Consider the following 223,675-nt stretch of genomic DNA (forward strand, 5'->3'; position numbering starts at 1 on the left):
CCCCAGCGGATACTGAACAGGCATCTCCCACCCAGCAAAATCAACCATCTTGCCACCCAACTCAACGTGCAAGTCATACAACGGAGTGCGTCGAATATCGGTCATGTCCGGGACCTTTCTTATGCCGTTCTCAAAAGTAGTTGCACATGCTGCGATGGACGCTCTGCACGAAAGTCTTTCGCCACCAAGGTTCCCGGGACGGGTTCACGAGTCAACAGGGATGAATCGGTGCCGAACATCTGATTTCCAAGTCACTTCCGAAATAGGGTATACCGCTGCATGCGACGATCTTGTATCCTATAGGAAACTTTTCCCTGTTATGCAACACGATGGAAATCCGAGGGCACCGCACCACCAGAAAAATCGAACACCCCTTGGGCCTGAATTTGCCGGAAGCCCACCAAAGGCCTCTGGCCCCTGCTGGAAACCTGCCCTAAGACTTCGCCCAAGAGGGACCACCATGTCACATATTACACTGGTTCGTCACGGCCAGGCCAATACCGCTGCGCGTGATGAAGAGAACTATGACAAGCTCAGCGATCTGGGCCATCAACAAGCGCGCTGGCTGGGCGCGCATCTGCTGGATACACGGGCGCATCATCCACGCGTCTATTGCGGCACGCTGGTCCGGCACGCCGAAACCGCAGCCAGCATGGGGTTATCCGATCCCATACGGGATCCGCGCCTGAATGAGATCGAGTATTTCACCCTCGCCAAATTGTTCGAAGAACAGCATGGCGTAGCGATCCCAGTTGACCGCGAGGAATTCGTAGAGCACCTGCCCCGCACATTTTCTGCATGGGCGCAAGGCGAGATCGAGGACACACCGGAAACCTTCGAGGATTTCGAAACCCGCGTCTCGGACGCTTTGCGTGACATTGGTACCGAAGGCGGGCCTGCCATCGTGGTCACGTCCGGCGGCTTGATCTCGATGGTCGTCCGGCAAGCGATGGGGCTGGACATCCCAGCCATGGCACGGGTGGCCCTTGCCATCATGAACACGTCAATGCATCGTCTGCACCCAATCGGGGCACAGCTGAGCCCGGTTCTGTTCAACGCTGTTCCCCATCTGGAAGCACCGGACCGGCAATTCGCGCAGACCCATTTGTAACCCGGTCCCGGAGGCCTCTTGATGCAACTCTACTATGCTCCCAATACCATCTCGATCGCCGTTGCCATCGCACTGGAAGAAGCCGGGCTGGAGTACGAAGCTATCCGTCTGGATTTTGCAGACGGGGAACAGACCAAACCAGCCTACAAGCAGATCAACCCCAAGGGCCGCGTACCGGCATTGGCGGTCGATGGCGGCATACTGACCGAAACTGGCGCACTGCTTGAATACATCGCAGCCAAGGCGCCCGAAGCCCGGCTGATCCCTGACGACCCGATTCTGGCAACCCGGATGCGGGAGGTGATGTATTACCTGGCTTCGACCATGCATGTGAACCACGCACACAAACTGCGTGGGGCTCGTTGGGCTGACAAGAAATCAAGCTGGAAAGACATGACGGACAAGGTTCCGCAGACCATGACCGCCTCTTGCGACTATATCATTTCGAACGGGTTGCGCGGTCCGTTTGTGCTGGGCGAGGCGATCTCGCTGGCTGACACTTATCTGTATGTGGTCTGCACATGGCTGGAAGGGGACGGTGTGGACGTTTCGGCCTATCCCAAAATTCTTGCCTTCCGTGAGGCGATGGAGGCACGTGCTTCGGTACAGGCTGTGCGCGCCGCCGGAATGCTCTGACAAAAGGAAATACGATGACACATCTCTGGGTCCGGGCTGAACAGCGCCCGAACGAAGAGCGGGTTGGACTGACCCCCGAGGGTGCAGCGGCTCTGATCGCTGCGGGCATCCGCGTCACGGTCGAGGTAAGCGCGGTGCGTGCCATCCCGTTAGACGGCTACAAGGAGGCCGGTTGCGAGATTGCCGTTGAAAATTCGTGGCCCGAAGCCCCACTGGACGCGATCATCTTCGGTCTCAAGGAACTGCCCGAGGATGGCACACCGCTGCCTCATCGCCACATCATGTTCGGCCACGCCTATAAGGGGCAGCATTCCGGCCGTGCCCTGCTGGAGCGGTTCAAAACCGGGGGTGGAACGCTGTATGATCTGGAATATCTGGTGGGTGAAAATGGTCGCCGGGTTGCTGCCTTTGGCTATTGGGCAGGCTATGCCGGTGCTGCGGTCACACTAAAAACATGGGCGGCGCAGCAACGCGGTCAGGAATGCCCACCGGTGGGGGTCTATCCCAGCAAAGACGCGCTGAATACCGAGTTGCTGGCCGAGTTGGACGCCACCGGCAGCGACCGCCCCCGCGCCATTGTCATCGGCGCATTAGGCCGTGTGGGCACTGGAGCTGCGGACCTGTGCGAGGCGATGGGAGTTGCCGTCACCAAATGGGATATGGCGGAAACCTCCAGCGGCGGGCCGTTTCCTGAAATCCTTGACCACGACCTGTTCCTGAACTGCATTTTCGCGCGCCCCGGTACCCCGGTCTTTGTCCCGAAAGAGGCTCTGGCAGCCCCGCGCAACCTCACCGCCATCGGCGATGTGGCTTGCGACCCCGACAGTGATTACAACCCGGTGCCGGTCTATGACCGTGCGACCACTTGGGACGCCCCCGCCCTGCGCGTGGCAACCGATCCGGTGATGGACGTGATGGCCATCGACAACCTGCCGTCGATGCTTCCGGTCGAAAGCTCGGAAGACTACGCGGCACAATTGCTGCCCTCGCTGCTGACCCTGACCGATCTGGACTCTGGCGTCTGGGGGCGGGCAGCAGCGACCTACAACACACATATCGAAGGGGTCTGAGAGATGACGATTCATTGGTGTGGCACTGGCTTGTCGGCTATCCCCGGCCTGCGTCGCCTGATTGAGGGCGGGCAAAAAGTCACCGTCAGGAACCGGACGGTTGAAAAGGCCAAATCCGAAGTTGGCGACCTGACCGACGATATCCGCGCCTTCGACATCGAGGCGCTTGGCGCAGTGCTGGAAAAGGGTGACGTGATCGTCTCGATGCTACCGGGCGACTGGCACGTGCCGCTGGCGGAGCTGGCGATTTCGAAAGAGGCCAACTTCGTCTCATCTTCCTACATCGCGCCCGAGATGCGTGCGCTGAACGACAAAGCGCGCGACGCCGGTGTGGCGTTGGTCAACGAGGTCGGACTGGATCCGGGCATCGACCACCTGATGGCGCACGCACTGGTTGACGACTATCGCGCCTCGGATGCGTTTGACCCGGATAATCACCTGAGCTTTATCTCCTATTGCGGTGGCATCCCCAAGAACTCCAATCCATTCCGATACAAATTCAGCTGGTCACCGCTGGGGGTTCTGAAGGCGCTGCGCTCACCATCCCGGTCGATCCGTAATTACGTACCGCTCGATGTGGCCCGTCCGTGGGATGCGATTAGCAGTTATATCGCCCCTTTGCAGACACCGGAACGCTTTGAGGTCTACCCCAACCGCGACTCGATCCCCTTCATGGAGCAATACCATTTCGAGGATCACTGGAAGGTTAAGGAGTTCGTCCGCGGCACTCTGCGCCTGAATGGCTGGGCGGACGCGTGGTCGGATGTGTTCTCCGAGATCGAGACCCTGTCCGGCCCCGAAGGCGACGCGCGGCTGAAAGAGATGTCGGATCAATTCTGGAATGAGAACGCCTATGACGAAGGCGAGCCGGACCGCGTGGTTCTGTGCGTCGGGCTTAAGGCGGAAAAGGACGGTGTCGAAACCTGGCACAAGACCTATGTAATGGACGCCTGGGGCGACGAACGCGGCACCGCCATGGCGCGGCTGGTATCCATCCCGGTCTCACTGGCCGTCGAGGCCGTCCTGAACCGGGCCATCCCGGCAGGCGTCCACGCAGCCCCAAGCGATCCGAAACTGGTGCAGGGCTGGATGGCTGAGATCGATAAACTGGCCCAACATTTACAAGTGGTGGATCACTCCGCCTGAGCGCCGTTGGCTTCAGAATGAAAAAGCCATTCCGGGTATTCGGAATGGCTTTAACGTTTCTCACCCGGTGTAAGTTCCAACTTACGACCCATCAGATATAGCGCTCGATCGTCTGGTCGATGTCGCTACGGTTGATGCCCAGCTCGGCGAGGTCCTGATCGCTCAGGCGGTTCAACTCCTGCGCAGCGCGCACGATATCCGAACGAATGGCTTGCAACCGCATGGCGCGATCGAACAGCAGCACGGAACTGGCGCTTACCGGTATGTCCCGGCGGGGTTTAAAATCCAGCATATTCTCCTCCATATCGTGTTTCAGGAACCGCGTGTTACTGAACATCTTGCTGATAGGGTTCACCGTGATAAACGCTCTCATAAGCGCGTCTGTTGATCTCACTGCGATCAATGCCGATGTCAGCCAATTGCCTGTCGCTAAGCCGTGCCAGTTTCCCAGCGGTTTGAGCGACGAGCCGACGGCGGAAGTGTTCCACCCTTGCCTCGGCATAGTTTGAGAACATACCGAAGAAGAGCCCCTTTTGCGGTGTTGCTGTGTGTGCATATGCCATGACTTTCTCCTCTAATTCTGAATTGCGTTTGTCGTTGCAAAACAGACTAAAGGGGTCAGGATTAACGTGACCGGAGTGTTAGGTTAACTCTGCTTAATTTTGTCACGACTCGATGACGATCCGCGAAAGATAGTCTCTCATTTTCACCGAGTAGGCGTTGTCGGGTGCCACCACCAGCGCCTGTTCAATCGTGCGCAATGCGGCCGGATAGTCGCCGCCACGCAGATAAATCCAAGCCTTCCATTGCAGCGGCACTTCGCTGTCGGGATCCGCGGCGAAGGCCAAACCGGCCTCATGTAGGGCCGCGTCGGTTTCCTGCTTCAACAAATAAGCCCGCATGCGGTGCCGATGGATCAGCGAAAGTGTCGCTGCACTCAGATCGTCCTGACTTGATTGAAGCCGAGCACAGGCCTTCAGCGCAGTTTCAGGGGCGTTGAAATTGCTGCATTCGACAAGGACGTCCCGACGCAGTTTCTGCTCGTAGAGCACCGGCACCGAGAGCACCAGAACACAAATCGCCACCACCCGGCTGAAAGGCAGTTTGCTTTTAATGGTGACAATTGGAGGATCTGATTTCATTGAACATTCAAAGGTTTACTAAACCTCATCGTAGCCGCGCCCAGCGTCAATTGTCTATGCCCTTGGCGGCTGTTCATTGAGCCTACATCAGATCGTTTTCCACATCCTCGGCGGAAATGCCCAGCGCATCCAATCCGTTTTCGAGGTGATCCGAAAGGTGCGGCGTGCCGATCAGATAGTCCGCGCAGGGTGTTGAGGCTTCGGACTTGGCAGTGGCGATTGCTTCGGCCAAATCTTCGGCGAAAAAGCTTTCGCGCCCAACCCACATGACGGCGACCAGTTCGGCCTGCTCGTCTTCGCCCATCCGATCGATAAAGGCGCGCAGTTCGCCCTCGGCCCGGTCCAGCTCGCGCCCCATCATGGCAACCTGAGCGATTTTTCTTGCCGAGATTTCCAACATGATCCAACTCCTCGTGTTCGCGGTTTCCAGTCTACCACAAACACTCTGATCGGCCTGCGTCTTTGATCTTACGCAAACAAACCCCGCTCAGGGCTCGCGGATGCGGGAAATCTGGTGATCGGGGACGGGGGCAGTGCGAAATGGGCGGAACCGGGCTTTCTTGACCCACAGCTTCAGCGCTTGCCACAGGATCAGGACAAACGCACGGCGCGCACCGAAAGGGCGGCGCAGCAAAGACCACAGAATGACACGGTTGGTCAGCGTTGCCCGCGTACCGGTCAGTGTCGCGACCAAACCGCCGTCCGCACGACCATAGTCGATCCAGACGCCTACCCGATCCGGGCGATAGTCGAAGCGGAAGGTGTAAGTCCCCTCGATCTTCTGAAACGGCGAGACATGCATCAGTTTGTGCGCCACAATTCGGTCCGAAGGCTGGATTGGTGCAAAGTTGGGATTGTGGCACAGGTAACTGTGGCGCGTACCATATGTATTGGTGACCTCGGCCACCACCGCGTAAAGCTGGGCCTGCGCATCGAAACAGAACCAGAAGCTGACCGGATTGAACACATGGCCGAACACACGCGGCTGCGTCAGCAGGGTTATATGGTCCGGTTGGGCCACGCCCATTTTATCGAAATGTTCGCGCAGCCACGCCGCACCACGCCCCTGCCCTGGTGCCCCACCATGATCGCAGTCACGCCAGTTCACGACGTTGGCCCGGTTGACTGAAAACAGCGCAGGTGTGTCAGGACAGCCCTCCGGCTCCAGCAGAATGTAGTCTATGGAATAGCGAAAGGCGTTCTGAATGGCACCCTTACGCCCGTGAAAGGTGTGGCCCGCTATGTGGTCAATCCTGTTCACGTCACCATTCCCACTCTGTCTGCAAATCGTTCAATTCGCATTCTTTTTCTCATCTGGTTGCACCAGATGATACGATGTTTGGCACAGCTTGGATCAAAAATAAGGGAATAAAGTGATCCGTCTTGGGCCGCTCTGCGTAATGTGGTTATGTTTACCGAGATCGATACCGCGACCTTGGATGAACCGGTGGCCGAAGGGCCCGCACTCAAAGCTTGGCGCGCAACAAAACGCATCAGGGGCAAACCGGTGAACAAAGCGGAAGGCAGTTGCGAGACCAAGGCCGAGTGGGTTGGCCACGTCAGGCGTATTCGGGACGCGCAGGATCAGGCGGCCTTTGCCGAGCTGTTCCAGTATTTCGCGCCACGGATCAAGGCCTTCTTGATCAAGTCGGGGTCCGATGCAGCTCTGGCCGAGGAGTGCGCGCAAGAGGTGATGGCCACCTTGTGGCACAAGGCCCATCTGTTCGATCCCACACGGGCGTCTGTTGCCACCTGGGTATTTACGATCGCTCGAAACAAGCGCATCGATGTCTTGCGCAGGCAACGCCGCCCCGAGCCCGAAGACTTGGGTTGGGGCCCCGAGGCGGAACCGGATCAGGACGATGTACTGGCCCTGCAACAGGAATCTGCGCAGTTGCGTGCAGCACTGACAGCATTGCCCGAGGCGCAACGAGACCTGATCGAACAGGCATATTTTGGAGACCTGAGCCACCGCGAGATTGCGTCTCGGACCGGATTGCCGCTGGGAACGATCAAATCACGGATACGGTTGGCGCTGGACCGCTTGCGCCACGCGATGAATTGAGATGAAGACGATGAGCGAAACGATAAAACATCACCTCACGGACGACCTGCTTATGGCCTATGCCGCCGGCAGCCTGCCCGAAGCGTTTGACCTGATGGTCGCGACGCATCTGTCCCTGTGTGATCATTGCCGCGCCCGGGCAGAAAGCTTTGACGCCGTGGGCGGTTGTGTGTTGCAGGATCAGGATACGTCCACCGCAATGAGCGACGGCTCACTCGCCGCAACCATGGCGCTGATCGCCCAAGGTTCCCCGATTACCAAACCTGCGCTTCCGGGATGTGCGGTTCTGCCAAAACCGCTGCAGGATTATGTGGGCGGCGATGTAAACGCCATCAAGTGGCGATCCGTCGGTATGGGCGTGAAACAGGCCATCCTGCCAACCACGCACGAAGCCACAGCGCGTCTACTGTTTATTCCGGCCGGTGCCGCCGTTCCCGATCACAGTCACAACGGAATGGAGCTGACCATGGTGCTGCAAGGCGCATTCTCGGATGAGGTCGACCACTTCGCGCGGGGTGATGTCGAGATTGCCGACGAAAGCCTGCATCACACCCCAACTGCCGACATCACCGAGGATTGTATATGTCTGGCTGTCACCGACGCCCCGCTGAAGTTCACCAAACTAATGCCGCGCCTGTTCCAGCCTTTCCTGCGCATCTGAGGCATTCCGTGTTACACTGCTCGTTCATTCAGACCATCCGGGAGTGACTGATGAGACCCCTTCTGATCCTGTGTGCCTTGTTGAGTGGAATTGCATGCTCTGCTTGGGCGCAACGCGTGGCCGACGTGAAGTTCGAGCCCGGCAATTTCGGCACAATGGTCAGCGGAACAATCACCGGTGACGAATATTTCGACTACACACTGGGCGCGCAGGCCGGGCAGGAAATGTTTGCCGACCTCCAGGTCAGCGACACCAATGGCAATGGCGTGATTTATTTCAACATCCTGCCACCGGGCAGCGACGGTGAGGCGATCTATATTAGCTCGATCAACGGCAATACTGCCCGGATCGACCTGCCAGAGGACGGAGACTACACGATCCGCGTCTATCTGATGGGAAATGACCGGGATACCGGCAAAACGGTCGGATACAATCTGGACCTGTCGATCCAATAGGATCTAGCCTTCGGTTTTGCCCAACGGCACCACGTTGGGATGCTCGTCCGGGGCCAGTTCCTCGAAATCGAAATTGTCGAGCCGTTGAGCCCGACGCCCGGCCTTTTCGGCACTGATCTTGATTTCCGAGATATCCTTGGCCGCCTGCCCGAAATGCCGATCGAGGTTCGAGACACGGTCCCCCAGACGCTCCACATCCTTGTGCAGCATGCCCAGTTCCTTGCGGATTGCCCCCGCCTGTTCGCGCATCCGGGCGTCTTTCAGGATAGCCCGCATCGTGTTCAGCGTCGCCATGCAGGTGGTCGGCGAGACAATCCAGACGCGTTTACTGAAACTCTCCTGCACCAGCTCAGGGAACTTGGCGTGCAGTTCGGCATAGACGGCTTCAGACGGCAGGAACATCAGCGCGCCGTCAGCGGTTTCACCGTCGAGGATGTACTTTTCAGAGATATCGGTGATGTGCTTGCGCACCGTGCTGCGGAACATCTGCACGGCGGCTTTGAGCTCCATGTCATTGGTGGACCCGATCAGCGCCTCATAGGCTTCCAACGGGAATTTACTGTCGATCACAATTGGCCCCGGCGGGTTCGGCAGATGGATCAGACAATCGGCGCGACGTCCGTTCGACAGCGTCGCCTGCAGTTGGAAACTGTCCGATGGCAACGCCTTGGAGACAATATCGTTCAACTGAATCTCACCAAACGCCCCACGCGTCTGCTTGTTCGACAGGATGTCCTGCAGCGACAGTACGTCGCCCGACAATTTGGTGATATTGTCCTGCGCCTTGTCGATGGCCGCCAGACGTTCCTGCAATTGCGTCAGCGAGGTCGCAGTCTGTTTCGACGATCCATGCAGCGATTCCTTCATTCGTTCCTGCATTTCGGCCAGCGCCCGCGCGGACTTCATCGCATTGTCCGCCAGCCGGTCATTCATCTGCTGCTGCACCGAGGACAGACGGGATTCAACCGTCTGGATAACCTGCACCTGCGCATTGGCCTGCGTGTCCGAGACATGCTGCAAACCACCACGCAATTGTTCCTGCCCCTGCCCCAATTGCTGTACGTTCTGGCCCAGATGGGCCATCTGCCGTGCCAGAGGTTCCGCCATCCGGGCCGAGCGGTTGGCCGCCCGCAGCGAGAGAAACAGTAGCAGCAAGATCAGAGCCACCACCGCGCCCGCGATCAGGACAATGGGGTCATTCAATGCAACTTGGGTGCCAGCAATCTCGATCATGTCGCCTCGAATGTTCTTGTTTTATTCTTTTTAACCCGGTCAGAGCATCGGATCAACTGCGTCCGAACAGGCGTTCGATATCGCTCAACTTCAATTCCACATATGTCGGCCGCCCGTGGTTGCACTGACCGGAATGGGGCGTCGCCTCCATCTCGCGCAGCAGGGCGTTCATTTCTTCGGCACGCATTCGGCGACCCGACCGGACCGAGCCGTGACAGGCCACCCGGCTGAGGATCGCCTCAATCCTCGCCTGCACCGTCTGGCTTTCGCCCTGATCGGCCAGCTCGTCGAGGATATCCAGGATCATCGCACGGGCATCGACATCACCCAGAATGGCCGGGGTTTCACGCACGGCAATGGCACCGCCACCGAAAGGTTCCAGCGTCAGACCTAGACGCGAGAGGTCGTCAGCCACGGCCATCAGTCGCGCACAATCGCCATCGGACAATTCAACAATCTCAGGGATCAGCAGCGCCTGTGCCGCGACGCCGTTCTCGGCCATCTGGGTTTTGAGTTTCTCATAGACCAGCCGCTCATGCGCGGCGTGCTGGTCGACAATCACCATGCCATCGGCAGTTTGGGCGATGATGTAATTCTCGTGCACCTGCCCGCGCGCCGCGCCCAACGGCAGGTCAGCCACCGGTGTCTCCTCAGCAACAGGCATTGTAGGTGTCGGCTCCACAATACTGCCACTGTAGTCCTGCGATAGCTCCGCAAAGCCTGGCGCTTGCGCCCGATAAGCCGCCTGCCGCGCCGCGGGCGAAGGCCTGTCCATTTGATATATCCGCGCCGGGGCCGTTTGCGCCGGTTCCGGCCGCATCGCGCCCAAGGTCGCATTGGCCACAGTCGATGAGGCCCGATGCCCGGCTTCGGCCAGCGCGTGCCGCAGGGCCGAGACGATCAGCCCCCGCGCAACGCCAGGATCGCGGAACCGCACTTCGGATTTCGCCGGATGCACGTTCACATCCACCAGCGTCGGGTCGCAGTCGATGAACAGGGCCGCCGCCGGGTGCCGGTCGCGGCTGAGGAAATCGAAATACGCCGCCCGTAATGCCCCAGTCAGCATTTTGTCGCGCACAGGACGGCCGTTGACGAAAAGATACTGCGCCACTGCCGCGCCGCGTGAATAGGTTGGCAGCGCGGCATAGCCGTACAGCCGGATACCGTCGCGCGTGGCGTCGATCTGCAGCGCGTTTTCTGCAAACTCGCGCCCGATCACGCGGGCCAGACGGGCGTGCAGCGCATCGAACAGATCGCCATTCTCGCGATCGGCGCGGAAAGTCACGCGCCCCTCGCCCCCGCCCGACACGTCGCGCAGGGTAAACGTAATCGCAGGCTCGGCCATCGCCAGACGTTTGACCGTGTCGGTGATCGCCTGCGCCTCGGCCCTGTCGGTGCGCATGAATTTCAGACGCGCCGGTGTGGCAAAAAACAGATCGCGCAGTTCCACAACTGTTCCCGCACGCAGGGCGGCTGGTTTCACCGCCTCCATCGCTCCGCCAGCTACAAGGACCGAGGCTGCGTCCTCACCGGGTACCCGGCTGGTGATGGTCAGCCGCCCAACAGCCCCCAGCGACGGCAGCGCCTCGCCTCGGAACCCGAATGTGTGAATGTTCAGCAAATCCGAACCGTCGATCTTGGATGTCGCATGGCGCGACAGCGCGAGCGGCAGATCGCCAGCCGAAATCCCGCAGCCATCGTCGGTGACGCGAATCAACGTCTTGCCGCCGTCAGCGATATCGATGGCAATCCGCGTAGATCCTGCATCAATGGCGTTTTCCACCAGTTCCTTAACCGCAGAGGCCGGACGTTCGACCACCTCTCCCGCTGCAATACGGTTGATAGCGGCATCATCCAGCTGTCGGATTATGGGTCGGTTTTCGCTGATATTGGGGTTTGCCTGCACCATACCACCAGACCTAGCACAGGCACACGCGATTCTGCCACTGGTTTGGCGGGTCATTTTTTAAGGAGGGGGCGTTCGAACAATCGCGCCGTGCCGGTACCGGTAGGCGGCAATTTTAGTCGCGATTGTCCGAACGATCCGAAGTGAGTGGTGGTCATTCATTCTCTATGGCCGGTGGCGTAACATGAAAATCAACATGAAGCTTATTAACTCTGCCAACTCTTTGCATCTTGGCGAATATCAGCCGACAGGTCGCAGAGCGCAGTGGCAGAAACATGCCGTGTCAAGCGGTTCCGGGTGCACCTGCGCGGGTTCGACACGGCCCCCACAACGCGGCACAGGCCAGGATCAAACCGGACATGGTTGCAATCATTCCGGCTGCACTGACCGCATCCGTACCACCCAGCCACAACGGCCCATACCCCGCCAGTACATAGCCGGAAATTGCGGATAAGATCGCGAAAATGACACTCCAGGAAATCTGAGCCTCAAGCCGGTTGGTCATCATGCGGGCAGCGGCGGGCGGGCAGATGAACATGGCGATCACAATGATTGAGCCTACCGCATCGAAGGCGGCCACGGCGGCAATGGCGGCGACAATGACCAAAGCCATACCCATCGCACCGGTACGAATACCCAGGGTGCGGGCGAACCCCTCGTCAAAGGTTGAGATTTTCAAGGGGCGCCAGAACAGCCAGATGAACAGGCTTACCCCTACCAGAGTCAGCGCAATGCGCGGCAGTTCCGGTGGCAAACCCGCCAAAGCCGTGAGGTCCAGCAGCGACCACCAGCCCACAGCATCCAGCCAGATCAGGCTTTCCAGATTGCCGTAAAGCGCGTGTTCCACGTCCAGATGCACAGTCGAGGTGTCGGTCTGTTCCAACAACAGCACGCCCCCTGCGAACATAGTGGTAAAGACGACCCCCATCGCAGCCCCCGGTTCGATCTGGCCCAGCCGCCGGATCGCCTCGATCATCACGACAGCCACCACCGAAGCACCCGCCGCGCCCAGCATCATCGGCCAGGTCGATATCGCACCTGTAAGCAAGAAGGCCACGACGATGCCGGGCAGCACCACATGGCTTATCGCGTCGCCGATCAACGCTTGTTTGCGCAGCACCAGAAAGTTGCCGGGCAATGCACAGGCGACGGCGGCACAGATGCCGATCAACAGCGGTGTCAGTGAAAGGGGGACAAACTCTGCTCCGCTCAAGATCGCACCTCCTGCGGGCCGCCGATCCGGCGGTCGACTTCCGCGATCTGATCGCGGGTCAGTACTGTTTCGATATCGCGCAGCCCATCATACAAAGCCGCCGTCGCTTCGTGCGCCTGATCGGCGCGCACGACCTCCCACCGCTTTTCGTCACGCAGGGCCTTGGCGGCACGGGCTTTCCCGGCCTCGGTCGCGACACCATCGGCGCGGGCCAGCCCAGCGCGCCGCAGCAGGCGCAGAGTCAGCGGTTCATAGATTTTCTGGTCCTGGGCCAGGGCCAACAGGCCCTGCCGGATATGCACCCGGCGCTGGAATCGCAGATGTTGCAGCACCGCAGCCAGAACGCCACGGGCCGGCGCAAACAGCAAGGACAGGGCGAAAAATCCAAAGCTCACCAAGACAATGATCGGTCCGGTTGGCAAGTTGGGGGCCGAGGCTGACAGCGCTGCGCCCAGATACCCAGCCAACCCACCTACCACACCGGCCAGCGCCACAACCCGGTCAGACCGGTTCGTCCAGAACCGTGCCGTCACAGGCGGGATAATCAGCAGGGCCACGATCAGGATCAGCCCAACGATTTTCAGGCCAACCACGGTGACCGCCATGACCAGCCCCATCATCGCAAGATCGATCCGATGGACCGGCAGCCCGCGCGCCGCGGCATATTCTGGATCGAAAGCCACCATCGTCATCGGGCGGCGGATAATCATCACTAACAACAATGTCGCCGCGCCGCCGACCGCAATAATCAACGCGTCGGCCCAGAGCATCCCGGCGGTGGACCCGAGCAAAAACCCTTCCAGCCCCGCCTGACGGCCCACACCCATAGTTTGAATCACCGTCAGCAGCACGATGCCCAAGCCGAAGAAAACCGACAAAACTGCGCCTATGGCCGCATCCTCGGCCAGCCGCGTTCGACGGGTTAGCCAGTTCATGCACAGCAGGCCAACCCAGGCTGACACCGCAGACCCGGCCAGCAGGCCGATCAGGTTGCGGCCATCACCGCCAAAGGCGATGAGCGCCATAAAGGCCAGGCACACCCCTGGCAGAGTCGCATGACTGATCGCATCGCTGACCAGCGCACGTTTGCGTAGGAACAGGAACGTGCCGGTCACTCCGGCAGATATGCCCAGCAAGGTCGCACCGATAGCGACCAGCGTGGCGTTGTAGCCAAGCTGCAGCGTCAGAGCATCCCAAAGCATGATTTATCCCAGCGCGCGTGAGATCTGGTCGATCTGTGCCGTAGCCAGCCGTCCGCCATAAGCGGATTGCAGGGTTTCGGCGGTGAACGCTTCGGCCACGGTTCCCTCGGCCACCTTGCGGGTGTTGATCAGGAACACATGGTCGAAATAGTCGGTAACGGTGGCCAGGTCGTGATGCACGACAACGACTGTCTTGCCTGCCTCTTTCAGCGATTTCAGCACCGCGATAATCGCCTTTTCGGTAGCTGCATCAACGCCGGCAAAAGGTTCGTCCAGCAGATAGATATCCGCCTCTTGCGCCAGCGCGCGGGCCAGAAATACCCGCTGCTGCTGACCGCCCGAAAGTTGGCCGATCTGGCGGTCCGCGAAGTCGCGCATGCCGACCCGGTTCAGACAATCCATCGCGCGCGCCATATGGCGGGCGCGAACACGACCCAACAGACCCAGTTGCCGGGACAGTCCCATCAGAACCACGTCGATCACGCGGGTCGGAAAATCCCAATCCACACTTGCGCGCTGCGGGACATACGCAATGTGGGCACGCTGCTTCTCAAGCGGCTCACCATATACCGTCACCTGACCGGACAAGGGAGAGACGATGCCCAGCGCCGCCTTCAATAACGTCGACTTGCCAGCCCCGTTCGGGCCAATGATCGCTGTCATCGCGCCGGGCTGCACGGTCATGTCCACCGAGAACACCGCCGGTTTCTGACCGTAGGAAACCGTCAGACCCCGAATGGCCAGCGGGCTTTCGGTTATGCCGTGCTCAGCAACCGAAACACCCTGATCAGCGGCCAGTTCCAGCATCACTCAAAACCCCGCAGACAGTTTGCCGTTCATGCCGCGATCAGGCACATCCGCGCCCAGCGCCCCGGCAATGACGGTGATGTTGTGATCCAGCATGCCAACATAGGTGCCCTCGTAGGTGCCAGGTTCGCCCATGGCGTCGGAAAACAGCTCTCCGCCAACGCCAACCTCGTGGTCTTTGGACGCCGCGCCTTCGATCAACGCGCGCATCGAGCGGTCAGAGACCGAGCTTTCCACGAACACCGCAGTCAGTTGCTTGTCCACCAGGGTATCTACCAACTCACCGATCCGGTTCAGACCGGCCTCGGACTGGGTCGAGATGCCCTGAATGCCCAGCACTTCATAGCCGTATTCCGCGCCGAAATAGCCAAAGGCGTCATGCGCCGTCACCAGCACGCGATTGTTTTCCGGCACAGCGGCCAGCACCTGCTTGCCATAAGCCTCCAACTTGTCGATTTCAGCCAGATGCGCCTGCGCATTCGCGGCAAACAGGTCGGCGGCTTCGGGGCGCGCCTCGGTCAGGGCGTTCTGAACTTCGACAACCACATCACGCCACAGCGCCGGGCTCATCCAGACGTGCGGGTCATATTTATCGGCATAATCGTCATGGGCGCGCAGCTTGGATTTATCCACGCCTTCGGCCACGGCCACCACAGCCCGCTTGCGGCCGAGGTCGTGGAAGAAGTCCTCCATCTGGGCCTCCAGATACAGGCCATGCCAGAGGATCAGGTCCGCGCGGGTCATGGCCACGATGTCGCTGCGGGTTTGGCGATAGGCGTGCGGGTCGACGCCGGGACCCATCAGACCCTTGACCTCAACCTGATCGCCACCCACCTGACGCGCGGCGTCGGCGATCATGCCTGTGGTAGCGACCACTTTAAGTGGCGCTTCGGCCCATGCCGTCAGTGGCAAGGCAGCGGCAAATGCCAAGGCTGCAAAAAAGCTGCGACGAATCATATCCGACCCCGATTTGGTATCCTGTTGAGAATGAATATGCGAACCATTCGCAACTAAGTCAACACTATTGCGAATTAGTCGCAAGAAAACGCCAATTTTGTCCATTTGGTCAAAAAAACCACTCCTCCGCGCCGTCTACACCTTCCATTTACCCGCAACCCGTGCGATTTTGGCGCAAACCTCCCAAAGGATGTGAATATGGAAACGCAGAGCTCAGAAAGCCCCGTGCGCACCGCGCATCTGCCGCAAGTGACCGAACCGCGGAACCCCGGCATGGAGCTGGACCTGGACTGGGTGCGCGCGGTGCAGGCCAACACCTCGGCCATCGAGCGCCGCGCCGCAACCCTGCCCGGCCGCCGGTCGGTGAAGAAAGAGCATCAGGCCGCGTGGTTGCTTAAGGCCGTCACTATGATCGACCTGACCACCTTGTCCGGTGACGACACGGTTGGCCGCGTGCGCCGCCTATGCGCCAAGGCTCGGCAACCGGTGGCAGCAACCGTGTTGCAGGCGCTGGACATGCCGCCGATCACCACCGGAGCTGTCTGTGTCTATCACGACATGATCGACACGGCCGTGACCGCGCTGAAAGGCACCGGCATCCCGGTCGCCGCCGTATCCACCGGCTTCCCAGCAGGTTTGTCCCCGTTCCACCTGCGGGTGGCCGAGATCGAAGAAAGCGTGAAAGCCGGGGCCGAAGAGATCGACATCGTCATCTCGCGCCGTCACGTCCTGTCGGGTGATTGGCAGGCTTTGTATGAAGAGATGAAGGCCTTCCGCGTCGCCTGTGGCGATGCCCATGTCAAAGCCATTCTAGCCACTGGAGAGCTGGGCAGCCTGCGCAACGTGGCCCGCGCCTCACTGGTCTGCATGATGGCAGGGGCTGATTTCATCAAGACTTCGACCGGTAAGGAAAGCGTCAACGCCACCCTGCCCGTATCGCTGGTGATGATCCGTGCGATCCGCGATTACTATGACCGCACTGGGTATCGCGTCGGGTACAAACCTGCGGGCGGCATATCCAAAGCCAAGGACGCGCTGGTTTACCTGTCGCTGATCAAGGACGAGCTAGGAGACCGCTGGCTGGAACCTGACCTATTCCGCTTTGGTGCGTCGTCGCTGCTGGGCGATATCGAGCGGCAGTTGGAACACTATGTCACCGGCGCGTATTCTGCGGGCTACCGTCACTCCATGGGCTGAGGAAAGAACAATGACAGTCAAAGAGATTTTCGAGACCATGGATTACGGCCCCGCCCCCGAAAGCGCTGCCGAGGCTTTGGCCTGGCTGGTCGATCAGGGCGACAAGTTCGGACACTATATCGATGGAACCTTCACCAAACCGGGCAAAGGCTTCGACAGCCGAAACCCGGCGACCGGAGAGGTGCTGGCCAAGCTTACACAGGCGAAACAGGCCGATGTGGATGCTGCCGTGTCTGCCGCCCGTAAAGCGCAACCGAAATGGGAAAAGCTGGGCGGCGCGGGCCGTGCGCGTTATCTCTATGCCATTGCGCGCCTGCTGCAGAAGCATTCCCGCCTGTTTGCGGTGCTGGAAAGCCTCGACAACGGCAAGCCGATCCGTGAATCACGCGATATCGACATCCCTCTGGCCCAGCGGCATTTCTATTACCACGCGGGCATGGCGCAGTTGATGGAAAGCGAGTTGCCCGACGCGCAGGCGCTGGGTGTGTGCGGTCAGATCATCCCGTGGAACTTTCCATTGTTGATGCTGGCGTGGAAAATCGCTCCGGCGCTGGCGATGGGCAACACCGTGGTTCTAAAGCCGGCAGAATACACGTCACTGACGGCGCTGCTGTTTGCCGACATTTGCTCGCAGGCCGGGTTGCCGAAAGGCGTGGTTAACATCGTTACTGGTGACGGCGCCGTGGGTGAGATGATCGTGACCGCAAATGTGGACAAGATCGCCTTTACCGGCTCGACTGTTGTGGGGCGGCGTATCCGCGAAGCAACTGCGGGATCAGACAAAGAACTGACCTTGGAGCTGGGCGGCAAGTCCGCCTATATCGTTTTTGATGACGCCGATATCGACAGCGCCATCGAAGGTCTGGTCGACGCGATCTGGTTCAATCAGGGTCAGGTCTGCTGTGCGGGCTCGCGCCTTTTGGTGCAGGAAGGCATCGCCGATCGCTTCCACGACAAACTGCGCGCTCGGATGGACGGCTTACGTGTTGGCAACCCGTTGGACAAATGCATCGACGTGGGTGCCGTTGTCGACCCCGTGCAGCTTCAGACCATCAAGAGCATGGTCGAAAGCAATACGGTCGGTCACGTCCATCAGGCGGCTTGCGATCTGCCCGCGAATGGCTGTTACTACCCACCGACACTTATCTCGGGCCTCGAAACTTCTGATCCGCTGATGCAGGAAGAGATCTTCGGCCCGGTGCTAGTGTCGTCCACGTTCCGCACGCCGGAAGAGGCGGTCGAGCTGGCCAACAACACCCGCTACGGGCTGGCCGCAACGGTGTGGACCGAAAACGTGAACCTGGCGCTGGACATCGCACCCAAATTGGTTGCCGGTGTGGTCTGGGTGAATGCAACCAACCTGTTCGACGCCGCTGCCGGGTTTGGCGGTGTGCGCGAAAGCGGTTTTGGCCGCGAAGGCGGCTGGGAAGGGCTGGCGGCCTACACCAAGCCCAAGGGCAAATCCAAGCCGCTGTCACAGGTCGAAGCCACTGTGGGCGAAGGCTCTCCGGTCGATCCGATTGACCGCACGGCGAAGATGTATGTCGGTGGCAAACAAGCACGGCCCGACGGTGGCTATTCCAAGCCGGTCTGGGGTAAGTCCGGCCTGTTGGGTCATGTGGGCCTTGCCAACCGCAAAGACGTCCGCAACGCGGTCGAGGCTGCGGCGGGGGCCAAAGGCTGGGCCAAGACCACTGGCCATTTGCGGGCGCAGATTCTGTATTATATCGGCGAGAACCTCTCGGCCCGTGCCGATGAATTTGCCGCCCGTATCGACGCCATGACCGGCCGAAAAGACGGCGCGAAAGAGGTTGAAGCCTCGATCCAGCGTCTGTTCACCGCCGCCGCCTGGGCTGACAAATATGACGGTCAGGTGCACGGTGTTCCAATCCGTGGCGTTGCGATTGCGATGAAGGAATCCGTTGGCGTCATCGGTGCCTTGTGCGCCGACGAAGCGCCTCTGCTGGGCCTGGTCTCGGCCATGGCTCCTGCAATTGCGATGGGCAACCGGACAATTCTGGTAGCCTCGGAACCCTATCCGCTGGCAGCCACCGATTTCTATCAGATCCTGGAAACCTCGGACGTGCCTGCAGGCGTAGTCAACATCCTAACCGGCAGCCACGCCGAACTGGCTAAACCTCTGGCGTCACACCTGAACGTGGACGCGGTCTGGTCATTCTCGTCCACCGATCTGTCGAAAGAGATCGAGGTCGTCTCGGCCGGGAACCTGAAACGGACCTGGGTCAATAACGCGACGGCATTTGATTGGGGCGTGGACCAATCCCGCCGCTTCCTGCAGGCTGCGACCGAAGTGAAAAACATCTGGGTGCCCTACGGCGAGTAGGGCTCCCGCGACCGGAGAATCAGATTTGGTATTGCCAGTGGGTAAGAACGCAAGGGTATCTCTTGCTTGTCTTGTTGTATTCTCGCTGGCGGTCTCCGTAGCTGTGAGTTTTTTTACCAGCGGATTTCGAAACCCACGTGCTTCCGATTCTTGAAGAAACACGGAATGCAGTAGGCCGAGACAATCACGCAAACTAGCAGAGGATAACTAGGGAGGCCTACATGGATTTCGCAGGACAAACCGTTATCGTCATTGGTGGCACCAGTGGCATCAACCGAGGTATTGCCGAGGCCTTTGCGGCCTCGGGGGCCAAGCTGGCCGTCGCCAGCCGCTCGCAGGACAAGGTGGATGACACGGTCGCGGCGTTGAAAGCTGCTGGCGCGCAAGACGCCATCGGCGTTGCGTTTGACGTGCGGGACCCCGACGCAGTGGCCGATGGTCTGAAGAGGTTCCACGACGCATTCGGCGATTTCGACGTGCTGGTCTCGGGTGCCGCGGGCAATTTCCCTGCGCTGGCGTCCGAGATGTCGATCAATGCCTTCAAGGCAGTTATCGACATTGACCTGATGGGCACGATCCATGTGATGAAGGGGGCGTATCCGTACCTGAAACGTCCCGGAGCCAGCATCATCAACATCTCAGCCCCGCAGTCGTTTCTGCCTTATGAAGGACAGGCCCATGTCTGCGCCGCAAAGGCGGGTGTAGATCAGATCACCCGGACACTGTCGATGGAATGGGGTGTCGAGGGCATCCGTGTGAACTCCGTCGTTCCCGGTTTCATCGAAGGTACCGAAGGCGCAAAACGATTGGCCCCCACCCCCGATGCCGAAGAGGCCCTGCGCCGCGATGTGCCGATTGGGCGCTGGGGGACCACGCAGGACGTGGCCAATGCCTGCCTGTTTCTCAGTTCGGACATGGCCAGCTATATCAGCGGCACGGTGCTGTCCGTGGACGGCGCGCTGTATCAGCGCGGTTCAGGTAAATTCGGGCAGATGATGGGGCAGATGCTGCGCGACGCAGCTGGAAAAAAGGGCTGAGCGGCGCTCAGCCCCTTGATCATCAGTTCGTGGTTTCAAGACCTTCTGGCTTACCGACGACGGTGAAATGCAGCCCCTCTGGGTCGAGCAATTCGCTGGCCACGCGGTTCACCTCGTCCAGCGTCACCGCATTCACCTTGTCGTTGCGCGTGGCGATATAGTCGATGGGCAGATTCTCCATCTGCATCCCGACCATGATACCGGCAATCTGCCCGTTTCCATCGAACCTCAGCGGGTAGGCACCCGTCAGGTAGGTCTTGGCGTCGTCCAGTTCTTTCCGGGTCACGCCCTCGGTCGCGGCGCGGGCCCATTCGTCACGGATCACTTCGACAGCTTCGGCAATCCGGTCATTGGCCGAGGACACAGAACCCAGATAGACCGAGGCCAGATCCTTGGGCACAAGATAGGTCGCAACGCCGTAGGTCAGCCCCCGTTTTTCACGCACCTCTTGCATCAGGCGGCTTTCAAATCCCCCACCTCCGAGGATGTGATTCAGGACATAGGCGGCGAAGAAGTCCGGGTCGTCGCGGTCGATCCCCTCATGACCGAACAGGGCAACCGATTGCGGGGTGTCGAATTCGACCACGCTGATGCCGCCAGGAATGTCGACGTCTGCACGGCCCGGAATAGGTTTTCCGGTCTCGGGCAGATCGGCCAGCAGCGTGTCCAGCAGCACACCCAGTTCTTCAGCGGTGATATCCCCCACAGCTCCGACATAAAGCCGGTCTTTGGCGAAAGCATTATCGTAGGCGGTGACCACATCTTCCCGCGTCAGGCCACTGACGCTTTCGATCGTTCCCTTGCCTTCGGAGCCATACGGGTGATCGCCATAGGCCATCTGCGCGAAATTGCGTCCGGCAATGTCGTTCGGGTCACTCTGATCCGACCGCAGGCCGGACAGAACCTGTGCCTTCACCCGCTCCACCGCATCTCCATCGAACCGAGGCTCATGGATCGTGGTGCGCAGCAGATCGATCACTTCCTCCCGGTTTTCGGACAGAAACTGCGCCGAGATCGACACCGAGTCATCCGAGGCGTTGTACCGAAACGAGGCCGCCAGCGACTCCAACGCGCGGGCATAGGTGCGGGCATCCATGTCGCCAGCGCCTTCTTCGATCAGGCCGCTCATCAGGTATGTTGCGCCGCGTTTTTCTGGATCATCCAGCGAAGTGCCACCCCGAAAGCGCAACTCCAGTGCGGTAAAGGGGATCGAGTGATCCTCGACCAGCCAGGCGGTGATACCGCCGGGCGAGGTGACTTCTTCGATTTCGATCTCGGCCCAGGCGGGCAGTGCGATGACAACGGCGATCAAAGTTGCGAAAATGCGTTTCATTGCGTCACCTCATCGTCGCGCATCAGCCAGCCGGTGACCGATGATTCCGGTTGCAGAACTTCGCGGGCGGCTGCGATGATCTCATCGCTTGTGACGGCCTGCAGGATATCGGGCCAGGCCTGTACATCCTCGACCGTCAGGCCGCTGGTCAGGGCACGGCCATAGCGGTTGCCGATCCCGTCTACATTGTCGCGTGCATAGGTCTGGGCTGCACGCAGCTGCATCTTGATCCTGTCCAGATCCTCTTCGTTGATGCCCTCGGCGATAAAGTCTGCGACAGCCTGATCCATGGCATCCTCGGCCTCTTGCAGCGACACCCCTTCGGCGGGCACGACCAACAGATCGAATGTGGTGTCATCCAGCGAAACGCCGCGATAGAAGGCCCCCGTATAAACGACTTTTTGCTGCTCGAATTGCAGTTTTTCGTTTAGATAAGACGTGGTGCTGCCACCCAGCAATTCAGCCAGCAGGAACAGCGCCGCCGCTTTTTCCTGTGCACCGGCGTCCCGCTCGGGGGCCAGATAGCTACGCTGCACATAAGGCTGCGATACACGCGGGTCCTTATAGGTCAGACGGCGCTCTGCCGTTTGCGGAGGTTCCTGCGAGCGTACACGCTCGGGCAGGTCGGGGTTTGAGGGTATCACACCGTAATATTGCTCGGCCAACGCTTTGACCTCATCCGGCTCCACATCGCCGGTGACCACCAGAATGGCATTATTGGGCGCGTAGTGGGTCTGGTAGAAGGACAGCGCGTCGTCCATGTCCAGCGTCTCCATCTCGTGCCGCCAGCCGATGATCGGCACGCCGTAGCGATGGTTCAGGTATTGCGCGGCGTTCATCTGTTCCCCGAACAGGGCACGCGGGCTGTTGTCCGTGCGCTGGTTGCGTTCCTCAAGAATCACGTCACGCTCGGTTGCGATGTCCTCCTCGCTCAGGCGGATGTTGTGCATCCGGTCCGCTTCCATCTGCATCATCAGCTCAAGCCGGTCGGCGGCAACGCGCTGGAAATAGGCGGTGTAGTCATAGGATGTGAAGGCGTTGTCATTGCCACCATTGGCGGCCACAGTGGCCGAGAACTCGCCGGGTGCCAGCGTATCGGTGCCTTTGAACAGCAAATGTTCCAGAAAATGCGCCACGCCGGATGATCCCACAGGTTCATCCGCCGATCCGGCGCGATACCAGACCATGTGCTGCACGACAGGCGCGCGGTGATCCTCGATCACGACGACGTCCATGCCGTTGTCCAGTGTAAAGGTTGTAACCGCCTCTTCCCCATCGGCAAACAGGGGCGTTGCGGCGAACAGGGCGGCAGATAATGCCATGGCCCGAACCATAGGGCGTCCTCCGTATCGTTTGATGCTGTTCAAACTACGATGGTGCTGCGCAGGTTCAAGGCCGATGACGGAAAGTTAAGATTTATTCATTCGCCGGGGGCGCGGATGGCGTTTCCAACCCGGCGCGGCGCGCGGCCTCGTTCTGAGCGTCGGCATCCAGCGCCTCGCGACGATAGACTTGCGAGTAACGATCCACCTTGAACAGACGCAACCGGGTCCAGCGACCTTGTTTTCTGCGGAATTCGGCATCTTCGGTATCGACCACCTGCCGCGTATTTGCTGGCACGCCATAGCGGCTGGACGCTGTCAAAAGCGCCGCATCCGACGCCGGGATGGCGGTGTTGGGATTCAGCGCGGCGGCATTGCCACCCAGCGCTGCAACCGCGTCCGCTTTCGGAGTCGGATCGGTCAGGTTGGCACCACCCGGTGTGGGCGCAGGCAGGAACTGGTAATCCTTGGGCTGGGTCAGCGGTTTGACCGGCAGGACCGAGAATTCATCCGGCCCCGGACCTGGTGCCTCAAGGTGGCGCAAACCGATATCAGCGCAGCCCGCAACCGCAAAGGCCAATGTCACAGCAAGTATGGAACGCGGCAGCCGCATCAGAGTCTCCAGCCTGTTTCAGGCGCTTTTATCCCATTTCCCCGGGCAGGTCACGAGGGCTTTTTGCCATCGAACAACACAAGTCCGAATGCACCAGCAAAGATAAACACATCGGCCAGATTGAACACGAACGGGTTGTTGATGCCGCAGCAGGACATGTTCAGGAAGTCCAGCACATAGCCATACAGCACCCGGTCCAGCACATTGGCCAAGGCCCCGCCGATCAGCAGGCCGCCGCAGACCAGCATCAGTTTCGACGGGGCGGAACGCAGTAGCCAGATCAGCACACCGACCGAGATGACCAGCGAAATACCGATCAAAACCCAGCGGGCCGAGTCGCTGTCCCCCTGGAACAGACCGAAGTTGATGCCCCGATTCTCGCCGTATTTGAACACCAGCAAGGGGGGCAGCACATCGATGTTGCCCTCGGCCACGCGCATGACGTGAACGACCAGATATTTGCTGATCTGGTCGATCGCAAATGCGACCAGCGCGGCCCAGAGTAGAAGGCGATAGCGCATCAGTGACGGAAGTGGCGCATGCCGGTGAAGACCATCGCCAGACCGGCCTCGTCCGCGGCCGCGATCACCTCGTCATCGCGCATTGAGCCGCCGGGTTGAATGACGCATGTGGCACCGGCCTCGGCGGCCTCCATCAGCCCGTCAGGGAAGGGGAAGAACGCATCCGACGCCACCGCCGAACCGATGGTCAACGGCTGCGGCAGATCCAGCACGTCGGCCATGCGCTCAGCCTTTTTGGCGGCGATCAGGGCCGAGTCCACGCGGCTCATCTGCCCTGCACCGACACCCACAGTCGCGCCGTCCTTGACGTAGACGATGGCGTTGGATTTGACGTGTTTGGCCACTTTCCACGCAAACAGCAGATCGCGCATCTGCTCCTCGGTTGGGGCTTTCTTGGTGACAACCTTCAGGTCATCCATGCCAACAAAACCGTTATCCTTGTCCTGCACCAGCAGGCCACCGGCCACCTGACGCACGGTTTTGCCACCGGCGGTCACGTCAGGCAGGCCATCCGTCGTCAGCAGGCGCAGGTTCTTCTTGGCGGCGAAGATCGCCTTAGCCTCATCCGAAGCACCCGGCGCAATCACAACCTCGGTGAAAATCCCGGTGATTTCCTGCGCGGTTTCGGCGTCCAACGGCTGGTTCAGCGCCACGATGCCACCAAACGCCGAGGTGCGGTCGCAATCGAATGCCGACTTGTACGCTTGCAGCAGGGTCGCACCTTTGGCCACGCCACAAGGGTTGGCGTGTTTGATAATGGCACAGGCGGCGGTGTCCGCAGGATCGAACTCGGCCACCAGCTCGAACGCAGCATCGGTGTCGTTGATATTGTTGTAGCTCAGTTCCTTGCCCTGATGCTGAACGGCAGTCGCCACGCCGGGGCGACCTGTACCGTCCGTGTAGAACGCTGCCGATTGATGGCTGTTCTCGCCATAGCGCAGGGTCTGCTTCAACTCTCCGGCAAAGGCGCGACGACGCGGAGCCTCAGCGGCCAGCGCATCTGCCATCCAGTTCGAAACCGCCGCGTCATATGCAGCGGTACGGGCATAGGCCGTCTGCGCCAGAGTCTGTCGGAAAGCATAAGAGGTCTGACCGTCATTCGCCGCCAGTTCCGCCAACAGGGCATCGTAATCCTGCACGTCGACCACAACGTTTACAAAAGCGTGGTTCTTCGAAGCCGCGCGGATCATCGCCGGACCGCCGATGTCGATGTTCTCGATGCAGGTGTCATAATCCGCACCCTTGGCGACGGTGGCCTCGAACGGATAGAGATTCACCACCAGCAGGTCGATCGCACCGATGCCATGTTCAGTCATCGCGGCCAAGTGGCTGTCATTATCGCGCAGGGCCAGCAGGCCGCCATGCACCATCGGGTGCAGTGTTTTCACGCGGCCATCCATCATCTCAGGGAAGCCGGTGATCTCGCTCACATCCTTCACCTCAAGCCCTGCATCGCGCAGAGCCTTGGCGGTGCCGCCGGTCGACAGCAATTCGACTCCACGTTCTGCCAATGCCTTGCCCAGCTCGATCAGCCCGGTCTTGTCGGAAACGGAAAGCAACGCGCGGCGCACGGGGTGAAGGTCGGTCATGGGTCCAAGGGTCCTTTTGGAGTCAGTCGAATTCGGGCTCGTCCCGGTGCAAGTCGCGCACGGCATAGGCTGTATCCTGTGCCTTGCTCAACGTCCACTGGATGCGCGTCGCATACTCCATTGCGCGTCCAGATAGAACGATCTGTTTTGTCGCGCGTGGCTTTAAACGCCCTTTTTCAAGATAAACACTTGGTTCAACTGATAATTTTCCAACGCCGTCGTGACGGAAAACCCAGATCTCGCCACTTTTGAGCGCCATGGACACCGCCGCGCCACCCAGATCGATGGCTGCATCGACGTCTGGATGCAGATGAAACCGGATATCAAAGCCGATGCCGTTCAACCCCGAGGCGTCCAGCGCCTTGTCGAACTGCCGCTTGGATTTGTCGGTGGCGGTCAGCAGAATATCTTCTCCCGTCAGTTCTCGCCCGTCAAAACGCAGCTCGAACGTGCGAGCATGGGTCAGACCAAATACCTTGGTGTACCCGTCGTGCCCGACCATAAAGCGGGTACCTTCGAACGCGTCCTCAAAATCGGTCGGAACCTCTTGCGGGGCATCGATCAATGCCTCTTTCTCACTGCCGGGGCTTGCGGTTGCCAGCCGGGCGCTGGAATAGCCATCCAGACACAAAGTCGAATGGGACGGCGTTGCCCGCCCGGCCCGCCGCCATTCAGAACCGAAACTTTCACCCGAGCCGCAATTCACGATCAGCGGACGCCGTCCCGAAGTCAGCTCAAAAGCCAGCGTCGAAGCGTGCGCGTTATAAGATGCGTTTCCCTTGGGGGGCGCGCTGGAATCCACGATCACACTGGTGCGCGCCGCATAAAGCCGGGCATATCCCATCGCCAGGCCAACCGCGTGATGCGGCCTGACACCGCTTTGTGCCAGTGCCTGATCCAAACGGCCTTCGACCCCACGCCCACCGCCATGGAAACGGGCCAGCGCACCGTCGGAATGGCGCAGGCTACGCAGGGTGGGCGCAATGCGCTTGATCGCATCGGCCTGCGCACCGGGCGTTCCCCAGCCCAATTCGCTCAGCGCGGCAGAGGTCCAGGACAAGAGCATAAAGACCTCTAGCAATTCCTCAGGGTTGCGGGTCGTGATGCCACCCTGCGAGTCGATCTGCTTTTCGCATTCTTTCGCCAGCGCGCGCAGCGCCGGGTCAGCCATTTTCTCGAGCCCTTCCAGCGCCAGTCCAGCCTGCACCAACCCGGCGAGCGCCTCGAACCGGGGCAGGCCCGGCGTGGCCGCGTGCCAGCGTTTGGACAGGAACCACGTTTGCTGCGCCAACGCGCGGAAGAACACACGGCTTTGGGTTTCATCCGCACCGCGCAGCAGAAAGAGTGCGTGGTTAATCCAACGCATTACCCGCCGCCCGGTCAGATCCGGCGCCCAGCCCGGCCCATGCCCGCGACCGTGTGCCTTGATCCAGCCCCAGACCCAGCGCTGGGCCTTTTCCCGCGCCCGTATGTCCCCGACGGCAGCCAGATCGTCTAGCCAGGCGAATCCGTGGCGTTCATTGTCAAAGCCTGTGCTAGGGGCCACCACGTCCCACAATTCTGTGTCCTGCGCCTCCACCAGATAGCCGGCAAACAGCAGGTTACCCGCCACCAGCTGCCGACCCCGCGCAAAGGAACCGACCGTGCGCGGTTCGGGCTCTCCGACGAAGCCAGTAACCGCTTTGCGCCGTTGGCTGAGACGCGCGTAGAAACGGTTCTGAAACCGCGTCCACCGGTTGGTCATGGTGTCTGATTTTGACATGACGCTCGTTACTCTGCCTCTTGCGCTCTGCTGGCGCCTGAGACCCAACGATAGACCGCCGCGATCGTCAAGTCACCGAAAAGCGTCGCCTCAGGCGGATTTGTTCAGACAAGCGATATAGAACCCGTCCATGCCACCGCGATCCGCCCAGTAGTCAGGCCGCAGGCGCAGGCCGCCTTCTTCGGTAATCCAGCCCTGCTCGACACCGGCAACGGTCAGCGCATCGCGGTCAATATGCATATCCGGGTATCGCTCAAGGGCTTCTTCGACCTGCACCTCGCCCTCATCCGGCAGCAGCGAACAGGTGCAATAAACCAGCCGCCCGCCGGGTTTCAGCAAGGTCCAGGCATGGGCCAGCATCTGCGCCTGCAATTCGATCAGCCCACCGAATTCCGAACCGTCCTTGGCAAAGGGCAGATCCGGGTGGCGACGGATGGTGCCAGTGGCCGAGCAAGGCGCATCCAGAAGAATGGCGTCGTACTGGCCTTGATGTTCAAGCGCGTCACCGGCGATAACATGTGCGTTCAACCCGGTGCGCTGGAGGTTCTCGTGTACACGTTCCAGGCGCGCCTCTGATATGTCCAACGCCGTGACCTTGGCCCCGGCGGCCGCCAGTTGCAGCGTCTTACCGCCCGGTGCGGCGCACAGGTCCAGAACGTTTTCACCAGCTTTTGGTGCGAGAATCTGTACCGGCATTGCTGCCGCCGCATCCTGAACCCACCAGTCGCCTGAATTGAACCCCGGCAGAGCCGACACCTGCCCCGCATCCTGTACCCGCAGTGATCCCGTCGGAAGTGCGTCACCGGGTCCGGTTGCGCCCGGTTTCACAGAGATATCCAGCGGCGCGCCCGCAAAGTGCGCCAGCTCCATACCCGCAACGGCCTCAGTGCCCCACGCCATGATCAGCGGCTCTCGGAGCCAGTCCGGCAAGCGCGGCACCCGCATTTTGGGCCAGGCCTGAGGACCTTCGGCGGCCACTTTGCGCAGAACCGCATTCACCAACCCCTTCAGTCGCCCGTGTTTACGCGACCGGCCGACGATTTCCACCATGGAGTTCACCACCCCATGCGCCGCTTCTCCGTGACACAACTCAACCGCGCCGAGGCGCAGCGCGTTATGCACGGTTAACGCCGGGGTCCGGTTCAGGTGGTTGTCCAGCAACCGGTCGGCCCGTTCAAGGCCGCGCAGAGTCTCAAGTGTCAATCGTTGCGCCCGGGCACGATCCTCGGGGCTCAGCCGATCCAGCGCTCCAGCGGCCAGACATTCGGACAGCAACCGCCCCTCCCCCAGAATCTGATCCAGCAGATAGATCGCGCTGCGTCGCGCCGCTGTTGCGTTGTCAGACATGAAAACCGCCTTTGATGTGACCCTCGCCCGCATTGCCAAAGGCGGACGGGGGCGTATATCAAGCCCCTGCACGGAAAGGAACCCGATGTCATGAGTGACGACCGCAAAGACCTGCCTCCCGCCGCCCAGCGCGCCTTGGCCGAAGCCGAAGAACGCCGAAAAAAAGTGGAAGCTGAGGCCAAGGAGATGCCCAGGGAATTGGGTGGGCGCGACGGGCCTGACCCAGCCCGGTATGGCGATTGGGAGAAGAAGGGCATCGCGATCGATTTCTGATCGCTTACCCGCGCAGTGCCTGTAGAAAATCGTCGATCAGAGCACGCTGTTTCTTCGATTTCGAGCGCTCTTCGGGCCATGTCAGCCAATAGCCATCCCGCGTTTTCAACTCTGGCAGGTCCAGCCTGCGCAGCCGTCCCGCCTGCAGATCTGCATTGGCCAAGGGCACCGACCCAAGCGCTACACCCATTCCCTGACGTGCCGCGGAAAACGCGTGTTCCATCGAATCGAAACTGATGCGTGACGGTGTTACATCGCCCTGATCTGTCTTTCGCGCCCAGTCGCTCCAGGCGGGCCGCTCGCCTCGAAGGTCAATCAGCGGTGCGCCCCATTCCACACCCGGTGCCGCCATGGGCACCAGCACTTCACGTGCAATCAGTTCAGAATCCCGCCCTGGCCAGGCACCCCGGCCATAGCGGATTTGCAGCCAGGTCTTTTCCTCATCCAGCGAGGATCGCCGTGCCACGGAATCCGTCAGCACGCGCACTTTTGGGCGCACCTCCTGAAATCGGGTCAGGCTGGGCACCACCAGCGCATGGATGTTCGATGACAGCCCGGCCACGCGCAATTCGCGCGGAGACTTCCCGAAAAGGTCCTCGGTGTTGCGTTCCAGCGCCTGCAAACTGTCCTGCACCAACGGCAGATAGCTTTCCCCTTCGACGGTCAGAGACACGCCACGCGCCTCACGCACAAACAGGGTGCGACCCAGCCATACCTCAAGATTTCCGATGCGTTGACTGACGGCGGCCTGCGTCAAACCGAACTCGCGTGCCGCAGCCGAAAACCCTCCCAACCGACCGGCGGCTTCGAACACGCGCAGCCAGTCCAAAGGCGGCAATCCGATCTTTTTCTTAGCCATAAATTTTTCCAAGCCTCAGCAGAAAGAAGGATTAATTGTGGTAATGCCACAGGGCGATTAGTTTCTCAACCAAAGCCCGCGCCGAACAGGAGACCCCCCATGCTGCGCACTGCCACCCATGACGCCTCGGTTGTAACGGTTGAATTCGACACCGGCACTCAGGCCCGTTTCCACGCCATCTGGCTGCGCGACAATGCGCTGGACCCCGACACCCGCGCGCCGGGCAACGGGCAACGCCTAATCACCATCGGCGATATTTCTGCTGACATCTCGGTCAGCGCCGCCGAGGTCAGCAACGGCGATTTGACCGTGACATTCCAACCCGAGGGCAAGACCGTCATCTTCCCCGCCGGTTGGCTGGCGGATCACGTTTATGACCGCGACCACAGCCTCCCCAATGGGCGGACGGCCCCCGGCATCACCACCTGGGAACGCGGCATCAACGCCCCAAGCGCCGATTGGACTGAGGTCCACGCCAACCCCGAAGCCAAGCGCGCCTGGCTGGCTGCGGTGGCCGAATATGGCTTCGCCAAGCTGACCGGCGGCCCGACCGAGCCGGAATCGCTGCTGAAAGTGGCCGATCTGTTCGGCTATGCCCGTCAGACCAACTATGGCCCCTATTTCGAAGTCCGAACCGAGGTGAACCCGACCAACCTCGCCTATACCGGGCTGGGTTTGCAGGCCCATACCGACAACCCCTACCGCGATCCGGTGCCGACGCTGCAAATCCTGTACTGTTTGGAGAACTCGGCCGAAGGTGGCGATTCCATCGTTGTTGACGGCTTCCGCGCCGCCGAAAGGCTGCGCGACCAGAACCCCGAAGGATTCGCCCTGCTGGCGGGTTACCCGGCCCGGTTCGAATACAAGGGGGCGGACGGTATCTGTCTGCGGTCGCGCCGACCGATGATCGAGCTGTCGCCAGATGGTGAACTGATCGGCATTCGCTTCAACAACCGCTCCTCTGCGCCGTTCGTTGATGTGCCGTTTGATCAGATGGAGGCCTATTACGCTGCCTATCGCCAGATGGGTGAGATCATCGACGACCCGGCCATGGGCGTGTCCTTCAAACTGGAACCCGGTGAAAGCTTCATCGTCGATAATACCCGCGTCCTACACGCGCGTCTGGGCTATTCCGGTGCGGGCTCGCGCTGGTTGCAGGGCTGCTACGCCGACAAGGACGGGTTGCTGTCAACGCTGGCCGCGATGGAGATGGCGCAGCCGGAGGCGGCGGAATGAAACCGGATTTCTCGACCCTGAACCGGGACAATATCGTGGCCTTCATCGGCGATATCTTCGACCGCCGTGGCGGCGAAGAATATCTGGGCGAACCCGTCACCATGGCCGAACACATGCTGCAAGGCGCCACCATTGCCGAACAGAATGGCCAGCCCGAGGAAATCATCGTCGGCGCGCTGCTGCACGATATCGGCCATTTCACGTCCGAGTTCGGCACCTACCATCCCGACGACACTGAAGACCGTCACCACGAGGACGCGGGCGCCGAGGTGCTGGAGCAGTTCTTCCCCTCGGTCATCACCGATTGCTGTCGCTATCACGTGGCAGCCAAGCGGTATCTCTGCGCCACAAAACCGGAGTATTTCGCCCGTTTGTCCACCGCATCGGTACATACGCTGGAACTGCAGGGTGGTCCGATGAGTGCCGAAGAAGTCGCGGAATTCGAGGCCAACCCGAACCTGAAAGAGATCATTCAGGTCCGCTATCTGGACGAGGCAGGCAAACGTGCGGACATGGAAACCCCGGATTTCGCCCATTTTGCCCCCATGGTGCAACGCATGGTCGACAAACATCTGGGTGCGACATGAACGCGCCGGAATATATCTTCGAAGCCAGTTCAAAACCGTCCCTGCCCTGGCACGAGGTTCCGCTGATCCGGGCCACTGACGAGACGGTGAAGGGCTATGGCTGTCTGGTCGATGATCCCGAAACCTTCGAGATTGAAATCACCCGATGGCCGCAGCAGGGTTGGCGACCCATCGACGAGGGCACCGGCGACGAGGGCGGTTGGGTCGAGGGCACGTTCCACGGCGAATGGAAAGGCGATGTGCTCTATGGCAGAAACGAAGCGGTGAACGGCCACTATGTTCTGGGCTGGTCTACCGATCCGCAACAAGCCAAAGCCGAGCGCCAAACCACGCCGCGCGATCAGGTGCTGTTGTGGCACATGAATTACCATCCGGACGGTGGGCAGATGTTTTGGCCGCTGGACAACAAGCCTTTCATCGTGCCCGCTGCCTTGCCCGGTGACAACCTGACCCCGGAAAAGGTCGTCGCCTTCTGGTGCGACGGCTCTCGTGGCCTCTACATCCACCCCGGCATATGGCACGAGGGGATTTTTCCGGTTAAGGACAACCAACGCTTTCTGGACCGTCAGGGCGCAGTTCACGCTCGGGTCAGTGCCGATATCGGGAAGGAGTTCGGCGTCTATCTGGCCTGCCCGTTGCGGGCAGACAAAATCAGGGATTTGTGACCAGCGCTCCCTGATGGCCCAAACGCCTACGCATGATCCATATCTGAACGATCAACAGATAAGGCACAAAGAATGCAAAATTCTGCACCAGATCGAAAGGGCCCGAGAAATCGGGCTCTGACCCAAGCCCTCCGGTCAGCAGGTACCAGATCGTGTAGTGGACACGGTAGAGCCACGAGCCAAGCGCCAGCCAGAACAACCGCAGACCCCAGGCCCAATGGCCTGCGCGATCCCGAAAGATCGCCATGCGCGCCAACATCAGCGCCGAGGTAAACAGGCACAGACCGTACAGGAAAAAGCCAGCAGACATCACCGGGCCACCGATTGTTCCGCGCAATGGGATATAGGTCATTCCCGCAAGGCCGGTGATCAGCGCCAGCGTGACCAGCATCGCTCCCAGTGCACGGTGAAACCCATTGAACCTGTGCCGAAGGGGGCGGATCAATTGCAACGGCACCAGCGTCACCAACACCGTTCCGGCAAAGATATGCAGCATCATGGCTGCGTTGCCGACGGTTCGATCTGGAACGAACAGATAGCTCTGTTGGGCCGCGTCATCAGACAACCCAATGTTGATCATCCCGAACCCATGCACCACAAACGGCAGCAGCGTCAGATAGAACACTGCCAACAACAATCCGATTGCCACGCGAGATTTCAGGATCCGCATGATCCGACCTTAGCGCCTCAGGGCGATCCGTCTATGGGCCTACAATCCCAGCACATCCAACATGTCATACTGACCCGGCGCTTTGCCCTGCCCCCACAGCGCCGCCTTTAGCGCGCCACGGGCAAAGATGGCGCGGTCGGTGGCCAGATGGCGCAGCACGATGCGTTCGCCGGGGGCTGCGAACAGAACATCATGTTCGCCAACAATGTCGCCGCCCCGAATGGCGTGAAAGCCGATATGGCCACGCTGGCGCACGCCGGTGATGCCGTCGCGGCCCCGGTCGGACACATCAGCCAGATTGACGCCGCGCCCTTCGGCGGCGGCCTCGCCCAGCATCAGCGCGGTGCCCGAAGGCGCATCGACCTTGTGGTGGTGGTGGCCTTCGATGATCTCGATGTCGAAATCCTCATCCAGTGCAGCCGCGACCTTTTTGGTCAGTTGCATTAGCAGGTTGACGCCAAGGCTCATGTTTCCGGCCCGCACGATCACCGCATGACGTGCGGCTGGCTCAAGCGCGGCAATCTGTTCGTCGGTCATGCCGGTGGTGCCAATCACATGCACACAACGTGCCTGCGCCGCCAGAGCGGCAAACTCCAGCGTCGCCTCGGGGGCGGTGAAATCGATCACCGCCTGCGCCTGCGCAAACGCCTCGAGCGGATCGTCGGTGACAGTAACTCCCAGCGCCTGTCCGCCCATCGCCTCGCCCACATCCCGACCGATCCAATCATGGCCCTTACGCTCGACCACGCCGACCAGGCGCGCCTGGGCGCTGTCTGTGACGGTCTTGATCAGCATCTGCCCCATACGGCCCGAAGCCCCTGTGATGACGATCCCCGGAATATGGGTCATTACGCTGGTCCTTTTCGAATTAGTCGGCTCAAAGCCTCCTACCCGGTTCGGGGCCGCTTGGCAAAGCCCTGCTTTGGGCTTAGATCGGGGATATGGCAAAGAACAAATTCCACGATGGCCCCGGCCCGTCCCAACGACAGCTGCGCGTCGGCGAACTGATCCGCCGCACCCTGTCCGAGGTTCTGGCGCGCGGCGACATCCACGACCCCGACCTGAACCGTATGTCGATCACCGTAGGCGAGGTGCGCACCTCGCCCGATCTGAAAATCGCCACCGCCTATGTGCTGCCTCTGGGCGGTAAAGGGCAGGAGGACGTGATCGAATTGCTGGCCCGCAACAAGGGCGAACTGCGGCGCGCGGTCGGCAAGAAGGTCGGCCTGAAATTCTCGCCCGATCTGCGGTTCCGTCTGGATGACACGTTTGACCGTCTGGACGACACCCGCCGCATGTTCCAGCAGGACGCGGTGCGCCGCGATCTGGACGAGTGATCCGCACTCTGGCCGCCTTGGGCGCGGTCTTCTGGGCCGCGCAAGCCTATGCGGTTACGTGTGAAAAGCTGACCCACGAGGATAAGCGCTATACCATCTGCGAGGTGGACGCAGCCAGTGAAGATCTGCGCCTGTTTCTGAACGATGAAAACGGCGAGTTGCTGGGTCATTTTTCCTCGGTGAACGAAGCGCTTGAACCAACGGGCAAGCGACTGGCTTTTGCCATGAACGCGGGCATGTATCACGATGACCGCTCGCCTGTGGGCCATTATGTCGAACACGGGCAGGAACAGATGCGCGTGATCCCGAATGCGGGACCAGGAAATTTCGGACTGCTGCCCAATGGCGTGTTTTGCATCCGTGACGGTCGTGCTGATGTGTTCGAGACGCTGGATTTCGTGGACACTGCCCCCGATTGCCGCTTTGCTACCCAATCTGGCCCGATGTTGGTGATCGACGGTGAACTGCATCCGCGGTTCCTACCCGATTCGACATCGCTTTACGTTCGGAACGGTGTGGGAACCAGCGAAGATGGCACGCGAGCTGTCTTCGCGATCTCGGACGACTACGTCACGTTCCACGAATTCGGCAGCCTGTTCCGCGATGTACTGAAAACGCCGAATGCACTGTTCTTTGATGGCAATATCTCTCGCATGTACGATCGCGGCAGCAACCGATCCGACATCGGGTTTTCGCTGGGTCCGATTGTTGGCGTGGTCGAGGATACGCCCTGAAATTGACAGCAGCAGAGTGATCCGGTAACTCGCGCGCCTCGGCAAAGGGCAAGGTGCAAGATGGGACGCAAACGCAAGGGTCGCGACATTTCCGGCTGGCTGGTGGTGGACAAGCCTGCGGGCATGACCTCAACGTCGGTTGTCAACAAGATACGTTGGGCGATGGACGCGAAAAAGGCAGGCCATGCGGGCACGCTGGATCCCGAAGCAACCGGCGTTCTGGCTGTGGCTTTGGGTGAGGCAACCAAGACCGTCCCCTATATCACCGACGCGCTGAAGGCCTATACGTTCACCGTGCGCCTTGGTCAGGCCACCAATACCGACGACGCCGAAGGGGAGGTGATTGCACACAGCGATGCGCGACCTTCAGACGACGATATCAAACAGGCACTGACCCCGTTTTTGGGCGAAATCATGCAGGTACCGCCCAAATTCTCGGCCGTGAAGATCGACGGCCAACGCGCCTATAAACTGGCCCGCGATGGAGAGGACGTGGAACTGTCCGCCCGGCCCTTGTGGGTCGAGGAACTGGTGCTGGTCGACCGCCCCGACGACGACCACGTAGTACTGGAAATGACCTGCGGCAAAGGCGGGTATGTCCGTTCCATCGCCCGCGATCTGGGCGCGGCTTTGGGCTGCCATGGCCATGTGAAAGAGCTGCGCCGCATCTGGTCCGGCCCGTTCGACGCCGAAAACGGGTTGAACATCGAACAGATCGACGAGATGGCCAAGACCAAGGCGCTGGACGACTATCTGCACCCGCTGGAAACCGGCTTGTCGGACCTGCCCGAGCTGAAATGCACCCCAGAAGGTGCCACCCGCCTGCGCAATGGCAATCCGGGCATGGTGCTGGCTTCGGATTTGGAATACGGCGACGAGGCCTGGGCCTCGCTCGACGGGAAAGCCGTGGCCGTGGGCGTTTACAAATCCGGTGAATTGCACCCCAACCGGGTGTTTCAGCAGTAATCTATTCAGGTCGGGTGATAGTAGAAAACCTTCGACACGATGATCCATTCGCTGTCGTGATGCAGCAGGGTCAGCATGTCGTCATACCGGTCACCCAGCCAGTAATCCTCGACCAGAACATGCGCAATATCGCCGATACGTGATACGGATTTGATCCGGAACCATGGATCAGGGTCCGGTCGTTCTACAGCGTCCCGCACGGTGGCGATGAAGGCTTCGGTATCTTCCCATTCCAAACCACCGTCAAAATGACCGATCACGCAGGCCTTGGGATGCATTGCAAGGCGCAGCTTGCCGGCATCCGCCTGGCACATGCCCTCAACGTAAAGACGCACCGTTTTGATGATTGCGCTATAGCTGCTCTCGGTGCTCATACTGACCCCTCCCCGTCCGTCTACCGCGCCATTCTAGCACGGATTGGCAGCAGAGGTGACAATTGCCCCTTGCGCCGGGTTGGCAGGTCAGGGCAGGAAAGCGGCATGATCACCCGCTCGCATACAAAGGGCGACGCGCCCTCGACCGCCGTCTACTCCGATTGTGAGAAGTACCGCTACAGCCTGACCCGTGTTTGGGATCCGGGCGGGCGCAAAGCGCTGTTTGTGATGCTGAACCCCTCGACCGCGACCGAGACCGTAAATTATGCACTACAAAGTGTTTTATTATTTGTTTTTCATATTGTTAGAAAGACTACAGTGTAGTCGCATATGTTTTCTTTTCCGGAGGTTGAGATGGCAGATCAGGCAAAAAAGTTCCCAAAGGAAGCGCATACGCTGCACGATCCGGGTGGAAAAGTGCGAATTCGCCTCCCAGACGGGGTTATAGGAAGCGCGACATTTTCCTCCTGTGGGCGATATCGCCAAACGTTAATCCGCGACTGGACACCAGATGGCGCTGAGCCCCGAACCATAATGTTCGTCGGCCAAAATCCGTCAGTCGCCACAGCAGATGTCTCGGACCCAACCTGTGACAGAGAGCTTGGTTTTGCCAGAAGGTGGGGATTTTCGCGCTACGTGAAAACCAACATGCTGGATTGGCGAGCCACCGAGCCCAAGAACGTACCAAATGATCCTGAAATTGCATGCAGTTCAGACAATCTAACAGCAATCCTCAGCGAAGCTGAGAATGCCGAGGAGATTTTATTGGCATATGGAAAACTACACAAGCGGTATGCAGATATCGTCAATAGAACGCTTAACGCCCTTAGGAAAACTGGAAAACCTCTCTCCTGCTTAAAACTGAATAAGGACGGTTCTGCCGGGCATCCGCTATACATAAGTAGTAAAACAGAACGGTTTCCATTTCCGGGCCTTTAGCGGCTTCTTGGGTACAAATACGGCTAAAAGCCGAAAGTGATTTGGAACTCTGGCTGGCCTTGCTGCACTAATCGGGGCGTGACCGAACTTCACATTTCCCAAGCGGATTTATCCGACGGGCCCTCTGACAGGTACACGAAGAACGGTGTAACGTTTGAGAACGGCGACGCAGATCTGGGTTCCCGCAACTTGTCGATCAAAATATCTTGCATCATGGATCGGCCAAGAAGCTTGATACAATTCATCTTGGCCTCGATACGGCTCCGGCGGCGGTATCCACTCCATCGTCGCCAGGTGGCCCAGCCCAAATATCGCGGGGCACTACTACGGCGGCGTCTTTAGAATTGGGCCATTTTTTGAATGAGACAATTTCAGTTTCTTGAATACCGTTATTATTGCATTTAATGCTGGAGATAGACGTGTATCCACCGTGCCAGACAAGGAGCCAACTTGTTTTGGTCTTTTGCGGATAAGTTTTAAAGGTAATGATCGTGCTGCGTGGCAGCTTCGGTAGCTTTTAGAACTTCTTCGGCCTCGACGCCTAAAGCCCTGCAAATAACAATAAGCTCAACGACGTCTATACGGCGTTCTTCGCTTTCTATTCGGGCCACTAAGGATTGCTGGCAATGTAGTCTTTCGGCCAATTGCTCCTGAGACAATCCTGAACGCTTCCTTGCGTCTACAATGGATTGGCACAAAGCTTTGTGCCCACTGCTTCTTATAGTTTTTGACATGACCGCCAAACATTTGTGTGCTTGACGATCCCTAATCTGGATTTTAGATTATCTAAAAAGTAGATAAAATGATCTGGAGCGATACGAGTGCTTGAAGGTGGTTCGTTGAATTTCATAGCCTTGGCGGATTTGGCGGCAAGAAAGGCCCGAGACGAAGTCATCGTTAAGAGCATTCCGCAACCTTTGGCGCGCCGTTTCGTAACGAGCCTTCTCGATCGCCCGTTCCTGCGCCCGCTTTTGGAACTTGAAATCAATGGGTGCACCAGCTTTGAAGGAGCACTTCTATTGGTAGGGCAGGAGCTTGCTCACGCCACGAAATTCCGATGCCGAAGCCAGCAGTTTCGTGGTGAAGAGTGCGAGGCTTTGGAGATATCCCCACTGGGTTGGACAACCTTGGCAGCAGAGCAAGTGGGATTGGAAGAGAACCGTTGGATGCATCTGTTTAGAGAGGCCATTCAGGGGTATGTATGTGTCGATCAAGGAGCTGGGATCTGTATGTCTCGAGCGCTCTACGAAACAGCACTTGAAATCCCAGACCCGGCTTTGCTTGAACGCGTCGTTTTAATTAACAACGGAACTAAACAGTTTCCGCATTTCCGCAGCGGTGCCAATCAAACCGACAAAGGGATTCGGCGGGAGCAGTCCCCATGGTGGAGCACGGATGGGCAAAAGAGGTCATGCGTAGACGTTTTTGACTTAAGCCGGGCGAATGAGGTTTTTTGATTTGACCAATAGCTGAAGCAGAGATTGAGATGCCAGATCAGACCGAAAAGAAGCTCAAACTTGGCATTCTTGACGGACAACTTGGAAATCCTCCTGACTTTATTGATACCCAAGGCACTATTGAAGGCAGACACAATGAAATGGCCGCTGAAGCAGCTGAGATACTCGGTTTGATGATACAGGAAGTACGGCTTCAGCATAAGATGTCAGTCGAAACGCTTGCCGAAAAAGCCGGATTGTCGGCGTTACAAGTAAAGCAGATAGAAGCCGGAGATTTGTGCGTACCAATCGGCGAGACATTTGCAGTTGCCGCTATGCTAAGCGTTCCATTGTATGAGCCCGAAGAGTATGATCCGCGATTTGTCAGCCCGCGGCTGCATGAGCAGAGACAGAAAAATGCTCTTCTACTGCAGCGGGCATTTCAAGTGCGACACAGGGAAGTGGATGACGATTTCTGACACTGCACCATAGTATTGTACGGTGCAGGGCGTGAGAAAGTGTGCCTTTCGAGCTTGGGATATCTACGTTCGCAATACCGCGCCCAAGCTGTTGTTACTCGCAGTCTTTGCATTGCAGATAGCTCGAAAATGCTCAACCCAGAATGCAAGGAAGATGAGCGCTCAGAAGATTGCAGACTTGGCATCCAGAAAGGCTGGTTGGAGCTGTCTCATTTCTTTGTCCCGGCACGCCACGCATAAGCCAAGTCGGCCGCATCTGGTCCAGCGCGGTGCGTCGTGGGTCGGTTCGCTTTAGTTTTGTAAACACGGGCCACGCGGGAGGTGGCTGGATTGCCGTCATCCGAAAATGCGTTCCATACAGCTTGGTCGAAATCCATGATTTGCGGACCGGGCCGTTCGAGCAATCGGTCAAGCCAACGTTGATCATACTCGGGCGCATCTGAGATCAAGCTGTTTTCCCGTGCAATATCCAGAAGCCACTGGCTGACGGCGTCAGCGTCCAATCCGGCGCTGAGAACGCTCAAGTACGGAAGACCGTGAATGGCCTCGGATTTCGGATCCCAATCAGCAGGATCCCAACCTGCTCGCGTGCGTATGAGTCGACTCTTTACAATGACCTTGCTGCCTTCGAGCCATGCCAGCCCAACCTCAATAGGCCAAGATTGGGGGCTGAGCGACGATGCTTCGAAATCAATAAAAATATTCATTTAGTCGGCTACCAGATCTTCGAGAAGGTGATACGGTGCTGTTTCGCGGAACTGCTTGACGAGTTCCGGATCATGCTGATCAGCCCCACCGGAGTGGTCCAATTTGATTGTTAGTGCATGACCGGCCTTGGGTCCATCTGGACGATGGTTTCGGGGGCCGGTGGGCGGTAGCCCAGAGCACTATGTGGGCGTTTCGTGTTGTAGTGTTTCCTCCATTTTTCGATCAGGATTTGAGCTTCTCGCAGGCTGTAGAAGATTTCACCGTTCAAGAATTCGTCTCGGAACCGGGCGTTGAAGCTTTCGCAATATCCGTTTTCCCAGGGGCTGCCTGGTTCGATGTAAGCCGTTTTTGCGCCAACGGCTTTGATCCAATCCCGCACGGCCTTAGCAACGAACTCCGGGCCGTTATCGGAACGTATGAACGAAGGTACTCCGAGCAGGATGAACAGGTCGCTCAAAACATCGATGACGTTGCCTGAGTTAAGCTTTCTGTCGACGCGGATCGCCAAGCATTCTCTGCTGTATTCATCGATGATGTTGAGCGTGCGGAACGCTTTTCCATCATCGGTACGGCAATGCACGAAGTCATACGACCAGACGTGATTGCGCCGCTCCGGTCGAAGCCGGACACACGATCCGCCATCGAGCCAGAGCCGTCCTTTCTTTGGTTGCTTCATTGGCACTTTCAGCCCCTCTCGTCGCCACAGCCTTTCGACGCGCTTATCGTTTACATGCCAGCCAGCATCTCTCAGCAACGCAGCGACCCGACGATAGCCATAGCGGCCATATTGCCGGGCCAACTCGATCATGTCGGCCACCAATCGTTCTTCATCAGATCGACCAACTGGCACCTTCCGCTGAGTAGATCGGTGTTGTCTCAGAACGCGGCAGGCACGGCGTTCCGAAACGCTCAGCTTCGCACGAACACGATCAATGCAAGCACGACGACGAGCGGGGCTCAGAAGTTTCCCTTTGCCGCCTCCGCCAAGATCTGCTTGTCCAACGTCAGATCAGAAACAGCTTTGCGAAGCCGCTCATTCTCTTTCTGCAGACGCTTCAGCTCCTTCAATTGGTCCGTGCCCATCCCACCGTACTTCTTCTTCCAGCGGTAATAGGTCTGTTCAGTCACACCGATCTGACGGATCGCATCAAGACGCGGCATCCCTTGCCCCGTCAAAACCTCAACCTGCCGTAACTTCGTGACAATCTCTTCGGGCTTCGGGCGCTTGTTGGCCATGTGTTTCCTCCGTTTTCCTAAACATAGCGGAGGACCACTTCAGTGGGGGAAGACCAATGCGAATGGTCACGACCGGCAGTATTGAGAAGATGCCGTGCGTACAGGACGCCTATGACTACTGTGCTGGCACCGGCGATGTTGAATGCTGTTTCGATCGCATTCACTTGAAGTCTCCCTGTTTTTTTTGCGGGCGAGCCAGTTCGCGGAAACGCTATGCCTGTGTAGTGTTACCAACTCTATTGTACTATCATTTGCCGCAAAGGGCGTGTGAGATGACAGGAGAACACAAGGGAAACAACGGCGTCAATGAGCGAGTGAAAGCTACGCTTGACGGAAAGTTGTCGCCAGACGATCTCACTGCAGAGGAGCAGGAGGCCTGGGATACGTTTTTCATGGAGAAGGTGACCAATCCTGGGCCGAGAGAGCGAGTTTTTTTTGAAGAGCGGCGGCGGAAGGGCCTTGGCGTCGGTTTCGATGAAGATGGAAACCTGGTGCGTGGGTCAGATCTCGGTGATCAGGTCAAAGCTGCCTTCGATGGACAAATCTCCCCCAGCGATCTGACAGAACAGGAATATGATGTTTGGTTCGATGCGTTCGCGCGCAAGTTGCCAACTCCAACAGTTGAAGCCGAAGAGTTTTTCGCTGAGCTCCGCAGCAAGAGCATTGACCCGGATCTGATTTTTGTTAGCCCGTTGGGCTTTTCTGGGCGAGATGTAATTGAGTATCTCAATCTCAAAATACTGCCTGGGAGTGCAATTGATCGAAACGAGCTTGTCGATATTGTCGAAGATGCGCTGAACCGGTTGCCCGAGAATCTTAGATCGAAATTTGGGCGCAGTACGACCGAGGGTTCGATTGTAGTTTCCGATGCAAGCGGTGTCTGGTTCGATGACAGATAAGAAATGGATCTTTGAAGCGCAGGCTGGTGTTGAAAATGAACACCGACGTCTGGAGGAAAAAGGGCCATTGTTGGAAAGATACCGGCAAGCCTGGTTTGATGAAAACCGTGCTGCGTTTTCTGCGCAGTCAGTATGGCATGAGCGAAACGGGCATCCACTTGCTGAGAACCGCGTCAGAGTTCAGAAAGATGAGTTTTCGTGATTTTAACGCGCTGCTTGAAAGCTGCTCGGGTGTTTTCAGTGCCGCGGTCTCTGACGCCACCTTCTTCATCTTCGCTCGATACGTCGGCAATTGCGCGACGATGATACTCGACCGCAGCAAGAATTGCTGCTACGTGAGCATCGTTTCGAGTACCTTTGATCGTTGGAATTCGCAAGCGGGTGAAACTGTGTAAAAAAGCAATTGGCTTCAACCCAAATGGCCAAGTCAAAGGTCAAAATCCCGTCCGTTTCCCGTATCAGTGAAACTGTGCTACTCTGTCGCTATGACACCCGATGAGATGATGAAAGAACTCTTTGAGAAAAAGCCAGGGCTCGAGCAGAGGATTGGTCGTCGGTTGCTCTGGCGGTACCCACTTTTTAAGCTGCAGATGCGCCTCGCGCGCCTCTTCCGGTAGTTGTCCAAAACAGATCCGTTTTTCCATGCCTCGCATGAAACGCGTGTTCCTTCTAAGCAGGACACTGTTTGTTGTTACATGTGCACGCGCAAACTGAGGGTACGTAAGTTTTGGCTCGAGAGTTTGGGCGCTCGGGATGACGGCATTGTATAGGCGTTATGGATCGCCGAGGTCGCAAAAAGTTGCACAAAATCATCTTTCTATGTTCAGGCCGTTCTTATGGAAAATTAGGGAGAAGGGTTCGTTTGTGAATTTCGTAAACCGACTATGTTTTCTCCCTTCGGAGCTCACGAGCGAGATTGGATCGCAAATTTCTTTGGGCAATCAGCGCGAATTTCTTTGGGCTGCTGCACGCAAACTTTCTTAATGATTTTGAGAAGTGACGTAAACGCGTTCGCGGTGTCATACATCTGGCGGTAAGCCTCTCTCAGCTTTGCTTGCTGAGGAGCGTCTGACGACGGTTTTGGAGTATAGTCCGCGCAGCTTTTCCGAGTTCTATCGGGTCTAAATTTGACTCCGCGAGGGATCGCTCAGAGTTTTCGAGTTTTTTGTTCATACGCAGTAACATAGCTCAAACTCAAGAGAATTCATAGACGTCGAAGCAGAGCAAACACTGTCCGAAATACCAGGCATGAACCGTAAATACACAAACTGTGTCAGTGAAACCTCACAGTTCGACAACTATAAGGTGTGCTATCTACTTTGCATGCTCATTGATTGACACCCTCAAGGCTCGATTTAATACTTCTGGAGAGGTTAATTAGTTTCAAAAATCAATGTCCTATTCGAAAGCTACTGATTTGTTGCGCCTTGCGGACTTTGCTGCAGCCCGACACCGAGGCGTTACTCTTCTGGAAATTGAAGATGAGTTTCAAGTTACAAGACGTACTGCGCAACGCATGACGAGTGCCTTAGAGCAAGCGTTTCCCTTCGCTGTTGAAATCTTGATCGATCCAGACCGTACAAAGAGATGGGCTCTTCTTGAATCTCCATTGGCCCGGCTGAAGATGCACGGGGACGAAGAGCTGGAAGCTCTCGACTACGCAATGGAAAGGTTGTCAGAGAGCGGTGATTTACGCCAAAGGAATGCTCTTGCTGCGCTCCGAGACCGATTGATGGCAGCGCTACCGGCGCGTGAGGCACGTCGTCTGGAAGCTGATGCCGAGTGGATGCTGGAAGCCTACGGTGTGGCGGCCCGGCCAGGCCCGGCGACGCAGATTTCCAAAGAGGTTAGCAAAACCATTTCAGATGCCATTCGAGGGCCCTACCTGTTGCGCTTTTCCTACAAAGACACGGTGCGCTTGGTTGAACCGCATGGCGTCCTTCTCGGTGCCCGTCGATACTTGGTGGCGAAAAGCCCGGGCAACCAAACCATGAAGCATTTCCGCCTCGACTTGATCTACGCGGTTGAAGTCATCGAAGAGTTTTTCGAACGCGATCCGAATTTCGATCTCAACGACCACGCAGCCCATGCATTCGGATCATTTCAGAGCGTCGATGAATATGGCCCGGTTCATTGGAGGTTCACTCCCTATGCCGCCCAACGTGCAGCGGAATGGCATTTCCATCCAGCCCAGCTGACTGAGTTCCAAGAAGATGGGTCACTTGACGTTCGATTTGTTGCTTCTGGCTGGTTGGAAATGGCTTGGCATCTATACCAGTGGGGAGACAGTGTAGAAGTCCTCCACCCTCCGCAATTGGCCAATCTGGTGAAGGGATTTCAACGCGACGATTTCAACGCACTACCCTAAGCATGTTCACATTACGTTCCCAGTCTCAAGAATTTTTTCCGCTCACTCACCACAGACCATGACAGATTTTGACACCCACGCATGAAAAGTTGGCCTCAACAGCCCTCGCTGGGTTTCCGTTCGCCATGAAAGGCTTGCACGATGACACGAATTCGGTTCCTCCACACCTCTGACCTCCATCTGGGCAAGCCCTACGGACGGTTTGATGAGGATGTCGCCGCAGATCTACGCCAAGCACGCGCCGAGATCATTCCTGCATTGATCGAGGCAGCGGATGCACACGGCGTAGAGCACATCCTTCTTGCGGGGGACACATTCGACCAGGAAACCCCTTCGCCTCGCCTTATACGCCAAACCATTACGGCTATGGCGGAGGCGAAACAGCTGAACTGGTGGATTATTCCGGGTAACCACGACAGTCTGACTGCGGATCTGATCTGGCAAACTTTCAGGGAACATGCCCCGGAAAACGTGCACGTATTGCGCGACGATGCGCCCGTCGCCATTTCGGATTGTGCCTATCTCTTGCCCGCCCCCTGCCCGCGCGTTGCACCGGGTTACGACCTGACTGAGGCCATGGAGCACAAAACCACGCCAGAGGGAGCTTTCCGCATCGGCCTTGCCCACGGCGGTGTCGTTGATTTCCGTCCTGACGAGCCAAGCGCGGAAACCATCCCCCCGAACCGCGCGGAACGGGCCAAACTGGATTACCTGGCACTTGGTGATTGGCATGGCGCCCTGGAGATCACGCCTCGCACACATTATTCGGGAGCACCGGAACGGGACCGTTTCAAGCACACTGGAGCCGGCACCTGCCTTTTGGTCTCGATCGCCTCAAAAGGCAGTGCTCCCGAGGCCGTGAGAATTCCCTTGGGAAAATATGACTGGCAGGAACTGGAATTGCCTCTGTCGCCCGGGCTTGATGCGGTATCCAATCTCATGGCACTCCTGCCTGACGATGGCAGCAAATGGCGCAACACTCTCGTCAAGTTGCGCCTTCAGGGGTACGTCCACCTTGATCAGAGGATGGCTCTGATGGAGCAACTCCGAAGGATCGCTCCGGAATTCTGCCATTTCGAATGGCATGACCATCAGCTTCACACCGAATACCAACCCGATGATCTGGACCAGATCGCCCGAGGCGGAGCTTTGCGCATCGCTGCAGAGGCCCTGAAGGAAGAAGCTGACGACGCCGATCTGGCCCGTTCGGACAGGGACATCGCCGACGCGGCACTGACGCGGCTGTACAGCCTTGTGAAGGAGGCCGCGCAATGAAACTCCTGTCGATACGCATGAATAACGTCCGCCGCTTCACAAAGCCCGTGGAAGTTTTGGACATTGGCCCGGGACTTAATGTGCTCACCGCACCAAATGAACAGGGTAAGTCGACCCTTTTCGACGCCCTGCACGCTTTGTTTTTCTTCGAGGCAAAATCCTGGAAGCAGAAGGAGGCAGCCAGCCTTGCTCCACATGCAGGTGGAAACCCTGAGATCGCTGCAGACATCGATGTAGACGGGAAAGCCTACCGCATTTCGAAGGTTTTCTCGTCGAAGAAGGGTCAACAACAGGTAAAGGTTCATCGGGATGGTCATCTGTTCAAACAGGCCGAAGACGCTGAAGAGTGGATCCGCACCCTGATCAAACCACCCAAGGATGGTGGCCCGGCGGGATTGCTTTGGGTGCGCCAAGGGGTAACGTCACTCCATTCCGGCAAGGACGATGACACCCTGGCTGCGCGGCGCGATCTGCTGTCCTCCGTTGCAGGCGAAATCGAAGACATCACCGGTGGTCGCCAGATGGAGAAGATTCGTGCCACGTTGAAGAACGACCTTGAGGCCTATCTGACAAAATCGGGTGCCACTAAAAAAAATGGCCCCCTTTGGGAAGCGGAGCAGACCGTCGCAAATCTGGATGAACAGATGGCGGATTTGCGGGGCAAGGTCGAACACCTGCGCGCCAAGCTGGTGGAACGTCGCGAATTGCAGGACGACAAATCCGAGCTTGCTGATCCCGTTGCCATAAAAGAAAGAGTAGATGCGTTGGATACTGCCAGGGCATCACTGCAAGCTGCCGTGGCCTATCGGGAAAATCAGGCGAAGGCCGATGAAGCCCACCAAACAGCTCAGCTTGTGCTGGATTCCCATCAGGGCCGGATCAGAACGGCCGAAAAGCAGTTGTCAGAATTCCGCGAAGCGAAGAAGGCATTGGATGAACTCCAGAAGGGCGTTTCCGACGCCGAGGACCAGCTTGGTGAGACAACAAGGGGCTTGGAAAAGGCCAAGAACGCAGAGCAGGAGGCACGGAAAAACCAACTCTCCGCAGAAGAAATCCGTGACGCAGCACACGCAGCAGAAGCCAACCGAAAAGGGGCAGAACGCCGCCAGGAGTTGGCAAAGCGCCTGGAAGACGCCCAACGTGATTCCTCTGAAGCCGCAGCAGCCAGAAAAACAATCGGCAGTTCGCCTGATGCACGCCAGATGGAACGGCTGGAAGAGGCTTGGCAGGAGCTCGAGCTTTTGAAGCGTGCCCGTGAAGCCTCGGCCGCTGCCATCACTTTAACCGCGGATGCAGATCAACAGGATCGGGTGACCTTGGACGGCGATCCATTGAAACCCGGCCATCGCGTGGCCCTACCGGACGGAGGCGACATCGCTATCGCCGGAGTTGGGTCCATCCGTGTGCACCCTGCTGAACAACGTGACAATGCCGCCCTGCACGGGGCACAGGCAGAGTTCGACGCGGCCCTCGACGCGACCGGATGCTCGACACTGCAGGCAGCCCGAAAGTCTGAAAAAGAGCGAAAATCGGCTGAAACCGCCTTGCGAGATGCAAACGCGAAACTGAAGATCGCAGCACCTGATGGGATGCAGGCCCTGATGGACGAGATTGCAACCTTGCCAGAAACCGTGGCGGAAGATGCATCCATTCCCTCCGCATCGGACGCAGACGCAACCTTTCGATCCGCAAGAGATAACCACAACCAACTCTTGGCTGATTTGGAAGGGGTACGCGCCGATCATGAAGCAAAAAACGGTGATGCCCGGGAACTTAGGGCCCGTCGAGACGAAGCACAAAGCCGGGTCGATCGAGCGACAAGCACCGTCGGAGATCCGGTCAAAACAGACCGTGAGTTGGCGGCACTGCGAGAAGAATCACCTGTGCTTGAGGAAACCCTGGAGAAGACCAAACAACGCGTTCAGGAGCTCGCTGCAGATGCCCCAGATCTTTCGCTCGCCCAAGCCGGGGCGACACGCGCGCAAAATGTGGTCGATCAGGCCGACAAACGCTCGAGGGAGGTCAACATTCAACTGGCAAAGCTCGAGACTGAAATCTCGATCGAAGCGGATCTATCTGTCGAGGAAAAACTTCGGGAAGTCGAAGGAAAACTGGAAACTGCCCGATCCCATGCCGAACAGGTACAGGCCGAAGTGAAGGTACTTCAACGGCTCGATGCGGCACTATCCGAGGCCCAGAAACTGGCGCATGACGCCTATATCGGCCCGATCCGCAATGAACTGCGCCCGCTCTTGAGCATGGTTTTGCCCGGCGCTGAATTGACCCTGGACGCCGACAGTGTGCTGCCGACCGGGCTGTCTCGTCCAGAGGGCGAGGATAGTTACGATCAGTTGTCCGGCGGCACCCAGGAGCAGATCGCATTGTTGGTGCGACTTGCCTTTGCGCGTCTTCTGACGAAATCCGGAACACCTGCTCCAATCATCTTGGATGATGCAATCGTCTATACCGATGACGACCGGATCGAGCGCATGTTCAATGCCCTGACCCAGCAAGCTGGTGACATGCAAATTATTGTTCTGTCGTGTCGCCAGAAAGTGTTCCGCGGCTTGGGCGGCCAAACACTCACGATCCGGCAGACAACATCGGAGGTCAACGCATGAAACGTGACAACGGCGCTCTTCGGCTTTCGGCCTCGGATCTGATGCAGTACATGGCCTGCCCACACGCGACGAAACTGGATTTGCTGCGCCTGGACGGTATGGGCCCCAAGGAAGTCGAGGACAGCGAAGATGCCGCATTGCTGCAGAAACGCGGCGACGCCCATGAGAGGGCTTATCTGGCCACTTTGAAGGATCGGGGAAAGTCTGTCGGCGAAATCGACACAGACGGCGTCTCTTTCGCCCAGTCAGTCGCCAAAACCCTGGAGGCGCTTCAAGAAGGGCCCGAGATCATTTTTCAGGCGGCCCTCGAAGGAGGTATGTGGGGCGGCTATTCCGATTTTCTGGAGCAGGTCGAACGCCCGTCAAAACTCGGTGCCTATTCATACGAAGTGGCTGATACCAAACTAAAGCGGAAACCAGCCCCCGGGCATGTGCTGCAGCTGGTTCTCTACTCCGACCTTTTGGAACAGATCCAAGGCCTGGCACCTGAACACGCCCATGTCGTGCTGGGAAGCGGTGACAGGTTCACCTTTCGCCTGACCGAATACGCGGCCTATGCTCGAGGAGCGCGGGCTCGTCTCGAAGAGTTCGTGTCCGACCCATCTGCAACGCGTCCGATCCCTTGTGCGACCTGTGATCTATGCCGCTGGCGCGAGCATTGTGCAGATACCTGGCGCGACGAAGACAGCCTCTTCGAGGTGGCTGGCATCAGCAAGGATCAAGTCGCAAAGCTCGAGGCGCGCGGGATTTCAACCCTACATGCCCTGTCCGCGTTCGACGGGACGGTGCCTCGCTTGGCTCCGGAAACTCTTGGCAAACTGAAAGCGCAAGCGCGGTTGCAGCAGGCTCGCAAGTCCGGCCCACCGACCCATGAAATTCGCCCGTATCAGACGGGCAAAGGATTTGACCTATTACCGCGTCCTGCCAAGGGAGACCTTTTCTACGATATTGAAGGGGATCCGCACTACGAAGAAGCCGGAGCGGATGGTCTGGAGTACCTGCACGGAATCTGGGACGGGGAGAATTTCACGGCTTTCTGGTCTCATGATCGGGCCCAAGAAAAGCAGGCCCTTATAGACCTGTTTACCTTCTTCGAAGAGCGCATCAGTCGAAATCCGAATGCCCGCATCTATCACTATGCACCTTACGAGATCACGGCCCTTCGCCGCCTGACGACACAGCATGGCGTAGGGGAAGCTCAATTGGACGGTTGGCTTAGGGAACACAGATTCATTGATCTCTACAGCGTTGTCCGTGGTGGTGTGGTCGCTTCGGAACGATCCTATTCGATCAAGTATCTCGAAGCCTTCTATGATATTGAACGCGAGGGAGAAGTGACCACCGCCGGCGGATCTGTTGTGGCCTACGAGAACTGGCGTGAAGTCGGGGGACAGGAAATCCTCGACGAGATCGAGGATTACAATCGCATCGACTGTGTCTCGACCGAAAGGCTGCGCGACTGGCTCCTCTCAATTCGACCGGATGATTTGGAAACCTGGCATGATCTCGTCGAGCCCGACCCCGAGAAAGTCCAGGTCCAAGAAGAAGCCGCGCAGCAATTGAAAGACATGCTGGAGGCCTCGGACCTGCCTCAAGAACGTCGTCAATTGCTCTACGATCTTGGTATTTTTCATTGGCGTGAAGGGAAGCCCGCTGCATGGGCGGTATTCGACGCAGCTCAGAAATCATTTGAAGAGCTTTGCGACGACTTGGATTGCCTGGCAGGACTGCGCGCCATCAGGCCACAGGAAGTCGACAAGCGGTCATGGGCCCGTGAATACAGCTATCCCCCTCAGGAAACCAAACTTCGTGCAGGAAAGGGCGCGGTTATGATGCTGGCCGACGGCCAAACCGTCGCGCTTTCCATCAAGAGCATCGACAGGACAAGGCGCCGGATTACACTGCGGCTTGGCCAGTCAAAAGGCGTCGACCTTCCTGAACGGCTGAGTCTCCTACCGGACTTTGCCATCAACGCTCGACCGATCCCCGAAGCAATCGCCGCAGTGGCGAACGACCAGTGCGGAGCCAGGGCAAACCGCGCCGCGGACGACCTCCTGTCCAGGAATCCACCCCAATTTCTTAACGGCTTTGCGTTGCAAGACGAACCGGACGGAGATCCCGTGGAGAACCTGAAAAACGCGGTACGAGCCATGGACGAGACCGTATTACCGGTCCAGGGCCCTCCTGGTACGGGCAAGACCTATGTGACCGCCCGGGCCATCTTGTCGCTTGTCAGGGACGGAAAGCGAGTCGGTGTCGCCTCAAACAGCCATGCAGCAATCCGAAATGTTCTGATGGGCTGTGTCGATGCGTTGGAGGACGACGATTTGGACATCACTTTAGAAGATGTGGAAATTGCGCACAAAGAAGGTCAGGGTATGGACCCGTTGCCCGACGGGTACGATTCCATCGCTGCAATCAAGGGCAATCAGGATCGGCGCCTGACTGGCTCGCATGTGGTTGGCGGAACCGCCTGGCTCTTTTCTCGCTCGGAATTGGCCGACACTTTCGACTACTTGTTTGTCGACGAAGCTGGCCAGGTATCTTTGGCAAACCTGATAGGCATGTCAAACGCCGCGCGAAACTTGGTTCTGATCGGTGACCCCCGCCAGCTTCCCCAGGTTGTTCAAGGCTCACATCCTCCACCAGCAGATCTTTCGTGCCTGGACTGGATGCTCGGTGAACATGCAATTGTGCCCTTGGACAGAGGAATTTTCCTATCCACGACACGACGGATGCACCCAGACCTGTGTGCCTACATTTCTGAACAGTTCTATGAAGGCAGGCTTCATTCCCATGAATGCACCGAGAACCAACAGATAGCGGCGGCAGCCATTCCGAAGACCGGTGCATGGATGGTCCCTGTTGAACATGACGGTTGTACTCAGGAATGCCCGGCGGAAGTCGATGCGATCGTTCAAACTGTCGAAACATTGCTGAGTGGAACATGGCGCGACAAGGAAGGGAACGAGCGAGGTTTAAGCCCCAACGACATCATCGTCGTTGCCCCCTATAACGCGCAGGTAAACGCCTTGTCCGACGCCCTACCGGGCATCCGCGTGGGCACCGTTGATCGCTTCCAAGGACAGGAGGCACCGGTAGCCCTGGTCTCAATGACGGCATCATCCGCCGAAGAAACGACTCGCGGCCTCGAGTTTCTGCTCTCCAGGGAGAGGTTGAATGTTGCTGTGTCACGTGGCCAGGCTCTCAGCTTTGTCTTCGCTTCGCCTCGTCTTACGTCAACACCCTGCGCAACTGTGGAGCAAATGCGACTGGTAAATACCCTGTGCGCCTTGCCTCGCTGGCCTCTTGAGGGAGCCGCCTCATGAGGAACATGCCGACGGACCTGAACTTTCAAGAATTGAATGACAAACAGCGCAAGTCTCGTGTTGGGTGTTCAGGTCGTTTTCCGCTACGAACAAACCGTACAATCAGCTGGCTCGGGTGCGCGGAAACCCACTTCAGAAAAACAAACTCCCTCATTTGTAGCAAATATAGCAACAAGAGTGCCCTTCATTGTTTCAACTCCCTGCTTGGCTAACCACGAAATCTCGAAAGCTCTCTAATTCCTCTGGTGAAGAAGCCGATCTGGCCGACATCGATTTGCAACGTCTACGCACGTCGGGAAATGGACCCAGGTTCTCTGCGGCCGACAACACCACTCGCCCGGTCATAGAGTTGGTGCGTCCACACCTTGCGACCGGAAAATGCCTGGTTGTAACGGGGTATCAGGATTTCTTTTCCTCGCTTTCGATTATCCTCAAGGAAATCCCTAACCTGAACGGGAGAGAGGATGTTAAGGTTCGAATTGCTTACGGCGTGGATACTTCAAACGCTTCAGGCATTTCCGGCTTCGGTAAGTCTATCGAAGATGAAGCCCGCCTTTACTATCTTGAACGCCATGGCCTCAATGTTGAGGATGCTGCGGATCTTCGTGCTGTCCTTGCAACCGAAGCGATCAAATCTGGTAAGATTGACCTTCGCATTTTTGATCCCCAAAAGGCTAAGGAAGTTCTCGGCGTATCGGGAGATCGACGTCTTCATGCCAAAATTTTTGTGAGCGAGCTCGGCGCAGTTGCTGGAAGTGCGAATTTCTCCAGAGCCGGTCTCTACCACAACATCGAATATGTTGACGAATTTGGACAGGCAGAAGGCAGCGCAGGCTGTGATCCGAGCACAAGAGCTGCGCAAGAAAGGCAGGACACCGCGGAAAAAATCTGGCAGGCCAGCGTGGACTGGAATGAACAGGCGCTGGAAATCCTGAGCCAGCTCTTACGCCCAGTCACGACCGAAGACGCGATCGCCAGAACAGTTTCCGAACAAACCGGATTCCGTCCTTGGATGGTTGGTGGGCAAAAGGACATCACAGGACGCCTGCCCTTCAAACACCAAGTAGAACTTACTTATGAGACCTCCTCCATTGTCTACGAGCATGGGTTTGCTTTCCTTGGGTCCCCGACCGGTTCCGGCAAGACCGATATTGGCAAACTCCTTGGGCAGACGCTGTCAGAATCCTTTAGTGGCGCTGTCGGTCCAGGTCACACCAGTCGGGTTTCCCGAGGGGGTGCAGTTGTAATCGCACCGCCCAGAGTTGTCGGTAATTGGGAGAAGGGATCCTTGAACTCCCTGAAGGCCATTCCCAATACTCAGGTCGTCTCGCGCAAAGCCATCAAAACCGAAGATGAACAAGATTCTTCACGGCAGATAGAGCACGCCGGTGTCATTATTATCGACGAGAGTCACACGGTCACACCAGGCTTCGAGGAAAGCTCTAAAAAAGCAGAAGCGATTGAGTATGCGCCTCCGTCCTGGAATGTCTGCCTGAGTGCCACACTTTTGGGAAACAAGGACGTCGATTGGCTAACACATCTCAAAGAGAAGCGCGCGTCTATCTTCATGTCGCCAGAGTACATCGAAGCGATGCGCCAGTTGTTCAAACGCGAAGGCGTGAATGCCGCGCTGTTCCGAGATCAGGATCGAACGGACGCCCTTTCTAATGAAGCAAGAGAAGATCTGGCCGACATGTTGGCACCGTTCCTGGCCCACAGACAGCGGTCATGCCTTGGAGAGAGCCGAAAGCGAGAAATCGGCGAGAGGGCCACCTATCCGCCGTTCAAGTTACACGGCCGCCCAAAACGACTGGAGTTATCGAACAAGCAGGAAACCATCATCAATGATATCGTTCGTCTCACGAGAGAACTTGCTCCAGGAAAGCGCCTGGCATCCATCCAAACCAGCCGCTTTGGAACACGGACAGAACGAAGGCACAATCAAAACAGCCTCTATGCGAGAAACCTACTCAATGTCCTGCGGGCAAACTCTGCCCAAGCTCTTTGGCAGATGGAACATGGTGCCATTGGGCGCAACCTGAAGAAATTCGAGCTCGATGAAGCCCGAAAACGTGTCCGGAAATCTGAACCGAACCCGCGGCAAGGCTCGCTTTTCGAATTTGAGGAGGACGATGTTACTAAAATCTCTACTCCCAAATGCGATGAACTAATCAAGCTTCTTGGCCGCCCGGAAATTCAACGGCTTGATGAACGCAGAATCGAAGAAGTTAAAAAGATTCAAGCGAGCCACAGACGCGTCGTCTTCGTTGCCGAACGTGTTGACACGTTGCAGATCTTTGCAGAGGAGCTCACTCGACGCAGTAAGAACAGCTCCGAAGGAAGCACTTGCCACACTAATTTCGTGGTCTCAGCTGACCAAGGTACTTCTGATGGCGGCGAAGCCAAACGAGCTCTGACCGATGTCTGTGGCATTTCCAAGCCAAGCTACAAGGCCATCAAGAAAGGATCCGATGTCGAGGCCTATTTCCGGGATGGCGGCAAGAAGAGCCCTACGGGCCCCGCGTCTGCGTTCATGACCTACCAGATGGCGGAAGGTATCAACCTGCAGAGTGCAGATGCGTTGGTATTGCTTGGCGTGACATCAAACCTGAAAGACTTGATTCAGGGCTTGGGACGAATTGATCGAATTGATAGCCCACACAGTCAGACACATTACTTTCTCATCGACATACCAGTTGGGAAATTGGCATCCGATGAAAAGGCGGCTCAACGGCTCGAAAACTATCGTGCCCTATCTGGCCGACAAAAAATCGAGCGTGCCGAAGAAGCAGAGGGTGACACCGAGGCTATTCTGGAAGGTGTCGCTCAATACTTGCGGGAGCCACGCATTCTGCGCGACAACAACTTTCATGACGTTCTGTCGGACCTTAAAGGCAAGCTTGATCCCGTTCGATTCCACGAGATCAGCACAGCAAATATTGAAGGAATGTGGGGGGCAGAACTGGCCCTACTTTCTGGAAAAGAGAAACTCGTCATTCTTCAATTGGAAGGAAGTGAAGGCGCCTCATGTAGCCCCGGGCAAGCTTTCGCACCGCCGCGAATCTTGGCCGTCAACGCCGACGGCTACGTCATCCGCAACCAGATTGCCTGCGCCCGCATTCTGAGAAATGCCTATCAAGAAACAGTGGACTCAGAACTGCACCGCAGTTCCCCAAATCCCGGTCGTCTTTCAAGAGCCATTGAGCTCCTTAGCCATCGGATTTCCCAATTGAGGGAATGGGACCTTCGGCCTGAAAGAACGGTCTCGCTCTTGGATTCCCTATCTACTTTTCTTTCCCCAGAAACCGAGAATGCCACATCTCTTCAAGAGGAAGTCTCGCTGGACGAAAGCATGTTTGGAAAACTGAGTTTGAGAGGCTTGGAGTACCTTACAGAAACTTGGGCGCGGGTATTGGACCCCTATTGGATCAAGGCCAAACAGGAAGTACGTGAGAGTTTCGCATCCGGAGGCTCACCTGAGAGCTACATCGCTGTTGATCAAATCGTCGAGCATCTTGGAAATGATCTTCTCGAAGCCTCCAGAATCCGAAGCACCATGATGGAAGCCGTCGAAGCTGCGAAGCGAATTGATCCCCCAAGTCAAAGGTCCGTAACCGAACGGATCTCGGTCGCATTCGTATCAATCTGAAAGCTGGCCGAATTCACCACTATTGATCGATAGCGGTTCACCAATCTCCACAGAATCCGCCCTGCTAAGACGATTTACATTTTTCCCAATAGATTTCCCGGAATTTCGAACGGTGACAAAACGCGTCATAGTTTGTCAAACACCGAACCAAACCGTGGGCTGAACAGGCGTTCATAAGTCTTCATAAGAAAGCTATCTGTCATTCCAGCAACAAAATCACAAATCACTCTGAGATCACGGCCCGAGGCTTCGAATGCTTGGTATCGATCTTTAGGTAAAAAGGCCTTCGGTTCTGAAGCCAGTGTTTCAAAGACTGACACCACCATTTGTTGGCCCTTAAATTCAAGGTGCTGAACTTCGGGACTTAAAATTACAACCTCACGCACAAGACTTTTTAGTGCACCAAGGAAAACACTCGCTCCTTCTTCCAATCCCACACGATATTTCAATAGTGGTTCATCAAATTCAGAGAGTTCCAAGATCTCAGAACGTCCGATAAAAAAACCTACCAGACGACTGATAGCGTGTTTGCGCTCTTGGCTCCCACCAAACAATTGCCCTAAGAACTTTGAATAAACGTCGTTTGCATATTCTTTAGGATACCTATCTTTAAGGTAGTCAAGATATGATGCGCAAATTGTTGGCGAGACAAAAATCTCGAAGTCTTCCCTGGTGATCAAGCCGAGCGACAGAACGTCTTCAAAATCATGGATACCGTAGGAAATGTCATCGGCCAAATCCATGATGCTACAGTCTAAAGATTTGTGTTGCGATTTCCCGTGCTTCTTTCCGCCCTCATCTGCTGTGAATGAGCGAAACTTTTCCTGATCAGTCGATGACACACCGAATAAGACCCAATCCACTACGTCTGCTTCGCTTTGCATGTAGCATTTGGGGGGCTTCGATCTACTCCGATCAATAAGCTGAACTGTACTGGTTTCCTCCATCAACAATGGCTGCATTCCAGCGCCGTGAACTTCGTTAAAGCCCACCGGGTATTTGAGAGTGCCCAGCAGAGTCCTCCGTGTCAGATCTGCTCCATCGGCCTCAGAAAACTTCTCTAACTTCGATAAAATCCGCAGAGTCTGTCCGTTCCCTTCAAACCCTCCGTTTCCACGCATACAGTAATTTAAGGCCACCTCACCGCCGTGCCCAAAAGGCGGGTGCCCCAAATCATGGCAGCATGCGATCGTCTGAATCAAAGGCAACTTAGGAAGAAACTTGAGAGCGCCATGGTGTTCGTTGTCCTGTTCGATTTGCCTGGTAACACCAGCTGCAATTTGGGCAACTTCGAGAGAATGCGTTAACCGCGTACGGTAAAAGTCGCTGTCTCCGAGGTTTAGGATTTGTGTTTTCCCTTGAAGGCGTCGAAAGGACGCAGAGTGAATCACGCGTGCATAGTCGACATCCCAATTGCTTCGAGCATCACTATCTCGCTTTTTCCATCCACTACGTCGTTCTTCCCACTCGACTGCCATCGGCTCACCTCAAAAAGTGTTTTTCTCAATCATTTCGCACAACTAATACGAAACTAATGAGGTGGCCAGTGTAGTTTTGATTGAAACCTTGCACTTCGGCGCACAGCGATGCAGAGAATATTCGGGTTTATTTTCACAAACTTTGCACTCGGTTTCGCCCATAATTTTGAACTCCAGTTTTCAGGAGTATTTTGCCTGTCTCGAGCGTTCGTGGTCGGCGAAGCTACCCTTTGCCATCGAAACTTCCGAAGTAGGCGAACGGCCCAGGATCGCCATTCATTAGGCCGAACATTCGGCAATGCAGCTTTCCAATAAGGCCACAGAGGGCGCGTAGCATTCATGCTATGTCAATGTAATTTAACGCGACTTCGCGGTAACATCCTTCTCACGATAACAAGCAGTGCGTTGTTCATATATTTCAAGGTACCGGATTTCTAAGTTGGGCGCCTTATGCACAACATGTCGCCAACTTTGACATCCATACTTGGCAGGCAGTTGCTCAGGGTACCGTTTGGCTATCCATCTGCCTGCCTCAGCCACCGGTGCCCATCCATCGACAGCCAACGCACAGAATGCTTCTCGCAAGGCACTTACTATGCTTGACGTATCCCAGTTTACTTTCACGTCGGGGGCAATTCCGTGGACAAATACCTCTTTGAATTCCTCCGACTGCAAGACCCGTGAGAGAACCAGGCGCATTTCCTCCATCGTACCAGCCCATTCACGAAGTTGCTCAAGGTTTTGGTCGATGCGGTTATATGCGCTGAACAATGCACCTTGCGCGCCACGACATCCGTCCAGGCTCCGGAGATCGTGCTGCTCGATGAAATGGTGAACCAGATTGTTCCGTAAAAGTACCATGTCTCTGAGTTCATTCTTTGCTCGAGCGAAATCTTCACTTGATAGGTCAAGTGACATCTGCACCGCGAACCAATTGGCTCCTTCAGGAGGATTGATCGTCGACCCCTCAGCAGGTTCGATCTCACCAGCAACGACATACGATCCGAGAAGATCGCCTACCAGGGTGCCGAGCGTCTTACGCGCCGTGGCGTCAACCTGCGCGACCCTTGAACGCTCCAAGTCATGAATCGGCCCTGAGAACCTATGATGCGCCACCATAGCTTTGATCAGCCGCTCATACTGTTGGAGCCGTAACAGACATCGCCCCAACAACTGCTGCACTTCGTGCTGTAGCGTGAGTAGATCGTTGTCGGCCAAGTTGATCATAGTGTTGTCCGGTCGCTATCTCGTGTACACCGAACATGTATCGAATAAATACAAGTTACTACCTGTAAGTCTTTCAACCTTGAATTCATTCGTAAGTTCCAACCGGCCCACTCCGAACCCGGAATGGGAACTCAGTTGCCGCGGGGCAGCAGCTGAAAGCAGACATCGATTTTCGGAATGCGACGCACGCGGTACTTTTGCAGTCAAAAAAAATGAACTCCCAGCGCCATCCCTGACATCAATCGAATTCTGGGAACTGCCTCCGCCTCAGCGCGAGCCGGTCGGCAAAGCGCTCATCAAGCTTCAAGAGGAGTACATTGAGGTAGGCCTTGTCTCCCTCAATGTCTTTGATGGCCACAGCGACCTGTGCCGCGAGCGCCTTCGCCAGATTACCCAAAGGGCGACGCAGTTCTGTGGTTTTGGGATCCGATGCCGCCGCAGCGACTGCCGCTCGCGCAGCCCAATCTGCCACTGCAAGGTATTCAAGGACACGTTTCTGCTCTGCCTCGTCTTGGGCAACTTGCAACGTTTGTAGCGCCCGTGCGGTTCCGAAATGCTGATTGAGCAACCTTCCAACCAGACGTGGCCAGTCGTAGCTGCCCTTGGTGTGAATCGGCAGGATTTGATTTGGTAATGCTTCCCCTCGGATTGGCTGAGCGTGCGAAAGCAGGATTTGCAGTAGTGCTCGCAGCCGGACGAGCTCGGCGGTAGTGATTGGCCTGCCTTTCAGAGACCGGCATCTTTCTTCGAACGCGTCGACTGCCTCTTTCATCTTCTTTGCGGTCGCCACGGCCCGTTTCGTTGCGTTCGCGGGCTTAGAGGCAATCTCTGGCTGCATAGGTTTTATATTTTCTTCCGGAGCCTCAGGTTCTGTCACGCGGAAATCCATGGCGGCGATGGTATTCAGCTCGCGGTCTTCGTCGGCATTCAAATCGACACTGACAAGGCCGATGATCCGGTTCAATGCAACGCTCAGCGAGTTGGCTGCGCTATCATGGTGTGTAGACAAAGATCCCGAAAATGCACTGCCTTGCATAATCGCTCTGCTGCGCGCACGAACGAACTCCTCATAGGTCAGGACGGCATGCTGCTGATCTTCGGACACCGGGGACGGCGCAGTCGTGGCTTTGGGCAGATTGCCGTCGTTCACGCTCGCCTCATCAAATTCGAGGGCTTCAAGCTGGTTCAAGGTCTCAATCAGGATCAGGTCTTCGTTCATGGTCTCGGCCAAGTTATCGGTCAGCGACTTCTTTCGGCCTTGTGCCGGAGGCAATGTGCGTACCGAAAGAACGTCGAGGTCGATGATCTGGACCGGCGCAGAAACTAAGCCGTCCGCGAAACGGACTACACCAGATCGGGGTCGGCGTGTTTCAACGTCCACATGCCATTCCATGTTGTCCCCCCGGGTGAGGTCGATTGGCTTGCCGAACTCAGAGCCATCCCTATCCAATAGGGCGATGGCAACAGGCTTTCGCATGGTTTTGCTCGTGGGGGGGGTCCAAGCGATCCGTCCCGACTGCAAGATCAGGGTTCCACCATCGGCGAACTTATCTTCATTAGGGCTTTTTACGGCAGCGAATGCCAAGTCGTGCAAATCCTTCATCTGCAAAGGCCTATTGCGGTAGGTTTCAAGACCGAGTGCAGCAAGCGCAGTACCGGACGGCACGCGTTTATATATTCCCGCCTCTGCATTGCCGCGGGCTACTGTTGGCCCAAGCAAAGCTGGCAAAGTGCAATTCATGCTACCGGATATCACGTGATCCCAGGATCGCCCCTGCGCAATGATCAGTTTTGCATGGACGAAACGCTTGTTGTCAGAAGCAGCAACCCGGAATAGCTCAACGTCGGTCAACCGTGGCAATTCGGACTTCGGAAAATACGTATTGTCTGCATCAATCAACAGATCCGCGGGTGGCGTTCCCAGATTCGCACGTAGGCGTGACAGTCCCTCAAGCTTCATATCCCAATAGGGCGATATAATGACCATCCGATCAATCGGATCACCACCAATGTTCGCTGCGATTTGGTCGACTATTGTAGCATTTGCACGATCTGTCAGCAGCGCAACTTCCGGCTCTGTATCTTCGGATGGCAGAGGGTTTTCGATCGAGTCTCGCAGCCAGGGCGCAGAGCGAAGCGCCCTCTGCATTGCGGTCGCGAACCAAAGGTCGCCCGGGGGAACCTTGCTGCGAATATAGGACAAAGCATCGGCAAAATGGCCGGCATTGCCGGGTGCCTCTTCGTTGTAGTTTAGGTTTGCGATCAGTTCCTTGTTGCCGCCAAGACCCAGAGCAGTGAGGTTTGCGGACCCGACCAAAAGTCTGCCCTTTTTTGCTCCGATGAGAAGCGTGATCTTGGGGTGGAAAGCGCCCGGGGCATCTGCCTTGATAAGGTGGTAGCTGCTACCTGCGAACTTCGGCGGCCCGAGTTCCGCGAAGCTCTGATTGGCCATCTGCCGGTCGGCGAGGATTACGATGTTCCGACATTTCGCCCCCCGTAGTCTCGAAAAGGGCACGTCCTCGAACGCCTGCGCGCCGAAGGCATAGGTCGTAAGGAATGCCGAGTGAAATCCGCTTTCGGCAAAGACGTCAAAGTACTTCATTCGACATCAGTTCCGCGCGGCCAAGAGCAGTCAGGCCAGTGTCATCGATCAGCTTCACGTCCCGGAGGAACTTCATCGCCTGCTCCAGGCGGGGGCTGCTTGGTGAAACCCGAAATCTATCCCTGTATCGCAATAATCCCTCTTCGGGCTCAATCAGGAAGGTATAAGCTTTCTGGTTGCGGAATTTGCGTGACGCCACCCATAGGTGGCGTTTCAGGACACGTTCGCGGATCATTGCATCCACGACGCTTTGGGCATCGTCGTGTGCTCTTGCTTCCAGAAAGCGAACTTCTGTCCTCAGGGAATGGAAGTGATCAGGTGCATCCAACGCATTATCTAACAACTCACCGAAGGTTGCCGCCTTTTTCGCGAGGGCCGCTATGAGCGCCAGGACAGCTTGCATCCGTTCAGAACGATCACCGGACGCACGCGCTTCCATCATAGTATCATCAGCAAATCTCGCGGAGGCGGCAGGCTCGCCCTTCTCCACGAGGCCAGTGGAATACTCTACCCAAGTCATCCCGTTGGGCACGTCGGCCAAATCGAGTAGCTCAGCAACGAGCGCTCCCAACGTCATTCGTCGCATCTCAGCGCCTTGCAAAATGTCCAACGCAAGATCAAGGGTGTTTTCGTAGGCAAGGCGCATCAGATCGCAGGCTTGATACAGGGCCCACATATCGCGCACGTCATCGGTATCGGAGTCATATCGCGCCTCCTGCTTTCCAGCACCAAACCACTCCCATTTCACCGCCTCAGCGTGGGGAACATCGTTCGCCACTGCGATGAGCTGGAGTAGCATCCGCGCAGTAGACCGTCTCAATTGGTCCGATACAGATGCAGACGAGACTCGGCCCAGAAGAACCTCGACCAACAGCGAATGCTCCTTACTGCCGGCAATGACCGAAGACGGCTTCATCGGCGCCAACCTATCGAGGTCTGGGAGAGACACCGTCCCGGCTTCCACGCGCCCCAAGAACAGAACAGCCAAGTCACCGATTTCCTCAGCAAAGGCGTTTGCCAGTGGGAGCGCACGGTCTGTACAGACCGAGATTGGGTTCTGATCGTCACCTAACGTGATGAGCCCCATCTCATACATCTGCGTCGCATAGATGCCACCAAAGGCACCACCTTTGTTCCGCAAGTAACGCTGGGCGAGGTCCGCTTCCGGATCAGCCCCCACCGAGAAGTCGATGTTCGCGGCTGAATTATCGGGGACGCCGGAAAGTTGCCTATGCGCCCAATCGATCCCAGCAACCCCCAACTCAGTGCTGCCCCGGGCGGCTATTAGGGCAAAAAGGGCTTCACAACGACGCTGAAATCGCCTGAAAACCGCAGGATCGGTGTTTCCATTCTCCTTGGCGTAGGCTTCGAGCATCCAGACAAAGAACGCATAGTACCTGAATCGCAACGTGATCGTGCTGATGCCTGGAAGAAGGGATTGATAAATCACCTCTATTGGCCGTTGCATCCCAAGGGGGTCAAGGCCACCATCTTGGCCGAGTTCAGTCCATTCGGGGAACCCCGATCCCAAATCCTTCATCTTCAAATCACCACGTTGAATCCAATGAGTGGACGATGGCGACAACCTTGATCGTACGCAACCTTAAGATGACATCCAGATTGGGCAAGCAAATGTAGATGGCGCTCCAAAGAGAGGCGCTATCATACTCATTGGAATGTCCGCATCCGCAGTGTGTCCGTCGTCAGACATGTCAGTCAAGGTCGCCGAAAGGCTCCTTTTACTGACGTTGTCATGCTAAATGGCGCCGTCAAACAGAATCCAAACGAATGCAACCTCGAAGAATTCGGGTACTGCTTGCTTGGCAGCGATTGTTAGGTAGCGGATCAGATCAAGGCAAGGGCTGTAAAGATGTGCATAATGCTGCTTTTGCAAAATCTCAAAAAGGTGTCCCCAGCTTGTCCGATGAAGGATCGGCCCGAAACTGCCACAACCAAGGCATCCTCAAACTCGAAAGGAAAACAGGATGCCAAAAACCAAAGCCATGAGTTCCAAAGCAGTCGCACGGATTCAAGCCGCAAATTCAGCCAAGACCGGCGGGAAGACGGCCAAAGGTAGTTTCGTTGCGCGCGCGCAAAGCGCTGCCGCGAAAAACGCTAACCAGGCCAGTTCCAAGAAATAAGCTGGTTGGGATGGTGGCAATGCCGCCATCCGGTTATCGAGGTGCCACATGCCCTACTCCAGAGATAAAGATTTGAACAAGATCATTTCCGAAACTGTAAAAACAGGCGCGCGTTTTGTGCACGGCAAGAAGCATGGAAAACTGTTTTTCCCGAATGGCGGGCTGATTGTGATCGCCAAGACACCCAGTGACGTCCGCGCAATCCGCAATGTTAAAGCAGAACTTGCCAGGCTGCGCCGCACCCAGGAGATACTGGCATGAACAACGTTGCTTCCCCTATACCGCAGCCATCCGAGATCGTTGCATTCCTGATCCGCGCAATGTCGCATATCGATGATGCGAACGAACCTGCGCTCAAGAAAGAACTTCAGCGCCTGCGCAAGGGCAAACCGCTTTCTGCAGAAGCTGCGAACGATATGCTTAAGCGGCATCTTGCGGACTTTTATGCGGCGAACGGTAATGACGTTTGGGGTGCGACTGATTTTTTGGGCGCATTGCAAGGTTATGCTGTTCTATGCCGTTCTCTTGACTGCGCGGCATTGCCCGCTGCAGCGATACGTGGCGTTTTTGATCGTATAGCGTACGGATTTTTTCAGGAAATTCTGCAAATCGTGCTCGCTGTCACCGGGTTGAAACCAAAAGATATTTTGGGAAAACCGGATTATGCGAGCGCGCTATTGTGGCAATGGCGGGCGAAAGATCATGGTTTTGCACGCCTTGCGACCGAGATCGAAAGCAAACTCGGCTTGCACCGAGGTCAAGAAAATTGGGAAGTTTCGATCAAACGTTGGTCCAGAGGAGAAAACCTCCCACAGGTCCATACGGTTCTTTCCTTGATGAAGAACTGGGACCGGAAATTTGCGAGGGCCCTGCTGGTAGCTCGGATGTACCAGAAATATTGCGAGCTTAGCTTGGTAGATCCCAGCAACCATATCAGCGGATATGAGCTGCAATTTGATGCAAATGCCATCCAGAGGGCCATTGTGGATGTAGCGAGATCTCAGGAATACCTGAAAACCTGCGAGCTTAGTGAGCGCCAGCTTCGTGAGGTGGACGAAATCGTGCAGTTCACGGATCCTCGCAAGCCAAAGACAGATGGAGACGCAGACAGGGCCAGTTTGAATTTTTCTGCGTTGGAAAGGTCACTAAAAGGTCAGCCCCGTTTGGCGGGCCTGAAGTTTTACCATGGGCGCTACTATGCTCAGCTCGGTCGATACAACGACGCTCTCCAAGCATTTGAAGAGGCCGCCATGTGGTTCGAGTTTCGCAGTGCCGAACAGATGAAATGCTGCCTGCATTACATACTCAACATCGCGCAGAAGCTGAAAAAAAAGAGTGTTTTCGCGAAATGGGAAGGTTGGTGTGAAGGCTTGGAATTGAATGTTGAAATTCCAGACGCTGATTTGGCATGTGTCAGAGACTTTCCAAACAAGTATCCAGAGGCGACCGAAGTTGACCGCGACGGTCCTTACAGAAAATACATTCTGGACTTGTCTGAATGGAAAGATCGAAAGCCAGATATGCGAAATGTCGACCGTATCGTTAAGGGTTATGGCCTGACTCCAGCACCGCAAATTGCCGTATTTGCCCATCTTGGACAGGTGGGAAAAGTCGAACAGTTGTTGAGTGCTGGCGCCAACCCCAATGCTTTAGACAAGAAAAACCGCTCAGTGTTGGCAAGGGCGCTGCAAGGTGGGAATGACGCCTGCATCAAGGTTTTGATGCAGAAAACTTCTCAACCCGCCATCAACACTACAGCGCTCGACGGAATGTCTGCATTGAGTGAGGCGATTTGTACGGGTCGCCCCGATTATGTGCGAACTCTTCTTGAAAAAGGCGCCGACGTAGAAACAGAGGGGCCAGATCATCAAACACCCCTGTTCATCGCAGTCTGCCACTTTGCCGACGTTGAGACAGGGATGCAATGGTACAGCTCAGTTGCAGCTACTCCGGCTGTTTTACGCAAAACAAGCTCTCCCTTTATTGACGAGGAAACTCAGGCGCAGGCGACGATCCGCTATTCGCCCGATGAGTTGGCCATTCTTCCCGACATCGCTCAACACTACGTCAAAGGCGACACACCTGATATGCGCAAGATAGTGCAGCTTCTGCTGGATGCAGGCGCGGATGTAAACGCACCAACCAGATCCTCCGGCCTGACACCGTTTCTATGTGCGGCGGAAATCGGGAATTCATGGCTTCTTGAGACCCTTATTGACCATGGTGCAGATGTGCGTTCTCAGGATGAAAGTGGCGGTACGGCCTTTTCGCGCCTGCACTTCTTTGGACATGCTCACTTGGCGGCAAAATTGTTACGTTGGGTATTGCCAGATGACAGGATTTGGCTGAGAGAGAAAGCGTTTCGCTAATCGGAAAGGTTACTTGCATTCTCCGGCGAGCCCCTGACCTGACAAACAAACTTTTTTGCATTTTCTTGTATTGAACACACGTCCCTCAAGCCAGCAACAAAAACTTAAGGGAAAGCGATGAACACACACGTACGTTTAAACAAAACTCTGATTGATGCGGTCGTAAATGGCAACTTGCTCCTCAATGAAGTCAATCGGCGTGTTCGTTTTGAACTCTATTCCGAAACCTGCTCGGTAAACGGTGCGCTGATTCCGCGCTGGGACTGGAGTGACACTCAAGGACGGCCTGGACTTATGTCGATGATCGAGCAGGTCGACTTCGAGTATTCACAGACCACCCACTTGGAGCTGTTCGAAGAGTCACAGGAGTATGAGGAGATGATCAACTGCCTTTTGCAAGAACGCTTATCGCCGGAACGATTGTGCAAGTTCGATCCGGACAATGGTTGGGTGCTGACGGCTTTCAATTCATTAGCCCTCTACGATCACGGTGAAGGTACTAAATTTTCCTCATGAAAATTTCGGGGCCGGATCTAAATGCACCACTTTTTGAAGCACATTGAGTGCTCGCTTTGCGATCGCAGTCGCCTGCACAATTAGCATCGTTAGATATCGACTGCACAGCTTCGAGATCCGTCCCCAAAAGGTTCGGTCAGGCGCTGCGGAAAGAGCTTTTTTGTCGTACGTCTCACCGAAAGGAGTTTGACACCTTAGAACCAAGAAACGGCTTCAAAGCAGATTCAGGCGGCGAATAAGTCTCGTTCGTCCTTGAGTGCAGCTGGATCAATCGAGTTCTGCAAGGTCGGCACTGAGTTGTCGAAATTGTAGATGCCTGCGATCCTTTCGCCGTTCCAATGAAATCGGTAATGCTCGCACTGGATCGGCCGTTCCAGGGCATCACCATTTAGAACCACAATGCGCGTACCTGTAGGCCTTTCAGAAGAGTGAAATAGCACGCCATCAAACTGAACATTCGTGTTCATTTGGATGACTTTTTCTCCCAACTCTCTGAGTTCCCATCTATTCCGTGGTGAGGTTGGGCTTCTCGCATTCAGAAAGCGCCCCTTTACCTTTCGTCGGAGCATTCTCATGTCGAGGCCGATCGGACCTTCTTTGGTTCGCTTTAGAAAAAGTTCTCTTTTTTCAACTGACACAGCAAGTGCAGTTTGAACATCTCCAGACATCTCGAGGCAAGGAACTGAGTTCGAAAAAAGAGCGCTCCCTTCGGGGTTTGGGTAAGTGAAAGGGGCAAGGTTCCAGCTGTGAAATCGAGCTGGTTCTTCATCCACGACATTTAGAGAACTCTTTGACAGTCTTTCTTTGGCGCGGATGCGAGGATTGGTCAGGTTCTCAACTTCTGCAACCTCATCATCTCTGCCTGCTGCTATCCGCTCAAAAAGACCCACAGGTGGAAAGCGAGACGGTATCAATGTAAAGAAAGCCGCATCTACGTCCATAATTGGATAGTTATCCACCTCGTTGGGCATTCACATACTCCCGAACCTTGTAGATATCAGCAACCAATCCACCGAGCATCACTTCCAAAGCGGATTGGTTTCCAAAAAATTGATTTTCTTTCCTCACCCACCCATCAGCTGCATTGGGATCGGGCAAAAGGATTTGTAGAGCTTTATAAATACTCAGCAGGTGTGAAATTCGCTCAACGGTGTCGTTTGGAAGGTTTCCACCCGATTTTTTCCATTTGAAGAATGTCGAGCGACCTGGGGTTCCAAGCAAAGTAATTTGTTCCTCTGTGGAAAGACCCCACGCGTCGGACAAACTCGAAAATGCTTCCATTGCGGCCGGAATCTTATCCTTTCCCGCGACCGCTGCCAGTCCGGGCTCTGAATGTGTCATCAACTTAGATCCTCCCAGTCCTAAAATAGACTTGACGCCGATATTAGTCCAAATGCATACTGGTCCACATCGGGACTCTTTACGACTATCTGTCTAAAATGTCTTTGATGCAAGTGAAACCAGCCGCTGCGGCAATATCGAGCAAAGGACCGCTGCCATGACTACCAATTTGATTGAAGCCGAAGACCTCCTCGCCGTACTCCAGGCCGGGCGCAAACCTCGGGACCACGGACCTTACAAGGTAATGGTTGGGGATCCCAACCTTGCCTTCAGTGAGGTTCATCTCGATGACCCGACGCCCACCGGCCGTCAGGTCATCGAAGGTGCTGGTCTCCGCAAAGCTGAAGAGCACTTGGTGTTTCAGGTCCTGCGAAACGGTGAGCTGGAAGAGCTTCGTCTTGAGGAAACCACGGACCTCCGCCCAGGACAGGTTGAGCGTTTCCTGATCTTCCCCAGCGCTGAGTCTTACCGCTTCGACATCGACGGAAAGCGTCTCGATTGGGGCCACAAGGTCATCAGCGGACGGGTCTTGAAACGCCTCGCGGGTGTCGACCCTGCAAAGTTCGGTGTTTGGCTCGAGGTCCGCGGTGAGGAAGACCGCCCGATCGCCGATAACGAGCTCGTCCGGCTCGACGATGAAGGGCTCGAGCATTTCTTCACCGGGATCTGCGAGACCACGGAAGGGAGTGCGTGATGAGTATCTTGCCTTCCAAGGATCGCCGCTACCTCAGTGTACGGGGCATCGCCTACCGCGAAGTCGAGCATGGAGGTCAGAAGGGAGTGATCCTGACGGACTTCCCGTTGCCTGACGGTAAGTTCCAGGTCTCGCAGGCCAACATCCTCATCGTGTTGCCGCCAGGGTACCCAGACGCGCCGCCTGACATGTTCTATGCAGTTCCGCACCTGCTCCTGGTTTCCGGAAAGCGCGCTCCTCGGGCAACCCAGGTGCAGCTGAACTTCGACGGAGGGAACTGGCAGCGGTGGTCCCGCCACAACAACCAGTGGCGCCCGGGCGCCGATGGGCTATGGACCATGATCAAGCGCATCGAAGTAGCGCTGGAGGTGGCAGCATGAAACGCACAGATATCATTCTCCAAGAGCGACACCGCGATGAGCTTCGGAAACTGATTGCAGATGAGAACGGCGCAGAAGGCGCCGCCTATGTCCTCTTTGGCCGGAGCGTGATTGGCCGGGACCCGCTGACTTGCGAGCCGCGCAGCCGCTACACGTCGTTTGAGGTTATCCCGATCCCGGACGAGGACCGGGTTTCCACCAGCGATCGGCACGTTACCTGGAGGACAAAGTCGTTCGTCAACCTCTGTCGCCGGGCCAAGGAGGAACAGCTCATTCCTGGGATCGTGCACAGCCATCCAGGAGGCTTTGATGGCTTCTCCAAGCAGGACGACAAGAACGAGCTGGAACTCTTCAACCTGCTTCGAAATCGGAACAGAGAGGGCGTTGAGCTCGTGAGCATGGTCGAGGTTGGAGGAACACTCTATCGCGGCCGCGTTTGGGTTGAAAGTGCGAAACCTCCCAATTGTGAGCGTGTAAGCGTGGTCGGACAAAACGGCATTACGATCCAAGGGGGCAGTCTCCCTCCGGGCGATCCTGCTTTCAATCGCCAAGCCTTGGCTTTCGGTGATGAGGTTAACGGGTTGCTCAGGCAGCTCGCCATCGGCGTGGTGGGTTGCGGTGGAACCGGAAGCGCCGTGGTCCAGCTACTGAACCGGCTCGGCGTAGGGCGGATGGTTGTGATCGACGATGACGTTGTCGAGGTTTCCAACCTTAACCGACTGCATGGAGCCACCGTGCAGGATGCTCTCAAGAAAGTGGCAAAGGTCCGTGTCGTTGCCGACGAGGTGCTCAGATCAGGCCTTGATGTTGGAATTCACCCGATCAAAGGCTGGGTGGACTTGAAGGATGCACGTGACGCGCTGAGATCGTGCGACGTGATCTTCGGTTGCACAGATGATCACTCCGGGCGGATCTTCCTGAACCGCCTTTCACACTTTTACCTGATCCCGGTGATTGATGTCGGTCTCGCACTCATACCGAGGTCCGATGGAAAGCCTGGCCTACAAGAGATGGCTGCACGAGCAACAGTCCTATTTCCTGGAGCGCCGTGCATGATTTGCCGTGGGATTGCTGATCCGGTCCGGGCGCGCGACGAAGATCTCAAACGTCGCAACCCGGAAGAGTTCGAGCGTCAGAAGGCCGAGGCCTACGTGGTGGGCGCCGGCAATCCCGCCCCGGCCGTGGTAACTTTCACGACCGAGGCAGCCACGATGGCGGTCAACGAACTGCTCCAGGGCCTCGTTGACTACCGTGGCGAAGGCAAATGGGCCTACAACCGCTACAGGCGCCTCAGTACGGCGGAAGAGCGCCGGCAGGGTGTGAAGCACCGCGAGGATTGCTCGATCTGCGGAGACCTTGACAACTGGGGTCGTGGTGACGTCATCCCCTTCCTTGACAGGGTGGGGTGATGGTCATGATGCGAAATATGCTCCGGAGGGTCCTCGAGACTCTCCGGCTTATCCCACGCAGCAATTTGTCGTGTCGGATTTTTTCCCGTCATCCCTCCCCCGACCAGCTCGTTTTCGGCGAGGTGGTCGTAGTGCGCGATCCGAAGGACAAATGGGCATGTTTTCCTTGCCCGTGCGGGTGTGGAGAGACCACCAAGCTGTCGTTGAATCGGGCCAGGAGGCCACGATGGCAGATCACAATTGACCGGCTGAACCGTCCGACGATCTCTCCCTCGGTTAGGCAGACATCCGGGTGCAGGAGCCACTATTGGGTCAGGGATGGCGGTATTGAATGGTGCAAAGATTCTGGTGGCGGCAAAGAATAAGAGCTTCAAAAAAAACGCTTTGCGTTTTTCGATGGCCGCAATTCGAGTGTCGCGGCCATTACACTTCTCAAATAGGTCGTGCCATTGACCACGCTCCTTTCGATCCAATCAAATTTCAGAAACTCGATCTTGATATATACCAAATAAAATCAAACGCGCCCTCGAACCCAATTGGCGAAAAACACTTTGAGGATGCTTTCCTGCGACAGCTTGCTTCTTAGTTTGCTACTCACGCGCGGCAAATCCCTTTCAATGTCCAGTGTTGCCCTGGCCTCTACCGGAGCAGTCCTTATTAGTTCAGATATATTGACTGGCAGACAGTTAGGCGAACGACGACAGTTAAAACGGTTGAAAGGATTTGTTGAATACGAGGGGCGATCACCGTTGTTGTCCGGTTGCCACCTTTAATGCTTCCATCTCCGTTTTCTTTACCAATGTTTGATGTGTTGTCCGACACGCCAGCCGTCCATTAACTAAAACCAACCCAATGCGGCTCATCTCTTCTTCATCAAGGAAACGGGCAACAAGCGGTGCCAGAATCTCAATTAAAGGACCATTGTTTCCAAGAGCATCCGCCACACCGCCCTCCAAAATCTTGTCGATGTCGATGGGCGCAATCTTGCGAAGACCCTTCCTAAGAAGTTCGAGTTCGTTTCGAGTTTTGCGAAGCCTTTCCACCTCAAGTCGAACGAACTGCCGGTCGTCAGCACTCGGGATTGTCTCAATTGCTTCTTCTAAACGGCGTCGTGGGGGAGACGGCCGCCTCGGGAGTAAGGGCTTTTGCCGCTCGTCTTCACAGGCCTTAACGAAACTCAAAATACCTGGGTCGTTGTGTATAAAAGCCCTTGTTGGTCCAGACCAAGAATCATCCTTTGCTCGGCGTGCGCGAACGTAGCGATCAATTGACGACGGCGTAATCTTCGGATTCAGCCCAAGTCCGAAATCCTTGCCATATGCCGCTTTTACAGTGTTTGCCGCTCGACCACTGGCAATATCCTCGCAGGCTTGCGTGAGGCGATTGAGAGTTCTCAACCGTATCTCTGGTCTGTCCATGGCTTTGGCTTCGTCGCGAAGGCGGGCCAGGATGATTTCAGAAGCCTTTGGAGTATATTCAACCATATCAGGTATCCTTACTCCTCAATATCTTGTCGCTCTCATCATTGTCACCACCTCCGTTCTCTGAGTAATTTGATACATCCTTCCTGAGTTCGGGAAGTTTCGATGCACCACTTAAGAGTTCTTCAATGAAATCGGGTTGCTTACCTGCGCAACTTCTCGCGTGACGGTTAATCAAGTCACCAAACGCGTCCATAGCCACTCGTCTTTTATCGGGGTCCAAGCGATAGAAAAACTCAACCGCATCATTTCGACGCGCGATCTCCATGAGAATTTCATCGCGCTTTTCACGTGTTCCTCCCGGCACATCCATCGCACCTCCAGTTGTCAAAGAAGCAGTTGAGACAACTTCATGAAACAACTCCAATGCGTGAACCTCATTGAATTTTCCGGACAACTCTTTGTAGTTCACAGCCACCAGTGTATTCGCGGTCGCTTTTTTGCTTAAACCGGCCTCTGCTTTCCTTATAGTAACGAGTTCGGCCGCCCATTCGGCCCAAAGTTCATCCCGGAAGCGTCGATGACGCCGGATCCGGGCCTCAATCCTTGAAGCTGACCGACCTGCATCTTCCAATCGAGCGACTTCGTCGGCTAACTCTTTGTCTACACAAAAAGAATTCGTGATTTCTACCATTATAGCATTCAACCGGAGCACGAGCCCATTGAGAAATGCCGGTCCAGTAATCCGGAAACGACATCTTGAACATGCTTGTGGTCGAAATACTGGTTTTATCCGACTGCTTCCGTCATCAAGCCCGACATCACAGGAAGCACTTGGGCAAATTCCGTGGGAAAAGACCTCGTAGGGATTTGGTTCGCCATCGATAATCCTACTCTTCAACAGATCAGTACCTTCTGATCCTGCGCTATCTGTGCCCCCGAGGTAATAGCGAAGCACATCGTCCACCTCTTCGTCGGTTGAAGCCGCCTCAAGTTTTCTGAGAGCACTTTCACGGCGCGCCTCCAAACCTGCTTGGATTTCTTTGTGAGTCACATCATTTCGCACCGCATTGTAGTGCCAAGTCATGACAACGCTCTTATGGCCAACAAGGATTGCAACGACGTCCGGAGAAACGCCTGCATCTATCAATGTTGTGACAACTGTGACGCGGAGACTATGCAGGTCCCAACGCGGCTTTCCATCCGGCCGAAGCAGAGGTTCCCAACGGAATTCCGCTCCCAATTTGGCCAAATTAGCTCGACGTCGCCCGTTATAAATTGGCTCGCAGTGTCGAAGAAGCGCATTCCAATAATCATACAATGCAGACCGAGTTAGAGGGGTTCCATGCGGGCGGCGAGGGTCCCGGAACACAAGAAAAAACCTCGCCAATCTCTTCCGGTGTGGATAGGTCCTCTTCAAGACGATGGCGGGTCGCCACAACCGGTGTTCTACGTGGATTGTGCTCAATCTGCCAATCTCGCATCATTTCGAAGTAGCTCGCGTTCACCGCATCGACCCAAGGCACCTCGTACGGTTCAGTCTTGTTGATTGCCAAGTACATGCCGACGGTATTTTCGTTGTGTCCAATCTGCGTAATTCGTAAGTAGCCGTTTTGGGATCCTTTCTCAGCAATGGGGAGTGGATTTGGAACTTCGCAAATCCTCTCGCGGTCAACCCAGAATTCGTCACGCTCACCGCTGTCCATCCACAAAGCACTCCGTGATCTCATCCCGGTGTTCAAGATCATGTCCAAAACAATGGGGGCTGCGGGAAAAAAAACTTCTCGGGTTTCTGTGCTTCCTCGCACCTGAATGGATCGGAACTGTGAAGGCAAACCGCGAGCAAAAGCAAACGGCGCCCCTTCAGAAGTCTTCCTACGATTTTCCTCAATAATCACTTCAAGGAGCTCTTCGTGCAGGGACTTTCGGTGTGTCCGACCTACACGCGGCTTTCCCCTCTTTGTTGGGCAGTCCTGAACGACATCTATCGGCGAAACAAAGTCAGCCCAGCTTTCACGAGTGGCCACCAGTCGAATGATTTGGTTAAGGGTCCGCAGGGTTCTGGTTTTAACGAATGGCGTGCGGTTTGCGGCGAGAAAGTCCGAAAAGGTGGGAAATGAAAGATTGCCGCCGAGGCGAATATGTTCATTTCTGCCAATGTCGGACCAGGTCTTAGGTGAATTCGCTTCTCCAATCTCCCATACGTAAAACAACCAATTGGCCATTTCGTGTGTTCGCGTATACTTGACCTTGATCGGTAAAAGAGCAACGCCATCACGCATTGCCTCTGCCCAATCCGATACGTATTGTGGAACCTTTCCATCACGGGTGAGCAGTTGTTTGCCAAGCTCAGCTCGCATCCGCCTGGGATCCTCCACCCACGCATAAACTTCGGTTGAGTTACCTACCCCGAGTTTTACGCCATAGCCAAAATATCGTACGGCATCCCGAACATTGGGATGTTCCATGTCCAACCCCGCAGCAGAGACCAAAAGCCGAAAGTAGCGGTTTGCGTGGCTGCTGAAACGTCCTTTCTCTGAGGCGGGATTGAGACGCCTTTGTATTTCAATATCTTCCTTAATACGAGGGAGTATCCAACTATTGAATTCAGGAAGTTGAAAGAAATTTGTTCTGAGGAGAAGTTCTCGGTGAAATGGCAAAATCGAGGCAGATTGCTTGTCACCTTTAAATACCCCCGCACAAACTGATCGCCATTGCTCAGGTACTGCAAAACTCCAAAAGAGCGGCTCCAAACTTTGAGGCAGAATCCATGAGCCTTCTGAAGCGCTGATGTGTGGCCAAAAGATGATACCTTGCCTCGAAAGGAAGATCGCGAACAGAAGGTCCGCGCACCTGCGAGGTTTCTTTTTCTTTCTTGCCTCGAGATACTCACCAATGTCGTAAGCCACCTGAGACAAGGCATCGCGAGCACTGCTAAATTTGCAGAGCCTATGCTTCAGTTCATTTAGACCAAACCGGACACCTACGGCTGGGAAACGCGTGTCAAAGATATCGTCAAGCCCATCAGCATCTGCAAAAAGCTGTTCCATGATCCGTCTCTGCGAACCAGTGTCGAGTTCGAATATTCGATCGACTAAATTTCCCCTCCCCCTGGCGAGTGCTTTGCCAAGCGAAAGCCTTGTATCAGATATCGGAACTACGTCAGTTGCCAGGCAAGCGGCTAAGACCGGTTTCTTTCGCAACCAGTTCAAGCTTGGCTGTTCTGCACCGCTTCTTTTGAATCCAACAACTGAATTGGTCGGACAGGTAAGTTTATCAAAGACAAACCGGCGGTTAGGATTGAACTGCCTAAACTCGGCGGGCGTCATTGATAAGATCCCAAGAAGTTCGTTACGGAACTCATTTAGAAATGATTCAAGAATTCCCTTGAATTCCTCGATGCTCAAATCGCGCCGAAGAACGAATGATTTGGCCTCTCGGGAAACAATTCCGCTACCGTCCGGTTGTATACTTAGATCTGCTTCGTCAATCGAAAGAACTTTGTAAGACAAGAAGGCCTCCTGAGTTGAATGTTCATATCTTTCGGGCAGACAACGCATCATGAATTGTACGCGATGACCGTCCGTAGCTTTCTTGGCTTTCGATTGACGCGTGACCGAGGCAGACTTGGACGTGTTCTTCGCTTAGCCCAATCTCGTTTCGCAAGAACCACTTGTAATGATGCCGCATGCCGTGCAGATTTCGCCCGAACCTTCGAGGCTCCAACCCCACTCTCCTACATGCTCTCTCAAAAGCAGACTGGACAGCAGAGATCTTTACGGGGTCACCTCGCCAATACCCAGAACGATCGCTCATGTTGACGTATAAATAGGGGTGCTTGCTCGACGTCCGTTCAATATCGTGAAACGTCGAAATTTCATCGTGGCATTCTTCAAAAATCTGGCATGCTCGATGGTCTGCCCAAAACACTTGATGGGTATCATGCGCACCAGATACAATTGTTCCTTTCCAACCAGCTCTAAGTGGATTCCCAGCCGATAGGTTGCACCTGGGTGCGATGCCATATGTATTCTGAAGGTAGATACGGCGCTCGACGGAATCCGCGCCAACGACCCCCGTATAAGTTGATGTGATCGGGTGGGCTCTCAGAAACACTCTCTCCAACAACTCCTTTTCACGAAACTCAGGAAAGAAATATGAACGGTACACGTCAGGGAGGATGTCACACGACCAAGTATTAAGTTGTTCGCTTATCCTGAGGCCAGCGAAAGCTGCTGTAACCCATAGAGCCTTATAAGTTGGATTTCTTTCGGCATTTATGATTGCCCAAACCTCTTCCGTAGGAGGGAATGCCCGAATGCGATTCACTCTTTTCGAATACCTAACGATAAAAGGCCGATTTGCTTCTTCTGGAGAACGGACTTCTTGCCATCTCAACCTGGCTGCGGAGAGATGAGCAAAGAAGTCTCTATTACTCAGCTTGCGCATTTTAACCATGCGCTTGAGCATTTGCGGATGCTCCGCCATAGTCCAAGTTCGTCCCAACTCAGCCCGGCCGAAATTGGTAGAGCAAAACTCAAAATACCGAAGGATCGCCGCGTATTCCCTCCGTAAAGTCGCCGATCCGATGGGTTCCCAACCGAGCTCGGATATTGGGTCTGAATGATCGAAAACTGCCGTTCCAGATGCCCTCGTCGCCAAATAGGCGTAAACTAAGTAATCTTGCTGCCCAATATCAAATGGCCTCCTCGCGAGAGCCACAGCAGTAAAGTTGGCGAGGCGGGCGAGTGTTCTGACCTCGGTGTCAACTGAAGCCGGTGAATGTGTAACGCTTCGAGCCCTGGCATACGCAAACGCGTCTAACACTGGGGAAACATCTCCATCGTCCATCGCACAAAAGACTACCGGAATGGTCGTCGTAACGCCGTATTTCGAAACAGAAATGTCAGCGACTACTGCGACAGGGAGCCTAACATCCGTCAAAACGACATTCATTCCACCGATAGTTCCACCCATGGGTGGAACTATCGGTGGAATGAACTACTGGCACAATAGAAAACCACTTAAACAAAACACTTTTGGATAGGGCATAGTTGTTCAGAACGACCCCACGGTGGAACGCTGCGAACGGCGCGCACGGGCGCTGGGTTTTGGGGCGTTTCAGGTCACCAATATCTTTGCTTGGCGCGACACCGACCCGCGGAAGATGCGCGCCGCCGCCGATCCGGTAGGGCCTGAGAATGACACCGCCATTCTGGAGGGCGTCGATTGGGCGGATCAGGTGATCGCCGCCTGGGGCACCCACGGCGCGCATCTGGACCGTGGCCACGCCGTCGAATCTCTGCTGCGCGGTAGCGGGCATCCGCTGTTTCATCTGGGGCTAACCAAGGATGGGCATCCCAAGCACCCGCTCTACATCGCCTATACTCAGCAGCCCGAACCGTGGTGACAAAGGGTTAACCACAACTGCATTCCGGTTTTGACCAACCGCTTGATCGCATGGGATATTTACTCTCGGGGCAGTGCGCTCTCGGAGGTGTCTCATGTTTATGATCGGATTACTGAGTATTGCTGCCCTCGGCGGTGCTGCCTACGCCATGAGCGATGTATTCGTTGCCGGCGATGATCCTGAAGAGGACGACATAACGGACGAGGAGGCGGGCGACATCCCCGAGGGTGAATATCTGGATATCGGCGGTAACGTCGATGAACCCACGACCGAGGAGTCGCCCGTTGATCCCGGGGCCGAGCTTGAAGCCAACACCGATCCGGATATCGAAAATCCTGTCCTCTCAACCGGGAGCGTAGTTTCTGAGTTTGACGGTGATCTGGTCATTGCCGGTGCCGAGAATGTCGATCTGCTGGCCGGGCAGGACGGGGATGATCAGATAAACGGCTATGATGGGGATGACACCATCGGCGGTGGCGCCGGGCACGACGTTCTGTATGGGGGTGAGGGCGCGGATAACATCTCTGGAGGGGAAGGCGACGATGTCCTGCAAGGCGAAGGCGGTGACGACCAGCTAAGCGGAGATAACGGTGACGACAGCCTTTATGGCCATTCCGGAGAAGATCAACTGTCGGGTGGCGACGGCAACGACATGCTCAACGGAGGTCAGGGCGATGACACTCTGGCTGGGGGTGACGGGGATGACGCCCTGCATGGCGGCTTTGGCGATGACACACTGCAAGGTGGAACGGGTGAGGATGTCCTGTTCGGCGGGCATGGCAGCGACGTTTTGACAGGGGGCGGGGACTCGATGACCGACTTCCTGAACGGCGGCGACGGGGATGACACGATTCTGGCCGACAGCGGTGACATCGTCACCGGGGGCAACGGCGCGGATGAGGTCATCCTTGCCCCCGAGGCCGGGGATGACACCATCACCGTGATGGATTTCCAACCCGGGCAGGACAAACTGTTGATCTCATGGGAGGGGCAGGATGACCCAGAGATCCGGGTTGAGGCCGATGCTGAAAACGAAAATCTGACACATGTGCTGGTCGATGATCAGGAGGTGGCGCAGCTGTTAGGGGCCGACGGGTTGACTACCGACGACATTCAGGTGATTTCCGGAACGGAACTGGCGCAGCTTTCCGCATTGGGCTGACAGCGCAGAATCCCTTTGCCATTTGCTGAAAATGCGCATATACGCGCGCATCCGCATCGGAATCGGTGCGGTTTTCTCCATGGGCCTGTGCTGGACGACATCCCGGCCTGTGCCATCAACCCTAACCTTTTAAAGGAGACCCCGATGTCGATTACTGCCGCTGAAAAAGCACGCGTCATGAAAGAATTCGCAACCAAAGAGGGCGACACCGGTTCGCCTGAAGTTCAGGTTGCCATCCTGACCTCGCGCATCACCACCCTGACCGAGCACTTCAAGACCCACAAGAAAGACAACCACGGTCGTCGCGGTCTGCTGAAAATGGTTGCCCAGCGCCGCAAGCTGCTGGACTACCTGAAGGGCAAAGAAGAAGCGCGCTATCAGGACCTGATCAAAAAGCTGGGCATCCGCCGCTAAGCCCGGAACCCACCGCTATTCGACTTCAAACGCCCGCCAATTCGGCGGGCGTTTTTTTTTACTGACGCCTGAGGAAAGTCGACAACATCATAATATCAAAACGACGGCAGCACTAAGCAATGTCGGCTGTACGGACAAAGCCGACTATTTCTTTATGGTTGCCCGGGCTTAGCCTACACTGCCAGCGGGGCTTCAAAAATGGAGATTTCTGGAAAGGTTACGCCATGCAACGCTTCAAAAGAAACCGCGCTTGCGAAAGCCATATTGTTCGAAGCAGTTTTCGGGTTGTCGACGCGACAGTTCTGACATGAGAGATACGATCAGCCCCTCATCCGAACTCGCCGCGATTGTGGAACGATGGATCAATGCCTACGGTCGGGGCGATGGAGAGACGGTGGCACATCTTTTTTCTGAGGACGCTGCTCTGTCATACTTCGGCTCAGCCCAAGGTGAGGCTTGGAAAGGCGATGCTCTGCGTCGCGGCATAGAGCAATACATCGGAGAGGTTCCACGGTTTAAATGGCACGCAAAGGAATTGAGAGGATTTGAATGCGGGTCGCTCGGTTGGGTTGAATGGGAAGCAACTATTGAGGGAATTGAGACTGGGCAGTCCGCGCATCTGCGCTCCACAGTCATTCTGAAACTCGACAAAGGATCCTGGAAAATTGTGCACGTACACAATTCCTTACCGGTCAATAATGTGGAGGGATTTGGGTATGAGGCCAGAGGTTTTGAGGAATTGCTCGATGCCGCCCTCTCCACACCCTACGAACTAGGGCAAAGCGGGATAGCGACCATCATGTTCACCGATATCGCTGACAGCACAAAAATCGCTGAAGCCATAGGCGATACGCTTTGGAGCGACGCCCTCGCAAGACATCTGCGACTGGTTGAAACGCAGATCGTCGCCGGCGGTGGGCGTTTGGTTAAATCACTGGGAGACGGGGTGATGTCGTCTTTTGCCTCTGCACGAGCAGCGTTGTTGGCAGCTCAGAAAATTCAACGTGCAAATTCGGCAGAAACCAACGAGCCAAAGCTGCGGGTACGCATTGGTTTACATACCGGTGAAGTGATTACTTCGGATGCCGATCACTTCGGAACAGTTGTCAACAAGGCCGCACGTATAGCTGCCCTCGCAGCACCAAGTGATATTCGCGTCTCGGATGCCACGCGGATCATGGTGGGCGGATCACCGGAGTTTCAATTTGCCGAGCAAATGACAGTTCCGCTTAAAGGCCTAGAAGGGGAACATACAGTTTTCAAACTGAGCTGGCTTGAAGGAACTTGAGACCGCAAGCAGTGATCGATTTAGCAATTTTGTCTATAGAGGTGACTTATCGGAATTATACAGCCACATAATATTGGTATGGGATCACTGTAGTCATTCGCTGCAGAGCAGCACGTCACGGTCGGATAAACGACTGCTCTGGGTTTAATGCCGACAATCATTTCCCCCAAAAAAATGCCCGCCGGAAGGCGGGCATTTCGTATCTCCAATAGCTTTAGGGACTACATCTTTGACCGTTCCGATTTAAGCGCCAGCCACAAGCAGTAGCACATGATCAGAACGACGAAAGTGAACGGAATACCGGTTGACACCGCAGCACCTTGAAGCGCCGCAAGGCCACCGCCCAACAACAGGGCAATGGCGACCAGACCTTCCAGCGTGCACCAGAACACGCGCTGGACCACTGGCGCGTCCATTTTGCCGCCTGCGGTGATCGTGTCGATCACCAGCGAGCCTGAATCCGAGGACGTGACAAAGAAGATCACGATCAGGACCAGTGCGATCGGGGCAACGATGGAATAGAGCGGCAGCTCTTTCAGGAAGCCGAACAATGCACCCTCGGGCGCGTAGCTGTCGATCACTGTGGCGCGGACACCTTCGGCTCCACCTGCGTTCAGCATATCGATGGCGGCACCGCCAAAGGTGGACATCCACAACGCGCAGACCGCAGTCGGCGCCAGCAGCGCGCAGATGACGAATTCGCGCACCGTGCGGCCCTTGGAAATGCGGGCGATGAACATGCCAACGAACGGTGACCAGGCAATCCACCATGCCCAATAGAAGGTCGTCCAGCCATGGAAATAACTGGTGTCCTCGCGGCCGAACGGGTTAGACAGTGCAGGAAGGTGCAACACGTAATCGGTCATTACGTTAAAGTATCGAGCAATGGCTGTACCGATACCGGTGACGGCGATGACGAAGATGAACAAGCCGACGGCCATGATCATGTTGATCTCACTCAGCCGTTTGACGCCCGCATCCATACCCATCAGAACCGATCCCAGGGCAATCATGGTGATACCAATGATCAACAGCACAACAACCGTTGGGCTGGGTTCGATGCCGAACACCTCGTTCAATCCGGCGGCAACCTGTTGCGCGCCAAGACCCAGCGAGGTGGTCAGCCCGAACAGCGTCGCAAAAACCGCCAGCGTGTCGATGACATGACCCCACCAGCCCCAGACACGCTCGCCCAGGATCGGGTAAAACGCCGAGCGCAGGGTCAGCGGCAGGCCGAGATTGTAACTGAAGATAGCAAGGCTCAGGCCAACTGCGGCATATACCGCCCAACCTTCCAGGCCCCAATGGTGAATGGTACCGACAACGCCAATATATTCATTGCCAGGCACTGCAATATCGATACCCAGCGGGCGGGCGTTGCCGTCTTCAGCAAAGTTGTAATAGACCGGCTCCATCACGCCAAAAAACAGCAATCCGATACCGATGCCGGCCGCGAACATCATCGCGATCCACCCGGCATAGGAATAATCGGGTTTGGCATCCTTGCCCCCGATCCGCACGCTGCCGACGGGCAGAATGATCAGCACCAGACAGAACAAGGTAATCAAGTCCACTGACAGGACCAGGAACCAGTCAAATGTACTTGTGAGCCAGGGCCGCAGCCAGCCAAAGAATGAAGCGGCTGCTTCCTGATTGGCCAATGCAATCAGAACAAACGCAAAGATCAGAATACTCGATATCAGGAAGACCGGATTGTGGATATCCAGACCGAACGGGCGGACATTGTCCTGCCCCAGTTCGTACTCGGTTTCGAAATCATAGATCCGCGGATCAGGATCCAGCATTTTCTTTGATTGAGCCATACGAATGCCCCTCTGTTCGCTAGGTGCAAACGCCAAGGTATTCGGCCGGATGACGGATATGAGTGATCTACCCCCTTGGCGTGTTTCCGTCTTTTCGACCGCGGGTCACATGGTAACAGGCTACACCGCAATCACTTTTTCTCAAAACGCATTCGCGCGTACGAATGTGATGACTCGGCGCGTACCCCTTGCACACAACTCACCTTTGGGTAGATTTGGAGCATTCCAAGTTTATGAAATTGACAGGCTTACAACTGTGATCCTTATTCTCAATTCGCTTCTGCTTTCGATTCGCGTGACGCTTCGAATGATTTTCCCCATCCTTGTGATCATGGTTGCTTCGATCATTGTTTGGACGGTTCTGGGGATCTTCACCCTGGGGATGGCCGGATACATCAGCGAGCCTGTCACATCCGCCTATATCACCCTTTTTGGTATACGAGTGGCCCTTGAGTTGAAAGGCGACAAGCGGCACACGGATTTCCGGGCCATGGTCCTGTACTCCGCAATGTATGGGTTGTTTTTTGCCGCCGCTCTGGCCGTGATAGTATTTGTTATCAACATGTCGGCGATCGGTTTTGCCATGTGGCAGGTCGGAGAACCCTTCTCGTTCAAAGCCATTCAGAATGCCGCCCGGTCCACGCAGGTCGCATTTGCCTTCATCGCCGTCGGTAGCAGCCTGATCGCGTACTGCATCGCGCTGGCTGCGTTTCATGCGGTGATGGCCGTGCCCATGGCCAGCGCCGCACAGGCCTCGGGTCAGCGTGCGCCAAGCAACACTTTTTTCAATGGGTTCGGGCGCAGCTTTATCCCGTTGTTTTGCGTGTTCTTCGTCTCAATCTTCCTGCAGGCCTATTTCGGTTTTTTCGCGGCATTGTACGCCTTGGTGCCGATCCTTTTGTCGGTGGTCTCGATCCTCACAGCACAAGCTCTACCGAATTTCGATCTTGAAATTCTATTGAACGGGCTCGCCGCCGGAGGGGCCTTGCTATGGCTGAATTCCTGGGTCTGGTCGGTCTGTGCGCTGGCATTCCTGAAATTCAAAGGGGATGACACACCGCGTACGCAGGCCCCTTCTCCGGCCCCGGAAACACTGACGGATATTCGCGCCTTGCGAAAATCGCGCGAGCGCACATTCTAAACGCAGGCAAAATCCCCGCCACAAGCAAGACCTCTTTCAATCCAGCCCATTCTCATGTATGCGCGCGGTATCTGTGACGTTGTGCCCTGACCCCGGCACTCGAACGAAAGATAAATTGGGGTCGGCGGCAATGGGGCCGCCATGCAAACGGGAGACCCGGAGGGCCGGGAGTGCTCCCTTCTAGGATACGCATATGTTTGATGTAACAAAGAAATCGATTCAGTGGGGCGAGGAGACGCTGACACTGGAAACCGGCAAGGTTGCCCGTCAGGCCGACGGCACCGTGATCGCCACGCTGGGCGAAACCAGCGTCATGGCGAACGTGACCTTTGCCAAGCAACAAAAGCCCGGTCAGGATTTTTTCCCGCTGACCGTGCACTACCAAGAGAAATACTATGCCGCCGGTAAAGTTCCGGGTGGCTTCTTCAAGCGCGAGGCGCGCCCGACCGAGAAAGAGACGCTGACCGCGCGTCTGATCGACCGTCCGATCCGCCCCTTGTTCGTTGACGGCTTCAAAAACGAAGTTCTGGTGATGTGCACCGTACTGAGCCACGATCTGGTCAACGACCCCGACATCGTTGCGATGATCGCGGCATCCGCTGCCCTGACCATTTCCGGCGCGCCGTTCATGGGCCCGATCGCCGGTGCTCGCGTAGGTTTCGTGGATGGTGAATATGTCCTGAACCCAACCGTGGACGACATGCAGGACCTGCGCCTGAACCCCGAACAGCGTCTGGACCTGGTTGTTGCCGGTACCAAAGACGCCGTGATGATGGTGGAATCGGAAGCCTACGAACTGTCCGAAGCTGAAATGCTGGGCGCCGTGACCTTCGCGCACGAGCAGATTCAGCCGGTGATCGACCTGATCATTTCTCTGGCCGAAGAAACCGCAAAAGAGCCGTTCGACTTCCAGGCCCCGGATTACTCGGAGCTTTACGCTGCTGTTTCCGCCGCTGGTGAAGAGCAGATGCGCGCCGCCTTCGCAATCACCGACAAGCAAGAGCGCACCGCCGCTGTTGCCGCTGCCCGTGAAGCGATCAAGGAAGCGCTGACGGAAGAACAGCTGGAAGACGCCAACCTGGGTTCGGCGATGAAGAAGCTGGAAGCTGGCATTTTGCGTGGCGACGTCGTCAAAGGCGGCAAGCGCATCGACGGTCGTTCGACCACCGATGTCCGCGCCATCGAAGCCGAAACCTCGCTGCTGCCCCGTACACATGGTTCCGCCCTGTTCACCCGTGGTGAAACGCAGGCTCTGGCCGTGACCACGTTGGGTACCGGTGACGATGAGCAATTCATCGACGCGCTGCACGGTAACTTCAAATCGAACTTCCTGCTGCACTACAACTTCCCTCCGTATTCGGTTGGTGAAGTAGGCCGCGTTGGTTCGCCCGGCCGTCGTGAGATCGGCCACGGCAAGCTGGCATGGCGTGCGCTGCAGGCGGTTCTGCCTGCGCCGACCGACTTCCCCTACACCGTTCGCGTGGTGTCGGAGATCACGGAATCCAACGGTTCCTCCTCGATGGCCTCCGTCTGTGGCGGTTCGCTGTCGATGATGGATGCGGGTGTCCCGCTGAAAGCGCCGGTTGCCGGTGTTGCGATGGGTCTGATCCTGGAAGATGACGGTGACTACGCTGTGCTGACCGACATTCTGGGCGACGAAGACCACCTGGGCGACATGGACTTCAAAGTGGCGGGTACCGAAAACGGTATCACCTCGCTGCAGATGGACATCAAGGTCGCAGGCATCACACCCCAGATCATGGAAACCGCTCTGGCACAGGCCAAAGACGGCCGGATGCACATCCTGGGCGAGATGGGCAAAGCCCTGTCCGAGACCAACGAGTTCTCGGTTCACGCTCCGCGCATCGAGACCATGAACATCCCCACCGACAAGATCCGCGAAGTGATCGGCTCGGGCGGTAAGGTCATCCGCGAAATCGTCGAAGTTTCGGGTGCCAAGGTCGATATCAACGACGACGGCGTCATCAAGATCGCCTCGCCGGATGGTGAATCGATCCAGAAGGCCTATGACATGATCTATTCGATCGTGGCTGAGCCGGAAGAAGGTCAAATCTACACTGGTAAAGTGGTCAAGATCGTCGACTTCGGCGCCTTCGTGAACTTCTTTGGCAAGCGCGACGGTCTGGTCCACGTATCCCAGATCGAAAACCGCCGCCTGAACCATCCGTCGGACGTTCTGAAGGAAGGTCAGGAAGTGAAGGTCAAGCTGCTGGGTTTTGATGATCGCGGCAAGGTGCGCCTGTCGATGAAAGTGGTCGATCAGGAAACAGGCGAAGAGATCGTTCCTGAGAAGAAAGAAAAGAAAGAGGAAAGCGCAGAGTAATCTGTTCCTCGCTCACATGATAAAGGCCCCGGTGGAAACGCCGGGGCCTTTTTGGTTAAGAGCACACATTTCTTATTGAAACAGCTCTCCGCTACGCCGACTGATTAGGGAGTCATTTGTGAGGAACTGCAATGATCATGGAACTCCGCCACTACACTCTCAAGCCCGGGCGTCGAGAGGAATTCATCACTTTCTTCGAACAATATAACCGCCCCGCTTTGCGCGAAGCCGGTATGTTGGTTTTTGGGCCGATGCGTGATTTGGATCACGCAGACAAAGTACATTGGATACGCGCCTTCCCGTCAATGAAGGAAAGGGAACGGATAAAGGACGGCTTCTATGGTGGACCGGCCTGGCACACACAAATCGAACCCAAGGCCATGTCGATGATTGACCGGTACGAGGCCGAGTTGGTCGAAACCACCGACGGTTTTGAGACTTTCAACGGCTCTCCGGCGCTGACTGGCTAGCGTAAGGCGTGGCTCAAATTGCCAACTAGTGCGCCACCCCTGTCGGCCCATGCTTCATCACATGCCACTGACCATAGCTGTCGGTCAGGTCCAGTTTGATCGCCGCATCCGCCTTGGTCGAGGCGCTGCCGATCTCGGCCAGGGTAAACTCAATTCCACCGGGGATGTCGATCCGCACGCGATGCGGACCACCACCATGCGGTGCCTCAATCGGGCGACCTGTTGAATTCAGCACGTCCCCGATGGTGACCGAAGCTGTCCGCCCTTCCATATCCATTTCGAAATCAATCGGCACATACAGGGTCTCGTGGACGTTGTCGCACATCGTGCGGAAGACATGCCAATGGGTGGCCATTTCCTCGGTCTCCTCACCGTGAAAAACCTTTTCCAATGCAGCGCGCTGGGCGTCCGAAGCGCTTGGGTCGATGATAACCTGCATCTCACCACCGCCCTCGAAGATCGGGCCGGGCCAGGCGTAGATCAATGCGGCCTTTGTGCCGCTCAGGTCCGTGTCACCGAAATGTCCCTTGGTGACCTCGATAACCTCGAAACCCCGGCAATGGCCGTGGGTGGGCAATTCCTCAAACTGGCAAGGGCAGGCATAGCCGCAATTGCAGTTCCCGAACGCATCCCCTTCAACATACCAATCTACAAATGCCATCGTCATCTCCTGTTCAAAACAGTCTGAAGTCCCGACGTTTATGGTCACTAGCCTGTAGTTTTCCCCCACCCACACCCTAACACAAATTGACCAAATTCAGAACCTGAGGGCCTGAACCACCGGCCAGTCGGCATAAACCATGGTGCAATTTGCCCGAATTCAACCAAAGGGCAATCGCAGCATCAGCGATGCAAACCCAATTCAATCGTATCGACAGCACGCAAAAAGGAGATGCGAAATGGAAACGTTGAAAATGCTGACACTGACCGGGTTGATTGCAGTAACACCTGTTCTTGCTTTGGCCGACGTTGAGTTGGGTGACACTTTGGGAACAAGCACTTCCGAAATCCGCACTGCCCTCGAAGCGCAAGGGTATCAGATCGAAGAGATCGAATTCGAAGACGGAGAGATCGAGGTTGAACTTGTCAAGGATGGCGTGGAAACTGAACTGGTCCTGTCCGAGGCAGACGGCGTGGTGACCGCCATCGAAATCGAAGAGGACGACGACTGAGCGCTTGAACTCAAAGGAGCAGCATGAAGATATCCCAGACGTCTTTACTCTGGCTCTTATTGGTGGTGCAGGCAGTCTGCGCCGCCTTTTTCATGACCGATGCAGCGCTGGATTGGACCGGGGGTGAAAGCGCCGGGTTTCGCCACCTGCACACGTTCGAGCTGTTTCTGGCTCTGGCACTTGTCGGCGGCCTCGCTGCCACCATAGCCTTGATCCGTTCCCAGACCCGCCGGGTGCGCGACATGCAACGGCAATTGCAAACAGCCCAGGGCGCTTTTGCGCAGGTTATTGAAAACCAGTTCGCTGACTGGCAACTGAGCAGCGCTGAACGCGATGTTGCGCTACTGTCCATCAAAGGCTTGTCCATCGCCGAGATCGCTGAGTTGCGACAAACCAAACAGGGGACGATCAAAGCACAGAGTGCTGCAGTTTACCGTAAGGCCGGCGTCTCGGGCCGACTGCAGTTGCTGAGCTATTTTATCGATGAACTATTGTCTGAGCCTCTGGTCAAAGGCGGTTCGGAAGAAACCGATCCAATAACACAAGACTGAGGCATCGCACTTGGCCTCAAACCATGCACCGGCCGCATTTCCGGTAAGGTTCTGGAGATGCCGGAAAGATACTGGTCTTAGGCAAGTGGGGGGCAGTTGCCCCCCTGACCCGGTTAACGGCTTATGACGGAGCCTTTGTTTTGCGCAGATAGGGAAAGATCGTTTCGAACTCTCCGAACTTCTCTTTCGCTTCTTCGTTGGATACTGCCGGCGGAATGATCACGTCCTCGCCCGGCACCCAGTTCGCGGGCGTTGCGACCCCTTTGGCCGACATCTGCAACCCGTCCAGTGCGCGCAGAATCTCGGCAAAGTTCCGGCCTACGGTCATCGGATAGGTCATCGACAGTTTCAGCTGCTTATCAGGCCCGATAATGAACACCGAGCGCACGGTTGCACTGTCGGCTGGGGTGCGCCCGTCGGGCAGGTAGGCCTCGGCGGGTAACATGTCGAAGGCTTTGGACACAGCAAGCCCGTCATCGGCGATGATCGGGAACCCGGGATTGGCGTTGCCATAGGCCTCGATGTCTTTTTTCCACTTTTTGTGGTCCTCGACCCCATCGACCGACACACCCAGGACCTTGGTGTTGCGCGCCGCCCATTCGTCGTTCAGCTGCGCCACGGCCGAAAACTCGGTCGTGCAGACAGGAGTGAAATCCTTGGGGTGCGAAAACAGGATAGCCCAGCTGTCGCCAATCCAGTCATGAAACTGAATGGTGCCCTGATCCGTTTCTGCGGTGAAATTCGGAACCGTATCGTTGATACGCAAACCCATAGTGATTCTCCTCTTTTGTGAACAACTCGAGTCGGTTGCCGTAAACCTAACCACTTTGACCGATTGTTAAACCACACAAGTGTGGGAAATAATTTGATCAAATTTTTCCTTGCCCCGATCACAGCCAAATGACAGAGTGCGCGACGAAACGAAATCGGGCCTCAGGACCAGGAGGGTGCGCCATGATCGACAAACGCGAATTCTATATCAACGGCCAGTGGGTGGCCCCCTCAGCCCCGCATGATTGTGAGGTAATCAACCCCTCGACCGAGGAACCTTGCGCGGTGATTTCCCTTGGGGGTCAGGCTGACACCGATGCGGCAGTGGCTGCGGCCAAGGCCGCCCTGCCCGGCTGGATGGCCACGCCGGTCCAAGAGCGCATCGCCCTGGTGGAGAAGCTGGCCGAAATATACCAGGCCCGCGCCGAAGACCTGGCACAGGCCATGTCGCTTGAGATGGGCGCGCCGCTGAACCTGTCGCGCGGTTCGCAGGCGGGCGCAGGCAGCTACCACCTGACCAACTTCATCAAAGCCGCGAAAGAGTTTCAGTTTGAGCGCCCGCTGAATGATTACACTCCCAACGACCGGATTATTTACGAAGCCGTCGGTGTGGCCGCTTTGATCACACCGTGGAACTGGCCGATGAACCAGATCACGCTCAAGGTTGGCGCCGCGGCAATTGCTGGCTGTACCATGGTGATGAAACCTTCTGAGCAAAGCCCGCTGAACGCGATGATCTTTGCCGAGATGATGGACGAAGCAGGCTTTCCTGCCGGTGTCTTCAATCTGGTGAATGGCGATGGAGTGGGCGTGGGCTCGCAACTGTCGGCCCACCCGGATGTGGATATGGTCAGCTTTACCGGCTCGACCCGTGCGGGCACGGCGATTTCAAAGGCTGCAGCAGATACGCTGAAAAAAGTACATCTGGAGCTGGGTGGCAAAGGCGCAAACGTGATCTTTGCCGACGCCGATGACAAGGCCGTCAAACGCGGCGTGCTGCACATGATGCAGAACACAGGCCAAAGCTGCAACGCGCCCAGCCGGATGCTGGTCCAGCGTCCAGTCTACGATCAGGCGGTCGAAACCGCAGCCGCAGTGGCAAACAGTGTCGCGGTCGGCAACGCGTTGGAAGAAGGCAACCACATCGGACCGGTCGTGAACGAGTTGCAGTGGACCAAGATTCAGGACCTGATCCAGAAGGGAATCGACGAAGGTGCCCGCCTGGTTGCCGGTGGAACCGGACGTCCCGAAGGGCTGAACAAAGGCTATTACGTGCGCCCAACGGTGTTTGCCGACACCAATAACGAGATGAACATCGCACGCGAGGAAATCTTTGGCCCGGTTCTGGCCATCATGCCTTTTGACACCGAAGAAGAGGCTATCGAGATCGCTAATGACACACCCTACGGTCTGACCAACTATGTTCAGACTCAGGACGGTGCGCGCGCAAATCGCATGGCGCGGGCATTGCGGTCGGGCATGGTCGAGATGAATGGCCGGTCGCGCAGCGCCGGGGCTCCGTTCGGGGGGATGAAGCAATCCGGCAATGGGCGCGAAGGCGGCATCTGGGGGATCGAGGATTTCCTAGAGGTCAAGGCCGTTGGTGGCTGGACCGCAGAGTAAATCGCATCAGGAACTATCAAAAGGTGAGGCACCATTCGGTGCCTCGCTTTCTTTTCAGGCATCCGCCTGAGCGGCCTCAAAGGCCAGCATGGCGCGTTTGACTGGCAATCCCCAGTGATAGCCGCCCAAACCGCCGGATTTGCGCAGGGCCCGGTGACAGGGAATCAGCCAACTGACTGGATTGCGGCCCACCGCCGTTCCCACGGCGCGCACGGCCTGCGGTGATCCCACACGCTGCGCGATCTCGGAATAGGTCGTAACCTGACCCGACGGAATATGCATCAGCGCCTCCCACACTTTGATCTGCAATGGAGAGCCAATCAGATAGAGCGGCGTTGGCTGCAACCGGTCGCTGACCGAGCCGAACGCGCTGAGAACCCAAGGGCGCAGGCGCATTGGGTCCTCGACAAAGTCCGCCTTGGGCCAGCGCGACAGCATGTCTTCCATCGCGTCTTCCTCGCCGGTTTCAGCGCCGAATGCGATACCGCAGATGCCCTTGTCGGTTCCCATCACCAGTGCCGGTCCAAAGGGACTTTCGAACCACCCCCAAAAGACCGTCAGGCCCGCCCCTTTGCGGGCGTATTCGCCGGGGCTCATAGATTCCCATTTCAGGAACAGATCGTGCAGACGGCCACTGCCCGAAAGGCCAACGTTATGCGCCGTCTCAAGTGTGGTGAACCGTTCGCGTAGCAACGCTTTGGCATGACCCAGTGTTAGATATTGCTGATACCGCTTGGGCGACACGCCGGTCCAGCGAGAAAACAGGCGCTGGAAATGGGCTGGGCTCATGTCCATCTGGCGCGCCAGTTCGTCAAGACTCAGGTTTTCGCCGCCCTGATCAATGAATTCGATCGCGCGACGCATGACGTTGTAGTGATATCCGCTTTCCGGGGTCTGGACGTTCATGGTTTCACCTCTTGGTCTGCAATAAACCATAGCGCGCGGGCAACGTCACGACGACCCGGATCATGCGCATTGGGGCTGAAACGTACCTTGTGTTAGTCTGGCGCCGCTCAGGAGATTTGCCCCATGCCACCGCCCGACTCGTTCCACCTGTCCGACGCTGCAGCCCGAAAGTATCAGAATCATTCAGTTCCCGCGATGTTCGCTCCGTTGGCCGAAGCCACCGGAGACCGGCTGGATTTACCCGAAAACGGGCACGTCCTTGATGTGGCCTGCGGCACCGGAGCGTTGACGCGCGTATTGCTGGACCGCCTGCCTGGGCAGGGCCGCGTGGTTGGAACAGATCTGAACCAAACCATGATCGACGTTGCGCGTTCTTTGGCAACGCCGACAGGACATGATCTGGATTGGGTCGCTGCTGACGTGACAAACCTTCCGTTTGAAGATCAGAGTTTTGATCTGGCCTGCATTCAGCAAGGTTTGCAGTTCTTCCCGGACAAAACTGCGGCCCTGTCCGAAATATTTCGGGTTCTGAAAACAGGCGGAACCCTGTGCCTGACCTGCTGGCGGGCGATCTCTCCGTTCAATTACGCACTGGCCGAGGCCCTGAGTGCGTTTGTCAGTGACAATGCAGCCACCAAGGCCCGCGCGCCCTTTTCCTTTCGCGACGGCGCATTGATCACGTCTTTGCTGGAGAAGGCAGGGTTTGTAGTGGCCGAACATGACGCCATTATTCTGCAACGCAGATTTGAGGACCTAAGCGCTCAGGTTCTTGCATTACCCGTCGAAAAAGATCTGCGGGAAAAAGGCGCAACCGCGACCGAGCGAGTTATGGCCGATATCGCGGCCCGACTTGCCCCATATGCGCTGGGTGACGTGTTCATCGTGCCGCAGGAGGCGCATTTCTTTTTGGCCACCCGCCCCTGACGCCCTTTACCAGACAGGCTGCACACGGCATTAAGGCGCGGATGGCAAAACAACTCGATTACCACACGATCCGCGAGATCTTTACGCGCTTTCACGAGGCCGACCCTGAACCCAAGGGTGAGCTGGAGCATGTGAACGTCTACACCTTAGTTGTTGCCGTAGCACTTTCGGCGCAGGCAACCGACGCAGGTGTCAACAAGGCCACACGGGCACTGTTCAAGGTCGCGGACACGCCGCAAAAAATGCTGGATCTGGGCGAAGAAGGTCTGATCGAGCATATCAAGACCATCGGCCTGTTCCGACAAAAGGCCAAGAATGTGATCAAGCTCAGCCGTATTCTGGTCGACGAATACGGCGGTGAGGTGCCCAATTCCCGCGCCGCGCTACAGTCGCTGCCGGGTGTAGGGCGCAAGACGGCCAATGTGGTGCTGAACATGTGGTGGCGTTATCCTGCGCAGGCCGTGGACACCCATATCTTTCGCGTCGGCAACCGCTCGGGCATTTGTCCAGGCAAAAATGTGGACGCGGTGGAACGCGCCATCGAGGACAACATCCCGACCGATTTTCAGCTCCATGCGCATCACTGGCTGATCCTGCATGGGCGTTACCACTGCAAGGCACGCAAACCGATGTGTGGAACCTGCATCATCCGTGATCTCTGCGAATTTGAGGACAAGAACCTATGAAAACCTATCAGCTTGTCGGCATCGGAAATGCCGTTGTGGACGTGATTTCCCAGGCCGATGACAGTTTCCTGGAACTGATGGGCATCGAAAAAGGCATCATGCAGCTGATCGAACGTGATCGCGGCGAGGTGCTTTATGCGGCGATGGAAGGCCGGGTGCAAACACCCGGCGGCTCGGTCGCCAACACGATTGCCGGCGCAGGTGCGTTGGGACTGGATTCAGCCTTTATTGGCCGTGTTCACGACGATGCGCTGGGCCGGTTTTACGCCGATGCAATGAACGAGGACGGCGTCGATTTCGTCAACCCACCAGTACCGGGCGGGGAACTCCCGACCTCGCGTTCGATGATCTTTGTCTCACCTGATGGCGAACGGTCGATGAACACGTATCTAGGGATTTCCTCGGAATTGTCGTCCGAGGACGTATCCTCTGACGTAGCAGGCAATAGCCAGATCATGTTTCTTGAGGGCTATCTGTTCGACAAGGAAAAGGGCAAGGCAGCTTTTCTCGAGGCAGCCCGCAACTGTCACAAGGGTGGCGGCAAGGCCGGTATTGCCATCTCGGACCCGTTCTGCGTCGAACGCCACCGGGTCGATTTCCTGTTGCTGATCGAGAACGAGCTGGATTTTGTGATCGGCAACGAGGCCGAGATCAAGTCGCTGTTTGAAACCGACGATCTGGAAGAAGCACTGGCGAAAACGGCCGAGATTTGCCCCTTGGTCGTCTGCACCCGCTCGGGTGATGGTGTGACGGTGCTAAATGAGGGGCAGCGTATCGACGTGCCGGTCGAAAAGGTTGTGCCTGTTGACGCGACCGGTGCGGGCGATCAGTTCGCCGCCGGGTTTCTCTATGGCATGGCCACGGGTCGCGACTATGAAACCTGCGCACGTATCGGCAATGTCTGCGCCCGCGAGGTGATCAGCCACATTGGCCCGCGCCCCGAGGCGAATATGCAGGAACTGCTGCGCGCGGAAGGGTTGCTGTAAGCCCTCCCCTCAGATCCCTGCGGCAGCGTCATTCAAGGCCCAGTCGTATGTATAAGCCCTGACGCGCGGCGCGTTTTGTAGCCGCGCCATCAGATCGGGTTCTGCTGCCGTTTCAATATGGGCAAGCACCGCTTTTTCGTTTGGCCCGTAGTCCTCGCGGAACCAGATGTAGATTTTCGACAGGGTCAGCCTGCCGCGATCATCGAAACGCACACCGCGCGGATCATTGACGTAAGCGTGCTCAGCAGCAGCGAAGTCGCTTTCCAAGGTCTCGGCCTGCCAGGCGCGACCCATCAAGTTGGGGCAGCCCACAGCCGCGCAATTCAGGGCGTAATGGACGCGGGGTTCATTGAATGTGGGGCGAATGATGCGGTGTTCGATATCGTTCAGGGTCAATGTCTCGCCTGTCACCTGAACCAGAGGCCGATCCCATGGACCAAATGACAGCGGCCCATCGGTGATGTTGCGGATCGAGGCGACTGGATAATTGTCGAGGATCACATCCACCGTCACCGCATTATAGAGGTTGATCCAAAACGCCAGTTGCTGATCACGGGTCAGATGTGCGGGATCGACGGACTGAAGATCGTCCAAATACCCGTTCAGCCGCGCCCGGTCCGCCTGAGTGACCTGTCCATAAGCCACCCGGTTCACACCCTGCCCGTCTTGCGCGACATAGCGGTTCAGAAACGCGGTCCAGTCTCGGTGATCAACATACTCCCCCGGGGGCGGAGCCGTGCGGGTCAGCGCCGAGCCCGGCAGCGGTTCCGGCTTGGGCAGGGCCAGACGCTCCACAGACGCGCAGGCGGTCAACAAAGGCAGGAACACGAACAAAAGCTGTCTCATAGCGCGCCCTTCCGGTTTTGCCGCAAGGCGCGTACCTGCCCTTTGAGGCGCTTCAGGGGTGCCAGCGCAGGGTCACCCAATTCTGGCAAGTCCTGGCTGGCAGACAGGCGTGGCACGGCGGCGTTCCACCAGCTTGGACCGCTCGGGGTGTCGATCCGGTCTGGCGAGGCCAGATGCAGATCGCGCTGTGCGTTGTGGGCGCACATCGACAATGGGCCATTGGCCGTGGCGACCATGAACACACAAGAGGCGCAACGGTCCTCCTCAAGCGCATCTGCGGCCATGAAGTCATGGATGAACACCGCCTGACGTTGTACGGGACCGCGCAATAGCCCCGCCCCCAGGCGTAAGGCGCTTGCCAGCAGGTGCACCCCCGCCCTGACCGCAAGAAATGGATTGCGCAGGATCACGCGTCGCACAGCATCGCGGATATCTAGATACCCATCCACGGACCGGTCGGCGCGTTCCAGCACCGCAATCACCCGATGAACCAGCCGCCGGTTTGACAAGAGCGAAACCGCCTTCCCACCCGCCGTGAGAACACTGGCATAACGGTTGCATTTTGAATGTCCAACGGCGGCTGTGTTGAAATGCAGAGATGTGCCATAGCCTTCTTCGACCGCATCTGCCACGCTGTTCTGCGTGATCGAACCGGGGCGCGCACGCAGGACGCCGCGCCCGGTATCGGCCTGCATCTGGAACGAGACGAAAGCGACCTCGGGACAGTCGCGGAAGAATCGCGCCAGCGCCGGAAGGTCGTGGAAATTGCCGCCAAAGACAGTGGTGTTAAACAGAACGCGCAGCCCCAGCCCCCGTGTCCGGCGGATATAGGAACGGCGCACCACATTCAGGTCGGCTTCGCAATCGAAGCCCTTACGCTCTTGCGTCATGTCAACGTGAAAGGCCACATCATCCAGCCCTGCGGCCGCCAGCCGCGCCAGAAACGCCCGGCTGGCACGGATACCGTTGGTCATCAGGCAGGACCGCATGCCCAGTTGGCGGATTTCACGGCACAGCGCCTCAAGGTCTTCAACTTTGCGCAGTGTGGGATCGCCCCCCGTCAACTGCACCGAAACACCGGGACCGTAATGGCTGTGGATTGTGGCAAGGCGCGCGAACAGAACCGAGAGCGGCGGGTCGTAGGTCATCTCGGCCCGGTCGGACAGATAACAGAGCGTACAGTCCAGATTGCAGCGCTGCGTGACCTCAAGCGCAACGCAGGCAACGGGATAGAACCGGCCCGCCGTCTGCCCCGCGCCGTATTCCCCACAATTTTGAAGACCGTCGCGAAGCGGTGCGCGACGGTCTGTGCCTGTAAACTTGCGCCCGGCTGGGGCAAGAGAGCAGAGGGGGTGCGCGGTAGTATCTTTCATGCGCACCAAGCTAGAGATGCTTATTGCCCCGATCCACGCACCCTCACGCCAACGTGCGGGTCAGTGAGCGATCAACCGCAGCAGCCACCGGATTGTTTCACTTCGGTCGCCGACGGAGCCTCGTTCGCATTCGCACCCCGACCCAACCATGTGCGTTCGGCCAGGTAGAAATCGGTGAATCGGGCGAGGAAGTCCTCGGCCACGGATTTCTGCGGGATACCCGTTGCCTGCAAGGCCTGTTGCCAGGCTTTTACCTTGGGATAGTCGGCCAGCATGTCGTGCCCACTGTGATCAGCGACAATCGCAGCGCGGTGCAACAAGGGCAGCCATGCCATATCCACATTGCCCAGCGTTTCCCCTGCGAAGAACGGACCTTCGTCCAGTTGCATTTCAGCCTTGGCAAACGCGGCGTTCAATTTGGCCACACGTTCGCCGAACATCGCGCTGTCTGCACTTTGCATTGTACTGCACTGAACCAGATAGTGCTTGCTGGCCTGATAGCTCCAGGCTCGGTTCAGGGCGCGCTGTTCGGGGCTCAGGTTAGGCTGCAGCAGTGCCGTGACCTCATCGACATATTCGATAATAGCATCGGATTCGAACAATGCCGTTCCGCCTTCGGTTACCAATACGGGCACCTGACCGGTGGGCGACAGATCTAGGAACCAGTCGGGCTTGTTGCTGAGGCTGATATAGTCGATCTGATACGGCACCTGCTTGGCTTCGAGCATCGCTGTTACGCGTTGAACGAAGGGGCAGATTTTGAAACTGATTATACGGATCATCTATCTTTCCTTTTTGGTGGTTTCCCCCGTCAGACGAAGCCCGCCCCAAAAAGACGACGATCAGATCAGCATTTTTTGCAGGACTTCGATTTTTCCTGCACCTCCGCGATATTTCCCCGCACGTCCATTGAGATTTCGCAGCATGCCTCAAACGCTTTTCGCAACTCAGTCCGGCCCTTCTGAACGCGGGATTTAAGCGTTGAATAAGACAGTCCCTGCGCCTGTGCGTAGTCGCGCTGTGACATGCCGCCGATGTCGATGGCCATCAGCATTTCCGCTGTTTCAGGGGCAAGGCCGCGAATGAAAGGTTCGACACAGCCTTCAAGGCCCTGCCGGGTTTCGGGGTCGTCGCGGTGGTACCACAGATCGTCTGGGTGCGCCTGTGCCCGGCCCGATTTGCGGTAATGGTCGATGATGGTACGGTCGGCAGTCTGAAACAGCCATGATTGCAACTTGGCCGGATCTTTCAGAGCGGGCAGACCGGTAAAAACCTTGACCGAGATCTCTTGCAGCAAGTCGTCCACATCCGTCGCGTTTGAAACACGGGAATGCAGGAACGCCTTCAGCCGGGCGCGGTATTTCGGCCAGATGTCTTCGATACGCATACCGATTTATGACAGAGGGTCAGCCAAGGCGTCCACCACCTGATCAGGGTCTAGGTGTTAGAGAAAAGCGCCAGCCAGACACCCACAAACATCAGAGCTCCGCCCAGATTCACCCAAATGTGCCAGATAGCATAGCGATACGGCAGGGTTTTTCGGGCGTAGAACGCCGTCCCAATCACATAACTGGCAGCACCGCCGAGAATGCACCACAGAGTTGCCGCGGGGACGTTGGTCATGTCGGGGATGGCGGACAGCCCGATGCCGCCCAGCCCCAGATAGGATGCGGTCGACCATTTCGACTTGACCGTTTCGTTCACGACCTTGTTCCAGACGGCGACAATGGTCAGCCCCCAGCACATCCAGAGCAGCGTCATGGTCCATGCCGTGCCTGCCTGAACGAAAAACGGCGTGAAAGTCCCGCAGATAAGGGGGTAGATCGCCGCGTGATCTATCCGACGCAGCACCACGCGACGGTCATGCCATGGCCCAAAGTGATAGGCACAGGACGCCAGGTTCGAGGCAAGCGCGCTGAGAACATAGATCACAACCGCAAGAAACAGCCCGGTTTCCAGGCGAAGATACGCGTTGACAACCAGCAGGCTTCCAGCCGCTAAAATCAGGAATAACCCGACCGCGTGAACAACCATGTCAGCATGGCGATGCGCGCGTACGGCGCTTGGGTAAGTCGTTAAAATCATGAAGAGCCCGAAAAGAACGGGCCCGCGCTATACGCCGCGCCATGGAATGTCCAATTTGCCCTCGCGTAAGTTACGCGGCAATACACGCGGTGTACCTAACGCAGGTAGCCCTCAAAAGCCGCCAGCACCTGCGCGTAGACGTCGCGTTTGAAGGGGACGATCTCTTCGATCAGCTTTGCGGGGTCTTGCCATTTCCAGTGGGTGAATTCCGGATGGTCCGTTTCTATGTTGATCTGATCATCCCGGCCAGTGAACTGCAGCAGGAACCATTTCTGCTCTTGCCCACGGTAGCGTCCTTTCCAGATCTTGGGCACAATGTCATGGGGCAGGTCATAGGGCAGCCAACCGTCGGTCTCGGCCATAACCTCGACCAGATCGGCGGTGACACCAGTTTCCTCCCACAACTCGCGCAGGGCTGCGTCGCGCGGGTCTTCGCCCTTGTCCACACCGCCCTGCGGCATCTGCCAGGCATCCTTGTGGCGGTCATTGCGCTGCCCGACAAAGACCTTGCCCTCGGCATTGATCAGCATCAGACCGACGCAGGGACGATAGGGCAGTTTGGCGATTTCTTCGGGTGTCATGCGCGGCCTCGTACATTGCTCTGGCCACTCTGTATCAAGCGGTTCAGGAACAGCAAAGAGTGTGACGTTAGGTTCTGCGTGACAAAGGTGACGTGAACGTCAATCTAACACATAAGAATCGGGAGGGAGAGTTCGCCATGACTGCGTACCCAAACATGCTGGCCCCGCTGGATCTGGGCTTTACCACGTTGAAGAACCGCGTCCTGATGGGCTCGATGCATACGGGGTTGGAAGAGACCGGCGACTGGAACCGCGTGGCTGAATTCTATGCCGACCGGGCCCGTGGCGGTGTGGGGCTGATGGTGACGGGTGGGATTGGCCCAAACCTCGAAGGCTCGGTTCTGCCCGGCGCGTCGATGATGACCAACGACAAAGAGGTCGCGAACCACTCGATCGTAACCCAGCGCGTGCACGAGGCAGGTGGCAAGATCGCCATGCAAATTTTGCACGCGGGGCGCTATGCCTATGGTCCCAAATGCGTGGCCCCCAGCCCGGTGAAGTCTCCGATCTCGCCCTTTCCACCCAATGAGCTGGACGAGGAAGGCATCGAAAAGCAGATCAGTGACATCGTGAATGCCGCCGTTCTGGCCCAGAAGGCAGGCTATGATGGGGTCGAGGTCATGGGATCCGAGGGGTATTTCCTCAATCAGTTCCTCGTGACCCACACCAACAAACGCACCGATCGCTGGGGTGGTTCCTACGAAAACCGAATGCGCCTGCCCATCGAGGTGGTGCGCCGCACGCGGGAGGCCGTGGGCACCGATTTCATCATCATCTACCGCCTGTCGATGATTGATCTGATCCCCAATGGCTCGACCCATGAAGAGGTTGTGGAACTGGCCCAGCGGATCGAACAGGCCGGGGCCACGATCATCAACACCGGCATCGGCTGGCACGAGGCGCGCATCCCCACCATCGCCACCAGCGTTCCGCGCGCGGCCTTTGCCTGGGTGACCAAGAAACTGATGGGCAAAGTGTCAATCCCAGTGATTACCTCGAACCGGATTAACACGCCGGAAGTCGCCGAAGAGGTCCTGTCGTCCGGTTGCGCCGACATGGTGTCGCTGGCGCGACCAATGTTGGCGGACGCTGATTTCGTGGCCAAGGCGATGTCAGGTGAAGCCGCAAAAATTGCCCCCTGTATTGCCTGTAACCAGGCCTGTCTGGATCACACATTCCAGGGCAAGCTGACCTCGTGTCTGGTTAACCCGCGCGCATGCCATGAAACCGAACTGGTTATCGAAAAGGCCGAAACTTCGAAAACTGTGGCCATCGTGGGTGCAGGCCCGGCGGGTCTGTCCACTGCGATGACTGCCGCCCAGCGCGGCCATGATGTCACCCTGTTCGACCGCGCATCCGAGGTCGGCGGACAGCTGAACATGGCCAAACAGGTGCCGGGCAAAGAAGAATTCTGGGGTCTGGTTGACTGGTACCGCACCATGATGGACGATCTGGGTGTGAAATTGGAACTGAACCGCGAGGTCGGTGCCGATGACCTGACCGGTTTTGACGAAGTGGTCATCGCCACCGGCGTAACTCCGCGCGATCCGCAGATTCCCGGGCAGAACCGCGACAACGTCGTCAGCTATATCGACGTGCTTCGCGACAAGGCCGATGTCGGCAAATCCGTCGCCGTGGTCGGCGCGGGCGGTATCGGGTTCGACGTGTCGGAATTCCTGCTAGAGGACGGCCACAGCATTACCACCGACCTGCCTGCCTGGATGAAGGAATGGGGTGTGACAGACCCGGCCGCGAACCGCTCGGGTCTGGCGCCGGAAGGCCCGCAACCCGCCGCCCCTGCGCGCGAGGTCACATTGCTGCAGCGTAAGAAACAGGTCCACGGTAAGGGGCTGGGCAAGACCACCGGCTGGATTCACCGCGCCACGCTGAAGATGAAGGACGTCAATTTCGTCGGCGGCGTGAACTACGAACGCATCGACGACGCCGGCCTGCATGTCAGCTTTGGCGAAGAGCGCGCCGATCCGACGGTGATTGCAGTGGACACCATTGTGTTGTGTTCGGGGCAGGTCTCGGACCGCAGCCTGGCCGATGTGCTGATCGAGCGAGGTGTCACTCCGCATGTTATCGGCGGTGCGGACGTTGCCGCGGAACTGGACGCCAAACGCGCGATCAATCAGGGTACACGGCTGGCTGCAGGGCTTTAAGCCCGGTCAGTCCGCCAGTGCAAGTTTAACCCCGAGCACGCCGAAAGCCGTTGCAAAGCATCGTTTGATCCAGGCCATCACAGATGGGCGGTGAACGATGTAGTCCCGCGCCAAGGCTGCGCAAGCACCATAGGCGATGAATACAACAAAGGTCATCGCCATGAAGGCGAGCGCCAATTGCACCAATGCCAAGCTTACATGGGTTGCTTCCGCAGGTAAGAATTGCGGCAAGAACGCAAGGAAGAACAGCGAAAGCTTGGGGTTCAGCACGTTGATCAGCGTGCCGGTCGCCGCAATCTTAATAAGGCCTTTGGTGGATTTCTCGGCAGCGACCTCCATCGCACCGCCCTCACGGACGATCCCCCAAGCCATATAGAACAGGTACAGCACGCCAATATATTTGAGGATCTGAAAGGCCAGCGCACTTGTGTGAAGCAGCGCGGCAAGCCCGATGATGCTGGCGACAGCGGCGGGCACGATCCCAAGTGTGCAGCCCACCGCCGCCGCAACGCTCGCGCGAAACCCTCGACCGAGCCCGATTGCCAGTGTGTAAATCACACCTGTGCCCGGCAAGAGCACGACGATCAGGGATGTAAGAAAAAACTCAAGCGACATAGAACCCTCCGACCACGCGTCGGAGAATTCCTTACATCAACACGAAAGTAAACAGGTGCATGCGTATGCCTATTCCACCGTAATCGTAATCACCTCGGACACAATTGGCGTGGCGTGCGGCACGTGACCCGCATCACCCAGGACCAGTTGCAGCGTGTGATCGCCGGGGGTCAACTCTAGCGTCACCTCGGTCTGACCACCGCCGAAATGCAGGTGGTTGTCGTCCGAGGGCAGACCATAGGCCAGTTCGTCCGCACCATCCTCACCCTCGCCCAGCGGCGGGCGGTCGATCAGCAGATGATGATGCCCGGTATTCTCTTTCTCGGTCCCCGCAGGGGCCACTCCCATACCGCTGAGGCCAAAGACCACGGTGACAGGGGATTGAACGGTATCGCCGTCGGACAAATTCACGAAGTAAACCGAGGCATCGGGGTTGGAAGGCGTCTCGCCTCCGGCCTGAACAAAGTTCGCAAACAGGCATAGGGCTGCAATGGTGAAAAAGGCTCTCATGATCTCCTCCGTGGACACAAATTTGCCATTCTCATGTTAGCACAGTGCGGCAAATATCCATAAAACCCTTGGGTTTATAGGTTTGTGGCGATACTGGAAACCACCGTTTCCACGTTTCCCATACGCAAACGATCCCATTTAAATCCCTGATATTATCCCATGTCCGCCAATTTTCCGCCCAGATTGGACAGCACAGTTAGACAACGAACAAAGACCTGGGGAACGAGAATGGATCGACTAACCGAAATGGAGGCCTTTGCCAATGTGGTGGACCAAGGTGGTTTCACCGATGCGGCCAAGAAAATGGGCATCTCCAAGTCGGCCGTGTCAAAGCACGTATCGAGTCTTGAGGCTCGATTGGGCGCACGGCTGCTGAACCGGACCACACGGCGCGTTTCACCGACTGAGATCGGTCTGGCCTATTATGACCGCGCCCGGCGCGTGCTGAATGACGCGGGCGAAGCGGATGCATTGGTGACCTCGATGCAATCGGCCCCGTCCGGCCTGTTGAGGATCAGCGTCGCAACGGACTTCGGGGTGAATCATCTGTCTCCGGTGCTGTCGGATTTTCTGGCCGCATACCCGGACATTACCGTCAACATGGTGCTGAACAACCGCTATGTAGAGCTGATCTCGGAAGGGTTTGACGTGGCTGTGCGCATCGGCGAGCTGGAAGACAGCACCCTGCGCGCCCGCAAGCTGACCGAAACCGTGAAACGCATGGTGGCTGCGCCCAGCTACATCGAGAAATTCGGTCGCCCACAGAAGATCGACGATTTGAACGAACACAAACTGCTGCATTATTCCAGCCAATCTTCCGGCAATGTCTGGAAATTGACTGCCCCATCCGGCGAAAAGCGGCAGGTTCGCACTGCTGGCTGGCTGAGTGTCAATGACGGACAGTCGCTGTTGAACGCGGCCATCTCGGGTCTTGGGATTGCGTATCTGCCCAGCTATCTGTACGCGGACGCGCTGAAATCCGGCGCGGTGCTGGACGCGATGCCATCGCTGCCCGATGAGGTGCAAGGCGTCTATGCCGTCTATCCGCCCGGCCGCTTTACCCAGCCCAAGGTGCGGGCATTTATCGACTTCCTCGTCGAGTCCTTCAACGACAAAGGGCCGATGGACTGGTAGAATCTCCCACGGTGAACCTTGATGGCCCGCGCATCTGTGCGGGTCTTTTTTTGTCCTGCGTTCAAAAGCGTTCGACCCAGGGACGCAGGGTCAGTTCATTGCTCCAGGCTGAACGGTCCTGATGGACCAGATGCATGTATTCGCGCGCAATGGCATCCGGGTCCAACATACTGTCGGGATTGCTCTCAGCTTCAATTCGCTCGGGACGGGCCGCATTTCGGATGCCGCCATCAATATTGATCCAGGCCACGTGGATGCCTTTAGGGTGCAACTCGCGCGCCATGGATTGCGCCAAACCGCGCTGCGCAAATTTACCCATGGCAAATGGCGTGGACAGCGGAAAGCCTTTGACGCCTGCCGAGGCCCCGGTGAACAGAATGGTCCCGCGCCGGTTATCGCGCATCTCTTGGGTCAACATCCGGCGTGCGGCGGCCTGTCCCAACAAGAAGGCACCGTGGGCCGTAATCTCAACCGCCTTGCGGACGGTTTCGGGGTCCAACTCGGTAATCGGCCCGCGCTGTCGGGCCGAAGGGTTATAGCAGGCCACGCGCAGCTCACCCGGCAGACTTGCGACCAGGTCTGCCATACCTGCCGCATCGGTCCCGTCCACCTGATGCAACGTGGCGCCGGTTTCGGCCGCCAACTGGTCCAGTTTGGAAATATCGCGGGCGGTCAGATGCAGGCTAAAGCCGTCCCGCGCCAACGCCCGCGCAAATGAAGCCGACAGACCAGCCCCCGCGCCGACAATCAATGCCTGAGAGTTTTGCGCTTGGTCCGACATGACTGCTCCTGTGAATGTGTTCGGTCGTTCACTTAACTTGTGTCAGTATCGTCAATTGACCAGCAAAACCGCCTCGACCCGACGGTTCAACTCGCGGCCTTCCGGTGTCGCGTTCGAAGTGATCGGCGCCAGATACCCGATCCCCCGCGCTTCAAGTCTGTCGGCGGCGACGCCATACGCGTTGATCAGACGCGCGCGAACCGCCTGCGCCCGGCCAGTACTGACCGAGATATTGGCATCCAGCGTGCCGGTGTCGTCGGTATGACCCACAAGCGCCAGTCGCGTATCTGGGTTGTCGGCCAGATACTGCGCAATCTCCTTAAGCGAGGCAAACGGGCCGTCGCCCAGCGTCATCTCACCGGTACGAAAATGCAGATCAGCCAGGATGACATGTCCGTCTTGCGTCAACCCAGCGAGCAGATCACCGGGCTGGCTGACCTGTTCCTCTATAACCAGAGGGGGCGGGGCTTCGGCCTCGGTCGGCGTCACACGGATCATCTGCACATAACCGCTGGGCAGGTTGCGGCTGACCAGCAGGCTCAGTACCTCGTCCCCGCGCGTGGCAGACAGAAAGCGGTAATCCTGAATGGCCACATACATGTCGGGTGTCGGGACCACCTCGGTTGCGAACCGGAAATCAAAGCCGCCGCAAGTGCGGGCTTCGCATTCGAACACCACGTCATAACCCTGTGCAATGATCTGGTCACGCAAGGGTGCCAGCAATTGCAGCGTCGTGCTGGATCCCGAACGCAACTGCCAGGTGATCCGTTCGACACGACCTTCGGCCTTGCGGACAGGCAGGCTGCCATTGTCAAATGGTCCTGTTGGCAATTCATAACTGTCGAGTGGGCTGACGCGGTCACTGATCTGGCGCGCGCCAGAAGGCAAAGTCAATTCCTGCGCGGTGAGAGGGCCGGCCAGAAACACTAAAATCAATGGTATAAATCGGTTCATCGGGCCTGCATTTGGTGATTGGTCAATTAGAGCACTACTTCTGGACACGCTGACGGTAGTGGTATTCGCCGGCAATCTCCATCCCGAGCGCGCGATACAGCCCGTTTGCCCCGTCATTTGCCTTGGTGCAGATAACACTAAGGGTTCGCGCCCCGGTATCTTTGGCCCAAAAGGCCGCGGCACGCATCGCACATTGGCCCAAACCCTGACGACGATGGTCAGGCATTATCTCAAGCGCATGAACCATCGCCACCCCGTCGTGGATCGCAACAAATCCAGCGCCGGCGGGTTGATCTGAGTGACGCAACAGCAGGCCGGTTTTTGGCCCCACCGCCCGCTCCATGATCGCAACCCGTTCAGGCCCGATGCCCCCCTGCGCCCAGATCTCGCGCATGATGGCCAAAGGCTCGGGGGTGGGAAAAACGGTGACCGGGGGCAGCGGCTGGTCCGTCAGGTGCTCGACCGGGCAGGTATAGATATTGACCGGGTCCAGAATTTCGTACCCGCGCGCGCCAAGTTGCTGGTCTAAAGCCTCATCCCCCGGGCGCAGGCAAAAGATCTGTTTTTGCCCCATCGCCTGCATGGCAGCCTCGGCGGCGTCAATTTCGGCGTCGCTCACCGGACCCAGAGCATTCGCGGCTGACACGCGCGAGCCACCGCCCTGCCCTTCACGCAGCCGAAATGGCCCCACCTGACTGTATCTCGCGGCGGGCCAGGTGCCATCGACAATATCGGCCCAGTTGAAGGTCACAGATCAAGCTCTTTCGCCAGCCGCGTCGTGGCCGCGTCAACCCGGGCACCATCCGTGCCGCGAACAACCACGTTGGCCCCAAAGACGCCATTGATCTGAAACGGATAGCAACCGATGGAGAGATCAGCAAAATCCTCGGCCAGCACGGCCAGAGTGGCCGCGATGTCCCCCTCGCCCCGATCCACTCGCAGCGTCTGGGACAACAACGGGCGGCCACCGGTCACGCGGGGCAGAACGCTGGCCACCATCGCCTGAAACACCGAAGGCACACCGGCCATGACATGCACATTTTTAAGGATGAACCCCGGTGCGGTCGAAACCGGATTATCGATCAACGCAGCCCCGTCGGGGATGCGGGCCATGCGCAGGCGGGCCTCGTTCAACTCCTGCCCCGACGTATCGTAATGCGCCTGCAACAAGGCGCGCGCATCATCGCGAATGTCAATTGGCGTATCGAAAGCCCGAGCGATGCAATCAGCGGTTATGTCATCGTGGGTCGGACCGATCCCGCCACTGGTGAACACTTGATCATGCGACTCGGACAAGGCCCTGACCGCCGCCTCAATGGCAACAGCATCATCCGATACAATTCGAACTTCTTTCAGGTCAATGCCGTGTTTTGTCAGCTCTTGCGCCAGATAGTGCATGTTCGCATCGCGGGTCCGGCCCGAGAGGATCTCATCCCCGATCACCAACATTGCGGCGGTTGGATTGGACATGGCGCGTGCCTCCCTCTTGATCGACCCTAGGGGCAGGTATAGGCCGGGGGGCATGAATTTTGAAACCCCCCTTATCCCCGCTCGCCTGATCCGCCGATACAAACGCTTTCTGGCCGATTGCGCGCTGGAGGACGGGCGCGAGGTCACCGCCCACTGTGCCAATCCCGGCAGCATGATGGGGCTTGCCGAACCGGGCGAGAAGGTCTGGCTGGAACCCAACGATGATCCGAAGAAAAAGCTGAAATACGGCTGGCGGCTGGTCGATCACGAAAATGGTCACTTCACCGGGGTCGATACATCCGTACCCAATAAGGCCCTGCGTGCGGCGTTGCTGGCCCGTGAGATTCCCGAACTGTCCGCCTACGAAAGCGTTCGCCCCGAAGTAAAATACGGCGAAAACAGCCGCATCGACTTTCTGCTCACCCAACCGGGCCTGCCCGACACCTACGTCGAGGTCAAAAGCGTCACCCTCTCACGCCAACCCGGTCTGGCCGAGTTCCCCGACAGTGTCACCGCGCGCGGCACCAAGCATCTGGGCGAGCTGGCGGCGATGGTGGCACAGGGGCACCGGGCGATCATGCTGTATCTGGTGCAGCGGACGGATTGCCAGAGATTCGCGTTGGCCGCGGATATCGACCCAGCCTATGCAGCCGCGTTTGACGTGGCACAGGCGCAGGGGGTCGAGAAGTTGGTGTATGGAACGCGGATTTCGCCAGAGGGGGTTTGGGTGAGCACACGGGTTTTTGGCGATCAAAATGCCTAGCATTGCAAAACAACGCTGCCTGAATTGTGCGGCAGTTCTTAATGGATCCAGGAATGAACACGAGAACTATAGCAAGGAACCAAAAGCTGGAAAGACTGGTTCGAATAGCGTCTCTGATATTGATATGCTTGGGTGGCACACCCGTCCTGATCAGGTTTGTCGGTGTGCCATTTGTCCCATCTCCATCGTGGGTTTCATCGGTTTTTTGGCCGGCATGCGTTGTTGGTGCAATTGCAGGGGCAATCGCACTTTGGGCTGTCCATCTCAGTCTGGCTGATAGAGTGCAAAACTCGGACCCATTGAAAACGGTACTTGCGATACTGTTTGTGCCATTGGTCGGTTTCGCTGCAGGTTATTTAATTGTTACGGCCACGATACCATTGCTGGTGTCCATTCCATCATCAAAACCCGTGGAAATAACCTTTGTTGTCGAAGACCCGAATATGGGCGACTATCGACGGTGTCCTCGGCCAATTTCTTTGCAGGACACTGCGCCTGCGGTGAACATCGTTTGTGATGTTCCCGACAGTGTTCTTAGCCGCCTTAGAACTGGAAGAACCGTGGTTCTAGTCGGTGTTGGCAGCAAACTTGGCGTATTCCCGCGCGACTTTCGCCTCCCTTAATTCTTGTATTCGTCTTGACCAGCGTCACGCTCATACCAAATCCAAGAAATACTGCAGCGACCCAACGCCCTCTGGTACTTTCTGCACAAGCAGCGTAAAAGGAATGCTGCGCGAAACTTTTGGAGCCACGCACCGATGAAAGAACATCGTGGCCGTCTGACCAAAGACGGTATCCGCATTTATGAACAGGGTGACTTTGCCGGTATGCATACGGCAGGGGCCTTGGCGGCGCGGATTCTGGATGACATTGCAAGCCATGTCTTTCCCGGCCAAACCACCGGTGAGATTGACCGCCTGATCACTCAGATGGTCGAGGATGCGGGCGCGACATCGGCGACGATTGGCTACAAGGGTTATCAGCACGCCAGTTGCATCAGCGTGAATCACGTGGTCTGTCACGGCATCCCCGGAGACAAGCGGCTGAAGGATGGGGACATCCTGAATATCGACGTCACCGTCATTGTTGACGGCTGGTTCGGCGATACTTCGCGCATGTATGTGGCCGGGAAACTGCCTCGCAAGGCCGAGCGCCTGATCCAAGTGACCCACGACGCGCTGTTCAAAGGCATCGAGATGGTCAAGCCGGGCAACACATTCGGTGATATTGGCCACGCTATTCAGGCCTATGTCGAAGCCCACCGGATGAGCGTCGTGCGTGATTTCTGCGGCCACGGGCTGGGCCGGGTTTTCCACGCACCGCCGAACGTTCTGCACTATGGCCGTCCGGGTACCGGAGCCAAGCTGGAAGAAGGTATGTTCTTTACCATCGAACCAATGGTCAATCTGGGCCGACCTGAGACAAAAACACTGGCCGACGACTGGACCGCCGTAACCCGCGACAAATCACTGTCGGCTCAGTTCGAGCATTCAGTGGGTGTGACGGCGGATGGGGTCGAAATCTTTACCCTGTCACCGGGCGGCAAGTTTCACCCGACCTATTCCTCGTGATCGGCTGACTGGTCGCGCCACAGCTTCAGCAACACGGTGTCCTGTCCCCACGGCGTAACCGCGTCGTGGATGAACACCGGTGCGCGCATAGGTTTGGGCTCCGGGCTCGTGGTGGCCTTGGCATCTGATGAAATCGCCCAGATCGGCGGGGTGATTGCGCGGTCCATGGGTCGAACTTAACATAAATCAGGACCGGTTTGCATGTTACCAGCTGCAAGCCTCACGCAATGGCTTGATTACCTCTTCCAACCCGGAAATATCAAATACCGCCTCCAACGAACTTTCCGAGTGTGGCGTTGCTTTGATGTATAACCGCTCGTGACCCATTAGTTGCTTCAGAAATGGAATAGCCGATCCTCCAGACCACAGGCCAAGTGACTCGTGGTTGTTGGATTCGAGGAAGTTTTTTCTTTTGGCTTCCTGCTTGTCGATGCGGTAGGTAATTCTGCCATGCTGGTAATCTGACATGAAATGGCCACCGAAATGAAACCAGATATTGGTGGAGTTTTCCCGGCAGGCCGCCAGAAAACTCAGGCGCGTTTGGTTGCCAAAACGCCCTCTGTTGGGTTCTAATGCCTCAGTTATCAAAATCACATTCTGACTGTCGTCCACATTTGAAATTGACGTGCGGACAAACCAGTTTTCCGTGGAAACGGTATTGTTGCCTGCCGATTCAATAGGTTCCTCTTTTTCAACAAAAGTCGTCCCGAATATTGCGTCGTAGCAGGCCAGCCTGACACTCGCATCCGACAATTTCGTACAGTTTTCCGGTGAACCGGATGCCGATGCAGCGCTTGAAACCACCATAAACAGCAGAACCGAAAAGATTTTTTTACTGAACATAGATCGAAACTTCGCCTTGTAATTTGTTCTGCGCTCAGTTTGAGCTTAAGCTATTCGCCTTTCCAATGTGACAAAAGTGTCGCCGTATTTTCGGACATCCAAATGTTCGAACCCGTCACCCGCCTGCATGGGAGCGTTTTCTTCCCAGACGATCAGCGCATCTTTGGCGATCCAGCCGCCGGACTGAGTTGCCGCAATGGCCTTTTGTCCCAGCCCTTTACCGTAAGGCGGGTCCAGAAAGATCAAATCGTAAGGCGCGCCCGGGTTTTCACCCAGCCGCGTTGCATCACGGCGGATCAGATCGGTGCGGTCGGCACTGCGCGTGATCTCGGTATTCTTGCGGATCAGGCCCTGCGCCACGCGCCCGTCATCGACAAAGGTCACATGGGTCGCGCCACGCGACAACGCCTCGAGCCCCAACGCACCGGTGCCGGCAAACAGATCCAGCACGCGCAGCCCGTCAAAATCGATCTGATGGGTCAGCACGTTGAACAGGCTTTCACGCACCCGGTCGGTGGTCGGGCGCAGATGTGCGCCCGTGTCTCCTTTGCCAACCGAGGCCAAAGCCCTGCCCCGGAACTCTCCGGCGATGATCCTCACGCCTTGAGCAGCGGTTTCAAGTCCGCATCTGGATCAGCAACCACGGCAGGATCAGCCGTCTTGCCGCTTTCAATCAGGCGCTTTCCGACCATATAGGCGCGCGGATCGTTCATCGCATCCACTGCGATCAACTGATCGCCCTTGTAATACCAGAAGGACACCGTCTGCCCCTCGCCCTTGCGGGTCACGACGCGGTCATAACCGGTGTTCAACCCGGCAATCTGCAGTTTAACGTCATACTGATCCGACCAGAACCACGGCGTAGCCACGTAATCCTTGGCCGCGCCCAGCATGTTCTGGGCCACAACCTCGGCCTGGTCGATGGCGTTCGGCACGCTTTCCAGCCGAATACGGTCTCCCCCATGGGGGAAAGAGGCGCAATCGCCTGCTGCCCAGATCGACGGATCGGAAGTACGGCCATGAGCGTCGGTCTTGATCCCGTTATCCAGTGCCAACCCGGCCATCTCGGCCAGCTGCGTCGAAGGGGCAATGCCCACACCAACAACAACGAAATCAACCTCCAGCTCTGTGCCGTCGGTCAACACAGCCCCAGTGACCTTGCCGTTCTCACCCAGCAGACGGTCCAGTCCGACACCTTCACGGATATCGGCACCGTATTCGCTGTGCAGCGCGCGGAAATAATCGCTGGTCTCGCGTGCAGCAACCCGTTGCAGGATGCGATCGGCCATTTCGACCAATGTCACCTTGACCCCGCGTTTGGCGCAAACCGCCGCGGCTTCCAGCCCGATATAACCACCGCCCACGATCAGAGCCCGCGCTCCGTCTTTCACCCGGGGCTCCATCTCGTCGATATGCGCCAGGTCGCGCACCACATGTACGCCCTCAAGATCACCGCCAATCGCGGCAGGCAGACGGCGCGGGTCAGATCCGGTAGTCAGGGCCAGCTCGTCGTAGGAAAGGACCTCGCCACCCACGGTCACAGTCTTGGCTTGCGGATCAATCGCCGTCACACGCTGGCCCAAACGCAGGGCGATGTTGTTATCGGCATAAAAGCTCTCGGGACGCAGGAACAGACGTTCCAGCTCCATCTCACCCAGCAAGTAGGCCTTGGACAAAGGCGGTCGCTGGTAGGGCAGATGCGGCTCGGCCCCGATCAGAGTGATGTCCCCCTCAAACCCGTCCTTGCGCAGTCTGGCAACAAGCGAAGACCCCGCTTGCCCCGCGCCGATCACGACAATATGGCTCATGTTCCTCCCGCCCTGTCGAATTCCCGTGGTCTCATCCACGCGACCACCTATATTGCGGCTGAGCCCGACTCTGCAAATCCAAACGACAGGAGCTTAAAAATGATTTCAACAGGTGACATGCTGCCCGACGCCACGCTGACCCAAATGGGGGCGGACGGCCCCGAAGAGGTGCGGATTTCCGACAAGACCAAAGGGCGCAAAGTGGTGATCTTTGCGGTGCCCGGCGCGTTTACTGGCACCTGTTCAACTGTACATGTACCCAGCTTTATGCGCACTAAGGATCAATTTTCGGCCAAAGGCGTGGACGAGATCATCTGTATTTCGGTCAATGATCCGTTTGTGATGCAGGCGTGGGGTGAGGCCACGGGTGCTACCGCTGCGGGCCTGACCATGCTGGGCGATGCTGCCTCAGAGTTCACCAAGGCCATCGGCATGGATTTTGACGCGCCGCCCGCAGGGCTTATTTCGCGATCAAAGCGCTATGCGATGCTGGTCGAAGACGGCAAGGTGATCGCGCTGAACCTGGAAGAAAATCCCGGCGCCTGCGAAGTATCGGCGGGTGAGGGGCTGCTGGACGTGATCTGATCCCTTTGGCCCCGGCTCTCACGGGGCCATGATCGCTAATTCACTTGATGCAACGTCCTGATCAGCCAATAGTTGAGGCATACAATCAGGGAGGTCGTTGATGAAACTGAAGATAGTCACGCTTATTTTCGGTACCGCGGGGGCGCTGGCGGCTTGCGGACCCGCGCCTACGCCACAACAACAAGCAGCACGGCAGCACGAAATCGCCTGTCTCAGTGGAACGCTCGGCGGTGCGCTGATTGGCGGCGCCATTGGCAACCAGTTCGGCGGTGGGTCTGGCAGATCGATCCTGACAGGTGCAGGCGCAGCCGCCGGCGCCGTTGAAGGCAACAGATTCGCATGCTGAGGAGAGCCGGAATGACACGTGGAATATTGATTGCGGCGACGGTTCTGATGACAGGTCCTGCCTGGGCTGAAACAGTGGGCGAACTACACGAAAACGAATTGAAAGCCATCGACACAAACAACGACGGGTTCCTGTCCAAGGACGAGTTCAACGCTTTTTCGGACTACGCCTTTCAGGAGATGGACGACGACAAAAACGGCACTTTGGGTCTGGACGAAGCCAAACCGTTTCTGGACATAAAACAATTTCAGGATGTTGATCGCAACAAAGACAACGCTATTTCCAAGGCGGAATACGACGCACAGATGAATGATGACTTTCTGGCGGCAGACAAGAACCAGAACGGTCAATTGGATTAACACGAACCGCCTCGCCGCGGGCGGGGCGATACAAATAGGGGTGTGCCATGCGCAAATGGGGCTTTCTTGCCGCTTTGGGTCTGTTCGGGGCTTGTGACGCACCGCAAGCGCCGGTGGTGACCGGGCCTGGCGGACAGACGCAGATTGAGATCAATACCAGCGGCCTGACCTGTTACAACAACCGCTGTCTCGACATTAACCCCGCTGCGCGAAGCGTGCGTCAGGTTGGTAATCGGACAACAGGCATTCCGCGCGGCATTGATGTCAGCGATGGCACCGTCACACCTGCCGAGTTTGAGCAGATGGGTGTGGCCGCGTCCCTTGCCGGTGGAATGGGATCAGGCAACCGCTAGCAGAGGCTGTCCATCTTGCGCGCCAATTTGGCATCCAGCGCCGACAGCCCATTCACATCATGTGTGGCAAGCGTCACTTCAACGGTGCGGTAGATGTTGGACCATTCGGGGTGGTGGTTCCATTTCTCGGCAAAGATCGCCACCTGCGTCATCCAGCCGAAGGCGTGCACGAAGTCCTCGAAGATAAAGGTTTTAGTGATCGCATCCCGGTCTTCGACCATGGTCCAGCCGTTGTTGAACAGCGGGTCCAGAAGCGGTCCGCGGGTCTCGGGCGACAATAGTTCGGTCATTGCTGTTCCTCCGGGTTCGATTTCCTGAACGGGCCGTATTCCGTCAGAATCTCAATCTCTTCTCCCACTGCGTGGGCCTCGGCGTCCAGATATTTCTTGATCGCATCGGCAAAGCCAGGGTCGGCGACCCAATGCAAGCTATGCGTGCGCGTCGGCAGATAACCACGCGCCAGCTTGTGTTCTCCCTGCGCGCCAGCCTCAACCCGCGCCAGACCTTCCGCAATGGCAAAATCAATGGCCCTATAATAGCACAGTTCGAAATGCAGGCAGGGGTGATGCTCGATACAGCCCCAGTAGCGGCCGAATAGCGTTTCGCGTCCGATAAAGTTCAGCGCACCAGCAACCGGATGGCCGTCGCGCTCGGCCAGGATCAGCGCCATGTCATCCGCCATGGTTTCCTGCGCGATATCAAAGAATTGCCGAGTCAGATAGGGTGCCCCCCATTTGCGCGACCCTGTATCCTGATAGAATTGCCAGAAAGCGTCCCAATGTTCGGGGCGCAGGTCATCGCCCGTCAGCGTTCGAACCTCACCGCCAAAACCGCAAGCCTGCGCCCGCTCTTTGCGGATATTCTTGCGCTTGCGCGACGAAAGAGCAGCCAGAAACGCGTCGAAATCGACGTAATCATCGTTCAACCAGTGAAATTGCTGCGACTGACGCAACATCAGGCCCATCTGCTCACCGGCCAGTGCCTCGTCCTCGGTGCAGAAGGTAGCGTGGAGGGACGACACCCGGTTGTCGGCCGCCAGTTGCACCGCACCCTGCACCAGCGCCGACATGCCCAGCGCCTCGTACCCCGATCGTACCAGAAAACGGCGTCCGGTGGCAGGGGTGAACGGCACCGCGATCTGCAGCTTGGGATAATACCGACCACCTGCGTTCTCATACGCATGCGCCCAACTGTGGTCGAAGATGTATTCCCCCTGGCTGTGTGACTTGGCGTACATTGGGGCCGCGGCAATCAGCATTCCGTCCAAATATGTGGTCAGGTACTGTGGCTGCCAACCGGTGCCGCGCCCAACCGAGCCGCTGTTTTCCAGCGCGGAAAGGAACCGATGAGTGGTAAACGGGTCCAGCGGCCGCCCACCATCGGCGGTCTCGGGGCAGGCGCAACCGTCCCACTCGGCCGCAGAAATCTGCGAGAGCGATCCCAATACCCGAACTTCGATTTGCGCCTGATCCATGTGCCCTCCGAGTCCTGCCCTTTATCTGTGACACCCGAAGGACGGTTCAACCCGGATGGGGGGCTAAATACCCTTCGAAGGTCACATTATCGGCAACGGCACGGGCCTGCGCCTCTTGTTCCGGCGAGCGCACCGTCCAGCACAGGATCGGCACTCCGCGCGCCTTCAACTCGGCCACACGAGGGCGGCTCAGATCATCGGCTTCATGACTGATGAAGCTGGCACCGACTCGGTCGAAATCAGGAATGTCGCGCAGGTGATCGCAGACGGCCTGCGGCAAAAGCTCGACTTTGGGCTGGTAGGAACAGGTTACTATGCCGCGCGGCAAATGCGGTGCAAGGCGCGCAAGCTCGGCCACGGAATTGGGGTTAAACGACATCAGAGCCACCGGTCCGTCATAACCTTGCAGCGCACGTACGGCATCCGCCTCCAATGTTCCGACAGCGGGGCCCATCGCCCCGTCCTGATCCTTGAATTCGATCAACAAAGGCACCCGGCCCGCAACTATCTCCAGCACTTCGTCCAGCGATGGAATCCCGTCATCCGCATGCAACAGCGGGGTGGCTTGCGCCTGCGCCGCCGAGATCTGCTGAATCGGACCAGGCTGACCTGTCAGGCGTGTCATGTCATAGTCATGAAACACCATCGCCCGGTTGTCCGAGGTCATCTGCAGATCAATCTCGATCCCATACCCGGCCTCAACAGCGGCGCGAATGGCCGCCCGGCTGTTTTCCGGGCGGTTGTCCGTTTTGTCATGCAGCGCCCGATGCGCGATCGGGGTGTGCAGGAACTCTGCAGGCAAAGCTGGCGTCATTGGACCTCGAAAATGCCTTCGATTTCGACGGCCACGCCCAGCGGCAAGGCTGCGGCGCTGACGGCGGACCGGGAATGGCGGCCTGCCTCGCCCAGCGCCTCGACCAAAAAGTCCGACGCGCCGTTGATGACCTGCGGCTGTGCGGTGAAATCGGCGGTTGAATTCACAAAACCGGTCAGTTTGATCACCCGCACCAGCTTATCGATGTCGCCACCGCAGGCCGCCTTGACCTGTGCCAGCAGGTTGATGGCGCACACCTGGGCTGCCGCCGCACCCGCTTCGATTTCCATATCATCGCCCAGCTTGCCGGTGATCAGATCGTCAGCCTTGGAAATCTGCCCCGAGACGTAAACGATATTGCCCACCCGCACGAACGGGACATAATTTGCGGCCGGTGCCGGGGCGTCCGGCAGTTTGATGCCCAGACTTTCCAGTTTCGCTGCGATGCTCATGACGTTTCTCCCAATCTCTGAGTCGGGGCGAAGCTAACCGGGAAGACCCGGTTCGGAAAGTGCGAAATCTTGCGCGGACAGGTCCGCAGGCTGGGCGTAGAATGTCTTATTCAGAACATTTGAGATTGTGTCACTTTACCTTGAGCAACCGGACAGGTTAAACGCTAGCTGTTTCATATTGAGTGTGAAACGGCTATGTGAAAACGGATTGGGTCGCGCGAACGGCCACAGGCAGTATTGATTGAAAGTTCGGGCATAAGACGCCTGATCGGTTTGGAGTGGCAAAGAACGTGTTGAGCAGACCCAGCTTTAAGCACTTAATCGCTCTGTCCATCATGACAGTTCTTGGCGCCTGCGCCACGCGACCACCCGAGGGGACCCCACCCAACGAGGTTTTCGATCCCTACGAACGCAACAACCGGGGCATTCACAAGTTCAATCTGGGCGTTGACCGCTTTCTGTTCCGTCCGGCCTCGAAAGGCTATGTCAAGATCGTGCCCGATCCGATGGTGACGAGCTTCAACCACTTCGCCGAGAACCTGACGATGCCAGGGCAGGCGCTGGACTATCTGCTTCAGGGCAATCTGAAACAGTCGGGCAATGCGTTGCTGCGGTTTGTTATCAACACGACCGTGGGCGGTGTCGGCCTTTCCGATCCGGCCAGCGAACTGAACCTGCCGCCGGTGGATACCGATTTCGGGGAAACCCTGCATGTCTGGGGCGTGGGCGAAGGTGCCTATGTCGAACTGCCATTTTACGGCCCGTCAACCCAACGGGACGCGATTGGGGTCGTGGTCAACCTGTTCTCGAACCCGATCAATTTCACCCCTGTGCGACCGGTCGACAATATCGGGGTATATGCTGAGGTCGTACGCCGCATGGGTGATCGCGGCCGGTTCTCGGATACGGTCGACTCGATCCTCTATGAAAGTGCCGACAGCTATGCGCAGGCGCAGACAATTTTCATCCAAAACCGCCGCTTTGAACTGGCGCGGGACGATGAGGATGCCTATCTGGGCCTGTATGATGACCCCTATGCCGAAACCGGGACCGACCCGGTCAGGGACCCCTACCTAGACCCTTACGAGGACCCCTATGCCGAGTAACTATTTGAACCGACGTCATTTTGTAGCCACAGGCCTTGCCGGCCTGGCGCTGACCACCCTGCCTTTGCCCGCCTTTGCCCAGACCGAAGCCAGCGCCAAGGCGCTGGTTGTCAGTGTTGTAGACGACATCAACCGCGTGATCGCCTCGGGCAAATCCGAAAAAGCCATGATCCGCGATTTCGAGAAGATTTTCGTGCAATATGCCGATGTTCCGATCATGGCGCGGTATGTGTTGGGGGCCGATGGCCGCTCGGCCAGCCCGTCGCAGCTGAAACAATTCACCAAGGCGTTTCAGGGCTATATCTCGAACAAATACGGTCGCCGCTTCCGCGAATTCATCGGCGGTCAGGTCACCGTTCGCAATGCCCGCAAGATCAAGGCAGGCTACGAGGTGCGCACCTCGGTCAAGCTGCAAGGCTCGTCTCCGTTCGAGGTGACATTCCTGGTCTCGGACAAGTCAGGGCGTGACAGGTTCTTCAACATGTTTATCGAAGGGGTGAACATGCTGCTGACTGAACGCACCGAAGTCGGTGCCATGCTTGACGCACGCGGCGGCGACCTGAACCGTCTGATCAAGGACATGAAACAGAACAAGCTCAGTTAAACTGGCTTAAGGTTTGAAAGCGCCGCGTGATCAGATCACGCGGCGTTTTTCCTTAGTTCAACCGCTCACCAGTTTCCTTAGCAAAGTAGGACACTTTGCTCATGTCAAAGGCGAGGTTCAGCATCTTGCCTGCCTGTGCACTGGTTTCAGCATGCAGTCGCGCAGTAACCTGTTTGCCGCCCAATTCCGAAACCACGTAAGTGTCAGCGCCCGCAGGTTCGACCATGTCGACCATGCACGCGGCCTCTTGCACACCGGCCCCGGCGCGGAACCCGGCCTCGGCGATGTCCTCGGGGCGCAGACCCAGAATCACATCTGAAGGCAGCGACAGGTCGCGGGCGTCGTTCAGCACCAGTTTCTCACCCGCGCCGCGCTCAATTGCGATCTGCATGCCAGAGCCTTCTTTGCTGGCTTGCGCTGGGATCAGGTTCATTGCCGGTGAACCCATGAAATCGGCCACAAACAGGTTGGCCGGGTTGTTGTATATCTCGGCCGGGCTGCCGATCTGCTGCACAATCCCGCCTTTCAGCACCACGATCTTTGTCGCCAGCGTCATCGCCTCAATCTGGTCGTGGGTTACGTACACGATCGAGGCATCCAGCGTCTGGTGCAGCTTCTTGATCTCGGTCCGCATCTCGACCCGCAGCTTGGCGTCGAGGTTCGAAAGCGGTTCGTCAAACAGGAACAGCTTGGGATCACGCACCAGCGCCCGGCCCATCGCCACACGTTGACGCTGACCGCCCGACAACTGGCTGGGGCGGCGGTTTAGCAGTGGTTCAATCTGCAACAGCGAGGCAACCTCTTTCAGCTTGGCCTCCTGTGTCGCCTGATCGACGCCACGTACTTTCATGCCAAAGGTGATGTTCTTGGCCACTGACATCGTTGGATACAAAGCGTAGGACTGAAACACCATCGCGATGTCACGATCCTTGGGGCTGACATGGGTCATGTCCTTGCCGCCGATGGACAGCGTGCCGCCGGTGATCTCCTCCAACCCCGCAATACAGTTCAGCAGAGTGGACTTGCCGCAGCCCGACGGGCCGACCAGCACCAGGAAATCGCCCGGCTCGATCGAGATGTTGATGTCTTTCAGAACCTCGGTCGTGCCGTAATTCTTGTACAGATTGTTGATATCGAGGATGGGAGCCATGGGTCTTATCCCTTCACAGAACCAGCGGTCAGACCGCGGATGAAATACTTACCGGCAACGACATAGACGAGCAGCGTCGGCAGTCCCGCGATGATCGCGGCAGCCATGTCGACGTTGTACTCTTTGACGCCGGTGGTGGAGTTTACGATGTTATTGAGCGCCACGGTCACGGGCTGTGTGCCCGCCTGACTGAATGACACGCCAAACAGGAAGTCGTTCCAGATCTGCGTGAACTGCCAGATCACGGTCACCACGATAATCGGCAGCGACAATGGCAGGAAGATCGACCAGAAAATCCGCAGGAAACCGGCACCATCCACACGCGCTGCCTTTGTCAGCTCGGACGGAATGGTGACATAGTAGTTGCGGAAGAACAGCGTGGTGAAACCCAGCCCGTAGATCACATGGACGAAGATCAGGCCCGGAATGGTGCCAGCGATGCCCATGAGGCCCAGAAGGCGCGCCATTGGCAGCAGCACAACCTGAAACGGGATGAAGCAGCCAAACAGCATCAGCGAGAAGATGATGTTCGCGCCTTTGAACCGCCACTGTGCCACGACATAGCCGTTTAGCGCCCCCAGTAGGGTTGAGATGGCGACCGCAGGCACCGCGATCAGGACCGAGTTCCAGAAGTAAGGCCGCAGACCTTCGCACTGGATACCGGTACAGGCGCTCGACCACGCGGTTTTCCAGGCGTCAAAGCTGACCTCGCGTGGCAGTGCTATCAGGCTGCCGGTGCGAATCTCCTCAAGGCTTTTCAATGATGTCGTCAGCATCACGAAAAGCGGCATCAGGTAATACAGCGCGAACAGGCCCAGCAGGACATACAGCAACCAACGTAGGGCAATCTTGCCGGTGGCGCTTTGGGTGCGGGTTTGGGTTTGGGGCATCGACAGATCAGTCATTTTTCGCCCTCAGCTCTGAGTAAAGATAGGGAACCACGATCGCAAAGACGACCAGCATCATGATCATCGCGGACGAGGCCGCTTGCCCGATATCGCCGCGCGAAAACGCCATGGCGTACATATACGTGGCTGGCAGATCGGTTGCGTAACCCGGACCGCCGCCGGTAAGGGCGATGACAAGGTCAAAGCTTTTGATTGCGAGGTGGGCCAGCACGATGAAGGCCGACAGGAAGATCGGTGCCATCGACGGGATGATGATCGCCGTATAGATGCGCCACGTTGGTATACCATCGACCTGCGCGGCCTTGATGATCTCTCCGTCCACGGACCGCAGACCGGCAAGGAACAGCGCCATAACAAAGCCCGAGCTCTGCCAGATCGCTGCAATCACGATAGTGTAAATGGCGTAATCGGGGTTCACCAGCCAGTCGAATTCGAAGTTGGGAAAGCCCCAGCCTTGTACCATGGATTCGATGCCCAGACCCGGGTTCAGAATCCACTTCCACGCGGTACCGGTCACGATCATCGACAGCGCCATCGGGTACAGGTAGATCGTGCGGATGGCCCCTTCGACACGGATTTTCTGATCCAGCAGGATGGCCAGCAACAGGCCCAGCACCATCGCGATCACGATGAACAGCGCGCCAAAGATATACAGGTTGTTGATTGCCGTATCCCAGCGGGGCGAGTCGAACAGGCGTTCATACTGGATGAAGCCCTTGATCTCGTATTTCGGCAGTAGTTTAGATCGTGTCAGTGACACCCACGCCGTCCATCCGATAAAGCCGTAGACAAAGATCAATACGGCAATGAACGACGGTGCCAGCACCACCTTGGGCAGGTGGTTTTCCAGCCATTCGGACATTTTAGCCTCCGGGGAAAGATGCTCTGCCCCGTGTTATTGGGGGCAGAGCGTGTTGGATCAGTAGCTGTTTGCCACTGCGTCCGCCAATTGCTGAACCGCGTCAGCCGAGGACATATCCGAGTTGAAATGCGCGGTCACAACATCGGTGATCGCACCGGCCTGCGACCCGCGCAGCGCCATGCCATGAGCGTAAGACGGAAGCAGAGAACCAGCGTCCGACGTCGAGCCCATGTCTTCGGCCGACAGGTTGGCACAGATGTCGAAGTCATCCAGCACCACGTCGGTGCGTGCAGGGATCGAGCCCTTGTTCAGGTTGAACACTTTCTGGAAGTTCGGCGCGACGATCAGCTTGGCCAGCAGGTCCTGACCGGCTTTCTTGTCGTCACCGTCCACATCGAACATGGCAAAGCTGTCGACGTTGTACAGATATCCGTCGCCGGGGGTTGAGGCGCACAGGAAGTCCTCGCCGGGCTTCTTGCCAGCTGCCAGGAATTCACCTTTGGCCCAGTCGCCCATGATCTGGAACGCCGCTTCGCCATTCATCACCATGGCCGTTGCCAGGTTCCAGTCGCGGCCCGAAAAGTTCTCGTCCACATAACCACGCAGCGTGCGCATTTGGTCAAACACCTGAACCATCGTGTCCGAGGTCAGCGCCTCGGGGTCCAGATCAACCAGCGCTTTCTGGAAGAACTCAGGCCCGCCAATGCCCAGAACTACGGTTTCAAAGACGGTCGCGTCCTGCCACGCCTGACCACCATGGGCCAGCGGGATCACGCCAGCGGCCTGCAGCTTTTCAGCGGCGGCGTTGAATTCGTCCCAGGTGGTCGGCATTTCGATGCCATTGGCCGCCAGAACGTCGGCGTTGGCCCAAATCCAATCCACACGGTGCACATTTACCGGTGCTGCACACCAGGTGCCTTCGCACTTCATGTGACCTGCGATCGACGCGGGCAGCACGTCGGCCCAGCCTTCGGCCTCAGCGACGGACGAGATGTCAGCCAGAACGCCCTCTTCATACCATTCCTGAATGGCCGGGCCTTTCAGCTGAACGGCCGTCGGCGCGTTACCGGCCAGAACGCGGGCGCGCAGCGCGGTCATTGCGGCATCACCACCGCCGCCTGCCACCGGCATATCAGTCCAGGTGCCGCCGTTCGAGGCAAACTCTTCCTGCAGAACGGCCACCGATTTGGCCTCACCGCCCGATGTCCACCAATGCAAAACCTCGGCCTGCGGTTCGGCCATGGCCGATGACCCTGCCGCGACGGCCAGTGTCGAAACCGTTGCGAATGCAAAACGCTTCATGTCTTGTCTCCTCCCTGAGAACTCCGTGCCACCTTATCAGCGGCGATGGACGCTATTCTGGCGCGGGAAACCCATCTGGCAACGCGCAATCCTGGTCTTGCACCCCTAACGATCCAAATATTCACCGCTTTTGTTACAACGTGTTACGTTGACATTGAATCTGTTTCCGTTCGTTACAATTGACGGCACCAGAGGGGCGCAGATCGGGAGGAAAGTTACAGTGAGCATTCCGCGGCTTTTGGTGGTGGATGACGACCCGGACATGCGGTCGATGATGACCCAATTCCTGCATCAGAACGGCTTCATCGCTCTGCCCGCCAGTTCCGAAAAGGAAATCCGGACCCACCTGAACGCGGGGCGGATCGACCTGATCCTGCTGGATGTGATGCTGGGCGACGAAAACGGGGTCGAGATCTGTGCCCGCCTTCGGGCCGAACAGGACGTGCCGATCATTCTTGTCTCGGCCCTGTCCGCAGACCATCAGCGGATGGCAGGATATGAGGTCGGCGCTGACGATTATATTGCCAAACCGTTTAATCCGAAGCTGATGCTGGCCCGTGTCCGGGCGGTGATGCAGCGGGCCCGGCGCACGCCGTCGCTGACCTACCGCCGTCGTACGCGGACCTTTCGGTTTGACGGCTGGGTCTATGACGGCAAACGGGACGAGGTGCATTCGCCCGAAGGCTATCTGGTCTCTCTTTCACAGCGGGAAACCGCGCTGCTCAAGGTGCTGCTGGCCAACCCGCATATCCCCCTGACCCGTGATGAGATCGCCGCCGCGCTGGACGTCACCGGCGACAGCGACAAACCCGAGGCACAGGGCCGCGCCATCGACATGCTGGTCGGACGGTTGCGATCCAAGATCGAAACCAACCCGAAAGACCCCCAGATGCTGCGCACCGAGCGCGGCGTTGGGTATGTCTTTGCCGTGGATGTGCAGGCGGAAGAGGACGCATGAACCCGCGCGCGCCGCGCCTGCGCAGTCTGGGCTGGATCTGGACCGGAGCGGCCTTTGCCTCGGGGCTTTTGTCTGCCGGGCTTTGGTTCGCTTCGGCCCGCGCATGGGACGAGTATTTGACCCGCGCCTATGTCGCTGGCTTTTCCGTCTACGAGGAGCTGCGCGTGAACAAAACTCCACCGGCGGGAATCAGGGTCACTCCGTTAACGCCAGAGGCCGCGCAATTGGCTGGTGCGGGGCGGTTTGAGCAATTACCGGGCCTGTCAGGCCGCAGCTTTGTAACCAACCTGTCGATTCTGACAGACAACACTGCGCCACTTGCCGGGCGGGAACTGACTCTGGCCGTAATGTCCGACCGGCTGGTTTATCCGGTCTCCGACATCCTGTCGCGCATCGACCAGACCGGACCGGAAAAGATGGGCAACCTGACCCGCCTTTTGGCAACCTATTGCAGCGAGCCCATTCTGATCGCCCGGTTTGGACGCAATGACTGGCAGCAGGTGGACGGCACCGACATCTGGGGCTGCAACGCCGCGCCTGCCGATCTGCGCCTGCCCGCCATTCTGGCCGCCATTGTGGCACTGGCGGTTATTCTGACCTCGGTCGGCAATGTTTCGGACAGTTTCACCCGGTTCTCAAGCGCCCTGCGCGACCGCAAACGCCGGGGAGGGCCTAACAGCTATGATGCCGATGGCCCGGCGGAATTGCGTGACATCGTCTCAGCGGTGAACGACCATCTCGATGCGGAACGGATGCAGCTGGAAAAACGCGCAACGGTATTGTCCGGTGTCAGTCACGATCTGGGCACACCCGCCACACGGGTCCGCCTACGTGCGGCCCTGATCCCGGATGAGGAACTGCGCGAAAAGCTCGAGGCTGACGTGGATCAGATGACCGGCATGATCGAAAGCGTGCTGACCTATACCCGCTCGGAACTCAGCATCGAAGAACCCCGTCAGATTTCGCTGACGTCATTGGTCGAGTCCATGGTTGCCGATTATCAGGACATGGACCTGCCGGTGACATTGAAAAAGATCGCTCCTGTCGCGATAGAGGGCGCTCCGTCGGTCTTTATGTCTCGCCGTGGGCGCGGATCGTTGCCGGAAACGCGGCGGATGCTGGTGATGGGTCGGCCGATCTCGCTGAAGCGGGCACTCACCAACCTGATTGACAACGCACTGAAATACGGTCGCCACGCCGAGGTCCAACTGGAAACCGACGCAAGCACTGCAACCATCACAGTCGAGGATAAAGGTGCTGATCTGTCCGTATCAGATATCGAAGCCCTAATGGCCCCGTTTCAACGGGGGGCCAACACCGGGTCGTCGGACGGGTTCGGCCTGGGGCTGACCATTGCCTCCACCATTGCCGAGCAGCATGGTGGAAACCTGAGTTTTGAAGCGGGAGACCAGGGCTTGCGCGCCCGGTTACAGATCACCCGACAGTGACCGCTCAGGTCATGTAACTGCGTACCAGCGCCCCGGCAATCAGCGACCAGCCATCCGCGATGACGAAGAACGCCAGCTTAAACGGAAGCGACACTGTTGCTGGTGGCACCATCATCATGCCCATCGACATCAGCACCGCAGCCACCACCAGATCGATGATCAGAAATGGCAGGAAAATCAGAAACCCGATTTGAAAGGCGCGCGCGATCTCGGACAACATGAAGGATGGCATCAGGATCGATAGCGGTGCCTCTGGCGACAACGCGATGGCTTCGCCGCCGGGCCTCAGCGCTGCCATGGCGTGAAACGTATCGGGGTCCAGACGCGCGGCCATGAAGGCGCGGAAGGGTTGAACTGCAACCTCCAGCGCCGGTTCGACCTCCATCGTCTCCTCGATCATTGGTTGGATGCCGGTGGTCCATGCCTCGGTAAAAACCGGCTCCATGATGAAATAGGTCAGAAACAGGGCCAGGCTGACGATCAACATGTTGGGCGGCGATTGCTGCAGCCCGATGCCTTGCCGCAGGATGGCCAGAACAGTGATCAAAAAGGGAAAACAGGTGATCATGATCGCCAGACCCGGCGCCAGGCTGAGCACCGTTATCAGCAGAATCAGCTGGATCGTCCGCGCCGAGATCGACCCACCTTCGCCCAGAGACAACGATAGCTCCTGCGCAGCAGCCAACGAAGGGGACAGCGTCACCAGTGCGACCACTAGCCAAAGCAGGACCCGCATCAACCGATCCCGTTTTGCAGATCCGCAATCTCGGTCAGGCGCACGGCGAGCTGACCGGCCTGATCGCCCTCCATCTCCTCCAACAGTCCACGCGCAACCAGTTGGTCACCGACATACAGATCCACCGGATCTTCGATCCTTTTGTCCAGCGTAAGAACAGCGTTTTCGCCCATGTTCAACAGGTCGCGGATCAATGGTCGGGCACGGCCAACAGAAACCGTGACCTCAATCGGGACAGCCTCGAACGGGTTGGATTTTTCGGGATGCGGAGTTTGCGGATCACTCATTGGTCACTGCCTCTTTTGCCTCAAATACATATGCGTCGAATGCCCCCGAGATTGAGGCGAGCAAGTTGCTGCAATCGACCTCGCGTTGGGAAATGCCAACTTGCAGACGGGCCTGTCCGGGTTGCAGCGACGGATCCTCGATCACGCGCGTGGGCGAGGACAGGTCTTGCGGCAGCAACCCCTCCACGTCACCCGCGCACCCTTCGGGCACGAAAATCTGCATCGGCTGGCCAATCTGCTCCCGTGCCATGCTGCTCAACTGCTCAACCAACCGTGCGGCAAAGCCCTGATCCAAGGTTTCGGGTAGAACAACGCGCACCAGACTTTCGAACATCGGCTCCAGCGACAGGGTCATCCGCGTGATGGCCTCGTGATAGGTAAAGGACATATCCTCAAGCGATTTGCCCAGGTCCGCCGAGACCTGACCGTTGCTTTTTTCCTGCGCTTGCACCGCGTCTTCCCAGCCTGCGCTGTAGCCTTGCTCGAAGGCCGCCAGCCGCTGTTCTTCCAGCGCATCTTCATCCAGCAGATGCAGCTTGCCTCCCCCGGCCTGCAATGTGAAATCCTCAAGAAGATGGGCTATCGACATCACACACGCTCCTCACCTTCTTCCAGCCAGCTGCGCAGGATTTCGACAGTTTCCTCCTGCTTGTCACCGATCATTGCCCGCAAACGGTCCACCGGATCCGCACTGGTCTGTGTGGCAAGCGCCGGGACATCACCAGCGAGGGCCTGCCCCGGCAATGAAGAGAACTGACCATTATCATCGGTTGCAATTTCGCCGGTCAGAACGGCCTCGGGTTCCGGGATCGCGCCCGCTGGCAAAAGCGCAGGGGCCATTGCCGGTTTCATCAGGATCGGACGGATCACGAACAGACCCAGTACCAAGGACACAATCGCAAGAACCGCCATCTGAATTAGGGACATCGCGTCAAAATGCACCTTTTGCCAGATCGAAGCTGAGGCCAATGTTCCCTGCGGCTTGACCACCGGCAAGTCCATGGATTTCAATGTAATGACATCGCCACGCTCCACGTCGAACCCCACAGCCGACGCGACAAGTTCCTGCAAGGCCGCCATTTCAGTTTCGGGCATGGGTACAAATGTTTCGGCGCCCGCGGCATCGGTCGTTCGGGAGCCGTTGACCAGAACTGCCACGGTCAGGCGCTTGATCGCGCCGGGGACGTTGTGCACCTCCAACTCGGTCTCAGAGACCTCATAGTTCACCCGTTCGCGGGTCTGGGTCGCGGTAGAGTTCGATTCGTCCCCACCAGCACCGTCCCCGTCCGGCAGGTTTGACGCGACCGTAACGTCCGCAGACTGATTGCGGGCACTGTCAGAGCGTTCCTCGACATCGGTGCTTATGGCCACGCGCCCGTTGGGATCAAAGCGGCGTTCACGGATAGATTCTGTTTTGGTGACCGTATCAACGCTGACCTCAACCACAGCATTTCCTGTCCCGACGCGGGCCTCGACCAGCCGCAGAACACGCTCGCGCAGTTGGCGGGCCTTATCATCCGCCGTATCCGCAGCCACCGTATTATCCTGTGCGCCGATCACTGCTCCATTGGAATCAACAACTGTGACATTGTCGGGCGCCAACCCACTGACGGCAGAGGCCACCAGAAACCGGATCGCTTTGGCCTGATCGGAGGTAATCTGCGCCCCCGACGGCACCAGATAGACCGACGCCGTCGGTGCCACGCTACGCTGAAACGGATTGTTCGAGCCATTGGCGATATGCACCCGCGCCTGGCTAACATGCGGGCTACCGACGATGGTACGGGCCAGCTCACCCTCTTTCGCGCGCCAATAGGCAGCATCGAACATCTGCGACGTGGTGCCGAAGCCGCTCAGCGAATCCAGCAGTTCATAGCCCTGATTGCCATTTGCGGGCAGCCCTTCACTGGCCAGGGTCATGCGCAGCTCATCCCGCTCGTTACCGGGCACATAGATCGAGCCGCCACGAATCTCATATGGCACGCCACGCTGATCCAGCGAACGCACAATGTCCCCTGCAGCACCGCTTTCCAGCCCCGCATACAGCAGTGTCATCGACGGCGACGTTGCCAGCCGTGACATCGCAAGGACTCCAAGAAACACCAGCACAACAGCACCGGCGAGGATGATTTGTTTACGCCTGTCCAAACTTGCCCAGATAGTTCCGATCTGCTGCACGCTCACCTCCGACTCGCCGACATTCTGCCCGGCGCATCCCTTGTTTGGACGATTGCCCTTAACAATCGGTTAGTCCCTGACAGGTTATGACGATGGCAGAACACACAAATGAGGACGTCATGACTGACGCGACTGCAGAACCGGCAAATGCCGCTGAAAAGCCTGGAAAAAAGGGGCTGATCATTGGACTGATTCTGTCTCTTGCCGGAGCTGCTGCTGGGTATGTCCTGACCACATCGGGGTTGTTGCCCATTGGTGGCAATCCCGCGAAGGAAGAGGTTGGAGACTACGATAAAGGCCAACCGGTCAAGGCTTTGCCACAGGTCGGATTCATCGACCTTGCCCCGGTTATTGTGTCCGTGAACGCGGGCGATTCACGACATCTGAAGTTTCACGCCCAGTTGGAGGTGAACGCCGAATTCATCGCCGATGTGGAAAAGTTGAAACCGCGCATCATGGATGTCCTGAACGGATATCTGCGCGCGCTCGAAGTGTCTGATCTTGAGGATTCTCTGGCGCTGATGCGTATTCGCGGGCACCTGTTGCGGCGCATCGAGATCGTGGTCGGAGAAGGCCGCGTACGGGACGTTCTCGTGATGGAATTCGTATTGAACTAGGAGGCCAAGTTGGAGCTGATTGCAGATATGTTTCTGGTCGCCGGCGCACTGGGCGCGGGTCTGTATTGTTTCGTGTTGTCCCGCAGGCTCAAGCGGTTCACCGATCTGGAAAAGGGTGTCGGCGGCGCGGTTGCCGTCCTGTCATCCCAGGCGGATGAGTTGAAAAAATCGCTAGGCGCCGCGCGTGAGGCGTCGGATCAATCCGGCGTGGTTTTGAAAGAGCTGACTGAAAGGGCGGAATCTGTGGCTCAGCGGCTGGAGCTGATGATGGCGTCCATGCATGATGTCATCCCAAAGGAGGACGCCCCGCAGACTTCGGCGGCCTCCCTGCCCGTGGACAGCGCATTGGACGAAGTTCCAGCCCCATCGGAAGACGAGACAAATCCTGAAAGTCCCCAAACCGAAAAAAAGACCAGCCTGAATCCGAAACGGCCGGGCGGATTGATGTTCTTTCGGCATGCCCGCAGTCGCAATGAGGCGGCAACATGACCCGTGACCAAAGCGGCAAGCGCCAAAAGGGAGGTGTCCTTGCCGTTATCTCCCTGCTGATGATCGGATCTGCCGCGATTCGTCTTGGGTTGGAGGCCGGACCCGCGCTGGCAAAAACGGCCGAACCAGCGTCCCCGTCGACCAAACAGACAAAGATCGATTTACCCGGAGCGCAGGTTCTGCTGACAGAATTGCTGCGGCGGGAAGAGGCCCTGAAACAGCGGGAAGCCGCAGCCCTAGACAAAGAAAAGGCGCTGGCGATCGCCGATCAGGCGATCGAGACCCGACTGGTTGCCTTGCAGGAGGCTGAAGAAGCCCTGCGCGCCACACTCGCTGTCGCTGAAAAGGCGGCTGAGACTGATCTGACGCGCCTGACGGACGTTTATCAAAGCATGAAACCCAAAGACGCCGCAGCCTTGTTTGAGACGATGGACCCGAGCTTTGCCGCAGGGTTCCTGTCACGCATGCCGCCGGATGCGGCTGCTGGCGTTCTGGCCGGGTTAAGCCCAGAGGCCGCCTATACGATCAGCGTCATTATGGCGGGCCGCAACGCTTCGGCCCCTCAGGAATAAAATTTAACCGCGCACAGGAATTTGCTGGAGATCACGCATGATCGGTCTAATCGGAATTGTCGTCATTTTTGCCATGGTGTTCGGTGGCTACCTGGCTGCGGGTGGCAAAATGGCTATCATTTTGAAATCGCTCCCGTTTGAGATGATGATGATTGGCGGTGCAGCTGTTGGGGCGTTCCTGATCAGCAATGACATGAGCGCGGTCAAACACACGGCCAGGGATATGGGCAAAGTGTTCAAGGGACCGAAATGGAAGCCCGAAGATTACCGCGACCTTCTGTGCCTGCTGTTTTCCCTGATCCGCATCGCCAAGGCCAACCCGGTCGAGGTTGAACAGCACGTCGAAGACCCCGGTAACTCGTCTGTGTTCTCGGCCTATCCAAAGATCCAATCAGATAAGGAAGCGGTCGATCTGATCTGTGACACCATGCGGTCCGCCTCAATGAACTATGACGATCCGCATCAGGTGGAAGAGGTTCTGGAAAAACGGATGGAGGCAAACTTTCATCACGCCATGCACTCCAGCCATGCCTTGCAGACGGTGGCTGATGGTCTGCCTGCACTGGGAATCGTGGCCGCTGTTCTGGGCGTTATCAAAACCATGGGCTCCATCGACCAGCCACCCGAAGTATTGGGCAAACTGATCGGCGGCGCTCTGGTCGGGACTTTTCTGGGTGTATTTCTGGCCTATGGCCTGGTCGGGCCTTTCGCTGGCAAGCTGAAAGCGGTGGTCGAAGAGGACAACCATTTTTACCAACTGATCAAAGAGGTTCTGGTCGCCAATCTACACAACCATAATGCAGCAATGTGCATAGAAGTCGGGCGCCAGAACACACCGACTCATAACCGCCCCGATTTCACCGAGCTTGAAGAGGCGCTGAAAGAGATCAAGCAGGCGGCCGCATGACTAGGGTCGTTTTCCTTGTCTCGGCTCTGGTCACGCTTGCCACTGGTGTCGCCGCGCGGGACGTTACGGTACGCTCGGGCGAGCACGACGGGTATAGCAGACTGGTGGTTCAGGTGCCGCCAGGTACAGAATGGGGTCTGAAACAGACGAAAAATGGGGCCCGTCTGAATGTCGCTCTCGAAGATGTCGTATTTCAGACGGGTTCCGTCTTTCAGCGCCTGTCACAAGATCGGCTGGCCGCGATTTCGCAACCAAAACCCGGAGCTGCACTGGAGCTGGAATTTGGCTGCGACTGCAATGCCTCAGCTTTCCTGTTCAAAGACACAATGATCGTAGTAGACATAGCACCCAGCGCGTTCCCGTCACCGATTGCCCGCGACATCCCCCCTTTGGCTTTACCTGTATCACGGGCGAAAGATACGACGCCTCGGCCGGATTCGAGCGGGGGCACTCTGGCCCTGCCTCTATTGAACCTCAACACAAGCCGGTTTCAGGACCAGCTATCAACGCGGCTGGTGCAGGGTGTCGACCGTGGAATTGTTGACTTGAGCCTTGCCCCGGTTGGTCCCAGAGCATCCGCTGATAACCAGAACCTGTTTATACCTCGGGATCTGGAACTGAACGTCAGCGTGACGTCAGTACTGGATGACCTGAACGGGCTCTTAGGTCCGGATATCCCTCAATTCGAAAGGCACCCCCCCTGTATTTCCAGCGCTGAACTGGCATTTGAAGACTGGGCTGACGCACGACCATTTGTCGAACAAACAGCGCAACTTCGGTCGGATTTGTTTCTGGAGTTCGACGCCATTGATCAAACAACTGCGCTGAAATTGGCAAAGCTCTACGCCTATTTTGGTTTTGGCGCCGAATCGATCAGAGCGCTGGAATTGCTGGATGAGCAGTCCAGCGAAACCAAACGCATCGCTGTCGTTGCCCGCGCACTGGATGACGCATCATTACCGAACTCCAACCCATTTGCCGGTTTGCAGCGTTGCAACGGCGACGCCGCCATGTGGGCAGCGCTGACCGAGGGCCATCTGCAGGACGATGCTAATCTGATTGCAATCGAACGAACCTTCGCCAGATTGCCGGATCACCTGCGGCGCCAAATTGGGCCTTTGCTGTCGGATACTCTGGTGAACGGGCACAAGATTGAAGCCGCCAGGCGGGTTCTGCGTTCAGTAGACAGGGTTATGACTCAGACCAGCGCGAGCACAACGCAGGCCAAGGCTAAAGTAGCAAAAGTCGAAGGCGATACCGCCCAAAGCGAAGCTCTGCTGACCGAAATTATCTCGTCCCCGGATGCCACGCTTGAAGCACCGCTGGCCTTGGCTCGGCTGGTTGATAAACGGTGGTCTGAACGCGGGGCGATTTCGCCCCGGGAACTGGAACTGGCTGCTTCCTATGCGATTGAACTTCGCCGAGCCAATATTGGGCTCAGAATGCGCCAAACACATGCGGTCGCGCTGAGTTTAGGTCATGAGTTTGACGCCGCGCTGGATTTGGTGGCGGACCTGCCAGAGAACGCGGAAACCACGGAAGCGCTGAACCGGGTGGCTATTTTGCTTACTGAACGGGCAGACGACACGACGTTCCTGCGACGTACCCTGACCCTGCGGCGGGCTCAGTCTCAGAATCTGTCAACTGATGTCGCAATTGCAATTGCGGACAGGCTGGCCTTGCTTGGGTTCTCACAACAGGCGCTGACATTTGTGAACCGGCCCCAGGACAAACTCAGGCGCGGCGAACGCGCCCGTCTGCGGGCAAGGGCTGCTCTGCTGGACCAACGACCGCATCAGGCGATACTGGAATTGGCCGATGATCGGACGGAAGAGGCCAATGATCTGCGCACAGCGGCAATGCAAGAAGCCGGCGATTACGCGGCAGCCGGGAAAATGATGCTCACAAAGGGTAAGTTGGATGAAGCAAACCGTTTCTTCTGGTTGGCGGATCAACCTAATGAGGCACACGCGGATGCCAGCTTGAAATACGGGCGTGTTGTCGGAACAACTCTGGACCTGACGGCTCCGCCGCTCCGATTACCTGACAAACAGCTGGCGGACGCAGAAAGCCTGCTGCACGACAGCGTGAAAACGCGGCAGAGAATCGAAGATCTATTTGCAACGCTGGATCAGGAATGATCCGGTCAGGAATTCTGGCAGCTGTAGATCAATGAAGACAAATCTGCGTATCGGCTTGCTGGTGAAACCCACCCAAGCACGGCGTCACGGATCGCCTCGGCCCGTTCAGCCCCAACGACCGGAGTGGCAAATTCCATGTATTTGGCTATCACTTCGTCGCGGCTGAATGGCGCCTCCGGGCCGCCACGGGCGTGAACGTCGCCAGAGACCAAAATACGCCCATCCGTTGTTGTGATGGAAACGTCCGCCCAACGCCCCTCGGGGAACCGAGCATTGTGGCGGTCACTTTCCGCTACATGTACGCGCGTCACCAGATCGGCTACGGCCGGGTCAGTCAAACCGCCATCCGAAATATGCTCGACCCCGATCCGGCCGTGAATGGCTTGTACGGCCACTGCAAACGGCAGCGAATACTGCGCCTGAGACGTCGTTCCGGGCATACCGCCAAATAGGCAGGCTGCCTCATGGAAGCTGTTGATTTTTATGGATTGAATCTGATCAGCGGTCAGCTGGTTTTCCAACATTACCGCCCTGACGGCATCGATGGCCGCGTGTGCCCAGCGGCAGATTGGATAGGGTTTTACGTATTGATGTTCGACCTGCCAAAACTGACCCAAATCGGTCCAATGGGGCGCTGCGGACTCCGCTTCGATCGTGATGGCCGGCGCGCCGGTAAATCCACGCTCGGCCAGTATGGCAGCCGAGATGCCGACCATAGCCCCCCACCCTGATCCGTCGTGCAACATGGTCGGATTGGCAATTTCGCGCATCATCTGACTGCGGGGACCATGATATTCTGCGATACCCATCGCCTGCCGCATCTGTTCCTGAGTGTGCCCGCGCAGTCGCGCCGCCATCGCCACAACACCCAGTGCGTTCCAGGCGCCGGATGTGTGGTAATCACTGACCGATGCGTGCAGAGACAACCCGGCCCGCCCGGCAATTTCGTACCCAGTGACCACGGCGACCAAGGCTTCCGGGCCGGACAGCTCCGGGCAGTGTTCGGCCAAAGCAGCCAGCGCAGGCAGGACCACGACACCGATATGTCCCTTGGTTGGGTTATACCCATCATGCCCGTCCAGATTGTCGGTCTGGGTCGCTGCCGCATAGGCCGCCCCTGCCATACTGACCATGCGCCCATCGAACATCATCCGCGCGCCATAGGCCGGATCGGAACTGGCATAAAGCAATGACGCAGTATCGCGGGCGATCACGCCAGCCTCCATCGGTCCGGCGGCGATCAGGATGCCTATCGTGTCCAGCATCATCAACGCCGCGGCCTCTTTGGCACTGTCAGGCACATGCTCCGCGCCGCGTTTCAATGCGAAATCGGCGACACGGGCAAAGGTGTCGGTCATTTGGCCCCCTCCAGAGCCGGTTGAGTGTCACGTAATCTGTGGCCTAGGGGATCGAACGGAGGCTTGTCGAGAATACGCGCCTTGTGCGGCTTACCAAGAATGAAAATCTCGACAGTATCGCCCGAAGATGCCACTTTCGGATCGGCATACCCAATAGCCAGAGATTTGCCCACCGAATAGCCATAAGCTCCCGACGTCACCCGGCCCACAGGCGTACCGTCAGGCGTGAAGATCGGTTCACCCCCAGTGGCGTCCGCCACGGCGGCATCGACCTCGAAGATCGACAACACTTCGCGCGGCGCGTTGTCCTTGATCGACAGATAGGCGTCTTTGTGCAGGAATTCCTTGTCCAATTTGATCAGCCCCGCCAATCCGACTTCTTGCGGCCAGTATTCTTGTGAATATTCGCGACCCCATGACCCATAGCCCTTTTCGATCCGCAGCGACCCCAGTGCACGACCGCCGGCCGGGCCGCCTTCCAGCGCTTTGGCCGCATCCAAAAGCACTGTATAGAGCCTGATTTGATCGCTTTCGGCGCAGTGCAATTCCCACCCCAGATCGCCGGTAAAGCTGACCCGGATTGCCAGACAGGTGACTCCGGCCACCTCGATGGTGGCCGAGCGCATGAAGCGGAAGGCGTCATTCGAAAGGTCCGCATTGGTCAGCCGCTGCAACAGATCGCGCGCCTTTGGCCCGGCCACGTTGAACCCCGCGATACGGTTGGTCGCGACCTCGAATGTGGTGCCCTCTGGCAAGTCCACCATGTTGAAGAAGCGTTGATGATAGCGTTCGGCCATGCCCGATCCGATCATCATGTATTCGTCCTCGGCCACTTTGGTGATCGTGAAATCGCCCGCCACACCCCCGCGGACCGAGATCAGCGGCGTCAGACACGACCGCCCGATCTGCGTCGGCACCCGGTTGGCGACCACACGGTCCAACCAGTCATAAGCGCCTGGGCCCTTGATCACGTAGTTGGCGAAGTTCGAGATATCGATGACGCCCACATGGTCGCGCAGCATCTGTACCTCGCGGCCCACCGGGTCCCACCAGTTCTGGCGGGTGAAACCGTTGGTCTCGACCGCGCCGGGCTGCTCGGCGAACCACAAAGGGTGTTCCCAACCGCAGTTCAGGCCGAACACGCACCCCATCTGCTTTTGCTTCTCATAGGCCGGACGCACACGGGCCGGACGCCCGGCGCTGCGTTCCTCGTTCGGGAAATGGATGGCAAAGCGGTGAGTGTAAACATCCTCCACCTTGGCCTTAGTGAATTTTTTGTCCGCCCAGTCGCCAAAACGAGCCAGATCCCAGGCGAACATATCGTATTGCGGCTCGCCTTCGATCATCCATTGCGCCGACAACAGGCCCAGACCACCGGATTGCGAAAAGCCGGGGATGATGCCGGTGCAGCAGAAATAATTTTGTAACTCGGGCACCGGCCCCCACAGCGCATTGCTGTCCGGAGACCAGATCATCGGGCCGTTGATCACCCGCTTGACCCCCGCCGTGGCCGCGACCGGAACGCGTTCGGTGGCGCGGATGACGTTCTCCATGATGCGGTCCAGATCATCGGGGAACAGGTCATGGGCAAAGTCCAGCGGGGTGCCGTTTTCGGCCCAGAACCGCATGTCTTTCTCATAGGCCCCGATCAGCAGCCCGTTGCCTTCCTGCCGGAAATAATACTCACCATCTCGGTCGGCAATCGACGGCAGGCGACGACCAACTGCGGCCACCTCGTCAATTGCTTCGGTGACGAAGTACTGATGCTCGGTCGGTTGCAGGGGCAATTCGATCCCGGCCAGTGCCGCGACCTCGCGACCCCAAAGTCCTGCGGCATTCACCACCCATTGCGTGTGAATGTCGCCCTTTTCGGTGCGCACGATCCAAGAGCCGTCGGGCTGCTGTTCGGTCCCTATTACAGGGCAAAACCGCTCAATCGTCGCGCCCATCGCGCGCGCGCCCGCCGCATAGGCGTGGGTCACGCCCGAGGGGTCCACATTGCCGCCATCGGGTTCATACATGATACAGCGGATATCATCGAACTGCGCCAGCGGATGCAGTTCCTTGGCCTGTTCGCGGCTGATCTCATAGAAGTTGAGACCATAAAACTTCGCTTTGGCCTCCTGCAGGCGCAGCTGATGTTCGCGGTCTTCGGTCTGCGCCAGATAAAGCGAGCCCGGCTGGAACACGCCACAGCCTTGCCCAGTGTCTTTCTCCAGCTCTTTATACAGATTCATCGTATAATGCTGGATACGGGTGATGTTGTTGTTGTCATGCAGACCGTGGATACCGGCAGCGGCATGCCAAGTAGATCCCGAAGTCAGCTCATCACGCTCCAGCAGGATGACGTCGGTCCAGCCAAGCTTGGCGAGGTGATACAGGATCGAACAGCCAACAAGGCCACCTCCGATCACAACGGCCTGAGCGTGGGTTTTCATTGGGCATTCCTCCTGCTGGTGCGCGTGCGCGCCCTTTCAGGAAAGTCAGCCACAGGTCAAAAACACCTTATGTTCTGTTCCCGACGCGAAATGTCGGGAACAGAGCTCTCATGACTCGAAAAATTCTCAACCAGAATTGAGTTAATATGGCGCCTCGACGTCATTCATTGAGACGTAAACCGTCTTCATCTCGCTGAAGTGGTTGATCGCCAACTTCGAATTCTCTCGCCCCACACCGGACATTTTCGAACCGCCAAACGGGGCTTCGACCGGGGCCAGATTGTAAGTGTTGATATAGCAGGTGCCCGCCTCGAACCCGGCCACAACACGGTGGGCGCGGGTCAGGTCATTGGTGAACACACCGGCGGCCAGACCGAATTCGGTGTCATTGGCGCGAGCCAAAACTTCTTCTTCAGTGTCGAAATCCAGCACCGACATGACCGGACCAAAGATTTCTTCGCGAGCGATGGTCATATCGTCGGTGACATCGGCAAACACGGTGGGCTGCATGTAGAACCCGTCGCCTTCGATCCGGTCACCGCCATAAACCAGACGCGCGCCCTCGGCCTTCCCTTTTTCAACATAACCCAGTGCAATGTTCATCTGGTTTTCACTGACCATTGGGCCAAAATTGACGTCCTCATCCAGCGGATCACCGATTTTCACAGTTGCCAGGCGCCCCGACAAACGGGCCAAGAAAGCTTCTTTGATGCCTTTTTGCACGAACACGCGAGTACCGTTCGAGCACACCTGACCCGAGGAGTAGAAGTTGCCCAGGATCGCACCCGAAACCGCGTTTTCGATATCGGCGTCGTCAAAAACGATCATCGGTGATTTACCACCCAATTCCATGGTGACGTGTTTCATACCGTCTGCGGCGGCGGCATAGACCTTGCGGCCTGTCGGCACCGACCCGGTCAACGACACCTTGGCCACACGCGGATCAGTCACGAGCGACGCACCGACATCGCCATAGCCCTGAACCACGTTGTAGACGCCTTTGGGGGCACCGGCCTCGATCAGGATTTCGGCCACTTGCAGCGCGGACAGCGGCGTGGTTTCCGACGGTTTGAACACCATCGCGTTGCCACAGGCCAGCGCGGGTGCGCCTTTCCAACAAGCGATCTGAGTCGGATAGTTCCACGCACCGATGCCCACGCAGACGCCCAGCGCCTCGCGGATGGTATAGACGAAATCACCGCCACCCAGTGGGATATGCTCACCGGTCAGGGACGCGGTCAGCCCGCCGAAATATTCCAGCGCGTCAGCACCGCTGGTCGCATCCGCCACCAGTGTTTCCTGCAAGGGTTTACCGGTATCGTGGGTCTCGATAATCGACAGCTCTCGGTTGCGCTCCCGCATGATGTCCGCGGCGCGCCGCAGGACGCGCCCCCGCTCGGTTCCCGACAAGGCGGCCCATTCAGCCTGAGCCATTTTTGCGCTGGTTAGAGCCTGTTCTATGATCTCTGGTGTAGCGGAGTGCAGCCGCGCGATGATCTCACCAGTGGCGGGGAACACAACGTCGATGGGGGCACCGTTTGTGTCCTCTACATATTCGCCATTGATGAAATGGCTGGCCTTGGGCTGAAACTTCATACCGTGTCCTTTTCTAGTCTTGCGCGCCCTGTTGTCCGGGAACCAGCGGCGGTCTTATTCGGCCCTACCGGTTATTGATTGACCAGTCAATAAATTCATCCGAGCGGCAGGATCACGCCAGCACCAACCCCGCTATTCTTGAAAATTTTAACTAATGTTCTATATTTGTTCCATCCAGTCAGAGGACATACCAATGACCAGAGACATGAGACACTCAGCCCTTGGCGGGCCTAGCAACGATTATCACCTGTTGCCCGTCACAGACCGACAGATGCGCTACGCCCGCGCCATCGCCGAGCGATCGGCTTTGGAAATTCCGGCCGAGGTCCAGCGCGACCGCAAACTGTTGTCCGATTGGATATCGGCGCATAAACCCGCCGCGACTTCGCCCTTTGACGACTATCCCACGGGCAAACAGGTCGCCTTTGCCGAACGCATCTCACGCAGCAAACGCCGCCCGATCCCGTCCGAGTGCTTTCGCGACAAACGAATGATGTCGCGCTGGATTGATCAAAACAAATAACCCTTAATTAGATCCGTTTTTACCGTGGTGGCGGGAATAGAGCGTAACCGCCGCGGCCACAAACATGCCCAGCAGGACGTATCCTGTCACCGCCTCGGCAGCAGCCAATGCGCGGCACAGACCCACCGGCGACATGTCGCCATATCCGACCGTGGTGAAGGTGACGTATGAGAAATACAGAATATCGGCCGGTCCGCGCGCGCCGAGGACACAGTGATCGTTATAACCGAAGGCACCGTAGACGGCCGCAAAGAGGAACGGCACCACTTGAATGAAGGACACGCCCATCAGCAACAGCAACCGGCGCGGCGATTTCACTTGCGTCATGTAATACCAGGACTGTGAAGCGATCCATATGATCAGCCCGACCGAGGCCGCAGAACCGATCGTGTTCCCTGCCGTGGCTTCGTTCAGGCGCGACAACCCATACCAGGCCAGAAAACTGGCGATGACCAGCCCAAAAGCTGCGATCAGAGTCGACTTCCATTCTTCCAGGGTTCTGGGCTCGCGGGACATGGGCGCTCCATTTATTAACCTGCGTGATATTCCGGCCAATGGCGCCAACCCGCAACCGGAATTCAGTCGGACCCCAGATGTTCACCACCACGTTGGCGCGCCAGTAGAATCTGTTTCTGACGCTCGCGGAACCGCATCTTGTCCGCCTCGGAGGTCTCATCGATGCATTGATGGCAAGACACGCCGTGCTCGTATTCCGGGCGCTTTACGTCTTCGGGCAGGATCGGACGGCGGCAGCCATGGCACAGCTTATGCGGTCCCTCGACCAGCCCGTGACCAACAGACACGCGGTTGTCAAATACAAAGCACTCGCCCTGCCAAGTGCTGTCCTCGACAGGCATTTCCTCGAGGTAGCGCAGGATGCCGCCTTTCAGGTGATAGACATCCTCGACCCCCTGACCCAGCAGGTAATTTGTTGACTTCTCACAGCGAATGCCGCCGGTGCAGAACATCGCAACGCGCTTGTTGTGGAAACGTTCTTTGTTCTCTTCCCACCATGCGGGGAAATCACGGAAACTGGCCGTTTCAGGGTCAATAGCACCCTCAAATGTGCCAATCGCAACCTCGTAATCGTTGCGGGTGTCTATCACCACAACATCGTCCGAGCGTATCAGATCGTTCCAGTCTTCGGGCTCGACATAATTGCCGACGCGGGCGCGCGGATCAATGTCCGGTTGGCCCATTGTCACGATCTCTTTCTTCAGGCGCACCTTCATCTTGCCGAAGGGTGGGTGGTCCGAGGTTGCTTCCTTCCACTCCAGATCAGCACAGCCGGGCAAGGCACGGATATGCGCCAGCACCGCGTCGATCCCAGCGCGCGGGCCGGCGATGGTACCGTTGATCCCCTCTTGCGCCAGCAACAGTGTGCCTTTGACCGATAGCGCACGGCACAACTCTAACAATGGGTCGCGCAGGGCCGCGTGATCCGTGAAACGGGTGAAATGATAGAGAGCAGCGATCGTATACATGCGCGCGGTCTAAACCTGCCGGAACAGAGTCGCAAGAGACCGGATTGACCGCCATGCACACGCCCCGTACCGATAGAACAACCAAAGGAGGCCCCGATGACCCACGCCCTGATCGTAATCGACGTCCAGAACGATTTCTGCCCCGGCGGCGCGCTGGCTGTTCCCGAAGGGGATCAGATCGTTGCGCCGATCAATGCGATGATGAATGACTTTGACGCCGTGATCCTGACGCAGGACTGGCATCCGGCCGGGCATTCCTCATTCGCCAGTTCTCATACGGGGAAAAACCCTTTCGACGTGACCGTATTGCCCTACGGCCAGCAGGTTCTGTGGCCGGATCATTGCGTGCAGGGTACTGATGGCGCTGACTTTCATCCGGACCTGCGCAAAGATGGTGATCTGATCATCCGCAAAGGGTTTCGCGGCGCGATCGACAGCTATTCGGCTTTTTTTGAGAATGATCAAACAACACCCACCGGGCTTGAGGGCTATCTGAACACACGGGGCATCAGGAAACTGACAATGGTCGGGCTTGCAACGGATTTCTGCGTCCATTTCTCGGCTGTGGATGCTGCTCGCCTTGGGTTTGATGTCACGGTCCGAATGGATGCGTGCCGAGCAATCGATATGGATGGGTCTCTGGCCGCCGCTGAAAACGCAATGCGGGCCGCTGGCGTTAACCTGGCCTAGGGCGTGGCGCCCGCGGCTGCGAGGTAGCGAAGGATCGCAATCACCAACACCGCCAACCCAAGCGCCATCCCGATCCGCCACTGAACCGAGCGCCTTTTTGGCGTGTTTACCGGCGCTTGCTGCAAGACTGGCATCGGTTCAGGCGCTGCACGGACAGGTTCGGCCTGCGGTCGCGCTCGTTTCACTTCATCCAGAAATTGCCAGAAATCAAAGTCCCCGCAGTATTCTCCCTGCACACCCATATTGCGGATATTTGCAAACAGCCGCTTTAAGATCCGCTCGCGGTCCTGAGCATCTTCGGATGCGTAAATCCCATGCGGCAAGCCACCATTGCGCGATTCCAGGCTGAAGCCCGATTCCAAAAAGATTCTGCGGATCTTCGGGGACGCGCTGTGAAGCGCATGAACTGTTCTGAGATCACGAAACGTTGCACGAACAGCGCGGTTACCAGTCATCGCGGCCACGCCGTGTTCCGGGTCAACCTCATCCGGCGCTATCGCTACAATATCAAAATCGTACTCAAGAACCATTCACTAACTAAACCTTGTCCTTCCAACCCCTTCTTCCCACTACCTTGTGAAAAGACCTCACAATATGCTCGCTTTGTGACCTGACCTTGTCATTGTCACCAATTTAGCGACTCTTGCCAATTCACGCACCTATTGATCTAACAACGGAAATCGCAGGAGTTCCCCATGGTCGACATTGCGACACGCGTGTACAATCATAAATGGAAGATTGACCCGATTGTCCGGTCTTTAATCGACACAGATTTCTACAAACTGCTGATGTGCCAGTCAGTGTTTCGAAATAAGCCCCAAACGGATGTGGTTTTTTCACTGATCAACCGGTCGAATCACATTCCCCTAGCAAAATTGATCGATGAAGGCGAATTGCGCGAACAACTGGATCATATCCGGTCGCTTAGCCTCAGCCGTGGCGAAAGCACTTGGCTGCGGGGCAATACATTCTATGGAAAACGGCAGATGTTCCGCTCGGACTTTATGGAATGGTTTGAAAATCTGCACCTTCCCCCTTATCATCTGGAACGTAAAGGTGATCAGTACGAACTGACCTTCGAGGGCAAATGGCACGAGGTCATGCTGTGGGAAATTCCAGCCCTTGCGGTGTTGATGGAACTGCGATCCCGCGCGGTACTGAACGACATGCGCCGGTTTGAACTGCAGGTGCTTTACGCCCGTGCCATGACCCGCGTATGGGAAAAGATCGAGAAATTACGGGAAATCAACGGTCTGGGCATCGCCGATTTCGGCACCAGACGGCGGCATTCTTTTCTGTGGCAGGATTGGTGCGTGCAAGCCATGATTGAAGGCTTGGGCCCTGCGTTTACCGGCACTTCGAACTGTTTGATCGCGATGCGGCGCGAGGTTGAGGCGATCGGCACCAATGCCCATGAGTTGCCTATGGTCTATTCCGCATTGGCGGACAGCGACGCCGAGCTGGCCCAAGCACCTTATGACGTCCTCAGCGACTGGCACGAGGAACATGACGGCAATCTGCGCATCATTTTGCCTGACACTTACGGCACGCAGGGGTTTCTGGACCGCGCGCCCGATTGGCTGGCGGGCTGGACCGGCATCCGGGTCGACAGTGGCGACCCGGCACGGGGTGCCGAAAATGCGATCAATTGGTGGAAATCACGCGGCGAGGATCCTTCTCAGAAGCGCGTCATTTTCTCGGACGGACTGGATGTCGCCAAAATCCGCGAACTTCACGACCAATTTGCCCGCCAGACCAATGTGTCCTTTGGCTGGGGCACTCTGCTGACCAATGATTTTCGCGGGCTCGTCCCAAATGACGCACTGGCGCCGTTCTCTTTGGTTTGCAAGGCCGTATCGGCCAACGGTCGCCCGACCGTGAAATTGTCGGACAACCCGGAAAAGGCAATGGGTCCAATGGATGAGATCAACCGTTACAAACGGGTGTTCGGCGTCGGCGCGCAAGAGTCGATCGAGGTTATTGTCTAGCCCCTATCCATGGAAAGCCGCCACGGTTTTTACCTGTGAGAACCCGTAAAGTGCCTCAAACCCTTTTTCACGGCCATGGCCGGATTTTCCGATCCCGCCAAAGGGCAGCTCAACACCGCCACCTGCGCCGTAATTGTTGATGAACACCTGACCGGACCGAAGCCGCTTTGCCAGCCGCATCTGCCGTGCGCCGTCTTGGGTCCAGATACTGGCGACCAGCCCGTATTCGGTGCCATTGGCGATTTTCACCGCGTCTTCTTCGGTTTCGAACGGGATCAGGGTCTGAACCGGGCCGAAAATCTCATCCCTGGCCAGAACGTGATCCGGCGGGACATCGGCAAATAGCGTTGGCCGCACGTAAGCGCCATCTGCCGGGGCACGGTCAACGATATGCCCCTGCGCTGCAACGCTCAGGTCGGCACCATTGGCCAGAAATCCCTCAACAATATCTTTCTGGCGGGCCGAGATCAGCGGACCAACCCGCAAATCCTCGTGCGCGGGACCAACGGTCAGCTCGGAATAGGCAGCGGTCATCCGGGTTTTGACCTGCTCGTACACACCGCGCTGCACCAGAATGCGTGACGAGGCCGAGCAGGTCTGTCCAGCGTTCTGAATGCCTGCGTTCACCAGAAACGGCAGGGCTGCGTCCAGATCGGCATCCTCAAACACCAGCTGCGGTGATTTCCCTCCAAGCTCCAGCGTCACGGGCACCACATTGCGCCCGGCGGCCTGTTGCACCAACGCCCCGGTCGAGACCGACCCGGTGAACGAGATATGCTGCACACCTGGATGCCCAGCCAAAGCTGCACCAGCCTCGCCCCCCAGCCCCGGCACCACATTCAACGCGCCCGCAGGCAGACCAGCCTGCTGCGCCAGATGCGCAAAGGCGAGTGCGGTCAAACAGGCCTCTTCTGCGGGTTTTAGCACGCAGGCGTTGCCCATCGCCAAAGCCGCCCCCACAGAACGGCCAATGATTTGCATCGGGTAATTCCACGGCACGATATGGCCTGTAACCCCATGCGGTTCACGCAGGGTGTAGACGGTGTATCCATCCAGATACGGGATCGTCTGGCCCATCACCTTATCCGCCGCACCGCCGTAGAATTCGCAGTATCGTGCCAGCGCCACAGCATCCGCCCGCGCCTGCGTCAGCGGCTTGCCCACATCCATCGCCTCGAGCGCGGCCAGATCCTCTATCCGTTCCAGCACCAGCTGCCCCAAACGCGTCAGAATTCGCCCCCGTTCCAGCGCGGTTTTGCGCCCCCAATCGCCGTCCAACGCGGCCTGAGCTGCCTGCACCGCAGCGTCGATATCGACCTCAGATCCCCGCGCAATCCCGCAAATCTCAGAGCCGTCCGACGGGTTAACTAACGTCAATTCCGATTTCAATGCAGCGCCGACCCAATTTCCCCCGATCAGACACAGACCGGGATCAAACCACAGAAGGTTGGTCATTTCGGATCTCCTTTTCCGGCTCTAAACATGGGTTTCAGGCCACACTCTGACCAATATTGGGCAAGGTGGGCACGGCATCGATCAGCGCGCACGTGTAGGGATGTTGCGGGTTCGTCAAAACCTGTTCGGTTTCACCCTGCTCGACAATCTGACCAGCCTGCATAACCATAACGCGATCGGTGATGGTGCGCACAACACTCAGGTCATGGCTGATGAACAGATAAGTCAGATCGTAGGTGGTGCACAGATCCGCCAGCAGATCTAGGATTTGCGCCCGAACAGACACATCCAGGGCTGAGACTGCTTCGTCGAACAGGACCAGTTCAGGTCGGATAATCAGTGCGCGGGCGATGGCGATCCGCTGGCGTTGACCGCCCGAGAATTCGTGAATGTATTTGTTCGCATCATCAGGGTTGAGACCGACGGCGCGCAGCATTTCGGCAATGCGATCTTGCCGCTCAGATTCGACGGGAGGCGTTTCCAGCAGGTGAAACGGCTCAGAGATCAGGCGCGCAACGCGGTGACGGGGATTGAAGCTGCCGTACGGGTCTTGAAACACCACCTGCATCTTGCGGCGCACACCCAGATTGGGCTTGTGCCCTGAGAACACCGGCTGGCCATCCAGAAAAATTTGCCCCTCCTGCACCGCTTCAAGCCCCAAAATAGCCCTTGTTAGGGTCGATTTTCCGCATCCGGACTCTCCGACCAAACCCAATCGCTCACCCCGGTTTAGGGTAAAGCTGACCTTGTCCACCGCCCGATGGTGGCCTGCTGCATCGAACAGGCGTTTTCGGGGCAGGCGATAGTCGCGAACCACTTTGGTCACCTCAAGCAGTGGGGCCGGGTCCGGGGGGGCGGGCAGAGATACCTGGTGGCCCGACGCTTCGAACAGCATCCGCGTATATGGGTGCTGCATATGGCGCAGCAGATCGTGGGTTGCGCCGCTTTCGACCACCTCACCCCGGCGCATAACGACGATTTGGTCGGCCATATCCGCTACCACCGCCAGATCATGCGTGATCATCAGCAGACCCATACGGTATTCACGGACCAGCCCCTTGAGCAGATCGAGAATCTGCGCCTGAGTGGTGACGTCCAGCGCGGTTGTCGGCTCATCCGCGATCAGCAGCTTGGGGCGCAGCGCGATGGCCATAGCGATTACGACACGCTGGCGCTGACCGCCGGACAATTCGTGCGGAAAACGCGACATAGGAAAGCGATCTGCGGGAAGACCGACGCGGTCCAGAACTTCGATGGCACGGGTGCGCGCCTGCGCGCGGGGCATGGCCTTGTGGACCAGGATGGTCTCCATCACCTGATCGCCTATGGTCTTGACCGGGTTCAGGGCCGTCATGGGCTCCTGAAACACCATTCCCAGTGACGCGCCGCGCAGGGCGCACATTTCGGCCTCGGAACGGGTCAGCAGGTCCTGCCCATCAAATCGGATCGCGCCATCGACATTGGCGCCGCCCGGCAGCAACTGCATGACTGAAAGCGCGGTTATCGACTTGCCCGAGCCGCTCTCGCCGGTCACGGCCACGATCTCACCAGGCGCAATGGACAGGCTGACCTGTTTCAGAATGACCGCCCCGTGAATGGACAACGACAGGTTTTCGATCCGAAGCAAACTCATGCGCGCGCCACCCGGATTCGCGGGTCCAGCCAATCGCGCAACCCGTCTCCTAGCAGGTTCAACCCCAACACCGTGACAATGATCGCCAGCCCCGGAATCAGAGCCAAATGCGGGGCAAAACTGACCATTGTCTGCGCATCGGCCAGCATGCGTCCCCAGCTGGGCGTAGGTGGTTGCGCACCCAGACCGACATAGGCCAGGCCTGCTTCGGCCAATATTCCCAAACTAAACTGAATCGTACCCTGAACGATCAGCAGATTGGCAACATTGGGCAAGATGTGCTCGGCGGAAATGCGGGCCGCGCCTTTGCCCGCGACACGGGCGGCGAGGATAAATTCACGCTCCCACAGGGACAGGGCCGCGCCGCGGGTGATGCGGGCAAAGACGGGGATGTTGAAGATGCCGATGGCAATGATGGCATTGATGGCCCCGGCCCCGAAAACTGCGGTGATCAGGATGGCGATGACTAGCGAGGGGAAGGCAAAGACCAGGTCATTGCAGCGCATGATTACCTCTTCCAACCACGACCCCTTTCGCGCGGCTGCCGTCAGCCCCAAAGGCACGCCCAGCGCCATGCCGATCCCCACCGCCACCAAAGCCACCGCGATCGAGGTACGCGCACCCACCATGATCATCGAAAACATATCGCGCCCGAAATGATCCGTGCCAAACCAGTGCTGCGCATTGGGTGGCTGCAACTTGCCCGGGATGTTCAGTGCAGCATGGTCGTAAGGCGTCCAGACAAAGGACATCAGCGCCGCCAGCAAGACCAGCGACGACAAACCTGCGCCGAGGATGAGGTTGCGGCTCATGTCCTGCTCCTCAGCCGTGGATCAACGGCGGCATAGGCCAGATCGACCAGAAAATTCACGGTGATGACGGCGAACACCAGCAGCATGACCACGGATTCCACCACGATCAGGTCGCGGGCTGAAATGGCCTGAAACACCAACCGTCCCAACCCGGGCAGATAGAAGACTTGCTCGATGATGATCGACCCGGCCAAGAGGAACGAAAATTGCAGCCCCATGATGGTCAGAACCGGTATCAGCGCGTTGCGGATCCCGTGCCGCCACAGGGCTTGACGACGAGACAGGCCCTTGGCGCGGGCTGTCCGCATGAAATCCTCGCCCAGAATATCCAGCAGCGACGACCGCATGACCCGCGCCAGAATGGCCGCCTGCGGCAAGGCCAGTGCTATCGCCGGCAGAGTCAGCGACCGCAGCCCGGGCCACAGCCCCAGTTCCCACCCGGCAAAGCCACCGGCGTTGAACCAGCGCAGGTTGATGGCAAAGATCAGCACCAGCATCATCGCGAACCAGAAATTCGGCACTGCGATACCCAGTTGCGTTGCCCCCATCACTGCCAGATCACCCGGCTTGCCCCGGCGCGCGGCGGCATAAATCCCCGCAGGAAAAGCAATCAGGGTGGACAAGGTCAGCGCATACAGTGCCAGCGGCAAGGACACCCACAGCCGGTCTGCGATCATCTGCGACACGGGCGTGCGATAGGTGTAAGAGGTTCCGAAATCCCCGACCAACATGCCACCGACCCAGTCGGTGTATCTCTGCATCTTGGACCCATCCAACCCAAGCTCGGCCCTGAGCGCCGCAAGCGTATCCTCTTGTGCGTTGACGCCCAGCATGAAGGATGCCGGATCACCCGGTGCGACCTCGATCACCGCAAAGATGACAGCCGAGGAAACCACGAGGCTTACGATCAGTGAAATCAGGCGTTTAAGGGTATAGTGAAGCATCAAAGCCACGTTAGGGCTGCATGCGTCGCGGGTCCAGCACTAGGGTACCAGAAGATAAGCGAAAACCGCGTAGCCGACGATGGCCGCATAACCCAGCGGGTAAATCCATTTGATCGCGTAGTTGTCCAGCTTCCTGGCCCCGCTTTCATGACCCGAGACCTTCAGTTTGCGCAGGGCGACGTTGAACACGATCAACGCCCCGGTCATCAGAAACATGCATTGCAGGACGAAATCCAGAAATGTCAGGTATCCCAGTTTGGGCAGATCGGCGGAGATCGCCCAGTTAAACGCCACGAAGACCAGTAGATTGCCACCCGCGATCTCGATCCGCCGACGATATTCATCGAGAAAAAACAGCGCCCATCCGACCGTGATCAACACCAGCATCGGAAGGAACACACGAATAACGTAATAGGTCAGGTGTCGATGACCTTCGAATATCAGCGCCACCTGGTCGCTTTCCCGTCCGGACAGGCCAATGACCTGAGAGGTCTCTACCCGCGCATTGTCCAAAACCCATTCCTCTTCACCCAACAAATCGCCGAGTCCCGAGAACTCCTCCAGTGCGTGATAGCGCACATATTCCGAAGGGAAGATTGACACGACATCGAAATGGAACTCCTGCGTATCAAAGGGGTACTTCCGAAAATCGAAATGCGGGGCCTGCAACGTCAACGAGGATTTCTCGACATAAACGACGTGCCCGTCATACCGCAGAGAGGCCGCAGATTCGTGTATCCATTTGTTGGATTGCTGGTTGTGAATGACAAAAGCGGGCAGGACTGCCCCGATTTCTGCTGCATGATCCGCCAGTGTCGGCGGGTTAAAAACCCGAATGTCCCGCCCCTGCTCTTGCGCATCGAAGGCCAGCGCAGGATCGGTCCACTCAACGCGCAGCACCACCACGGCACCATAGTTTTCCGCCTTTTGGTCGACACTGGTGATCTGGTCGATCTTGATGCCGATCCCGACGTTCAGTGGGTTGTCAGGTGTCCCGACCAAGGCATCCATTCGACCATCAAGCGCGTTCTGTGCTCCGACATGCCCGACGGGCACAGACATCAGGCCAATGGCAAATATGATGAGCCGAAGAACACGAAACATGATCATAGTCACATACGCACTGGAACAAAGGGGACCGGGGCCACGATCCGCGGCCCCGGTGATTGGTTATTCGGACCAGCTGATTTGGGTCAGGTCGACGGCCGCAGTGGGCGCGTTTTTCCATAGGCCCTGCACTCCGGTCTTGGCGACCCCCAGCTTGGCCAACTGAAACAGGTAGCCGTTGACATAATCGTTGGCGATCAGACGCTGCATCTCGCCCAGCAGCTTTTTACGCTCGTCCGGGTCGGTGGTTGCATTCAGCAGGTCCATCAAGGTTTGGGCGTCCAAGCTGTCATACTGGAAATAGTAATCGGGCCGCGCATAGATACCGATATCCATCGGTTCGGTGTGGCTGACGATGGTCAGGCCGTAGTCCTTGCCTTTGAAGACCGATTCCAGCCATTGCGCCCATTCCACATTGATGATTTCGGCCTTGATGCCGACCTCTGCCAGTTGCGCGGCGACAATCTCGCCCCCGCGCCGCGCATAAGAGGGCGGCGGCAGATGTAGCGTGGTCTCGAAACCTTCCTCATATCCCGCATCGGCCAGCAGTTCGGCGGCCTTCTTCGGATCATAGGCTGAGTCGCCGGTCAGATCGACATAGGCCGGGTTGTGCGGTGCGAAATGAGTGCCGATGGGCGTGCCGTACCCGAACATCGCCCCGTCGATGATCGCCTGACGGTCGATGGCATGGGCCAGCGCCTGCCGCACCTGGATATCGTCAAACGGGGGTTTCTTGTTATTGGTCGACAGGATGGTTTCCCCTTCGGTCGTACCGACAAGAACCTGAAACCGAGGGTCGGCCTCGAACTGGGGCAGGTTTTCCGGCGCGGGGAAGTTGTCAAACACATCGACATCTTCGGCCATCATTGCTGCAAATGCGGCGGTAGGGTCCGAAATGAACTTGAACGTCGCGGATTCCAAAGCGGGCTGATCACCCCAATAATCGGGATTTCGGTTCAGGGTGATGCTGTCGCCCTGCACCCAGTCGCCAAAGGTGAAGGCACCGGTCCCCACGGGATTGGTCTTGATGCTGTCGATGCTTTCGGGTGAGACAATGACTGCGTCGCCCCAGGCCATGTTGAACAGGAAGTTGCCATTGGGTTCGGAAAGGGTGACTTTGACGGTCAGAGGGTCCACCACCTCGACACTTGCGATATCGGCAAACAGGGCTTTTTGCGCGTTGGCGCTGTCGGGCGCCATGGCTCGGTCGAGGCTGAATTTGACGGTCCCGGCATCCATCGTGGTACCGTCATGAAAGGTTACGCCGTCCCGCAGTTTGAAGGTATAGACGGTGCCGTCGTCGGAAATCTCCCAGCTTTCAGCCAGCCCCGGAACCACCGATCCGTCGCCCATGAAACGGGTCAGGCCTTCGAATATATTGGTGTACACCACCGAATCGATGGCCTGAGCAGCAGCGCTTGTCGGGTCCAGATGCGGCGGTTCAAGCTGCATCGCTATTGTGATATCGGATTTGGCCAGGGCCTGCGTGGTAAAGGCGCTGACCCCCAGCAAAAGTGCTGCGGCAAAAGTCCGAAACATTTGCTTTGTCATAAAAATACCTCTCCTGTTGAATACTTTGCACCGGCCGTTTTACAGTCGTTTCTGCAATCAATGTCCCTTTAAACCTCAGGTCATTCAAGGAAATGTTCGCGCAACCGGGGTTTATATGACCTTGTTCAATCTGCTATGCCGCACTGCAACATGAACCCCGGAGGAGCGACGATGAGCGCCACCGCCCGTAAAAAAGCCCCCAATGCCGAGGATATTCGCGCCCGTAAAGGTGGCGAGCCGCTGGTCAGCCTGACCGCCTACACCACGCCCATGGCGCGGCTGATGGACGATCATTGCGATTTCGTTCTGGTCGGTGACAGCGTCGGCATGGTGCTGCACGGGCTGGAATCGACCCTTGGGGTGACGATGGAGATGATGATCCTGCACGGCCAAGCCGTCGCGCGTGGCCTGAACAGCGCGATGATGGTCATCGACATGCCATTCGCCAGTTATGAGCACGAACCGGCCGAGGCCTTCCGCAACGCCGCCCGCCTGATGGCAGAAACCGGCGCCGGCGCGGTCAAGCTGGAAGGCGGTGTCGAGATGGCCGAAACCATCCGCTTTCTTGTCAAGCGCGGCATCCCGGTGATGGCCCATATCGGCCTGACGCCTCAGTCGATCAACACACTGGGCGGCTACAAGGTGCAGGGCCGCGATGACCAGGCCGACGCGGTTCTGGCCGACGCAATGGCCGTCGCTGACGCCGGTGCGTTTTCCGTCGTGTTAGAGAAGGTTCCGCAGCGCCTGGCCGATCAGATCACGGCCGAGATCACAATCCCCACCATCGGTATCGGCGCCTCGGCCGGGTGTGACGGGCAAATTCTGGTCGTCGATGACATGGTGGGCTTTTTCACCGCCTTCAAACCCAAATTCGTCAAACGCTATGCCGAGCTTGGCCCGCAGGCCGAAGCTGCCATCGCCGAATACGCCGCCGAAGTGCGCGCCCGGACATTTCCGGCAGATGAACACGTATTCGCTGATCAGGCCCCGACCAAAGGACCCAAGACATGACCACCCCGATCCTGCGCCGTCTGGCTGACCTGCGCGCTCTGACGGCCAAATGGCGCGGCAATGGCGAGACAATTGGTGTTGTCCCCACAATGGGCGCGTTGCACCAGGGCCACCTGTCACTGGTCGAGGCTGCAAAGGCGGGAACCGACCGGGTGGTCGTGACGATCTTTGTGAACCCAAAGCAATTCAACAACCCCGAGGACCTGGCCAAATATCCGCGCACAGAAAACGACGACGCACAGAAACTGGCGCGCTATGAAGTCGATGTGATCTATGTGCCCGAGCCCGAGGAAATCTATCCGCAGGGATTTGCCACCAACGTGTCCGTCGCAGGCTTGACCGATGTGATGGAGGGGGAATTCCGCCCCGGCCATTTCGACGGCGTCGCCACTGTGGTCGCCAAACTGTTCCTGCAAACCCAGGCTGATCGAGCCTATTTTGGGGAAAAAGACTATCAACAGTTGATGATTGTCCGCCGCATGGCACGCGATTTGGATATTCCGATCGAGGTGGTCGGTTGCCCCACGGTACGCGAACCCACGGGGTTGGCCATGTCCTCGCGCAATCTGCGCCTGTCACCCGAAGAATTGGATGTCGCCGCGAACTTGAACCGCGTCATGCGGGAACTGGCCACAGCACTGAAAGGCGGCGCGTCGATCGAACCCTTGGCGGAGCAGGCCAGTTCCGACCTGCTTGCTGCTGGTTTCACCCAGGTTGAGTATGTGCAACTGCGCTGTACAGACACGCTGGAACCTCTGACACAAGCGAGCCGACCCGCGCGGCTGCTAGCGGCGGCCTGGACGGGTGGCGTGCGCCTGATCGACAATATTCCCGTCTGAACGCTCTGGCACGATTGTCACTGTTTGCGCTAAAGTCCCGCAGAACCAAACGGGAGAGGCGCGGGCGTGACTTATATTCTTGCTATTGATCAGGGCACTACATCATCGCGGGCCATTTTGTTCGACGCAAATATGCAGCGCGCAGGCACCGCGCAGCATGAGTTTACCCAGCATTTTCCGCAAGAAGGCTGGGTCGAACATGACGCCGAAGAAATTTGGACCAGCGTCTTGCGCGTCTGCCGCGAGGTGATGGACAGCACCGGTGTAACTGCAGATCAGATCGCAGGCATCGGCATTACCAACCAGCGCGAAACCACTGTGGTCTGGGACCGCGCTACCGGCGAGCCGATCCACAATGCCATCGTCTGGCAGGACCGTCGCACCGCCAAAATTTGCGCCCGCTACAAACAGGCGGGATGCGAGGATGATGTGACCGCCCAAACCGGCCTGCTGCTAGACCCCTATTTCTCGGGCACCAAGGTCAAATGGCTACTGGACACCGTTCCCGGTGCCCGCGATCGCGCCGAGGCCGGAGAGTTGATGTTTGGCACTATCGACTGTTTCCTTATCTGGCGCCTGACCGAGGGACGCAGCCACGCTACCGACGCTACCAACGCTGCGCGGACACTGCTGTTTGACATCCACAAGGGCGCGTGGAGCGTGGAGATCTGCGACCTGCTGGACGTGCCGATGGCCATGCTTCCGGAGGTACATGATTGCGCCTCGGACTTCGGAGAAACGACCTTATTGGGGGGGGAAATCCCGATTCTGGGCGTTGCGGGGGATCAGCAGGCCGCCACAATCGGGCAGGCCTGTTTCCGTCCCGGCATGATGAAATCAACCTATGGCACGGGTTGTTTTGCTCTGTTGAACACCGGGGACAAGCCGGTCGAGTCGAAGAACCGCCTGTTGACGACAATTGCCTATCAGCTTGACGGCAAGCGGACTTACGCATTGGAAGGCTCGATCTTTGTGGCCGGGGCTGCGGTTCAGTGGCTGCGCGACGCGCTCAAGATCATCGACTCGGCCCCGGAAAGCGGCGAACTGGCTCAACAGGCCGATCCGAACCAGCATGTCGTGCTGGTTCCCGCCTTTACCGGCCTCGGCGCGCCCTATTGGAAACCCGATTGCCGTGGTGCGGTGTTTGGCCTGACGCGCAACTCCGGGCGGGCGGAAATTGCCAAGGCGACACTGGAAAGCATCGCGTTTCAGACCCGTGATCTGTGGCATGCCATGCAAGGCGATTGGGGTGCCGAAACCAACGTTACCTTGCGCGTGGACGGAGGCGCCAGCGCCTCGGACTGGGCAATGCAGGGTCTGTCGAACTATCTGGGGGCCGAGGTTGACCGGCCAGTGATGCAGGAAACCACCGCTTTGGGCGCGGCATGGCTGGCAGGGATGCGCGCGGGTGTTTACCCGGATCAACAGGGATTTGCCGAAACCTGGGCGCTGGATCGCCGATTTGAACCGAAACTTTCCACCGAAGACCGTGACACCGCCTATGCCCGCTGGCAGCGCGCCGTGTCCGCCGCCATGGCGTTCTGAACCCGAGGAAGGATCAGCTGTGATCCTTCATCAGCCGCTGCTTCTGCCGTGACCAGTCACGCTTGGCCTGAGTTTCGCGCTTGTCATGGGTTTTCTTACCCTTGGCGATTCCGATTTTGATTTTGGCCATGCCTTTGTGGTTGAAATACAAAACCAGCGGCACTAGCGTCATGCCCTTGCGCTGAGTCGCGTTCCATAGGTTCGACAGTTCCTTGCGCGAGACCAGCAGCTTGCGGCGGCGGCGTTCTTCGTGCTTGAAAACCTTCGCCTGCTCGTAGGGTGCAATGTAGCTGTTGATCAGCCACAGCTCTCCGTCGTCGACCGAGGCATAACTGTCGGCGATGTTCGACCCGCCGGCGCGCAGGGATTTGACCTCGGACCCTTCCAGCATGATGCCGCATTCGATATCGTCCTCGATCGCGTAATCGAAGCGCGCGCGCCGGTTTTCGGCGATGACTTTGTAATTCGGGTCTGTCTTTTGCTTGGCCATGACGCGTTGATTTAGGCGGCTTAGGCCGCCCTTGCAAGCGGGGGACGTCAGGATTTGGCCGAGATGATCAGATCCGGGCCGAAAATCGTGTCCGCGTGATTTTGCAGATAGATCTTGAGCCAGGGCGTAAACCGATCCGGGTGGCGCTGCACTTCGGCCAGCAGATCGTGGTAATCAATCCAGCGGATTTCCATTACCTCGTCTGGGTTAGGCTCAATACTCAGGGGGCCGCGAACATGGGCCAGAAACACGTCGACCACTTCGTGTTCGATCATGTTGTTGCCAACATCAGCGTGGTATTCCAGCCGATGGCGGTATTCCGGGTACAGGCCGGTGATTCCCAGTTCTTCGCGCAGACGGCGCACCGCGCACGCCGACGGTGTTTCGCCCCAGTCAGGGTGTGTGCAGCAGGTATTCGCCCACAGACCCGGCGTGTGGTATTTGCCCATCGCCCGACGCTGCAGCAGGATCTCGGTTCCGCGCACAACAAAGACCGATACAGCTTTGTGCCGCAGGCCTTTTTCATGCGCCTCAAGCTTGTCCACAGGGGTCAATTCGCCTTCGACCCAGGCCGGGATCATGATTCCCATTTGTCGTCTCCTACTACCGATCCGCCTCATGGGCCGGGCATTTCTCATTAGCTGCGGCCGGATCGGCTTGGCGTTACGGCGCACAACCCCAAATAGCCTGCGCCGCCTGATCTAAAAGTGGGCCTGATGCACTAACAGATCAATCGCACGAAAGGCCGCAGGGGCTGCGGCCTTTCGTTGTCTTTCAGAGTGTCCGGAATCAGACGTTATTCACCGGAAACGCTGACGATATAAGCATAGACGTCTTCGCCGCCTTTCTTGAGCTTGAAAGTCATCTTGGACTTGGCAGCGGTTTCATCCAGATAAGTTTTCAGGAAAGCTTTGGGGTCTTGCGCGTATTCAGTGAAGGTCGTTTCGTCCCAGACCAGCCCGGCCTCACCTGCTGCGACGAGACTGTCACCGTATTTGAACCCTTCCTCGGTACCTGCGGTGCGCCCTGCGATACCATACAGGTTCGGCCCGGTCTTGCCGCCTTTGACAATTACTTCACCCGCAGGATCCGCGATCTGATGGCAGGACTTGCACTTGTTGAAGGTTTTCTTGCCGGCCTCAGCGTCACCTTCGGCATATACGGGTACGGCCAGCAGGCCGACAATTGCGGTTGCGAGGATGCGATTCATAACTTTTGCTCCGATACGAATTGGCTGCACCGAATGGACATTCGGCACAAAAAAGAGTCAACGCGCAGATTGCCGCGCGAGGGCACTGTGCCACTGCGTCATATAGGGCGTCCTTAACTTATGTCATGTACCTCGGACCAACAGGGCAAAAGGTCCCCTCTTGAGGGCGTCGCCAGGTAAATGGCACGCGCAATGGCCCTTGCCAGACAGATCGAGGCTGTGTGCCCGATAAGCCCCAGTTCCTCTTCTTTGCCCAAGGGACGCGCACCGGTGCTGACGCCGAATACCAGATCGCCGTCTCCCGGCGTATGGGCGGGCACAATGGCGCGGGCAATGCCGTCATGCGCGGCCACCGCCAATCGCTGGCATTGCGGTTTGGACAGTGCGGCGTTGGTCGCGACGATGGCAATGGTGGTGTTGGTCCGTTCTGATGCGGCGCGCCGCATGGCTTGCGCCTTGCGGCTTGGCGGCGGCAAGCCCAGACCGGTGCTGGTATCAGGGCCCAACCCGCCAAATTCGCCACCTGTTTCAAATGACGCGGCCCAGAAATGCTTGTCTCCAGGGGTCGTGACGCTGCCCAAGGGATTGGCCGCGACCAGCGCCCCGACCGTGATACCATTTTCCAGCACCAGCGAGGCCGACCCCAGCCCGCCTTTGTGCATCGCCGCCAAAGCTCCGGTACCCGCACCCGCCGTCCCCAGCGCAAAGTCGTCGGACGCTGCGTCAAAGGCGGCCCGCCCCAAGGCGCGATAAGGGTTATCGATCCAATTCTTTTCGCCGCCGTTCAACAGATCAAACAGGATCGCGCCCGGCACGATTGGCACCACGGTGTCTCCGACCGGAAAGCCCCGCCCTTGTGACCGCAGCGCGTCGGACACCCCTGAACAGGCATCCAGACCAAAGGCCGACCCTCCGGAAAGCGCAATGGCATCCACCTCCGTGACGGATTTATCAGGGGCCAGTAAATCGGTTTCCCGCGTCCCCGGCGCGCCCCCCATCACGTGAACTGAGGCGGTAAAGGCCCGGTCCGCTGTCAGCACTGTAGTGCCGGATTTCAGGGTGTCATCCTGTGCATTTCCGACGCGAATGCCCGGAACGTCGGAGATCAGATTGCGCGGCCCCGGGATCATGTCTGCCTTAGTCCTTGGTGTGGGAAAGCGCGCAGGCGCGCGACCTCCGGCGGGGATATTTTTGGCCAGATGAAGTGCGGATCAGATGCAACGGCCACCGTCGACCTCCATCGCGACACCAGTGATCATGCTGGCCTCGTCCGAGCACAGAAAGCAGGCCGCGTTGGCCATGTCTTCTGGTGTGGAAAACCGCCCCAGAGGGATTGTCGACAGGAATTTGGCGCGCATCTCGGGCGTGTCTTCACCCAAAAAAGATTTTAGCAACGGCGTTTCTCCGGCCACCGGGCAGATTGCGTTCACACGCACACCTGCTGGGGCCAATTCAACCGCCATGGTCTTGGTTGCAGTGATCATCCAGCCCTTTGAGGCATTGTACCAGTTCAAATTGGGGCGCGGTGACAGGCCCGCCGTCGAGGCAACGTTCAGAATTGCGCCCCTACCGCGTGATTTCATGGCGGGCACCAAAGCGCAGGCAGTCAGATAGACCGACTTCATGTTCACGTTGAAAACGCGATCGAAATCCTCTTCGCTCACTTCATCAAGCGGAGCCGGAAGATGCGTTATCCCCGCGTTGTTCACCAGAATATCAAGCGCGCCGAAACGATCACGGGCGGCATCGGCCATAGCCTGAACCGACGCGCTGTCAGCAACATCCACCTTTTGCGCAATGGCGTTCGGGCCCAATTGATTGGCCTGCACCTCGGCCGCATCTCCGTTGATATCGGCAATCATGACGCGTGCGCCTTCGGACAGAAATTTCTGCGCTATTCCGGCGCCAAAGCCGGACGCGCCACCGGTTACGATTGCGGATTTTCCCTCCAGCCTCATGGTCTTGCCTCCCCGTCGTCTGTCACAGTCAGAGTAGCAAGGCGCGACGAAACTACCAGATCAATCTTCTGAGATTTTACCGCGCAGCGCCTTCACGTCCGATCGCGCCTTTTTTGCCGCCAGCCGCCGTTTGACAGACCCATAGGTTGGCTTGGTCGCGATCCGCCGCTTGGGTTTGATCAGAGCGCGGGCGATCAGCTCGGCCAACCGGGTGCGCGCGATTTCCCGGTTGCGGGCCTGGCTGCGGGTTTCTTCACACTGAATGATGATCGCACCCTCTTTGGTCCAACGCCGTCCCGCCAGACGTTTCAGCCGCGCCTTGACCGGATCAGGCAAAGATGGTGAACGCGCGGCCTCGAACCGCAGCTCCACTGCAGTTGAAACCTTGTTGACGTTCTGACCACCGGGACCGGACGAGCGGACAAAGCTTTCGGTCATTTCCCAGTTTTGCAGGGTGATATCGTCGTTGATGCGCAACATTGGTGCGACCTTACAATTCACATGGGGAAACAGAAAGGGCCGCCCCGGTGGGACGGCCCTTCGAAAGTTCAGGAGGTCGGGTCGGTTAGATCATTCGACCAGCCGGAGCGAGCGCTCCGCCAAGGGCTGCCTCAGCAGGTTTTCCCCCCGGTTGTTCCGACACCTCTCTCCAATCTCTTTCTCGACACTGGATCACCTCCTTTTCTATCTGTTGCGGTTAACTTTGAGCCTGACACAAGATGCGCCATTCTCAAAGCACTTTTTTACGCAGGCTGTGCAGTCAAGCGCGCGACGATCACCTTGAAGGGGATCAGCGCGATCATTGCCAGCGATAGTTTCACCAGCCAATCCGCAAAGGCCAGTGTCACCCACAGCGGGGCCATCGGGCCGGACAGCATGAAGGGCACGGGCTCCCACGCCCAGCTGATCGCGGCGTCCGCATTGGCACCGAAGAACGTGACCGAGGCCGAAAACGCGATGGTGAAGAACAGTGCGGTGTCCAGCGCCGACCCAACCAGCGTCGAAACCAGCGGTGCGCGCCACCAGCGGCCGCCACGCAGCGAGTTGAACACGGTGACGTCGGTCAGCTGCGCGATCAGGAAGGCGGTACCCGAAGCTACGGCGATGCGCAGCGGCACGGCAGCATAAGTAAAGCCGTCACCCTGCAGCATGATCTGGCTGCCGATAAGCGAGCAGATAATGCCGGTGACAAACCCGGCGAACACGACCTTGCGGGCGGGGCCCACGCCATAGACGCGGTTCATGATGTCGGTGACCAGAAAGGCCAGCGGATAGGTGAATGCACCCCAAGTCAACAGCCCGTCAAAGATCAGGAACTGGACCAGGATGTTCGAGGCCACAACGATAGTGGCCATGGCAAGGATGCCGGGAATATAAGCGCGATTCATTTTCAGATGCCCGTTTTGACAAGGTAGCGGCGACTTGGCCAAGGGACCGTCCCAAGGCAAGCCGTGCGTTTAGACCTTTGCCCGCACCCTGTCAATCGGGCAGAAGATATTCCACCAACTCTGTCCGTTGCAGGGCCAGAAAGTTGTCATCCGAGATCATTGTCGCCCGCAACCGACGCAGATCATCGCGCCAGACCGAGAGACCTTCGAGGTTGTCATGCGCTCCGGTTCCGGTCTGAAACAGGGTCTCCTCTGCGATTGGCACATCCTTTTCAATCCGCCAACGGCGCAGGCGTGATCGGAACCCGGTAAGCGATACGGCGCGCTCCAGCAAATAAAACCGTCCATCCGGCCCGAAATCTGCGGCAACTGGCAGGAATTTCCCCCGTGGTGGCAGAACAAAAGGCGTCGACCACGATTGACCATCCCAGCGATAGACAGGGATGTCACCCTGCGCGGTCCGATTCTTTTCAGTCAGCGTGTAAAGCCGTCCCAGTTCGTCAATGGCTAGCGCTTCGAATGACCCGTTTCCATCCAGGCCCCTGAATGTGTCAGGCCGCGGAAGAACGCGCGCATGCGCATCTGGTGCGGCGTAATACGCAACCCGGTGAACCCCTTCGAACGAGATGTAAAACCCGCCATCCGGCGCGATGGCAATCCCCTCGGAATCGCCGACATGACCGGGCAATTTGCGCCCGGTGCTGGACAGAACCGGCCAACGGTCGAGGATCTCTATACTTGCAATCTCGTCGCCATCCCGCTTGATCCGTGCGTAAACCAACCTGGCCCGGTCGCTTAACGCGATCATCGCGCCCCCCGTGTCCGAGATTTGGAGAGCGGAAAACCCTCCAAACCATCCGGCGTTGGACTGCCAAGCAAAGCTGCCAAGAAATTTGGCTGTCTTGACCTCGGCGGCTGCGGCCGGCCCGGCCAGCACTAAAGCGGCAATCAGTTGGATTGCAGAACGGCGGTGCATTGCTGAGGCAGGTCGGCCAGAACATATTCCCGGCGCTTCTTGGGCGGCGGCGCGTTTGGATCCGGTGGCGGTGGATTGAGGATGTTACGCACCCACTGCTGCGCCTCGGCACAGCCGTCGCCCTTGGGCGGCGGGTCCTGATTGACGCATCCGCGCGACCCTTTGGGGCATTTCAGCCGCACATGGAAATGATAGTGATGCCCCCACCACGGCCTGATCTTGCGCAGATAGGCGCGATTACCCTTTTCCTCGTTGCACATCTGCACCTTGGCACCGGGGAACACAAAAATCCGCGCCACGCGCTTGTCCTTGGCGGCCTCGCGCAGCACCGCGTGGTGTTGCTTGGTCCAGTTACCGTTGACATATGCCCCGTTGGCGCGACGCAGTGAGATCGACGAGATGTTCTCGCGCGCCTTGCGGGAAAGGCGCATGTTATCGCCGGGCAGCATCCATATATCGATATCCAGACCCAACTGGTGAGAGCGGTGGCCCGAGGTCATCGGCCCGCCCCGAGGTTGGCTGATATCCCCAATATAGAGACCATTCCACCCCGGCTGCTTGGCCGCGAACCGGCTGAGGTCCTGCACATAATCGACAGCTTCGGGATGGCCCCAGTTGCGATTGCGTGACAGACGCATTGCCTGCCAGGTGGGCCCCGTTTCAGGCAGTTGCACCGATCCGGCGGCACATCCGCGCGAATAACTGCCGAACGCAGCCGGTTTTTGCTGTGAACTTTGCTTTTGGGCCCCGAACAATTGCTTGGCCAAGGGTTGCGCCCCCGCCGTGCCCGCCAATGTGATCGTAGCTAATATTGCCAAAAAACGTAGTAAAATCATCTGCTCTGATCCCCTTCCGGTTTAACCCAGCGCATTAGGAACAGTCCCAGAATAAACAACAGAATGATCGGTGACACCCCCAGTCTTGCGCTGCCAGTTGCGGTGGTGGCTATGCCGATCAGCAGCGGCGCGGCAAAGGCGGTGGCCCTGCCCGACAGACCATAAAGACCAAAGCTTTCAACCGGAGCCTTGGGATCGGTATGACGCACCATCAGGGACCGGCTGGCCGATTGCAGGATGCCACCCATGCCACCGATCAGAATACCGCAGCCAAAAAATACCAGATCCGGCAGGCCCGATCCTTCGGGCAACGAGATGCCGTAGATTTGCGTCCGATCCATCGACACCACCGTGACGCAGACAAAGATCAACACCCAGATTGCCACCAGGATGACCGGTTTAGGGCCGTATTTCTTGTCCAGCTTGCCCCCGATCCAGGCAAAAATGGCCGAGGCCAGCACGCTGACAATCCCGAACACGCCGATCTTGATCAGGTCCCATTCCAGCACCAGCCGCGCATAGACGCCACCAAAGCTGTACAACCCGTTCAGCGCATCGCGATAAAACATGGACGAGCCCAGATAGGTCGCCAGACTGACCCGATGCCGCAGATCGGACACGGCTTTGCCCAGTATGCGCAGCGCCTCGCCAAAGCTCCCTGTTTTCTCACTGTTCGGATCGTCACGGACCCACAGGAAATACGGCACCATGAACAGGATGAACCATCCAGCGGTGAAGGGGCCCACAAATCGGGTACCTTGTTGCTGGGCGGCGTCCAGTCCGAAGATCGGGTCCATTCCGATCAGTGTTTTGCCATTGGGTTGTTCGACAAACAACGTCAGCATGATCGCAAGCGAGATCAGCCCGCCGAAATAGCCAAATGCAAAGCCCGAACCCGAAATCTCTCCGACTTCATTGTCGTCCCCAAGATCGGGTAACTGCGAGTTGATGAAAATCAGCGCGTATTCAGCCCCGACGAACCCCAGACCAAAGGCCGACAGCATAAGCCACATATTCGACCCGTCCGGCAACGTGTACCACAGCGCCGCAGAGCCCACCGCATACATCACCGAAAATGCGAAAATCCATGGAATGCGCCGCCCCGAAACATCCGCCATTGCCCCCAGCAACGGCGCGCCAAAGGCTATGATCAGCCCTGTGATGGTCAGGCAATTGGCCCAAACCGTCTGCGCCTGCGCAGCAGCGGCCTCCGCATCCAGCCCCGTGTTCGCGTAGTATCCGGCGGCAACCCCGGCAAAATAGGGACCAAATACAAAGGTCACCAAAAGCGTGTGATAGGGCTGACTGGCCCAGTCGAAAAACCACCAGCCCCAGATACGCTTACGCTTGGAAATCTCAGCCATGCCTGCCCCTTGTCGTCTTTTCCCTCATAAGACGGAGCCTTGACCCATTTCGCAAGCGTTGTGTTGGCACGGGCTTGCTCTTTGCTGCAGCGGCGCTTAGGTCTCGGATCAGTAAGAAAACGGAGTGCCCATGCTGTCACTGATCCAAATCCTGCTGCTGATCCTGGACATTGTCTGGTTCATCATCCTCGCCCATGTGATCATGAGCTGGCTGATCAACTTTCAGGTGCTGAACCTGCACCAACAGCTGGTCGCACAAATCTGGTATGGCCTGAACCGCATCCTAGAGCCGATCTACGGCCCGATCCGTCGCATCCTGCCCGCAATGGGCGGGCTGGACCTGACGCCGCTGGTCGTTCTAGTCGGCGTCTATGCGCTAAGGATCATCCTGATCAACAATGCGGTCTATTTCTACTGACCTCTTGTTCCCTGAATCTTAGTATGTGATTGTCCTGCTTTAAGAGCAGACAAACCTTAAAACAGGGCAACCCCACACATGTTCGACGCCGCACCCTTGCTGCGAGATGTCTTTGGATTCGACGATTTCCGCCCCGGGCAGGAAGAGATTGTCGATGCCGTCACGCTGGGCGAAAACGTGTTGGCGATCATGCCTACCGGGGGTGGCAAGTCCTTATGTTTCCAGCTTCCCGCCCTGCTGCGCGACGGGGTGACGGTGGTAATTTCCCCTCTGATCGCCCTGATGCGCGATCAGGTGCGCGGGCTGCAGGAGGCAGGCGTTGCCGCCGGGGCGCTGACCTCGGGCAACACCCAGGAAGAAACCGATGCCGTGTGGGAAGCATTGGAGGCAGGTCGCCTAAAACTGCTCTATATGGCCCCCGAACGGCTGGCGGCCGGATCGGCTTTGGGGTTGCTGCGGCGGATCAACGTTAACCTGATTGCGGTGGACGAGGCCCACTGCGTCAGCCAGTGGGGCCACGATTTCCGCCCCGATTACCTACGGATCGGAGAGTTGCGTCGCGCGCTGAACGTACCACTCGCCGCTTTCACCGCTACGGCAGATGCGGAAACACAGGATGAGATCGTTCAGAAATTGTTCGACGGCTCTGAGCCGCGCAAATTCCTGCGTGGATTTGATCGGCCCAATATCCATCTGGCCTTTGGCGCCAAGGACGGGCCGCGCAAGCAGATCCTCGAATTCGCCGGTGCCCGCAAAGGCCAGTCCGGCATCGTCTATTGCGGCACCCGCAACAAGACCGAAGTGCTGGCGCAGGCCCTGCGCGCCGAGGGCCACACGGCCTGCCATTATCACGGCGGCATGGAGGCCGAGGATCGCCGCATCGTCGAAACCCGTTTCGCGCGCGAAGACGGGCTCATCGTGGTCGCCACCGTGGCCTTTGGCATGGGGATCGACAAACCCGATATCCGCTGGGTTGCGCATGCGGACCTGCCCAAATCTATCGAGGCCTATTATCAGGAAATCGGTCGCGCCGGGCGTGATGGTGGTCCTGCTGAAACCCTGACCCTGTTCGGACCCGACGATATCCGCCTGCGTCGCTCGCAGATCGACGAGGGGCTGGCACCGCCCGAGCGCCGCATGGCGGATCACGCCCGCCTGAACGCGTTGCTAGGTCTGGCTGAAGCGCTTGTCTGTCGTCGGCAGACCCTGTTGAGTTATTTTGGCGAACAGATTGAACCCTGCGGCAAATGCGATTTGTGCGATACCCCGCCCGAGGTCTTCGACGGCACCACCCCTGTCCGCATGGCCCTGTCCGCCATCCTGCGCACCGAAGAATGGTTCGGAGCAGGCCATCTGATTGACATTCTACTGGGCAATGAAACCGACAAGATCCGTGCCCGCCGCCACGATACGCTGTCGACTTGGGGCATCGGCAAGGACTGGTCGCGCCCACAATGGCAAGCGATCTTCCGGCAAATGATGGGGCATGATCTGGTCCGCCCTGACCCGGAGCGCCACGGTGCGCTGCGCATGACCGAAATCGCCAAACCGATCCTGAAAGGCGAGGCGCAAATTAACCTGCGCAAGGACACGATCCGCAAAGCCACCCGCCGTCCTGCGGTCAAGGCAATGGTGTCCGAGGAAGACGCACCGCTACTCTCTGCGCTCAAGGCCAAGCGCCGGGCGCTGGCTGAATCTGCCCGCGTTCCGGCATATGTCATCTTCCCCGATCGCACCCTGATCGAAATGGCCGAGAAACGCCCTGCGACGCTGGACGACATGGCCCGGATCGGCGGTGTCGGAGCAAAAAAGCTGGAGCGTTACGGCGACACCTTTCTGGAAGTCGTCACCGGAGCGGCTGAGGTCGTGCATCCCGCGCGCCGCAAGCTGGCCGGGCGCAATCAAGGCGACATCTATGATCAGCTGCTGGCCGTCCAAAGTGAACTGGCCTGCGGGCCTGACGGGATCGACAAACCACTGAGCTGCTCTGCCTCGCAACTGGCTAAGGTTGCACAGCTGCGACCCGACCCGCGCGCCCTGGAACGGGTTTTGGGTGACCGTCGTCACGAAAGGTTCGGCGCGGCCTTTCTGGACGTGCTGCGGCAAGCGGGCTAGATACCTGCGGACAGGCAAGAAACGAGGACAGACATGCTGATTGTGATTTCCCCGGCCAAACGGCTGGACTGGGCAGAACGGAATGTCGATGTCACTCAGCCCGACTTTCAGGACGACGCCATCCGCCTGTCGAAAACCGCCCGCAACCTGACACTGGGTGACCTAAAAAAGCTGATGGACCTCAGCGACGATCTGGCCCGGTTGAACCGCGACCGGTACCGTGCCTTTTCGGATGCGCCTGCGGCCGACGTAACCCGCCCTGCTGCGCTGGCCTTTGCTGGGGATACGTATCAGGGGCTCGAGGCCGCATCTCTGGATGACGAGGAATTGGCCTGGGCACAGGAACACCTGCGCATCCTGTCCGGGCTTTATGGTGTGCTGCGCCCACTGGATGCCATTCAGGCCTATCGGCTGGAAATGGGCAGCCGCCTGAAAACCCGGCGTGGTAAAAACCTCTACGAATATTGGCGCGACCAGCTGAGCAAGGTGCTGAACTCGCAGGCGGCGGAAATCGAAACGGATGTATTGGTGAACTGCGCCAGTCAGGAATATTTCGGCGCGGTCGACCCGAAAGCGCTAAAATTGCGCGTCATCACGCCGGTCTTCATGGAGGACAAGAACGGCACCCCAAAGATCGTCAGCTTTTTCGCCAAAAAGGCGCGCGGCGCCATGGCCCGCTATATCATCCAGCACCGGCTGACCGACCCCAAAGGCCTGCTGGATTTCGACTCCGGTGGCTATGAATACCGTGCGGACCTGTCGGACGACCGCAAACCCGTATTTGTGCGCCCCTATCAGGCCTGATCCAGCATTGATGGGTCATAAGCGACCAGTTCAACCGTATTGCCCTCGGGGTCTTCGGTGAAAATCCCGCGCCAACCGATCCAGCCGAATTGTTCAACTCGGTACGGCTGACCCATCTTGTCATACCACCGCATCACGGCCTCTTGTTCTGCGAAGGGCAGCGACAGCGCGATATGATGCAGAGACGACCCAGCTCCGGTTGCAGGCATTTCCGCACCGGTCGGATGCAAGCCGGGCCGAGGGGGCGCCGTGTGGTGAAACAGGGCCAATACCTGCGTATGTCCGCCGAACCCTTCGGCGATGCGAAAGAAGGCGATGGCGCTGTTGTGATCGCCGGACAGGCGCTCCAACCCAATCACATTTTCATAAAACTCCACCATCGCCGCCATATCGGCGCAGCGAATGGCGATCTCACCCAACGCGCGAGGCTGAAATCCACGGTCTGACATGGGTTCAACCTAGTCAGCCTGTGCGTCCTCGGCAATGACAGGCAATACCTCTTCGGGTCGGTGATCCAGAATCATTTGCGTGATTTTCCGCTTTTGCAGTGGCTTGGTCAGGTAATGATCCAACCCCGCCGACAGAATGCCCTGATCATCCCCGGCCATGGCATGCGCAGTCAGAGCGACAATCGGTACATGGCGATTGGTTTCAATCTCGCGCCGACGGATCTCGGCGGTGGCTTGTTTGCCGTCCATTTTGGGCATCGAGATGTCCATGAAAATCAAATCCGGTTCGAAATCCCGATGCGCTTCCACCGCCTCGAACCCATTGCTGACGAATCGTAAATCGACGCGCAATTCCTTGACCATCTTTTTTAGGATAAGTTGATTGGTCCGGTTATCCTCGGCCGCCAACACCCGCATGAGCCGCTCTTCCTCATCCAGTTGCAGTTGGTCTTTCTGTCGCGCCGGCGGTGCGGGCTTTTCGTCGGACGACGCCTTCCCCAGCGCGGTCAGGCGTGCGTAAAGCTCGGCCCGGGGAATGGGCTTTTGCAAGACCCCCTCGATCAGTTGGCGGGCCGGGTTTGCGTGGAGGACGCCGGGATTGGCAGACATCACCACCACAGGCAGATCACCCCAACCCCGATCTTTCAAAGTTGTCGCCAGTTCCAGCCCATCCATATCCGGCAAATCATGATCGCACAGCAACAGATCAACACTGTCATCGACAGCGGCCAGTGCCTCTCCCCCCGAGGCGCAGACGGTGACCTTGGACCCCAACCGCCCCAATTGCTTTGACAGGATGGCGCGGTTGACAGCCAGATCCTCGACAACGACAACGTGGCGCAGGTGACCCGCCAGATCCGGCGGCGTGAGTTGCGGGCCCTCCGCCGCAGGCAGCGTGACACGAAACCCGAAACACGATCCTTGCCCCGGTTCACTTTCAACCCAGACAGACCCTCCCATCAATGTGACCAGCCGCTTGGTGATAGACAGGCCCAGACCGGTGCCCTCAAACTCACGGTTTTTCTCGTCTTCGACCTGATTGAACTCGCCAAATATATGCCCGATCTTGTCGGCTTCGATTCCAATGCCTGTGTCTTCAATCGCAACGTGGATATCGCAAGTATTGGCATCGGAATTGGGCACGCCGGTGACGCGGATCAGGACATGCCCCTCGGACGTGAACTTGACTGCATTGCCAACAAGATTAGTCAGAACCTGCCGCACACGTCCGGGATCACCGACAAACAAGGTCGGCAGGAACAGGTCATAATCAACCAGCAACGACAACCCCTTGTCGCGGACGCTGGGCTGCAAAAGCATCGCAACTTCAAGGATACAGCGTTCGAAATCGAACTGTTCCGGGTGCAGTATCAGCTTGTCGGCTTCGATCTTGGAATAGTCCAGAACATCGTTGATGATCACCAACAGCGCCTCGCCGGAATTACGGATCGTATTGAGATAGAGCCGCTGTTCTTCATCCAGAGGCGTCTCTGACATCAATTCCGTCATCCCGACAATGCCGTTCATCGGGGTTCTGATCTCATGGCTCATATTGGCCAGAAAGGCCGATTTTGCGCGGTTCGCAGCTTCGGCCCGTTCACGCGCAGCCTTCAGCTCGTCCTCATGCCGGACCGAGGCGGTTATGTTCAGGCCGAGGCTGACCACATCGCCACCACTGCCGCGCTGATCCATCAGTTTGAAAAACTGGCCATTCCACAGCTTGATCACCACTGATTCTGGCTGAGGCTGCGCCCAGCGCGCCGACATTCTGGCCCGCCAGTCTTCGGCCGCTTCTGCACCGATATCAACCAGCCCTTCTTCGGTCAGAATTTCGAGTATCCGCCCGTAGGTGATGCCCGGCGTTACCTCATCCAGACCCTCGAACAGGCTGAGATAAGCGGTGTTTGCGCCGATCAGTCGGCTTTGATCATCGAAAAAGGCAAAACCGTCCTGAATGGTCTGAATCGAGTGCCACAGTCGACGTTCGGCCACTTCGATCTTGGCGTTCGCCAGCGTCAGGTCGGATTTGACCTTTTCATTCTCATCTCGGACCGTTTCGACCTCGGCCTGAGTTTCTCCAATGCGTTTGGTCAGCGCCATTGCATGCAGGCCGAGCTTGCGATTGGCCGCCGACAACTCGGCCTGTTTCATTTCCAAAAGCCGCTCGGCCGCCAGCCGCGCGCGCCGTTCCTGTGCCAGTTTGGTTGCAAGACTCATTTTTTGCTGATCCCAGTTAACCTGCGCCCAGCATCCGGGCAGAGCGTGAAAAAGTGTTTAAGCCGTTGCCTCGCCATCGGAGCCCATGCCAAGGTTTTCTCAAGACCGGAGGTCCACCATGCGTCATTCACCCTGTATTGCGATGTTCTGTGCCGCCGTATTTGGCACCCAGGCCGGGGCCAACTGCGCTTTGGATGCGCAGGTCGATCAATACGTACAGGACTATCTGTCCAACACGCCCACAGCAGCCCTATCTGCGGATGGCCGCATGGCAGATGCGCTTTGCACACAAACAAAGATAGTCACCGCGTTAGAGCCGCATTTAGGGCCAGTGATCGGTTACAAGGCCGGACTGACAAGCACCCCAGCACAGAAACGTTTTGGCGCGTCGGAACCGGTTCAAGGCGTCCTGTTTCGCGACATGATGCTGGAAGATGGTGCGACAGTACCAGTCACTTGGGGCGCACGACCGGTCTTTGAGGCTGATCTGGTGCTGGTTGTCGGTGACGATGGAATAAACCAGGCGACTACTCCTGCAGAGGTCATTTCTCATGTCTCGGCCATCCGTCCGTTCATCGAGCTACCCGATCTGACACTTGCCGAGGGCGAACCGATCACACCGATCACTTTGACCGCCATCGGCGTCGCGCCGAAATTGGGCGTGTTGGGCCCTGAAATCACCGTGACGGACCCGCAGGTGATGACACAGGCGCTGGCAGATATGACTGTTACGCTCAGCGCTGCGGATGGAGAGGTTCTGGCACAAGCACCGGGTACAGCGGTTTTGGGACATCCGGCGAATGCGGCCCTGTGGCTGATGTCCAAAGGGATCACGTTTCAACCCGGAGATTTGATCTCGGTCGGGTCCTTCGGGCCATTGGTGCCACCTGCGAAAGGCAAAGGCGGGGCGTCGGCCACCTATACGGGCTTGCCCGGTGATCCGACCGTCAGTGTGGTTTTCGAGTAATCAGCGCCGCCCTTCGCGCAGCCAACCGCTCAGCAGAAAGCCACCGGCCAACAACAGCACCAGCCAGGGCGGCAGCAGCCCGGACTGGGTCACATCGCGGGTTTCGTAGGCGTTGCGCGGCGTTAGTCCGATCCAGCCTCGCCCAGCAGCCGGACGTCCTGCGCGGACGTTACGGATGGATGGCAAGCCGTCTTCCAACCGGACAGCACCGCCACGCAGTTCTGCCAGAACCGGGTCAACAACCTCTGCCGTGGCTATGGTACGTTCAAATTCTTTCGGCGCGGCAGGGCCCAAACCGATTACCGCCATGTGGTCCCCTTCCTGCAACCGGTAAAGCCCGATCTCAGGGCCGAAATAGATCGCCTCGAACCGGCCTGGAGAGATCTCGTCCAGTGTGACTTGGAGCGTTTCTCCGTTGGGACGGGTGATGGTCACCGGCCCGACCTCATCCTCCAGCGTCTGGCGGATTATTCGCATGACCTGACCATTGGCCTCGGCCCACAGGGCTTCTTCTTCCAATTCAGGCTCTTTCATCATCCAATGGGCCAGACGGCGCAGCAGTTCCAGCTGAGGACCTCCACCTTCAAAGCCCCGGCTCCACAACCAGGCATGGTCTGAGGCCAGCAGCGCCACGCGCCCCTCGCCCACGCGATCCAAAACCAGCAGGGGGCGCTCGTCCACGCCGGTCATCAACAGCTCACCCGTGCGGTGTTTGACATCGATCTGGCGCAGCCAAGCGCCCCAGTCTTCGGAATCGCCAAGATCCGTGGTCACCGGGTGACGATGGCCCAGGTCGGTGACTGTGGGCACAAAGCGCTCTTCGATCACCCGCGCGGTCGGTTGCGCCGGAAGGATCGGAGCCAGCGGAGAACGGAAGATACTGTCGGCACTGGCAAAATCAGGACCGGCGGCAATCAGGACCGCGCCACCTTCGTTGATATAGTTGGTGACATTGTCCAGATAGATCGCGGGCAGAATGCCGCGCCGCTTGTAGCGGTCAAAGATGATCAGGTCGAAATCGTTGATCTTTTCCAGAAACAACTCGCGTGTTGGAAACGCGATCAGCGACAGCTCGTCCACTGGCACGCCGTCTTGCTTTTCAGGTGGCCGCAGGATGGTGAAATGCACCAGATCGACCGAGCTGTCGGATTTCAGCAGATTGCGCCAGGTCCGCCCGCCGGGATGCGGCTCGCCCGAGACCAGCAGCACCCGCAACCGATCACGCACCCCGTTCATCTGGATCAGCGCGGTGTTATTACGGTCGGTCAGTTCGCCCTCGGCCTGCGGCACGGTAAACTGGATGACGTTGCGCCCGCCATGGGGCAGCGTGATGGGCAGTTCGAAATCGACGCCCACGGGTATGTTCAGATGCTCGGGCTCGGCCCCGTCCACGGAAATCTCAAGCGGAGCGGTGGCGGCACCAATGGGCGCGGCACCGCTGTCTTCGACCCGCAAGGTCAGCGTGACAGGCTCGCCAATGATCGCGAAAGCAGGGGCGTTACGCACGCTCAGGCGGCGGTCCCAATCACTTTCGCGCCCGGTCTGCAACAGATGCATCGGCGCGGGCAGGTCGGGGGCCTGATCTACATCATGCACAATCCCGTCCGACACCACCAATATCCCGGCAATGCGCGCGCGTGGCTCCTCGGCCAAGGCCGCATTCAGCGCCGCCATGACCTGCGTGCCTTCGTCGCCGTCACCATCGCCCACTTTGATCCGGCGCAGTTCGGTATTGTCGCGGGCTTCGATCTCGGCGGCCAATTCCTCAGCCGCCTGCGCAGTTTGATCGGCGCGATCCGAAAGGGTCTGGCTGGCGCTTTCATCTTCGATCATCAGCACAATATCGGTCAGTGGCGCGCGGTCCTCGATCTGATAGACAGGCCCTGCCAAAGCCGCAATCACGACCAGCGCTGCCAGTCCCCGAAGGGCCCAACCAGACAGGCCTCGCCATAGGGCCAGAACAACCCCAGCCACCGCTATTGCGGCCACTATGACCAGAACAGGCCATGGGATCAGCGGATCGAAGATGACGGTTCCTGTCATTGTCCCAACCTGTCCAGCAGAGCAGGCACATGCACCTGATCGGATTTGTAGTTCCCGGTCAGCACATGCATCACCAGATTGACCCCAAAACGATTGGCCAGCTCACGCTGGCGCTCGCCCGCATAACCCCGCCCTACCGGCAACAAGGCCTGCCCGTTGCGATCCACCGCCCAAGCAGAGGCCCAGTCATTGCCACCGATCACCACCGGGGTCACGTTGTCGTTGAGGTTGCGGAACGGCATACCTTCGATCTGTTCCGCGTCCACCGGTGCGGCCTCGACCCAGACCTCGGTCCCGGCATACCGGCCCGGAAAGTCCTGCAGCAGATAAAAGGCGCGGGTCAGTACGTGGTCGCGCGGAACAGGCTCTAACGCAGGGATATTCAGCGGCGCGGCCAGTTGTTGCAGTTTACGTCCATTGGGGCTGGAGGCCCCGAACCGCGCCACATCCGAGTCGCGCGTATCAAACAGGATCATCCCCCCCGACCGCAGATAGGCATTAAGCTTGGCATAAGCCTCGGCTGACGGTTGCGGTTGCTCGGGCGTGACTGGCCAGTAGAGCAGCGGAAAAAATGCCAGCTCGTCGCGTTCCAAATCCACGCCGATGGGTTCGGCAGGCTCAACGGACGTGCGATAGAACAATGTCTGCGCCAACCCACGCATGCCCGCCCCTGCCACATCATCGACCTGCGCGTTGCCGGTCAGCACATGGGCCAAAACCAGCTCTTTCGTGGCGTTCAGCGCAAAGTCGGTATCCTCAGGCGTCTGCGCCTGCGCCTCGGGCACCAGCAGCATCGCACCCAGGGCAACAGCCGCCGCTTTGGCCAGTCCAAGACGCCCGGACAACGCCAATGAGGCGATCACGTCAATCGTCAGCAACAGCAGCGCCAAGCTCAACAGAATGCCCCCAATGGGCGTTTCATTGGTGACCTCCTGCCCTTTGATCGGCACATCCGAAGGCCACGTTACCGGGCTGAGCACCGTATCCTCTGACAAAACATTCAGCGCCAGCTTCTGCTTTCCACTTTCATAAAGCCCAGGCTGCAATTCGGGCCCGATGGTGCCAGTGGCGAGCTCGACCCCATCCACCCCGGCCAGATTGCCCGCGTCAGACAGGGTGCCAAAGCCGTCCATGACCTGAATGGGCTCCCACGTGGTGCCTTGCAGTTGCGATTCCTGCCGAGATTTGGCGGCCGAAGCCACGGCCAGACGATCCAGCATTTCGACGAACAGGCCAGACAGTGGCAGGCTGGACCATTCCGCATCCGCCGTCACATGAAACAGCACCACCTGACCCAATCCCAACGCTTTGCGCGTCACCAGAGGGGTACCATCCGACAGGGATGCAATCACCCGATCCGCCAGGTTAGGATCTGGTTGTGCCATCACCTGCGTCGTCACGGTGACATCCGCGGGCACCTGCAATCCATAAAAAGGCGAGTTCTCGGGGAACGGTGCAAGCCCCTTGGCCTCACCCCAGCTCATGGCGCCACCGACAGATCGGCCACCGCTGCGCAGACGCACAGGCAGCAATTCATCCTCGGCCTCACGCCCCAGATCGCTGGCGGCCATGCGCGGCCCAGCAAAACGCAGCAGCAGCCCGCCCTGTTCGACCCATTCAATCAGCGCGGTGTGCTCAGCGTCCGACAGCTTTGCCACATCGGCCAGCACGATCACGTCCGGGTTGGCGGGCAACACATCCAGCAAACCGCCTTCGACGAAGTCCGCCGTGGGGATCAGTACCTGCGTCAGGTAGTGCAGCGGCGACAACAGCTCCAGCCCTTCGCGGTTCAGCGTCCCGGCGATCAGGGCGACTTCGCGCCGTCGCAGGCTGTCGTCGGTCAATGTCACAGCCCCGGCTGAACGTTGGGCCTGGATTTCAAAGCGGGTTATACGAGCCCGCAGCTCCGAGGGCAGCGCCAATTCGATCTGCGCTAAGGTCTCGCCATCTGGAAATTCCATCTCGGCCGAATGCAGAACACGCATCGCGCCAGCCGGGTCGCGCCCCTGCGCCAGCACAGTGATGAGGTTCGCCCGGCCGACCTCTGCGCGCTGCGCAGTCAGCTGGATGACACCGTCCTGATAGGCAGCGGGCCTAATTGCCAACACAGGAGTGGGCGACTGATACACCGTCACCGCACCGCGCGTTTGCAGCGCCGCCAGAACCCTGTCGTGCCCATCGTAGTCCAGACCGTCGCTGAACCAATGAGTGTCAAACCCTCCGTCAACCTGAGTCAACACGGCCAGCGCCTGATCAACTTGCGCTGCTTGGGGCTGCCAGGGTGTCGGCATCAGACCGGGCAATCGTCCACGCCAAGCCTCGGCAGCTTGAAACACAGGCGCTTCGGGTTCGGTCAGGCTAAGGATAGCGACGGTGCGCCCCGCCCGTCCGGCCTCGGTCAATTGTGCGTCAATCTGGTCCAGCGTTGACGACCACCCGGTCGCCCCCGCCCAACTGGCATCCAGCACCAGCAACAACGGCCCGGACCCGGTTTCATCCCGTGACGGGTTCAGAACCGGCCCGGCCAGCCCGATAATGATTGCCGCCGCTGCCAGCATTCGCAGCAAAAGCAGCCACCACGGTGTCCGATCTGACACGCTTTCATCATCTTTCAGACCCAGCAACAGTGTGACGGCCGGGAACATACGGCGGATCGGTGCGGGCGGCACCGCGCGCAGGATCAGCCATAGGATCGGCAGAGTCAGAAGACCCAGCAGCACCCAGGGGGCAGTAAAGCCGATGCCTGCCAGAACCGTCATCGCGTCCCCCCGTCCAACGCCCGATAGAGCCACAACAGAGCCGCCTGCGCGCTGTCTCCGGTGTGATGCAAGCCCAGTTGCCAGCCGGTCGCACGGCATAACCGTGTCAGCGCGTCCTTGCGCTGCGCCAACCGATCCAGATAGCGGTCTCTCAGATCTCCGGCCTTAAGCGTCTCATGCCGGACCGACCCACCGACGCTTTCGAAAATGGTGCGTCCGCGATAGGGAAAGGTCTCTTCACCAGGGTCGAGAACTTGCAAGATGACACCCCGGACGCCCCGGTCTGCGGCCTTGGTCAGGGCCAGTTCCACCTCGTCCAGCGGTCCCAGAAAATCGGAAATGAACACGGCGCGGGCATGTGGAATCATGGCGCGATGTTCTGGCGGGGTATAATCCGTTTCCGCGTCTTCGGACCACGCTTGCGCCAAGCGGATGATCTGCGCGTTGCCACGCCGAGGGGGCAGGGTGGTGCCGGTCAGACCGACCCGCTCGCCCCCGCGCACCAAAAGAATGGCGGTCGCTAGACCCAGCAGACGAGCACGGTCCGCCTTGGTAGGCAATGATTTGTCCGATGCAAACCGCATCGACGCGCCCTGATCGACCCACAGCATCACCGATTGCGCGATCTGCCATTCGCGTTCGCGCACAAATTGCTGATCCCCGCGCGCAGAGCGGCGGTGATCAATCATCCGGCGGCTGTCGCCAATCTGTGCCGGGCGGTATTGCCAGAAATCGTCGCCCATCCCCGACCGCCGCCGCCCGTGGTCGCCCAGCAAAACGGTTCCGGCCAGATGTTCCGCCCGTGCCAACAAGGGTGGCAGCCGTGACGCTTCGGCCTCGGATCTTTCGCGAAGGGTCAGCGCCGCATTCACGCTGCGGCCTCGGCATGGGTCAATCCGGTGGCGGTGGTGTCAATCAGGTCAGCGAGGCTGTCACCCCGCGCCCGCGCCGCGAAGTTCAGCGCCATCCGGTGACTGAGCACCGGACGCGCCATATCAAGCACGTCCTCGGCATTCGGGGCCAGCCGCCCTTGCAACATCGCCCGCGCACGTACCGTCATCATCAACGCTTGCGCCGCGCGGGGGCCGGGGCCCCAGGCTACGGTTTCCGCAACGCGTTCAGAGACGCCAGCCTCTTCGGGGCGGAAGGCGCGGACCAGATCGAGGATCAGTTCCACAACTGAATCCCCTACCGGCATCCGGCGCAACAAAACCTGCGCGGCCAGTAATTCCTCTTTGGTGAAAATCTGGTGCGCCGCGTCTTCTTCGACGCCTGTTGTCGCCAGCAGAATATCCCGCTCGGTCTGGCGATCGGGGTATTCAACGTCGATCTGCACGAGAAACCGGTCCAGTTGCGCCTCGGGCAGGGGATAGGTGCCTTCCTGTTCAATCGGGTTCTGCGTAGCAAGAACATGGAACGGCTCGTCCAGCACGCGATCTTCACCGGCAACCGTCACCGTGCGTTCCTGCATTGCCTGAAGCAAAGCCGACTGAGTACGCGGGCTGGCGCGGTTGATCTCATCCGCCATCAGCAGCTCACAGAAGATCGGGCCCGGGATAAAGCGGAAATGGCGGCTACCGTCATCTGCGGTGTCCAGAACCTCGGACCCCAAAATATCAGCGGGCATCAGGTCGGGCGTGAACTGGATGCGATTGCCATGCAGCCCCATCACCGTCGACAGCGTTTCAACCAATCGCGTCTTACCCAGGCCGGGCAGGCCGATCAACAGGGCATGGCCGCCGCACAACAGCGCGGTCAGGGCCAGGTCCACCACCCGCTCCTGTCCGATAAAGCGTCGGGTGATTGAGGACTTGGCCTCTTGCAACTTGTTTTCCAGCGCTTCGATCTCGGCTACGAGGTCGGCAGGTTCGGTCATGACTTTCCCTTCCGTGGACTATTATGATTGAAGTGTATCGCGCTGAGAGGAAATGGCAAAAGTAATGAGCGGACAAAAACCTGTGACCCCTTCTCCTGATGGCCTAGCTGCATCAGTCAAAGCGGCCAAAACCAAGGGATTGCCCCCCGTTCACCTGTGGAATCCTCCGTTTTGCGGCGATCTGGACATCCGGATCGCAAAAGATGGTACTTGGAGTTATTTAGGATCGCCCATCAATCGGTTCGAGCTTGTGAAGCTTTTTTCCTCAATTCTTAAGAAAGAAGACGGGAAGTATTTCCTCGTCACCCCGGTCGAAAAGGTGGGAATCACCGTTGAGGACGCGCCCTTTGTGGCCATCGATTTCGACGCGGCGGGTGAAGGCGAGGCTCAGCTCCTGACATTCACCACCCATGTCGGGGATACAGCTGTCGCCGGACCGGACCACCCCATCCGAATTGTCATCAACCCGGAAACAGATGAACCCTCGCCCTATATATTGGTGCGCGCAAACCTTGAAGCCCGCATCGACCGCAAAAGTTTCTATCGCCTTGTGGACATTGCGACTCATAAGGGCGGCTGGTTCGGGGTCTTGTCCGGTGGGCAGTTTTTCCCTCTGATCCGCTCGGACGACCTGCCGGATTAGGCCGGTCGCGCGGTCCGCCGATCCTGCGCCAGCACCACGGCCAGCGCAACGATACCGGCGCCCAGCGCGCGGGTACTGTTCCATTCTTCTCCCAAAATCTCCATGATCACCATGACGTAGAACGGTGCGATGTTGATGTGGAACGAGGTCAGCGCCACGCCCAGCCGCCCTACGGATGCAATGAAAAACACCTGGCTCAGCCCCATTGAGATTAGCGCATAGATCACCAGCATCCCGGCCTGCTGCAGATCAAAGGCGGCTGCGGGAATGACATCCACGCCCAACAGCGCCGCACCGGACAGCATGACTGTGGCCATGACCAACCCTCCGGTAAAGGTGATCGTGGCGCGACCTGTCTGGCTGAGTTCGGGAAAGTCCCGTGCTGTAGCCATGCTGGCCCAGCAAAACAGGCCGGTCGATGCAATCGCAAGGGCAGCGCCCAGCCCCAACTGAGCCGGCGCCACTGCGCTTGTTGCAATCAATCCGCCAACAATCGACACCAATACGCCCAGCGCGAAATTCCAACTCAATCGGCGCGTTCCTGCGGTCAGTTCCAACAGTGTTGCCACCAGTGGTGCGCATGAAGCGATGATCGCCACCGTGACCGGATCGGTCACTTTCTGCGCTAAGATCAGAAGGAACATGCCAACTCCGATCCCGCCGCCGCCGACCATCATCGCGCGCATCCAGCGGGCATTCACCACTTTCCGCGGCCCGTCAATCAGCAACCAAATCGGCACCATGACGGCCACTGCCAGCGCCAATCGCGCCGCGAACAGCGCCACAGGAGGCCACGTCTGCAACAGCACCTCGGCCGCCGGAAAACCGGCTGCCCAGGTCAGCATCGAAGCGACCGCCAATCCATTGCCGGACATTGCGGATCCCCGCCCGCCAGACATAGAGAGGTTGTTCCCGCGCACGGGGTCAGGGCTCATCGCCATTGTGTTCAGACCTTCTGTTGGCACGGCGGTCCAGAAATGATTCGCCGCGTTGTTCAAAAGGTCTCTGATTCACCGGGCGCGATCTGGCCGATTTTCGACAATCTGTCGTTTTTGAGCCTCTTCCCCGGAATTCGCCGCACGGCTAAAGTCCGGCCATCAACGACCCCGAGACCGCTCATGCCAAAGTTCGCCGCCAATATCTCACTGCTCTTTTCTGAACTGCCATATCTGGAGCGCTTCCAAGCTGCAGCCGAGGCGGGGTTCACGGCGGTTGAAATCCTATTCCCCTATGAGCTGGCCGCCAAGGAAACCCGCCGCGCCCTGCTGGCCAATGGGCTGGACTTGGTGCTGATCAATGCACCCCCGCCCAATTACACCGGCGGACAGCCCGGCTATGCCGCCAATCCGGGCGGTGCGGCGCGGTTCCAGTCTGATATCCGCCGCGTCCTACGCTATGCAGACGTTCTGAAGCCTGAACTGATCCACATCATGTCGGGCTATGCCTCAGGGCCGGATGCGTTGGACAGTTTCGTGCGCAACCTGCAATGGGCCGCCGATTTCGCGCCTGCGCAGCAATTCACAATCGAACCGCTCAACCCGGTGTCGCAACCCGGATATTTCCTGAATGATTACGATCTGGCAGCACAAGTGCTGGACCGTGTGGCCCGTCCGAATGTGGGCCTGCAATATGACAGCTTCCACGCCCACATGATCCATGGCGACGCACAGGCCGTGTGGGATCGTTTTCACCTCAAGGTCGTGCATGCCCAGATCGGAGCCGCACCCGACCGCAGCGAACCAGGGAACGGACCAACGGATTTCGATCGCCTGTTCGACGCTATGGACAGCACCGGATATTCCGGCTGGGTGAGTGGTGAATACTCGCCCTCGACACCGCACACGCCCGATAGCCTAGGATGGATACGTGCCTAGCACTGGCTTTTCCAAAGAATATAAGGCACATCAAAGACATCACGACAATCAGGATACCTGTCATGTTCCCTGCCCGTCTTTCCCGCGCCGTGTTCTGCCTGATCATGTCCGGCCTGATGTCCTGCATCGTGACAGGCATCGCGACAGTTAAAGCCATCGGGTTTGGCCCCAGCACCCTCGGTGACTGGTTGGCGTCCTGGGCTTTTTGCTGGCCCATCGCCTTTACAGTCATCCTCTTGCTCGGCCCATCTGTGCAACGACTGGTCAACCGCATGGCCAAGCCACAGGACTGACCCGCAGCGAATAGGGTCTGATGAGCGGCGCTGCTAGTGCGCCTCTGCCCAGTTCGCGCCCTGCCCTGCATCCACGCTCAGTTTAACATCAAGCTTCACTGCCGGGTCCGAAGCACCCTCCATCACATCACGCGCCACGCCAATGACCTTATCTACCGCGTCCTCGGCCACTTCGAACAGCAATTCGTCGTGCACTTGCAACAGCATTTTAGCAGGCAACCCGTTGATCGCATTCGGCATCCGCACCATTGCGCGCCGGATCACATCCGCTGCCGTCCCCTGAATCGGCGCGTTGATCGCTGCCCGGCGCGAGAACCCCGCATGTGGCCCCTTGGCGTTGATTTCAGGTGTGTGGATTTTCCGCCCGAACAGGGTCTGCACATAGCCATGCTCTTTGGCAAAGGCGACGGTGTCGTCCATGTATTTCCGAATACCGGGGAACCGTTCGAAATAGCGGTCGATAAAACCCTGCGCCTCAGACCGCGGAATGCGCAGGTTGCGCGCCAGACCAAAACCCGAGATGCCATAGATCACACCAAAGTTGATCGCCTTGGCCTGGCGCCGGATATCCGGTGTCATCTCATCCAAAGGCACATCGAACATCTCGGACGCGGTCATGGCGTGAATGTCCAACCCGTCGGAAAATGCCTGTTTCAGGGCCGAAATATCCGCGATATGCGCCAGAATCCGCAGCTCGATCTGGCTGTAATCGAGGCTCACCAGAACGTTCCCCGGCTCGGCTATGAAGGCCTCGCGAATGCGGCGACCTTCTTCGGTCCGCACCGGGATGTTCTGCAGGTTCGGATCGGTCGAGGCCAGACGGCCGGTGTTGGCCCCGGTGATCGAATAAGACGTATGCACCCGCCCCGTATCGGGGTTGATATGGGTTTGCAACGCGTCCGTGTAGGTCGATTTCAATTTTGACAGCTGCCGCCAGTCCAGTACCCGGCGGGGCAGTTCATGCTCGGTCGCCAGATCCTCGAGGATATCGGCTCCGGTCGAATATTTCCCGGTCTTGCCTTTCTTTCCGCCTTCCAGACCCATCTTGTCGAACAGTATCTCACCCAGCTGTGCAGGCGATCCGACGTTGAAATTCTCGCCAGCCAGCTCGTGGATTTCAGCCTCTAATCCGGCCATTTTCTGTGCAAAGGCGTTTGACATGCGCGACAGCACATCGCGGTCGACCTTGATGCCATGCATCTCCATCTCGGCCAGCACCGGCACCAGCGGGCGCTCCAGCGTTTCATAAACCGTCGTCACCTGCACTTGATGCAGTTGCGGTTTAAACAGTTTCCACAGACGCAAGGTGATATCCGCATCTTCAGCAGCATAGGCGGTCGCCTCATCAATCGGCACCTTGTCGAACGTTATTGCCGATTTGCCCGAGCCCAACAGCGGTTTGATCGGAATCGGCGTGTGGCTCAGATAACGTTCGGACAGAGTGTCCATGCCATGACCGTGCTCGCCGCCATGCATCGCATATGACATCAGCATCGTATCATCTATCGGTGCGACATTCACACCGTACCGCGCGAAAATCTTGGCGTCATACTTCATGTTCTGCCCGATCTTCAGGATCGACGGGTCCTCGAACATCGGCTTCAGCTGGGTCAGAGCTTCATCCAGTGGTATTTGTCCCTCGGCCAGCGCGTCTGAACCGAACAGGTCGTCACTGGCCCCCTCGCGATGGGTCAGCGGGATGTAGCACGCCTCGCCCGGTTCAACGCACAGCGAAATACCCACCAGATCGGCAATCATCTCGTTCAGGCCGGTGGTTTCGGTATCCACTGCAATCCAGCCACGCTCATAGGCCTGATCGATCCATTTCTGCAGCGCAGCTGCGTCGCGAACACAGTCGTATTTCGAGGAATCAAACGGGGTCGCTTCGGCCTCTTCCGCCTCTGCAACAGGTGCGGGCGCATCGGCGATCACCGGCGCTTCGGCCCCCAGCTTATCGGCAATGCGCTTGGTCAGGGTGCGGAATTCCATCTCGGCCAGAAAGCCCAGTAAGGTCTCTGGGTCGGGTTCCTTCACCTCCAGATCGTCCAATGAGAAATCCAGCGGTGTCTGCTCATCCAGTTGCACCAGCTTCTTCGACAGCTCAATCTGGTCGCGTTTTTCAATCAGGGTCTGACGGCGCTTGGGCTGCTTGATCTCTTCGGCCCGGTCCAGCAGCGTTTCCAGGTCCCCGTATTCGTTGATCAGCAAGGCCGCGGTCTTGACGCCGATTCCCGGAGCACCAGGCACGTTATCAACTGAATCCCCTGCCAAGGCCTGCACATCGACCACGCGTTCCGGGCCGACGCCGAATTTCTCGAACACGCCATCGCGGTCGATGCGCTTGTTCTTCATCGCGTCCAGCATTTCCACGCCATCCCCGACCAACTGCATCAGGTCCTTGTCGGAACTCACAATGGTCACACGACCACCCGCCTCGCGCGCCTGAACGGCAAGGGTGGCGATGATGTCGTCAGCCTCGTACCCCTCAAGCTCTTTACAAGCGATATTGAAAGCACGCGTCGCCTCACGCGTCAAAGGCATCTGGGGGCGCAAATCCTCGGGCATCGCCTCGCGGTTGGCCTTGTACAGGTCATAGAGGTCATTGCGGAAGGTGTGCGAACCCTTGTCGAAGATCACCGCCACATGGGTCGGTGCGTCCGGTCCAGCGTTATCCTCAACATATTTCTGCAGCATGTTGCAGAACCCTGACACGGCCCCAATCGGCAGCCCGTCAGATTTTCGTGTCAGCGGCGGCAGCGCGTGATACGCCCTGAAAATAAAAGCAGACCCGTCAATCAGATGCAGGTGACAGCCTTTTCCGAATTCGCTCATGCGCACTCTCCCTGTCGGTCAGGGATGGTTCTGCCACAGGGGCAGGCGGGTGACCAGTCAGGAACGTGCGTTACCCACCAAAGAGGCCGCTGAAAACGTCCGAGAAACTGTTCAGCAGTGCCATGATCACCAGAACACCGAGGAATGCGAAGAAAGCGAAGGCGAAGAACTGGAACAGGATTGCGCCAATGCCGACTGCAACACCCGCAATGGCAGGGCGCATCCGTTCATGACGTAGAATGCCAATCACCGAGACGACTATTGCCAGCCCGCCCAGCATCGCCACGCCAATTTGAAGGTAATCGTCCAGATCACGGGTTTGGACCGCGGGTTCGGGCTGCTCAAGCCCGGCTGCAGCACGGAGGGTGGACTTGCCAAGCTCTGCCGCCAGTTCACCCAACGATACGCCGGTGGATTGTTGCGGTGCGAAAGGGCCGGCCCAAAACACAAACAACGCGGCGAACAGAGCCATTGCCGCAAGGAAAAACCCGATCCAACCATATACCGGGTTGGCCGTGTCAGTGGCAGTCATGTCGGTCATCACACTCACCCATGATGGTTGCACCAAGGCACTACCATGAAAATCGCGGCGAGATTTGGGCGAAACCCGGTTAGGCGGGCAATCAGCCCTGCTCTGTGCCCTTCAGAACATATTTGCAGTCGCAATAGGGGCACTCGACCCAGCCGATATCCTCGGGGATCTGCAGCCAGACACGCGGATGACCCAGCGCACCCTCACCACCATCACAGGCGACACGGGAGGTCTCAACGATCTTGGTTTCCGGCGCATCAAGTGTCACGGCTGGCGATCCTTCTTTGGTTGTCGGCCTCGCGGGCATGTATTAGGTGCGTTTATGAGCGATGAGCAAACCGGGGGCAAGAGCCACATGGCAGATGCGGCAATCAGGATCGACGGGCTGCGTAAAACCTATCGCGGCGGCAAAGGGCAGCCCGAGAAACACGCACTGAAGGGCATCGACCTGTCGGTTCCGCGCGGTTCGGTCTTCGGGCTTCTGGGTCCGAACGGGGCCGGGAAATCGACTCTGATCAACATCCTGGCCGGACTGGTTGTGAAAACGGCGGGCGCTGTGTCGATCTGGGGCTTTGACCAAGACCAAAACCCGCGCCAGTCGCGTGCCGCCATAGGCGTCATGCCGCAGGAATTGAATCTGGACCCGTTCTTCACTCCGCGCGGTGCATTGGAAGTTCAAGCTGGGCTTTACGGCGTGCCAAAGGCGCACCGGCGCAGCGACGAGATCCTCGAACTTGTAGGCCTCAGCGACAAGGCCGAAGCTTATGCCCGCACCCTGTCCGGCGGCATGCGGCGGCGGCTCTTGCTGGCCAAGGCGCTGGTGCATCATCCAAAGATACTGGTTCTGGACGAACCCACCGCAGGGGTCGATATCGAATTGCGCCAGATGCTCTGGTCGAATGTGCGCAAGCTGAACGAGCAGGGCATGACCATCATCCTGACCACCCATTACCTGGAAGAAGCGCAAGAGATGTGTGACGAGATCGCCATCATCAATCACGGCGAAAAGATCGCACAGGACAGCACCGCCAATTTACTGGGCCGTATGGACAGCCGAACCATGGTGATCACACCTGACAGCCCGGTCGTTGATCTGCCCTCAACCGATGGCGTCGAGGCCAGTCTGCGTGAAGATGGCAGCTTGGTGCTGCAATACCGCAGCACCCAAACCAGCGCCGAGCACGTTCTGGAATCAGTGCGCGCCGCGAATATCCGCATCCGCGACGTCCGCACCGAAGAAGCCGATCTCGAGGATGTATTCCTCGCGCTGACCTCCACCCGCGCGGATGAACCCCCGGCAGAGGACCTGATCCAGCCCCACCGGGGGATGCACCGGCTCAAGCTTTAAGCCCGGTCGATCCGCGCCTGATAGCAGTTGTTCCGTGACGAGCGGACATGGATATAGGCGATGTCCGAACGCGAGAATATATCCGTGACCACTGCACTGATCTGGCCCGTGGGCGTGATCGCGCCGGTGCCATAGACGATCCGGTCATCCTGCCCGTACCCCTTGATCAGATAGTCCGGGGATGAGGTCAAGATTTCCGGCAGTTCCTCCCCCTCATACCGATCGCAAGGTTCAGCGCACAAAAAGATCGGACCCGTTTCCGCATAAGGTTGTGTCTCTAAAAAGGGCCTATGTGCCAATATCAGCATTTCGTTCCCCTCGGGGATGTTCTGCAGGCAATGACGGCAGGGATTGCCTGTGCCGGTCGAAACGGCACGTTCCGGCGCGGCACCGTAAGCGTCGGGCCCTCCGGCCTGAAGGGCGCGCACTTCGTCGGTGGGTAAAGCCGTGATTTTGAACATATCGGGCCTCCTGTTTTTGCAACCTTGGCCATCAAGGCAGCCCTCGGCGACCCGTTTTCTGCGCAAAGGACTCGAAAAAGAACAAAACGTGAATATAATAGAGAATCGTCATGTATGCCGAGCTGTCGATTACGTCGAATTTTACCTTCCTCACCGGGGCCTCTCACCCCGAGGAGTATATGGAGCGCGCCGTTACTCTGGGCCTGCCCGCCATCGCCATCGCCGATAATAACTCGGTCGCCGGGATCGTCCGTGCCTATACCCAAGGACGCGAGATCGCCCGCAAGGTGCGTGAACGGCTGGAGTGGGAGGCGCAGAATACGTCCATAGGCCCGCCCTGCCCCGACCACATCCCCAAACCACCGTCATACCCCATCCATGCGGTGCCCCGCCTGATTCCGGCGGCACGGCTGATATTTTCCGATGCGCCCACCGTCACCGCCCTGCCGTTGAACCGGCAGGGCTGGGCCAATCTGTGCCGCATCCTGTCCAAAGGTCGCCTGCGTACTGAGAAAGGCGACTGCATCCTGCACCTGTCGGATCTTTTGGAGTTTTCCGACGGTCTCCACCTGCTGCTCTGGCCACAGGCGGCTGGCTCTCCGGGCAGCGCGGACGCGTGGCGGACACAGGCGCACCAGTTGACGCGCCGCTTTGCCGGGCGGGTCCATCTGTTGATACACCCCCGATATGATGGCGCCGATAGTGCGTATTTTTCTTTGTTAGAGACTGAATCAAAGCATCTCGGCATTCCCACGCTCGCCAGTGCCACCCCGCTGATGCATCACGGAGCCCGTCGCAAGCTGGGTGACGTGCTGACCGCCATCCGCCTGCGTCGCAAGGTGGATGAGTTGGGCCGCGATGCGCTGGCCAATGGCGAACAGCGCCTGCGGTCCGAAGCCGAGATGTTGCGCATCTTCAAAGATCACGAAGGGGCCGTTACCCGCGCTCATACGCTCAGTGAAGACCTGGAATTCTCGCTCGACGAGCTGCGCTATGAATACCCCAGCGAGGGCAATGAGCAGGAAACCCCGACCGAACGCCTGCACCGTCTGGCTCATGAAGGGTTGAAATGGCGCTATCCGGCGGGTGCGTCCGAAAAGGCCAAAAAGATGCTGGCCCATGAACTCACCCTGATCGGTAAGTTGAAATATGAGCCCTACTTCCTCACCGTGCGCGACATCGTCAAATTCGCCCGCTCTCGTGATATTCTGTGCCAGGGGCGCGGCTCAGCGGCCAATTCGGTGGTCTGCTACTGCCTCGGCATCACCGAAGTCAGCCCCGAACTAGGCACGATGGTCTTTGAGCGCTTCGTCTCCGAGGCGCGCGATGAACCGCCCGATATCGATGTGGATTTCGAACATGAACGTCGCGAAGAGGTCATCCAACATATCTATGACCGCTATGGCCGCCACCGCGCAGGGCTGTGCGCCACTGTGATCCACTATCGCGGCAAACGCGCCATTCGCGAGGTTGGCCGCGCCATGGGCCTGACCGAAGATACCATCTCGGCCCTGTCCTCGCAGCTTTGGGGCTTCTTCTCTGCCGCCGGGCTCGAAGCGGAGCGGATGCGCGAAATTGGCCTCGACCCCAATGATCGGCGGTTAAAACAGACTCTAATGCTGGTTTATGAGATCAACGGCTTCCCCCGTCACTTGTCCCAGCACGTCGGCGGCTTCATCATCACCGAGGGGCGGCTGGACGAGCTTGTCCCCATCGAAAACGCCACGATGGAGGACCGCACGGTCATTTGCTGGGACAAGGACGACATCGACTCGCTTGGTATTCTCAAGGTCGATGTCCTCAGCCTTGGGATGCTCACCTGCATCCGCAAGGCGTTCGATCTGATCGGCCAGCATCATCAGACCAGCTATACGCTGGCCACCCTGCCGCCCGAAGATCCAACCGTCTATGACATGCTCTGCAAAGCCGACAGTATCGGCGTGTTTCAGGTGGAATCACGTGCACAGATGAACTTCCTACCCCGGATGCGGCCGCGCAATTTCTATGATCTGGTGATCGAAGTCGCCATCATCCGCCCCGGCCCCATTCAGGGTGACATGGTCCACCCCTATATCCGCCGCCGCAACGGAGAAGAAGAGGTCAGCTTCCCCTCGGACGCGCTGGGCGAGGTGCTGGGTAAAACGCTGGGCGTGCCGTTGTTTCAGGAACAGGCGATGCAAATCGCCATCGTCGGCGCGGGCTTCACCCCGGAACAGGCTGATCGCCTGCGCCGCTCGCTGGCGACGTTCAAGAAACACGGCAATGTCAGCGAATTCCGCGCCTTGTTCCTGCGCGGGATGGAACGCAACGGCTATGAACAGGATTTCGCAGAACGTTGCTTTTCACAGATCGAGGGGTTTGGCTCTTACGGCTTCCCCGAAAGCCACGCGGCCAGCTTTGCGCTGCTGGTCTATGCGTCGGCCTGGATCAAATGCCACCATCCGGGGATTTTCGCCTGCGCGCTGCTGAATTCGCAGCCGATGGGTTTTTATGCCCCGGCCCAGATCGTGCGCGATGCGCGCGAACACGGGGTGCAGGTGCGCCCCATCTGCATCAATGCCAGCTTCTGGGACAATGTGATGGAACCCGACGGCCACGGCGGGTTGGCTCTGCGGCTAGGGTTCCGCCAGATCAAGGGCCTCAGCGAGGAAGACGCCAGCTGGCTCACCGCCGCGCGGGGCAATGGCTACCATCAGGTCGACGATGTCTGGCGGCGTGCCGGGCTGGGGCCGTCGGTGATCGAGCGGCTGGCCGAAGCCGACGCCTTTGCCGCCTGCGACCTGACCCGGCGCGAGGCATTGTGGCAGGCCAAGGCGATTGCCACCGCCAAACCGCTGCCGCTGTTCTCGCAGGATCTGGAGGGCGAGGCGCTGGATGAGCCCGAAGCCTACCTGCCGCAGATGACGCTGGGTGAACAGGTGGTCGAGGACTACGTCGCCACCCGCCTCAGCCTGAAGGCGCATCCGGTGGCCTTGCTGCGGCACCTGCTGACACCGGAGCCGCGCGACAAAACCACCCCTGTCGCGGGACAGTGAAACCCGATATGCGCCTGAATCAGAGTCGAAACTGGGGATATTCATGACCAGACCCACGCTACCGCCGCGCTTTCCCGCAACGCCGGATCAGATCAACGCGCAGGTCCGCGCGTTTTATGCCCGCGTGCGAGGAGACACGGTCCTGGGTCCCGTTTTCAACAAACACGTCCACGACTGGCCCGCGCATGAGGACAAGATCGCAGCTTTCTGGCGCAACGCCATCCTGTTCGAGCGCAGCTATGACGGCAACCCGCAGCGCGTCCATATCGAGCGGCCTGACGTGAAACCGGAATTCTTCTCTCACTGGCTGGACCTGTTCGAAGAAGTCGCCACCCAGACGCTGCCTCCGGAAACGGCTATTCCGTGGGTCACACTGGCTCGACGTATCGGGGTGGGAATGAAGGCCGGCGTGCAATCCGCGCGCCAGCCCAAGGACGCGCCGCCGATCCTACGATGATCCCAAGTCATAGCAGCCTTGCGATGTTAGCGTTAAAATAGGGGCTATGCGCCCCGGCAAAATGGGTTTACTCAAAGGCAAGCCAGCCGGCGCAACGCCCGTGCTGCGACGGCGCACTGCCACCACACCGATCCATCACCCGAGGCTGCAGCGATGAGCACTCAAAACACCACCCTCCGGGGACTTGGCTATGCCTTTCTGGGCTTTGCGGTCTTTGCCACCCACGACGCTCTGATCAAGGTGCTGGGCGGCACCTATTCTGTGATGCAGATCATCTTTTTCGCCACGCTGTTTTCCTTTGTGCCGATGGCTGTGACAATTCTGACCGACCGCACGACCGGAAACTTCCGGCCTCATCATCCTTGGCTGGTGCTGCTGCGGTCGGCCCTGATGGTGACTGCAATGGTCTGCGCCTTTTATGCCTTCTCGGTCCTACCACTGGCCGAGGTTTACTCGCTGCTGTTTTCCTTCCCACTGATCGTCACCGTCCTGTCGATCCCGATTTTGGGAGAGGTCGTCCGCACCCAGCGCTGGGCCGCCGTTGGTGTCGGCCTGATCGGTGTTCTGATTGTCCTGCGTCCCGGTGCGACCGATATCACGCTTGGCCATCTGGCTGCGCTGACGGCAGCCTTCTGCAGCGCCTTCGCATCAGTTCTAGTACGCAAGATCGGCAATGAGGAGCGTTCGGCGGTGCTGATCCTTTACCCGATGCTGTTGGCTATCGTCGTGATGAGCCTTGCCCAACCCGCCGTCTATCAACCGCCATCCCTGCTGCATCTGGCGATGATGGCGCTGGTCGGTGTGTTCTCAGTCATCGCCCAACATCTGATCATCCTCGCCTATCGCGCTGCCCCCGCCGGAGTCGTTGCCCCCAGCCAATACAGCCAGATCATCTGGGCCACGTTGTTCGGCATGACCTTCTTTGGCGAGAAACCCGACGGCTGGGTCGCGGTTGGGGCCAGCATCATCATCGCCTCGGGCGTCTTTGTGGTCTGGCGCGAGAGCCGCGCAAACGCCTCGGCCAACACCCCGGTTCTGCGGGTGCGGTCACCGCGGTCTGATACGGGTGCGACACGACCGGGAGAGTAGCCCCAGCGCGCTTTAGGGATCTTTACCCGTCTTTGGGTCTAATCTTCAGGCCTCCGTTTACGCCTGCCTCTTCAAACTTTCCTGTTGCACGAACAAGATCACTCAAGCGCTCGAACCCGTATGATCGAGTGTCGAAAGAGGGGTAATTCTTGAGCAATTGATTTCCGATCCAGCCAAGCTCAGCCCATCCGTCAGGCTCTGCGGACTTGAGTACAACATTCCGAATGAGCTGGAATGCATGGTTGAGTTCCTTTAGGGACGCCAAATTCTTCTCATTGGTGTCGCTCGCAGCCTGCGGTTCATCCTTCTTAATGTTTTCGATAGAAATGTAGCGGTTGCATGCGGCCTTGAACGCCCAAGGCGCCTTTTCTTCGCCAATCCCGAACACACTCAACCCCTGTTCACGGATGCGACTAGCGAGCCGGGTGAAATCGCTGTCCGAGGACACTAGGACGAATCCACCGAAACGTTCAGAATGCAGAATATCCATCGCATCTATAACCAGGGCGATATCGCTGGAGTTCTTGCCGGTTGTATTTGCAAACTGCTGATGGGGAACGATGGCGTATTCAGCCAATGATTGGGCATTCCAACCTTGCGGTGACCCGTTGGAGAAATCCCCATAAATCCGCCTTAAACCAGCGTCTCCCAATGTAGCGATTTCCTCAAAAATCTCTGCAGCGTGTTTTGCGGGCACGTTGTCCGCATCAATCAGAACCGCAAGGCGATCAGTATTCCTTGTAGTCACTTCTTTCTCTCAACCTAAAATAGTATTTCTGAAAGTGAATGTAGCAACGAAAAGGGCGAGCAAAAGCCCGCCCTTAGAAATTATTCTATATTGATCAGTAAACTACGACCGACCGGATGCTCTCACCCTTATGCATCAGGTCAAAGCCGTGGTTGATGTCGTCCAAGCCCATGGTGTGGGTGATCATCGGGTCGATCTCGATCTTTCCTTCCATGTACCAATCGACGATCTTGGGCACGTCGGTCCGACCGCGCGCGCCACCGAAGGCTGTCCCGCGCCACGACCGGCCGGTAACCAGCTGGAACGGACGGGTCGAAATCTCGGCCCCCGCAGGCGCCACGCCGATGATGATCGATTCACCCCAGCCTTTGTGCGCCGATTCCAACGCGTCGCGCATCACGCCGACATTGCCGGTGGCATCGAACGTATAGTCCGCACCGCCCTTGGTCAGATCGACCAAATAGGGGACCAGGTCGCCTTCGACCTCAGTCGGATTCACGAAATCGGTCATCCCGAATTTGGTCGCCATTTCCACCTTGGAGGGGTTCAGGTCAACGCCGACGATCTGATCGGCCCCGGCCAGACGCAGGCCCTGAATGACGTTCAGGCCGATACCACCCAGACCGAACACGATGGCGCGGCTGCCGATTTCAACCTTGGCGGTGTTGATCACCGCACCGATGCCGGTGGTCACGCCGCAGCCGATATAGCAGATCTTGTCGAAGGGCGCGTCCTCGCGCACTTTGGCCAGCGCAATCTCGGGCAGGACCGTGTGGTTCGAGAAAGTCGAGCAGCCCATGTAGTGCAGGATTGGATCACCATCCAGCGTCGAAAAGCGCGAGGTGCCATCGGGCATCAGGCCCTGGCCCTGCGTCGAGCGGATCGCCTGGCACAGGTTGGTCTTGGGATGCAGGCAGTATTCACACTCGCGGCATTCGGGGGTGTAAAGCGGGATCACGTGATCGCCCGGCTTCAGGCTGGTCACGCCCGGTCCGACCTCGACCACAACACCTGCGCCTTCATGGCCCAGAATCGCCGGAAACAGGCCTTCGGGGTCGGCACCCGACAGGGTGAATTCATCGGTATGGCAGATGCCAGTGGCCTTGATTTCCACCAGAACCTCACCCGCCTTGGGGCCTTCGAGATTCACGTCCATCACTTCCAAAGGTTTGCCCGCCTGAATGGCGACGGCGGCACGGGTACGCATTGTGCTTGTCTCCCTGTCTTATTTGCCCCGACCCTGCGTCAAATACAGGGTGTTTTCAACTGCGCTTTCATGGCAGGTTCGTTAAATATTTGATATTGCAGAAACGACATTGCCGGAAAGAAGAGCGCCAATGCACCGATTTATCCCGATCCTGATCCTTTTGACAGCCTGCGCCGAGACACCGTCCGCGCCGGAAGACAACCCGACCCCGTCCGAAGCCGCGCCGGTTGATCTGGCCTTCTGCGAGGGTGACGCCTTTGCCAATTCCGTTGGCCAACCGGTTTCGACCATTCAGGCGCAACTGCCCGAACGCGCCCGTGTTCTAGGCCCTGATGGCATAGCGACGCAGGATTATCGCATCGACCGCCTGAACGTGTTCGTGGACGGATCGGGGACCATTCAACGCCTGACCTGCGGGTAAGCGTGGACTCGGGGGGCGATTCTCATTTAAGAACAAAATGAGAACATTTTAATGTCTGCCCGATGCCCAAACGCCGAATACTTTCCCTGTGGTTCCCTCGTCTGGGGGCTGAACGGCTGGTCCGCGCCGCGCGGGGCCTGCAGGATGGGCCTTTGGCCGTGGTAGCGGAACAATCGAACATGCAGGTGGTCACCTCTCTGAATGCCCAAGCTCAGGCCGCCGGGCTGCGCGTCGGCCAGCCGGTGCGCGATGCCCATGCTATGTGTGCCAACCTTATCACCCGTCCCCGCAACACCCCGGCCGAGGCTGCATTCCTGACTGCGCTACGCCGCTGGGCGGGCAAGTTCAGCCCATGGGTGGCTGAAGAATCGCCGGATGGGCTGATCGTTGATCTGTCCGGCTGCGCGCATCTGTTCGGGGGTGAAGAGGCTCTGCTGAGCGTCCTTGAGACCGACTGTGCCGATATGGGGCTAAGCGTGCAGATGGGCATCGCCGACACGCTGGGTGCGGCCTGGGCGCTGGCGCGCTATGCCGGGCAAGAGGCCACCTCTGACCGCAGCGGCGACGCCATCAGCCAAGAGGCCCGCGCCACCCGAGCACGGGCCACCAAGCGGCGGCACTGGACCAAGGGTGGGGCCGCACCGCAGGTGATGGCCTTGGGCGGCGGCGCACGGATCGCCGCACCGGGACAGTCCTATGGCGCGCTCAGCCCCCTGCCCATCGCGGCACTGCGGCTTGAGGATCAGGTGGTGGCGCAGCTGAACCGTCTGGGCCTGCGCCAGATCGGCGATCTGTTGGGGCAACCGCGTGCCGGTTTGGCACGGCGGTTCGGGCGCGGGCTGGTGCTGCGGCTGGATCAGGCGATGGGCAGCGCGCCCGAGCCGGTCTCGCCCGCGCGTCCGCCGCATCATTTCGCGGTGCGGATGACCCTGCCTAACCCGATTGGGCTGGTCGAGGATGTGATGGCCGCTATTGATCGGATACTACCGACGCTCTGCGCCAAGCTGGAAGAAAAAGGGCGTGGCGTCCGCACCCTGAGGCTTGAGGCGCATCGCGCCGACCAGGCGGCTGAGGTCATCGAGGTTAGTCTGGCCCGTCCAACCTATGACAAACACCGTATCCGCCCTTTGTTAGAGATGAAAATCGACAAAATCGACGCGGGCTATGGCATCGACATGCTGCGGCTCGAGGCGGTGCAGTCTGAGCCCATCCACGCCCGCACCATGGCCGGTCATGCCGAGGCCCGCCGCGCCGTGCGCGACCGGCTGGCGGGCAATACAGCCATAGACGACCTGATCGGCAAACTGGGTGCGCGGGTCGGGCTCGAGGCGATCACACGGCACCATCCGGCGGCCTCGCATATTCCCGAAAAAACCGCGCAGACGCTGGCGGCGGCATGGTCGGAACCCGCCCGCGACTGGCCCGCCCCCCCGCGCCCACGCCCCTTACAGATGTGGCAGCCGGAACCGGTGATGGCCCCGGAAACCCCGGATGTGCCCAGCGCGTTCCGCTGGCGCGGGCGCGACTGGCAACTGGCGCAGGCTACCGGCCCCGAGCGGATCGCACCGGAATGGTGGCTGGACGACCCCAACTGGCGCAGCGGTGTGCGGGATTACTGGGTTGTGGTGACCGAACAGGGGGAACGGCTGTGGCTGTTCTACGGCCATGGCGGCACCCTGTCGGCGGGCTGGTTTTGTCAGGGGCAGTTTGGTTAGAGTCTATTTCCCACGATATACCAGAATATCCGGCAGGTAATCCAAAAGCCGGATCACCCAGGAAAACGGAGCCGGGAAATCGGTGCGGAACCGGCGACGTGACATCGCCCTGATCACCCTGTCCGCTGCGTCTTCCGGGGTCATCAGCATCGGCATCTTGAAATTGTTCTTCTCGGTCAGGCGGGTCTTGATAAAGCCGGGATTGACGATGCGCACCGTCACCCCCGTGCCTGCCAGATCGAACCGCATGGTTTCCGCCAGCGAGACCAGCGCGGCTTTGCTGGCCGCATACCCTACTGCCGCAGGCAAGCCCCGATAGCCGGACAGCGACCCGATCAGAGTGACATCCCCCCGGCCCGAGCGCACAAACCTTGGCACCGTTTCCCCCAACACCCGCAGCGCACCGGTGTAATTCACATCGGTCATGGCCAAAACGGCCTCGGTATCCCAATCAGCCGTGCGCATCGGCTCATACGCACCCGCGTTGTAGATCAGCCCGTCGATATCCCCGGCCTCGACCGCGGCGCGGCGTACCGCGTCCAGATCGGTCACGTCGCAAGGAACGGCTTGCGCGTTCGGCAGGGCTGCACAGATCTCGGCCAAACGATCCGCATTGCGCGCAGACAGGATGAGATGCGCCCCCAGGCGGCTTAACGCCCGCGCCAGCGCAAGACCCAACCCTTCGCTGGCGCCGACGATCCAATAGGTTTTTCCGTCAAAACTGCTCATACCCGTGTCAAATCCATTTACCTTCGTGTGGTACGGGTGGGCGGCGCAGCTGGATCACATCATCCTACCGCGCAAAAGGGCAGAGCTGCGAAAAACTTCTGCCCCAAGTGATCCACCCCCTCGCGCACTGCGTATCTCCTTGTAAACTGTCGTATAACGAGGATGTAATGTTCGACGAAGCACGGGGCACACGCAAGAAAATCGCAGTCGTAGGCGCAGGCATCTCAGGCTTGTCGGCCGCGTATTATCTTTCCGAAAACAACGACGTCACCGTGTTTGAGGCCGAACCCCGGCTGGGTGGGCACGCCCGAACCGTGATGGCTGGCAAGAATGGTGACCAGCCTGTCGATACCGGGTTCATCGTTTTTAACTACGCCACTTACCCCTACCTGACACGTCTGTTTGATGAGCTGAACGTGCCCGTCATCGAAAGTGAGATGAGCTTTGGCGCAACCATCGACAATGGCCGCATCGAATACGGGCTGAACAACCTGCGTACGCTGACAGCGCAGAAACGCAACCTTGCCCGCCCGGCTTACTACAAGATGATCGCGGACATCCTGCGCTTTGGTAAAGAGGCCCCCGAGGCCGCGCAGGACGATGACACCACGATCGGAGAGTTGATCGATCAGTTGCGTCTGGGTCACTGGTTCCGCCACAATTATCTGATGCCTATGTGTGGCGCGATCTGGTCGACCCCGGTCGAATTTGTCGATCAATTCCCGGCCCGCTCATTGGTGCAATTCTTTCGCAACCACGCGCTGCTGGCCAGCGGACGGGCCAATCAGCATCAATGGTACACGGTCAAAGGCGGCAGCATCGAATACGTCCGACGGATCGACGCCGCTTTGCGGGAGCGTGGCTGCGAGATTCGCCTTGCCTCACCCGTCGACCACATCCACCGCGACGACTTCGGCGTGACGGTTCACAGTCAGGGTCAGGTGGATCAATTCGACGAAATCATTCTGGCAACCCATTCTGATCAGTCCCTCGCCATTCTGGGTGAGGGTGCAACTGAAGCAGAAAAATCCACATTAGGGTCTATTCGATACCAGCCCAACACTGCCATTCTGCATTGTGACCCACGCCAGATGCCCCGGCGGCAGGCCTGCTGGTCCAGTTGGACTTATCGCTCGCAAGGGGGCAAGGTCGGTGTGACTTACTGGATGAACCGGTTGCAGAGCATTCCTGACAGCGATCCGATGTTCGTCACGTTGAATGCCTCGTCCGAAATTCCAGCAGATAAAATCTATGATCAGGTCGAATTTGCCCACCCTGTGTTCGACAAGGCCGCCCTCAGGGCCCAGAGGCAAATCCGCGACATGCAGGGACAGAACCGGACCTGGTTTGCCGGGGCATACAATCGGCACGGCTTTCACGAAGACGGGATTGCCAGCGCGATGCTTGTCGTCGAGCGCCTGAATGGCACCCCGCACAGAATCGGAGCTGACGATGAAAAACTCGCGCACAAACCGGTCACACCTGCCTCGGCTGATCTCTGAGACCTGCCGCGCTGCGCTGGTTTCACTTGTTGTGCTGACACCTGATACACTCATGGCATCTCCGATCACGCAAACGCTGGCCGGAGCCCAACTGGTCGGTAGCGCGACGTTTCGGTTTCTAGGCGTGCCGATCTATGACGCCAAGCTCTATATGCCGCAGGGCGCTGCGTTCAGTTGGAATGAGGATTTTGGTCTGCAACTGACCTACCGGAAAAACCTTAAACAGAAAGCTCTTGTGGATTCGACGCTGGATGAGATGGCTCGGCAGCGCAATCCGCCTCCGACGCAAAGCCAGTTAAATCAGTGCTTTCAGGCGGTCGGAAAGGGTGACACTTACATTGCGGTCTCGGAAGGGCCAAACAAGGTTGGCTTCTGGCGCAATGGGCAAAAAACATGCACTCTGTCCTATCCGGGTGCCAAGCGTGCATTTATGTCCATCTTTTTGGGTGACAACACTAGATCCGCAAGCTTCACACGTCAGCTGAAGGGGAAGTGATGCTGTATCCGCGCGTCAGCCTCTATGCACTGATGCTCGCTGCAGCGGGTATACCGCTTTATATTCACCTGCCGCGTTTTGCCGCCGTCAATCTTGGCATTGGGTTGGCGGCGATCGGCACCATCCTGTTGGTGATCCGATTGGTCGATCTGGTTCAGGATCCGCTGATCGGCTGGGCTATCGACCGCTGGCCAGAGGCACAAACGCTGTTTGCTGCCGCGGCGGCGCTGGGTTTGGCGGTTGGGTTTCCGGTCTTGTTTGGCTTACCACAAGGGGCAAGTATCCCTGTGTTAGTATCTATTTTGGTACTTTTGTTCTCGGCCTACAGCCTGGGTAGCATCCTGCTTTATGGGCGAAGTGCGACGCTGGCCAAGCATCCCGGTCCGAAAGAGCTGATGAGGCTGGCGGCCTGGCGCGAGGGCGGTCAGCTGACTGGCGTGGTTCTCGCCGCCAGCGCCCCGGCCTTGTTTGTGGCTTTTGGCGCCGGTGCCCAGGGATATCCGGCTTTCGGTCTGTTTTTGGGGCTGCTCGCACTCCTGACGCTGACCCTGACATTTCCGATCTGGCGCCGCACCCCGATCACCGGTAACGCGCTGTCCTTTGCAGGGTTGGGTCAGGCCGGTGCGTTACGTCTTTTAGCTCTGGCATTGGTCAACAGCCTGCCGGTGGCGATCACATCGACCCTGTTTCTGTTCTTTGTCGAAGACCGGCTGCAACTGCCTGGAAAGGCCGGGCCGTTGCTGATCCTGTTTTTCCTCAGCGCCGGGGCAAGCGTGCCCCTCTGGGCCCGGCTCAGCAATCGAATTGGGCCGAAACAGACTCTGATAATTGCCATGCCCCTTTCGATTGCGGGCTTTATTGGTGCCGCAACCCTTTCAGCCGGCAATCTGTCCGGCTTTGCCGTGATCTGCCTGACATCCGGCGCCGCGTTGGGGGCGGACATGGTCGTCCTGCCCGCCATGTTTTCCGTCGTGTTAACCCGCGCCGGGCTGAACGCTTCGGCAGCGTTTGGCATCTGGTCTTTCGCCGGCAAGCTGGGCTTGGCGTTGGCCGCTTTCTTCACTCTGCCGCTGCTGGAACGCAGCGGGTTCACTCCGGGACAAGCAAACTCGGCCGAGGCGTTGAACACACTCAACCTCGCCTATGCCGTGCTGCCCTGCATCCTGAAACTCGGCGCGTTCGGACTGGTTCTGACGCTGCCTACTGAGGTCTCAGCCAAATGACACTTATAGCCACCTTAATGCTCGTCATCCTTGTCCTGATCATAGCGAAGCGCCGGTTCCTGAGTTTCCGGTCGCAAGCACCGGCAGATTACGCTGGTACTGGACCCGCCTTTGAAATGAAGCGGCATCTGAACGGAGAAATCCTGTCCGAAGGGTTGATCTATGGGCCGAATGGCAAGATGTCGAACAGCTTCGTTGCCCGAATGGTGGGGGAATGGAACGGCAGTACCGGCACTCTGGCCGAATACTTCACCTATTCCAACGGTAAAAAGATGACCCGGAAATGGTATCTGACACTGGGCACTGGCAACACCTTCACAGCAACGGCGGACGACATCGTTGGGGAAGGTCGCGGCACGATCTCGGGATCGACAGTCAAACTAACCTATCGCATCATCCTGCCCCAGGATGCAGGCGGCCATACGCTGGATGTCACCGATTGGATGTATCTGACTGAAAGTGGCGTGATCATGAACCGATCCGAGATGCGCAAATTTGGCATCAAGGTTGCGGAACTGGTCGCTACAATGCGACCGGCGCCTGAGGCAAAGCCCACCCATGTCAGTGGATCGAACGGCTATGACGCCACTGCCGAGACAAGGACCTTGCAATGATCCCGCGCAGGTATCTCATCGCGGCTTTTGCGGTCTTTGGTCTTGCCGCTTTAGCTGCGTGTTCCGCCAAACCGCGCGTTCCAAAGTCCTTTCTGTCCGACCGGCAACTGAACCTAGAGGAGTTCTTTGAAGGCAAAACCGTTGCGTATGGTCAGTTTCAGGACGTTCTGGGCAATGTTCCCCGCCGATTCACTGTTGATATAGACGGGACATGGGATGGTGAAACCCTGACACTGGTCGAGGATTTTGTCTACGACGACGGGGCCACCGAACAACGCATATGGACCCTGACCAAGACCGGTGAAGACACCTGGACCGGCACAGCCCCCGGCGTATTGGGTGAGGCCAGCGGGGTAGAGCGCGGGGATACGTTCAACTGGACATACAAGATCGACCTGCCGGTCAAGGATGGCACGATGCGGGTGAATTTTGATGACTGGATGTGGTTGCTCAGCGACGACCGGCTTTTGAACCGCGCCTATGTCTCGCGCTATGGTGTTCGGCTGGGCGAAGTTATCCTGTTCTTTGAAAAGCGATAAGGTCACCTGTATCCGTGCGAGGTCTCAGTTGCTGGAATAGACAAAGGACAGCGACCGGCTGACGCCTCCGGGCGGTTTCGGGAAAGGAGAGGCTGCTTTGACCTGCGCCTTGGCCGCCCGCTCCAGATCTGGCGAGCCGTTGGTGTCCACGACTTCAACATAGTCCAGGGTTCCGTCTGGCTTGATCACGAAGAACACCCGCGCATAGCCCCGCGCCGCTGTGTAGACGACCCGTGTGCGGTTCAGGTGAACCAGAACCTTTCCGGCATAATTGGTCTTGTCCGAGTTTCCGGGACCACGTCCTCCAGAACGGCGACCGCTGTCCCCCGTGGTAAAGACATCGACGCCTCGGCGACTGTAAGTCGTCAGTGGGGACTCGACCTCTCGCGTGGGAAACTCCAGCGCGCTGAAATCCCGCGCGCCGCCCAACACGCCCCGAGGTTCAGGCTTTTCACGGCGGTCCGGCAGGCGTGGTCGGATCGAGGACGTGATGGCCAGCTCTGATGCGTCGTCTTCCGCCTCAGGCTCGGCTTCGGCACCGGGGATATCGGCCTCTACGGGTTCACTTTCGGTCGGGGTGACGGGCGCAACTATGGGTACTGAGGCATCTGCTGGCTCCGATACTTCGGCCTGTTCGACAGGCGCGGGCTCGGCTTCGGTCGGTGGTTCAGCGACCTCGGGATCGCCCTCGGGCGTTTCGGTCTGCTCTGCGGGTTCGACTGGCGGCGTTTCATCCTCCGTGTCGCTGGCGGTTTCCTCCCCATCGGTAGTGTCTTGGGTTTCGGGGGCTTCCGCCTCTACAGGCTCGGGGGAGACAGGCTGCAAAACCTCGGCTTCACCAGTATCCGGCGCAAAGGTTCGCTGCGGGTCGTCCGAAGCCACATGCACTTCGCTTGTTGGGATCTCCGCAGGTTCGGGTGCGGGTTCGGGCGGCTCTTCCACCGGTGGCTCAGGGGTATCGGCGGGTTCGGGTTCGATGGGTTCGTCGACGGTCTCGGCAAGATCTTCGAAACTGCTGCCCAGTTCAACCGAGTCAGAGTTGGCCGGCGGAAGCGGCTGATCGCCAAGCCGGGGTACTGTAAAGCCCAGCCCCAAGACATGCAGCAGCAGCGACACCAATACGGCGATGGCCGCGATGACCGCCGACCCCCGGATCATTCCAGCGCCTTCTCGGTCACGACAAAAACGGATACGGCACCCAGACGGCGCAGTTCGCCCGTCACTTCGATCAACCGGACCCCTGAGACGTCGCGATCCGGCACAATCCGCACCGGCCCCGGTTCGCGCCCTGCCATATAGGTTTCGGGGTCCATCGGCGCACCGCGAAAGCTAAGTGTTCCGTCCTTGTGCAACACCAGCGCGTCGGGTGGCTCGCGCCCTTCCAGTTGTGAAGTATCGACAAGGTTCAGATCAGGGTCCAGCGGCGTCGCTACCGTGCCCGCGATCAGAAAGAAGATCAGCATCAGAAACACGACATTGATCAGTGCAATGGTCGAGTCGCGTTTGCGGTGGGGGCGGTTCACGCGGATCATTCCAGCACCAATACGCTGAGGCCCTCACGCCCGCGCAGTTCGACCAACAGGTCCACCACGTGCTGCGCGGTTGTATCGGGATCAAGGCTGACCAGAATCTGACCGGCCGTGACCTGCGCCGTCAGCTCCTCCAACGTGACTGGGCTGCCGTTCAGAACAAGCCGTTCGGGTCCAAGCTGGACAAAGACCCGATCCTGCGGTGCATCAGACGCCGAGCCCCCGGTTTTTGCATTGCTTAGCTCGATCTCGCCGTATTTCGAAAATGTCGAAGTCAGCATGAAGAACAGCAACAGCAGAAAGATAACGTCGATGAGCGGCGTCATCGCCAGCGGTCTTCGGACAAAGGGTGCCGTGTTACGCATGTCCGGGCGCGGCCGCCGTGGTCAGCGCTTCATCCGCCAAAGGAATCGCCTGCCCCGGCACCAGAACCGTGCGCAGTGCCTTGTCGGCGAACACACGTTCGCGCGCAGTGCGGCTTTCGAACCACGACAGCACCATCGAAGTCGGCATTGCGACCGCCAGCCCCACCGCCGTTGTCACCAGCGCCACCCAGATGCCACCTGCCAACAGCGATGGATCAACCGACGACCCGGCGCCCTGAAGGCTGCGGAAGGCCTCGATCATGCCCAGAACGGTGCCGAACAAACCCAGCAACGGGGCCAGCTGCGCCACCGTATCCAGCAGACGAAAGCCGCGTTCGAGACCCGCCAATGCCAGTCCGGCCTCGGCGTCCAGCCGTTGATCCAGCCCGGGCGCGTCCGGCGCGTCCATGGCGACCCCGACCAGCGGGGCCAAGTAGCTGTTGCTTTTGGCCAGTCGCGCGCGGGCGGTCTGTTTATCCCCGGCATCCCAAGCGGCCAATGCCTGAGACAAAATTCGGTGGCGACCAACGCCCGATGCCGCAAACTGCCAAAGCTTGTACAGCGTGACCGCGACCGTCACCACGGACATCGCAATCAGAATTCCCACAACCGGCCCGCCAAGGGCCAGGATTTCGCGCAAGGCGTCAAAAAAACTCATCCCAAAAGCTCCACATCTGTCCGGCTGCTCAGGGTCAGGGCCTCTGCGCAAATCTCACTTTCGGATCCGCCGACCACACAGCTGTTCACGCCGTTGATCAGGGTGCGCCCGACCTGATCACAGGTCACATCTCGCACCAGAAACTGACGCACGCGCAGCACCCCTGCCGGCAATTCCCGAAAGTTGTAGAGCGCAAGCGTAACAACGCCACCAGAAGTATCGAATACCACTGTTTCAAAGCCGACATTGTCGATTGCCGTTTCCGTCTTGTTCTGGGCGACAAAGGTCAGGCGGCAGGCCCCTTCGACATCCTCGATCCTGTTGAGTTCCACATGCAATCCCACAGTTGGCTTATCAGCGGATTGGGCCTGTGCCGCGATGGGCAGCACCACAGCGATTGCGGCAAGGGCCGAACGGCGAAACATCATAGAGGCGCTCCCAGTTGTTCAACGTAGGCAGGCACGCCGGACAAGGTGCCCAAGGCGCTGTAACCGTCATAGCCAAGACGGCAGAGGCGTGAAAGGGCTGCCGACGCCTTTGTGAAGAAAGGACAATTCAATGGGCAAGAGCCCGCCGTCGGAAATGGAAGGTCAGGAAAAGATGAACTCGTCCGTAAGCAGCAACACCTTCGACTGAAGGTTGATGACATCTGATGAATCTGTCGTGCTTGGTACAGGTTCTTCTGATGAACTGGCGTTTACAGTTTTATTTTTCCGGAGCCCAATTTCATTCAGCAAAAAGAAAATTGCTGCTCGCTTGCCCGCCAATGTTTCGGGCACCGCGACCGGCAAAACCTGCGATTTTCTTTGAGGGGACTTCATTAAAGTAACCTCCGGGCCCAAGCGCCTCGACAACCATATTAAGAAAATGAGGAGAAAATTGGACGGGGACGTTAAAGTTTAGCGAACAGCGTGTCTTTTGAGTCAATACTCATGCAGGGGCCCCGACCAGCCCCCGTCGGGGCGCGCATGCGCCCCTTTCCATACATTTGTTTGATCAATGCATCCGATTGACGGAAGGCTATTTGACCAAAACCGCGCTTTTGAGATGTTGAGTGAAACCAATTCCAATGGGGCTTCAAATGTCGTTTGCCGAAAAAGCACTCAAAGATGTCACGTTCTTCCCGTTCTGGCTGGACAGCCCGGACGCGCCGGAAGTGCAGCATCAGCTTATTGGCCCGACTGACGCGGACCTGCTGATTGTCGGGGGCGGCTTTACCGGTCTCTGGGCGGCGGTTCAGGCCAAGGAACAAAACCCCGGCCGGGATGTGGTTTTGATCGAGGCGGGCAAGATCGCATATGGCGCTTCGGGGCGGCCTGGCGCGGTTGTATCCACCTCGCTGATGCATGGGCTGCACAACGCGGTGCGGATTTTCCCAAAGGATCTTGCAGCGTTGGAACAGCTTGGCCACGACAATATCGAAGGCTTCCGCAACACGCTGGAACGGCACAACATTGACGCCCACCAAACCTGGGGCGGTGAGCTGACGGTTGCCATCGGCGAAGAGCGTAAAGGTGATATCGAAGAAGAATACAAGCTGCACCAGGAACATGGTTATGAGGCCGAGTTTCTGGACAGGGATGCGGTGCGCGAACATGTGAACTCACCACTGTTTTCTGCCGGTCTGTGGAACAAAAGCCTGAGCGGCACGGTGCATCCGGCGCGGCTGGCCTGGGGTCTTAAACAGGCAGCGCTGAACCTCGGGGTGCGCATCTACGAACACACGCCGATGGAAAACATTGAACGAATCAATGGAGTGCTGAACGTCCGCACCCATGACGGGCTGGTACGCACACCCAAGATTCTGCTGTGCACCAATGCGTTTGCCAGCGGCCACAAGAACATCAAGAAACGCGTCGTCGGCATTCGTGACCGGATCATAATGACCCGCCCCCTGACCGACGAACAGGTGGAAAGCGTGGGCTGGAAACACCGTCAGGGCGTGTATGACACCCGCACGCAGCTGAACTATATGCGCATGACCAAGGATAACCGCATCCTGTTCGGCGGGCGGTTGGCCTATTATTATGACGGCACCAACAATACCGATCCCGCCGGTGAGCGCGTGGTCGATCCATATCTGCATCTGGCGGGTGCATTCAACAGAACATTTCCGCAGTTGGAAGACATCAGCTTTTCACATGCCTGGAGCGGGCCGATTGCACTGACCACCCGTATGGCCGTGCATTTTCAGAACTATTGGGACGGTGATGTGATCTGGGCCGGGGGGTATTCCGGCTTTGGCGTCTCGACCAGCCGTTTCGGTGCGCGCATTGGTTTGGCCAAACTGGACCGGCTAGACCTGCCGGAACTCAAGCTCGACTTTTCTACCACGATGCCAAACTGGGTGCCGCCTGAACCGTTCCGCTGGCTCGGCGGCAAGATCACGCTTTATGCGCTGGACACGGCTGATGAAAAGGGCGGTTGGCGTCATGCCTGGCTGAAATTCGTGCATGCCCTGGGTTTCCCTCTCTGATCTGAATAACAGGAGATTTTCTGTTGGAAAAAATCGAAATCGACACCGCGATCACGCGGGAGTCCTCACGCGGTATGATCGGTGAAGTCAGCTATTCCGGCGTTACCAGCTTTGCACGCTGTAAATACAGCAAAGACCTGACTGGAGTGGATGTGGCGATCACCGGCATCCCTTTTGATGTCAGCGTGACCCACCGCAACGGATCGCGGTTCGGACCCCGTCAGGTGCGTGAACTGTCCTCCATGCTGGCCTGGGACGCTCCTTACGGCTGGCCGGTGAACCCACTAGAGACCCTCTCGGTCATTGACTACGGCGATTGCCCTTTCGATCACGGCAAACTGCACCTGGCCCCCGCTGCGATCGAGGCGCATATCAAAACCATTCTGGACGCCGGAGCCATGGCCATTTCCATTGGCGGCGACCACTACACTACTCTGCCCAACCTGCGGGCGCATGCATCCAAACACGGGCCTCTGTCGGTGATCCAGTTCGACGCCCATTCCGACACATGGGTCGATGACGATCCCGAACGGATGGACCACGGCACTTTCATGTACCGCGCCATAAAAGAAGGCCTCGTTTCCCCTGAAAGTTCAGTTCAGGTAGGTATTCGCACTTCGAATCCCGACACGCAGGGCTTTCACACGCTGGACGCGCGTTTTGTGCATGAACATGGTCCGGTGGAAACCGCCAAACGCATCAAAGAGATCGTGGGGAACAACAAGACCTACCTGACCTTTGACATCGACGGGCTGGATCCGGCCTTTGCCCCGGGCACCGGCACGCCGGTCTTCGGCGGCCTCACATCGGGTCAGGTGGCCATCATCCTGCGTGATATTGCGGGTATCGACGTTGTCGGGGGTGACGTGGTCGAGGTTTCACCAGCCTATGACACTACCGGAGCCACCGCCGTTGCTGGATCTCAGATCGTACTCGAGATTCTGTGCCTGATGGCAAACAAATAGTCCCGGTACAATTTGGGGCGTACCCCCGAAAGAAGGCATTCCATGACATCAAATCCCCTTTTACAACGGTCACAAACCGTTTTCCTCAATGGGGAATGGCGCGATGGCGCGGGTACTGCGCCGTTGATCGTTCTCAACCCGTCAACTGGAAGGGTTGTGACAGAAATCCCGACGGGCGGAGCAGTGGATGTCGAAGCCGCCGCGCGCGCTGCCGCAGCCGCCTTTGGCCCGTGGAAGGCCTCGCCTCCGGCCAAACGCGCTGAATATCTGCGTGCAATTGCCAAAGGGCTGACCGATCGCCACGATGACTTGGTTGACGTGCAGATGACTGTCAGCGGCAAGCCGCGGCTGGAATCTGAAATTGACGTAGGCGACGCCATTGCCACCTTTGAGTATTACGCCACGCTAGCCGATGGATTGAGCGCCGTGCAAAACAGCCCCGTCGCCCATGCCGGTAGTGATCACGTAGGCCGCGTTCGACGCGAACCGGTAGGCCCTGTGGGCATGATTGTCCCGTGGAACTTCCCGTTGGTGACCAGCGCCTGGAAACTGGCGCCGGCGCTAGCAGCGGGGTGTACGGCGGTGATGAAAACCTCGGAGATGACCCCTCTGATCGAACTGGTCTATGGCGATATCGCCGCTGAAATCGACCTGCCCGCGGGTGTGATCAATATCGTCACCGGTGGCGTGGACGTGGGCATTGCCATCAGCACCGCCCCGGAGTTCCGCAAGGTGTCATTCACCGGTTCGAACATGGTCGGGGCGCAGGTGATGCAGGCAGTATCGAAACGTTGTTTGCCAATTGCGCTGGAGCTGGGGGGCAAGTCGCCCATCATCGTGACCGAAGATGCCGATCTGGACACCGCACTGGACAGCGTCCTGGGCGGTATTTTCTACAACGCGGGTCAGATGTGTTCGGCCACGTCACGCCTGATGGTGCATGAAAACATCGAGGCCAAACTGATCGACAGTCTGGTCGAGAGGGCAAAGGCCATGCAGGTCTCGTCACCTTTCCAAGACGGTTGCGACATGGGTCCGATTACAACACGATCACAATTCAACAAGGTCCGGGAATACCTGGACAGTGCCCGCGTCGATGGGCTGGACTGTGTGTCAGGCGGCGATGTGCTGGCCGAGGGGCCAGGCAATTTCATCGCACCAACAATCTATCGCAATGTGCCCCACCACAACCGCATCTGGCGTGAGGAAATCTTTGGCCCAGTACTGGCCACGACCACCTTCCGCACCGATGCCGAGGCGCTGGCCATCGCCAACGACACCCATTTCGGGCTGGTGGGGTCGGTCGTTTGCGGCGATCCCGAGCGCGGCAATGTGCTGTGTGACAGTATTGAGGCCGGGCAAATCTGGTTGAACACGCCACAGATCGTCTACCCCGACAGTGCATGGGGTGGGTTCAAAGCTAGTGGCATTGGCCGCGAACTAGGTCCATGGGGCCTGGCTGGTTATCAGGGGATCAAACATATCACCGCCCCAGCGTGACCCGATCTAACCCGAATGCGGCCTGCGATTTTAGGGCCGCATCGGGGGCGGGTTCATTGATGAGTGCGAATGTAAGAAATACTCCTTGCAATTCTTTGGTGTGGGCGGGTCTTATTAAAGTTCGTGAAACCCAAGGAACGTAGTGGAGACAAAAATTGCCTCAAACCTCGAAACCAGCCGGTCGCCGCAAAAAACTGAAAAGCCTGTCCGAAATTTTTCAGTTCCTGCGTAAAAACACCACACCAATCTATATCGTGACTCCGACGCCTTACAGTTTGCTGGGTTTGGATCAGTGGGTCGGCGGGCTGGAATTTGTCAACTACTTCGACATATTCGATGGCAATCATCCCCGTTCATTCGTCCCCACGCCGATTTCGCATGACGAGTTCCAGTCTATGGAGGATGTGGCCAACTATTTGGTATCGCACCCGGAATTCGTGGAAAAAGCCAAGGCCAATCCGGGCGCCAAGGCCATCTTTGTCATGTTCGACGAAAAGACCGAGGAGCTGTGCAAGAAAATCGGTGTTGATATTGCGCTGGCCCCAGCGGCACTACGCGAACATCTCGACAGCAAGATCGTCACCACGCAACTGGGCAACGAGGCGGGCGTCGCTTCGGCCCCCAACATTATGGGCCAGGCCGATACCTATGCCGAGCTGACCAAACTGGCCGACAGCGCCGACCTGGGTCACGATCTGGTTGTTCAGACACCCTATGGCGACAGCGGTCGCACCACCTTTTTTATCAAGTCTGAAAGGGACTGGGACAAGTATTCGGCCAAGATCATCGATCAACAGCTGAAGGTTATGAAGCGCCTCAACCACCTGCCTGGCACCATCGAAGGCTGCGCAACACGTCACGGCACGCTGGTGGGACCGGTCATGACCGACATCACCGGATTTGCCGAGATCACGCCGTACAAGGGTGGTTGGTGCGGCAATGACATCTCGCCGACCATCTTGCCCGAAGGAGTACCAGAGCAAGTTCAGGAAATGGCCCGCAACTTTGGGGACCGTCTCTACAAAGAGGGATACAAGGGCGTATTTTGTCTGGACTTCCTGCTCGATACCGACACCAACAAGGTCTATCTGGGCGAGTTGAACCCACGTGTCAGCGGCGCGACTCCGCCGACCAATCTGGTCACATCGACCTATGGCGGCTGCCCGCTGTTCCTGTTCCACCTGCTGGAATACCTGAACGTCGACTACGAAATCAACGTTGCCGAAATTCAGTCCCGCTGGACCGAATATGACAACTGGACCCAGCTGATCTTCAAGCAGACCGAGGATAAGGTCGAGCTTATCACCAAGGCCCCGCAATCGGGCATCTGGCGAATGGACAGCGATGGCGAGGTCAGCTTTGTACGCCCGGCGCTCAACATCACTTCGATCGGGCAAGAAACCGAGGCCTTCTACCTGCGCGTCTACAGCACGGGCGACTATTGCTATCACGGGGCCGATCTGGGCTGCCTGCTGACACGGGGCCGTATGCAGACCGACAAGCGAAATCTGACCAAGCGTGCCAAACAATGGAACGCCGGCATCAAGGCGCAGTTCAAATCCATCCCGCTCAAGGCTGAACAGGCCGTTACCCTTCCGGAAGATATATCTGCGGGAAAATGGTTCTAAGCCTCTCGGAAAGAAAAATGTGGGCCCCTGGTTTATCCACGGCCCACACAGTGAAATTTGGTCCTGGGATAAGGCTGGTCAGTTCGGGCACGGACATCGATGCGGGCATCCACATCTAGGAAGGGCGCGAATTTGCATCTGACCGGGCATTCCAGAATGGTGCTATTTCAGATTAGGCCCACCCATCGGACCGTCACCCGAAGGCTCGATCGGCTCGATATCGTTGCGGACCCAGAAAAACCGGAACCCGAAGGACCGAAGCCATTTCTCGAGCCGGTCCAGACTGGACCATTCCCGCCGTAACCCACGCGCAGATTCGACCAGCGCCCATTGGCCATCGACCAGAAAGTACACGGTCCATGTGTTTGGGTGCCGGTCGTTGTTCGCAAAACCGCCTCCAGCGACCTCGCGCACCGTGCGCACCGCCACCGGAAAATCGGCGATGCGCTCTTCCGCCATCAGATCAGGCAAAGCGTTTTGCCGAATCGTGCTGGTCGGGGCGGGGTCGTGGTTCATTGCGTTCTCTGTGTCGATGATCCCCAACTTAGGTCACGACAATTCAGTCTCGTCAACCGGTTCCGTGGATTTGCTGGCAGGCGTGTTTAAGGCGGCCGCGGCACGGGCGGCGATCTCGTCAGGGCTCAGGACCTCGACGCGCTCGGCGATGGTCCAGCGATGGCCAAACGAATCTGCCAAAGACGCTACACGCTCGCCCCAATATGTGTCCCGAACATCGGAGGTCAGCGTAGCACCGGCTTTAACCGCCTGTTCGACGGTCGCTGCGGCATCCTCGACGTACAGATGCAGCGCAACCGCGCCGGGTGCCGCAGGCGATTGCGGCAAATGGCCTGTCGCGGCCCAACCAGCGGTGACAAAAATCATGGCGTTGCCCAGCTTGACCGAAGCAAAGGCTGGTGCCTCCTCTGAGTCCTGAACCAGAACTTCTGCGCCAAAGGCGTTGGTCAGGAATTTCAACATTTCTGCCACGTCTACTACCGCCAGAGATGCCGTTACCGATGTGTATCCGCGAGGGCGAACAGAGGGTTTTTTCATCGTATAAATCCGTTTTGTGTCAGCACGCTCACAAAAAGGTGCTTTCGATACATCATGAACCATGATGTTAACATTTAATGGTTGCAATGACAACACTATGCACCATAATGTCGCAAAACGAGGGAAGAAAGAACTGCTGAATGAATGCATCAGCCGAGCAAATACTGGCACACCAGCCCAGTGGCTTTTCGATGAACCGAGACCTGCTGCTGTTGTCGGAAGACCATCCTGATCAAGCCTGGGCGCAGATTCATCGGCGTTTCTGGCCCGGCTGGAAAAAGTGGTTTGTCGAAAAAGGCGGGACGGCTGCCAGTGTCAGCGAAGCCCGGAATGCGCTGCGCCGCTATATGCCCGAGCTTGAGCGTTTGATCGACCGGCTATGCGAGGTGGACCCCGATGATGAGGAATTGCACGCCTTTCTCACCTTTTGGTGCCCGCCCCGGTACTTGGCCCATTGTTCGCAGGCGGCCTCTAGCGACGCGGATGGTCCATTCCTGATCCGCAATTACGATCTTGACCCGACGCTGAACGAGTTGACCCTACTGCGCTCAGCCTGGCGTGGGAAAAAGATTGTCGGCATGATTGACGGCCTCAGCGGCCTGTCCGACGGTGTGAACGAAAACGGGTTGGCTGTCTCGCTCAGTTTTGGCGGCAGGCTGGTGATGGGGCGCGGCTTTGGCGTGCCGCTGATCGTGCGCTATTTGCTTGAGGTCTGCATCGATGTTCAGGACGCGATCGAGGTGCTGCGCCTGCTGCCCTGCCACATGTCGTACAACCTGACCCTGACGGACCGCACCGGCCGCGCAGTCACTTGCTTTATCGCCCCGGACCGCCCGCCGATGTTCCGCACTCAAAGCTGGGCAACCAACCACCAGCTTGGCGTAGAGTTGAGCGGCCACGGCCGCTTCTCGGCCACGCTGGAACGTGAGGAGCTTTTGGAAAACACAATCGCAACGGGCCAGGCCAATGCCGAAACCCTCAAACAGGTGTTTCTCAGCAAACCGATCTTTGCTACCCGTTATGGCGAAGGTTTCGGAACGGTATTCACCAGCCTCTATCGCCCTCAAACCTCGGATGTCGAATTGGTCTTCACCAACGGCTCTGCGGGAAAATGGTCGGTGAACGACACCCCCAACTCAAAAACTACACTGCGTTTTGACGATCACGGATCGCATATTCAGTGACAATACAGGCAGGAAAGGCCCCGAAATGACCAAATTCGCTATCGGCGGGATTCAGATGCACTTGGCGATGCATGACAATATGCCAGAAATGAAAAAACGTCTGGCTGTCATGATGCACCTTTATCCGTGGGTCGAGATGGTGGTGTTTTCCGAACTGTGCCATTCTGGCCCCAATCCGTCCTCGGCCCAGCCGATGGGTGGCGCGTACGAAACCGAGTGTCAGGAACTGGCAAAGAAATATGGCATCTGGCTGCTTCCGGGATCGTATTTCGAAAAGGGTGAGCAGGAAGGCGCGATCTACAACACCGCCCCGGTAATCAATCCGCAAGGCGAGATCGTCACCCGCTATCGCAAGATGTTCCCCTTCACCCCGTATGAGGATCATACGACCCCGGGAACCGAAGTTTGCGTGTTCGAAGTGCCCAATGTCGGCAATTTCGGCATGTCGATCTGTTATGACATCTGGTTTCCGGAACTGACACGCCAAATGGTGTCTCAGGGCGCCGAAGTGATCATTAACCCAGTCCTGGCCAGCTTTATCGACCGTCACGCCGATCTAATTATCGCGCAGGCCTCGGCGGCGATGTTCCAATCCTATGTCTTTTCGATCAACGGGCTGATGGCCGGCGGCAATGGCTATTCCCGCGTCATCGATCCGGCAGGCCAATTGTTGCACGACGGCTGCGTGAACGAGGAACTGATTCCGATAGAGGTCGATTTCGACAATGTGCGCCGCCAGCGCCGTCAGGGAGTTCTGAACATGGGCCAACCGCTCAAAAGTTTCCGCGACAGCGCGATGCGCTTCCCGATCTATGGCGAGCAAGGGTATCAGAGCGAATACCTCAACAGCCTCGGCCCACTGGAGAAACCAACACGCCCGGTTCGCGGGTAATTTCACAGCGGCACCCCGTCAGAAACTGGGTGGGGTGCAGGCACTGATTATGATGCATTTTTCTGGCCCCACCGCCTTAAAGCGGTGGGGTTCCGTACTTTTGAACAGATAGGCGTCACCTGGGCCAAGGATTTTGCGGTCTTCACCGACCGTGACCTCGACCCGGCCCGAGACGACAATGCCGCCCTCTTCCCCTTCATGCTGATAGGTGCGCAGACCGGTGTCAGCACCCGGCTCATATGTCTCGTGCAGAATTTGCAATGCGTGTCCAAAGAGGTTGCCACCAACTTGCCGAAGCGACAGCTTGCCCTTGGTGATTTCCGTCAATTCCTCAGCAGCGAAGAACACTTTGCGTTCGGGGTCCGGCTCAAAGGCGAAGAAGTCGGCGATACCGATCGGAATACCGTCCAACAACCGTTTCAGGGTGCTGATGGATGGGCTGGTCTGCCCGGATTCGATTTGCGAGATCGTGGAATTGGGCACGCCTGTCCGCTTGGCGAGAGCCCGCTGCGACAGACCTGCACGATCCCTCAGATAGCGCAGGCGAGCACCGATCTGAATGTCGGTGGATGTTGTGTTTGATTCGTTCATAATTTTGAACACTAGCGATCTACGAATATAAATTTCAATGCCTTAAACCAAATAACAAAATGACTTTTCAAACAACATAATGGTTCATAGTGTGAGCCAATTTTATTCCACCCGAGTCAGTGAGACCGGTCTTTGAGGAGGACATGAGATGAAAAATGCTGAGATAGCAGAACGGCGCAATGATGCCATCGCCCGCGGTGTTGGCATGATGACTCAGATCTATGTGGACCGCGCCGAAAACGCCGAGGTCTGGGATGTTGAGGGCAACCGCTATATCGACTTTGCCGCCGGCATCGCAGTGGTCAACACCGGCCATCGTCACCCCAAGGTGATGGCCGCCGTGGAAAAGCAACTGAACAGCTTTACCCATACCTGCCATCAGGTCATGCCCTATGAAAACTACATCCGGTTGGGCGAACGTCTGAATGCCGCTGTACCGGGTGATTTCGACAAGAAGACCATCTTTGTCACCACCGGCGCCGAAGCGGTTGAGAACGCTATCAAAGTAGCGCGCGCCGCAACCGGCCGTCAGGCCGTGATCGCCTTTGGCGGCGGCTTCCATGGCCGCACCTTCATGGGCATGTCACTGACCGGCAAAGTCCAGCCCTACAAGGCCGGTTTCGGCACCATGATGCCTGACGTTTTCCACGTGCCCTTCCCGATCGATCTGCACGGTGTCACAGTTGACGACGCCAAAGCCGCCATCACCCAGCTGTTCAAGGCCGATCTGGACCCCAACCGCGTTGCCGCCATCATTCTGGAACCGGTTCAGGGCGAAGGTGGCTTCTATCAGGCCCCGGCTGAACTGATGCGCGCCGTGCGCTCGGTCTGTGACGAACATGGCATCGTGATGATCGCGGACGAAGTTCAAACCGGTTTTGCCCGCACCGGCAAGATGTTCGCGATGGAGCACTACGATGTGGCAGCCGATCTGACGACGATGGCCAAGGGCCTGGCCGGCGGCTTGCCTTTGGCTGCTGTCACCGGCAAGGCCGAGTTGATGGATGCGGCCAACCCCGGCGGTCTGGGCGGCACCTATGGCGGCAACCCGCTGGGCATCTCGGCGGCCAATGCCGTGATCGACGTGATCGAGGAAGAGGACCTGTGCGCCCGTGCAAACGAGCTGGGTTCGCGCCTCAAGCAGCGCCTGGAAAGCATTCGTGCCGATGTGCCGGAAATGGTAGATGTGCGCGGCCCCGGCTTCATGATTGCAGCGGAATTCAATACCGCTGACGGGTCAGCACCGGACGCCGATTTCGCAAACCGTATTCGCGCCGAAGGTCTGAAACGCAATTTGGTTCTGCTGACTTGCGGCACCTATGGCAACGTCGTGCGCTTCCTCGCGCCGATCACCATTCAAGACGAAATCTTCACCGAAGCGCTGGATCTTCTGGAAGAGTCGATCAAAGCCGCGAAAGGGGCCTGATATGCTGGATGTAACTTCTCAGGCTCTGGGGCTCAAAGATCCCTCACTGCTGGAAGGGCGTGCCTATATTAACGGCGAGTGGCGCGACAGTGATGCAAAGTTCACGGTGACCAACCCGGCCACCGGCGACGTGATCGCGCAGGTCACCGACAGCACCCTGGCCGACGTTCAGGAAGCCATCGATGCGGCCTATGACGCCCAAAAGGCATGGGCCAAACGTACCGGCAAGGAACGCGCAGCCGTTCTGCGCAAATGGTTCGATCTGATGATCGAAGCGCAGGATGACCTGGGTGTGATCCTTTGCGCCGAAATGGGCAAACCGCTGGCCGAGGCTAAGGGCGAGATCGCCTATGGTGCGTCCTTCATCGAATGGTTCGCCGAAGAGGCCAAGCGCGTCTATGGCGACACCATCCCGGGCCACCAGCCGGACAAGCGCATAATGGTGCTGAAACAGCCAGTGGGCGTTGTCGGTGCAATCACGCCGTGGAACTTCCCAAATGCGATGATTGCGCGCAAGGTTGCCCCGGCGCTTGCCGCAGGCTGTTCCTTTGTCGTCCGCCCGGCCGAGCTGACACCCCTGTCGGCCACTGCCATGGCGGTTCTGGCCGAACGCGCGGGCATTCCGGCGGGTGTATTCAGTGTGGTTCCGAACTCGAACGCGTCGGGCACCGGGCAAGAGATGTGCGCCAACCCAAAAGTGGCCAAAATCACCTTTACCGGTTCGACGCGGGTGGGCCAGATACTAATGCGTCAGGGTGCCGACACCATCAAAAAGATGAGCCTTGAACTGGGCGGCAACGCGCCGTTCCTGGTGTTCGATGACGCTGATCTGGACGCCGCCGTTGAAGGCGCGATGATTGCCAAGTTCCGTAACAACGGTCAGACCTGTGTCTGTGCCAACCGGATCTATGTGCAGGCAGGTGTGTATGACGCCTTTGCCGAAAAGCTGGCCGCCGCCATCGACAAACTGGTCCCTGGCAACGGTATGACGGACGGAGTCACCACCGGCCCTCTGATCAACGAGGACGCCGTGGCCAAAGTCGAAGAACACCTGGCCGATGCCACCTCGAAGGGCGCGCGGGTTCTGACCGGTGGCAAGCGGATCGAAGGCACCTTCTTTGAGCCCACCTTGTTGGCGGATGTTCCGACCTCGGCCAAGGTGTCGCGCGAAGAAACCTTTGGCCCCGTTGCACCGCTGATCAAGTTCGAGACCGAAGAAGAGGTCATCGCACTGGCCAATGACAGCGAGTTCGGTTTGGCCGGCTATTTCTATGCCAACGATCTGGGTCGCGTCTGGCGTGTCGCCGAGGCGATGGAAACCGGCATGGTGGGCGTGAACACTGGCCTGATTTCGACCGAGGTCGCGCCGTTTGGCGGTGTCAAGCAGTCCGGTTTGGGCCGCGAAGGGTCGAAATACGGCATGGATGACTATCTTGAGCTGAAATACGTCTGCCTGGGCGGTATCAACTGATCCACCCCAAAAACATCTATCGGCCGCGGGTCCCAGCCTGCGGCTGATACCCGGTCCGGAATGCTCAATCTCCTTCGCGAATCGAAAGATGCGCCCTAGCATTTGTCCGGCAAGGCAGAAAGGAGACCCAGCATGACAGAGCCCAAAGCCGGTCAAAAATGGCATATCCCGGATGTCGTAGCGCGCACGGATGTTCTCGAAACGCTGATAGGGACCTATGAGGCAACGCCCGACACGCCCAGCACCGCAAATCTGAGCTTTCATATCTACCGTCTTACCGAGGGTCAGATCGACGATCAGACCCCACATCAGGAAGACGAACTTTATTACGTCTTTTCCGGCGCACGCCGGCTGATCGTTGAGGATGGTACAGGTGCGTCAAAGACCACCGAGCTTGCGCAAGGGGATCTGGTCTACGTCCCAGCCCACGCTAAACATTGGTTTGAAGGGCCGGACGAAATTGTGCTGTTGGTGTTCTTCGCTCCGAATTTCTCGGGCGATTGACGAGCCCGTCTTACAGTACCGCGTTCTATTTAATCAGTTCCAGATCAAGCAGATACGGGTTTTGCGTTCGGCTCGCGTCAAAATTAGCTGGGTTAATGTCCGCATAAATAAGTGCCTCGCCCGTTTCGTCCGCTTTGGCCAGTACAGTCGCATCGGGTGCCGCGATGGAGGACGTTCCCTGATATTCGAACAGCTCATCCGCATCTGCGTGGTTGGCATAGATGACATGCACCTGATTTTCGAACGCCCGAACCGGGATAACCCGGTTTGCAATATGGTGCCCCGACGCGCCTTTGGGCAGCGCTGTGGGCACGATCACCACGTCTGCCCCGGCTTGGGCTAATCGACGGACGTTTTCAGGGAACTCTACATCGTAGCAGATCAAAAAACCCACCTTCAGACCACATAAGTCGACCAGTTCGGCAGAGGGGCCTGCGGAGGTGAAAATTCCTTTCTCATAATCACCCCAAAGGTATGCCTTGCGATAGACCCCGGTTGGGTTCTGGCCTGAACCATCGGTGATCAGCGCGCTGATAAATAGCTGATCACCCGCCCGCTCGGGAAAGCCCGCGACCAAACCGATGCCGATCTGGTGCGCAGCTTCTGTCATCTGGGCAACCATCGGGCCATCGGCAGGTTCGGCCAAGGTACGCAGCGCCTCGCCGCGGCCGTAACCGGTTAGGGCCAATTCGGGCGCAACCAGCAGGTCCGCGCCCTGTTCCTTTGCCGCTTGCATGGCGGCGATGATCCGCGTCGGATTTGTAGCCGGATCGGCTGCTGACATTTGAAAGGCGGCGATTTTCATGACTTCTACTCCGATCAAGCTGACCTTAAAGGGATGAGAATCCGTTGGCGATGATCTCAAGCTTATTGCCGAATGGGTCCCGGACATAGGCAGTATAAACACCCGGCATGGGATAGAAATCACGTGGGCCGGGTGCGCCCTCATCGGTGCCGCCGTTTGTCAGAGCAGCGGCATGAACGGCATCCACGCTGGTCGCATCGGCGGCGGTAAAGGCGATATGAGTGCCGTTGCCCGCCGTGGATTCCTTGCCATCGAACGGCAATAGCAGCAGGAATTCGGGCCGGGTGCGGCCATAAGCGGCAAAGTCTTCGTCTGAGTCGAGGCAGGAAATGCCCAACACCTGCAAGATCGGATCGTAAAAGCTGCGGGCTTTGGCGATGTCGGGGACACCGACACTCAGATGATCGATCAAAGGAAACGCTCCTGTACATCTGATGCACGCCCCACGGGATGTGAAAGGGCCGGGCATCTTGGTTTCGGATCAGTCCATCGCGCCAAGGATACGCGACAGGTTGCTAAATTTGGCGATCAGGCTGAATACCACCACGTTGATCAACAAGAAGACAACCGCAATCGAGGCGATTACCGGCGTATAACCATATCGCAGCGCGTTGAAGATCTTGATCGGCAATGTCTCAACCGTGAAGCCGACAGTCATCAAAGCGATGATGTATTCATTCAGGCTAAGCACGAAGCAAAACGCGAACCCGGCAAAGGCAAACGGGGCAGCTATCGGCAGGATCACCGTGCGGAACACTGTCTTGCCATCCGCCCCCATGGTTCGAGCGGCCTCAAGCAGGGCACGATCCACGCTTTCCAGCCCCAGCGAAATCGTCACCAACGGCAAGGCCAACAAGAACATCGCATGAGCAATGATCACATTGATCATCAACCCGTTCATACCAATGCTGGAAAACAGCAACAGAAAGGCCAGCGCCATGATCACCGGCGGCAGGATGAAAGGTGCCACCCCCAGTGAGAACAGGAACTTGGCATAGCGCAGCCCCGACTTCCACAGAACATAAGCCACGGGCAGCGCGATCAGCACCGCCAACAAGGCCGAGGTAAATGCAATCAGAAGTGATGAGATCAGCGAGTTGAACCAGCCGCTGTCCACAAAAATCTCGGCGTACCAGCGAAAGGAAAACCCTCGCGGTGGGAAGGCCAGGAACTTCTTGGCATTGAACGACACGGCGGTGATTACGAGAATCGGACCGATCAGATAAATCGCGAAGATAACCAGATAGGCGTTTCTAAGAAGTTTCATGGCTTATTTCTCACCTCCGAACTTCATCACCGCAGCCACCACTGACCCGCTGAGGATCAACAACACCACAGCCAGCGCCGATGCAAAGGGCAGGTTGAAGTTAAAGATCGCCTGATCGGTGATCAGTACCGACAGTGTCCAGTGTTCGGGCTTGCCCAGAACCTGTGGCACGATGATCGCACCCAGCGTCAGAACAAAGATTGTTACCGAACTGGAGACCAGCGCCGAGCGGTTCACCGGGATCACGATCTTGAAGAACGTGCCCAGGCTCGAGGTGCCCAACGTGCGAGCAGCCTCGATCAAGCTGCGATCCATTCGGGCCAGCGCCGGATACAGCAACAAAACAGCAAAAGGCACAGCCAGATAGACCAGCGCGGCAATTACCGCTCCGGCACTGGGCGCCATCGCAAAGGATTTTTCCACGATTCCGACGAATTCCAGAATGTTGCCAATACCGGCAGTTCGCGAAAGCAACACCTGCCAGCTGAAAGCGATTAGAACCTCGGAAAGCGACAATTGAGCGAGGATGTAAATCAACCACAGGGTTTTGGCCCGCTCCGAGAACCGGGTGAGCATGTAAGTAAACGGGAAGGCAATAACCAGGCTGAGAAAGGCGATCAATGCACAGATACCAGCAGAGAACAGTGCCCGCTCGATATAGAACCAGGTCAGGAACCGCTGGAAATGTGACAGATCGAACCCATAGTTGAAATCGCCTTCGGGGGTTTTTACCGCGACACTGGCCATCACGATCAGGATGAACGGGATTAGAAAGAAAAACCCGATCATCACCGAGGACGGAGCCAGCGTGACATAGTGGGACAACGATTTTTTACCGGTCATGGTATCACCTCATGCAGCCAGCAAATTGCAGGTGCTTGATGGCATTTCGATAAATACTTTCTGGCCAACCTTAACCTCGGGAAAATCCTTGGGGGTCATGATCGACTTCACCTCGTGATCTCCGCAATCGACCAAAATTTCGATGGTCATACCGATATCCCGGATAAAGCTGACGGTACCCTGAAGCTCATTTTCCAATGGGGCGTCGGTCGTGGGGTGGATAAAAACATCCTCCGGTCGGGTCATCAGCAGCGCCTCATCGCCGACGGACAACCCATCTACCTTGTTGGAAAAAGTCATGGACGCGCCGCCAACATCAACGTTTCCTTCGGACGTCAGCTTCGCCGGCAGCAGGTTGGACGTGCCGATGAATTCGGCCACAAACTTGTTGATTGGCGTCTTGTAAATATCCATGGGCGCGCCGGTCTGGTGGACACGTGCACGGCCCATCACAACAATGTCGTCGGCCATGGTCATGGCTTCGGTCTGGTCATGGGTCACAACCACGGTTGTGATACCCAGTTCCTGCTGCAATCGACGCAGCTCGATCTGCATGGATTCGCGAAGGTTGGCGTCCAGCGCTGACATCGGTTCGTCCAACAGGAAAATCTCGGGGTTAAGCGCCAGGGCCCGGGCAATAGCGACGCGCTGACGCTGACCACCGGACATTTGGGTAATGCGACGGTCCTGAATGCCAGGCAGGTGGATCATGTCCAGCAGCTCTTTCACGCGATCTTCGCATTCCGAACGCGAATGCCCACGGATTTTCATCGCATAACTGATGTTCTCACCCACACTCAGATGCGGAAACAAGGCAAAAGACTGGAACACCATGCCGATATTGCGCTGGTGTACAGGAACATGGGTCAGATCCTTACCATCAAAACTTATGCTGCCTTCCGTGGCCTCTTCAAGCCCGGCTATCATACGCAACAGCGTGGTCTTACCGCAGCCCGACGGGCCCAGAAAGCAAATCATTTCGCCTTTTTTGAAATGCAGGTTTACGTTTTCAACGGCGGTCACCGCCCCGTATTTCTTGGTTACATTTTCGATGGTCAGGCCGCTCATCAAAATCCCTCCCTTGGTTTTGAGAAAGCCCGCCGAACCGGGGCGGGCTTTCAATTTCCTTAAATCGTAGGGTTAACCTGCGATCATCTGGTTCCAGCGATCTGCGATCCAGTCGGCATGTTCCTTGTAAATGTCGTAACGCGGAAGGATCGGAGCACCCGAGCTGGAAACCGCGTCCAGTTCTTCTTGCGTCAGGTCGGTTAGAGCCGGATCTACTACAGGGGCAGTGCCCAGGTTGCGCGACAACAATGCCTGCGTTGCCGGGTCGCAGATGTAGTTGATAAACTCGAGCGTTTCATCAACCGGCTCTGCGAACTTGGGTACGATCCAGAAACCGGAGTCCAATACACCGCCCTCCTTCGGGAAGGTCGAAAGCACCGGGAAACCTTCGGCCGCGGCTAAACCGGCAACATCATGGTAATATTGGCCCATTGGAATCTCGCCATCCTGCAGCGCCTGCTGGAACGCGCCTTCATCGCGGTACCACAAGCGTACATTTGGAACGATTTCCGAAAGTTTATCAAAAACCTGGCTGATACCGTCTTTGGTATTCAGGATATCTGTGCCGCCAAAGTATGTAGTAGCAGTGATTTCCAGAAGGTATGAGTTTGTCGGCAGAGCCAGCAAACCCAGCAGGTCCTCGTTCTTGGGATCCCACATATCTCCCCAGCTGGTCGGGGCTTCGGCAATCTCGTCGGTGTTCGTACACAAGGTGATATACCAGGATACCGCGCCGACCGCGACAAGATTGCCCTCGGCGTCGTAGTCCTTGAAGTTATCTGACAGATTGGACAGGTTCGGAATCTTGGCCGGATCCAGTGTCATGAAGAGTTTTTGATCAATGCCGCGTTGGCGCGGAATGCCTGCCATCAGCGAGACATCGGTTGGCGCCTGCTTTGCGCGCGCTGCGTTTGCGATCTGAACCAGCCAGGTTTCACCGGTTGGAACCGCGATCGAGTTTACTTCGATGCCTGTGGCCGCAGTGAATTCAGGGTAGATGAACTCTTTGAAGCTGTCCTCGAAAAAACCGCCATAGGTGCCGACCCGGATTGGAGCCTTGTCGGCGCGGGCGATGGACGGCATTGCCAGGGCCGCAGTACCGGCGGCAGCCGTTCCCATAAAGTGACGGCGCGTGAGATTGGTTTTCATTGTAACCTCCTAGTTGTAATTTGGGTTGGCCCGGTTGTTGGCGTGGGTAGGCAACGTTTCGAGCAGCGAATGCGCCCCGCGATTATGGCGCCATGTTCACCTTTGCTGCTTTGCGATGACATTCCCGCCAGATCGCAATCGACCTCGTTCGATTCTGAATTCAAGGTTCTCGCGGCAAACTCGACGCCGCCAACATTGGCAATTTCCATGTATTGCGTGAACGACAATCTCTGGGGTGCAACACAGATTAAAGCCTGCGGGGCCTGGCCTGCATAGCGACGGGAATCGTCCAACGGGACCTTGAAGAAAAAGGCCTCACGCCAGTTGGAGCCGTTTCGGAACGGCAAACCGATCACCGTGGAGTCTGTTGCAATTTGCATGTCACTCCCCCGACTTGCAGCATTAGGTGGCACGGAATTACGCCCGCAATGTTTTCACTCCGGTTACGGTTCCATTAAACAAACCGGAAATTCGCTAAATCAATCGTAGAGGCGGCAAGTCCGAAAAAAAATGCAAAGCCCTGAACGCTTACATTTATGAAGACAAATCTTTTACTGTTGAGACAGGTCTTTTAGGGTTCCACGGAACAGTTCGACGGTTTGCGGTTGCGCGCCAGGCCGCGTTACAATCTGCATTGTACAACTGTAATCCTCGGCGGTCTTTGGCAATTGCACCAAACGCCCGCTGGCCACAAACTGTTTTGCCGCGTGATCCGGAAGAAGCCCCAGATACTGTCCGCTGAGGATCAGGAAAACCTGCGCCTCAATATCATTGACTACGCGATCCGCCTCATTTGGCCTGATCTGCTTCAGCCTTTGACGGTTCCAATACCCCCGGTGAACCCTTGGAAAGGTAAAAAGCGTCTCGAGCGTCAGATCACATTGGGGCACGGATGCAATAGGATGATCCACAGCGCAATATAGCGAGTGCTTCTCTTCGTACAGGCTTTCATACCTCAGGCCGTTTATCTTGTTGTCAAAGCTGCCGATTCCAACCTGATAAGCACCGCTAACCAGCCCGCTCAAGATATCCTGCGGCTGCTTGATCTCGATAGAAACGCGCACAGACGGCGCTTTCTGCGCCATCTCAGCGACGGTCTGGGAAAGTTTCAGGTTTTCGTCAGTAGCCGAGCAATCGACAATTGCAATTTCCAACCGCCCGATCAGGCTGCCCTTGAGGGCGGACAACTGGCTGGATTGCTCATCTAGCGTGGACATCAGCGACTTGGCGATATCAAGCACGATTTGCCCCTTGTCGGTCACCAGAAAACCGCGCCGTCCACGCTGGCACAGCTTGACACCCAACCGCTCTTCCAGAGCCGTAATATGGTTGGAAATCGTTGGCTGGCTCAATCCAAGCTCGGCTTGCGCTGCGGTAAAACCGCTGTTTCGAGCGACGCACTCGAAAACGGTCAGCAAATGGATGTCTGAACCTGATATCTGCATTGAACCATTGAAATCACCAAATGTAACGAATTGCAAAACTAAATTTTCAATCAAATACCCGGCCGGTAACCTTTCTGCGTGGCCTTTTTGGAATGCCAAACTTGCCATCCTTCAATGCGTCTGACACCGAGTAATTTGGAAAGCACTGCCATGAGTTTGTCTGTTGCAATCGTCAATGCAGCCGTTCGCCCGATGGATCATCAGCAGACAGCGTGCCAGGCGATTGCCGTCGCCGGGAACCGTATCGTAGCGATGGGATCGAACTCGGACATTCAGGCGCATTGTGACGACAACACGCTGGTGATCGATGCTCGTGGGGCAACGGTGCTGCCCGGATTTATCGAAAGCCACATGCATCTGTTTTTCGGGGCCTTTTCCTTCAGGGTTCTCAAACTCGAAAACGTGACCGGAACTGAGGCGCTGGCGCAATCGATCCGCAGCTTTGCCGCCGAAAACCCCGACGCCCCCCTGCTGATTGCGCAAGGGCTGGCCTATGACGCATTTGACGGAGGGCGCGATGCTGACCGGCATATTCTGGACGCGATCTGCCCGGATCGTCCGCTGCTGTTGCAAAGTTCCGATTATCACAATGGCTGGGCCAACACCGCAGCTCTGATGGCGGCGGGCGTGATGCAGGGGCGCGATCTGGGGCCGGCGTCCCATATAGAACAGGACGCTGACGGTCAGGCCACCGGTGTGCTGATCGAACCGCCTGCAGTCAGTACGGTCCTGTCCCTCGGGGCACATGGCGGGCGAGAGGCCTTGGGGTTGGAAGGCGTGGAGCCTTCTGGCGAGGTCAGCCGCGAGGCACGCGAGGCTGACAAGGCGCTGTTGCGTGAAGGTCTGCAATACTGCGCCCAGCACGGCATCACCACGATCATCAACATGGACGGCAACGTCTATCAGGCCGAGCTTCTGCGCGAGATCGAGGCCGAGGGCGATCTGAACTGCCGGCTGGAACTGCCCTATCATTTCACCCCCGGTGAACCTGATGACAATATCGAGATCGCCGAGCAGATGCGCCGCGATCTGAACAGCGACATGCTGTGGTGCAACCGGATCAAGTTCTTCATGGACGGCACGCTAGACGTTCACACCGGGTATCGGGTGCAGGACTACCCCGACAAACCCGGACACAAAAGCGAACCGCTTCACGATCCGGCCCGGTTTGCCGAACTGGCGGCAGAGCTGGACCGGCGCGGCTTCCAGATCGCGGTTCATGCGATCGGCGACGGTGCGGTGCGCGTGGTGCTGGACGGCTACGAAGCCGCACGCAAGGCTAACGGCCCGCAAGGCAACCGCCATCGGGTCGAGCATATTGAACTTCTCGATCCGGCCGATCTGCCCCGGTTTGCCGAGCTGGATGTCATCGCATCCGTCAATCCGCCGCATCCTCCGGGGTGCGGAGATTTCCCGCTGGAGCCGCTGATCTCGATCATTGGCCGGGACCAATGGCCTGACGCCTATGCCTGGCGCTCGCTCAAGGAGGCTGGCGCTCGTGTCTGTTTTTCCTCGGACTGGCCTATTGCCGCCCTGCCCCCACTGACCGGCATTGGTATCGCCATGACCCGCGAAAAATGGGACGAAGACCTGAAGGACGAGCGCCTTAGCTTTGAGGACACTCTTGCGGCTTATACCAGCGAAGGCGCCTATGCCTGCCACCGCGATCATGAGATCGGCACGCTGGAACCTGGCATGCTGGCCGACATCGTGGTGTTGGACCGCGTCATCACCCCGGAGAATGCCAGCGAGGTAACGGTTGCTGCCACCATTTGTAATGGCGTTGTGACCTATCGGTCATGATCCCCCAACCCATCCACTCAAACGGAAAACAGTCCCCGGCGGACACGCAAAGGAAAACCAATGAAACAACCACAGAAACTCAACCCAAACGGACCCACTGGCGCGCTGGAAAGCATCACGGTCGTTGACCCCGCCACCGTGATCGATGGTAAGGCGGTTGAAACCGGAGTCTCGTACATGGGCGACAAGGGCGACAGCCTGTTGGTCGGCATCTGGGACAGCACACCCTACGCCGAGGTCTTCTCGGGCGAAGGCTACCCGGCGGATGAGTTCTGTCAGGTATTGCAGGGCTCGGTCACGTTGACCGCCGAAGATGGTGCCGCCCAGACCTACGCCGCAGGTGACAGCTATATCGTCAACAAAGGCTGGTGCGGCGAGTTCCGCGTAAACGAACAGTTCCGCAAATACTATGTAATGGCGAACTGATTTTGCATTGATCAGAAGCCGCCCGGACCTCCCGGGCGGTTTGCAAGGAATTCAAGGGAGAGCTCACATGAAAAACCAACCTCTTGGCGGCAACGAGATGCCACGTTTTGGTGGGCCGACCACCTTCATGCGCCTGCCTGCTGCCGATACGGCCGAGGGGCTGGATGCGGCCTTTATTGGTGTTCCAATGGATATCGGAACCAGCCACCGCTCCGGTACCCGGTTCGGTCCGCGCCAGATCCGTGCCGAAAGCGCAATGCTGCGCCCTTATAACATGTGGACCAAGGCCGCCCCATTCGAGGGCCTGCAGGTCGCCGATATCGGCGACGTTCCAATCAACACCTTCGACCTGAAGGACACCATTAACCGGATCACCGCGTTTTACGACGACGTGCTGAAAACCGACGCGATCCCGCTGTCAATTGGCGGCGATCACACCATGACTTATCCGATCCTGCGTTCGATTCATAAAAAACACGGTCCAGTGGCGATGATCCATGTGGATGCCCATGCCGATATCAACGAGCACATGTTCGGCGAAACCATCGCCCATGGCACCCCGTTCCGCCGCGCTTATGAGGATGGTCTTCTGGTTGCCGACAAGGTCTTTCAGATTGGCCTGCGCGGCACGGGATATGGCCCCGACGATTTCGATACCGCTCGCAACTGGGGGTTCAATGTGATCCAGGCCGAAGAACTGTGGTACAAATCCTGTGCCCCGCTTATGGACCGCATCCGAGCGCAAATCGGTGATACGCCGGTTTACCTGACCTTCGATATCGATAGCCTTGATCCCGCCTGCGCGCCCGGCACCGGTACGGTCGAAGCCGGGGGCCTCATGACGCCACAAGGCATGGAGATCGTGCGCGGTTGCAAGGGATTGAATCTGGTAGGCTGCGACCTGGTCGAGGTCTCACCCCCCTATGACCCGTCGGGCAATACGGCCACTATCGCCGCCAATCTTCTGTATGAAATGCTCTGCGTTCTGCCGGGCGTGCCCTACGGCGACTGACCTAAACGGCCGGGGCGGGCGCGGACATGTGCTGACCCATTTCGCGCCCGCCCCAGCAAGCTCAATCCACTTAATATCATTGTGCCTTCGAAAACCCGACAAGACCTACAGATAGGGTGGGGTACATGCGGAAATCATCTCGGCGGGCCGGTCCGAAATGTTGCGAAAGCGGTGCGGCTCGCGAGAGTTGAACAAATATGCGTCGCCGGCTTTGAGAATACGGGTTTCGGTTCCGACCGTGATCTCGATCTCGCCGGCAGTTACGATACCGCCTTCACTGGCTTCGTGTTCCAGCATCGTATCGCCTGTATCCGCACCCGGTTCATAGCGTTCCTGTAAAACCTGCAACCCGTGCAACTTGGCGTCGCCCACTTGCTTGATCGTGATCCGCTCGCGGGCGGCCTCATTGGTCTGATAAAGCTGCGACGTCAGGTCCCGCAGCTCGGATGGTCGAAAGAAATTTTGGTTACTATTGGCGGCGTCTGGCTCAAAAAACTCGGACATTGTAACACCAAATCCGCCCAATATTTTGCGCAAACTTGCGACAGATGGACTACTCTTGTTGGTCTCAATCATTGATATTTGCCCATGCGGAACGCCAGCGCTTTCCGCTAATTGCCTCTGGGAAAACCCGAACTGAACCCTTAGCTGCTTCAGCCTTTCACCCACATTAAACTCGTCGGTCATCGCTCAACTCCGCTCGCCCGTTATTTAACGCGTACCGAATTGTGAAATACAATGCAACTTTGGACTGGATTTGCTCAATATATTGAGCAATACATTGACCAAGAACCGACTCACTGGTTTGAAGGAGCTTGCCATGACCAAGACTGAATCACTGAAATCTCGTCGCGCTGAAGCCGTTGCAACTGGCGTGGCGACCCGCGGAATCTATGCAATTCGAGCCGAAAATGCTGAGCTGTGGGATGCGGACGGAAAACGATTTATCGACTTTGCCGCTGGCATCGCGGTGAACAACACCGGGCATCGTCACCCCAAAATTATGCGGGCCGTGGCCGCGCAGGCCGAGCAGTTCACCCATACTTGCTTCCACGTGGCACCCTACGAAAGCTATATCCAACTGGCCGAGCGGCTGAACGCCGCGACACCGGGCGATTTCCCGAAAAAGACCATGCTGGTGACAACCGGTGCCGAAGCGGTCGAAAATGCCATTAAAATGGCCCGCGCCTATACTGGCCGCTCCGGGGTCATCGCATTTTCCGGCGCGTTCCACGGCCGCACTCTGATGGGGATGGCGCTGTGTGGTAAAGTGAATCCCTATAAGAAATCGTTTGGCGCCATGCCACCAGAAGTACACCACGCCCCGTTCCCGAATGTGTTTCACGGCATCAGCGTTCAGGACAGCCTGAATGCCTTGGATAACCTGCTGCGCAGCTCAATCGATCCCGAACGCGTTGCAGCGATGATCGTCGAGCCGGTTCAGGGCGAAGGTGGTTTCAACATTGCACCGCCGGAATTCCTGCAGGCGCTGCGCAAGATTTGTGATGAACACGGCATTCTGCTGATTGCAGATGAGGTTCAGTCCGGTATCGCACGCACCGGGACGTTGTTCGCTTTTGAACATGCCGGTGTCGCAGCAGATCTGGTGACAATGGCAAAAGGTCTGGCGGGCGGCTTCCCTCTCTCGGCTGTGACAGGTCGGGCCGAAGTCGTCGATGCCGCCCCGGTTGGTGGGATCGGCGGCACCTATGCCGGGAATCCGCTGGCTGTTGCCGCCGCGCATGCAGTTCTGGACATCATCGAGGACGAAGACCTGTGTGAAAGTGCCAACCGCATCGGTGCGGCAATTAAAGCGCGCCTTGAAACCATCGCAGCCCGTCCGGAAATGGAAGCTATCGGCGACGTGCGCGGCCTTGGTGCCATGGTTGCCTTTGAACTGGTCACCGACCGCGCCAGCCGCAACCCCGATCCGTCATTGACCCAGACCATCGTGGCCGAGGCCGAAGCGCGTGGCTTGATCATCCTGCCCTGCGGCACTCGTGCCAACGCGGTGCGCCTGCTGCCGCCCCTGACCACGCCCGAAGAACATCTGGCCGAAGCGCTGGATATTCTCGAAGCATCAATCGAAGCAGCCATCTTGGCGGTTGCCATCGCGGCCCAATAAGGAACTTGAACATGGCTAAAGACACCGCACCACAAAGCCGCCCCGAGTTGAGTACGTTCAATTGGGAAGATCCGTTCCTGCTGGAAAATCAGCTGGAAGAAGACGAGCGGATGATCCGCGACTCGGCCTATGCCTACGCGCAGGAGAAACTGCAGCCACGGGTTCTGCAGGCCTTCGAAACCG

The 223,675-nt window shown here is 57.8% G+C and carries 221 protein-coding genes and 3 pseudogenes (1 of these 224 cut by a window edge); 103 read left to right on the plus strand and 121 right to left on the minus strand.

From position 1 onward, the window contains the following. Positions 1 to 460 precede the first annotated feature (460 nt). Genes ACR0IY_RS10045 through ACR0IY_RS10060 form a run of 4 tightly spaced genes read left to right on the plus strand, consistent with a single transcriptional unit; the run spans position 461 to position 3,963 of the window. The gene (locus ACR0IY_RS10045; RefSeq protein WP_480672796.1) at positions 461 to 1,111 is read left to right on the plus strand and encodes a histidine phosphatase family protein; all 651 of its coding nucleotides are present in this window, start codon (positions 461 to 463) and stop codon (positions 1,109 to 1,111) included. 21 nt (positions 1,112 to 1,132) lie between these two features. Continuing rightward, positions 1,133 to 1,747: a glutathione S-transferase family protein gene (locus ACR0IY_RS10050; RefSeq protein ID WP_480672798.1), complete on the plus strand. Its 615-nt coding sequence runs from the start codon at positions 1,133 to 1,135 to the stop codon at positions 1,745 to 1,747. Between the two features lie 14 nt (positions 1,748 to 1,761). After that, positions 1,762 to 2,817, plus strand: a complete 1,056-nt coding sequence (locus ACR0IY_RS10055) for a saccharopine dehydrogenase (protein WP_480672800.1) — start codon at positions 1,762 to 1,764, stop codon at positions 2,815 to 2,817. Positions 2,818 to 2,820: 3 nt separating this feature from the next. Next, the gene (locus tag ACR0IY_RS10060) at positions 2,821 to 3,963 is read left to right on the plus strand and encodes a saccharopine dehydrogenase family protein (protein ID WP_480672802.1); all 1,143 of its coding nucleotides are present in this window, start codon (positions 2,821 to 2,823) and stop codon (positions 3,961 to 3,963) included. Positions 3,964 to 4,054: 91 nt separating this feature from the next. Here the strand turns inward: ACR0IY_RS10060 and ACR0IY_RS10065 are convergent, their stop codons facing one another. From ACR0IY_RS10065 to ACR0IY_RS10085, 5 genes are all read right to left on the minus strand, one after another. Continuing rightward, positions 4,055 to 4,255 (minus strand): DUF1127 domain-containing protein, encoded by a 201-nt coding sequence (locus ACR0IY_RS10065; RefSeq protein WP_480672804.1) that lies wholly within the window; start codon positions 4,253 to 4,255, stop codon positions 4,055 to 4,057. Positions 4,256 to 4,289: 34 nt separating this feature from the next. After that, complete coding sequence (locus tag ACR0IY_RS10070; RefSeq protein ID WP_480672806.1) at positions 4,290 to 4,526, minus strand: DUF1127 domain-containing protein; 237 nt, start codon at positions 4,524 to 4,526, stop codon at positions 4,290 to 4,292. A gap of 102 nt (positions 4,527 to 4,628) precedes the next feature. Beyond that, on the minus strand, positions 4,629 to 5,105 hold the full coding sequence (locus ACR0IY_RS10075; RefSeq protein ID WP_480672808.1) for a tetratricopeptide repeat protein: 477 nt from the start codon (positions 5,103 to 5,105) through the stop codon (positions 4,629 to 4,631). Positions 5,106 to 5,187: 82 nt separating this feature from the next. Next, positions 5,188 to 5,505: a DUF3775 domain-containing protein gene (locus ACR0IY_RS10080; RefSeq protein WP_480672810.1), complete on the minus strand. Its 318-nt coding sequence runs from the start codon at positions 5,503 to 5,505 to the stop codon at positions 5,188 to 5,190. A gap of 87 nt (positions 5,506 to 5,592) precedes the next feature. Next, complete coding sequence (locus ACR0IY_RS10085; protein ID WP_480672812.1) at positions 5,593 to 6,366, minus strand: DUF1365 domain-containing protein; 774 nt, start codon at positions 6,364 to 6,366, stop codon at positions 5,593 to 5,595. Positions 6,367 to 6,513: 147 nt separating this feature from the next. On the opposite strand from ACR0IY_RS10085, the gene ACR0IY_RS10090 reads away from it, so the two are divergent. The 3 genes from ACR0IY_RS10090 to ACR0IY_RS10100 are packed head-to-tail and all read left to right on the plus strand — an operon-like array spanning position 6,514 to position 8,286. Beyond that, a complete protein-coding gene (locus tag ACR0IY_RS10090) occupies positions 6,514 to 7,170 on the plus strand; it encodes a sigma-70 family RNA polymerase sigma factor (protein WP_480672814.1) in 657 nt (218 codons plus the stop codon). 10 nt (positions 7,171 to 7,180) lie between these two features. After that, positions 7,181 to 7,831: a ChrR family anti-sigma-E factor gene (locus ACR0IY_RS10095; protein ID WP_480672816.1), complete on the plus strand. Its 651-nt coding sequence runs from the start codon at positions 7,181 to 7,183 to the stop codon at positions 7,829 to 7,831. Between the two features lie 50 nt (positions 7,832 to 7,881). Then, a complete protein-coding gene (locus ACR0IY_RS10100) occupies positions 7,882 to 8,286 on the plus strand; it encodes a hypothetical protein (RefSeq protein WP_480672818.1) in 405 nt (134 codons plus the stop codon). Positions 8,287 to 8,289: 3 nt separating this feature from the next. Here the strand turns inward: ACR0IY_RS10100 and ACR0IY_RS10105 are convergent, their stop codons facing one another. The 6 genes from ACR0IY_RS10105 to ACR0IY_RS10130 form a co-directional block, all read right to left on the minus strand. Next, on the minus strand, positions 8,290 to 9,519 hold the full coding sequence (locus ACR0IY_RS10105) for a DNA recombination protein RmuC (protein ID WP_480672820.1): 1,230 nt from the start codon (positions 9,517 to 9,519) through the stop codon (positions 8,290 to 8,292). 52 nt (positions 9,520 to 9,571) lie between these two features. Further along, the gene (gene mutL, locus ACR0IY_RS10110) at positions 9,572 to 11,428 is read right to left on the minus strand and encodes a DNA mismatch repair endonuclease MutL (protein WP_480672822.1); all 1,857 of its coding nucleotides are present in this window, start codon (positions 11,426 to 11,428) and stop codon (positions 9,572 to 9,574) included. 280 nt (positions 11,429 to 11,708) lie between these two features. Next, a complete protein-coding gene (locus ACR0IY_RS10115; RefSeq protein ID WP_480672824.1) occupies positions 11,709 to 12,638 on the minus strand; it encodes a metal ABC transporter permease in 930 nt (309 codons plus the stop codon). Continuing rightward, the gene (locus tag ACR0IY_RS10120; protein WP_480672826.1) at positions 12,635 to 13,840 is read right to left on the minus strand and encodes a metal ABC transporter permease; all 1,206 of its coding nucleotides are present in this window, start codon (positions 13,838 to 13,840) and stop codon (positions 12,635 to 12,637) included. The genes ACR0IY_RS10115 and ACR0IY_RS10120 overlap by 4 nt, the downstream gene beginning before the upstream one ends. 3 nt (positions 13,841 to 13,843) lie before the next feature. Further along, positions 13,844 to 14,647 (minus strand): metal ABC transporter ATP-binding protein, encoded by an 804-nt coding sequence (locus tag ACR0IY_RS10125; RefSeq protein ID WP_480673515.1) that lies wholly within the window; start codon positions 14,645 to 14,647, stop codon positions 13,844 to 13,846. Positions 14,648 to 14,650: 3 nt separating this feature from the next. Then, complete coding sequence (locus ACR0IY_RS10130; protein ID WP_480672828.1) at positions 14,651 to 15,604, minus strand: metal ABC transporter solute-binding protein, Zn/Mn family; 954 nt, start codon at positions 15,602 to 15,604, stop codon at positions 14,651 to 14,653. A 198-nt stretch (positions 15,605 to 15,802) separates the two neighbouring features. On the opposite strand from ACR0IY_RS10130, the gene deoC reads away from it, so the two are divergent. From deoC to ACR0IY_RS10145, 3 genes are all read left to right on the plus strand, one after another. Beyond that, positions 15,803 to 16,801, plus strand: coding sequence for a deoxyribose-phosphate aldolase (gene deoC, locus ACR0IY_RS10135; protein ID WP_480672830.1), 999 nt, complete (start codon positions 15,803 to 15,805; stop codon positions 16,799 to 16,801). A gap of 10 nt (positions 16,802 to 16,811) precedes the next feature. Further along, complete coding sequence (locus tag ACR0IY_RS10140) at positions 16,812 to 19,145, plus strand: aldehyde dehydrogenase family protein (RefSeq protein ID WP_480672832.1); 2,334 nt, start codon at positions 16,812 to 16,814, stop codon at positions 19,143 to 19,145. A gap of 221 nt (positions 19,146 to 19,366) precedes the next feature. Next, positions 19,367 to 20,182 (plus strand): SDR family oxidoreductase, encoded by an 816-nt coding sequence (locus ACR0IY_RS10145; protein WP_480672834.1) that lies wholly within the window; start codon positions 19,367 to 19,369, stop codon positions 20,180 to 20,182. A 22-nt stretch (positions 20,183 to 20,204) separates the two neighbouring features. On the opposite strand, the gene ACR0IY_RS10150 is transcribed toward ACR0IY_RS10145, so the two are convergent. From ACR0IY_RS10150 to ACR0IY_RS10180, 7 genes are all read right to left on the minus strand, one after another. Next, positions 20,205 to 21,515: a M16 family metallopeptidase gene (locus ACR0IY_RS10150; RefSeq protein ID WP_480672836.1), complete on the minus strand. Its 1,311-nt coding sequence runs from the start codon at positions 21,513 to 21,515 to the stop codon at positions 20,205 to 20,207. Beyond that, on the minus strand, positions 21,512 to 22,849 hold the full coding sequence (locus tag ACR0IY_RS10155) for a M16 family metallopeptidase (protein WP_480672838.1): 1,338 nt from the start codon (positions 22,847 to 22,849) through the stop codon (positions 21,512 to 21,514). Before ACR0IY_RS10155 ends, ACR0IY_RS10150 begins: the two co-directional genes overlap by 4 nt. Positions 22,850 to 22,931: 82 nt before the next feature. Next, entirely contained in the window at positions 22,932 to 23,450 is a 519-nt protein-coding gene (locus tag ACR0IY_RS10160) for a DUF3035 domain-containing protein (RefSeq protein ID WP_480672840.1), read from the minus strand. A gap of 50 nt (positions 23,451 to 23,500) precedes the next feature. Beyond that, entirely contained in the window at positions 23,501 to 23,971 is a 471-nt protein-coding gene (gene lspA / locus ACR0IY_RS10165; protein ID WP_480672842.1) for a signal peptidase II, read from the minus strand. Further along, positions 23,971 to 25,560, minus strand: coding sequence for a bifunctional phosphoribosylaminoimidazolecarboxamide formyltransferase/IMP cyclohydrolase (gene purH / locus ACR0IY_RS10170; RefSeq protein ID WP_480672844.1), 1,590 nt, complete (start codon positions 25,558 to 25,560; stop codon positions 23,971 to 23,973). The genes lspA and purH overlap by 1 nt, the downstream gene beginning before the upstream one ends. Before the next feature lie 22 nt (positions 25,561 to 25,582). Next, positions 25,583 to 27,322: a heparinase II/III family protein gene (locus ACR0IY_RS10175; RefSeq protein ID WP_480672846.1), complete on the minus strand. Its 1,740-nt coding sequence runs from the start codon at positions 27,320 to 27,322 to the stop codon at positions 25,583 to 25,585. Positions 27,323 to 27,412: 90 nt separating this feature from the next. Continuing rightward, positions 27,413 to 28,669 (minus strand): RsmB/NOP family class I SAM-dependent RNA methyltransferase, encoded by a 1,257-nt coding sequence (locus ACR0IY_RS10180; protein WP_480672848.1) that lies wholly within the window; start codon positions 28,667 to 28,669, stop codon positions 27,413 to 27,415. Positions 28,670 to 28,759: 90 nt separating this feature from the next. Between ACR0IY_RS10180 and ACR0IY_RS10185 the strand changes: the two genes are divergently transcribed. Continuing rightward, positions 28,760 to 28,942: a DUF1674 domain-containing protein gene (locus ACR0IY_RS10185; protein WP_480672849.1), complete on the plus strand. Its 183-nt coding sequence runs from the start codon at positions 28,760 to 28,762 to the stop codon at positions 28,940 to 28,942. Positions 28,943 to 28,946: 4 nt separating this feature from the next. On the opposite strand, the gene ACR0IY_RS10190 is transcribed toward ACR0IY_RS10185, so the two are convergent. After that, positions 28,947 to 29,801 carry a LysR family transcriptional regulator gene (locus tag ACR0IY_RS10190; protein WP_480672851.1) on the minus strand — a complete coding sequence of 285 codons (855 nt, stop codon included), beginning with the start codon at positions 29,799 to 29,801 and terminating at the stop codon, positions 28,947 to 28,949. 99 nt (positions 29,802 to 29,900) lie between these two features. Between ACR0IY_RS10190 and tmpA the strand changes: the two genes are divergently transcribed. From tmpA to ACR0IY_RS10205, 3 genes are read left to right on the plus strand one after another with little or no spacing between them, the layout of a single operon-like run. Continuing rightward, positions 29,901 to 31,037 carry a 2-trimethylaminoethylphosphonate dioxygenase gene (gene tmpA, locus ACR0IY_RS10195; RefSeq protein ID WP_480672853.1) on the plus strand — a complete coding sequence of 379 codons (1,137 nt, stop codon included), beginning with the start codon at positions 29,901 to 29,903 and terminating at the stop codon, positions 31,035 to 31,037. Next, positions 31,034 to 31,624 (plus strand): (R)-1-hydroxy-2-trimethylaminoethylphosphonate oxygenase, encoded by a 591-nt coding sequence (gene tmpB, locus ACR0IY_RS10200; RefSeq protein WP_480672855.1) that lies wholly within the window; start codon positions 31,034 to 31,036, stop codon positions 31,622 to 31,624. Before tmpA ends, tmpB begins: the two co-directional genes overlap by 4 nt. After that, complete coding sequence (locus ACR0IY_RS10205) at positions 31,621 to 32,289, plus strand: ureidoglycolate lyase (protein WP_480672857.1); 669 nt, start codon at positions 31,621 to 31,623, stop codon at positions 32,287 to 32,289. The genes tmpB and ACR0IY_RS10205 overlap by 4 nt, the downstream gene beginning before the upstream one ends. On the opposite strand, the gene ACR0IY_RS10210 is transcribed toward ACR0IY_RS10205, so the two are convergent. Both ACR0IY_RS10210 and dapB read right to left on the minus strand, forming a co-directional pair. Next, positions 32,276 to 32,959, minus strand: a complete 684-nt coding sequence (locus ACR0IY_RS10210) for a DUF2306 domain-containing protein (protein ID WP_480672859.1) — start codon at positions 32,957 to 32,959, stop codon at positions 32,276 to 32,278. The two genes, ACR0IY_RS10205 and ACR0IY_RS10210, sit on opposite strands and share 14 nt — an antisense overlap. A 39-nt stretch (positions 32,960 to 32,998) precedes the next feature. Next, positions 32,999 to 33,808 (minus strand): 4-hydroxy-tetrahydrodipicolinate reductase, encoded by an 810-nt coding sequence (gene dapB / locus ACR0IY_RS10215; RefSeq protein ID WP_480672861.1) that lies wholly within the window; start codon positions 33,806 to 33,808, stop codon positions 32,999 to 33,001. A 92-nt stretch (positions 33,809 to 33,900) separates the two neighbouring features. Between dapB and rbfA the strand changes: the two genes are divergently transcribed. From rbfA to truB, 3 genes are read left to right on the plus strand one after another with little or no spacing between them, the layout of a single operon-like run. Further along, positions 33,901 to 34,296, plus strand: coding sequence for a 30S ribosome-binding factor RbfA (gene rbfA, locus ACR0IY_RS10220; protein WP_480672863.1), 396 nt, complete (start codon positions 33,901 to 33,903; stop codon positions 34,294 to 34,296). Beyond that, entirely contained in the window at positions 34,293 to 35,030 is a 738-nt protein-coding gene (locus ACR0IY_RS10225) for a phosphodiester glycosidase family protein (protein WP_480672865.1), read from the plus strand. The genes rbfA and ACR0IY_RS10225 overlap by 4 nt, the downstream gene beginning before the upstream one ends. A gap of 60 nt (positions 35,031 to 35,090) precedes the next feature. Further along, positions 35,091 to 35,996 (plus strand): tRNA pseudouridine(55) synthase TruB, encoded by a 906-nt coding sequence (gene truB / locus ACR0IY_RS10230; protein WP_480672867.1) that lies wholly within the window; start codon positions 35,091 to 35,093, stop codon positions 35,994 to 35,996. 5 nt (positions 35,997 to 36,001) lie between these two features. Here truB and ACR0IY_RS10235 read toward each other — a convergent pair whose 3' ends face one another. Next, positions 36,002 to 36,370 carry a nuclear transport factor 2 family protein gene (locus ACR0IY_RS10235; RefSeq protein ID WP_480672869.1) on the minus strand — a complete coding sequence of 123 codons (369 nt, stop codon included), beginning with the start codon at positions 36,368 to 36,370 and terminating at the stop codon, positions 36,002 to 36,004. Positions 36,371 to 36,475: 105 nt separating this feature from the next. Between ACR0IY_RS10235 and ACR0IY_RS10240 the strand changes: the two are divergent. Both ACR0IY_RS10240 and ACR0IY_RS10245 read left to right on the plus strand, forming a co-directional pair. Beyond that, positions 36,476 to 36,634 (plus strand): annotated as a pseudogene (locus ACR0IY_RS10240) (DUF1643 domain-containing protein); the annotation flags it as partial. A gap of 90 nt (positions 36,635 to 36,724) precedes the next feature. Then, entirely contained in the window at positions 36,725 to 37,309 is a 585-nt protein-coding gene (locus tag ACR0IY_RS10245) for a DUF1643 domain-containing protein (RefSeq protein ID WP_480672871.1), read from the plus strand. A 108-nt stretch (positions 37,310 to 37,417) separates the two neighbouring features. Here the strand turns inward: ACR0IY_RS10245 and ACR0IY_RS10250 are convergent. Both ACR0IY_RS10250 and ACR0IY_RS10255 read right to left on the minus strand, forming a co-directional pair. Beyond that, positions 37,418 to 37,629 (minus strand): annotated as a pseudogene (locus tag ACR0IY_RS10250) (IS5/IS1182 family transposase); the annotation flags it as partial. Between the two features lie 156 nt (positions 37,630 to 37,785). Further along, a complete protein-coding gene (locus ACR0IY_RS10255; RefSeq protein WP_480672873.1) occupies positions 37,786 to 38,043 on the minus strand; it encodes a helix-turn-helix domain-containing protein in 258 nt (85 codons plus the stop codon). Positions 38,044 to 38,130: 87 nt separating this feature from the next. On the opposite strand from ACR0IY_RS10255, the gene ACR0IY_RS10260 reads away from it, so the two are divergent. Next, entirely contained in the window at positions 38,131 to 38,766 is a 636-nt protein-coding gene (locus tag ACR0IY_RS10260; RefSeq protein WP_480672875.1) for a hypothetical protein, read from the plus strand. 29 nt (positions 38,767 to 38,795) lie between these two features. Next, positions 38,796 to 39,224, plus strand: a complete 429-nt coding sequence (locus ACR0IY_RS10265; RefSeq protein WP_480672877.1) for a helix-turn-helix domain-containing protein — start codon at positions 38,796 to 38,798, stop codon at positions 39,222 to 39,224. Positions 39,225 to 39,433: 209 nt separating this feature from the next. On the opposite strand, the gene ACR0IY_RS10270 is transcribed toward ACR0IY_RS10265, so the two are convergent. After that, positions 39,434 to 39,931: a hypothetical protein gene (locus ACR0IY_RS10270; RefSeq protein ID WP_480672879.1), complete on the minus strand. Its 498-nt coding sequence runs from the start codon at positions 39,929 to 39,931 to the stop codon at positions 39,434 to 39,436. Positions 39,932 to 40,041: 110 nt separating this feature from the next. Beyond that, a protein-coding gene (locus tag ACR0IY_RS10275; RefSeq protein WP_480672881.1) for an IS3 family transposase occupies positions 40,042 to 41,168 on the minus strand; the annotation gives its coding sequence in 2 pieces (ribosomal slippage) (positions 40,042 to 40,904 and positions 40,904 to 41,168; 1,128 coding nt in all). A 272-nt stretch (positions 41,169 to 41,440) separates the two neighbouring features. Between ACR0IY_RS10275 and ACR0IY_RS10280 the strand changes: the two genes are divergently transcribed. The 7 genes from ACR0IY_RS10280 (at position 41,441) to ACR0IY_RS10310 (ending at position 55,309) form a co-directional block, all read left to right on the plus strand. Then, positions 41,441 to 42,067 (plus strand): hypothetical protein, encoded by a 627-nt coding sequence (locus ACR0IY_RS10280; protein WP_480672883.1) that lies wholly within the window; start codon positions 41,441 to 41,443, stop codon positions 42,065 to 42,067. A gap of 35 nt (positions 42,068 to 42,102) precedes the next feature. After that, a complete protein-coding gene (locus ACR0IY_RS10285; RefSeq protein WP_480672884.1) occupies positions 42,103 to 42,462 on the plus strand; it encodes a hypothetical protein in 360 nt (119 codons plus the stop codon). A gap of 998 nt (positions 42,463 to 43,460) precedes the next feature. Continuing rightward, positions 43,461 to 44,435, plus strand: a complete 975-nt coding sequence (locus ACR0IY_RS10290; protein ID WP_480672885.1) for a helix-turn-helix transcriptional regulator — start codon at positions 43,461 to 43,463, stop codon at positions 44,433 to 44,435. 141 nt (positions 44,436 to 44,576) lie between these two features. Then, on the plus strand, positions 44,577 to 45,710 hold the full coding sequence (locus ACR0IY_RS10295) for a metallophosphoesterase family protein (protein WP_480672887.1): 1,134 nt from the start codon (positions 44,577 to 44,579) through the stop codon (positions 45,708 to 45,710). After that, positions 45,707 to 48,331, plus strand: a complete 2,625-nt coding sequence (locus tag ACR0IY_RS10300; RefSeq protein ID WP_480672889.1) for an AAA family ATPase — start codon at positions 45,707 to 45,709, stop codon at positions 48,329 to 48,331. Before ACR0IY_RS10295 ends, ACR0IY_RS10300 begins: the two co-directional genes overlap by 4 nt. After that, entirely contained in the window at positions 48,328 to 51,660 is a 3,333-nt protein-coding gene (locus ACR0IY_RS10305) for a TM0106 family RecB-like putative nuclease (RefSeq protein ID WP_480672891.1), read from the plus strand. Before ACR0IY_RS10300 ends, ACR0IY_RS10305 begins: the two co-directional genes overlap by 4 nt. 187 nt (positions 51,661 to 51,847) lie before the next feature. Further along, positions 51,848 to 55,309, plus strand: coding sequence for a phospholipase D family protein (locus ACR0IY_RS10310; protein WP_480672893.1), 3,462 nt, complete (start codon positions 51,848 to 51,850; stop codon positions 55,307 to 55,309). A 125-nt stretch (positions 55,310 to 55,434) separates the two neighbouring features. On the opposite strand, the gene ACR0IY_RS10315 is transcribed toward ACR0IY_RS10310, so the two are convergent. The 4 genes from ACR0IY_RS10315 to ACR0IY_RS10330 all read right to left on the minus strand — a co-directional run bounded on the left by ACR0IY_RS10315 (position 55,435) and on the right by ACR0IY_RS10330 (position 62,156). Next, positions 55,435 to 56,787, minus strand: coding sequence for an anti-phage deoxyguanosine triphosphatase (locus tag ACR0IY_RS10315; RefSeq protein ID WP_480672895.1), 1,353 nt, complete (start codon positions 56,785 to 56,787; stop codon positions 55,435 to 55,437). A gap of 357 nt (positions 56,788 to 57,144) precedes the next feature. Continuing rightward, entirely contained in the window at positions 57,145 to 58,014 is an 870-nt protein-coding gene (locus ACR0IY_RS10320; RefSeq protein ID WP_480672897.1) for an OST-HTH/LOTUS domain-containing protein, read from the minus strand. A gap of 238 nt (positions 58,015 to 58,252) precedes the next feature. Beyond that, positions 58,253 to 60,616: a hypothetical protein gene (locus tag ACR0IY_RS10325; RefSeq protein WP_480672899.1), complete on the minus strand. Its 2,364-nt coding sequence runs from the start codon at positions 60,614 to 60,616 to the stop codon at positions 58,253 to 58,255. After that, a complete protein-coding gene (locus ACR0IY_RS10330) occupies positions 60,603 to 62,156 on the minus strand; it encodes a hypothetical protein (RefSeq protein WP_480672901.1) in 1,554 nt (517 codons plus the stop codon). Before ACR0IY_RS10330 ends, ACR0IY_RS10325 begins: the two co-directional genes overlap by 14 nt. Positions 62,157 to 62,829: 673 nt before the next feature. Between ACR0IY_RS10330 and ACR0IY_RS10335 the strand changes: the two genes are divergently transcribed. The 3 genes from ACR0IY_RS10335 (at position 62,830) to ACR0IY_RS10345 (ending at position 65,642) form a co-directional block, all read left to right on the plus strand. Beyond that, on the plus strand, positions 62,830 to 63,018 hold the full coding sequence (locus ACR0IY_RS10335; RefSeq protein ID WP_480672903.1) for a hypothetical protein: 189 nt from the start codon (positions 62,830 to 62,832) through the stop codon (positions 63,016 to 63,018). Then, positions 63,015 to 65,126, plus strand: coding sequence for an ankyrin repeat domain-containing protein (locus tag ACR0IY_RS10340; RefSeq protein ID WP_480672904.1), 2,112 nt, complete (start codon positions 63,015 to 63,017; stop codon positions 65,124 to 65,126). The genes ACR0IY_RS10335 and ACR0IY_RS10340 overlap by 4 nt, the downstream gene beginning before the upstream one ends. A gap of 117 nt (positions 65,127 to 65,243) precedes the next feature. Continuing rightward, positions 65,244 to 65,642 carry a hypothetical protein gene (locus ACR0IY_RS10345; RefSeq protein ID WP_480672906.1) on the plus strand — a complete coding sequence of 133 codons (399 nt, stop codon included), beginning with the start codon at positions 65,244 to 65,246 and terminating at the stop codon, positions 65,640 to 65,642. A gap of 224 nt (positions 65,643 to 65,866) precedes the next feature. Here ACR0IY_RS10345 and ACR0IY_RS10350 read toward each other — a convergent pair whose 3' ends face one another. Then, a complete protein-coding gene (locus tag ACR0IY_RS10350) occupies positions 65,867 to 66,613 on the minus strand; it encodes an RES family NAD+ phosphorylase (protein ID WP_480672908.1) in 747 nt (248 codons plus the stop codon). Then, positions 66,594 to 66,983 carry an MbcA/ParS/Xre antitoxin family protein gene (locus ACR0IY_RS10355; RefSeq protein WP_480672910.1) on the minus strand — a complete coding sequence of 130 codons (390 nt, stop codon included), beginning with the start codon at positions 66,981 to 66,983 and terminating at the stop codon, positions 66,594 to 66,596. The genes ACR0IY_RS10350 and ACR0IY_RS10355 overlap by 20 nt, the downstream gene beginning before the upstream one ends. Positions 66,984 to 67,227: 244 nt before the next feature. Between ACR0IY_RS10355 and ACR0IY_RS10360 the strand changes: the two genes are divergently transcribed. The 4 genes from ACR0IY_RS10360 to ACR0IY_RS10375 are packed head-to-tail and all read left to right on the plus strand — an operon-like array spanning position 67,228 to position 69,831. Beyond that, positions 67,228 to 67,677: a multiubiquitin domain-containing protein gene (locus ACR0IY_RS10360; protein WP_480673517.1), complete on the plus strand. Its 450-nt coding sequence runs from the start codon at positions 67,228 to 67,230 to the stop codon at positions 67,675 to 67,677. Further along, a complete protein-coding gene (locus tag ACR0IY_RS10365; RefSeq protein ID WP_480672912.1) occupies positions 67,677 to 68,057 on the plus strand; it encodes an E2/UBC family protein in 381 nt (126 codons plus the stop codon). Before ACR0IY_RS10360 ends, ACR0IY_RS10365 begins: the two co-directional genes overlap by 1 nt. Next, on the plus strand, positions 68,054 to 69,466 hold the full coding sequence (locus ACR0IY_RS10370) for a ThiF family adenylyltransferase (RefSeq protein ID WP_480672914.1): 1,413 nt from the start codon (positions 68,054 to 68,056) through the stop codon (positions 69,464 to 69,466). The genes ACR0IY_RS10365 and ACR0IY_RS10370 overlap by 4 nt, the downstream gene beginning before the upstream one ends. Positions 69,467 to 69,483: 17 nt before the next feature. After that, a complete protein-coding gene (locus ACR0IY_RS10375; protein WP_480673519.1) occupies positions 69,484 to 69,831 on the plus strand; it encodes a ubiquitination-like system serine protease family protein in 348 nt (115 codons plus the stop codon). A 378-nt stretch (positions 69,832 to 70,209) separates the two neighbouring features. On the opposite strand, the gene ACR0IY_RS10380 is transcribed toward ACR0IY_RS10375, so the two are convergent. Genes ACR0IY_RS10380 through ACR0IY_RS10390 form a run of 3 tightly spaced genes read right to left on the minus strand, consistent with a single transcriptional unit; the run spans position 70,210 to position 74,399 of the window. Further along, positions 70,210 to 70,950, minus strand: a complete 741-nt coding sequence (locus tag ACR0IY_RS10380) for a hypothetical protein (protein ID WP_480672916.1) — start codon at positions 70,948 to 70,950, stop codon at positions 70,210 to 70,212. Between the two features lies 1 nt (position 70,951). Then, the gene (locus ACR0IY_RS10385; RefSeq protein WP_480672918.1) at positions 70,952 to 72,259 is read right to left on the minus strand and encodes a tyrosine-type recombinase/integrase; all 1,308 of its coding nucleotides are present in this window, start codon (positions 72,257 to 72,259) and stop codon (positions 70,952 to 70,954) included. Next, positions 72,201 to 74,399 carry a VPA1269 family protein gene (locus tag ACR0IY_RS10390; protein ID WP_480672920.1) on the minus strand — a complete coding sequence of 733 codons (2,199 nt, stop codon included), beginning with the start codon at positions 74,397 to 74,399 and terminating at the stop codon, positions 72,201 to 72,203. Before ACR0IY_RS10390 ends, ACR0IY_RS10385 begins: the two co-directional genes overlap by 59 nt. Before the next feature lie 1,544 nt (positions 74,400 to 75,943). On the opposite strand from ACR0IY_RS10390, the pseudogene ACR0IY_RS10395 reads away from it, so the two are divergent. The 4 genes and pseudogenes from ACR0IY_RS10395 to ACR0IY_RS10410 form a co-directional block, all read left to right on the plus strand. After that, positions 75,944 to 76,297, plus strand: a pseudogene (locus ACR0IY_RS10395) (DUF1643 domain-containing protein); the annotation flags it as partial. A gap of 94 nt (positions 76,298 to 76,391) precedes the next feature. Continuing rightward, positions 76,392 to 77,459, plus strand: a complete 1,068-nt coding sequence (locus ACR0IY_RS10400; protein WP_480672922.1) for a calcium-binding protein — start codon at positions 76,392 to 76,394, stop codon at positions 77,457 to 77,459. 144 nt (positions 77,460 to 77,603) lie between these two features. After that, the gene (gene rpsO / locus ACR0IY_RS10405) at positions 77,604 to 77,873 is read left to right on the plus strand and encodes a 30S ribosomal protein S15 (protein WP_039528663.1); all 270 of its coding nucleotides are present in this window, start codon (positions 77,604 to 77,606) and stop codon (positions 77,871 to 77,873) included. 307 nt (positions 77,874 to 78,180) lie between these two features. Further along, complete coding sequence (locus ACR0IY_RS10410) at positions 78,181 to 79,161, plus strand: nuclear transport factor 2 family protein (protein WP_480672924.1); 981 nt, start codon at positions 78,181 to 78,183, stop codon at positions 79,159 to 79,161. A gap of 221 nt (positions 79,162 to 79,382) precedes the next feature. Here ACR0IY_RS10410 and ACR0IY_RS10415 read toward each other — a convergent pair whose 3' ends face one another. After that, positions 79,383 to 80,984 (minus strand): BCCT family transporter, encoded by a 1,602-nt coding sequence (locus ACR0IY_RS10415; protein ID WP_480672925.1) that lies wholly within the window; start codon positions 80,982 to 80,984, stop codon positions 79,383 to 79,385. Between the two features lie 307 nt (positions 80,985 to 81,291). On the opposite strand from ACR0IY_RS10415, the gene ACR0IY_RS10420 reads away from it, so the two are divergent. The 3 genes from ACR0IY_RS10420 (at position 81,292) to ACR0IY_RS10430 (ending at position 84,939) form a co-directional block, all read left to right on the plus strand. Beyond that, a complete protein-coding gene (locus ACR0IY_RS10420) occupies positions 81,292 to 82,125 on the plus strand; it encodes a hypothetical protein (RefSeq protein ID WP_480672927.1) in 834 nt (277 codons plus the stop codon). Between the two features lie 193 nt (positions 82,126 to 82,318). After that, positions 82,319 to 84,469: a polyribonucleotide nucleotidyltransferase gene (gene pnp / locus ACR0IY_RS10425; protein ID WP_480672929.1), complete on the plus strand. Its 2,151-nt coding sequence runs from the start codon at positions 82,319 to 82,321 to the stop codon at positions 84,467 to 84,469. Between the two features lie 131 nt (positions 84,470 to 84,600). Beyond that, the gene (locus tag ACR0IY_RS10430; RefSeq protein ID WP_480672931.1) at positions 84,601 to 84,939 is read left to right on the plus strand and encodes a putative quinol monooxygenase; all 339 of its coding nucleotides are present in this window, start codon (positions 84,601 to 84,603) and stop codon (positions 84,937 to 84,939) included. A gap of 25 nt (positions 84,940 to 84,964) precedes the next feature. Here ACR0IY_RS10430 and ACR0IY_RS10435 read toward each other — a convergent pair whose 3' ends face one another. Further along, complete coding sequence (locus ACR0IY_RS10435) at positions 84,965 to 85,600, minus strand: DUF1326 domain-containing protein (protein WP_480672933.1); 636 nt, start codon at positions 85,598 to 85,600, stop codon at positions 84,965 to 84,967. 238 nt (positions 85,601 to 85,838) lie between these two features. On the opposite strand from ACR0IY_RS10435, the gene ACR0IY_RS10440 reads away from it, so the two are divergent. Then, on the plus strand, positions 85,839 to 86,111 hold the full coding sequence (locus ACR0IY_RS10440) for a PepSY domain-containing protein (RefSeq protein ID WP_480672935.1): 273 nt from the start codon (positions 85,839 to 85,841) through the stop codon (positions 86,109 to 86,111). Between the two features lie 23 nt (positions 86,112 to 86,134). Next, positions 86,135 to 86,662: a helix-turn-helix transcriptional regulator gene (locus tag ACR0IY_RS10445; protein ID WP_480672937.1), complete on the plus strand. Its 528-nt coding sequence runs from the start codon at positions 86,135 to 86,137 to the stop codon at positions 86,660 to 86,662. Positions 86,663 to 86,783: 121 nt separating this feature from the next. Here the strand turns inward: ACR0IY_RS10445 and ACR0IY_RS10450 are convergent, their stop codons facing one another. After that, entirely contained in the window at positions 86,784 to 87,434 is a 651-nt protein-coding gene (locus ACR0IY_RS10450) for a peroxiredoxin (protein ID WP_480672939.1), read from the minus strand. Positions 87,435 to 87,616: 182 nt separating this feature from the next. Here ACR0IY_RS10450 and ACR0IY_RS10455 point away from each other — a divergent pair, with 182 nt between their 5' ends. Next, the gene (locus tag ACR0IY_RS10455; RefSeq protein WP_480672941.1) at positions 87,617 to 89,056 is read left to right on the plus strand and encodes an aldehyde dehydrogenase family protein; all 1,440 of its coding nucleotides are present in this window, start codon (positions 87,617 to 87,619) and stop codon (positions 89,054 to 89,056) included. A 54-nt stretch (positions 89,057 to 89,110) separates the two neighbouring features. Here ACR0IY_RS10455 and ACR0IY_RS10460 read toward each other — a convergent pair whose 3' ends face one another. Then, positions 89,111 to 89,962, minus strand: coding sequence for a methylated-DNA--[protein]-cysteine S-methyltransferase (locus ACR0IY_RS10460; RefSeq protein ID WP_480672943.1), 852 nt, complete (start codon positions 89,960 to 89,962; stop codon positions 89,111 to 89,113). Between the two features lie 123 nt (positions 89,963 to 90,085). Here ACR0IY_RS10460 and ACR0IY_RS10465 point away from each other — a divergent pair, with 123 nt between their 5' ends. Genes ACR0IY_RS10465 through ACR0IY_RS10475 form a run of 3 tightly spaced genes read left to right on the plus strand, consistent with a single transcriptional unit; the run spans position 90,086 to position 92,558 of the window. Then, positions 90,086 to 90,886: a class I SAM-dependent methyltransferase gene (locus tag ACR0IY_RS10465; protein ID WP_480672945.1), complete on the plus strand. Its 801-nt coding sequence runs from the start codon at positions 90,086 to 90,088 to the stop codon at positions 90,884 to 90,886. A 41-nt stretch (positions 90,887 to 90,927) separates the two neighbouring features. Next, positions 90,928 to 91,572, plus strand: coding sequence for an endonuclease III (gene nth, locus ACR0IY_RS10470; protein WP_480672947.1), 645 nt, complete (start codon positions 90,928 to 90,930; stop codon positions 91,570 to 91,572). Next, positions 91,569 to 92,558 carry an adenosine kinase gene (locus tag ACR0IY_RS10475; protein ID WP_480672949.1) on the plus strand — a complete coding sequence of 330 codons (990 nt, stop codon included), beginning with the start codon at positions 91,569 to 91,571 and terminating at the stop codon, positions 92,556 to 92,558. The genes nth and ACR0IY_RS10475 overlap by 4 nt, the downstream gene beginning before the upstream one ends. A 9-nt stretch (positions 92,559 to 92,567) precedes the next feature. Here the strand turns inward: ACR0IY_RS10475 and ACR0IY_RS10480 are convergent, their stop codons facing one another. The 6 genes from ACR0IY_RS10480 to ACR0IY_RS10505 form a co-directional block, all read right to left on the minus strand. Further along, entirely contained in the window at positions 92,568 to 93,404 is an 837-nt protein-coding gene (locus tag ACR0IY_RS10480; protein WP_480672951.1) for a DUF547 domain-containing protein, read from the minus strand. Further along, positions 93,401 to 94,777 (minus strand): radical SAM protein, encoded by a 1,377-nt coding sequence (locus ACR0IY_RS10485; RefSeq protein WP_480672953.1) that lies wholly within the window; start codon positions 94,775 to 94,777, stop codon positions 93,401 to 93,403. The genes ACR0IY_RS10480 and ACR0IY_RS10485 overlap by 4 nt, the downstream gene beginning before the upstream one ends. Positions 94,778 to 94,848: 71 nt before the next feature. Beyond that, positions 94,849 to 95,559: a glutathione S-transferase family protein gene (locus ACR0IY_RS10490; RefSeq protein WP_480672955.1), complete on the minus strand. Its 711-nt coding sequence runs from the start codon at positions 95,557 to 95,559 to the stop codon at positions 94,849 to 94,851. A gap of 65 nt (positions 95,560 to 95,624) precedes the next feature. Further along, positions 95,625 to 96,164, minus strand: a complete 540-nt coding sequence (gene sigZ / locus ACR0IY_RS10495) for an RNA polymerase sigma factor SigZ (protein WP_480672957.1) — start codon at positions 96,162 to 96,164, stop codon at positions 95,625 to 95,627. 50 nt (positions 96,165 to 96,214) lie between these two features. After that, positions 96,215 to 96,862 (minus strand): PAQR family membrane homeostasis protein TrhA, encoded by a 648-nt coding sequence (gene trhA, locus ACR0IY_RS10500; RefSeq protein WP_480672959.1) that lies wholly within the window; start codon positions 96,860 to 96,862, stop codon positions 96,215 to 96,217. A gap of 95 nt (positions 96,863 to 96,957) precedes the next feature. Further along, positions 96,958 to 97,443, minus strand: a complete 486-nt coding sequence (locus tag ACR0IY_RS10505; RefSeq protein WP_480672961.1) for an RNA pyrophosphohydrolase — start codon at positions 97,441 to 97,443, stop codon at positions 96,958 to 96,960. Between the two features lie 137 nt (positions 97,444 to 97,580). Between ACR0IY_RS10505 and ACR0IY_RS10510 the strand changes: the two genes are divergently transcribed. Further along, positions 97,581 to 99,608: an FAD-dependent oxidoreductase gene (locus tag ACR0IY_RS10510; RefSeq protein ID WP_480672963.1), complete on the plus strand. Its 2,028-nt coding sequence runs from the start codon at positions 97,581 to 97,583 to the stop codon at positions 99,606 to 99,608. A 6-nt stretch (positions 99,609 to 99,614) separates the two neighbouring features. On the opposite strand, the gene ACR0IY_RS10515 is transcribed toward ACR0IY_RS10510, so the two are convergent. Together ACR0IY_RS10515 and ACR0IY_RS10520 are read right to left on the minus strand one after the other, a co-directional pair. Further along, the gene (locus tag ACR0IY_RS10515) at positions 99,615 to 100,223 is read right to left on the minus strand and encodes a LysE family translocator (protein WP_480672965.1); all 609 of its coding nucleotides are present in this window, start codon (positions 100,221 to 100,223) and stop codon (positions 99,615 to 99,617) included. Between the two features lie 69 nt (positions 100,224 to 100,292). Next, positions 100,293 to 100,733 carry a DUF4399 domain-containing protein gene (locus tag ACR0IY_RS10520; RefSeq protein ID WP_480672967.1) on the minus strand — a complete coding sequence of 147 codons (441 nt, stop codon included), beginning with the start codon at positions 100,731 to 100,733 and terminating at the stop codon, positions 100,293 to 100,295. Positions 100,734 to 100,961: 228 nt separating this feature from the next. Between ACR0IY_RS10520 and ACR0IY_RS10525 the strand changes: the two genes are divergently transcribed. After that, positions 100,962 to 101,867: a LysR family transcriptional regulator gene (locus ACR0IY_RS10525; RefSeq protein ID WP_480672969.1), complete on the plus strand. Its 906-nt coding sequence runs from the start codon at positions 100,962 to 100,964 to the stop codon at positions 101,865 to 101,867. A 61-nt stretch (positions 101,868 to 101,928) separates the two neighbouring features. On the opposite strand, the gene ACR0IY_RS10530 is transcribed toward ACR0IY_RS10525, so the two are convergent. Genes ACR0IY_RS10530 through ACR0IY_RS10545 form a run of 4 tightly spaced genes read right to left on the minus strand, consistent with a single transcriptional unit; the run spans position 101,929 to position 105,072 of the window. After that, a complete protein-coding gene (locus ACR0IY_RS10530; protein ID WP_480672971.1) occupies positions 101,929 to 102,648 on the minus strand; it encodes an SDR family NAD(P)-dependent oxidoreductase in 720 nt (239 codons plus the stop codon). A 51-nt stretch (positions 102,649 to 102,699) separates the two neighbouring features. Then, positions 102,700 to 103,602 (minus strand): OmpA family protein, encoded by a 903-nt coding sequence (locus tag ACR0IY_RS10535; RefSeq protein ID WP_480672973.1) that lies wholly within the window; start codon positions 103,600 to 103,602, stop codon positions 102,700 to 102,702. A gap of 34 nt (positions 103,603 to 103,636) precedes the next feature. Beyond that, a complete protein-coding gene (locus ACR0IY_RS10540) occupies positions 103,637 to 104,353 on the minus strand; it encodes a GNAT family N-acetyltransferase (protein ID WP_480672975.1) in 717 nt (238 codons plus the stop codon). Then, on the minus strand, positions 104,350 to 105,072 hold the full coding sequence (locus ACR0IY_RS10545; protein ID WP_480672977.1) for a competence/damage-inducible protein A: 723 nt from the start codon (positions 105,070 to 105,072) through the stop codon (positions 104,350 to 104,352). Before ACR0IY_RS10545 ends, ACR0IY_RS10540 begins: the two co-directional genes overlap by 4 nt. Before the next feature lie 52 nt (positions 105,073 to 105,124). Here ACR0IY_RS10545 and sfsA point away from each other — a divergent pair, with 52 nt between their 5' ends. Next, a complete protein-coding gene (gene sfsA / locus ACR0IY_RS10550) occupies positions 105,125 to 105,835 on the plus strand; it encodes a DNA/RNA nuclease SfsA (RefSeq protein WP_480672979.1) in 711 nt (236 codons plus the stop codon). Between the two features lie 758 nt (positions 105,836 to 106,593). Beyond that, positions 106,594 to 107,406, plus strand: a complete 813-nt coding sequence (gene map, locus ACR0IY_RS10555; protein WP_480672981.1) for a type I methionyl aminopeptidase — start codon at positions 106,594 to 106,596, stop codon at positions 107,404 to 107,406. Here map and ACR0IY_RS10560 read toward each other — a convergent pair. From ACR0IY_RS10560 to ACR0IY_RS10575, 4 genes are read right to left on the minus strand one after another with little or no spacing between them, the layout of a single operon-like run. Next, positions 107,394 to 107,573 carry a hypothetical protein gene (locus ACR0IY_RS10560; protein ID WP_480672983.1) on the minus strand — a complete coding sequence of 60 codons (180 nt, stop codon included), beginning with the start codon at positions 107,571 to 107,573 and terminating at the stop codon, positions 107,394 to 107,396. The two genes, map and ACR0IY_RS10560, sit on opposite strands and share 13 nt — an antisense overlap. A 37-nt stretch (positions 107,574 to 107,610) precedes the next feature. Beyond that, on the minus strand, positions 107,611 to 108,249 hold the full coding sequence (locus ACR0IY_RS10565) for a type VI secretion system-associated protein TagO (protein WP_480672985.1): 639 nt from the start codon (positions 108,247 to 108,249) through the stop codon (positions 107,611 to 107,613). Between the two features lie 45 nt (positions 108,250 to 108,294). Then, positions 108,295 to 108,849 (minus strand): 16S rRNA (guanine(966)-N(2))-methyltransferase RsmD, encoded by a 555-nt coding sequence (rsmD, locus tag ACR0IY_RS10570; protein ID WP_480672987.1) that lies wholly within the window; start codon positions 108,847 to 108,849, stop codon positions 108,295 to 108,297. Then, a complete protein-coding gene (locus tag ACR0IY_RS10575; RefSeq protein WP_480672989.1) occupies positions 108,846 to 110,057 on the minus strand; it encodes an NAD(P)/FAD-dependent oxidoreductase in 1,212 nt (403 codons plus the stop codon). Before ACR0IY_RS10575 ends, rsmD begins: the two co-directional genes overlap by 4 nt. Positions 110,058 to 110,156: 99 nt before the next feature. Here ACR0IY_RS10575 and ACR0IY_RS10580 point away from each other — a divergent pair, with 99 nt between their 5' ends. The 4 genes from ACR0IY_RS10580 to ACR0IY_RS10595 all read left to right on the plus strand — a co-directional run bounded on the left by ACR0IY_RS10580 (position 110,157) and on the right by ACR0IY_RS10595 (position 111,700). Further along, entirely contained in the window at positions 110,157 to 110,642 is a 486-nt protein-coding gene (locus tag ACR0IY_RS10580) for a redoxin family protein (protein WP_480672991.1), read from the plus strand. A gap of 100 nt (positions 110,643 to 110,742) precedes the next feature. Then, on the plus strand, positions 110,743 to 110,988 hold the full coding sequence (locus ACR0IY_RS10585; protein WP_480672993.1) for a glycine zipper 2TM domain-containing protein: 246 nt from the start codon (positions 110,743 to 110,745) through the stop codon (positions 110,986 to 110,988). Positions 110,989 to 110,999: 11 nt separating this feature from the next. Continuing rightward, positions 111,000 to 111,347 carry an EF-hand domain-containing protein gene (locus ACR0IY_RS10590; protein ID WP_480672995.1) on the plus strand — a complete coding sequence of 116 codons (348 nt, stop codon included), beginning with the start codon at positions 111,000 to 111,002 and terminating at the stop codon, positions 111,345 to 111,347. Positions 111,348 to 111,394: 47 nt separating this feature from the next. Further along, the gene (locus tag ACR0IY_RS10595) at positions 111,395 to 111,700 is read left to right on the plus strand and encodes a hypothetical protein (RefSeq protein WP_480672997.1); all 306 of its coding nucleotides are present in this window, start codon (positions 111,395 to 111,397) and stop codon (positions 111,698 to 111,700) included. On the opposite strand, the gene ACR0IY_RS10600 is transcribed toward ACR0IY_RS10595, so the two are convergent. Genes ACR0IY_RS10600 through ACR0IY_RS10615 form a run of 4 tightly spaced genes read right to left on the minus strand, consistent with a single transcriptional unit; the run spans position 111,697 to position 114,440 of the window. Beyond that, entirely contained in the window at positions 111,697 to 111,990 is a 294-nt protein-coding gene (locus ACR0IY_RS10600; RefSeq protein ID WP_480672999.1) for a 4a-hydroxytetrahydrobiopterin dehydratase, read from the minus strand. The two genes, ACR0IY_RS10595 and ACR0IY_RS10600, sit on opposite strands and share 4 nt — an antisense overlap. Beyond that, positions 111,987 to 113,174: a GNAT family N-acetyltransferase gene (locus ACR0IY_RS10605; RefSeq protein WP_480673001.1), complete on the minus strand. Its 1,188-nt coding sequence runs from the start codon at positions 113,172 to 113,174 to the stop codon at positions 111,987 to 111,989. The genes ACR0IY_RS10600 and ACR0IY_RS10605 overlap by 4 nt, the downstream gene beginning before the upstream one ends. A gap of 46 nt (positions 113,175 to 113,220) precedes the next feature. After that, positions 113,221 to 113,988 carry a glycerophosphodiester phosphodiesterase family protein gene (locus tag ACR0IY_RS10610; protein ID WP_480673003.1) on the minus strand — a complete coding sequence of 256 codons (768 nt, stop codon included), beginning with the start codon at positions 113,986 to 113,988 and terminating at the stop codon, positions 113,221 to 113,223. Beyond that, positions 113,985 to 114,440 carry a RidA family protein gene (locus ACR0IY_RS10615; protein ID WP_480673005.1) on the minus strand — a complete coding sequence of 152 codons (456 nt, stop codon included), beginning with the start codon at positions 114,438 to 114,440 and terminating at the stop codon, positions 113,985 to 113,987. The genes ACR0IY_RS10610 and ACR0IY_RS10615 overlap by 4 nt, the downstream gene beginning before the upstream one ends. 335 nt (positions 114,441 to 114,775) lie before the next feature. Between ACR0IY_RS10615 and ACR0IY_RS10620 the strand changes: the two genes are divergently transcribed. Both ACR0IY_RS10620 and ACR0IY_RS10625 read left to right on the plus strand, forming a co-directional pair. After that, positions 114,776 to 115,546, plus strand: coding sequence for an MlaA family lipoprotein (locus ACR0IY_RS10620; RefSeq protein WP_480673521.1), 771 nt, complete (start codon positions 114,776 to 114,778; stop codon positions 115,544 to 115,546). Beyond that, positions 115,536 to 116,150 carry an MlaC/ttg2D family ABC transporter substrate-binding protein gene (locus tag ACR0IY_RS10625; RefSeq protein WP_480673007.1) on the plus strand — a complete coding sequence of 205 codons (615 nt, stop codon included), beginning with the start codon at positions 115,536 to 115,538 and terminating at the stop codon, positions 116,148 to 116,150. Before ACR0IY_RS10620 ends, ACR0IY_RS10625 begins: the two co-directional genes overlap by 11 nt. Before the next feature lie 52 nt (positions 116,151 to 116,202). Here ACR0IY_RS10625 and ACR0IY_RS10630 read toward each other — a convergent pair whose 3' ends face one another. Genes ACR0IY_RS10630 through ACR0IY_RS10645 form a run of 4 tightly spaced genes read right to left on the minus strand, consistent with a single transcriptional unit; the run spans position 116,203 to position 120,372 of the window. Next, on the minus strand, positions 116,203 to 117,300 hold the full coding sequence (locus ACR0IY_RS10630; RefSeq protein ID WP_480673009.1) for an ABC transporter ATP-binding protein: 1,098 nt from the start codon (positions 117,298 to 117,300) through the stop codon (positions 116,203 to 116,205). Between the two features lie 5 nt (positions 117,301 to 117,305). Continuing rightward, complete coding sequence (locus ACR0IY_RS10635; protein ID WP_480673011.1) at positions 117,306 to 118,205, minus strand: carbohydrate ABC transporter permease; 900 nt, start codon at positions 118,203 to 118,205, stop codon at positions 117,306 to 117,308. Next, positions 118,198 to 119,070: a carbohydrate ABC transporter permease gene (locus ACR0IY_RS10640; protein WP_039543053.1), complete on the minus strand. Its 873-nt coding sequence runs from the start codon at positions 119,068 to 119,070 to the stop codon at positions 118,198 to 118,200. Before ACR0IY_RS10640 ends, ACR0IY_RS10635 begins: the two co-directional genes overlap by 8 nt. A 57-nt stretch (positions 119,071 to 119,127) precedes the next feature. After that, on the minus strand, positions 119,128 to 120,372 hold the full coding sequence (locus tag ACR0IY_RS10645) for an ABC transporter substrate-binding protein (RefSeq protein WP_480673013.1): 1,245 nt from the start codon (positions 120,370 to 120,372) through the stop codon (positions 119,128 to 119,130). A 220-nt stretch (positions 120,373 to 120,592) separates the two neighbouring features. On the opposite strand from ACR0IY_RS10645, the gene ACR0IY_RS10650 reads away from it, so the two are divergent. Continuing rightward, positions 120,593 to 121,330: a response regulator transcription factor gene (locus ACR0IY_RS10650; RefSeq protein WP_480673015.1), complete on the plus strand. Its 738-nt coding sequence runs from the start codon at positions 120,593 to 120,595 to the stop codon at positions 121,328 to 121,330. Further along, positions 121,327 to 122,778, plus strand: coding sequence for a sensor histidine kinase (locus ACR0IY_RS10655; RefSeq protein ID WP_480673017.1), 1,452 nt, complete (start codon positions 121,327 to 121,329; stop codon positions 122,776 to 122,778). The genes ACR0IY_RS10650 and ACR0IY_RS10655 overlap by 4 nt, the downstream gene beginning before the upstream one ends. 4 nt (positions 122,779 to 122,782) lie before the next feature. Here ACR0IY_RS10655 and fliP read toward each other — a convergent pair whose 3' ends face one another. From fliP to fliF, 4 genes are read right to left on the minus strand one after another with little or no spacing between them, the layout of a single operon-like run. After that, positions 122,783 to 123,514, minus strand: coding sequence for a flagellar type III secretion system pore protein FliP (gene fliP / locus ACR0IY_RS10660; RefSeq protein WP_480673019.1), 732 nt, complete (start codon positions 123,512 to 123,514; stop codon positions 122,783 to 122,785). After that, on the minus strand, positions 123,514 to 123,801 hold the full coding sequence (locus ACR0IY_RS10665) for a FliM/FliN family flagellar motor switch protein (protein ID WP_480673021.1): 288 nt from the start codon (positions 123,799 to 123,801) through the stop codon (positions 123,514 to 123,516). The genes fliP and ACR0IY_RS10665 overlap by 1 nt, the downstream gene beginning before the upstream one ends. After that, complete coding sequence (locus tag ACR0IY_RS10670) at positions 123,794 to 124,390, minus strand: FliH/SctL family protein (RefSeq protein WP_480673023.1); 597 nt, start codon at positions 124,388 to 124,390, stop codon at positions 123,794 to 123,796. The genes ACR0IY_RS10665 and ACR0IY_RS10670 overlap by 8 nt, the downstream gene beginning before the upstream one ends. Next, entirely contained in the window at positions 124,390 to 125,979 is a 1,590-nt protein-coding gene (gene fliF / locus ACR0IY_RS10675; RefSeq protein ID WP_480673025.1) for a flagellar basal-body MS-ring/collar protein FliF, read from the minus strand. Before fliF ends, ACR0IY_RS10670 begins: the two co-directional genes overlap by 1 nt. 119 nt (positions 125,980 to 126,098) lie before the next feature. Between fliF and ACR0IY_RS10680 the strand changes: the two genes are divergently transcribed. The 5 genes from ACR0IY_RS10680 to ACR0IY_RS10700 are packed head-to-tail and all read left to right on the plus strand — an operon-like array spanning position 126,099 to position 130,705. Further along, entirely contained in the window at positions 126,099 to 126,596 is a 498-nt protein-coding gene (locus ACR0IY_RS10680) for a flagellar basal body-associated FliL family protein (RefSeq protein WP_480673027.1), read from the plus strand. Positions 126,597 to 126,605: 9 nt separating this feature from the next. Next, the gene (locus ACR0IY_RS10685; protein ID WP_480673029.1) at positions 126,606 to 127,085 is read left to right on the plus strand and encodes a hypothetical protein; all 480 of its coding nucleotides are present in this window, start codon (positions 126,606 to 126,608) and stop codon (positions 127,083 to 127,085) included. Further along, positions 127,082 to 127,657, plus strand: coding sequence for a MotE family protein (locus ACR0IY_RS10690; RefSeq protein WP_480673031.1), 576 nt, complete (start codon positions 127,082 to 127,084; stop codon positions 127,655 to 127,657). Before ACR0IY_RS10685 ends, ACR0IY_RS10690 begins: the two co-directional genes overlap by 4 nt. Positions 127,658 to 127,694: 37 nt before the next feature. Further along, the gene (gene motA, locus ACR0IY_RS10695; RefSeq protein ID WP_480673033.1) at positions 127,695 to 128,564 is read left to right on the plus strand and encodes a flagellar motor stator protein MotA; all 870 of its coding nucleotides are present in this window, start codon (positions 127,695 to 127,697) and stop codon (positions 128,562 to 128,564) included. After that, positions 128,561 to 130,705: a hypothetical protein gene (locus ACR0IY_RS10700; RefSeq protein ID WP_480673035.1), complete on the plus strand. Its 2,145-nt coding sequence runs from the start codon at positions 128,561 to 128,563 to the stop codon at positions 130,703 to 130,705. The genes motA and ACR0IY_RS10700 overlap by 4 nt, the downstream gene beginning before the upstream one ends. A 5-nt stretch (positions 130,706 to 130,710) precedes the next feature. Here ACR0IY_RS10700 and ACR0IY_RS10705 read toward each other — a convergent pair whose 3' ends face one another. The 3 genes from ACR0IY_RS10705 to betB form a co-directional block, all read right to left on the minus strand. Then, positions 130,711 to 132,063, minus strand: a complete 1,353-nt coding sequence (locus tag ACR0IY_RS10705; protein ID WP_480673037.1) for an MmgE/PrpD family protein — start codon at positions 132,061 to 132,063, stop codon at positions 130,711 to 130,713. Next, positions 132,060 to 134,501, minus strand: a complete 2,442-nt coding sequence (locus ACR0IY_RS10710) for a GcvT family protein (RefSeq protein ID WP_480673039.1) — start codon at positions 134,499 to 134,501, stop codon at positions 132,060 to 132,062. The genes ACR0IY_RS10705 and ACR0IY_RS10710 overlap by 4 nt, the downstream gene beginning before the upstream one ends. Before the next feature lie 141 nt (positions 134,502 to 134,642). Continuing rightward, positions 134,643 to 136,097, minus strand: coding sequence for a betaine-aldehyde dehydrogenase (gene betB / locus ACR0IY_RS10715; protein WP_480673041.1), 1,455 nt, complete (start codon positions 136,095 to 136,097; stop codon positions 134,643 to 134,645). A gap of 193 nt (positions 136,098 to 136,290) precedes the next feature. Here betB and ACR0IY_RS10720 point away from each other — a divergent pair, with 193 nt between their 5' ends. After that, positions 136,291 to 136,620: a hypothetical protein gene (locus ACR0IY_RS10720; protein ID WP_480673043.1), complete on the plus strand. Its 330-nt coding sequence runs from the start codon at positions 136,291 to 136,293 to the stop codon at positions 136,618 to 136,620. A 3-nt stretch (positions 136,621 to 136,623) separates the two neighbouring features. On the opposite strand, the gene ACR0IY_RS10725 is transcribed toward ACR0IY_RS10720, so the two are convergent. Both ACR0IY_RS10725 and trhO read right to left on the minus strand, forming a co-directional pair. Next, positions 136,624 to 137,136 (minus strand): potassium channel family protein, encoded by a 513-nt coding sequence (locus ACR0IY_RS10725; RefSeq protein ID WP_480673045.1) that lies wholly within the window; start codon positions 137,134 to 137,136, stop codon positions 136,624 to 136,626. A gap of 62 nt (positions 137,137 to 137,198) precedes the next feature. Then, positions 137,199 to 138,104: an oxygen-dependent tRNA uridine(34) hydroxylase TrhO gene (gene trhO / locus ACR0IY_RS10730; RefSeq protein ID WP_480673048.1), complete on the minus strand. Its 906-nt coding sequence runs from the start codon at positions 138,102 to 138,104 to the stop codon at positions 137,199 to 137,201. Between the two features lie 96 nt (positions 138,105 to 138,200). On the opposite strand from trhO, the gene pncA reads away from it, so the two are divergent. Beyond that, positions 138,201 to 138,794: a bifunctional nicotinamidase/pyrazinamidase gene (gene pncA / locus ACR0IY_RS10735; RefSeq protein WP_480673050.1), complete on the plus strand. Its 594-nt coding sequence runs from the start codon at positions 138,201 to 138,203 to the stop codon at positions 138,792 to 138,794. On the opposite strand, the gene ACR0IY_RS10740 is transcribed toward pncA, so the two are convergent. Beyond that, positions 138,791 to 139,324, minus strand: a complete 534-nt coding sequence (locus tag ACR0IY_RS10740) for a hypothetical protein (protein ID WP_480673052.1) — start codon at positions 139,322 to 139,324, stop codon at positions 138,791 to 138,793. The genes pncA and ACR0IY_RS10740 overlap by 4 nt on opposite strands. Positions 139,325 to 139,489: 165 nt before the next feature. Between ACR0IY_RS10740 and pncB the strand changes: the two genes are divergently transcribed. Then, positions 139,490 to 140,782: a nicotinate phosphoribosyltransferase gene (pncB, locus tag ACR0IY_RS10745; protein ID WP_480673054.1), complete on the plus strand. Its 1,293-nt coding sequence runs from the start codon at positions 139,490 to 139,492 to the stop codon at positions 140,780 to 140,782. A gap of 3 nt (positions 140,783 to 140,785) precedes the next feature. Here the strand turns inward: pncB and ACR0IY_RS10750 are convergent, their stop codons facing one another. The 6 genes from ACR0IY_RS10750 to ACR0IY_RS10775 form a co-directional block, all read right to left on the minus strand. Then, positions 140,786 to 142,237, minus strand: a complete 1,452-nt coding sequence (locus tag ACR0IY_RS10750) for an aldehyde dehydrogenase family protein (RefSeq protein ID WP_480673056.1) — start codon at positions 142,235 to 142,237, stop codon at positions 140,786 to 140,788. Between the two features lie 34 nt (positions 142,238 to 142,271). Further along, positions 142,272 to 143,870, minus strand: coding sequence for an ABC transporter ATP-binding protein (locus tag ACR0IY_RS10755; protein ID WP_480673058.1), 1,599 nt, complete (start codon positions 143,868 to 143,870; stop codon positions 142,272 to 142,274). Then, a complete protein-coding gene (locus ACR0IY_RS10760; protein ID WP_480673060.1) occupies positions 143,867 to 144,682 on the minus strand; it encodes an ABC transporter permease in 816 nt (271 codons plus the stop codon). Before ACR0IY_RS10760 ends, ACR0IY_RS10755 begins: the two co-directional genes overlap by 4 nt. Beyond that, positions 144,679 to 145,626, minus strand: coding sequence for an ABC transporter permease (locus ACR0IY_RS10765; RefSeq protein ID WP_480673062.1), 948 nt, complete (start codon positions 145,624 to 145,626; stop codon positions 144,679 to 144,681). Before ACR0IY_RS10765 ends, ACR0IY_RS10760 begins: the two co-directional genes overlap by 4 nt. A gap of 39 nt (positions 145,627 to 145,665) precedes the next feature. Next, positions 145,666 to 146,730, minus strand: a complete 1,065-nt coding sequence (locus ACR0IY_RS10770) for a ligand-gated ion channel (protein ID WP_480673064.1) — start codon at positions 146,728 to 146,730, stop codon at positions 145,666 to 145,668. Between the two features lie 66 nt (positions 146,731 to 146,796). Beyond that, positions 146,797 to 148,284: an ABC transporter substrate-binding protein gene (locus ACR0IY_RS10775; protein WP_480673067.1), complete on the minus strand. Its 1,488-nt coding sequence runs from the start codon at positions 148,282 to 148,284 to the stop codon at positions 146,797 to 146,799. A gap of 171 nt (positions 148,285 to 148,455) precedes the next feature. On the opposite strand from ACR0IY_RS10775, the gene panB reads away from it, so the two are divergent. The 3 genes from panB to glpK all read left to right on the plus strand — a co-directional run bounded on the left by panB (position 148,456) and on the right by glpK (position 151,679). Then, the gene (gene panB / locus ACR0IY_RS10780) at positions 148,456 to 149,295 is read left to right on the plus strand and encodes a 3-methyl-2-oxobutanoate hydroxymethyltransferase (RefSeq protein ID WP_480673069.1); all 840 of its coding nucleotides are present in this window, start codon (positions 148,456 to 148,458) and stop codon (positions 149,293 to 149,295) included. Next, entirely contained in the window at positions 149,292 to 150,134 is an 843-nt protein-coding gene (gene panC, locus ACR0IY_RS10785; protein WP_480673071.1) for a pantoate--beta-alanine ligase, read from the plus strand. Before panB ends, panC begins: the two co-directional genes overlap by 4 nt. A gap of 66 nt (positions 150,135 to 150,200) precedes the next feature. Then, entirely contained in the window at positions 150,201 to 151,679 is a 1,479-nt protein-coding gene (gene glpK / locus ACR0IY_RS10790; RefSeq protein WP_480673073.1) for a glycerol kinase GlpK, read from the plus strand. Positions 151,680 to 151,692: 13 nt separating this feature from the next. Here glpK and smpB read toward each other — a convergent pair whose 3' ends face one another. The 10 genes from smpB to ACR0IY_RS10840 all read right to left on the minus strand — a co-directional run bounded on the left by smpB (position 151,693) and on the right by ACR0IY_RS10840 (position 159,901). After that, complete coding sequence (smpB, locus tag ACR0IY_RS10795) at positions 151,693 to 152,169, minus strand: SsrA-binding protein SmpB (RefSeq protein WP_480673075.1); 477 nt, start codon at positions 152,167 to 152,169, stop codon at positions 151,693 to 151,695. Positions 152,170 to 152,216: 47 nt separating this feature from the next. Continuing rightward, a complete protein-coding gene (idi, locus tag ACR0IY_RS10800; RefSeq protein WP_480673076.1) occupies positions 152,217 to 152,759 on the minus strand; it encodes an isopentenyl-diphosphate Delta-isomerase in 543 nt (180 codons plus the stop codon). A gap of 206 nt (positions 152,760 to 152,965) precedes the next feature. Continuing rightward, entirely contained in the window at positions 152,966 to 153,379 is a 414-nt protein-coding gene (locus tag ACR0IY_RS10805; protein ID WP_480673078.1) for a c-type cytochrome, read from the minus strand. Positions 153,380 to 153,492: 113 nt separating this feature from the next. Beyond that, positions 153,493 to 154,509 (minus strand): P1 family peptidase, encoded by a 1,017-nt coding sequence (locus ACR0IY_RS10810; RefSeq protein WP_480673080.1) that lies wholly within the window; start codon positions 154,507 to 154,509, stop codon positions 153,493 to 153,495. An 81-nt stretch (positions 154,510 to 154,590) separates the two neighbouring features. Further along, positions 154,591 to 155,337 carry an SDR family oxidoreductase gene (locus ACR0IY_RS10815; RefSeq protein WP_480673082.1) on the minus strand — a complete coding sequence of 249 codons (747 nt, stop codon included), beginning with the start codon at positions 155,335 to 155,337 and terminating at the stop codon, positions 154,591 to 154,593. 60 nt (positions 155,338 to 155,397) lie between these two features. Next, the gene (gene arfB / locus ACR0IY_RS10820; protein WP_480673084.1) at positions 155,398 to 155,817 is read right to left on the minus strand and encodes an alternative ribosome rescue aminoacyl-tRNA hydrolase ArfB; all 420 of its coding nucleotides are present in this window, start codon (positions 155,815 to 155,817) and stop codon (positions 155,398 to 155,400) included. Between the two features lie 263 nt (positions 155,818 to 156,080). Continuing rightward, the gene (locus ACR0IY_RS10825; protein WP_480673086.1) at positions 156,081 to 156,725 is read right to left on the minus strand and encodes a queuosine precursor transporter; all 645 of its coding nucleotides are present in this window, start codon (positions 156,723 to 156,725) and stop codon (positions 156,081 to 156,083) included. A 91-nt stretch (positions 156,726 to 156,816) separates the two neighbouring features. Continuing rightward, entirely contained in the window at positions 156,817 to 157,701 is an 885-nt protein-coding gene (locus ACR0IY_RS10830) for an esterase-like activity of phytase family protein (RefSeq protein ID WP_480673088.1), read from the minus strand. Then, positions 157,674 to 158,537: a penicillin-insensitive murein endopeptidase gene (gene mepA, locus ACR0IY_RS10835; protein WP_480673090.1), complete on the minus strand. Its 864-nt coding sequence runs from the start codon at positions 158,535 to 158,537 to the stop codon at positions 157,674 to 157,676. Before mepA ends, ACR0IY_RS10830 begins: the two co-directional genes overlap by 28 nt. After that, positions 158,534 to 159,901, minus strand: a complete 1,368-nt coding sequence (locus tag ACR0IY_RS10840; protein ID WP_480673093.1) for an MFS transporter — start codon at positions 159,899 to 159,901, stop codon at positions 158,534 to 158,536. The genes mepA and ACR0IY_RS10840 overlap by 4 nt, the downstream gene beginning before the upstream one ends. 130 nt (positions 159,902 to 160,031) lie before the next feature. On the opposite strand from ACR0IY_RS10840, the gene ACR0IY_RS10845 reads away from it, so the two are divergent. The 3 genes from ACR0IY_RS10845 to yaaA all read left to right on the plus strand — a co-directional run bounded on the left by ACR0IY_RS10845 (position 160,032) and on the right by yaaA (position 163,238). Beyond that, positions 160,032 to 160,319 (plus strand): YggT family protein, encoded by a 288-nt coding sequence (locus ACR0IY_RS10845; protein ID WP_480673095.1) that lies wholly within the window; start codon positions 160,032 to 160,034, stop codon positions 160,317 to 160,319. Positions 160,320 to 160,397: 78 nt separating this feature from the next. Continuing rightward, positions 160,398 to 162,434 carry a DNA helicase RecQ gene (recQ, locus tag ACR0IY_RS10850; protein WP_480673097.1) on the plus strand — a complete coding sequence of 679 codons (2,037 nt, stop codon included), beginning with the start codon at positions 160,398 to 160,400 and terminating at the stop codon, positions 162,432 to 162,434. 33 nt (positions 162,435 to 162,467) lie between these two features. Beyond that, on the plus strand, positions 162,468 to 163,238 hold the full coding sequence (gene yaaA / locus ACR0IY_RS10855; RefSeq protein ID WP_480673099.1) for a peroxide stress protein YaaA: 771 nt from the start codon (positions 162,468 to 162,470) through the stop codon (positions 163,236 to 163,238). Here yaaA and ACR0IY_RS10860 read toward each other — a convergent pair. Next, positions 163,229 to 163,687 (minus strand): VOC family protein, encoded by a 459-nt coding sequence (locus ACR0IY_RS10860; RefSeq protein ID WP_480673101.1) that lies wholly within the window; start codon positions 163,685 to 163,687, stop codon positions 163,229 to 163,231. The genes yaaA and ACR0IY_RS10860 overlap by 10 nt on opposite strands. 9 nt (positions 163,688 to 163,696) lie before the next feature. Further along, complete coding sequence (locus ACR0IY_RS10865; protein ID WP_480673103.1) at positions 163,697 to 165,904, minus strand: response regulator; 2,208 nt, start codon at positions 165,902 to 165,904, stop codon at positions 163,697 to 163,699. A 118-nt stretch (positions 165,905 to 166,022) separates the two neighbouring features. Here ACR0IY_RS10865 and ACR0IY_RS10870 point away from each other — a divergent pair, with 118 nt between their 5' ends. Continuing rightward, positions 166,023 to 166,871: a 2-keto-4-pentenoate hydratase gene (locus ACR0IY_RS10870; RefSeq protein WP_480673105.1), complete on the plus strand. Its 849-nt coding sequence runs from the start codon at positions 166,023 to 166,025 to the stop codon at positions 166,869 to 166,871. On the opposite strand, the gene ACR0IY_RS10875 is transcribed toward ACR0IY_RS10870, so the two are convergent. From ACR0IY_RS10875 to ACR0IY_RS10890, 4 genes are read right to left on the minus strand one after another with little or no spacing between them, the layout of a single operon-like run. After that, a complete protein-coding gene (locus ACR0IY_RS10875) occupies positions 166,872 to 168,914 on the minus strand; it encodes a hypothetical protein (RefSeq protein WP_480673107.1) in 2,043 nt (680 codons plus the stop codon). It lies immediately after the preceding gene. Further along, the gene (locus tag ACR0IY_RS10880; RefSeq protein WP_480673109.1) at positions 168,911 to 171,673 is read right to left on the minus strand and encodes a DUF4159 domain-containing protein; all 2,763 of its coding nucleotides are present in this window, start codon (positions 171,671 to 171,673) and stop codon (positions 168,911 to 168,913) included. Before ACR0IY_RS10880 ends, ACR0IY_RS10875 begins: the two co-directional genes overlap by 4 nt. Further along, complete coding sequence (locus ACR0IY_RS10885) at positions 171,670 to 172,545, minus strand: DUF58 domain-containing protein (protein WP_480673111.1); 876 nt, start codon at positions 172,543 to 172,545, stop codon at positions 171,670 to 171,672. Before ACR0IY_RS10885 ends, ACR0IY_RS10880 begins: the two co-directional genes overlap by 4 nt. Next, positions 172,542 to 173,549 (minus strand): AAA family ATPase, encoded by a 1,008-nt coding sequence (locus ACR0IY_RS10890; protein WP_480673112.1) that lies wholly within the window; start codon positions 173,547 to 173,549, stop codon positions 172,542 to 172,544. Before ACR0IY_RS10890 ends, ACR0IY_RS10885 begins: the two co-directional genes overlap by 4 nt. Before the next feature lie 64 nt (positions 173,550 to 173,613). Between ACR0IY_RS10890 and ACR0IY_RS10895 the strand changes: the two genes are divergently transcribed. Continuing rightward, a complete protein-coding gene (locus ACR0IY_RS10895; RefSeq protein ID WP_480673114.1) occupies positions 173,614 to 174,192 on the plus strand; it encodes a DUF1285 domain-containing protein in 579 nt (192 codons plus the stop codon). Here ACR0IY_RS10895 and ACR0IY_RS10900 read toward each other — a convergent pair. After that, positions 174,189 to 175,067, minus strand: coding sequence for a DMT family transporter (locus ACR0IY_RS10900; protein WP_480673116.1), 879 nt, complete (start codon positions 175,065 to 175,067; stop codon positions 174,189 to 174,191). The two genes, ACR0IY_RS10895 and ACR0IY_RS10900, sit on opposite strands and share 4 nt — an antisense overlap. A gap of 243 nt (positions 175,068 to 175,310) precedes the next feature. Between ACR0IY_RS10900 and ACR0IY_RS10905 the strand changes: the two genes are divergently transcribed. Together ACR0IY_RS10905 and ACR0IY_RS10910 are read left to right on the plus strand one after the other, a co-directional pair. Then, positions 175,311 to 176,066, plus strand: a complete 756-nt coding sequence (locus tag ACR0IY_RS10905) for a hydroxypyruvate isomerase family protein (protein ID WP_480673118.1) — start codon at positions 175,311 to 175,313, stop codon at positions 176,064 to 176,066. A gap of 62 nt (positions 176,067 to 176,128) precedes the next feature. After that, complete coding sequence (locus tag ACR0IY_RS10910; RefSeq protein WP_480673120.1) at positions 176,129 to 176,359, plus strand: DUF2798 domain-containing protein; 231 nt, start codon at positions 176,129 to 176,131, stop codon at positions 176,357 to 176,359. Between the two features lie 33 nt (positions 176,360 to 176,392). Here ACR0IY_RS10910 and polA read toward each other — a convergent pair whose 3' ends face one another. From polA to ACR0IY_RS10925, 3 genes are all read right to left on the minus strand, one after another. Further along, positions 176,393 to 179,191 (minus strand): DNA polymerase I, encoded by a 2,799-nt coding sequence (gene polA / locus ACR0IY_RS10915; RefSeq protein ID WP_480673122.1) that lies wholly within the window; start codon positions 179,189 to 179,191, stop codon positions 176,393 to 176,395. Between the two features lie 70 nt (positions 179,192 to 179,261). Next, complete coding sequence (locus ACR0IY_RS10920) at positions 179,262 to 179,732, minus strand: hypothetical protein (RefSeq protein WP_480673124.1); 471 nt, start codon at positions 179,730 to 179,732, stop codon at positions 179,262 to 179,264. A gap of 82 nt (positions 179,733 to 179,814) precedes the next feature. Then, a complete protein-coding gene (locus ACR0IY_RS10925; RefSeq protein ID WP_480673126.1) occupies positions 179,815 to 179,991 on the minus strand; it encodes a zinc-finger domain-containing protein in 177 nt (58 codons plus the stop codon). Between the two features lie 87 nt (positions 179,992 to 180,078). Here ACR0IY_RS10925 and ACR0IY_RS10930 point away from each other — a divergent pair, with 87 nt between their 5' ends. Then, positions 180,079 to 181,071 (plus strand): ABC transporter ATP-binding protein, encoded by a 993-nt coding sequence (locus tag ACR0IY_RS10930; RefSeq protein WP_480673522.1) that lies wholly within the window; start codon positions 180,079 to 180,081, stop codon positions 181,069 to 181,071. On the opposite strand, the gene ACR0IY_RS10935 is transcribed toward ACR0IY_RS10930, so the two are convergent. After that, positions 181,068 to 181,532, minus strand: coding sequence for a DUF1203 domain-containing protein (locus tag ACR0IY_RS10935; protein WP_480673128.1), 465 nt, complete (start codon positions 181,530 to 181,532; stop codon positions 181,068 to 181,070). The two genes, ACR0IY_RS10930 and ACR0IY_RS10935, sit on opposite strands and share 4 nt — an antisense overlap. Positions 181,533 to 181,642: 110 nt before the next feature. Here ACR0IY_RS10935 and ACR0IY_RS10940 point away from each other — a divergent pair, with 110 nt between their 5' ends. The 3 genes from ACR0IY_RS10940 (at position 181,643) to ACR0IY_RS10950 (ending at position 186,113) form a co-directional block, all read left to right on the plus strand. Beyond that, positions 181,643 to 184,567, plus strand: a complete 2,925-nt coding sequence (locus tag ACR0IY_RS10940; protein ID WP_480673130.1) for an error-prone DNA polymerase — start codon at positions 181,643 to 181,645, stop codon at positions 184,565 to 184,567. Between the two features lie 43 nt (positions 184,568 to 184,610). Beyond that, positions 184,611 to 185,024: a group III truncated hemoglobin gene (locus ACR0IY_RS10945; protein WP_480673132.1), complete on the plus strand. Its 414-nt coding sequence runs from the start codon at positions 184,611 to 184,613 to the stop codon at positions 185,022 to 185,024. Positions 185,025 to 185,177: 153 nt separating this feature from the next. Next, positions 185,178 to 186,113 (plus strand): DMT family transporter, encoded by a 936-nt coding sequence (locus tag ACR0IY_RS10950; protein ID WP_480673134.1) that lies wholly within the window; start codon positions 185,178 to 185,180, stop codon positions 186,111 to 186,113. Positions 186,114 to 186,135: 22 nt separating this feature from the next. Here the strand turns inward: ACR0IY_RS10950 and ACR0IY_RS10955 are convergent, their stop codons facing one another. Then, positions 186,136 to 186,861 carry an NYN domain-containing protein gene (locus ACR0IY_RS10955; RefSeq protein WP_480673136.1) on the minus strand — a complete coding sequence of 242 codons (726 nt, stop codon included), beginning with the start codon at positions 186,859 to 186,861 and terminating at the stop codon, positions 186,136 to 186,138. Between the two features lie 94 nt (positions 186,862 to 186,955). Continuing rightward, positions 186,956 to 188,068 (minus strand): S-(hydroxymethyl)glutathione dehydrogenase/class III alcohol dehydrogenase, encoded by a 1,113-nt coding sequence (locus ACR0IY_RS10960; protein ID WP_480673138.1) that lies wholly within the window; start codon positions 188,066 to 188,068, stop codon positions 186,956 to 186,958. Positions 188,069 to 188,198: 130 nt separating this feature from the next. On the opposite strand from ACR0IY_RS10960, the gene ACR0IY_RS10965 reads away from it, so the two are divergent. Together ACR0IY_RS10965 and ACR0IY_RS10970 are read left to right on the plus strand one after the other, a co-directional pair. Then, complete coding sequence (locus tag ACR0IY_RS10965; RefSeq protein WP_480673140.1) at positions 188,199 to 188,489, plus strand: I78 family peptidase inhibitor; 291 nt, start codon at positions 188,199 to 188,201, stop codon at positions 188,487 to 188,489. Between the two features lie 62 nt (positions 188,490 to 188,551). Then, entirely contained in the window at positions 188,552 to 190,204 is a 1,653-nt protein-coding gene (locus tag ACR0IY_RS10970) for a DUF6504 family protein (RefSeq protein ID WP_480673142.1), read from the plus strand. Between the two features lie 3 nt (positions 190,205 to 190,207). On the opposite strand, the gene ACR0IY_RS10975 is transcribed toward ACR0IY_RS10970, so the two are convergent. Beyond that, entirely contained in the window at positions 190,208 to 190,933 is a 726-nt protein-coding gene (locus ACR0IY_RS10975; protein ID WP_480673144.1) for an SDR family NAD(P)-dependent oxidoreductase, read from the minus strand. Between the two features lie 167 nt (positions 190,934 to 191,100). Between ACR0IY_RS10975 and ACR0IY_RS10980 the strand changes: the two genes are divergently transcribed. The 5 genes from ACR0IY_RS10980 to ACR0IY_RS11000 are packed head-to-tail and all read left to right on the plus strand — an operon-like array spanning position 191,101 to position 195,307. Next, positions 191,101 to 192,435, plus strand: coding sequence for an NAD(P)/FAD-dependent oxidoreductase (locus ACR0IY_RS10980; protein WP_480673146.1), 1,335 nt, complete (start codon positions 191,101 to 191,103; stop codon positions 192,433 to 192,435). Further along, entirely contained in the window at positions 192,386 to 192,931 is a 546-nt protein-coding gene (locus tag ACR0IY_RS10985; RefSeq protein ID WP_480673148.1) for a hypothetical protein, read from the plus strand. Before ACR0IY_RS10980 ends, ACR0IY_RS10985 begins: the two co-directional genes overlap by 50 nt. After that, on the plus strand, positions 192,931 to 194,154 hold the full coding sequence (locus ACR0IY_RS10990; protein ID WP_480673150.1) for an MFS transporter: 1,224 nt from the start codon (positions 192,931 to 192,933) through the stop codon (positions 194,152 to 194,154). Before ACR0IY_RS10985 ends, ACR0IY_RS10990 begins: the two co-directional genes overlap by 1 nt. Further along, a complete protein-coding gene (locus ACR0IY_RS10995) occupies positions 194,151 to 194,768 on the plus strand; it encodes a DUF3833 domain-containing protein (RefSeq protein WP_480673152.1) in 618 nt (205 codons plus the stop codon). Before ACR0IY_RS10990 ends, ACR0IY_RS10995 begins: the two co-directional genes overlap by 4 nt. Next, on the plus strand, positions 194,765 to 195,307 hold the full coding sequence (locus tag ACR0IY_RS11000) for a DUF3833 domain-containing protein (protein ID WP_480673154.1): 543 nt from the start codon (positions 194,765 to 194,767) through the stop codon (positions 195,305 to 195,307). Before ACR0IY_RS10995 ends, ACR0IY_RS11000 begins: the two co-directional genes overlap by 4 nt. 24 nt (positions 195,308 to 195,331) lie before the next feature. Here the strand turns inward: ACR0IY_RS11000 and ACR0IY_RS11005 are convergent, their stop codons facing one another. The 6 genes from ACR0IY_RS11005 to ACR0IY_RS11030 all read right to left on the minus strand — a co-directional run bounded on the left by ACR0IY_RS11005 (position 195,332) and on the right by ACR0IY_RS11030 (position 198,680). Then, entirely contained in the window at positions 195,332 to 196,465 is a 1,134-nt protein-coding gene (locus ACR0IY_RS11005; protein WP_480673156.1) for an energy transducer TonB family protein, read from the minus strand. After that, positions 196,462 to 196,839 carry an ExbD/TolR family protein gene (locus ACR0IY_RS11010; protein ID WP_480673159.1) on the minus strand — a complete coding sequence of 126 codons (378 nt, stop codon included), beginning with the start codon at positions 196,837 to 196,839 and terminating at the stop codon, positions 196,462 to 196,464. The genes ACR0IY_RS11005 and ACR0IY_RS11010 overlap by 4 nt, the downstream gene beginning before the upstream one ends. Next, entirely contained in the window at positions 196,836 to 197,162 is a 327-nt protein-coding gene (locus tag ACR0IY_RS11015) for an ExbD/TolR family protein (RefSeq protein WP_480673161.1), read from the minus strand. The genes ACR0IY_RS11010 and ACR0IY_RS11015 overlap by 4 nt, the downstream gene beginning before the upstream one ends. 31 nt (positions 197,163 to 197,193) lie before the next feature. Beyond that, the gene (locus ACR0IY_RS11020; protein ID WP_480673163.1) at positions 197,194 to 197,859 is read right to left on the minus strand and encodes a MotA/TolQ/ExbB proton channel family protein; all 666 of its coding nucleotides are present in this window, start codon (positions 197,857 to 197,859) and stop codon (positions 197,194 to 197,196) included. Then, positions 197,856 to 198,287, minus strand: coding sequence for a hypothetical protein (locus ACR0IY_RS11025; protein ID WP_480673165.1), 432 nt, complete (start codon positions 198,285 to 198,287; stop codon positions 197,856 to 197,858). The genes ACR0IY_RS11020 and ACR0IY_RS11025 overlap by 4 nt, the downstream gene beginning before the upstream one ends. Positions 198,288 to 198,449: 162 nt before the next feature. Continuing rightward, on the minus strand, positions 198,450 to 198,680 hold the full coding sequence (locus ACR0IY_RS11030) for a hypothetical protein (protein WP_480673167.1): 231 nt from the start codon (positions 198,678 to 198,680) through the stop codon (positions 198,450 to 198,452). 260 nt (positions 198,681 to 198,940) lie between these two features. On the opposite strand from ACR0IY_RS11030, the gene ACR0IY_RS11035 reads away from it, so the two are divergent. The 4 genes from ACR0IY_RS11035 to ACR0IY_RS11050 all read left to right on the plus strand — a co-directional run bounded on the left by ACR0IY_RS11035 (position 198,941) and on the right by ACR0IY_RS11050 (position 204,428). Further along, on the plus strand, positions 198,941 to 200,335 hold the full coding sequence (locus ACR0IY_RS11035) for an NAD(P)/FAD-dependent oxidoreductase (protein ID WP_480673169.1): 1,395 nt from the start codon (positions 198,941 to 198,943) through the stop codon (positions 200,333 to 200,335). A gap of 23 nt (positions 200,336 to 200,358) precedes the next feature. Beyond that, positions 200,359 to 201,300 carry an agmatinase gene (gene speB / locus ACR0IY_RS11040; RefSeq protein ID WP_480673171.1) on the plus strand — a complete coding sequence of 314 codons (942 nt, stop codon included), beginning with the start codon at positions 200,359 to 200,361 and terminating at the stop codon, positions 201,298 to 201,300. A 42-nt stretch (positions 201,301 to 201,342) separates the two neighbouring features. After that, a complete protein-coding gene (locus tag ACR0IY_RS11045; RefSeq protein WP_480673173.1) occupies positions 201,343 to 202,800 on the plus strand; it encodes an aldehyde dehydrogenase family protein in 1,458 nt (485 codons plus the stop codon). 155 nt (positions 202,801 to 202,955) lie between these two features. After that, complete coding sequence (locus ACR0IY_RS11050) at positions 202,956 to 204,428, plus strand: biotin carboxylase (RefSeq protein WP_480673175.1); 1,473 nt, start codon at positions 202,956 to 202,958, stop codon at positions 204,426 to 204,428. A 162-nt stretch (positions 204,429 to 204,590) separates the two neighbouring features. Here ACR0IY_RS11050 and ACR0IY_RS11055 read toward each other — a convergent pair whose 3' ends face one another. After that, a complete protein-coding gene (locus ACR0IY_RS11055) occupies positions 204,591 to 204,944 on the minus strand; it encodes a hypothetical protein (protein ID WP_480673176.1) in 354 nt (117 codons plus the stop codon). Positions 204,945 to 204,977: 33 nt separating this feature from the next. Then, on the minus strand, positions 204,978 to 205,481 hold the full coding sequence (locus tag ACR0IY_RS11060) for a VOC family protein (protein WP_480673178.1): 504 nt from the start codon (positions 205,479 to 205,481) through the stop codon (positions 204,978 to 204,980). A gap of 140 nt (positions 205,482 to 205,621) precedes the next feature. Here ACR0IY_RS11060 and ACR0IY_RS11065 point away from each other — a divergent pair, with 140 nt between their 5' ends. Continuing rightward, a complete protein-coding gene (locus ACR0IY_RS11065; RefSeq protein ID WP_480673180.1) occupies positions 205,622 to 206,665 on the plus strand; it encodes a C45 family autoproteolytic acyltransferase/hydolase in 1,044 nt (347 codons plus the stop codon). 25 nt (positions 206,666 to 206,690) lie between these two features. After that, positions 206,691 to 207,557, plus strand: a complete 867-nt coding sequence (locus ACR0IY_RS11070) for a carbon-nitrogen hydrolase family protein (RefSeq protein ID WP_480673182.1) — start codon at positions 206,691 to 206,693, stop codon at positions 207,555 to 207,557. Between the two features lie 18 nt (positions 207,558 to 207,575). Here the strand turns inward: ACR0IY_RS11070 and ACR0IY_RS11075 are convergent, their stop codons facing one another. Continuing rightward, positions 207,576 to 208,148 (minus strand): cupin domain-containing protein, encoded by a 573-nt coding sequence (locus ACR0IY_RS11075; protein WP_480673184.1) that lies wholly within the window; start codon positions 208,146 to 208,148, stop codon positions 207,576 to 207,578. Between the two features lie 148 nt (positions 208,149 to 208,296). On the opposite strand from ACR0IY_RS11075, the gene ACR0IY_RS11080 reads away from it, so the two are divergent. The 3 genes from ACR0IY_RS11080 to ACR0IY_RS11090 all read left to right on the plus strand — a co-directional run bounded on the left by ACR0IY_RS11080 (position 208,297) and on the right by ACR0IY_RS11090 (position 211,549). Continuing rightward, positions 208,297 to 209,574, plus strand: coding sequence for a 4-aminobutyrate--2-oxoglutarate transaminase (locus ACR0IY_RS11080; protein ID WP_480673185.1), 1,278 nt, complete (start codon positions 208,297 to 208,299; stop codon positions 209,572 to 209,574). Between the two features lies 1 nt (position 209,575). Beyond that, the gene (locus ACR0IY_RS11085) at positions 209,576 to 211,045 is read left to right on the plus strand and encodes an NAD-dependent succinate-semialdehyde dehydrogenase (protein ID WP_480673187.1); all 1,470 of its coding nucleotides are present in this window, start codon (positions 209,576 to 209,578) and stop codon (positions 211,043 to 211,045) included. 132 nt (positions 211,046 to 211,177) lie between these two features. Continuing rightward, positions 211,178 to 211,549 carry a cupin domain-containing protein gene (locus ACR0IY_RS11090; protein ID WP_480673189.1) on the plus strand — a complete coding sequence of 124 codons (372 nt, stop codon included), beginning with the start codon at positions 211,178 to 211,180 and terminating at the stop codon, positions 211,547 to 211,549. A 25-nt stretch (positions 211,550 to 211,574) separates the two neighbouring features. On the opposite strand, the gene ACR0IY_RS11095 is transcribed toward ACR0IY_RS11090, so the two are convergent. The 8 genes from ACR0IY_RS11095 to ACR0IY_RS11130 all read right to left on the minus strand — a co-directional run bounded on the left by ACR0IY_RS11095 (position 211,575) and on the right by ACR0IY_RS11130 (position 218,126). Further along, a complete protein-coding gene (locus ACR0IY_RS11095) occupies positions 211,575 to 212,354 on the minus strand; it encodes a carbon-nitrogen hydrolase family protein (RefSeq protein WP_480673191.1) in 780 nt (259 codons plus the stop codon). A 25-nt stretch (positions 212,355 to 212,379) separates the two neighbouring features. Then, positions 212,380 to 212,766, minus strand: a complete 387-nt coding sequence (locus ACR0IY_RS11100) for a VOC family protein (protein ID WP_480673193.1) — start codon at positions 212,764 to 212,766, stop codon at positions 212,380 to 212,382. 69 nt (positions 212,767 to 212,835) lie between these two features. Beyond that, positions 212,836 to 213,621 carry an ABC transporter permease gene (locus ACR0IY_RS11105; RefSeq protein WP_480673195.1) on the minus strand — a complete coding sequence of 262 codons (786 nt, stop codon included), beginning with the start codon at positions 213,619 to 213,621 and terminating at the stop codon, positions 212,836 to 212,838. Between the two features lie 3 nt (positions 213,622 to 213,624). Then, entirely contained in the window at positions 213,625 to 214,464 is an 840-nt protein-coding gene (locus ACR0IY_RS11110; RefSeq protein ID WP_480673197.1) for an ABC transporter permease, read from the minus strand. A gap of 9 nt (positions 214,465 to 214,473) precedes the next feature. Then, positions 214,474 to 215,532 carry an ABC transporter ATP-binding protein gene (locus ACR0IY_RS11115; protein WP_480673199.1) on the minus strand — a complete coding sequence of 353 codons (1,059 nt, stop codon included), beginning with the start codon at positions 215,530 to 215,532 and terminating at the stop codon, positions 214,474 to 214,476. Positions 215,533 to 215,604: 72 nt separating this feature from the next. Further along, positions 215,605 to 216,681: an ABC transporter substrate-binding protein gene (locus ACR0IY_RS11120; protein WP_480673201.1), complete on the minus strand. Its 1,077-nt coding sequence runs from the start codon at positions 216,679 to 216,681 to the stop codon at positions 215,605 to 215,607. Beyond that, on the minus strand, positions 216,678 to 217,061 hold the full coding sequence (locus ACR0IY_RS11125) for a hypothetical protein (protein ID WP_480673203.1): 384 nt from the start codon (positions 217,059 to 217,061) through the stop codon (positions 216,678 to 216,680). Before ACR0IY_RS11125 ends, ACR0IY_RS11120 begins: the two co-directional genes overlap by 4 nt. Positions 217,062 to 217,232: 171 nt before the next feature. Then, complete coding sequence (locus tag ACR0IY_RS11130; RefSeq protein WP_480673205.1) at positions 217,233 to 218,126, minus strand: LysR family transcriptional regulator; 894 nt, start codon at positions 218,124 to 218,126, stop codon at positions 217,233 to 217,235. A gap of 150 nt (positions 218,127 to 218,276) precedes the next feature. Here ACR0IY_RS11130 and ACR0IY_RS11135 point away from each other — a divergent pair, with 150 nt between their 5' ends. From ACR0IY_RS11135 to speB (ACR0IY_RS11145), 3 genes are all read left to right on the plus strand, one after another. Continuing rightward, on the plus strand, positions 218,277 to 219,929 hold the full coding sequence (locus ACR0IY_RS11135) for an amidohydrolase (protein ID WP_480673207.1): 1,653 nt from the start codon (positions 218,277 to 218,279) through the stop codon (positions 219,927 to 219,929). Positions 219,930 to 219,989: 60 nt separating this feature from the next. After that, the gene (locus tag ACR0IY_RS11140; RefSeq protein ID WP_480673209.1) at positions 219,990 to 220,355 is read left to right on the plus strand and encodes a cupin domain-containing protein; all 366 of its coding nucleotides are present in this window, start codon (positions 219,990 to 219,992) and stop codon (positions 220,353 to 220,355) included. Between the two features lie 67 nt (positions 220,356 to 220,422). Continuing rightward, entirely contained in the window at positions 220,423 to 221,367 is a 945-nt protein-coding gene (gene speB, locus ACR0IY_RS11145; protein ID WP_480673210.1) for an agmatinase, read from the plus strand. 105 nt (positions 221,368 to 221,472) lie between these two features. Here the strand turns inward: speB (ACR0IY_RS11145) and ACR0IY_RS11150 are convergent, their stop codons facing one another. After that, positions 221,473 to 222,054 (minus strand): cupin domain-containing protein, encoded by a 582-nt coding sequence (locus tag ACR0IY_RS11150; RefSeq protein WP_480673212.1) that lies wholly within the window; start codon positions 222,052 to 222,054, stop codon positions 221,473 to 221,475. A 133-nt stretch (positions 222,055 to 222,187) separates the two neighbouring features. Between ACR0IY_RS11150 and gabT the strand changes: the two genes are divergently transcribed. Further along, positions 222,188 to 223,492, plus strand: a complete 1,305-nt coding sequence (gabT, locus tag ACR0IY_RS11155; protein ID WP_480673215.1) for a 4-aminobutyrate--2-oxoglutarate transaminase — start codon at positions 222,188 to 222,190, stop codon at positions 223,490 to 223,492. Between the two features lie 11 nt (positions 223,493 to 223,503). After that, a protein-coding gene (locus tag ACR0IY_RS11160) for an acyl-CoA dehydrogenase (protein WP_480673217.1) crosses the window boundary here: on the plus strand, positions 223,504 to 223,675 show its 5' portion. The gene runs 1,043 nt beyond the window's last position; the window shows 172 of its 1,215 coding nt (coding positions 1–172); it begins with the start codon at positions 223,504 to 223,506; the stop codon falls past the right edge of the window.

The organism is Ruegeria sp. BC1, from assembly GCF_056539305.1.

What these genes read in the sequence shown, in the direction of transcription:
- ACR0IY_RS10045 (WP_480672796.1), top strand. Translation starts at nt 461, where the DNA reads ATGTCACATATTACACTGGTTCGTCACGGCCAGGCCAATACCGCTGCG.
- ACR0IY_RS10050 (WP_480672798.1), top strand. Translation starts at nt 1,133, where the DNA reads ATGCAACTCTACTATGCTCCCAATACCATCTCGATCGCCGTTGCCATC.
- ACR0IY_RS10055 (WP_480672800.1), top strand. Translation starts at nt 1,762, where the DNA reads ATGACACATCTCTGGGTCCGGGCTGAACAGCGCCCGAACGAAGAGCGG.
- ACR0IY_RS10060 (WP_480672802.1), top strand. Translation starts at nt 2,821, where the DNA reads ATGACGATTCATTGGTGTGGCACTGGCTTGTCGGCTATCCCCGGCCTG.
- ACR0IY_RS10065 (WP_480672804.1), bottom strand. Translation starts at nt 4,255, where the DNA reads ATGCTGGATTTTAAACCCCGCCGGGACATACCGGTAAGCGCCAGTTCC.
- ACR0IY_RS10070 (WP_480672806.1), bottom strand. Translation starts at nt 4,526, where the DNA reads ATGGCATATGCACACACAGCAACACCGCAAAAGGGGCTCTTCTTCGGT.
- ACR0IY_RS10075 (WP_480672808.1), bottom strand. Translation starts at nt 5,105, where the DNA reads ATGAAATCAGATCCTCCAATTGTCACCATTAAAAGCAAACTGCCTTTC.
- ACR0IY_RS10080 (WP_480672810.1), bottom strand. Translation starts at nt 5,505, where the DNA reads ATGTTGGAAATCTCGGCAAGAAAAATCGCTCAGGTTGCCATGATGGGG.
- ACR0IY_RS10090 (WP_480672814.1), top strand. Translation starts at nt 6,514, where the DNA reads ATGTTTACCGAGATCGATACCGCGACCTTGGATGAACCGGTGGCCGAA.
- ACR0IY_RS10095 (WP_480672816.1), top strand. Translation starts at nt 7,181, where the DNA reads ATGAGCGAAACGATAAAACATCACCTCACGGACGACCTGCTTATGGCC.
- ACR0IY_RS10100 (WP_480672818.1), top strand. Translation starts at nt 7,882, where the DNA reads ATGAGACCCCTTCTGATCCTGTGTGCCTTGTTGAGTGGAATTGCATGC.
- ACR0IY_RS10105 (WP_480672820.1), bottom strand. Translation starts at nt 9,519, where the DNA reads ATGATCGAGATTGCTGGCACCCAAGTTGCATTGAATGACCCCATTGTC.
- mutL (WP_480672822.1), bottom strand. Translation starts at nt 11,428, where the DNA reads ATGGTGCAGGCAAACCCCAATATCAGCGAAAACCGACCCATAATCCGA.
- ACR0IY_RS10120 (WP_480672826.1), bottom strand. Translation starts at nt 13,840, where the DNA reads ATGCTTTGGGATGCTCTGACGCTGCAGCTTGGCTACAACGCCACGCTG.
- ACR0IY_RS10125 (WP_480673515.1), bottom strand. Translation starts at nt 14,647, where the DNA reads ATGCTGGAACTGGCCGCTGATCAGGGTGTTTCGGTTGCTGAGCACGGC.
- ACR0IY_RS10130 (WP_480672828.1), bottom strand. Translation starts at nt 15,604, where the DNA reads ATGATTCGTCGCAGCTTTTTTGCAGCCTTGGCATTTGCCGCTGCCTTG.
- deoC (WP_480672830.1), top strand. Translation starts at nt 15,803, where the DNA reads ATGGAAACGCAGAGCTCAGAAAGCCCCGTGCGCACCGCGCATCTGCCG.
- ACR0IY_RS10140 (WP_480672832.1), top strand. Translation starts at nt 16,812, where the DNA reads ATGACAGTCAAAGAGATTTTCGAGACCATGGATTACGGCCCCGCCCCC.
- ACR0IY_RS10145 (WP_480672834.1), top strand. Translation starts at nt 19,367, where the DNA reads ATGGATTTCGCAGGACAAACCGTTATCGTCATTGGTGGCACCAGTGGC.
- ACR0IY_RS10150 (WP_480672836.1), bottom strand. Translation starts at nt 21,515, where the DNA reads ATGAAACGCATTTTCGCAACTTTGATCGCCGTTGTCATCGCACTGCCC.
- ACR0IY_RS10155 (WP_480672838.1), bottom strand. Translation starts at nt 22,849, where the DNA reads ATGGTTCGGGCCATGGCATTATCTGCCGCCCTGTTCGCCGCAACGCCC.
- ACR0IY_RS10160 (WP_480672840.1), bottom strand. Translation starts at nt 23,450, where the DNA reads ATGCGGCTGCCGCGTTCCATACTTGCTGTGACATTGGCCTTTGCGGTT.
- lspA (WP_480672842.1), bottom strand. Translation starts at nt 23,971, where the DNA reads ATGCGCTATCGCCTTCTACTCTGGGCCGCGCTGGTCGCATTTGCGATC.
- purH (WP_480672844.1), bottom strand. Translation starts at nt 25,560, where the DNA reads ATGACCGACCTTCACCCCGTGCGCCGCGCGTTGCTTTCCGTTTCCGAC.
- ACR0IY_RS10175 (WP_480672846.1), bottom strand. Translation starts at nt 27,322, where the DNA reads ATGTCAAAATCAGACACCATGACCAACCGGTGGACGCGGTTTCAGAAC.
- ACR0IY_RS10180 (WP_480672848.1), bottom strand. Translation starts at nt 28,669, where the DNA reads ATGTCTGACAACGCAACAGCGGCGCGACGCAGCGCGATCTATCTGCTG.
- ACR0IY_RS10185 (WP_480672849.1), top strand. Translation starts at nt 28,760, where the DNA reads ATGAGTGACGACCGCAAAGACCTGCCTCCCGCCGCCCAGCGCGCCTTG.
- ACR0IY_RS10190 (WP_480672851.1), bottom strand. Translation starts at nt 29,801, where the DNA reads ATGGCTAAGAAAAAGATCGGATTGCCGCCTTTGGACTGGCTGCGCGTG.
- tmpA (WP_480672853.1), top strand. Translation starts at nt 29,901, where the DNA reads ATGCTGCGCACTGCCACCCATGACGCCTCGGTTGTAACGGTTGAATTC.
- tmpB (WP_480672855.1), top strand. Translation starts at nt 31,034, where the DNA reads ATGAAACCGGATTTCTCGACCCTGAACCGGGACAATATCGTGGCCTTC.
- ACR0IY_RS10205 (WP_480672857.1), top strand. Translation starts at nt 31,621, where the DNA reads ATGAACGCGCCGGAATATATCTTCGAAGCCAGTTCAAAACCGTCCCTG.
- ACR0IY_RS10210 (WP_480672859.1), bottom strand. Translation starts at nt 32,959, where the DNA reads ATGCGGATCCTGAAATCTCGCGTGGCAATCGGATTGTTGTTGGCAGTG.
- dapB (WP_480672861.1), bottom strand. Translation starts at nt 33,808, where the DNA reads ATGACCCATATTCCGGGGATCGTCATCACAGGGGCTTCGGGCCGTATG.
- rbfA (WP_480672863.1), top strand. Translation starts at nt 33,901, where the DNA reads ATGGCAAAGAACAAATTCCACGATGGCCCCGGCCCGTCCCAACGACAG.
- truB (WP_480672867.1), top strand. Translation starts at nt 35,091, where the DNA reads ATGGGACGCAAACGCAAGGGTCGCGACATTTCCGGCTGGCTGGTGGTG.
- ACR0IY_RS10235 (WP_480672869.1), bottom strand. Translation starts at nt 36,370, where the DNA reads ATGAGCACCGAGAGCAGCTATAGCGCAATCATCAAAACGGTGCGTCTT.
- ACR0IY_RS10245 (WP_480672871.1), top strand. Translation starts at nt 36,725, where the DNA reads ATGGCAGATCAGGCAAAAAAGTTCCCAAAGGAAGCGCATACGCTGCAC.
- ACR0IY_RS10255 (WP_480672873.1), bottom strand. Translation starts at nt 38,043, where the DNA reads ATGTCAAAAACTATAAGAAGCAGTGGGCACAAAGCTTTGTGCCAATCC.
- ACR0IY_RS10265 (WP_480672877.1), top strand. Translation starts at nt 38,796, where the DNA reads ATGCCAGATCAGACCGAAAAGAAGCTCAAACTTGGCATTCTTGACGGA.
- ACR0IY_RS10270 (WP_480672879.1), bottom strand. Translation starts at nt 39,931, where the DNA reads ATGAATATTTTTATTGATTTCGAAGCATCGTCGCTCAGCCCCCAATCT.
- ACR0IY_RS10280 (WP_480672883.1), top strand. Translation starts at nt 41,441, where the DNA reads ATGACAGGAGAACACAAGGGAAACAACGGCGTCAATGAGCGAGTGAAA.
- ACR0IY_RS10285 (WP_480672884.1), top strand. Translation starts at nt 42,103, where the DNA reads ATGAACACCGACGTCTGGAGGAAAAAGGGCCATTGTTGGAAAGATACC.
- ACR0IY_RS10290 (WP_480672885.1), top strand. Translation starts at nt 43,461, where the DNA reads ATGTCCTATTCGAAAGCTACTGATTTGTTGCGCCTTGCGGACTTTGCT.
- ACR0IY_RS10295 (WP_480672887.1), top strand. Translation starts at nt 44,577, where the DNA reads ATGACACGAATTCGGTTCCTCCACACCTCTGACCTCCATCTGGGCAAG.
- ACR0IY_RS10300 (WP_480672889.1), top strand. Translation starts at nt 45,707, where the DNA reads ATGAAACTCCTGTCGATACGCATGAATAACGTCCGCCGCTTCACAAAG.
- ACR0IY_RS10305 (WP_480672891.1), top strand. Translation starts at nt 48,328, where the DNA reads ATGAAACGTGACAACGGCGCTCTTCGGCTTTCGGCCTCGGATCTGATG.
- ACR0IY_RS10315 (WP_480672895.1), bottom strand. Translation starts at nt 56,787, where the DNA reads ATGGCAGTCGAGTGGGAAGAACGACGTAGTGGATGGAAAAAGCGAGAT.
- ACR0IY_RS10320 (WP_480672897.1), bottom strand. Translation starts at nt 58,014, where the DNA reads ATGATCAACTTGGCCGACAACGATCTACTCACGCTACAGCACGAAGTG.
- ACR0IY_RS10325 (WP_480672899.1), bottom strand. Translation starts at nt 60,616, where the DNA reads ATGAAGTACTTTGACGTCTTTGCCGAAAGCGGATTTCACTCGGCATTC.
- ACR0IY_RS10330 (WP_480672901.1), bottom strand. Translation starts at nt 62,156, where the DNA reads ATGAAGGATTTGGGATCGGGGTTCCCCGAATGGACTGAACTCGGCCAA.
- ACR0IY_RS10340 (WP_480672904.1), top strand. Translation starts at nt 63,015, where the DNA reads ATGAACAACGTTGCTTCCCCTATACCGCAGCCATCCGAGATCGTTGCA.
- ACR0IY_RS10345 (WP_480672906.1), top strand. Translation starts at nt 65,244, where the DNA reads ATGAACACACACGTACGTTTAAACAAAACTCTGATTGATGCGGTCGTA.
- ACR0IY_RS10350 (WP_480672908.1), bottom strand. Translation starts at nt 66,613, where the DNA reads ATGCCCAACGAGGTGGATAACTATCCAATTATGGACGTAGATGCGGCT.
- ACR0IY_RS10355 (WP_480672910.1), bottom strand. Translation starts at nt 66,983, where the DNA reads ATGACACATTCAGAGCCCGGACTGGCAGCGGTCGCGGGAAAGGATAAG.
- ACR0IY_RS10360 (WP_480673517.1), top strand. Translation starts at nt 67,228, where the DNA reads ATGGTTGGGGATCCCAACCTTGCCTTCAGTGAGGTTCATCTCGATGAC.
- ACR0IY_RS10365 (WP_480672912.1), top strand. Translation starts at nt 67,677, where the DNA reads ATGAGTATCTTGCCTTCCAAGGATCGCCGCTACCTCAGTGTACGGGGC.
- ACR0IY_RS10370 (WP_480672914.1), top strand. Translation starts at nt 68,054, where the DNA reads ATGAAACGCACAGATATCATTCTCCAAGAGCGACACCGCGATGAGCTT.
- ACR0IY_RS10375 (WP_480673519.1), top strand. Translation starts at nt 69,484, where the DNA reads ATGCTCCGGAGGGTCCTCGAGACTCTCCGGCTTATCCCACGCAGCAAT.
- ACR0IY_RS10380 (WP_480672916.1), bottom strand. Translation starts at nt 70,950, where the DNA reads ATGGTTGAATATACTCCAAAGGCTTCTGAAATCATCCTGGCCCGCCTT.
- ACR0IY_RS10400 (WP_480672922.1), top strand. Translation starts at nt 76,392, where the DNA reads ATGTTTATGATCGGATTACTGAGTATTGCTGCCCTCGGCGGTGCTGCC.
- rpsO (WP_039528663.1), top strand. Translation starts at nt 77,604, where the DNA reads ATGTCGATTACTGCCGCTGAAAAAGCACGCGTCATGAAAGAATTCGCA.
- ACR0IY_RS10410 (WP_480672924.1), top strand. Translation starts at nt 78,181, where the DNA reads ATGAGAGATACGATCAGCCCCTCATCCGAACTCGCCGCGATTGTGGAA.
- ACR0IY_RS10415 (WP_480672925.1), bottom strand. Translation starts at nt 80,984, where the DNA reads ATGGCTCAATCAAAGAAAATGCTGGATCCTGATCCGCGGATCTATGAT.
- ACR0IY_RS10420 (WP_480672927.1), top strand. Translation starts at nt 81,292, where the DNA reads ATGATTTTCCCCATCCTTGTGATCATGGTTGCTTCGATCATTGTTTGG.
- pnp (WP_480672929.1), top strand. Translation starts at nt 82,319, where the DNA reads ATGTTTGATGTAACAAAGAAATCGATTCAGTGGGGCGAGGAGACGCTG.
- ACR0IY_RS10430 (WP_480672931.1), top strand. Translation starts at nt 84,601, where the DNA reads ATGATCATGGAACTCCGCCACTACACTCTCAAGCCCGGGCGTCGAGAG.
- ACR0IY_RS10435 (WP_480672933.1), bottom strand. Translation starts at nt 85,600, where the DNA reads ATGGCATTTGTAGATTGGTATGTTGAAGGGGATGCGTTCGGGAACTGC.
- ACR0IY_RS10440 (WP_480672935.1), top strand. Translation starts at nt 85,839, where the DNA reads ATGGAAACGTTGAAAATGCTGACACTGACCGGGTTGATTGCAGTAACA.
- ACR0IY_RS10445 (WP_480672937.1), top strand. Translation starts at nt 86,135, where the DNA reads ATGAAGATATCCCAGACGTCTTTACTCTGGCTCTTATTGGTGGTGCAG.
- ACR0IY_RS10450 (WP_480672939.1), bottom strand. Translation starts at nt 87,434, where the DNA reads ATGGGTTTGCGTATCAACGATACGGTTCCGAATTTCACCGCAGAAACG.
- ACR0IY_RS10455 (WP_480672941.1), top strand. Translation starts at nt 87,617, where the DNA reads ATGATCGACAAACGCGAATTCTATATCAACGGCCAGTGGGTGGCCCCC.
- ACR0IY_RS10460 (WP_480672943.1), bottom strand. Translation starts at nt 89,962, where the DNA reads ATGAACGTCCAGACCCCGGAAAGCGGATATCACTACAACGTCATGCGT.
- ACR0IY_RS10465 (WP_480672945.1), top strand. Translation starts at nt 90,086, where the DNA reads ATGCCACCGCCCGACTCGTTCCACCTGTCCGACGCTGCAGCCCGAAAG.
- nth (WP_480672947.1), top strand. Translation starts at nt 90,928, where the DNA reads ATGGCAAAACAACTCGATTACCACACGATCCGCGAGATCTTTACGCGC.
- ACR0IY_RS10475 (WP_480672949.1), top strand. Translation starts at nt 91,569, where the DNA reads ATGAAAACCTATCAGCTTGTCGGCATCGGAAATGCCGTTGTGGACGTG.
- ACR0IY_RS10480 (WP_480672951.1), bottom strand. Translation starts at nt 93,404, where the DNA reads ATGAGACAGCTTTTGTTCGTGTTCCTGCCTTTGTTGACCGCCTGCGCG.
- ACR0IY_RS10485 (WP_480672953.1), bottom strand. Translation starts at nt 94,777, where the DNA reads ATGAAAGATACTACCGCGCACCCCCTCTGCTCTCTTGCCCCAGCCGGG.
- ACR0IY_RS10490 (WP_480672955.1), bottom strand. Translation starts at nt 95,559, where the DNA reads ATGATCCGTATAATCAGTTTCAAAATCTGCCCCTTCGTTCAACGCGTA.
- sigZ (WP_480672957.1), bottom strand. Translation starts at nt 96,164, where the DNA reads ATGCGTATCGAAGACATCTGGCCGAAATACCGCGCCCGGCTGAAGGCG.
- trhA (WP_480672959.1), bottom strand. Translation starts at nt 96,862, where the DNA reads ATGATTTTAACGACTTACCCAAGCGCCGTACGCGCGCATCGCCATGCT.
- ACR0IY_RS10505 (WP_480672961.1), bottom strand. Translation starts at nt 97,443, where the DNA reads ATGACACCCGAAGAAATCGCCAAACTGCCCTATCGTCCCTGCGTCGGT.
- ACR0IY_RS10510 (WP_480672963.1), top strand. Translation starts at nt 97,581, where the DNA reads ATGACTGCGTACCCAAACATGCTGGCCCCGCTGGATCTGGGCTTTACC.
- ACR0IY_RS10515 (WP_480672965.1), bottom strand. Translation starts at nt 100,223, where the DNA reads ATGTCGCTTGAGTTTTTTCTTACATCCCTGATCGTCGTGCTCTTGCCG.
- ACR0IY_RS10520 (WP_480672967.1), bottom strand. Translation starts at nt 100,733, where the DNA reads ATGAGAGCCTTTTTCACCATTGCAGCCCTATGCCTGTTTGCGAACTTT.
- ACR0IY_RS10525 (WP_480672969.1), top strand. Translation starts at nt 100,962, where the DNA reads ATGGATCGACTAACCGAAATGGAGGCCTTTGCCAATGTGGTGGACCAA.
- ACR0IY_RS10530 (WP_480672971.1), bottom strand. Translation starts at nt 102,648, where the DNA reads ATGTCGGACCAAGCGCAAAACTCTCAGGCATTGATTGTCGGCGCGGGG.
- ACR0IY_RS10535 (WP_480672973.1), bottom strand. Translation starts at nt 103,602, where the DNA reads ATGAACCGATTTATACCATTGATTTTAGTGTTTCTGGCCGGCCCTCTC.
- ACR0IY_RS10545 (WP_480672977.1), bottom strand. Translation starts at nt 105,072, where the DNA reads ATGTCCAATCCAACCGCCGCAATGTTGGTGATCGGGGATGAGATCCTC.
- sfsA (WP_480672979.1), top strand. Translation starts at nt 105,125, where the DNA reads ATGAATTTTGAAACCCCCCTTATCCCCGCTCGCCTGATCCGCCGATAC.
- map (WP_480672981.1), top strand. Translation starts at nt 106,594, where the DNA reads ATGAAAGAACATCGTGGCCGTCTGACCAAAGACGGTATCCGCATTTAT.
- ACR0IY_RS10560 (WP_480672983.1), bottom strand. Translation starts at nt 107,573, where the DNA reads ATGGACCGCGCAATCACCCCGCCGATCTGGGCGATTTCATCAGATGCC.
- ACR0IY_RS10565 (WP_480672985.1), bottom strand. Translation starts at nt 108,249, where the DNA reads ATGTTCAGTAAAAAAATCTTTTCGGTTCTGCTGTTTATGGTGGTTTCA.
- ACR0IY_RS10575 (WP_480672989.1), bottom strand. Translation starts at nt 110,057, where the DNA reads ATGAGCCATATTGTCGTGATCGGCGCGGGGCAAGCGGGGTCTTCGCTT.
- ACR0IY_RS10580 (WP_480672991.1), top strand. Translation starts at nt 110,157, where the DNA reads ATGATTTCAACAGGTGACATGCTGCCCGACGCCACGCTGACCCAAATG.
- ACR0IY_RS10585 (WP_480672993.1), top strand. Translation starts at nt 110,743, where the DNA reads ATGAAACTGAAGATAGTCACGCTTATTTTCGGTACCGCGGGGGCGCTG.
- ACR0IY_RS10590 (WP_480672995.1), top strand. Translation starts at nt 111,000, where the DNA reads ATGACACGTGGAATATTGATTGCGGCGACGGTTCTGATGACAGGTCCT.
- ACR0IY_RS10595 (WP_480672997.1), top strand. Translation starts at nt 111,395, where the DNA reads ATGCGCAAATGGGGCTTTCTTGCCGCTTTGGGTCTGTTCGGGGCTTGT.
- ACR0IY_RS10600 (WP_480672999.1), bottom strand. Translation starts at nt 111,990, where the DNA reads ATGACCGAACTATTGTCGCCCGAGACCCGCGGACCGCTTCTGGACCCG.
- ACR0IY_RS10605 (WP_480673001.1), bottom strand. Translation starts at nt 113,174, where the DNA reads ATGGATCAGGCGCAAATCGAAGTTCGGGTATTGGGATCGCTCTCGCAG.
- ACR0IY_RS10610 (WP_480673003.1), bottom strand. Translation starts at nt 113,988, where the DNA reads ATGACGCCAGCTTTGCCTGCAGAGTTCCTGCACACCCCGATCGCGCAT.
- ACR0IY_RS10615 (WP_480673005.1), bottom strand. Translation starts at nt 114,440, where the DNA reads ATGAGCATCGCAGCGAAACTGGAAAGTCTGGGCATCAAACTGCCGGAC.
- ACR0IY_RS10620 (WP_480673521.1), top strand. Translation starts at nt 114,776, where the DNA reads ATGACAGTTCTTGGCGCCTGCGCCACGCGACCACCCGAGGGGACCCCA.
- ACR0IY_RS10625 (WP_480673007.1), top strand. Translation starts at nt 115,536, where the DNA reads ATGCCGAGTAACTATTTGAACCGACGTCATTTTGTAGCCACAGGCCTT.
- ACR0IY_RS10630 (WP_480673009.1), bottom strand. Translation starts at nt 117,300, where the DNA reads ATGGCTCCCATCCTCGATATCAACAATCTGTACAAGAATTACGGCACG.
- ACR0IY_RS10635 (WP_480673011.1), bottom strand. Translation starts at nt 118,205, where the DNA reads ATGACTGATCTGTCGATGCCCCAAACCCAAACCCGCACCCAAAGCGCC.
- ACR0IY_RS10640 (WP_039543053.1), bottom strand. Translation starts at nt 119,070, where the DNA reads ATGTCCGAATGGCTGGAAAACCACCTGCCCAAGGTGGTGCTGGCACCG.
- ACR0IY_RS10645 (WP_480673013.1), bottom strand. Translation starts at nt 120,372, where the DNA reads ATGAAGCGTTTTGCATTCGCAACGGTTTCGACACTGGCCGTCGCGGCA.
- ACR0IY_RS10655 (WP_480673017.1), top strand. Translation starts at nt 121,327, where the DNA reads ATGAACCCGCGCGCGCCGCGCCTGCGCAGTCTGGGCTGGATCTGGACC.
- fliP (WP_480673019.1), bottom strand. Translation starts at nt 123,514, where the DNA reads ATGCGGGTCCTGCTTTGGCTAGTGGTCGCACTGGTGACGCTGTCCCCT.
- ACR0IY_RS10665 (WP_480673021.1), bottom strand. Translation starts at nt 123,801, where the DNA reads ATGAGTGATCCGCAAACTCCGCATCCCGAAAAATCCAACCCGTTCGAG.
- ACR0IY_RS10670 (WP_480673023.1), bottom strand. Translation starts at nt 124,390, where the DNA reads ATGTCGATAGCCCATCTTCTTGAGGATTTCACATTGCAGGCCGGGGGA.
- ACR0IY_RS10680 (WP_480673027.1), top strand. Translation starts at nt 126,099, where the DNA reads ATGACTGACGCGACTGCAGAACCGGCAAATGCCGCTGAAAAGCCTGGA.
- ACR0IY_RS10690 (WP_480673031.1), top strand. Translation starts at nt 127,082, where the DNA reads ATGACCCGTGACCAAAGCGGCAAGCGCCAAAAGGGAGGTGTCCTTGCC.
- motA (WP_480673033.1), top strand. Translation starts at nt 127,695, where the DNA reads ATGATCGGTCTAATCGGAATTGTCGTCATTTTTGCCATGGTGTTCGGT.
- ACR0IY_RS10700 (WP_480673035.1), top strand. Translation starts at nt 128,561, where the DNA reads ATGACTAGGGTCGTTTTCCTTGTCTCGGCTCTGGTCACGCTTGCCACT.
- ACR0IY_RS10705 (WP_480673037.1), bottom strand. Translation starts at nt 132,063, where the DNA reads ATGACCGACACCTTTGCCCGTGTCGCCGATTTCGCATTGAAACGCGGC.
- ACR0IY_RS10710 (WP_480673039.1), bottom strand. Translation starts at nt 134,501, where the DNA reads ATGAAAACCCACGCTCAGGCCGTTGTGATCGGAGGTGGCCTTGTTGGC.
- betB (WP_480673041.1), bottom strand. Translation starts at nt 136,097, where the DNA reads ATGAAGTTTCAGCCCAAGGCCAGCCATTTCATCAATGGCGAATATGTA.
- ACR0IY_RS10720 (WP_480673043.1), top strand. Translation starts at nt 136,291, where the DNA reads ATGACCAGAGACATGAGACACTCAGCCCTTGGCGGGCCTAGCAACGAT.
- ACR0IY_RS10725 (WP_480673045.1), bottom strand. Translation starts at nt 137,136, where the DNA reads ATGTCCCGCGAGCCCAGAACCCTGGAAGAATGGAAGTCGACTCTGATC.
- trhO (WP_480673048.1), bottom strand. Translation starts at nt 138,104, where the DNA reads ATGTATACGATCGCTGCTCTCTATCATTTCACCCGTTTCACGGATCAC.
- pncA (WP_480673050.1), top strand. Translation starts at nt 138,201, where the DNA reads ATGACCCACGCCCTGATCGTAATCGACGTCCAGAACGATTTCTGCCCC.
- ACR0IY_RS10740 (WP_480673052.1), bottom strand. Translation starts at nt 139,324, where the DNA reads ATGGTTCTTGAGTACGATTTTGATATTGTAGCGATAGCGCCGGATGAG.
- pncB (WP_480673054.1), top strand. Translation starts at nt 139,490, where the DNA reads ATGGTCGACATTGCGACACGCGTGTACAATCATAAATGGAAGATTGAC.
- ACR0IY_RS10750 (WP_480673056.1), bottom strand. Translation starts at nt 142,237, where the DNA reads ATGACCAACCTTCTGTGGTTTGATCCCGGTCTGTGTCTGATCGGGGGA.
- ACR0IY_RS10755 (WP_480673058.1), bottom strand. Translation starts at nt 143,870, where the DNA reads ATGAGTTTGCTTCGGATCGAAAACCTGTCGTTGTCCATTCACGGGGCG.
- ACR0IY_RS10760 (WP_480673060.1), bottom strand. Translation starts at nt 144,682, where the DNA reads ATGAGCCGCAACCTCATCCTCGGCGCAGGTTTGTCGTCGCTGGTCTTG.
- ACR0IY_RS10765 (WP_480673062.1), bottom strand. Translation starts at nt 145,626, where the DNA reads ATGCTTCACTATACCCTTAAACGCCTGATTTCACTGATCGTAAGCCTC.
- ACR0IY_RS10770 (WP_480673064.1), bottom strand. Translation starts at nt 146,730, where the DNA reads ATGTTTCGTGTTCTTCGGCTCATCATATTTGCCATTGGCCTGATGTCT.
- ACR0IY_RS10775 (WP_480673067.1), bottom strand. Translation starts at nt 148,284, where the DNA reads ATGACAAAGCAAATGTTTCGGACTTTTGCCGCAGCACTTTTGCTGGGG.
- panB (WP_480673069.1), top strand. Translation starts at nt 148,456, where the DNA reads ATGAGCGCCACCGCCCGTAAAAAAGCCCCCAATGCCGAGGATATTCGC.
- panC (WP_480673071.1), top strand. Translation starts at nt 149,292, where the DNA reads ATGACCACCCCGATCCTGCGCCGTCTGGCTGACCTGCGCGCTCTGACG.
- smpB (WP_480673075.1), bottom strand. Translation starts at nt 152,169, where the DNA reads ATGGCCAAGCAAAAGACAGACCCGAATTACAAAGTCATCGCCGAAAAC.
- idi (WP_480673076.1), bottom strand. Translation starts at nt 152,759, where the DNA reads ATGGGAATCATGATCCCGGCCTGGGTCGAAGGCGAATTGACCCCTGTG.
- ACR0IY_RS10805 (WP_480673078.1), bottom strand. Translation starts at nt 153,379, where the DNA reads ATGAATCGCATCCTCGCAACCGCAATTGTCGGCCTGCTGGCCGTACCC.
- ACR0IY_RS10810 (WP_480673080.1), bottom strand. Translation starts at nt 154,509, where the DNA reads ATGATCCCGGGGCCGCGCAATCTGATCTCCGACGTTCCGGGCATTCGC.
- ACR0IY_RS10815 (WP_480673082.1), bottom strand. Translation starts at nt 155,337, where the DNA reads ATGAGGCTGGAGGGAAAATCCGCAATCGTAACCGGTGGCGCGTCCGGC.
- arfB (WP_480673084.1), bottom strand. Translation starts at nt 155,817, where the DNA reads ATGTTGCGCATCAACGACGATATCACCCTGCAAAACTGGGAAATGACC.
- ACR0IY_RS10825 (WP_480673086.1), bottom strand. Translation starts at nt 156,725, where the DNA reads ATGAATCGCGCTTATATTCCCGGCATCCTTGCCATGGCCACTATCGTT.
- ACR0IY_RS10830 (WP_480673088.1), bottom strand. Translation starts at nt 157,701, where the DNA reads ATGCACCGCCGTTCTGCAATCCAACTGATTGCCGCTTTAGTGCTGGCC.
- mepA (WP_480673090.1), bottom strand. Translation starts at nt 158,537, where the DNA reads ATGATTTTACTACGTTTTTTGGCAATATTAGCTACGATCACATTGGCG.
- ACR0IY_RS10840 (WP_480673093.1), bottom strand. Translation starts at nt 159,901, where the DNA reads ATGGCTGAGATTTCCAAGCGTAAGCGTATCTGGGGCTGGTGGTTTTTC.
- ACR0IY_RS10845 (WP_480673095.1), top strand. Translation starts at nt 160,032, where the DNA reads ATGCTGTCACTGATCCAAATCCTGCTGCTGATCCTGGACATTGTCTGG.
- recQ (WP_480673097.1), top strand. Translation starts at nt 160,398, where the DNA reads ATGTTCGACGCCGCACCCTTGCTGCGAGATGTCTTTGGATTCGACGAT.
- yaaA (WP_480673099.1), top strand. Translation starts at nt 162,468, where the DNA reads ATGCTGATTGTGATTTCCCCGGCCAAACGGCTGGACTGGGCAGAACGG.
- ACR0IY_RS10860 (WP_480673101.1), bottom strand. Translation starts at nt 163,687, where the DNA reads ATGTCAGACCGTGGATTTCAGCCTCGCGCGTTGGGTGAGATCGCCATT.
- ACR0IY_RS10865 (WP_480673103.1), bottom strand. Translation starts at nt 165,904, where the DNA reads ATGAGTCTTGCAACCAAACTGGCACAGGAACGGCGCGCGCGGCTGGCG.
- ACR0IY_RS10870 (WP_480673105.1), top strand. Translation starts at nt 166,023, where the DNA reads ATGCGTCATTCACCCTGTATTGCGATGTTCTGTGCCGCCGTATTTGGC.
- ACR0IY_RS10875 (WP_480673107.1), bottom strand. Translation starts at nt 168,914, where the DNA reads ATGACAGGAACCGTCATCTTCGATCCGCTGATCCCATGGCCTGTTCTG.
- ACR0IY_RS10880 (WP_480673109.1), bottom strand. Translation starts at nt 171,673, where the DNA reads ATGACGGTTCTGGCAGGCATCGGCTTTACTGCCCCCTGGGTGCTGCTG.
- ACR0IY_RS10890 (WP_480673112.1), bottom strand. Translation starts at nt 173,549, where the DNA reads ATGACCGAACCTGCCGACCTCGTAGCCGAGATCGAAGCGCTGGAAAAC.
- ACR0IY_RS10895 (WP_480673114.1), top strand. Translation starts at nt 173,614, where the DNA reads ATGAGCGGACAAAAACCTGTGACCCCTTCTCCTGATGGCCTAGCTGCA.
- ACR0IY_RS10900 (WP_480673116.1), bottom strand. Translation starts at nt 175,067, where the DNA reads ATGTCCGGCAATGGATTGGCGGTCGCTTCGATGCTGACCTGGGCAGCC.
- ACR0IY_RS10905 (WP_480673118.1), top strand. Translation starts at nt 175,311, where the DNA reads ATGCCAAAGTTCGCCGCCAATATCTCACTGCTCTTTTCTGAACTGCCA.
- ACR0IY_RS10910 (WP_480673120.1), top strand. Translation starts at nt 176,129, where the DNA reads ATGTTCCCTGCCCGTCTTTCCCGCGCCGTGTTCTGCCTGATCATGTCC.
- polA (WP_480673122.1), bottom strand. Translation starts at nt 179,191, where the DNA reads ATGAGCGAATTCGGAAAAGGCTGTCACCTGCATCTGATTGACGGGTCT.
- ACR0IY_RS10920 (WP_480673124.1), bottom strand. Translation starts at nt 179,732, where the DNA reads ATGACCGACATGACTGCCACTGACACGGCCAACCCGGTATATGGTTGG.
- ACR0IY_RS10930 (WP_480673522.1), top strand. Translation starts at nt 180,079, where the DNA reads ATGGCAGATGCGGCAATCAGGATCGACGGGCTGCGTAAAACCTATCGC.
- ACR0IY_RS10935 (WP_480673128.1), bottom strand. Translation starts at nt 181,532, where the DNA reads ATGTTCAAAATCACGGCTTTACCCACCGACGAAGTGCGCGCCCTTCAG.
- ACR0IY_RS10940 (WP_480673130.1), top strand. Translation starts at nt 181,643, where the DNA reads ATGTATGCCGAGCTGTCGATTACGTCGAATTTTACCTTCCTCACCGGG.
- ACR0IY_RS10945 (WP_480673132.1), top strand. Translation starts at nt 184,611, where the DNA reads ATGACCAGACCCACGCTACCGCCGCGCTTTCCCGCAACGCCGGATCAG.
- ACR0IY_RS10950 (WP_480673134.1), top strand. Translation starts at nt 185,178, where the DNA reads ATGAGCACTCAAAACACCACCCTCCGGGGACTTGGCTATGCCTTTCTG.
- ACR0IY_RS10960 (WP_480673138.1), bottom strand. Translation starts at nt 188,068, where the DNA reads ATGCGTACCCGTGCCGCCGTCGCCATTCAGGCGGGCAAACCTTTGGAA.
- ACR0IY_RS10965 (WP_480673140.1), top strand. Translation starts at nt 188,199, where the DNA reads ATGCACCGATTTATCCCGATCCTGATCCTTTTGACAGCCTGCGCCGAG.
- ACR0IY_RS10970 (WP_480673142.1), top strand. Translation starts at nt 188,552, where the DNA reads ATGCCCAAACGCCGAATACTTTCCCTGTGGTTCCCTCGTCTGGGGGCT.
- ACR0IY_RS10975 (WP_480673144.1), bottom strand. Translation starts at nt 190,933, where the DNA reads ATGAGCAGTTTTGACGGAAAAACCTATTGGATCGTCGGCGCCAGCGAA.
- ACR0IY_RS10980 (WP_480673146.1), top strand. Translation starts at nt 191,101, where the DNA reads ATGTTCGACGAAGCACGGGGCACACGCAAGAAAATCGCAGTCGTAGGC.
- ACR0IY_RS10985 (WP_480673148.1), top strand. Translation starts at nt 192,386, where the DNA reads ATGAAAAACTCGCGCACAAACCGGTCACACCTGCCTCGGCTGATCTCT.
- ACR0IY_RS10990 (WP_480673150.1), top strand. Translation starts at nt 192,931, where the DNA reads ATGCTGTATCCGCGCGTCAGCCTCTATGCACTGATGCTCGCTGCAGCG.
- ACR0IY_RS10995 (WP_480673152.1), top strand. Translation starts at nt 194,151, where the DNA reads ATGACACTTATAGCCACCTTAATGCTCGTCATCCTTGTCCTGATCATA.
- ACR0IY_RS11000 (WP_480673154.1), top strand. Translation starts at nt 194,765, where the DNA reads ATGATCCCGCGCAGGTATCTCATCGCGGCTTTTGCGGTCTTTGGTCTT.
- ACR0IY_RS11005 (WP_480673156.1), bottom strand. Translation starts at nt 196,465, where the DNA reads ATGATCCGGGGGTCGGCGGTCATCGCGGCCATCGCCGTATTGGTGTCG.
- ACR0IY_RS11010 (WP_480673159.1), bottom strand. Translation starts at nt 196,839, where the DNA reads ATGATCCGCGTGAACCGCCCCCACCGCAAACGCGACTCGACCATTGCA.
- ACR0IY_RS11015 (WP_480673161.1), bottom strand. Translation starts at nt 197,162, where the DNA reads ATGACGCCGCTCATCGACGTTATCTTTCTGCTGTTGCTGTTCTTCATG.
- ACR0IY_RS11020 (WP_480673163.1), bottom strand. Translation starts at nt 197,859, where the DNA reads ATGAGTTTTTTTGACGCCTTGCGCGAAATCCTGGCCCTTGGCGGGCCG.
- ACR0IY_RS11025 (WP_480673165.1), bottom strand. Translation starts at nt 198,287, where the DNA reads ATGATGTTTCGCCGTTCGGCCCTTGCCGCAATCGCTGTGGTGCTGCCC.
- ACR0IY_RS11030 (WP_480673167.1), bottom strand. Translation starts at nt 198,680, where the DNA reads ATGAAGTCCCCTCAAAGAAAATCGCAGGTTTTGCCGGTCGCGGTGCCC.
- ACR0IY_RS11035 (WP_480673169.1), top strand. Translation starts at nt 198,941, where the DNA reads ATGTCGTTTGCCGAAAAAGCACTCAAAGATGTCACGTTCTTCCCGTTC.
- ACR0IY_RS11045 (WP_480673173.1), top strand. Translation starts at nt 201,343, where the DNA reads ATGACATCAAATCCCCTTTTACAACGGTCACAAACCGTTTTCCTCAAT.
- ACR0IY_RS11055 (WP_480673176.1), bottom strand. Translation starts at nt 204,944, where the DNA reads ATGAACCACGACCCCGCCCCGACCAGCACGATTCGGCAAAACGCTTTG.
- ACR0IY_RS11060 (WP_480673178.1), bottom strand. Translation starts at nt 205,481, where the DNA reads ATGAAAAAACCCTCTGTTCGCCCTCGCGGATACACATCGGTAACGGCA.
- ACR0IY_RS11065 (WP_480673180.1), top strand. Translation starts at nt 205,622, where the DNA reads ATGAATGCATCAGCCGAGCAAATACTGGCACACCAGCCCAGTGGCTTT.
- ACR0IY_RS11070 (WP_480673182.1), top strand. Translation starts at nt 206,691, where the DNA reads ATGACCAAATTCGCTATCGGCGGGATTCAGATGCACTTGGCGATGCAT.
- ACR0IY_RS11075 (WP_480673184.1), bottom strand. Translation starts at nt 208,148, where the DNA reads ATGAACGAATCAAACACAACATCCACCGACATTCAGATCGGTGCTCGC.
- ACR0IY_RS11080 (WP_480673185.1), top strand. Translation starts at nt 208,297, where the DNA reads ATGAAAAATGCTGAGATAGCAGAACGGCGCAATGATGCCATCGCCCGC.
- ACR0IY_RS11085 (WP_480673187.1), top strand. Translation starts at nt 209,576, where the DNA reads ATGCTGGATGTAACTTCTCAGGCTCTGGGGCTCAAAGATCCCTCACTG.
- ACR0IY_RS11090 (WP_480673189.1), top strand. Translation starts at nt 211,178, where the DNA reads ATGACAGAGCCCAAAGCCGGTCAAAAATGGCATATCCCGGATGTCGTA.
- ACR0IY_RS11095 (WP_480673191.1), bottom strand. Translation starts at nt 212,354, where the DNA reads ATGAAAATCGCCGCCTTTCAAATGTCAGCAGCCGATCCGGCTACAAAT.
- ACR0IY_RS11105 (WP_480673195.1), bottom strand. Translation starts at nt 213,621, where the DNA reads ATGAAACTTCTTAGAAACGCCTATCTGGTTATCTTCGCGATTTATCTG.
- ACR0IY_RS11110 (WP_480673197.1), bottom strand. Translation starts at nt 214,464, where the DNA reads ATGACCGGTAAAAAATCGTTGTCCCACTATGTCACGCTGGCTCCGTCC.
- ACR0IY_RS11115 (WP_480673199.1), bottom strand. Translation starts at nt 215,532, where the DNA reads ATGAGCGGCCTGACCATCGAAAATGTAACCAAGAAATACGGGGCGGTG.
- ACR0IY_RS11120 (WP_480673201.1), bottom strand. Translation starts at nt 216,681, where the DNA reads ATGAAAACCAATCTCACGCGCCGTCACTTTATGGGAACGGCTGCCGCC.
- ACR0IY_RS11125 (WP_480673203.1), bottom strand. Translation starts at nt 217,061, where the DNA reads ATGCAAATTGCAACAGACTCCACGGTGATCGGTTTGCCGTTCCGAAAC.
- ACR0IY_RS11130 (WP_480673205.1), bottom strand. Translation starts at nt 218,126, where the DNA reads ATGCAGATATCAGGTTCAGACATCCATTTGCTGACCGTTTTCGAGTGC.
- ACR0IY_RS11135 (WP_480673207.1), top strand. Translation starts at nt 218,277, where the DNA reads ATGAGTTTGTCTGTTGCAATCGTCAATGCAGCCGTTCGCCCGATGGAT.
- ACR0IY_RS11140 (WP_480673209.1), top strand. Translation starts at nt 219,990, where the DNA reads ATGAAACAACCACAGAAACTCAACCCAAACGGACCCACTGGCGCGCTG.
- speB (WP_480673210.1), top strand. Translation starts at nt 220,423, where the DNA reads ATGAAAAACCAACCTCTTGGCGGCAACGAGATGCCACGTTTTGGTGGG.
- ACR0IY_RS11150 (WP_480673212.1), bottom strand. Translation starts at nt 222,054, where the DNA reads ATGACCGACGAGTTTAATGTGGGTGAAAGGCTGAAGCAGCTAAGGGTT.
- gabT (WP_480673215.1), top strand. Translation starts at nt 222,188, where the DNA reads ATGACCAAGACTGAATCACTGAAATCTCGTCGCGCTGAAGCCGTTGCA.